The organism is Prauserella alba (assembly GCF_024171735.1).
Classification (GTDB): Bacteria; Actinomycetota; Actinomycetes; order Mycobacteriales; family Pseudonocardiaceae; genus Prauserella; species Prauserella alba.
Genome location: NZ_JAMTCH010000007.1, coordinates 115,344 through 336,292, shown reverse-complemented (window position 1 = coordinate 336,292; position 220,949 = coordinate 115,344). Strand labels below are relative to the sequence as shown.

Here is a 220,949-nt window from a genome sequence, read left to right as displayed (position 1 = left end):
TGCCCCTCATCGGCACCCTCCCCGAACACCTACGCGGCTCACTGACCTGGGACCAAGGCGCCGAGATGGCCGCACACACACAGTTCACCGTCGCCACCGGCATACCGGTCTACTTCTGCGACCCCCACTCACCCTGGCAACGCGGCTCGAACGAAAACACCAACGGCCTACTCCGCCAATACTTCCCCAAAGGCACCGACCTGTCCGCCCACAGCGCCGAAGACCTCGAACACGTCGCCCAGCAACTCAACGGCCGACCACGCAAAACACTCGGCTGGGCCACCCCAGCCGAGCGCCTGCGTGATCTACTCACAACCACATAGGCCAACAGGCGTTGCAACCACCCCAAGAAACCACCTTGCGGATCCAGGGGCGCGTGTTGCGGTTCCCGGTCTGCACTCGGCCCCGGTGCGGCGCCGGCTGCCTGGCGTGCGGTGCCGCGCGGCGCCCGGCTGCCGACGCGCCCCGTCCGGTGCGGGCCCGTACCGTGCTCCGCCATGACGGTCCTACGTTCGGTGCTGTTGTTCGGACTGGCCGCGCTGGCGGAGATCGGCGGAGCGTGGCTGGTGTGGCAGGGCGTGCGGGAACACCGTGGGCTGCTGTGGGTGGCGGCGGGCGTGATCGCGCTGGGCGCGTACGGGTTCGTGGCGACGTTGCAGCCGGATCCGCACTTCGGCCGGATCCTGGCCGCCTACGGTGGCGTCTTCGTGGCGGGGTCGCTGGCGTGGGGCATGATCGTCGACAAGTTCCAGCCCGACCGCTGGGACTACATCGGCGCCGCGCTGTGCGTGGTGGGCGTGGCCGTGATCATGTATGCCCCGCGTCCGGCGTGAGGCCGATGACGCGCCGCAGCGTGGCGAACCCGTCGTCGCTGCCCGGCCAGTGGCGGCGTGCGGCGTCGATCCCGGCGCGGCGTACGACGGACCGCAGCACGGCGGTGACGACGATCGCGTCGTCGGCGTAGCCCAGCACGGGAACGAAGTCCGGCACGAGGTCGATCGGCGAGGCGAGATAGACCAGCAGCAGCCACAGCCGCATGCGCACGCCGCGAGGAAGGTCGCGGTCGGCGGCGAGCCTGCGGACGAGCCGCAGCACGTCCGGCAGGAGGCGCAGCGCCTCGCGCAGCAACCCGCCGCGCGGCCGCACGATCACCAACGCGACGACCAGCGCCACCCACGCTGCCACGAGAGCGGCCCCGACGCTGATCAGAGCTTCCCAATACCAGGCCACGCAGGCAGCGTAGGCGAGCGCCGGACCGCTTCCGGAGCTGCCGAACGCGGCCGCTAAGCTGGCCCGCGGCAGGGCCGTTAGCTCAATTGGCAGAGCAGTGGACTTTTAATCCTCGGGTTCTGGGTTCGAGTCCCAGGCGGCCCACCAAAACCCCAGGTCAGCGGAGCTGTCGAGCACATCGCTCAAGATCAGCCCACACTTTACCCACAGGAAACTACCCGGACTTCTTACTCAGTACGTCTTCCAGAGCTGCTGCAGCCTCGGGGTTGACGAGCTTCCGGCCGAGGTAGACGTCCTGAGTCATCGACGGCTGAGCGTGCCCCAGTTGATCAGCGATCATTCGTGCGCTCAGGCCCGCGTCATCCAAGATCGTCGCCGCCGTCTTGCGGAAGACGTGCGAGGTCACCCAGGAGAACTCATCCGACCCCCGGGCTTCCCGAAGAACCCGGTTGGTGTTGGAAGGGTCCCGTAGGCCGTCGTTCACAGCAGGGAACACCGGCTGCACGTCGCACTGAACGCCTGCATACCGCTCCCGCAACATGTCAACCGCCCACGTCGGCACCCGCAGCAGACGTTCCCCTGCAGCCGTCTTAGTCGAGCGCCGTACGAGCCCTTCGCCCTTGATGCGCTGCACGGTGTAGCGGATCTCCACGGTTGCCCGCTCGAAATCCACATCTTCCCAGTACAGCGCCAGCGCCTCACCGATTCGTACGCCGGTCGCCATCATGAATCGGCACAGGTCAGGAAGGTCCCAGCGAACAGCCTTTTCATCAGCTTCCAGCAGCGCCAACCATCGTTGACGCTCCTCCATGGTCAACGCACGAGGACCGCCCTTGCGGCCTTCCCCCAGCGGCCGAGTGTCGCGGACCGGGTTGAGGTCCGTCGCATCATGCCGAGCGGCATACCCCATGAGGCCGGACACGACCGAACGAGCCGTTTTGGCCGTCGGGACTCCAACCGAGGACGTCAGGGCGCCGAGGAACCGGTCAATCCTCGCCACCGTTGCTTCACGCACCCGAAGCTCACCAAGCCCGGGAAGGACGTACCTGTCCAGGATCGATTGGTACGTGTTGCCGGTTCCAGGTGACTTCCTGCCGGCCGCGATCTCCCGCTGTACGTCGCTCATCCAGAGTTCCGCGACCTCGCGCAGTCGAGATTCCGACGTCACACCGTCGCCCTCAGCCCCAGCACGTTCCTTCAACGCACGTTTGAGGTTGCGTTCAGCTTGACCCTTGGTCTTCCCGGAGCGCTCGACAGGCTTGGTGCGACCGTCGTAATCGCGGAAGAGGGTGCGCGCGATGTACCCGGCCTTCCGTTCCAGGAAGCGGATCGCGCCGTAGGTCCCAACCTCAAGAGACGGCCGTCCCATCAGGAGGCAGCCTTCATCTGCGCAAGCCACGCCCTCACGTCTTCAGCGGCGTAGCGCACGTACTTACCCATGCGGATGCCTTTCGGCCCGTAGCCCTGGGCGCGCCACGCATAGAGCGTGTTCTTCGGGATTCCCAGGTACTGGGCCAAGTCGTCAATCGTCCAGAGTCTTTCCTTGCTGTACAACAACATTCGCTCCTTAGCTGGCTAGGGTTTCCTCCGTTTCTTCCTTGGCGATCTGTCGTCGCTCGCGTGCCTTGGCGGCGGCGGTGTTGGCCAGGGCGGCGTCGCCGATGGTGAGCCAGCCGACGCCGTCGAAGATCCAGTTGAGGGTGACCACGGGATCGGCGGCGACAGGGTCGGCATCGGCCGGTGATTGATCGGGGTCGGGTGGTGTTTCGCCGCGTTGGTAGGCCCTGCGCACGGCGCGGAGAGCGCCGAGGGTGGTCGAGTAGCGGCGGCTCTTGGTGGAGAAGTGGCCGCCGAAGCCGAGCATGTGGGCCCATTTCTGGAGCTTGCCCCAGCCGGGCAGGTTGCTTCCGGGACTGTCTTCCCATGCGGTGATGTCGTCGTCGGTGGTGCAGTTCAACGGCCGCTTGCCCAGGCGCCAGCAGGACAGCAGCTGCCGGGTTTGGTGCGTGTCGAGCTGGGCGTATGCGGCAGCGTCGGCGGCCGTGAGGCGGCGGGAGACGACTCCGGTGACTTCGGTGGCCTTGGTGGCGTATTTGGCCAGGTATGCCGCGACCGCTTGCGTGGTGAGGGTACCGCGGTCGTCGCAGTCAGCGGGAGTCAGCCGCACCTGCCGCACGTCGATCTGATCGCCCCATTTGATGGCCCAGCCGATCGGGTTGTGCGGGTGCGCGGCCGTGGTGAGGCTGGTGATGCGGGCGGCTTGTTCGATGTGGGAGGCGACCAGCTCGGGCGTGAGCGAGGGGTCCGGGGCCAGGACGGCGTCACGGTCGTCGGGGTCGAAGCCGTCGAGGCGGATCAGCGCGTGGTAGTGGACCACGCCGCGACGCTGGTACTCGGCGACCTTGGCATACGAGAGGCGGATCTTGGCACCGCGTTCCTTGGCGACCTTGCCCAGGCGTCGGTTGAGGGTCATGGTGGTGCGCCGCCACAGCTCCGAGGCGTGCAGGTTCCACACGGCTTGGTGGTCGTAGTCGTAGCAGTCCAGGCAGATCGCTTCGCCGAGTTGTGGGTCGTCTTCGGCGTGGCGCTGGTAGCAGATGACCTGTTTGCCGTGCTCGCAGACGGTACCGGAGCGGCGGACTCGGCAGGGCTTGACCTTGCCGTTGGCGCCGACCACGCGGGAGTGGACCGGGCCGAAGGCCGGCGCGGTGAGGGTGACGAAGAAGCACGGGTGTCCGGTGACCGATTCGGGCACGCCCTTGCCACCGAGGAGGCCGGCCTTCACCAGGTGGTAAGTGTCCTGCCGGTAGGTCTCTGCGCAGGAGGGGCAGACGGAGGCGCGGCGGTTCTTGCAGGCCACGTAGACCAGGCCGTCGGGCATGTCGTCGGTGACGCGTTCGGTCTCGGCGCCGCCGTGGCCGTCGTGCCAGGTGGCGTTCAGGCGCAGCCGGACCGGGTTGGAGCATCCGGCGGCGGACATGACGTGAGTGAGCCACCACTGGTAGCCCGGATCCCCGGCACGAGTCAGGACGTCGTCGTGGAGGCGGCGAGCCACGCTCGGGTAGTGCTCGGCAACGGCACCCGCCCCCAGCACAGACGTGGTGCTGGGGGTGAGTGTCGCGGTCGAGAACGTACTCACGCAGCGGCCCCCAGTTCGCGGGGGTCGAGGGTGGGCATGCCCTGCACGTAGTCGTGCAGGTAGTCCCAGGGCTCGAGTTGGCCGAGGTGGAACCGGCACGGTTCGCACACCCGGTTGGTCCTGGGGAGTTCGACCTCGCAGAGTTCGCCGCACTGGCGGCAGGTGCGCCGGGCAGCCATGGCCTTGGCCAATGCGCGATGCTTGGCGAGGGTCATGGGCCGGACCGACTTGGCCCGCTCGATCAGGAACAGCTCAGCGAACACCAGCTTCCCAGCGGCACGGCACCGGAAGTACATCAGCGCTACCGGTTCTTGCCCGCCGGGACGCAGCCCCATGGTGCGCAACTGGCGCCGAGTGGCCAGCTTGTCGCGCGGGGCAATGCCGTAGGACAGCAGCGGCAACCCGTCGTGTGTGCCACGGGTGAACTCCGGCAGATCCGACCACGGCACAGGCCGTAGGTCCCACGGGAACGTGCGGGAACCCATCACCGGTCACCACCAGCGGTGAACATGTCGGCGTGGGCGTCGACGTCGGCGGTAGTAGCCCAGCGGAAGCCGTCAACAGGTTCGCCCGTGGTGCGGAACGTCGGCAGGACGCTGTCCGGGTCGAACGCTTCCACGGGAAGGGCAGCGAAAGTTTCCGTACCGGGAACGTGCGCCATGCGGGCGGCATCCACGGCACCGGTGTCAGCGGAGACGAACACCCACACGGTGTCGCCGTCGAGCGCTAACGGAGGGGTGACAGACAACATGAGCACAGTCCTCTCCTGCGACAGGAATTCAGGAAATGCGTTGCGGTGAACGGAAAATGCGCCGACTTACGCGGCCCGGCCGTGCTTGAGCTGGCGGGCGTAGTCGACCAGTGAGTAGATGTCGGCATCCGAGAGGTAGGCCGACTTCATGCGCCGCGGGAAACCACCTTCGGCCAACAGCAGGCCGATGCCCCGGTGCTCAGGGGCGATGGTGGCGGCGTTGTAGCCCTGCTGGGCCCAACCGCGGCCGAGGATGATGTCCGACGAGCTGTCGGTCGTGCAGCGGAACGCCAACCGGTAGCCGAACAGATCCCGCAGCGACGTGGGGATGATGTCGGCCGACGGGCGCTGGGTCGCAGCGATCACGATGACACCGGCGGCCCGGCCGCGAGCGACCAGGTCACGCAGCAGGCGCACGAACGCCTCCTGGTCTTCCTTGGTGCCCATGGTCGCCGAGAACAGCGCCAGCTCGTCCACCACGAGAGTGATCACATCCACCGGGTCGTCCCGGGTGATCTGACGACGCCGCACCCGCTCCAACTCTTCGTAGCGCCGGTTCATCTCCGCCTGGAGCTGTTCCAACACGCTCAGAGCGTGAGCGATGTCCGGACCGACGAACACGTCCGCCTGCTCTCGCCACAAGCCCAGTTCCACCTGCTTGCCGTCGAAGAGCCACAGGCTCGAATCAGGGCACAGCGCGGCATGAGCGACGACGTTGTTCAACGCCACCGACTTGCCCGAACCGGGTTCACCACCCATCAACAGGTTCCGATAGACGAGCGGGATATCTGCCCGGTGTCCATCCTCGAACAGACCCAGATGCATCGGGTCATAAATCGACAGTCCGGCGACCGGGACTGTGTCCGCATGACGCCGTGTGCGCTTCAACATGACCCTGTCTCCTTTCAGTCGATGTAGTCCGACAGGTCTTCGCCATTGACCACCACAGGCTTGGTGGCCTGCTCAGCAGGCTTGGCCTTCGTGGCAGTGGCCTTCTTCGTGGCCGCAGCGGCGGCAGCAGGGGCCTCCGAGGCCGGCTGCCCGTCATCAGTACGCACAGGCAACGGCGTCACGGTGGCCGCGGTGATGGGCTCGGTGCCCTCAGCGGTGACGTTCTCGCCCTGCATACGGGCACCGAGACGCGCCAGCGGCGAAGCGATCGGACGCGGGTTGTTCAGCGGATCACGACGGACCAGCTCAATGGCCACCAGCGTCGACATCGACCGCACCCGCGTGATCCGGGCATCGCGGGCGAAACAGGCCGGAGCGATGTAACCCAGGACCTGTTCCAAGTCGTCGGCCGAAGACCCCGCGCGGGTCCACACCCAGACACGTTCACCGGTCTTGGTGGGACGAGCCCACAGCATGAACGGCAACGCACCGTCCAGGTTCATCGTGCGGATCTTCGCGTTCCGCAGACACGTCCGCAGCCGATGCCGATCCAGCACACACCAGAACCGCGCAACGACGAAACGCCGCGTATGCGGAATCGCGAACACCAGGCCGACCACGCCGAGCGTCGACAGCCACATCACCACCACGTTGGTGTTCTGACCCAACCAGACCAACGTCACGATCACGGCTGTGAGCAGCGTGAGTTCCGCACGCCACCGAATCACACAGCCCAAAAGCACAGCAGGCCACGACTGTTTCGGTACCTGCCACATCTCCATCACGTCGCCACGTGCGCCACGAGAACGCACACGAGCGCTAGACTTAGCCATGACTCCTCGCCCTCCAAGGCAGAGTTGAGAAGGAAACGAGAGGCACGGAGCCGGGACGGAACGGCCAAGAACCAACACCGGCCCCGTGCACTCTCAACGCAGCGCAACCGTCAACGACGGTTCGCATCCTTAGCCATCGAGATCAGCACTCGCCCAAGTTCGGCAAGCTGATCGAACGTGTGCATCACCACCGCAGGAACCCCATCAAGGGAAACCACTATCTGGGTGGAACCATCTGCGCACTCACGTTCCTGCACATCAATGAAAGTGCCCTTTGGTACTGGAGACACGACACTCCTCAGGTCATCGCGAATACCGTTGTGCCAGGTCAGGAACTCGCCGAAGCGCTCGACTTGGAAGCAGAAACCAACTTCACATCAATTGCTCGATAAGCAACGCCATTCCGCCCGTTCTGCGCCCAAGGAATCGCCTGCAACTCAACCGGGGCAACCGGCTGACCAACCGAGACCTTCGGAGGCTGGGGAGCCGCCACAGTCACGTTGATCACCTCAGCCCCGCCGTCGTCCATGGCAACCAGCTGCACAGACCACATCGGAGCGGCGGTGTTCCGATCCACACGCTGAACACCGTTCTGATCCTTCTTCGGCTCCGGCTCACGACCAACCGTGAACGACACATTCGAAACGTCAATCAACAGACGCATAACCACTGCCCTCCAAAGGCAATCTCTTCGTTTCAACGCCCGCTTTGCGGTGCGTACAGCTAGATCGCCGCCGACGGCAGGGACGAGATCACCACACGAAGGGACTTCTTGGGACGTCCCTCCCGTGCTAAAGTCGTCTCTAGCCGTACCGCAGGAGGGGACATGTCCAACGAGCGCTTGCGCGATGCCCTGCATTCGCGTGGTAAGACGCCCGTCGAGCTGGCCGACCACCTCGACGTCGATCCCAAGACGGTCGAACGCTGGATCACGAAGAACCGGACGCCCTACGCGAAGAACCGGCATGCCATCGCCGCGTTCCTCGAGGAACGCGAGACGTACCTGTGGCCACAGGCCACCGACGAAGCCAAGACCTCCGAGGTGAGCGGGTCAGAGATCGTCAAGGTCTACCCACACCGCAACTCGGTTCCGGACGATCTCTGGGACCGGCTACTCGATGCGTCGACGACCTACGTCGACATGCTCGTCTACGTCGGCATGTTCATGACCGAGAAGCCCGACCTGCTGAACATCCTGAAGGCGAAGGCCGAACACGGTGGGCGGATACGCCTTCTGTTCGGGGACCGTGACGCACCAGCTGTGATCCAGCGCAGCACCGACGAGGGCATCGGTCAGAACACCATCTCCGCCAAGATCGACCATGCGTTGTCGTACTTCCGCCCGCTGGCAGACGTACCGGGCATCGACATCCGAACCCACGACACCGTGCTCTACAACAGCATCTTCCGGTTCGACGACGAGATGATCGTCAACCCGCACGTCTACGGGAAGATGGCGGCACACGCACCGGCGATGCACCTCCGCCGTCTTTCAGCCGGGGATCTGTTCACCACCTACGCGGACAGCTTCACCGCGGTCTGGGATGGCGCGAAGCGCCACGAGTGGGAAAGCTGACGTCATGCCGAAGACGGACTTCTACGACGACCCGAACGCTCCCGCGCCGAACAGCATCGTTCCTGCCGTGACCGCAGTCGTGCGCAACGATGCCGACGAAGTCCTGCTGATCGAACGCACGGACAACGGCCTTTGGGCGCTTCCTGGCGGTGCGCAAGACCTCGGCGAGTCGGCGCCGGATGCCGTGCGTCGTGAGGTGTTCGAGGAAACGGGGATCACTGTCGAGGTCACCGGCATCAGCGGCATCTACTCGGACCCGAAGCACGTCATCGCCTACGACGACGGTGAGGTCCGGCAGGAGTTCTCGCTGTGCTTCCACGCCCGTCCTACAGGCGGAACGTTGCGACCCAGCTCCGAATCACGCCGAGTCCACTGGGTAGTCCCCGACAGCGTCGAGGGGCTCACGATGGACCGCGCGATGCGTCTTCGTGTCGAGCACGGCGTCAAGGAGCCTACGAAGGTCCACCTTGGATAGGTGAACTCAACGCCTCAGCGCGACGCCGAGTGCGCTCCACAGCAGCCAACAGCTCCGGAGCTGCACCGGTGATGAACGTCGTCACGAGGTGATCAGGACCGTAACGGGCCTTGATCTCGGCGATGCGATCTTCGGCAGCGACAGCCTCACCGTCGGGCGAGGTGGTGATGTCGCAGTACCAGAGCGCATCGCGGATGGAGCCCCGCTCGTCCTTGAAGCCCTCCAGCTCATCCTGAAGCCCTCGCAGCTCAGCCTCATACGTTGCGAACGAGTGGTGCGCCACGAGATGCACAAGCCGCTCAGGAGCGCCGATGCGCGCCAGGTACGTTGCACCGTCGATCGGATGGAAGCCGGTATCGACCAGGTCTGGCGCGTAACCGACGTCGTGCAGGATCGCAGCCGCTTCCAGCAGCTCAGCATCCGAACCCGCTACGGCACTCAGCGACCGTGCTTGCCGAGCGACACCCTGCACGTGTTGCCAGCGACGAGGCAAAGTGTCGGCCAACTTCGCCGCTGAAGTCTCGAACGCCCACGATGCCAAGGACATTCGCCCACAGTAACCAACGTAGCGGCGCAAGCTCAACCAAACGGGAGTACCGCTCAGCTATAGCGTCGAAGGATCAGGACCCGGGAGTGGGCCCACAATGAAGTCAATAAAGTCGAAGTTCGAATCTACCTTACATAGAGACCCGTGAATATCCCGATGCCAACGCTGACCGGACGTATCCGTGAAAGAAACCGACAAGCCTACGGGTCCAATATCTGCCACCTCACGAAGAACATCACCATACGGTCCATCCTTCTCAAACGAATTTAACTTTGTATTAGCTTCCGGATTAATATGCCACGAATACCGGACCCCGGGATGGTCATCAGCTATCACATTGATAGCTGCACTAGCATCGACCAGCTCCATCGGCTGACCATTGGGCGGGCAAACAGGACGACCAAACCCTTGATTGATGTCGGGTGCGGCAATGAAGCGGACCGTCATCCGATAGACCGGCAACTCACTTGCATTATGCACAAACGCAGCCAGCGACTCGCTGTCGCTCATCTCTAACCAAGCAGCAACTTTCTCCGCCTGACGCGACTCTTCGTGCCATTGCGCGATTTTAAGTTGCTCGCCCTGTGCGATGTACGCACGTCTAGCAAAAATACCCGCGAAGACCGCTGCGACTGCGGCCCCGATCGTGCCCAGTGCCGCACCAAAGGACGACCACGCAGCCAGCGCCTCAACCCACTCGGACGATGCCCCATCACCACCTGGCGGCTGCTTTAACAGGATCGACATGGGCTCCAACCTCGATATCCGGCACACTTCGGGCTCACGTCAGCCTAGGTGAGAACTTTCTGTACGGTTTCAAGCCGCCCTGCCGGGCGGTCGCGCGGGCCGGACAGGCGCGCGGCCCATCCCGCCGCTTGCGCTCTGGTCTGGCCGCGCCAACGCCGCCGGCCACGCGCGGAACACGGCAGGACGGCACCACCATGCACAAAGCACCCACCGCACGCCACTTCCGGTGAAGCCTCCATCCCCGCGATGGCCGGATCGTCAAAGCCGGGCAGAGCACTGTCAACCCCGCTTCGCGCCGATCCCGGTCAGTACTCACCTTGCGCACATGGCGGCGCGTCACGCAGGTGGTCACCGGTCCGGGATCGGTTCCAGGGTCGACAGCGCCCAACCCGGCTGTGGGCGGCTGAGGATCGCGGGGATGGAGGCGCGTGGTCGGCGGCGCGGGCCCAGTCAGCACCCGCGCAGGAGCAAGATCAACCACACTTTACCCACATAAAACGTCGCGAAACGACCACGAACAACTATCCACCATGGACGTTTGCGTTCGTTATTACCCCAGCGCATCAACGGCATCGAGGGTTGACCATGAACACCCGGAGACGCAGACACAGAATCCTCGGGTTCTGGGTTCGAGTCCCAGGCGGCCCACCAAAAAACCCAGGTCAGCAGGGTTCCGAAGAGGTCGGACTTTTCGGACATGTCGGCTTTCGAGCCGCCGTAGCCACCGTCCGGCGATTCGTGGAGGCGGCAGCAACCCGTGATGTTCAAGTCTTCGAACTGTTGCCCGATGCCGCCGGTGCACGTGAGGAGTCGCCTCGCGCGCACCGGCGCGGGCGCGATCGCCGGTCCGGAGTGGCGGACGTCGTCCTGGTCGACGTTCAGGCCTTCGTGGCCACGGCGGTGAGGTACTCCCAGTCGCACACGACGGTGCCGTCGCTCGCCCGGTTCGACTCGGCGGCCAAGGCGACGAGGTCGTTCCTGAAGGCAGCCTTGCCGTCGTCGTCCAGCCGCTGGGCGGCCATCCGGGTCGGCCCGTAATGGATCAGGAAGTGGTCGGCGAAGTGCTGTGGTGACAGAAACCGCACCGTGAGCGTGTCGGTGGTAAGCGACACCTGTTCGACACGATCACCGAGCAGCTCCCGCAGCACCTCCGCGGTGCCCCACCGCGTCGGCGGCAGCGCGCCCGGCGGCGGGGACGCATGCCTGCCCACGCTGGCCAGCATTCGGCCGACGAAGCCCGTCGGCGTCCAACTCACCAGTCCGATCCGTCCTCCGGGGCGGCACACTCGAACCAGCTCGTCGGCGGCGCGCTGGTGATCGGCGGCGAACATCACCCCGATCGCTGACAGCACCGTGTCGAACGAACCGTCTGCACACGGCAGGTCCTCGGCATCGGCCACCCGGAAGTCCACGGCGAGACTTTCAGCCGCGGCCCGGGCGGACGCCGTCGAGACGAGTGCGGGCACGTAGTCGATGCCGGTGGCCTCACAGAATCGGCGTGCGGCTGCCAGCGCCACGTGTCCGGTACCCGTGGCGACGTCGAGTACTCGCGAGCCGGATCGCAGGTCGACCGCATCACACAGCACGTCCCCGAACGGCTGGGTGAGCCACGCGATCCTTCCGTAGTCCCCGCTGCTCCACGTGGCTTGTTGCTTCTGCTTGATCTGCTCGAAAGTCAGCGTCTGTGTCATTTCCGAGATCCCTTCCGGGTGAAGACCGTCGTTTACTTGGTCCCCAGCAGCGAGATGCTCTCGACGCGGCGAGCTATGCACATCCGGCCGGACTCGAAGCCGCCTCCGCTCCCGGCGACGTCTTCGGCCTCGACCACGACATCGAACCCCCGTGCTGATCGCGGCGATCGCACCGACAAAGACCGCTGGTCCGTGCGGCACGCCGGACGCTGCTGAAGTATGGATCCACTCCTCGCCGAGTGCCGTTCAAGGTCGGCACACGTAGTAAGCGTTCTGTTCGTCGTGCGGCAAGGTGCGTACCTCGACGGTGCCGAAGCCGGCGTCGCGGAGGTATTGCTGCGCAAGCGGACGGCCCCACATGGTGCCGAGCCCTGCACCGGCCGCCGCCAGGGAGACGGTCATGCAGTGGGTCAGCGACAAGGCGTACAGCAACGGCCCCAGCGGATGATCGAGGTCGCCCTGGTGGGAGCCGGACGAATCGATGTCCTGCGCGAGGTAGACGCCGTCGTCGCGGAGCACGTGCCGGATGCCGCGCAGCACGGCATCCGGCGCCGCCTGGTCGTGTACCGCGTCGAATGTCGTCACCAGGTCGAAAGCACCGGCCGGCATGTTCTCGGCCAGGTTCGCGGCGTCTCGGACGGCGAAGGTGACGTTGCGGAGGCCCCGGGCTTCGGCTTCCGTGCGGGCGTAGTCGACGGCCTCGGCAGAGATGTCGATGCCGGTGAAAGTGCTGTGCGGATGGTTGCTCGCGAGCTGGTTGAGCGCCCGGCCCCGGCCGCATCCGACGTCCAGTACGTCGATACCGGCGGACAGCCGGTCGGACAGACCGGGCACCAGCGGGATGATGTCGGATTCGAGTGCGGCCAGAACCGTCTGCGCGGAGTCCTCCGCCATCACCTCGTGGAACCGTGGGAAGTGTTCGTAGCCGAGACCACCACCTTCCTCGAAGCAACGCACGATCTTGTCCTCGACGCTGCCCATCAGCGAGACGTACTGGGCGAACACGGCCAGGTTCGCCGATCCCCGCCGGGTCAGCAGCGCCGAGACCTCGGGCCGCATCCGGTACGCACCGGAGTCCGGATCGAGCTCGACGATGCGACCGGTGGTGACCGCACCCAGCCATTCCCGCACGTAGCGCTCGTTCAGCCCGGTTGTCGTGGCCAGTTCCGCTGAGCTTTGCGGGCTGTGCTCCGACAGGGCGTCGAACAGTCCGGTTCGGTGCCCGATCGAGAGCATCACCGCCAATGCCCCGTTGTTGAGCATCGTGACCAGGCGTTCTTCGACCTCGGCCGGCTCCTGCTGCTGGGCTGCGGTGGTCGTCATGAGTGCCTCCGATCGGTGTTCTTATACCGACTAGTTGGCAAAATTAAGCCTGCGCTCCCGACCCGACAGTGTCAATGCAGGTCAGATGATCCTTATTCGGGATCGGTGCAGCTAAGATGGGAACGTAAAGGCGACGTAATCAGGCTTCGTCGCCGAAAGTTGAACCACCTGGTCGGGAAAGAACCAGCCGGGAAGGGAAGGTGCCGCGGGCGTGCCACGAGACGGCAGTGCCACTCGCACAACGATCATGAACGCCGCCGAAGCGCTGATCTTCGAGCGCGGCTTCGCCGGCGCGCCCATCGACGCCATCATCGGCCGGGCAGAGATCACCAAAGGCACGTTCTTTCACCACTTCGCCAGCAAACAGGACCTCGCGCGGTCCCTGATCGACCGTTGGGCACTGGCCGACGCTCAGCAGCTGGAGAACAAGATGACGCGGGCAGAACGGCTGGCTCGCGACCCGCTGCAGCAGCTGTTGCTGTTCGTCGGGTTCTTCGTCGAGCAGGCCGAAGAACTCGTCGAGCCCGAGCCCGGGTGCCTGTTCGGGGCCTACTGCTACCAGGCAGGCCTGTTCGACGAACGCACCATGCAGGTGGTGGAGGACGCCATGCGGCTTTGGCGTGACCGCCTGCGCGCCAAGCTCGACGAGGTGTACGCGGCTCGTCCACCGAGACTGGAGACCGATTTGGACAGTCTGGCCGACGGCATCACCGTGCTGTTCGAGGGCTCGTTCATCGTCTCCCGCATGCTGAACGAGCCCGACCTGGTCGCAGGCCAGTTACGCCACTACCGCAACTACCTCGAGCTGCTGTTCGACACCGAGTGAACGCGAGTCGCCGTTCGACCGCGAACTCGGCGACTCGCGTTCCGAGACCCGGCGCACACCAGGACGCGGCAGCCCGCGAAGGGCACCGCGGTCGCTCACGCGGCCAGCAGGATCGGGACGAACATCGTCGCGGTGTAGTAGCACATGAACTGCACACCTGCGTTCATGCCGAACGCCCTGGAGCACAGGCCGCCGAGCAACCCCACCGTCAACGACGTCAGTAGCCCGAGGAAGCCTCCCTCGTACCAGGAAACGACGACGATCAACCCGGCGAACGCGGCGATGAGCGCTTCGTGGCTGACGCGCGTGATCACCCATGCGCTGGCCACTCGCGCATACTTCATCGCGACGGGATAGACGACCACGGCTGCGACGAGCACCCCCAGCAACCCGAACAGCAGGAACTGCCACGAGGTCAGCATCGAGTGCAGATTCTGGCCCGATTCCACCGAGTAGACCGGCGGGGCGTTGAACAACGCGGCTGCGGGGCCGGCGGCGACGGGACTCAACGGCAGACCGAACGCAACCAACGGAATGATGGTCTCAGCCAGATAGGTCGACTCCGTCGTGCCGTTCTTCACCGCCATCAGCGAGCTCAGCCGTTGGTAGGGGTGTTTCAGCCGGGCACCCACCGCTTCGCCCACGATGACCGTCGTCGCCACCGGACTGAACACGAATGTGGACGAGGTGACGACGGCCGAGCCCGCGGTGTAGCCGATCTGCTGCCGGGTGAGCACGCGTAGCGGGTTGGGGAAGGGTCTCCTGCCGTCCGACAGGTCCGGCGCGAGGTAGAACTCCCGGACACCGCTGCGCTCCATACCCGCACGCCCGGCTCGGGAGGTCGCCCTCACCAGATCCGCCAACAACGGGCCGATCGCGATACCGAGGAAGAACGAGATGCTCAGCGAGTTCCCGAGGTGTTGCTCGGTGAATCCGTGCAACGCGGCGACGGCGAGGGTGAACGGAACGATGCCGACGACGCTGGCCCAGCGGCCCGGCGAGAAATAGCCCACGAAGATCGCGGCGACCGCGAACAGCCACGGTGCGACCGCTTCCACGGTTTCGGACAGGGGTGCCAACGCGGTTGCGATTCCCACCGCGACCGGTACGGCGATGACAGCCGACAACAGTGCACCTGCGAGCGCTTTGCGCAACGCGACGTGCGGCGCGCCGAGTCGCCGCATTCCGTCCGCGTCCTCCATGAGCGGAACCGCCATGGTGTCGCCCGGTATCCCGAGCAGAGTGGTCGGGATCGCGTGTGTCATGTGCTTGGACACCGCGGCGGCGATGAAGAAGGTGAACACCCCGACGGGCGGAACTCCGGCAAGTACGACGATCAACGTCAGCGGCCCGAGCGTCGCGGTTTCGTCGGTACCCGAGACGAGTCCGATGGCACCGAACACCACAGCGCCCGTAAGGCCCATCCCGAGAGCCCAGAGCAGATCGACGATCATTGTTGAACTCCCTTTCTCGCCGTGTCACCGGCAGGCGAGGTTTCGGGTTCGTACAGTCCGATCTCCCGCATTTCTTCGATGTATTCGTCGGGCAGGCCGGAAACGGCTTCGGGCGTGGAGAACTCGGGAGGAAGGCCGGAGCGGGTGCCATCCGACCGGCTCTCGGCGAACACTCGTTTCGGTGTGAACAGTTTCGCGCAGAGCGCGCCCGTCGCTACGCATGCTGCAAGCCCGACCAGGAGTGCGTACCCGTCGACGACCTGCTCGTTTCCCGTTCCGGACAAAACCTGCTGTGCCAGCACGAATGCGGCCAGTGCGACCGGCACGGCCACCAGTAGGGACCGGCCCAGCTCCTTCGGCGCCACCGCATCGCCCCACAACACGAGATAGGGCCGAGAATCCTCGTCGTCAGGGAACTGCTCGTTCGCCGGGTCGGGAACGGGTTCCCCGGAAGCCGTACGTTCGTTGCCACTCATTGCTCACTCCCGCGTACCTGGTGGGCGGTTCCGGTGTTGCGGCTCGTCGCATGCGGGACGCGACGCCGACCTCGGACGGAAATCGGCATCAACGACGCGGGCGTTCCCGCCGGGCACCATCCGCCGCGACGTGGCGCCCCGCGGCCGGTTCGTCACGGCCGGCCGGCTCTGAGTTCGGCAAGCACCCGCTCGGCGTGGTCGGCACGAACGACCCGGTCGGCGACGAGGCGTGACACGACCTGCGGCAGCTCGGTGGCGCTGGCTCCAGCGGACACCGCCACGTTGCGCGCGTGCAACGACATGTGGCCGCGTTGGATGCCCTCCGTCGCCAGCGCGCGCAACGCCGCGACGTTCTGCGCCAGTCCGACGGCTGTGATCACCTCGGACAGCTGTTGAGCCGTGGCGACTCCGAGAAGCCGGACGGCCGACCGCGCGGCGGGATGCACCTTGGTTGCACCGCCGACCAATCCGACCGGCATCGGCAGTTCGAGCGTTCCTGTCAGATTGCCGTCGGCGTCGGTTTCGAAGTGCGAGAGAGCGGTGTAGCGGCCGTCGGAACCGACGGCGTGTGAGTGCGCACCGGATTCGACGGCACGTGTGTCGTTGCCGGTCGCGAGCACCACGGCCGTGATGCCGTTGAGGATTCCTTTGTTGTGCGTCGCCGCGCGGTACGGGTCGGCTTCGGCCAGCGCGCCGGCGTGCACGATGTCCCGTACGACGTCCGCGCCGCCGAGGGTCGCGGCGTCGAACACGGCGTTCGCGCGCGCCAGCCGCGTATCGGCCTTGTTGGTCAGGATCCGCAGCAGCGCCCGGCCGCGAGCGATCTCCTCGACTCGGGTCGCGACGGCCTCGGCCATCGAGTTGACGGCGTTCGCCCCCATCGCGTCGCGGACGTCGACCATCAGGTGCAGCACGACGTACCTGCCGGGTCTGGCCTCGACCACCCGCACCGACAGTTCCCTGGCACCGCCGCCGAGTTCGACCAGTTGCGGATCCTGTTCGTCGGCCATCCGCAACAGCTCGGCACGCGCGTCGAGGAGACGCAGCCGGGCGCCCTCCGGATCCTCGACGTCCACGACCTGGATCTGCGCTTGCATGATGGGGCGGGAACTCGACGTGTGGAAGCCACCGGCGGCCCTGGCGATCCTCGCTGCGTTGCTGGCGGCCGCGACCACGGACGGTTCCTCGGTCGCCATGGGGACCAGGACGTCGTCACCGTTGATCGTGAAGTTGGTGGCGACACCGAGGGGCACACCGAGCACGCCCACGACGTTCTCGATCATGTGGTCTGCCTGCTCGACGGTGAGTCCTTCGGAAGGATCCAGCGCGCGGAATTCGTCCGGAGCACGGCCGGTGTGCTCGGCGAGCTGCGCTCGCCGAGCGGCCGGCGGCACGTCCCGGAACCCGGACAACCTGCTGTACACGGACACGCGGACCTCCCACGCCGTACTGCGTCACCGGACACCGGCGACGACGACAGTTCACACCCGGCCGGCAGGCGTGACGACGAGGGTCGGCCGCGCTGCCGTTCCGGTTGACCAGGAACGTTAAGGCGTCACCGACCGCATCCATACGGCTGAAGAACCCACATTCAGACTGGTTGACACGTGTAGTTCACCCACTATGCCGGCCTCGCACGCCGTCACTCGAGAACGCGAGATCCCGCGCAGAGTGACCGCACGGCCTGGCGGTGCCGGCGCCGACACGATCACCGGGCGTCGGCAGGTCCGTCCGTGGCGTGCCGGCGGATCAACGTGCGCATCCGCGTCGCCAGCGAGATCCGGAACAACGGCTCGGGTTCCCGCCAACCCTCTCCCAGCAGTCCCGTGATCCGTTCGAGTCGCTGGGTGACGGTGTTGATGTGCACATGCAGTGCCCGCGCCGTGCGGGTCGGGCTGGCGTGGGACTCGGCGAACGCCGACAGGGTCGCGAACAGGTCTGTACCGCGCTCCTCGTCCCACCGCAGAACCGGCCCGATAACCGAGTCGATGAACCGGGACAGGTCACGCTGACGCGAGCCGAACACCGCCAGATACGGCTCGTAGGCCTGCGCGTCCACGGCACCTTCCGACGCCTGCCAGCTCTGTAACAGCTGCGCACAGCGGCGCGCCGCCTCGAAGGATTCCCCCAGCGCCGCAGCCGACGGTGCCGGCGGACCCGCGACCGCCAGCACCGGGGCTTCCGTTGCCCGGCGGGCGGTGGCCCACACCTCGCGGGCGACGTCGTTCGGTTCCGGTCGCGGCGAGAGCACGGTGAGGACCCCGTCGCGCTCGCCCACCAGCGCCCCCGAACCGGCCCGCCGCAGGGCCACCGAAACCGTTCGACGGGCCTCGGCCGGCACGCCTACGACGACGACGGACCGCAGCTCGTCGAGCCGCACGTCCCGAGCTCGCGCGCGGCGGACCAGGTCGGGCCGTTGCAGCGCATCGCCCCGCAAAATGTCGGAGACGAGTTCTCCCCTGACCCGGTCCTCGGCTTCGGCCACCGCGTCCTGCTGCACGGCGACCAGGGCCGCGATCTGGGCCGTACGCTCGATGGTGCGTTGCTCCACGGCCCCGAGCTCCAGCTCACCGTGTCCGATGAGGACGGCTCCCAGAAAGACGTCACCGGCGACCACGGCGACCACCACCTCGGGTTCCGGGGCACCGCTGTCGACGAACACGCACCGCCCCGACGGCCGGCTCTCGGCGATCGCCCCCCGCACCCGGCCGGACAGTCCGTCCGCCGCGGCGAGGCCGCGGGCCCCGGCGAGCGCATCCGCGATCGGCTCCCAATCCCGGTCGAGGATCGTCACGGGCCGGTTCAGGGCTCCGCTCAGTGTGTCCGCCACGCCCTCGGCGCTCCCGCCTTTCAGCACCACCGCCGTCAGGTCCTCGTGCACCGCGCTCGCCCGCTCCATCGCCGTCACGTTGTCGGCCAGCACGGCTCGGGCACGGTCGGCCTCGTCGGCCGCGAACCGCGCCTGCTCAAGCAACGACGTCGTCTGCAGCACCACGGCGGCATGATTCGCGAACGCGCTCAGCAGCGCCACTTCGTCCGGGGTGAACGTGTGGCCGCTGCGGTTCGCGGCGAACAGGACGCCGAGCACGCGGTCGCCCGCGATCAGCGGCACCCCCAGCAGCGAGACCAGGCCCTCGGCCGCCACGGCCGCGTCGATCCCGGGTTCGTGCGGGATGTCGTCGTTCTGCTGATACGTGGAAGTCCACTGTGGAACACGAGTGTGCACGACCTTGCTGGCCAGCCCCATGCCCGGCGGGACCCGCAACTGTCGGAAGGACGAGTCGATCGTCCCCGACGTCGACCGGACCCGAAGTTCGTCCCTGCCTTCGTGGAATTCGGACAGGTAGGTCACGTCGGTACCCAGGAGGTCATGGGCCCGCTCGACCAGGCGGTCCAGCAAGGTGTCGGTATCGCGCAGCTCGGCGAGTTCGTGAGCACTCGAGAACAGGGCCGACAGCTCTTGCCCTCGGCGCCGCCACCGCGCCAGCGAGTCACGCACGTTGCGGATGCGTCCTTCCAGCGCAGCAGCATCGTCGGCAGACAAGGCCGTACCGACGGTCGTGGCGGGTTCCGGCGTGTCGGATTCCGCCACGACCGCATCCAGCAGTTCCAGGACTTCGGACACGGAGAGCATCGAGTCCTGCCGATCATTCCGCACGGCCATGGGCCGAGCATCCCCCAGGCTGCCCGCCGCGTCGAGACAGCCGCCCGCAGCTGCTTCTCGAAGTGCCCGCCGGTCGGCGTGATCGCCCCGGCCGGGCAACCGGCACGTAACCCGACACCCACTCCGTACGCCGGGACGCGTAGTCGGCGAGCGCGCTGCGACGGACGCGCCATCCGGTCACGCCGCCATAGCGTTCCCGGGGTCAGTTCCCGTCCGATACGGAGTCACGTCATGTCGATGCACCGACTCGGATTTCCCGTCTCCGCGGCGTACGTCTGGTTGGCCATGGTCGCCTTCGGCGGCATCGCGGTCGAGACGATCGTCATCTATCCCAACGTCTTCCACGACGTCCCGCGTTCGTTGACCGAGGCCTGCGCGTTCTTCGACGTCACCGGCCCCGCCGACTTCTTCCCGCCGATGGGCGCGGTCACACTGATCACCGCCGTGGTCACGTTGCTGCTCGTCCGGAAGATCCGGGCCGCACGGTGGTGGATCGCGGCAAGCCTCGCGTCACTCGCGCTCGGCGAATTCCTGTTCTCGGTGCTGTACTTCTGGCCCCGCAACGAGATCATGTTCGACGAGGGGGCGGCGGTGCACACCGCGGAACTGCTGCGGCTCACCGCCGCCGAGTTCGAGGTCGGCCACTGGTTCCGGCTCGGCATGAGCGCGGTGACCGCAACACTCGCCTTCGTCGGGTTGCAGCGGCTGCACCGCGACCGGATCGTCTCGGACCTGCGCGCGTGACGGCAGACGCCCACGGTCACGTCCACGGCAGCCGAGATCCGCGTGACACGAGGCCCGGCCGCGACACAACCGACTGCGACACAACCGATTGCGACAAAACCGGCTGCGACAAAACCGGCGTCGGCACAGGCCTGCCTGCGGCAAGCCCGCTAGGGTCACGCCATGTCTCTCGACGACCGGACGCTGCGCTACTACGGCGCCGTCTGCGAGACCGGGTCGATCCGGTCGGCCGCCGAGCAGCTCGGCCTCGCCCCTTCCGCGGTGAGCCGCACGATCGCGGCGCTCGAACGGCGCCTGCAGACGACTCTGCTCGAACGCAGCGCCCGCGGCGTGCGCCCCACCGAGGCCGGCGAACTACTGCTGCGCTTCGCCAAGGACCGCGCCCACCTCGAAGAGCTGCTTACCGAGAACCTCGACGAGCACCGTGGTCTGCGTCGTGGCCGGGTACGCGTGGCCGCGGGCGAAGGGTTCATCGACGACCTGGTGGAGCACGGCCTCAACAGTTTCCTCGCGGACTATCCAGGGGTGTCGGTGGAGCTGAGCACCGGCGGCACCGACGAGATCCGTGACCTGCTGCTCGCCGACGAGGTCGACCTCGCACTGGCACTGCACACGACACCGCACCGCGAGCTCACCGTCGTCCGGCAGGCCCCGCAGCCACTGCACGTCATCTGCGCGCCGGACCACCCGCTCGCCGGACTCGACGAGGTCGCGCCGCAACGGCTCGCCGACGAACCGGCCACCGTGCTGCCGGCGCGATTCGGGCTGCGCGCGCTGACCGATCAGATCCAGCGGACCCACGGCGTTCTGCTCGACATCCGGCTCGTCAGCAATTCCATCCACGCGATGACCGGCTTCGTACTCGCGGGGCTCGGCATCACACTGCTGCCGCGGTTCGCCGTCGGCAGGCACCTGGCGGGCCGGCGGCTGCGGGCGATTCCGCTCGCGGTCGCCGAGCGGGACCGCGTCCGCGCCCAGTTGCTGACGAGGGCCGGGCGCACTCCGTCGTTCGCCGCGGCGCGGCTCCTCGAACACTGCTCGGAGCAGCTCGACTCGCTGAACACCCGGTGAGTGTTGCCCCAACGGCAACACCCCGGTCCGAAAATTGTCTTCTTGTGCACCACATGCCGTGGACGTAGCGTCGCCTGCCACCGAGAGTTCCCTCGTCGAACCCCTCACCCGCAGGAGCCGCCATGCGTGCACCGGGCAGCGTGTTGGACATGTGGCGACTGCACGTCGCCGTGCTCGTCATCGCCGTCGTCGCGCAGCTGATCGACGTGCAGGAGATTCCGATCGGCCCCGCCGCGATTCTGCTGCTTCCACTGCTCTACGCGTTCCTTCTCAGTGTGCTGATCAATCCGCACGTCGTCGGAGCCGCGTCGAAATTCATCCGGAAACGGGAAGTCAAAGCGGCCTCGCCGATGATCGTCATCGCGATCATGCCGTTCATCGCGAAGTTCGGCACCACCATCGGACCGTCCTTCGAGGAACTGATCGAGGCGGGGCCCGCACTCCTGCTTCAGGAGGTCGGGAACCTCGCCACGGTCGCGTTCGCCTTCCCGCTCGCGATCTGGGTGTTCAAACTCCGCCGGGAGGCGATCGGCGCGACCTTCTCCGTGGCCCGCGAGCCGAACCTGGCCATCATCGTCGACCGCTACGGCCTCAAGAGCCCGGAGGGCACCGGGGTCATGGTCGTCTACGTCGTCGGCACCCTGTTCGGCACGCTGATCTTCTCCGTCATGGCCTCGCTGTCGGCGTCACTGGGAATCTTCACGCCCGAAGCGCTGGCGATGGCCTGCGGGGTCGGGAGCGGATCGATGCTCGCGGCGTGCAGCGGCTCGCTTTCCGGGATGTGGCCGGGAATGGAGGACACCGTCGTCGCGCTGGCAGGGGCCAGCAACCTGCTCACCTACGCCACCGGCCTGTACGTCAGCTTGTTCGTCGCACTCCCCGCCGTCGAATGGCTGTACAAGAAGGCCCGCCCCGATGAGAAGCCCGTGGCACGGAAGGAGAACTGACCGTGAGCGCAGAGGAAACCACGAGCGGGAGCACCCGCATCCCGCGCGAGAAGATCGCCGTGGGCCCGACGTTGCGCGACCTGGCTCTCGTCAGCGTGCTCGGCTTGGCGTTGCAGCTGCTGGCAACGGACATCTCCGCGCTGGCCGCCGCCGGCGGCATGGCCGGGCTGTACGTGATCTGCGCGGCGGGCATCGTGCTGACCCGCTTCGCCCCGTTCTATCTGCCGAGCATCGCGTGGATCTCCCTGCTCGGCATCGTCGCCACGCTTCCCTTCACCCCCTGGGGAAGTGCCGTCACCTCGCTCGTCGCCGACATCGACTTCCTCGCGTTGAGCGTGCCCGCACTGGCCTACGCCGGGTTGGCGCTCACCGAACGCGAGATCGACGTCGTGAAGAAGTCCGGCTGGAAACTGCTGCTGATCGCGGTGTTCGTACTCGCGTCCACCTACATCGGTTCGGCCGTCGTCGCCGACATCGTCCTTCGCATCACCGGCTGACCGGATAAGGAGAGAACCAGATGCACGACTCCGTGGCCGTGATCGGCCTCGGCAACATGGGTGCCGGCATCGCGCGGACCCTCGCTCAAGCGGGCCGCTCCGTCCTCGGGGTGGATCCGGCGCCCGAGGCGGCCGCACGCGTCGACGACCTCCTCCCGGTCGTGGACCTCGACACGGCCGTGGCGGGTGCGGGCGTACTCGTGTTGTCGCTGCCGGGATCCGAGCAGGTCGAACAGCTCGTGGACCGCGTGCTCGACGCCGACGTGGCACACCGGCTCGTCATCGACACCTCCACGAGCAGCCCGGTCTCGACCCGCGTGCTCGCGCAACGGCTCGCCCACCACGGCCACGGTCTGCTGGACGCCCCCGTCAGCGGCGGTCCCGCCGGGGCCTGGAACGGCGCGCTGACCGTGTTCCTCGGGGGACACGACGACGCGATCGCGGAGGCACAACCCGTGTTCGACGCGATCGCCCAGCGCGTGGTGCGGGTCGGCGGACCCGGTGCGGGCAACGTCGCCAAACTCGTCAACAACCTGCTCTGCGCCACCCATCTGCAGATCGCGGGCGAAGCCATCCGGCTGGCCGAGGCCGCCGACATCGATCCGGCACAGGTGGTCCAGGCCGTCAACGCGGCATCCGGACGCAGTGCCGTCACCGAGGTCAACCTGCCCCGCTGGGTCCTCCCGGAGACGTTCGACTCGGGGTTTCCGCTCGGGCTGATGGCACGGGACGTCGCGTTGGCGACCGAGACCGCGCATTCCCTCGGCGCACCGTCACCGCTCGCCGACGTCGTGTCCGCGGCGTGGCAGGACACCCGCGACCGTCTCGGCTCGGCAGAGGACTTCAACCGCATGGCACGGCCGGAGAGGAAACCCCAGAACCGATGAGCGCGACACCGACGACCGGCACACCGGACCTCACCCCGCCCGCCGACCTCGATCCGGGCGAGCGGGCACGCGCACTCCTCGACCGACACCTGCCGGGCGGCATCGGCGTGCACACCGCGGGCGTCACCCACGCGGGCTCGGGAGAGCCGGTCGAACTGCGCGACCCCGCGACCGGTGCGCTCGTGACGACCTGGGCGGACCCCGGCGCCGAAGGGGCCACCGTCGCGGTGGACTCGGCGCAGCGGGGCGCCGCGACGTGGGGTGAGACGAATCCGTTCGAGCGCGCGCGCATCCTGCGCGACGTGGCCACGGCCGTGTCGGACCACGCCGAGGAACTGGCCGTGCTGGAGAGCGCCACCACCGGCAAGCCGCTACGGGACACCCGGGGCGAGGCGGCGAAGGCAGCCGAGATGTTCGCCTACTTCGCGGGCTGGGCCGACAAGATCACCGGCGACACCGTCCCGGTGCCCGGGGACTGGATGACCTACACCCGCAAGGTGCCGTGGGGCGTCGTCGTCGCCGTGACGCCGTGGAACGCGCCGCTGTTCACGGCGGCCTGGAACGCGGCACCGGCACTGGCCGCGGGGAACGCGGTCATCGTGAAACCCAGCGAGTTCACGCCCGTGACGTCGCTGCGGCTCGCCGCGCTGGCCGAGGACGCCGGCCTGCCGCCCGGTGTCCTCTCGGTCGCGCCCGGTCTCGGCGGCACGCTCGGAGCCGCGCTCACCGGCGATCCGCGGGTCGGCAAGATCGCGTTCATCGGTTCGGTTCCCACCGGGCGCGCCGTCGCCGGCGCGGCGGCCGCGGTGGGCACGCCGACGTTGCTGGAGCTCGGCGGCAAGAGCGCCAACATCGTCTTCGACGACGGCGACCTGGACCGCGCCGCACACGGCGCGATCGCGGGGATCTTCGCCGCAGCGGGTCAGTCGTGCGTGGCCGGTTCACGGCTGCTCGTCCACAGGGACGTCCACGACGAGCTGATCGCACGCATCCGGGAGGGAGTCGGGCGGCTGCGGCTCGGCGACCCGCTCGATCCGCGGACCGAGATCGGCCCGATCGTCACGCGGGACCAGTACGACACCGTGTGCTCGCTCATCGGCACCGGAACGTCCGAGGGTGCCGACCGGATCACCGGCCACGAACTGGACTCGCACCTGCGCGAGGGCCCGTGGCGGGGCGGCAACTGGGTGATGCCGACGATTCTCGACGGCGTCGGCCGCGATCACACGCTCGAACGGACGGAGGTGTTCGGGCCGGTGCTGTCGGTCGGCACCTTCACCGACGAGGACGAGGCCGTCGCCAGGGCCAACGGCACGGGCTTCGGCCTGGCTGGCGCGGTGTGGACGGCGGACGTCTCGCGCGCGCACCGTGTCGCGCACGCCGTCGACGCGGGCACGTTCTGGATCAACTCCTACAAGACCATTCACGTCGCCGTGCCCTTCGGCGGCGTCGGGGACTCCGGTTGGGGACGTTCCTCGGGACCCGGCGTGCTGGACGAATACACCCAGACCAAGGCCGTGTGGGTGCCGACCGTGCCCGCGCCGCCGCCGTTCCCCTCGCTCAGCTGACCGCCCGGCCACCACCCCTCATCGACACGCTGCCGCCTGGCTGTGCCCGCCCGTCCCGCCTGCGGGCGGGGCGGGTCACTGCGGGCCGCGGGCGTGCCGGAGTACGTCGACGACCGGGTCGATCCAGGTGTCCGCGTTGCGCCACAGGAGGTAGGTCGTGAGCGTCGCGCCGAGGTCGTCGACGGGCAGGATCGTCGACTCGGGGTCCAGCGCGAGCACCGTCGCGGACTCCAGCGGCGCGAGGCTGAACCCCTTCGTGCTCCGCAGCAGCACCTGCAGGCCGGACGTGTCGGTGAACTGCGCGTCCTTGTCGACCACCACACCGTGGGCGGCCAGCCGGTCGGCGCGCTGCGAGCCCAGATCCCAGTGCCGCGGACCCTGGATGTAGGTGAAGCCGCGCAGGTCGGCGAGGGTGAGCGACGTGCGGCCAGGAAAGCGGTCGGCGTCGACGACGGCGCCGAGCGGTTCGCGATACAGCACCAGCGCCGCCAGCCGCTCGGCGCTGGTGCCGACGTGGGACACGGCGACGTCGAGCGAGTTGCTCAGCAGAGCGGACTGCATGTCCAGCGACGGCAACTGCCGGATCGTGACCCGGTAGCGCTCCTCCAGCGAGCGGATCGACCCGCTCAGGTTGCGCCGATGCGTCGGATTGAGTACATCTGGCACGGCCAGTCGCAGGTCGCACCGCCGGTCGCGCGCGCCGACGAGCCCGGGGATCGCGTCGAAGTTCGCCACCACGGATTCGGCCAGCGGCAACAGGGCGTGGCCCGCCGAGGACAGCCGAGTGTGGTGGGTCGAGCGGTCGAACAGGGTCTCGCCGAGTTCCCGTTCCAGGTCGCGGATCCGGCGGCTCAGCGGCGGCACCGACATGTTCAGTGACCGCGCCGCGCGGGTGAAGTTGAGTTCACGCGCAACGGCGAGGAAGTAGCGCAGGTGGTGCATCTCCACACATGCAGCCTAGGCGGTTTTGCCGTTGTGGACATACCAGCGTGAGGCAGTCGGTCATTCCCTCGTCACTCTCGGCTTTCTAACGTCGACGGTGAGCTGATCACCCGAGGGAAGGAACGCGATGACCTCGCCCCACCGTTCGGGTCCCGACACCGCAATCGCCACCGGCGCCGAGACCGAAACCCCAGCCGATGCTTCCCCGGCCGACGCCGCCGATACGGCGGCTCCCGCCGATGCGGCAGCCGCCGCCAGCGGCGGACCGCTCGACGGCGTGACGGTCGTCGACCTCTCGTCCGCCGTCATGGGCCCCTACGCCACGCAGCTCCTCGGCGAGTTCGGAGCCGACGTCATCCGGGTCGAACCACTGCGCGACGTCGCGAGGCACTCGCCGGCCAACATCGGCCGCAGCCCGGGTATGGCCCCGCTGCATCTGCAGGTGAACCGCAACAAGCGCAGCATCGCCATCGACCTGAAGGACCCGGCGGGCCGTGAGGACCTCCTCGCCCTGCTCGCCGACGCCCACGTGCTGGTCACCAACATGCGCGCGGGAGCGCTCGAACGGCTCGGCCTCGGCTACGCCGAGATCGCCGCACGGCTGCCGCATCTGATCTACGCCCACGCCCAGGGGTTCGCCGCCGACTCGTCCCGCGGCGACCGGCCCGCCTACGACGAGGTGATCCAGGCGTCGTCGGGCCTGGTCGGCCTGCAGAACCGGGCGGCGGGGAGCATGCAGTTCGTGCCCACGCTGATCGCGGACAAGACCGCGGCGCTGTACCTGCTCAGCGGCGTGCTGGCCGCGCTGTACCACCAGCAGCGCACCGGCGAAGGGCAGCAGCTCACCCTGGCCATGGCCGACGCGATGATCGCCGTCAACCTCGTCGAGCACCTCGCGGGCGAACTCTTCGTGCCTCCGGCGGGCGACGTGGGCAACCCGCTCTCGCTCTCGGACACGCACGCGGCCATGCGCACGGCCGACGGTGGCGCCGTCGCCGCCGTCCCCTACACCAACGAGGGTGTCCGCACGCTGCTGAAGGGCGCCGGGCTCGACGACGCGGCCGCCGACCCGGCGTGGGACTCCCCGGTGATCGACCGCGAGGTGTTCACGGCAGGCGTCGAGAAGGTGCTGGCCAACTCGACGAACCGCACCACCGCGGAGTGGGAGGAGTACCTCACCGCCCACGACGTGCCCCACGCCCGCGTGGTCGACATCGCGGACCTGCCCGAAGACCCCTACGTCCGGGAGGTCGAGTTGATCAAAGAGCGGGAGCATCCCACGGAGGGCACCATCCGGGTGGTGGAGAGCCCGCTGCACTTCTCGGCAACGCCCGTAGGCTTCCGCCGGCACGCCGAGCGGGCCGGACAGAGCACGGCCGAGGTCCTCGCCGCCGCACGCGCGGACCGTTGAACCGTCGAAAGGATACCGACGCCATGGATCTGGAACTGTCGCGTGAGGACATCGAGTTCCGGGACGGCTTGCGGGAGGTGTTCCTGCGCGAGATCCCCGAGGAGATCCGCAGGCGCAACTCGCTGAGCCGGGTCACCCGTGACGACATCGTCACCACCCAGCGCATCCTCAACTCCCACGGGCTGGCTGTGCCGCACTGGCCGGTCGAGTGGGGCGGCAAGGACTGGACGCCGACCCAGTCGCACATCTACGCCTCGGAACTGCAGCGAAGCTCCGTGCCGCAGCCGCTGGCGTTCAACGTGAGCATGGTCGGCCCGATCATCGCCGAGTTCGGCACCGAGGAGCAGAAACGCACGTTCCTGCCCGCGACGGCGAACCTGGACATCTGGTGGTCGCAGGGCTTCTCGGAGCCGGAGGCCGGCTCCGACCTCGCGTCGCTGCGCACCACGGCGCGCCGCGAGGGCGACAGCTACGTGCTCAGCGGCCAGAAGACGTGGACCACACTCGGGCAGTACGGCGACTGGATGTTCGTGCTCGCCCGCACCGACCCGGACGCGCCGCGCAAGCAACAGGGCCTGTCGTTCCTGCTGCTGGACATGACCACGCCGGGCATCGAGCGCAGGCCGATCACGCTCGTCGACGGCAGCGCCGAGGTGAACGAGTTCTTCTTCGACAACGTGCGCGTACCGGTCGAGAACCTGGTCGGGGAGCAGAACAAGGGCTGGAGCTACGCCAAGTTCCTGCTCGGCAACGAACGCAACGGCATCGCGCAGGTCGGCACGAGCCAACGGGTGTTCGCCGACCTGGCCGAGGCCTCGCGCGGCATTCCGACCGAGACGGGCACGCTGGCCGACGACCCGCAGTTCCGTGCCTCGATGCACCGCTCGCGGACGACGCTGCTGGCACTCGAGGCCACGCAGCTGCGCGTGACCGGGGCGTCGGCCAGCGGCAAGGCCAGCCCCGTGTCGTCGCTGCTGAAGATGGAGGGCACGAAGGCGCTGCAGGAACTGAGCAAGCTGCGCAAGGAGGCGGCGAGCCAGGACGGCATGCTGCTCGACACCGAAACGGAGGTGGCCTCCGACGAGGCCTCCGCGGTCGCGGCCGCGCAGTATCTGAACCAGCGCAAGCTGTCGATCTTCGGTGGCTCCAACGAGATCCAGCGCGGCGTGATCGCCAAGACCATCCTGGGACTGTGAGAAGGCGGAAGAGGGCACGGGCATGAATCTGGAGTTCAACGAGGACCAGGCGATGCTGTTCGAGACCGTCGATTCGGCGGTCGGCCGTGGCTACGCGGCGGGCGGCCGGGCCGAGGCGACCGGCTCGGAGCTCGGCTGGAACGACGGCGTGTGGCGCACTCTGGCCGAGATGGGCATCGCCGGGCTGACCGTCGCAGGCGAACACGGCGGCGCCGATGCCGGACCGGTCGAGGTGTACGCGACGCTCGAAGCGCTGGGCAAGCACGCCGCGGCCGAACCGCTGCTGGACGGCGTGTTCCTGCCGTCGTGGCTGATCGCCACGGTCGGGACCGAGCAGCAGGCCAAACAGCTGCTGCCCGCGCTCGCCGAGGGCACGCAGCCGGCCGCAGTCGCCCACGCCGAACCGGGCAGGCCCTGGAACGCCACCCCGTCGGTCACCGCGACCCGCGGCGGAGACGGCTCCGTGACCCTCACCGGGGTCAAGGCGCCGGTGAGGCACGCCGACCAGGCCTCGATCCTGCTGGTGACCGCGGCCGACGGCGAGGGCGTCACCGGCGTGTACGTCGTCGAGGCGGGCGCCCATGGCATCACCCGCGCCGACGGGCGCAGCGCCGACTGGAGCCACGCCTCGCAGGTCACGTTCACCGACACTCCCGCCACTCCGCTCGGCACCGCGGGAGCCGACGTGACGGCCGCCCTGCGGACGGCGTTCGCGCGGGCTCGCGTGGCCGTGCTGGCCGAAGCCGTCGGGCTGATGGAGGCCGCGCTCGCCCACACCGTCGAGTACCTCAAGAACCGCAAGCAGTTCGGCGTTCCGCTCTCGACGTTCCAGGCGCTCGTGCACCGCGCCTCCGACCTCTACGCCCACGTGGAGCTGGCACGGTCCATGGCGCTGTGGGCTACCGCGACCGTCGAAGCCGCCGACGGCGGTGCCGACGTCGACCTCGCCGCGATCGCCGACGACGCCTTCGTGTTCGTGGGCGACACCGCCACCACCGTCGCCGAGGAAGCCGTCCAGCTGCACGGCGGCATCGGCATGACCTACGAGGCCGAGGTCGCCCACCAGGCCGCACGCCTGACCGCGATCACCGAGAGCTTCGGGGGCGTGGCCGCGGCCCGGCGCAGGGCCGCCGCATCGGAGTCCGCACTGCAGGCCCCGAGCGCGCTGCTCAACAACGCCGACGCCGTCACGGCGTGAGATCGCCTGCCCGCCGGTGCCGCGACATGCCACCGGCGGGCAGTGGCGCCACCTCCCCCGAGGGCACGCTGACACGCCGACATCCGAGTACTCCGACATCCGGGTACGGCGACATCCGGGTACGGCGACATCCGAGCCCCGTGATCGCGGCAACCCGTCGTGCGATCGCCCCGAATCCCGGCACGTGAGCGTCTCCGTACGCGGCGTCCGCGTACGTCGAGATGCGTAGCGGGCGAGCGCGCCGTGACGGACGCGGCACCCGGCACCGGCGGCCTAACGTTCCGTCGGTCACCGCCCGTTCCGATCGAGGGAGTCACGCCATGGCGACGAGCCCGTTCACACCGCGGCACCGGACCAGCAGCACCGCGGAGGCGCGGTCATGACCGGCCGCATGCGGGAACGCCTCGGCCGCGTGCGGGAACGTCTCGGCCTCGCTCCGCTCACGATCGTCGCCCTGGCACTGCTCGGCGCGCCGCGGGCGATCGCGCACGACCTCGGCCCCGTCGCCCCGGTGCTGAACGGACTGCTCGTGTTCGTGCCACTCGCCGTGTGGGTGGCGTACGTTCTCTGGCGGCGTGTCCCGTCCCCGCTGCTGACGCTGTCGGCCGTCGGAGGAGCCTACGGCGTCGTACTGGGCGTCGTGCACCAGGCGCTGTGGCACGTGGCCCACGACGCGGCCCCCGAACTCGGCGGCAACCTCGGCGACGCCCTTTCGCCCGCGCTCGAAGCCGTCGTGCTCCGTTCGGCCGCCTTCGGCAGCAGCCTCCTGACCGGACTGATCACCGGAGTGGCGGCGGGCGCCGTGGCGTGGCTGCTGTCCAGAATGGTCCCAGGCTTCCGGCCACGATGACGCCGGCAGAAACCGGGAGGTGATCCACATCGGACAGCGCGCCGAGGCGGCACCAACGGACGACCGGGGCCGGCTCATGGTCGACACCGCCCTCGGGGTGGTGGTGTTGATCGTCGTGGGAACGGCCGTCACGGCGAACGTCGGCGGTGAGGGCACCGTGAGCCCCGCCGCGTACGCGTTCGGCGCGCTCTTCGGCGCACTGATGCTCGTGCGCCGCCGCCTGCCGGTCACGGTGCTGGTCGTCACCGCCGTCGCGCTGCTCGGCTACTACATGCTCTCCTATCCGCCCATCGGGTTGGCCGTCCCCGTCGCCGCGGCGCTGTACTCCGCCGCCGAGTGCGGCCGGCTCTACTGGGCGTGCGGCACCGCGCTGGCGCTGCTCGCCGTTTCCACGGCCGTGCGGATCGCCCAGGGAGACGACCTGTCGTACGTGCTCGGCCTCGAAACGCCGACCTCGGCGACCCTGATGCTCGCCGTGATCGCGCTCGGCGACAGCGTGCGATCCCGGCGCGGCTGGCGAGCCGAGTTGGACAGCCAGGCCGCCGCGGCCGCCCTGGAACAGGAGGCCGAAGCGGCCCGTCGGGTCGAGCAGGAACGGGTGCGCATCGCCCGCGATCTGCACGACCTGCTGGCCCACACCGTGTCGGTGATCTCGCTGCACACCGACGTCGCCAGGGAGACGCTCCACGACGAGCCCGACACCGCGGAACGGTCACTCACCGCGGCACGCACGGCCTGCCGCGACGCAGGCAGGGAACTGCGCGCGACGGTCGACGCGCTCCGCAGCCCCGACACCGACGTCGAGGACACCGCAGTCGGCGCCAGGCCCGGGCTGAGCCGCCTCGGCGAACTCGTCGCCACCGCCACGGCCGGCGGACTGCACGTGGACATCCGCACGACCGGCACCCCGCGCACGCTGCCGGCCGTGTCGGACGTGACGGCCTATCGTGTCGTGCAGGAGGCGTTGAGCAACGTGCTGCGGCACGCCGGCGCCACCACGGCGACCGTGGCCGTGGATTACGGCGAGGACGTGGTGACGGTGCACGTGAGCGACGACGGCCGGGGCGCGTCACCGGCGAACCCCGCCGACGGCTGGGGCATCACCGGTATGCGCGAACGCCTGACCCTGCTCGGCGGCACCCTCCTGATAATGACCCGGCCCGGCGAGGGTTTCGACGTGACAGCGCGGATACCGGCTCGGGACGGCTCATGATCCGGGTCGTGCTCGTCGACGATCAGCACCTGATCCGCGCGGGACTGCGGACGCTGCTCGAACGTGCCGCCGACATCGACGTGGCCGGTGAGGCCGGCAGCGCCGACACCGGCGTCGCCCTCGTCGCCGCGGAACGTCCCGACGTCGTGCTGATGGACATCCGCATGCCCGGCACCGACGGACTGGACGCCACGCGGCGCATCGTCGCCGACCCGCGGCTGCGTGCCGTGCAGGTCGTCGTGCTCACCACGTTCGACACCGACGAGAACATCCTGCAGGCGATCCGCGCAGGCGCGGCGGGATTCCTGCTCAAGGACGCGACGCCGGACGAACTGCGTGAGGCGGTGCGGATCGTCTCCCGCGGTGACGCACTGCTGTCACCGGCGGTGACCCGGCGGGTCATGCGGGCGGCCGCGGAAGCACCGGCCCCGGTCGCCGCCGGCCGCTTGGACGTGCTCACCGAGCGGGAACGCGAGGTGCTGGCCGAGGTCGGTGCAGGCCGTTCCAACGGGGAGGTCGCCGAGCGCCTGTTCATGAGCCCGGCCACCGCACGAACCCATGTCGGCAGGCTGCTCACCAAACTCGACGCCCGCGACCGCTCACAACTCGTCGCCCTGGCCTACGAGACCGGCCTCATCGCCCCGGGCCATCGCGACGACTGACCGTATCGCGGACAGATCGAGGTCCCCGGTCACGTCCTCGCCGCGGTCGAAACGCTCGTCGAATTCCTCAGCCTTCATAGAGAGCTACCTCCTCGTCGCGTGCTCACCACACCTCAACCGTCGACGATCAGCTCGACCACGTCGTCCATCGACGGGCCCGCGGCGATCTCGGCGGCCAGTTCGCCCGCGCGGCGGCGGTAAGCCGGGTCGGCCAGCACCCGGCGAACGGCCGACCGCAGCTTCGGCACCGGCAACGAACCCCGCGCGTAACCGAGTCCCACGCCCGACCACGTCACGCGCGCAGCCACCTCCGATTTGTCCTCGCTGGCACCGACGACGATCAGCGGGACGCCGTAGCGCAGCGCGTGGTTGACGCCGCCGTAGCCGCCGTTGGTGATCATCAGGTCGCAGCGCGGCAGGAGTTCGTCGTACGGCAGGAAGGTGGCCACGCGCACGTTGGCGGGCAGTGGGCCGACGTCCGGCTCGGCACCGCCGGTCGTGACGACCACCAGCACGTCGTCGCCGGCGAGCGCCTCGACGGCCGGGGCGACGAGGCGTCCGAGGTCGCCGTTCGCGACCGTCCCCTGCGTCACGTGCACCACCGGCCGCGACCCGTCGAGCTCGTCCCACCACTCCGGCGGGGCGTGCTCACCGGCGGAGCTCGTGGTCGTCGGCCCGACGAAGTGCACCGGGGCGGCCAACTCCCGCGGGTACTCGAAACCCGGGCTGGTCATCTGGAGTACGCCGTCACTGCGCATCGGCCAGTCCATGAAGGACAGTTCGGTGTCGACACCGATGAGCTCGCGGACGTGCCGCCGCGCGACCTCCCGCGCCGGTGCGGTCATCCAGCTCATGAACCGTCGCAGCGCCGCACCGTGCAGCCGCTCGCCGAGGCCGCGTGGTTCGGGCCGGTACGGCATCGGCTGCGTCAGCGGGACGAACCCGAGCACGAGGACCCTCGGCGCGTCCCCGCGGAGGACGAGCGCCATACCGGCCGCGAACAGCGGATCGCACAGCACGACGTCGACCCCGCGAGCCAGCACCTCATCGACGGCGCGCAACTGCCCCGGCATCGCACCCGCGAACGTGGCCAGGTCGAACCGGCCCAGCTTCAGCCCGCGGAGCTGCGCCCTGCCGGGGACCGAGCCGTTCAGGTCGGTCTCGTCGAAGTCGACCGCTGCGTCGAGCACGGTGACGTCGGCGCCGAGGACGGCGAACGCCTGCTCGTAGCGCGCACCGGTCACGACGGCGACGTCATGGCCCGCGGCGAGGAGCGCGGCGACGAGAGGTTTGGTCGGCCCGACGTGGCCCCGCGCGGGCTGCACACACACGAGCACCGAGGACATAGCAGGCCTCCCGTCCGTTCCGGCGACAATTCGGCGATACGGTGTATCGTCGAATTTCGATGGTAGCCGAATCCGCCGAGTCACGCCGCCGCCGTCGCTACGAGTCCCCGGCCCGACGGGAACGCGCGGAGCGCACCCGCGCCCACGTGATCACCACGGCAGGACGGCTGTTCGCCGAGCGCGGCTACGCGGGCACGAGCATGCGGACGATCGCCGTCGAGGCAGGCGTGGGACTCGAAACCGTGACACAGACCGGGAAGAAGGCCGACCTGCTGCTGGCCGCGTTCCGCTCGGGATTCGCGGGTGACGCCGACGCCGTCGACCTGACCGCGCTCATCGGCGACTTCCCCGGCCGCGACGACGACATCGCCGCGGCGATCACCACCGCGACGGCCCGGCTCGCCGACGGGCTGCGTGATTCGCTCGGCATCTGGCGGGCGTTCACGGTCGCGGCGGCCGCCGACGAGACGGTGGCCGCCGCGCGGGCGGAACTCGCAGCCCTGCGCCGACGGGAGATCGCCACCTGGCTCGAGACGTCCGAGAACGCGGGCGGGCTGCCGAGCAGGGACGCGACGTCCCGGGCACGACTGGCCGACATGATCGGGCTGCTCACCTCACACGACGCCTACGACCACCTCGTGACCGTGTGCGGCTGGCCCCACGACGACTTCGCCACCTGGACCGCCGCCGCGATCCTCGACCGCCTCGGCCCACCCTGACGACCGGAGCGGCGCTACGCCACGACGTCGGTGATGACCTCCAGCACGCGACTCACCACGGGACTCACGCCCTCGCGCGACCAGATCGCGTGCAACTCGACCGGCCGTTCGGGATCGGCGTCGACGTGAGTGTCGCCGCCGGAGTGGTCGAGGTCCTTGAAGACCACACCCGGAACACCGAGCGAGGAGGCCGAGGCCGGGGCGACGGCCACGCCGCGCTCGGCAGCCACCAGCAGCATCGCGGTCAGCACCTGGTGCACACGTTGTTCGACCCGCGGATGGGCGTTGGCCAGGAACCGCACGGTCAACTCGTGAAAATAGCGCGACTGCTCGGGGTGGTAGCCGATCACCGCCTGGTCCTCGAAGTCGCCCGGCGTGAGCGGGGAGTCGGCCGAGGCCAACGGGTGACCGGCGGGAACGACGGCCATGAGCGGCTCGCGCAGGATCACCTTCGAAGCCAGCATCGCGGTGTCGAACGGCGGCCGGGCCAGCCCGACGTCCAACTCGTCGCGCCGGATGCCGTCGACCTGGGCGGGCGTGACCCGCTCCGAGAGTTGCACCTCCACATCGGGGAGCTTCGCGTTCAGCCGCCGCAGCAGCGGCCCGAGCACCGAGATCGCGGAGACGGCGGTGAAGCCGAGTCTCGCCACACCCGACGATCCGGCGTCGACCCGGCGGGCGAGATCTCCGGCGCTCTCGACCAGGTTGAGCAGGCGGTACGCCTCACCGAGGAACGCGGCACCCGCACCGGTGAGGGCCACCCGGCGGTTGTCCCGCTCCAGCAGTGACGCACCCACCGATCGCTCCAGCTTCTGGATCTGGCGGCTCAACGGTGGTTGCGTCATCGAGAGCCGCTCCGCCGCCCGGCCGAAGTGCAGTTCCTCCGCGACCGCGATGAAGCAGTGAACCTGATCGAGGGTCACCGAGCTCATGCTCTAAAGGTATCACGTCATACTTCTTCACACTTGGACTCACATCGTAGGCGCTGCCTATCGTCCTGTGACCATCGCCGCCCCGCTGCACCGTCCGGATCTCGCGGCCATGAACAAAGGAGTTCACATGCACAGGAAGCTGGCAGCACTCACGACCGTCCCCATCCTGGCTGTGGGCATCGCCGGATGCGGCTCACTGGGCGGGTCGGGATCCGAGAACGGCCTCGATGTCAACCGCGTCCGCGTCGTGCTCGGCTCGAGCTCGACCACGGCAGACACTTACCAGAACTCGCACGCCTTCACCACACACGTCGGCGAGGAGCTCGGCGTCAACATGAAGGCCGACGCGATCGGCGCCAACCGGGCCTTCCAGGCGCTGGACTCGGCCAAGACCGACGGCAGCACCGTCATGTTCTTCCACGACATGGCCTACCTGTCGGTGAAGTACGGCGCACAGCCGGAGAAGTTCGCCCTCGACAACTGGAAGGTCGGCCCGGTCGTCTCGACCAACCCGGGAGCCGCGTTCCTCGCCGCCGACGAGGCGCCGTACGACACGATGGCCGAGGCGGCCCAGTGGCTCAAGGACAACCCCGGCGAGAACCTCACCTTCGCCGTCGAGGCAGGTGGCACCTCCGAACTGTCGCTCGATGCGTTCTACCTCTGGGTGGAGGACGAGTACGGCGCCGAGGTGGCGGAGCGGATCAAGGTCTTCGCGACGGGTTCCGACGAGGAGAAGAACCAGGCGCTGTGGGCGGGCAACGTCGACATCATCTACGGCTCGATCGGCGGGAACGAGCAGTACACCAAGGACGACGTGGAGGACAAGGTCCGCGAGAAGTTCCTCGGCATCACCGCGAGCGAGCCGGTCGAGGGGTACGACATCCCCACCTTCAAGGAGCAGGGCATCGAGGTCGACGGCCAGCCCTTCACCTTCAACAAGGAGTTCTTCCTGCTGATGCCGAAGGACGTCGAGAAGAACTTCAGGCAGACCCTGGACTCCGCGACGGCCAAGGCGATCGAGACCGACGGCTACATCGACGAACTGGCCAAGAACAAGTTCATTCCCAACTATGTCCCGATCAAGGACAGCAAGGACTACATCGAGAAGAAGCGCAAGCGTCTCGAGTCGATCATCGACCAGGCGCCCGAGTTCTCCGACCTGGCCAGCTGATCCCCGCCGAGCCGCGGTCGGACCACAGGGATTGAAACAGGACCCACATGAGTGACTTCTTCACGCTGGACGTCGCATTCAGCGACTACCACCTCGTGTTCCCCGTCGCGATCGGGACGATCCTCGCCGCACTCCTGGTGATCATCGGCATCAAGTCGTTGGTCACGAGACTCGGAAGCGGTCCCCAGGACTCGCGGCTCAGCTTCCGCTTCTTCGACGAAGGGTTCGACCGGAAGAAGCTGTTCGGAACGCTGGCGTGCCTGTTCGCCTACGTCCTCGTCCTGAACCTCCTGGGGTTCCTGCTGTCGAGCATCCTGTTCGTCGTCGCCATCTCGCTGGTGTTCAAGCCGACGAAGGACAAGCGAGTGCTGGCCGGAATCGCGGTGAGCGCCGTCTGTACTCCCTTGGCCATCTGGCTGGTCTTCGGCCAGCTGTTCGACATCACCCTTCCGTAAGGGGGTTCACTCGTGGATGTCTTGGCACTTCTCTCGCCCATGACGTTCCTGCTCGTGACATTCGGCGTCCTGGTGGGGATCGTCTTCGGGTCGATCCCCGGCCTGACGGCCACCATGGCCGTCGCCGTGTTCCTGCCGCTGACCTTCGCCATGGATCTCTCCGAGGGCCTTGCCCTGCTGATCGGGCTCTATGTCGGAGGGATCAGCGGCGGGATGGTGCCGGCGGCGCTGCTCAAGCTCCCCGGCACCCCTTCGTCGGTGGCCACCACGTTCGACGCGTATCCGATGGCACAGCAGGGGTTCGCGGAGAAGGCCCTGAAGATCGGCATCGTCGCCTCCCTCATCGGAGGCGTCATCAGCCTGCTCGTGCTGTACTTCTTCGCCCCGGTACTGAGCGGGGTGGCCATCGAGTTCGGGCCCGTCGAGAAGTTCCTGATCATCCTCTTCGCACTGACGATCATCGCGTCGATCTCGGAGAAGAGCCTCCTGATCGGGATCTTCAGCGCGCTGCTGGGAGTCTTCCTGAGCCTGGTCGGCGTGTTCCCCATGAACAACGAACTCCGGCTCACGCCCGGCTTCCTCGAGGACCAGCTCTACGACGGCTTCTCGCTCCTGCCGGTGCTGATCGGCCTGTTCGGTATCGCGGAGATCCTGCGCAACTCCGAACTCGGTCTCAAGGATGCCGCAGGCAAGAAGGTCAAGCTCGCGAAGTCCAAGGGCAGCGACGAGGCGAAGTTCAAGTTCAGCGTGTTCAAGGGGCAGGGCGTCAACACGGTCCGCTCCTCGTTCATCGGCACGTTCCTCGGAATCCTCCCCGGGGTCGGTGGCAGCGCCGCGTCGCTGATGTCCTACACCCAGACGAAGAACTTCTCCAAGAAGCCGGACAAGCTCGGCAAGGGCGCTCCCGAGGGGGTCATCGCCAGCGAGGCGTCCAACAACGGCCTGACCGGTGGCGCGCTGGTGCCACTGCTGTCCCTCGGGATCCCCGGTGACAGCACGACCGCGGTACTGCTGGGAGCGTTCGTGCTGCAGGGCATCCACGTGGGGCCGCTGTTCATCACGGACAACCCGGACCTGTGGTCGGGCATCATCATCGCGCTGCTCATCGCGAACGTCGTCATGTTCTTGATGATGTTCACGTCGATCCGCTACTTCGCCCGGGTCGTCGAGATCCCGAAGTACGTGCTGTACCCGATCATCCTCGTGATGTGCGTGCTCGGCTCCTACGCCATCAACAACGGCGTGATGTTCGACGTGTGGACGGCGCTGATCTTCGGCGTCCTGGGCTTCATCTTCATGAAGATCGGGATCCAGATCACGACGTTCCTCATCGGGTTCATCCTCGGCCCGTCGCTCGAGTCCAACTTCCTCGACAGCATGCAGGCCAGCAGCGGCGACATGCTGGTCTTCTTCACCAAGGGGCCGATCAGCTGGGTGATCTGGGCGCTGATCATCGGATCCGTCGTCTTCGGGGTCAGGAGCAACCGGAGGAAGAAGAAGGCCGAGGCCGCGGAGACGGCGGAAGCTGCGAGTGCCGGGGCCAACTGAGTGCGACGTGGGTGCTCAGCCGAGGCGGCGCCGGGTGTTGCTCAGATGGACGCGCATCGCCGCCCGGGCCGCCTCTGCGTCACCGGCCAGCACGGCGGCGGCGATGTTCTCGTGCTCGCGCTGCACCCGCTCGACGTGGACGGCGTCGGTCATCGAGTAGTCGTCGCCGAGCCGGATGCGAGGCAGCATGATCATCATCGGACCCAGCGATTCGAGCAGGTCGATGTAGAAGTGATTGCCGCTCGCACGGGCCAACGCGCCGTGGAAGTCGAAATCGGCTTCCACGGCGCCCTCGTGTCCGGCGCTGGTCAACGCCCCCAGGGCCGAGGCGATCGCCTCGGCGTCGGCGTCCGTGTGGTTCCGGGCGGCGAGGGCGACCGCCTCGCTCTCGACCCCGATCCGGAAATCGATCATGGCGAGCACGTCGTGATGGCTGCGGATCGCCGAGGACTCGACCGTGAACGACGACGGTTCCGGGACAGCCAGCACGAACGAGCCCCTGCCCTGGAACGTCTCGACGAGCCCCTCGGCCCGTAACCGCGTCACCGCTTCGCGAACGACCGTGCGCGAGACGTCGTACTTCTCGATCAGCTGGTTCTCCGAGGGCAGCTGGGACCCGGGAGGCAGCTCACCGGTCAGGATCCGGTCCTTCAGGCCGGAGACCACGCGTTGGGACAGGGTCGTCGTCATGGCCGCATCATTCCCTCCGGTCTCAGGCCGAGGGGAAAGTGGCGGTCTCGACGGTGAGTGCGCGCATCCGGTCGCTGAGAGTGAAGCCGAGGCCGGCGCGATCGGGGACCCACATCCGGCCGTCGTGGATGTCGATGCGCTCCTCGAAGAGCGGGTTCAGCCACTCGAAGTGCTCCACCCAGGGCTCGGTCGGGTAGGCCGCCGCGAGATGGAGGTGGATCTCCATGGCGAAGTGGGGTGCCAGCGCGAGGCCCGCGTACGAGGCGAGGGTGGCGAACCTGAGGAAGGGCGTGATGCCGCCGATCCGCGGCGCGTCCGGCTGGACGATGCCTCGATAGCCCGCATCCAACAGCGCCATGTGCTCGGGCACCGACGTGAGCATCTCGCCGGTCGCGATCGGGGTGTCGAAGGTCCGCGAGAGGTCGGCATGCCCGGTGGCGTCCCAGGCATCGAGCGGCTCTTCGATCCAGACCAGGTCGAACGGCTCGAGCTCACGGCACATCCGGCGGGCACGGGCGCGGTCCCACTGCTGGTTGGCGTCGACCATGAGCGGGGTGTCGCCCAGGTGATCGCGCAACGCGGCCACCCGTTCGAGATCGGTACGCCAGTCGGGCTGGCCGACCTTGATCTTGATCCCGCCGATGCCGGTTTCCAGCGCGCCGCTCGCCTTCTCCTTGATCTCCGCCACCGAAGCCTGAAGGAATCCGCCCGAGGTGTTGTAGACGCGGCACGAGTCGCGGTGGGCCCCGAGCAGTTTGGCGAGCGGAAGGCCGGCCCTGCGGGCCTTGAGGTCCCACAGGGCCACGTCGAGCGCGGCGACTGCCTGGGTCGCCACACCCGCGCGGCCCACGGAGGCACCGGCCCACAGCAGGGATTCGTGGATCTTCGCGATGTCCGCCGGGTCCTGACCGATGGCGACGTCCGCCACCTCCTTCAGGTGCGCGTACTGCGCCTTTCCGCCCGCGCGCTTGGAGTAGGAGAACCCCATGCCCTGACATCCCTGCTCGGTGGCGACCTCCACGAAGAGCAGGACGGTCTCGGTCAACGGCTTCTGCCGGCCGGTGAGGACCTTGGCGTCGCTGACCGGGTTGCCCAGCGGCAGAACGACGTGGGAAAGCGTGATGCTGCGGATCGAATCGGCGGGCATAGAGCGTCCCTCACCTCGACGGTCGACTTGTATGATGAGTGGACAATTTATCCGATAACTGGTGGGGAGACCAGCGCCGTCCAGGCCGGCCGCAGGGGACCTGGCCACGCCACGGGGGCCCGTGGCACGGATGACCGCGGGCACGGGTGGCGCTGCCGCCGGCCGGGGCGCCGCGGACGTCGGCAGGGCTGAACACCGGGAACGGAGCCGCTGTCACGAGGACGCGCGCCGGGAAGCGCAGGCGTGGCCACGGACGGGCGCCGCGGCCGACGACAACCGTCGGACCGCTCGCCCGGACCGGTGACCATGCTCACGAGGCGACACCTGCGCTCGGGCGAAGCGGGGCGTGGGCGCTATCCTTCCGCGCGTGGAGATTCTGTTTACGACGCTGCTGATCCTGGCCATCGTCGCCTCGATGTGGTTCGCGGGCTACGTCGTCTACCGGCTGTACACCGACAGCTGAACCGACGCAGTCCGTCAGCGACAGCACCGCCAGCACCCGTCACCAACGCTGAGTAAGGCTTACCTCCGATGTCGAGCGGCGACGAGGCCATCGAGGCCGCAGCGCAACGCGCTGAGAAGACGGCCCACCGCAACCTTCCGCAGCTGGAGGATCTGCCGATCCCCGGCGACACGGCCAACCTGCGCGAGGGCGCCGACCTCAACGACGCATGCCTGGCACTGCTGCCGCTGATCGGCGTGTGGCGCGGCGAGGGTGAGGTCAACTACCCGACGATGGACGAGCCCGCGCGCGTCGCGCAGCAACTCACCATCGCCCACGACGGCCGCCCGTTCCTCTACCACGAGGCGCGGTCCTGGCTGCTCGACGCCGAGGGCAACATCATCCGGCCGGCCGCGCGCGAAACGGGATTCTGGCGCCCGCAGGCCGACGACACGATCGAACTCGTGCTGTCCCACTCCTCGGGGATCATCGAGCTCTTCTACGGCAACACCCGCGGGCAGTCGGCGTGGCAGCTCGCGACCGACGCCGTCGTACGGTCGCAGACCGCCAAGGAGGTCACGGCGGCCGAACGGCTCTACGGGATCATGCCCGACGGCAGCGGCAAACTCGGCTACGTCGAGGAACGCGCCATGATGGGCCACCCCAAGACCCCGCACGTCTCCCTGGTCCTCGAACGCGTCGTCGGCTGACTGTCACACCCACGAGCGACACCCGTCCAGCCCAACCCCCGCGCGGCCGAAGGTGCCCCCAAGGGCACCTTGGGGGCACTCAACGCCACCAGGGTGCCCTTGGGGGCATTCTTCCTCAGCCCGACTAATCACTCAGCGTGGTCGTGGCCGCCCACTTGCGTCACAAGAAGGCACAGGTGGGCGAGGGGCTTACTCGTACTGCGCGTCGTAGGCCGTCGCCAGTTCGGCGTGGATCGCCACGGCGGGATCGTCGGCCAGGCGGACGTCGTCGAGCGTGTGCACCCGCGTCAGCTTGCGCACCGACGAAGCCAGCATCAGCGCGTCCCCGCCGGCGAGTTCGTCGACCTTGAGCTGCGTCACCTCGGTCTTCCAACCGGCCCGCTCCGCCGCACGGAACACGTCGCCCTGGGTCGTACCGGGGAGGATGCCGTTCGTCGGCGGCGGCGTGTACAGCGTCCCGCCGCGCGCGAGGACGACGTTCGACGTCGGACCTTCGAGCACGTAGCCCTCGGTGCTGGTGAAGATCACGTCCTCGGCTCCGCGGCGACGCGCCTCCCGCAGCGCCGCCATGTTCACCGAGTACGACAGCGTCTTCGCGCCGAGCAGCAGCCACGGCGCGCGCTCCATCAGGTCGGCCTCGAACCCGCGGTTCAGCGTCACCACGCCGATCCCGTCACGCCGCGCCTTCTTCGTCGACTCGGCGATGTCGGTGCCGTACGCGAACGCCGTCGGCTTCTCGTCGGGATCGCCGTCGACGCCGCGGGTCAGCACGATCTTCAGCGCGAGCTCGACGTCGGCGGGCCAGTTGTCGATGACGAGGCGGATCACGCGCTCCCACGCCTCGCGGTCCGGCGGCACCATGTCCATCTTCGCCGCCGACCTCGCGAAGCGGTCCAGGTGCGCGTCCAGCTCACGCGGCACCCCGTTCGTCACGAGGATCGTTTCGAAGATGCCGTCGCCACGCACCAGCCCCAGGTCGTCGACACGGATGTGAGCCTGGTCGGGGTCGGCGAAGGTTCCGTCTAGGAAAGCGAGGACGCGCATGGCGTTCACCGTACCCAGCGGCGCGGCGCACGCTTCCGGCCGTCGGCCCGGACTCCGACATACGATCGCGGTATGACGTACTCCTCGCCCCTGTCCGAACTGCCCGGCGCCGTCGCAGCACCCGACGACCACCCCGAGGCAGGCGTGCCGTGGCACTGGGGTGATCCGTTCGCCGAACAGCGCACCGCCGCGCGCGGCGCGGCGGTCGTCGACCGGTCGCACCGGCACGTGATCACCGTCGGAGGCCCGGAACGGCTGTCGTGGCTGCACCTCGTGCTGTCGCAGCACGTGTCCGAACTGCCCGCCGACACCGGCACCGAGGCGCTAGTGCTCGACGCCCACGGTCACATCGACGCGCACATGGTCGTCGGCTACACCGGCGACGTCGTACACCTCGACACCGACCCGGATTCGCACGCCACGAGCGCCATGCCGAACGGCGGCAAGCAGACCCTGATCGACTACCTGCAAGCCATGAAGTTCTGGTCCGACGTCGACATTCACGACGCGACCGGCGAGTACGCCCTGCTGACACTGCTCGGGCCGGACGCCGAGGAGACGCTGACCGCGCTCGGCGGCGACACGCCCGTGGAACTGCCCGCCGAGCCGTACGCGATCACCCCGCTGCCCGGCGGCGGGTTCGCACGCCGCATGCCGTGGCCGCGACCGGGCGCCATCGACCTGCTCGTCCCGCGCGCCGACCTCGTCGACGTCTGGAAGCGCCTCACCGACGCGGGCGCGCGGCCCGCCGGCTCGTGGGCGTTCGACGCGCTCCGTGTCGAATCGCAGCAACCGCGGGTGGGCGTCGACACCGACGACCGCACCATCCCGCACGAGGTCGGCTGGATCGGGTCGGCGGCCCACGTCGCGAAGGGCTGCTACCGCGGGCAGGAAACCGTCGCCAAGGTGTTCAACGTCGGCAGGCCCCCGCGCAACATGCTGCTGCTGCACCTGGACGGGTCGATGGAGGTCTACCCCGAGACGGGCGACCCGGTGCTGCGCGGCGACCGCACCGTCGGCCGAGTCGGCAGCGTCGCCCAGCACCACGAGCTCGGCCCGATCGCATTGGCGCTGATCAAACGGTCCACGCCGGTGGATGCCGAGCTGCTCACCGGCTCCGGCGACGAGCGGCCGCAGGCGGCGATCGATCCGGATTCGGTGCCCCAGGAGGGCGCGGCCCCGGGGCGCGAGGCCGTCGCGCGGCTGCGAGGGTGACATGATCTCCGAACCCCGGAGGTTTCCGGCCTCTGGTCCAGATCGACGACGTAGAGCAGGATGAACCCGTGATCGAAGTCCGGCCCGGCGGGCGACGTCGCATCGACCGTGTCCTCGCGCCCGGTTACGCGAGCGAACCCGAGGCGCTGCCGTTGCCGACGTTGCGGGAGCGGCGCGACGAGGCCGCCCAGGAGGAGACCGACCTCTCCTACCTGCGCAGACTGCTGCACGCCCGCATCGACATCGTCAAGGCCGAGCAGCTGCGGCGGAGTTCGGACGACCAGGGCGACGAGGACGTCGTCGCCCGGCTCACCGCGATCCTGGCCGACAACGCGCTCGGGCCCGCGACCGGTTCGGGCAGGCACCAGACGCTCGAGCCGACCCGCGCGGGCGAGTACCGGCGCGCAGCAGAGGCGCTGGTCGGTGACGCGAACCTGTCGGACGTGGTGTCGCTGTCCGACGACCAGCTCACCGACACGCTCGACTCGTACCGGCAGCAGGAGGGCTCGGTGTCGCAGCGCAGACGGGAAGTGCAGGCAGTCGTCGACACGTTCAACGCCGAGATCGCCCGCCGCTACGCTCACGGCACCGCGTCGGTCGACGAACTGCTCGACTCACAGCGCGCCGCGTCCGGCCCCGACTCCGAGGAGGATCCCGCATGACCGCGCTCGTCGAAGTGGTGCGCTCCGGGTTCACCGAGAGCGTCCATCACGGCAGCGTCGTCGTGACCGCACCGGACGGCACGGTGCGCGCGTCGCTCGGCGACGTCGACGAGCCGATGTACCCGCGGTCGTCGAACAAGCCACTGCAGGCGCTCGGCATGTTGCGGGCGGGGCTGGACGTGGCCGACGACGACCTGGCACTGGTGTGCGCCTCGCACAACGGCGAGCCCGAGCACGTCGAGCGTGCGCTCACCCTGCTCGCCAAAGCCGGCCTCGACTCGGGCGCACTGCACTGCCCGCCCGACACGCCCCGCGACGAGCCCGCGGCCGAGCGGCGCAGGGCGGCGATGAACTGCTCCGGCAAGCACGCGGGCATGCTCTCGACGTGCGTGTCGGCCGGGTGGCCGACGGCTACCTACACCGACCCGGATCACGCGCTCCAGCGCGTGATCGCCGAGACCGTGTCGGACGTGGTGGGCGAGCCGATCGCATGGACCGGCGTCGACGGATGTGGCGCCCCGCTGCTGGCGTACTCGTTGACCGGCCTGGCACGCGCGTTCGGCCGCATGACCGCGGCCGACTCCGGCGACCTGCGGCGGGTTGCCGACGCGATGCGCGCGCATCCGTGGCTGGTCGCGGGCACCGGCAGGGAGGACACGGTGCTGATGGAGGCCGTGCCGGGGCTGCTGATGAAGGGCGGAGCCGAGGGGGTGCACGCGTTCGCGCTGGCCGACGGCACGGCGGTGGCGCTGAAGGTCGCCGACGGCAACGCACGCGCCCGCGAACCGATCCTCGTCGAGACGTTGCGACTGCTCGGCGCAACACCCGCCGGCGATGCCGTGGAACGCATGGCCGTCGGCGCCGGAGCGGTCACGGGCGCAGGCCGCGACGTCGGCTCACTCCGCGTGACCAGCGCGTTGGCGGACGCTCTGCGGTAGCACCCCCAGGGGCACTTTGGTTGCGTTGAATGCAACCAAAGTGCCCCTGGGGGCACGAGCGGGCGTCACTCTCAGTTGAAACGTTCGCGGGCGGCGAGTTCGCCCCAGTAGTCGCGCAGCGTCTGGAAGATCTCGCCGACCTCGTCGACGTCGCCGTTGCGCAGCGCCTCGAGCAGCATGTGCACCTCGTCGGCGGACGTGTCCGACTCGAGCGTCAGGTCGTCGACGAGCTGCACCAGCCCGCCGTAATCCAGCTCGACCGCCGACGCCGGGTGGAAGTTGCCCAGCCACCGGTGCGTCTCGCTGAGGATCTGCACCGGTCCCGCGTCGTCGCCGAGCGCGTTGCCCACCAGTTCCTCGGCCTCACCGACCCGGCGCAGGGCATCGGTCATGGGTGCACGCCACGACAGTTCCCGCTTCGGATCGCCCTGCCCCGAACCGAGTTCCAGCCGGAACTCCCGCGGGTCGACGAGCGAGAACCACGGCAGCGGCACCGTCCACGTCGTCGACAGCACGTGCATCGACGTTCCGTAGAGGTCGCGCAGCGCCGAGTTGGCACGCGACTTGATGCGGTCCTCCGGCGCGCCGAGCGCGTCGACCACGGCGCCCCGCAGCGCCGGGTGCGCCTCGCCGAGGAAACCGACGAGCGCCGCCGCCGACCGCGGGCGGATCTCCAACGGGCACACGAGCGGCCCCGGCCCGACCTCGGCGCTCGCCTCGGTCGGCACGTCCTCGGGGTCGAGCACCAGCACGTCCGGCAGCGGGGACGGCTCCTTGGGCAGCATTCGCGGATTCTCACCGGCCTGTGACTTCAACCACATGACCATCTCGCGTTCGCCCGCGTCGGGCCGCGTCAGTGCGGCTTCCTCGACCGCACGGGACAGTCGCTCATCCGGTGGCTCACCGAAGGCGACGAGCGGTTCGTAGACCCGCAGATAGGCGACGAATGGTCGGAGCACCCCGGAATCCTGGCACGCCGCCGGGGCGGCGCGGGCATCGGCTGGCCCGTCCGAGGGTGATCTACGTCAGTGTCGCGTCCCGCACACCGCGCCACGTCGCGTCCGGCCCGGGGGACACGGTACGGTGTCCTCTAGGAAATAGTTGTCGAGACGACGCGGGGCCGCCGATTTCCCCCGGCCGCCCCGCCCCTGCGCAAGGGGGTCGAGCCATGGGGCGCGGCCGAGCTAAGGCCAAGCAGACGAAAGTGGCCCGGGAGCTCAAGTACAGCGTTCCCACCACGGACCTCGAGGCACTTCAGCGAGAGCTGTCGAGCAACTCCTCGGACCAGAACGGCCATGAGGACGAGGAGCGGTACGAAGACCCGTACGACGACGGGTACGACGACTATCGTCGATGACGCAGGCGAATGCGGGGGTGGCACCGAGCGGATCGGTTGCCACCCCCGCATTCCGCGTGCCCAATGACACCTCAAGGGAGAGAACGTGCCGGAAATCCAGCGGATCGGTGTTGTCGGTGCGGGCCTGATGGGCTCGGGTATCGCCGAGGTACACGCGAGGGCAGGGCTGGACGTCGTGGTGAACGAGGTCAGCCAGTCGGCGCTGGACGCCGGGAAGGCCAAGATCGAGAAGTCGCTCCAGCGCGCGGCGAAGGCGGGCAAGATCGCCGACGCCGACGTCGAGGCGGCGCTCGGGCGGCTGACGTTCACCACGGACATCGAGGCGTTCGCCGACCGTGACTTCGTCGTCGAGGCCATCCTGGAACAGGAGCAGGCCAAGACGGAGTTGTTCGGCAGGCTCGACACGGTGGTGACGAGCGACAGTGCCGTCCTGGCCTCGAACACGTCCTCCATCCCGATCATGAAGCTGGGGATGGCGACCCAGCGGCCGGAGCACGTCGTGGGCGTGCACTTCTTCAACCCCGTTCCGGTCCTGGCGCTCGTAGAGCTGGTGGCGTCGGTGCGTACGGCCGACGACGTCGTGACGCGCGCCGAGGCGCACGTCACGGGCACGCTCGGCAAGACGGCGATCCACTGCCAGGACCGCGCCGGCTTCATCGTCAACGCGCTGCTGGTGCCGTACCTGCTGTCGGCGATCCGGATGTACGAGGCCGGGTTCGCCTCGGCCGAGGACATCGACGAGGGCATGGAGAAGGGCACGGCCCATCCGATGGGCCCGCTGCGACTGTCGGACATGGTCGGACTGGACACGATCAAGGCCATCGCGGACTCGATGTACGACGAGTACAAGGAGCCGACGTACGCCGCACCGCCGCTGCTCATGCGGATGGTCGATGCCGGGCTGCTCGGCAAGAAGTCCGGCCGCGGGTTCTACGACTACAGCTGAGGCCGACGACCTGCCCGGTGGGCGGTGCGGGGCGAGTCGGGAGTGATCACCGGCTGCCCGTGCCGCCGTTGCGGGCCCTACGCTGCGAGGCATGAACGACACGCAGCTGCGGGTCGGCCTGGTCGGCGGTGGGCCGTGGGCGCGGACCGTGCACGCACCGGGCCTGGCGGACCATCCGGCGACGAAGCTCGAAGCCGTGTGGACGCGGCGTCCCGAGGCGGCCGCCGAACTCGCCGACTCGCACGGCGGCTCGGCGGCGGGGACGTTCGACGAGTTGCTCGACGCCGTCGATGCGGTGGCGTTCGCGGTTCCGCCGTCGGTGCAGGGCGAGTTCGCCGAACGTGCCGCACGGGCGGGTAAGCACGTCATCCTCGAGAAGCCGCTCGCCGGCGACCCGGAGACGGCCGATCGCATCGCGGCCGCCGTCGACGAGGCCGGCGTGGCGTCGCTGATGATGCTGACGATGCGCTACACCCAGCACACCCGCGAGTGGCTGGCGGGGATCCGTGACGCAGGCGGCTGGACCGGCGGTGCCGCGCGATGGCTGTCGGGAGCGCTGCTGGGCGGCACGTACGACACGGCCGGGTGGCGTGCCACCGACGGAGTCCTGGTGGACGTGGGGCCGCACGTGATCGATCTGATGGATGCCGCGCTGGGACCGGTCACGGGTGTCGTCTCCGCCCACCGGACCGGCGACGATCTGTGGCACATCGTGCTCGAACATTCCGGCGGTGCGACGTCGACGATCAGCATGTCGACCCGCGTACCGGTGCAGCCGACCGCGGCGGAGTTCACGGTGTACGGCGAGCACGGGTTGCGGACGCTGGCGCGCGCCCGGGGCGCCGCCGAGGCGTACACGGCGCTGCTCGACGACTTCGCGGCGCTCATCGCTACGGGCGTGCGGGACCACGAGTGCAACGCCGCACGGGGCGCGCACCTACAGTGGATCCTCGCCCAGTGCCTCGAGGCCGCCGAAGCACCGAGCGCCACCTAGAAACCCGCTCCACCGAACCCGCCACGGCAGCACCGAATTCCCGAACGCGTGAATCGGGAAACCCCGACGGGAGCTGCCTTGTGTCGAGAGTGAACCCCCTTTTTGGGACATTCCGGTCGCCACCGGAAGCGGGAAGTCGACCGCGACCCCGAAACTCCGGGAAAAGCACCTCCGCGAATTCGCCCTACCGGACCACCTACGAACGGAGGGTCTGCCATGTCAGGGGATTCTCCTGATGGAACGCCCTGTTAACACCGGGGAAGAACAACGGAAACAGGCCCCCGAAAACGGGCGAAAACCCGGCGCTGATACCACTGAAACCGACGGCCGAGCAACTTCGGAAACGTCACGGCGATCTCCGGTGTGCACCCGCGCAGGACATTTGCGATTCTTCTCCGGGCGCACGAAACGCAAGGGGGTCCGCTGCGTGGAATTCTTGCTGCACCATTTCGGCCGGCTCATTCCCGTCGGTGTGACGATGTTGATTCCGGCGTCGGCGGCGTGGCTGATGCTCATCTCTCGCAGGCGCAAGCGGCTCCCGGTGCGACGGGCCGTCACGACGGCGAGCCTCGACACGGCGTTCTGCCTCGTGATCGGCTGGATCCTGCTGCTGGTCGCGGTGCCGACGGCCGGTGATGGCCGGGTGCACTTGCTGCCCGGCACGGATCTTCTTCCTGTGACAGCCGACGAGGAGGCGGCCTGGCAGTTCGCCGCGAACCTCTGCCTGCTGTTGCCGCCGGCGATGCTGCTGCCGCTGCGGTGGGCGTGGTGGCGCAGCACCCGCCGCGCCACCGTGTCGGCGTTCGCCGCGTCCTGCGGCATCGAGTTGATGCAGTACGTCGCCGCCATCGGGCGCGTCGCCTCCGTCGACGACGTCCTGGTGAACACCGCCGGTGCCATGGCCGGCGCGACCGTCGCCACGTGGCTCACGCACTCCGACCCCGCGCTGCTCCCGCCCGGGTTGCGGATTCGGGGACGAACGTCGTCCCGAACACCACGCCGCGCTCCCACGGGCGGGCACGCGGGACTGACAGCGCCGGATGTGGCGGACGCTCAGTCGTCGTTGCGGGCGCGGCGGCCCCGCTTGATGTCCGAACGACGCTTCTTCGCTGCGATCCGCCGTTCCTGCGAGCCCCGCGTCGGTTTCGTGGGCTTGCGCTTCTTCGGCGGCGGTGCGGCCGCCTCGCGCAGCACGGTGGCCAACCGCTGCCGGGCGGCTTCTCGGTTGCGGAGCTGTTCCCGGTGCTCGGCGGCCACGACCGTGAGCACGCCGTCGCTGAGGCGTCGATCCAGCCGGGCCAACAGCCGTGACCGCAACGACTCCGGTACGGCGGCCGACCGCGCCACGTCGAACGACAATTCCACGCGTGAGGACGTCGTGTTCACGCCCTGACCACCCGGGCCGGAGGCGCGCGAGAACCGCTCCGACAGTTCCCCCTCGGGGACGACGAAGTTCGGCTTCACCCGCAGTTCGTTCACGTCGGCCACGATGACCTGCCCTACCGGGATCTGTCGAGCGAGTTCGACGGCGGTCAGAACCGCGGGTGGTCGCCCGACAGGACCGCACGCGGGCCGTCGGCGGTGTCGCCGTCGGCCGTCTTGACCTCGCCGAGCACCCACGCGGGCACATGCCGCGCGGTGAGCACCGCGAGTGCGCGGTCGACGTCCTCGGCCGCGACGACCGCGACCATGCCGACGCCCATGTTGAACGTCTTCTCCATCTCCGCCCGCTCGACCCTGCCTCGCTGCTGGATCACGGCGAACACGGGCGCCGGCGTCCACGAACCCCGGTCGAGGTGGGCGACGAGGCCCTGCGGCAGCACCCGTTCGAGGTTCGCCTCGAGGCCGCCGCCGGTGATGTGCGAGAACGTGCGGACGCCCGCCTCGGCGACGAGCGCGAGGCAGTCCTTGGCGTAGATGCGTGTCGGTTCGAGCAGCTCCTCGCCGAGGGTCCGGCCGAGCTCCTCGACGTGCCCGTCCAGCGGCAGTCGCGCGCTGTCCAGCAGCACGTGCCGCGCCAGCGAGTAGCCGTTGGAGTGCAGGCCGGACGAGCCCATCGCGATGACGACGTCGCCGGGACGCACCCGGTCCGGGCCGAGGACGTCGGCCGCCTCGACGGCTCCGACGCCCGTCGCCGAGATGTCGTACTCGTGCTCGCCCATCATGCCGGGGTGTTCGGCGGTCTCACCGCCCAACAGCGCACAGCCCGCCTGGACGCAGCCCTCGGAGATGCCCGCGACGAGCGCGGAGATCCGCTCGGGGACGACCTTGCCGACGGCGATGTAGTCCTGCAGGAACAGTGGCTCCGCACCGGTCACGACGAGGTCGTCGACGACCATCGCGACCAGGTCGATGCCGACGGTGTCGTGCTTGTCCAGCGCCTGCGCCACCGCGATCTTCGTGCCGACACCGTCGGTCGAGGACGCAAGCAGCGGTTCCTTCCAGCGGTCGAGCTTCAGGGAGAACAGGCCGGCGAACCCGCCGACGCCGCCGACCACCTCCGGCCGCGTCGCGCGCGCGGCGTGGGGCTTCAGCAGTTCGACGGCGTCGTCGCCCGCGTCGATGTCGACACCTGCCGCGGCATACGTGGCGCCGGCACCTTCGGTACCGGCGCCGTCAACGACCGGCTCCCGGCCAGACTCGCTCATCGGAACGCGGACTCCTCACTCGGCATTACTGCGGCACGGGGGTGCCCCCAGGGGCACATTGGTCGCACTGAATGCAACCAGGGTGCCCTTGGGGCACAAAGCTACGGACGCCCGACGGCGTCCTCGGCACCGTACCCCGCTTCCACGACGGGCAGTTCCTGCGATGCCCCGCCGAGGTTCTCCAGCATGTGCTTGCCGATGACCGCCTCGTCGGGCAGCTCCACGGGGTACTCGCCGTCGAAACACGCCGCGCACACCCGGTTGCGCGGCTGTTCGGCCGCCGCGACGAGCGAGTCCACGGACGCGTAGCCGAGCGAATCGGCTCCGATGGCACGGCGGATCCCGTCGAGGTCGGCGCCGTTGGCGACGAGCTCGGCGCGCGAGGCGAAGTCGATCCCGTAGAAGCACGGCCAGCGCACGGGTGGCGACGCGATCCGCACGTGAACCTCGACCGCGCCGGACTCGCGCAGCATCCGCACCAGCGCCCGCTGCGTGTTCCCGCGCACGATCGAATCGTCGACCACGACGAGGCGCTTGCCGCGGATCACGTCGCGCAGCGGATTCAGCTTCAACCGGATGCCGAGCTGGCGGATCGTCTGCGACGGCTGGATGAACGTGCGCCCGACGTAGCTGTTCTTGACCAGGCCCTGTCCGTACGGGATGCCGGAAGCCTGCGCGTAGCCGATCGCGGCGGGCGTGCCCGACTCGGGCACGGGGATGACCAGGTCGGCGTCGGCCGGGTACTCGTCGGCGAGCCTGCGGCCGATGTCGACCCGTGTGGCGTGCACGCTGCGGCCGGAGATCGTCGTGTCCGGCCGGGCCAGGTAGACGTACTCGAAGATGCAGCCCTTCGGCTCCGGGTTGGCGAACCGGGTGGAGCGGATGCCGTCGGCGTCGATCGCGATGAGCTCGCCCGGCTCGACCTCCCTGACGAACGATGCGCCGACGATGTCGAGCGCCGCGGTCTCACTCGCGGCCACCCAGCCACGTTCGAGGCGGCCGAGCACGAGCGGGCGGAATCCCTGCGGGTCCCGCGCGGCGTACAGCGTCGACTCGTCGGAGAACGTCAGGCAGAACGCGCCGCGCAGCGAGGGCAGCAGCTCGGCGGCCGCCGCCTCGATACCCCTGTCGGCCGCGGTCGCGGCGAGCAGCCCGCAGATCAGGTCCGAGTCGGTGGTGGCGCCGTTCTTGCTGACGACGCCGAGTTCGCGGGCTCGCTCGTGCAGTTCGTGGGTGTTGACGAGGTTGCCGTTGTGGCCGAGCGCGATGCCGCTGCCCGCGCCGGTGGTGCGGAACGTCGGCTGGGCGTTCTCCCAGCTGCCGCCACCCGTCGTGGAATAACGGCAGTGCCCGACGGCAACGTGTCCCTGCAACGACGACAGCGACTTCTCGTCGAACACCTGGCTGACGAGACCGAGGTCCTTGAACACGACCACGTGGCGACCGTCGCCCGCGGAAATCCCCGCCGCCTCCTGGCCACGGTGCTGCAACGCGTAGAGCCCGTAGTAGGTCAGCTTGGCGACGTCCTCGCCCGGTGCCCACACGCCGAAAACGCCGCATTCCTCGCGGGGTTCGGTCTCGAGTTGGCCGTCGGGGTCGGTGACCGACGCCGGCGATGGTTCGTGGTGGTCGCCGAGCAGGTTGTCGTGCCTGTCGTTGTGCACCGAGGGGCTCCCCTGAGGACGAGAACGGGCCGCCTCCACTCTAGTCCGCGGAGGCGGCCCGTTCGGGGTGAGATGGCGCTCAGACCGGGCGTCACAGCGACGAGGGGGGAGGTGCACTGCGCCACCGCGGTCTGAGCGCCGACCTGGGGACACGGCGGGGAACCTGCCGTGTCGAGAAGCGGGGCTCGCGTCGTGTCGCGTCCGAAGCCCCGCGTCCGGGTTGACTTTCTCGTATCGAGTTGTCGGTTCGGTGCGGGGTCAGGCCGTGGCCTGCAGCCACTTCGCGCGGCCGGATCCGTTCGGCACCCAGCAGCCCTTGCCGGTTCGGAGCGGCGCGGCGGGTTCTGAGAACTCGTCGTCCGCCAGCCCCAGCAGCGCGTCGACGACGTTTGCCATGCCGCCGTTGCGCTGCCACAGCACCTGCTTGGGCTCCAGGATGTTCGGCTCGTCGTAGGGCATCCGCGTGGCGGTGACGTCGTCCTCGGCGTCGAGCCGGACGACGTCGACCACGGTCTCGTGCATCCGCACACCGACGACGGTCACGAGATCACCGTCGGCGTCACGCGGGTGCACGAAGCGGTAGCCCTCGGCGATCAGCCTGCCGAGAGTGGCCTCGACCTCGCTGGGAGCAAGTTCAGGCGAGCATGTCATCGAACTCGCCGTCCTTCACGCCAGCGACGAAGGCCTCGATCTCCGCGCGGGTGTAGACGAGAGCCGGACCCTGAGGATCACGGGAGTTCCGCATGGCGACGTCACCGCCGCCGAGAGGTGCCACCTCGACGCAGTTGCCCATCGCGCCGCTGTACCGGCTCTTGCGCCACTGCGCGCCGGTGAGCAGCTCCGACGAGACGCCGTTCTCGATCCGCTGCATGATCCTCACCTTCCCGACTTTCAACCTTTGGAGGATGCATCTGCACGTGCATTGACGTGTGCACCGAAGTTAGCACGCGTTAGTGCGCGTGTGAATGCACGTGCAAAAGCCCGTGATGCTCTTCACCCGAATGCAACGCAGCGGATAAACCGCAGGTCAGAGCCGGCTTGACACGGGCCGCGACTACTCGGCGTCGATGAACGGGATCATGATTGCGACGAGCGGTTGATCTTTATCGGCGAGCGGGTGAACGCAATGCGTACACCTGCCCGAGTTTCACTCTTCCCGGCGAAAGGCAACGGAACGTAACTGAACGTCGCTCGGCGTCACGGGGGTCCCGGTATCCCGTGGGTCTCGGCGTCACGTGGGTCTCGGTCACCGGAGGACCGACCTGCAGGCGAGCCCGGCATGAGACTCGGCAGTCGCGCAGGCCACCGAGACCTCGACGAGCCGGCACGCATGTGCCCCCGCGTGCGGAGTCAGCCGCGCGAAGTCAGCTGTCGGCGCGAGCCTTGAGCATCATCTGCCGCGAGCGATCCGGTGTCTCGGCGTCGACGGCCAACCGGTCGAGGGCACGGCCGATGAGCTCGACGTCGTCGGCCCGGTCGAGATAGACACCCGCGGCGATGTGCTCGACATAGCCGATGTTCGGCAGCTCCGGCTCGGAGAACCGCAGCAGCGTGAACGACCCCTCGGCGGCGTAGCCGCTGCGCTCGTACGGCACGACCTGCACGGTGATGTGCGGCATCGAGGTCAGTTCGAGCACCTGATCGAGCTGCGCGCGGTGGACGTCGCGGCCGCCGATCGGCCGGTACAGCACCGACTCGTCGATCACGGCCCACAGTTTCGGCGCGTCCGGCCGGAACAACAGCCGTTGCCTGCGCATCCGCAGCCGCACGCGCGCATCGGCCGCCTCAGAGGCGTGCTCCGGCAGGCCGTGCGTCATGATCGCCCGCGCGTACTCCCTGGTCTGCAGCAGACCGGGGAAGAACTGCAGCTCGTAGGTCTGGATCCGCGCCGCGGCCTCTTCGAGCCCGACGTAGTCGTCGAACCACCGCGGCATGTAGTCGTTGAACTTCTGCCACCAGCCCGGCTGCGAGGACTGCTCCACCAGGTCCAGGAAGGTCAAACGCTGCGTCTCGTCCTGCACGCCGTACAGCGTGAGCAGGTCTTCGACGTCACGGCCCTTGAACTTGACGCGGCCCAGTTCGAGCCGGCTGATCTTCGATTCGGACGCGCGGATGTGGTACCCGGCCTCGGCGCGGGACAGCTCCGCCGCCTCACGCAACCTGCGCAGCTGGGAGCCGAGGATCATGCGCCGTGCCGTGGGGCCCTTGTCGTCGGACGGATCCGGCGCCTGCGCCCCTGCCCGGGGTGAGGGAACGCCGGTTGTCGACGGCCCGGTCGGCCACGAAGCCTCTGATCCGGGTGTCATATCGGCCGTTCCATCCCTTTCATCCACGACTCGGTAACCCACACGTGCCTGTCGCCAGCTGGAACGATCATCGTAACGCAGCAGATTCAGCCGGACATTCAACGTAGGCGCCCCCGGCCGGGCTATCAAGTCCGGCGGCGGCCAGGTCGATGTTTACTCTCGCACGTCTGTCCGACTACCCTGTGTGCGCTCCACGTCCCCGACGTGACGTACCCAGTCGAAGGCGAGGTTTCCCTCACGTGTCCACCGGCCCAGTCCCACAGACCGAACGCGTGCCCGTCGGCGTGGATCCCACGCGAGCGAGTATCGCGCGCGTTTATGACGCCTTCCTCGGCGGCAAGGACAACTACGAGATCGACCGGGAGGTCCGCGACGGCGTCCTCACCGAGGCCCCGTACGCCGAACACCTCGCCATCGAGAACCGCGACTTCCTGATCCGCTCGGTGCGTTTCATCGCGCAGCAGACCGGCATCATGCAGTTTCTCGACTGCGGCTCCGGCCTGCCCACCGCGGAGAACACCCATCAGGTCGTCCAGCGCATCAGGCCGGAGGCCGAGGTCATCTACGTCGACAACGACCCCGTCGTCGCAGCACACGGCCGGGCGCTGCTCGAGGAGAACGACCACACGGCACTGATCGACGCCGACATCTTCGAGCCCGACGCGGTGCTCGACAACGCCGTGGTGCGGGAGCATCTCGACTTCACACAGCCGATCGCGCTGCTGCACATCGGCACGCTGCACCACTACGAGGGGCCTGCGGACAAGCCTGCCGAGATCATGCGCCGCTACTACGAGCGGCTGCCGTCCGGCTCGTTCGTCTCGATCAGCCACTTCCTCGACCCCGAGAACGAGCACACGCCGATGGCCCGGCGCGCGGAGGACAAGTTCCGCCACAGCCCCATGGGTTCGGGCTCGTTCCGCACCCTGGATGAGATCCGCTCGCTGTTCGGCGACCTCGAACTCGTCGAGCCCGGTGTCATCCGGCTCGCCGACTGGTGGCAGGACGGTCCGCGGTTGACGCCGCTCAACGAGGCCCAGCACTGCATCGCGGGAGGCGTCGCCCGCAAGCCGTGACCCGGCGAGCCGTGCCGGCCCCTGGTCACACCCGGACGATGGGCAGCCAGTGCGAGACGTCGGCACGGGCTCCCGATGCGGCGACCCGGCCGCGGGCGACCGCGTCCGTCCACTGCAGCCTGCCCGTCGCGAGTTCGAGCCAGGTGCGTGGATCGGTCTCGACCACGTTCGGGGGCGTGCCACGGGTGTGCCGCGGACCGTCGACGCACTGGACGGCACCGAACGGCGGCACGCGCACCTCGACACTGCGTCCCGGGGCGACCGCCGCGAGGGTGCGCAGGCTCAACCGAACGGCCGAGGCCAGTTGCTTGCGGTCCGGCTCGGCCGGAGCAGTGCCGTCCAGCCACGCGGTCACGCTCCGGACAGCCTCTCGTAACTCTTCGGGATCGACCGAGCGCGATGTGGGCATGTGTCCACACTAGAGTGGGCGTCGACCGGTCCGCGGCCGCTCCACTCGGATGCCGTGAGGAGTGCCGCGGTGCGGTCATGCAGGCGGCGGACATGCCGGCGGCACGGCAGTGAACGTGGAGAGCTACATGGAGCAGCGGGACGACGCGAACCGGCTGGTACCGGGAGAGCCCCAGCACCGGCCGGGCCGCAATCCCAAGATCACCAAGGAGATGCGGGCCAACGCGAGAGCGAACCCGAACAGCTGGCTGTACGTGATCGACGAGGCGTTCGACCCGGCGGGACGCGTTCCCTCCTGGGCGGTCGTCGGTGCTTATCCGGTGAACAACGAAGGCGAGATCGTGGAGGACTTCCACCCCAACGACCGGTACCGGCCCTCCCCGAAGGCGCTCGGCTACCCGGAACCGGCGTCCGATCTGGAACGGCTGCTGCAACTGGTGCACACCAAGCACCGCCCTGCCGAGGATCTGCCTGCGGTGATCCTGGACGCGACGTTGTTCGTGTACGCACTCTCGCCCGTGCAGCGCACCGTGATCGGGTTCCACAACGCCGACGGCCGCATCCTGGTGCCGGCGTACACGCAGAAGTCGCTGGTGCCCGCGGAGTGGCCGCATGCGCGCGCGGTGCTCGGCCGCGACATCGTCGACCTGCTGGGCGAGCACCCGCTGGCGATCAACCCGCACGACCTCGTCACGGCCGTGGTTCCGGCGCACCATCTGCGGCACGCACTCGCTCAGCAGCAGTGACGCCCCGGCGGTGAGCCGCGAGACGGTGATTGCCGGTGGAAACCGCCCCGGCGTTCTTTTACACCCGTCGCCCCGAACGGAAAAGCGGTCGTCACTCGAACGAATCACGACGAGCGTATTTCCCGCCGGAGAACATCACCCGAATAGCGCTACTGATACCGCGAGTGGGTCCCGGTGCCGTTCCGGTGGCAATTCCGGATGTACATCACCCACTCGTAGCGGAGTTTTCACGCCAACTAGTGACAAAGTTCGCGACCTCCTATAACAATCAACGCCCGAACGGCCACCTGCTGTAAGCCGTTCATCGCGAGGGCACATTGTGAAGGGATACGTCGCATGTCCACTGCACGAAGAATCCGGCGGCGGATGCGTACCGCCGTGGTGGCCGGGTCGGTCGGCGCGCTCCTGCTCGGCGCGCTCACGACACCGGCAGGCGCAGCACCGTCGAGCACCGGCGAGACGGATGCGTTCGAAATCGGAAATCACGCGATGGGGTCGCAGATCGCCAGGGTCGAGGGCGACAACTCGTCGCCCGCCACGAAGGCGCGGGCGACGCAACCACAAGGCGTCGGCGCGGACGGGATGAAGGCGCAGGCCACCGTGGCCGGCATCGACGTCGCCAGCTACCAGGGCAACGTCGACTGGGATCACTGGTGGGGCGAGGGCAAACGGTTCGCATACGTCAAGGCGACCGAAGCCACGAGTTACGAGAACCCGTATTTCGCCCAGCAGTACAACGGTTCGTACAACGTCGGCATGATCCGCGGTGCCTACCACTTCGCGGTGCCGAGCTCGTCCTCCGGACGGGAACAGGCGAATTACTTCGTGGACAACGGAGGCGGCTGGTCCGGCGACGGCAAGACCCTGCCGGGCGCGCTGGACATGGAGTACAACCCCTACGGCGACGATCCGTGCTACGGCCTCAACCAGGCACAGATGGCGTCGTGGGTCCGCGATTTCCACGACACCTACCACTCGCGCACCGGCCGCTGGCCCGTGATCTACACGTCGACGAGCTGGTGGAACATGTGCGTCGGCTCGGCACAGTCGTTCGGTGACACCGTCCCGCTGTGGGTGGCACGGTACGCCGACTCGGTGGGCCCGCTGCCGAACGGCTGGGGTTACCACACCATCTGGCAGTACACCTCCAGTCCGCTCGACCAGAACTCGTTCAACGGCGCCTACGACAGGTTGCAGGCGCTCGCCAACGGCTGATCCGGTCCGCCACCGCAGGCCCGGCGTCGGCGTGGTCCACACCACCCGCCGCCAGGCCTGTTCGCGCGGCAAGCCGGACGAAACCACCGGGTGAACCACCACGGAACCACCGGGGTGCCACCGCCACGTGGCAGAATCCGCGCGGTCGTAACGCAAGCAGGAGGCCCCGGTGACGTATCCACCACAACCAGGACAGGGCTATGGCCAAGGCGGCTGGGAACAGCAGGGCCACGGCCAGCAGGGGTATCCGGGCCAGCAGGGCTTTCCCGGTCAGCAGGGATATCCGGGGCAGCAGCCCTACCCGGGGCAGCAGGGGTATCCGGGTCAGCAGGGGTATCCGGGATACGACCCGACCGGCCAGTACGGCGTCGGCGGCCCTGGCGGTGAACCGCCCAAGAAGAAGACCGGCCTGATCGTCGGCATCGCACTCGGCACCGTCGTGCTGCTGTTCGGCGTCTTCGCCATCCTCGCCTGGGTCGCCCCCGGCTTCCTCCTCGCCGACGACGAACAAGGCAGCGGTTCCGGTTCGGACGGCTCCGGCGCCCAGGCCCTCGCCGAGAAGATCATGCAGGGCTTCAACGACCAGGACAGCCAGGCGCTGCAACAGCTCGCCTGTTCGGGCGCCGATCCCATGGTCCAGGGCGTCATTCAGTCCGCGACCTATGTGCAGAGTGCCGAACTCGGCGACGTCAAGGAGAACGGCAACAGCGCGACGGCCGACGGGACCGTCACCATCGAAGGCCAGTCCGTCCCCGTCAGCGCGAACCTGAAGAAGGACGGCGAGTCCTGGTGCTGGCAAGCGGTCGAGGTCTCGGGCCTGGACCCCGGTGACATGGGCGGCATGAACCCGGGCGACATGAGCGCCGAGATGCCCGACCCGGCCGAGTCGAGCAGCGCGAGCGTCCCGGACTCCGACAGCGGCAGCACCGACGAGACCGGCAGCGGTGAATGGCGCACCAACATGGACAAGTTCATCAGCGCCATCAACTCCGGTGACAAGCAAGCGGCGAAGTCCGTGCTCTGCAGCGATGCCGACACCGGGAACGGCCTGCAGGAACTGATCGACGGCCCGACCCAGGTCCAGGAGGCCAAGGTCGACGACAGCGGCACGTACTACGCCTACGTCTACCTGACAGGGACCGTCGGTGGTGAGCGGCTGACCGATGACACCAACGTGAGCATCGAGAACTTCGACGAGACCGGATGGTGCGTCGACTCCGGCTTCACCTACTACGAGTGATCGCCGGTGCCTGCGGCGGCCCCGGACCCGGGACCGCCGCGGGCACTCGCTCTCCCCGTCCGGATTAGCCGGAAAGTCGCGTCACCTGCGCCGTAGCCGTGCGACACTGCGACGGCTACGGCGCGAAGGGGACGAGCGATGACATATCCACCGCAACCAGGCCAGGGCGGCCAACAGGGCGGCTGGGAGCAGCACGGCTACGGCCAGCAGGGGGCGGGCTACCCTGGCCAGCAGGGATATCCGCAGCAGGGGGCGGGCTATCCGGGTCAACAGGGCTACCACCCGCAGCAGGGGTACCCGGGCCAGCAGGGCTATCCGGGATACGACCCGACCGGCCAGTACGGCATGTACCCGCCCGGCCCCGGCGGTGAGCCGCCCAAGAAGAAGACCGGCCTGATCGTCGGCATCGCACTCGGCACCGTCGTGCTGCTGTTCGGCGTCTTCGCCATCCTCGCCTGGGTCGCACCCGGCTTCCTCCTCGCCGACGACGAACAAGGCGGCGGTTCCGGTTCGGGCGACTCCGGCGCCCAGGCACTGGCGGAGAAGATCGTTCAGGGGTTCAACGACCAGGACAGCCAGGCCCTGCAACAGCTCGCCTGTTCCGACGCCGATCCCATGGTCGACAACGTGATCCGCGGGGCGAGCAGCGTCCAGAGCGCCGAGCTCGGCGAGGTGCAGGACAACGGCGACACCGCGACGGCCGAAGCCACGATCAACATCGAGGGCCAGGACGTTCCTGCCAGCGCAACGCTGGAGAAGGACGGCGACGCATGGTGCTGGCAGTCCGTCGAGGTCTCCGGCATGGATCCCGGCGGCGTGAGTCCCAGTACCGACATGGCGGAGCCGGAACCGTCGCCCGCCGACGACTACCCGGCTCCGGACGGTGGCGGCGACGGTGAGGAGTGGCGCGGCAACGCCGAGAAGTTCGTCGGCGCCGTCAACTCCGGCGACAAGCAGACTGCCCAGTCGATGTTCTGCGAGAACGCCCTCACGAGCGGTGGCCTCGAAGACCTCGTCAACGGCCCCACGCAGATCGAGTTGGGTGAGGCGCGGCTGAGCAACGACTACCTCGCCTCGGTCGGAATCTCCGGCACCGTGGGCGGCGCAGAGCTCAGCGACAGCTCGCGGCTCACGTTGAACAACACCGAGGAAACCGAGCCGTGGTGTATCGACATGGCGCTCGTGCTCGACAACTGACCGGCAGGTGAGCCGAGGCGGCCGGGTGGCGGGTGCGGTTCCCGCTGCCCGGCCGCTCTGCACCCCGGCACACGTGGTGTGAACCCCGCGGTCGCCGCGGGAACGCCGGAGGCGCGGGACCGGCGGCACGCGGCAGGAAGGCCGGAAGCTCGGCAGCGGCTGAACGCCGGAGGCGCGGTGGCGACATGGCACAATCCTGCGGTCGATCACACGAGGGGGCGAGCGATGCCGTACAACACCGGGTCGTACCCGGACGGTTCGTACGGGCACGGAACCGGGCCGCACGAATCCGGGTACGGACACGACGCCCGGCGCGAGCACCCACCACCGGGCGCTCCGGGGCACTCCGGTGCGGCACCGGGCCACCGGCAGCCGCACGGTGCGATTCCCGGCCACGGAACGCCGGACCGACACGGGACGCCGCAGCAGCACCGGCAGCAGGGCGGTCCGCAGGGCAGTCCGCAGCAGGGCGGACAGTGGTCGGGCGGGCCCGGGCAGGAAGGGTGGCAGCCGGAACGGCATCGGACCGGGCCGGCGGCCTTCGCCCCGTCACCGCGCGGCAGCCGCCCCACGCGGCTCGCCGCGATCGCCGGGGGCGGCGTGGCCCTGCTCGTCGGCGTGTTCGCGTTCACGGCGTGGGTCGCACCCGGCTTCCTCGCGGGCGGCGACGCGGAAGGTACGGCGGGCGCAGGAGCCCGCGACGTCGCTCAGCGGATCGTGACCGGATTCACGCGGCAGGACAAGACCGCACTGCGGGCGCTGACCTGTGAGGACGCGGAACGCCCCGTGGCGGCGGCGATCGAACAGGCGCATCAGACCACGGGGGCGCAGCTGACGGGGCGCATCGCCGTGCACGACGATTCCGCCACGGCGGCGGGCAGGCTCACGATGAGCGGCGACCACGTCGACATCGAGGTCGGCCTCGACCGGCGCGGCGGATCGTGGTGCTGGCGGTCGCTCACCGTGCCCGGCATCGACCTGCGCAGCCCTCGCCCGACGGGTTGACGGCGCGGCGGCACTGGCCGTGTGTCGACAAGCGGCTGCACCGACGAACTGCCGGGTCGATACGCAGCCGTGTCGACATGGCGACGGCGAATGCGTGACGGGTTCCAGGGGCGATCAGGCGTCCACGCAGGGATGTGATCGACTACCGTCACGAGCCGTGAAACGCCTGTGGTCACCGGACTCCCCGCAGCGCTCTTCCGTCGCACTGGCCGCAACGCTCGTGCTTGCCGTCGCGGCGGTGCTGGCCATCGGCGCGTGGCTCGTCGCCGATCCCGGAACGCCGCGCAGCGACGCGCTGCGTACCGCAGGGCTCGCGGGCGGCGCGATCATCGCGCTGTACGCGCTGTGGCTCAACGACCGCAGGCGCAGGGTCGAGGAGGCCCGGCACGCGCTCGAAGGTGACCGGGTCTCGGACGAGCGGTTCGCACGGTCGGTCGAGCTGCTCGGCCACGAAGCCGACCAGGTGCGGGTCGGCGCGATGCACGCACTGGCCGGGCTCGCGAAAGCCCGTACGGACTACACGCAGACGGTGCTCGACGTGCTGTGTGCCTACCTTCGCAGGCCGTACTCCCACCCCAGGTGGTCCGATTCGGACAGTTCGACGGGCGAAGAACAGGAGGAGGCCGAGCGTGAACTCCAGGTCCGGCTGACGGCACAGCGCCTGGTACACCAGCTACTGTCCGAACCGGACGATCCGCGAGGCCCGGCCTACGATCTCGACCTCACCGGCGCCGCTGTCGAGTACCTCGACCTCTCGCGCCGTCGCATGGGCACGGTCGTGCTGCGGTACGCCTACCTGCACAGCGATTCGAACCTCAGCGAGTGCGTGTTCACCGGGCCGGTCTGGTTCACCCGCGGCCGCACCGGAACGGGACGCCTACAGGGCAGATTCCGCTGTGACGACACTGTTTTCGAGCAGCCCGCGACGTTCGGCGACGCGACGTTCAACTCACTGGCGTCGTTCCGCCGCACCCGGTTCGCCGCGGACTGTTCGTTCTCCGGGGCCGCGTTCAACGGCACGGCCCGGTTCACCGACGCGACGTTCGGCGAGCTGAATCTGCACCACGCACGATTCGCCGGCGACATCGACCTCCGCTGGCGCGAAGCGGCGAACGTGTCGGTGGAGGACACCACCGCCGATCCGGCACGCAGCATCGAGCTGCCCGACGGCTGGCGCGCCGCACCGACCCGGAGCGGCGCCGAGCTGACCCCGCCAGGCAGTCAAGAGCGACCAGGTGACTGAAACAATAGCGGGATCACAGCACGAGGGGGTTCCATGACGTATCCACCACAGCCCGGCCAGCCGGGCGGTCATGCCCAGCAGCCTCCGGGTGGGTTCGGACAACCCGGACAGCCGGGGCCGTACGGAGTGCAACCGGGACACCAGCCAGGGGTGCCGCAGCCGGGCCGATACCCGCAGCAGGGCGTACCCAACGGCGGCTACCCGTATCAGGGTTACCCGCAGCCGTTCGGTGGACCACAGCCGGAGAAGCCGCGAACCGGGCTCAAGGCCGCCCTGTGGACCGTGATCTCAATCGTGACGACCTTTGCCCTCTTCTTCGGCGGGTACTACCTGTTCGTCTACGAGGAACCGCCTCCCCCGACCGGCATCAAGACATGGCGTATCGCCGCGGACCGCTTCGTCGAAGCCGTCAACGACGGCGACGAACGGGCTGCGCTGGCTGTGGTGTGCTCGGTGTCCAGGAACGACGACATGGTCACCTACTCGGAGGAAGGGGTCGCCGATCTCGTGCACGGCAACGCGAAGATCGTCCGCGCACCTGAGGTCAACAAGCAGAGCACGTCGTACGACGCTGCACATCGCCTGTATCCCGTGCCCATCACCGGGACGACCGACGACGGCGAACTCTCATCGCTTTCGGACATCCTGTTGGACGACGACGACGGCGAAGGCTGGTGCGTATCCTCCGTCTCGGTCCACTATGACACGGGCCCACCGTGATCCGGCCCCGGACACCCGCGAGGGCGAGAGGTGTGCACCACGATGTGGGAGGAGTCCGGCTGTGCCGCGCCGGACACGGAACCGCAGCCACCGACCCCGAGTCGAACGTCCGTAGCGCCATGACAGAGTGACCCCAACAGGTCACCCAGTCGAGGCAGCTGCCATGACAGCAGCAGTGCGTGACCAGCAGAGGGGGAGTCGTGACCTACCCACCGCAGCCCGGGCCCTACGGCCAGCAGCCGGGACCGTACGGCCAGCCGGGACCGCACCAGGGCGGCCCGCTGCCGGGCGGCTATCCCCAGCAGGGAGCACCTCAGCCCCCAGCACCTCAGCCCGGATCACCCCACCCTTCAGCACCTCAACCTGCAGCACCGCACCACGGAGCGCCCCACCAGGGAGCGCCCCAGTCCGGCGGCTTTCCGCAGCAGGGCATGCCGCCGCAGGGTGGCGGCTACCCGCCACCCGGTCAGCCGCCCGGCTTTCCGCAGGGTCCCGGCGGGTTCGACGAGCAGCCGAAGAGCAAGAAGACCGGCCTCGTCGTCGGCATCGCCGCAGCCGTCGTGCTGATCGGCGCCGTCCTCGTCACCGGGTTCTGGGCACCGGGATTCTTCGTGGGCGACGACAGCGAAACGTCCGCCGACGGCGGCAACTCCGGCGGCAGCGACTCCGGCACGGCCGGCGATGCGAACTCCGGCGGTGACGGTGGTTCCAGCGGCGACAGCGGGCAGGACGGTGGCTTCGGCGACTCCGGTGACACGGGCGGAACGGACTCCGGCGGCCTCGACGGCGGCGACACCGGCGGGGCACAGGCGGCCGCGGCGCAGTACGCGGCCGCGCTGTCGGACCTCGACGTACCCGGTATGAAGGAACTCGCCTGTGCCGGCAGCACGGACGTCGCGCCGCAGGGTGAGGCTCCGGACGGTCTCGCGATCCAGGCTTCGGTCGCCGAGGTGGAGGAGACGTCTGTGGACCAGGCGTCGGCGAAACTCGACATGCAGGTCACGTCCGGTGAGAAGTCCGCCAGCATGCAGGCCGACCTCACGCTCGAGAACCAGGGCGGCTGGTGCGTCTCCGACATCGAGGCGGGCAGCGGCTCCGGAGCCGGCTTCTGACGCGACAGCGGTGACGCCTCCGTTATCCTGCGTCACGGGCCGTACGCGACCGTGTACCCGCGGGGACGCCGCAACCGTGGGAGACGGTCACGGGAACCCGGCCGGGGTACCGATCCGTCGAAGCCGTTGCATATGAAGTAGTTTCACTGTCCGTTCGACGTCGGAAGACGCACGCGCGCGCGAGGAAATGGGAGCCCGCCATGACGTACCCACCCCAACCCGGCCAGCCCGATCCGTACGGTGGACAGCCCGGCCAGCAGCCCGGCGGCTACCCCCAGTCCGGTGGGTTCCCCCAGCAGGGCGGATACCCGGGCCAGGGCGGCTACCCGCAGCAGGGAAACCCCCAGCAGGGCGACTACCAGCAGCCGTACGGCCAGCCGGAACAGGGCGGCTACCAGCAGCCATACGGTCAGCAGGGTCAGTACGGTCAGCAGCCGTACGGTCAGCAGCAGCCCTACGGCCAGCAGCCGTACGGCCAGCCGCAGCAGGGCTACCCTCAGCAGGGCGGCTACGGCGAGCCGCCGAAGAAGAGCAAGACCGGCCTCATCGCCGGCATCGGCGGCGGCGCCGTCGTGGTCATCGCCGCGTTCCTCATCACGGCGTTCTGGGCGCCGGGGTTCCTCACCGGGGACAGCCCGGACAACGTCGCCGAGAAGGCCGTCGAGGCGCTGAACAACAAGGACGTCGACGTGATCAAGGAGGTCGCGTGCAGCCCCGACGCGGCGGGCGACGTCAGTGACCTCGAGGACATGCCCGACGGGCTGAAGATGACGTTCTCCGTCACCGGCGACGCCACCGAGAACGGTGACGAGGCACGCGTGCCGATCAAGCTCGACGTCGAGTACCAGGGCGACAGCAACACGAGCGAGGGTGAGCTCGTCATGAAGGACGAGAGCGGCTGGTGCGTCAGCGACCTCGAGGAATCCGGGCAGTAAACCGCGGCGCTCGCTCCGGGTCGAACAACGCTCCCCGTGTGGTCCGAACACGCCGACGCGTGTTCGGACCACACGTTCAGGGGGAGATCCGCTCCGAGCGCAACGCCGAACGGCGCATCTTGCCCGTGTCGTCCCGTAGCGGTTCGTGGGAGATCTCGATGGTCTTCGGCCGCTTGTGCGGAGCCAGCCGGGTAGCGGCGTGCGCAGCGATCTCGGCCTCCGAAACCGGGTCGGCGGCGGACGTTTCGACGATCGCGTGCACGCGGTTGCCAGAATCCGCATCCGGCAGTCCGATCACCGCACTGGACAGCACGGCCGGATGCTCGACGAGTGCGCTCTCGACCTCGGCGGGGTAGATGTTCACCCCACCCGCGATGATCATGTCGGAGAGCCTGTCGTGCAGGTACAGGTACCCGTCCTCATCGAACTCGCCCACATCGCCGAGTGATTCCCACCCGTCGAGTTCCTTCGCCTCCGCTCCGATGTACCGGTACGGTTCGGGACTCTCCGGCGCCGGTCGCAGGTAGACCTCTCCGGCCGTTCGGGGTGTCGTCACGTCGGCGCCGTCGACATCCACGATCTTGATCTCGCCCCAGGTGGCGCGACCCACCGTGCCGGGATGGGCCAGCCACTCGCGGCCGTTCACGGTGCACCCCGCCTGCGCCTCGGTGCCGCCGTACAGCTCCCAGATCACGTCCGCCCCGAGCCAGTCGATCCACGCCCGTTTCAACCACGGCGGGCAAGGCTCGGCGACGTGCCACACGGACCTCAGGCCGGACAGGTCGTGTCGCTGCTTGATCTCATCGGGGAGGGCGTGGATCCGGCGCATCATCGTCGGAACCAGGTAGAGCCAGCTGATCGCATGGCGGTTCACCAGTTCGAGCGTGCCTTCCGGGTCGAACTTCCGCATCAACGTGACCGTGGCTCCCGTGAACAGGCCTGCCATGGCCGTGCCGAACGGCGCGTTGTGGTGCAGGGGTGCGGGGACCAGGAGCCGGTCCGCCGATCCGATGCCCCAGACCTCCGCGTCGAAGGCACGATACGTAGCGGGCCTGCCGGAGAGAATGATCTTCGGACGGCCGGTGGACCCGCCGGACGTCGGGGCCTTCCACGACGGCGCGACCACCGTGGGCAGATCCTCGTCAGTGGCGCCGAGTTCCCGAAGCCGGTCCACAGTGGCCCCTCCGGGAACGCCGGAGTCCGCCGCGTCCACGACGATCGCCGCGGGCTCTGCCAGCGCGAGGATCTCGCCGATCTCCCGCTCGGTCAGTTTCGTCGACAGTGGCTGGGGAGTGGCACCCACCTTGTAGCAGGCGAACGCCGACACGATCATGTCGACACCGCCCGGCAACGCGAGCGTGACGATGCTGCCCGTCGAGACGCCGCAACGCCGCAGCCCACGGGCGACCCGATTGCTCTCGCGATGGAGCCGAGTCCAGGTCAGCTCGTCGCCGTCGCAGCGGACCGCGACGGTCTGCGGCATGACGCCTGCGTGGTACTTCGGGATGTCACACAGCGGAAACTCTTCCGGTGGCATGGGAATGCGCAACCTTTCTCCGTCCGAGGAGCCGTGGCCTGCTACGAGGTGACCGAACGCGCTTCGACGTCGTCGACGTCGTGCCGGAGCCAGGCGTGGTAGACCCACGCGAACAGCAGCGGCCCGACCACGCTGGCGAGCGGCCAGATCATGTAGACGAACACGGCTGTCGACGTCGGCAGACCACCGATCACGCCGTCGCCGTGCAGTGTCGCGTTCGACACGACGAACAGCACCGTCAAAGCGGCCCCGAAGGACACGATGCGGGCCGTCGCCCCGGTCTTCCATTCGTCCCGCCGGTTGAGCGAACCCATCAGCATGAAGATCGTCACCAGGCTCGGAATCGAGTAGTACACCAGGTGCCACAGGTCGAACAGCACTCCGACGGTGACGGCCGTGACGATCACGAATATTGCGGCGACCAATGCATCCGTACGATCGATACTCATTCGGACATCCTTAGGTGGAGAGAACGGGCGCGAGCGTGGTGGTGAGCGGCTACTCGGCGGCGGCCCCCACCGGCGACCGCATGTCGTGCATTTCGGTGAACCTCTTGGCGGATTCGCGAGAGGGGAAAGCCACCGACACGGCGATGAAGATCAGAATGCCGACGACGGTGATGAATCCGCCGACCTGGATGTAGGACGGAATCGTGATGATCTCCTGTGAGGTGAGCACCGTGGTGACCAGGTTCCCGGCGATGCCGAAGGTGATCGCGACGGTGGTGGCGAGGCCGGTCGCCCTTCTCCAGTACAGGCCGAGCGCGAGCGGCCCGAAGATCGCGGCAGCGAAGGCGGCGAATCCGAGGGCGCCCAACAGGAACACCACCTGCGACAGGTAGAGCGTGAACACCAGGGCACACGCCACGACGAGCACGCTGGCGATACGTGCCCAGCGCACCTCGTTGCGCACCGTGATGCCGAGCGCTCCCGTGAGGTCCCGCATCAGGGAGGACGCGCCGACGGCGATGAAGGAGTTCGAGCTCGACATGATGGCTGCGAGCAACCCCGCGAGGACGAATCCGGCGAACACCGGCGAGACCATGTTGTCCAGGAACCACGTGGCGGTGTTGTCGACGTTCTCGAGTTCCGGGGCCCTCCCCTGGATCGTGAGTGCCCGCATCGCCAGGCCGACGCCGAGCGCGAACATCGTCGTGATGCCGTATGCCAGCGCGGCCACGAGTGCACCCCACTTCAGTTCCGAGGACGACCGCAACATCAGGAACTTCGTGATGAGCTGCGGTTGCGCGGCGATACCGAAGACCGCCACCAGGACGAACGTGTAGACGTAGGTGAGCGGCTGCGAGGCGTCCAGGCGCAGGAAGTCGAGGTCGTAGTTGCTGATGGTGGTCAACATCGACCCCCAGCCGCCGATGGTGCTGGTGGCCACGAAGAACGCACCGATCGACAGCACGACCATGAGCAGGCCCTGGATGAAGTCGGTCCAGGCGCCCGCGAGCATCCCGCCCGCAACGGTGTACACGGCCACGACCGCCGAGCCGATGATCGCGCCGGTGGACACCGAGGTGTCCAGGATGAGGCTCACGATCACGCCCGTGGCGGTGACCTGCGCGGTCATGTACGCGACCGATCCGACGAACATCGCCACGGACATGGCGATGTGGGCCGAGCGGCCGGGATACCGGATGCGGATCACGTCGGGAACCGAGTACACCTCGTACTTCCGCGCCAGCCGGTACAACCGGGCTCCGAGCAGGAACCAGGACAGCGCGAACGCCAACGGCACGAGCAGTGCCGCCGCAACGAGTGCCTGCACTCCCCACGAGTAGGTGTTGGCCGTGTGACCGATCATGCCGAAGCCGCTCTGGATCGACGAGAACGTGCCGATCGCCATCACGAAGAAACCGAGGGTCTGCCCGGCGACGAGAAAGTCCTTCGAGGACTTGATCCGGGATTTGGCCCAGTATCCGATGACGAACATGAGCAGGAAATACACCAGCATGATGACGACGACTGGAGTCATTCAACAATCCTCCGCGCTGAAGATGGTTGGGACCGGGACGTGAGAAGGGGACGGTGATCGGAGTGGCGGCGGCTCCGGTGGTTGCCGCCGGCGGTTACGTGGTTCGGCCGGCGGTGGTCAGCGGGCGCCGGTCAGTCCGCCGTCCACCGGAATGACGGCTCCGGTCAGATAGGCGCCGGCGCGGGAGGCGAGGAAGATCGCGGTCCCCGCGGCGTCCTCCGGACTTCCCGGACGGCCGAGAGGGATGCGGTCGAGCACCTCGGCACGTAGCTCCGGATCGTCGAGTGCGTAGGCCATCATCTTGCTGGGGAACGGCCCGGGAGCGATGGCGTTGACGGTGATGCCCTCGGCTGCCGTGGCCGCGGCGAGCTTGCGCGTGAGCATGTGCACGGCAGCTTTGCTGGCACCGTACGAGAAGTTGTCCGAGGCCGACACCGTGATGCCGTCGACCGAACCGATGTTGATCACGCGTGCGGGGTCGCCGTCGCGGGAGGCGGCACGCAGTTCCGGCAGCAGGTGCTGGGTCAGCGCGAACACCGCCTTCACGTTGACGTCGAAGACCTTGTCGAACGCGCTCTCGGGGAACTCGTCGAGCGGCGCTCCCCACGTCGCGCCCGCGTTGTTGACCAGTACGTCGATGCGCGGGGAGAGTCGGCGCACCCGTTCCGCCAGGTCAGCGATTCCGTCCTGTGTGGACAGATCCGCGGGGTGGGCGACACACGTTCCGAACGCGGAGAGCTCCTCGGCCACCTGCCGGCATGCGTCGGCCTTTCGGGACGAAATGACGACCGTGGCGCCGGATCGGACGAATCCCCTGGCGATCATCAGCCCGATTCCCCGTGAACCCCCGGTGACCACCACCGTCTTGCCGGAGACGTCGAACAGCGCCGCAGGATTCATCGTTTCACCACTCGCCGAGGCGGCGTTGGCCTCCTCGGCGCCGGCGGCCGGGCCGTTCGATGCTGCGTGATTCGGCGCCGGGCTGTTCGACGCTGCGTGGTTCGTCATTGCGACGCTCCTGCCGGCTCATCGTGGGTGCCCGCGAGTTCGACATAGCGGGCCGTCTGCCCGAACGCGGACTCGGTCACGACGGATGCGGACATGTCGCTGATCTCGGCCCAACGGTCGGCGATGGTCTCCGGCTCGCGCACGTCCTCGGGCAGGTACACGCCCGCGGACTCCTCCATGCGCGCCACCGCGAACACACCGGCACCGGCCGCGAGGACGGTCTTGTTCGGCGCGGCATCGGAGACGAGGAACAGTGCACCCGGAGCAATCGACTCCGGAGTGAGGACGTCCAGCGCACCGGGGTCGATGAGTTCCTCGGTCATCCGGGTCGCGGCGGTCGGCGCGAGAGTGTTGACGTGGATTCCGTTGCGTGCACCTTCGATCGCGAGCACGTTCATGAGCCCGACGACGCCGGACTTGGCCGCACCGTAGTTGGCCTGGCCGAAGTTGCCGTATATCCCGGAGCCGGACGTCGTCATCAGCACCCGCCCGAATCCCTGCTGCACCATGTGCGGCCAGACGGCTTTCGTGCAGTGCACCGAGCCCATCAGGTGCACCTCGAGCACGTGGCGGAACTCGTCGGCGTCCATTTTGGCGAACGACCTGTCCCTGAGGATTCCCGCGTTGTTGATCAGAATGTCGACGCGGCCCCACCGCTGGATCGCCTGGGCGACCATGCCCTCGACGTCGCGTACGTCGGTGACATCGGCTCGGCTGACCATGGCCTCACCACCACGGCGCTCCACCTCGACGACCACCTCCGCGGCCGCACTCTCGTCGTTCCCTGCGCCCGAGACGGACCCGCCGACGTCGTTGACCAGGATCCTGGCACCGCGTTCGGCGAGGGCCAGCGCATGCGCCCTGCCGAGACCACCGCCGGCCCCGGTCACGATGGCGACCTTGTCGGAAAAGCTGAAACTCACGGCCAATAACCCTTTCACCAGGAATACTACCGCGTATTATGTGGTGCAGGACACGTCGCGTCAACACCGGCGGAGCCATCCACGGCCGGCCGCGATGACGCGGTGGGATGATGTGCAACTACTGACGAGCGATGGAGGATTCGTTGACTGCGGGTTCCGAGGTGGAGGGTGGCGCCAAGGACGGTGGCGTAACCGACAACGGCGTGAAGGGACGCATCCTCGACGCCGCCGCCGAGGCATTCATGCGCCGCGGATTCGGCAGCACCACGATCGACGACATCGCCGACGACGTGGGCGCGACCAAAGGCTTGATCTACTACCACTTCCGCTCGAAGTTCGACGTGTTCCTCGCGGTGTACGAAGAAGGCATGCGCCGCGTTCGCGAACACGTCGAGTCGCACGCTTGTGGCGACGGCAGCGGACGGGACCGGCTCGTGGCGATGTCACAGGCCCACGTGCTCAACCTGATGCGGGACATCGCCTACCACAATGTCGTCCACCAGGGCGTGCGCGCGAAGGAATCAACCGAACTGAAGATCCGCCAGCGCGACGCGCTGGCGGCGTTGAACGATCTCAGGACGGACTACGAGCGGCTCTTCCACCGCGTGCTGGCCACGGGCATCGAGGACGGCTCGATCCGTGAGGTCGACGCGGCTCTCGCCACGCGCACGCTGCTGAGCAGTCTCAACGCCGTCGACATGTGGTACCGCCGGATCGACGGCCAGTCCGATGACGACATACAGGACCTGGCGCGGCAGGTCGTCGACGTCCTCATCGGAGGCATCGCGGCACCCGGCCAGGAGCCGGCGACCGCGCATCGCGGGCCGGCGTCCGGAGCCTGACCCCGAGTGCTCAGGCGAACAGCTTCGGCAGCGTTCCTTCCCAGGCCTCGCGCAGCTCGTCGAGCCCGACGGTGGCGATGTCCTGGATCTCCAGCCTGTCCGACTGCTCGTCGGCGACACCGCACTTGCGCCACGGCAGGCCGCGCGCGCTGCACATCTCGGTGAAGCGCAGCTCCTCGGTCCGCGGGACTGCGACCAGTGCACGGCCCGCGGACTCGGAGAACAGCTGGACGAACGGATCGGCGTCGGGGTCGAGCAGGAGACGAGCGCCGCACTGCCCGACCAGCGCCATCTCGACGATCGCCTGCGCGAGCCCGCCGTCCGACAGATCGTGTGCGGCCGAGATCATGCCGTCGCGCGAACCCGCGACGAGGATCTCCGCAAGCAGCCGCTCGCGCTCCAGGTCCACCTCGGGCGGCAGTCCACCCAGGTGACCGTGGACGACGTGCGCCCAGACCGAACCGCCGAACTCGTCCCGCGTGTCACCGAGCAGCAGCAGCGATTCGCCGGGTTCGTTGCCGATGCCCGTGGGGATGCGCCGCCGGACGTCGTCGATCACGCCGAGCACGCCGACGACCGGCGTCGGCAGGATCGCGGTGTCGCCGGTCTGGTTGTAGAAGCTGACGTTGCCGCCCGTCACGGGCACGCCCAGTTCGGCGCACCCGTCGGCAAGGCCGTGCACGGCGCGCTCGAACTGCCACATCACGCCCGGGTCCTCCGGGGAGCCGAAGTTCAGGCAGTTCGTCACGGCGAGCGGCTGCGCGCCACCGGCGGCGACGTTGCGATACGCCTCAGCCAGCGCCAGCTGAGCACCTCGGTAGGGGTCGAGGTAGACGTAGCGGCTGTTGCAGTCGGTCGACACCGAAACGCCCCGCGACGTGGACTCGTCGACGCGGATCATGCCGGAGTCCGCGGGCTGGGCGAGCACGGTGTTGCCGCGCACGTAGCGGTCGTACTGCTGGGTGACCCATTCACGCGATGCGAGGTCCGGCGAGGAGATCAGCCGCAGCAGCGTTTCCCGCAACTGGTCCGGAGTGGACGGACGGGACAACGAGTCCGGCGTCGACGACTGGATGTCGTCCTGCGACACGGGACGCGCGTAAGGGCGGTCGTAGACGGGGCCCTGGTGGGCGACGGTCCGCGGCGGCACGTCCACGACGGTCTCGCCGTGCGAGCTGATCACCAGGTTCTCGCCGTCGGTGACCTCGCCGATCTCCGTGGCGATGACGTCCCACTTGCGGCAGATCTCCATGAACGCGTCCACATCGGACGGAGCGACGACGGCGCACATGCGTTCCTGCGATTCGCTCGACAGGATCTCCGCGGCCGTCATCCCGGTGGCGCGCAGCGGAACCCGGTCCAGGTCGATGTACATGCCGCCGTCACCGGCCGCGGCGAGCTCGGACGTGGCGCACGAGAGGCCGGCGCCGCCGAGGTCCTGAATGCCGACGACGACGTCCTTCGCGAACAGTTCGAGACAGCACTCGATGAGCACCTTCTCGGTGAACGGGTCGCCCACCTGCACGCTCGGCAACTTCTTCCGGCCGCCCGCGCTCTCGTCACCGTCGAACGTGGCGCTCGCCAGCACGGACACGCCGCCGATGCCGTCGAGGCCCGTGCGCGCACCGAACAGGATGATCTTGTTGCCGGCGCCGGACGCGTGTGCCAGGTGCAGGTCCTCGGCCCGCATCGCGCCGACACACATCGCGTTGACCAGCGGGTTCCCCGCGTACGTCTGGTCGAACACGACCTCGCCGCCGACGTTCGGCAGGCCGAGGCAGTTGCCGTAACCGGCGACACCCGCGACCACGCCCGGCAGCACGCGACGGGTGTCCTCGGCGTCGGCCGGCCCGAACCGCAGCGGATCGGCCACGGCGAGCGGACGCGCGCCCATCGCGAGAATGTCCCGCACGATGCCGCCGACACCGGTCGCCGCACCCTGATACGGCTCCACATAGGACGGGTGGTTGTGGCTCTCGACCTTGAAGGTGACCGCCCAGCCGTCACCGACGTCGACGACACCCGCGTTCTCGCCGATGCCGGCGAGCATCTTCTCGCGCATCTCGGCCGTGGTGGTGTCGCCGAAGTAGCCGAGGTGCTTCTTCGACGACTTGTACGAGCAGTGTTCGCTCCACATCACCGAGTACATCGCCAGCTCGGCTTCCGTGGGCCTCCGGCCGAGAATCTCGCGGATGCGCTGGTACTCGTCGTCGGCGAGGCCCAGCTCGGCGTACGGCTGCGCGGTGTCCGGCGTCTCCGCGGCGTGGGCGGTGGTGTCGATCAGGGTCGTATCAGTGGCCACGGCCCCAGGGTACGTGGGCGTGCGGCGCACCGGCGGGCCGGTCCGGTCCTGCCGACCGGCGCCGGGCCGATCATCGGTGCAGGTCAGGGTCGCTGCCGGCGCCGGAGGGAGCCGACGGCGGCCCTGACGGCGCGCATACCGGGCGCACGGCCCTTCGGGCCCTCCCACCACCGGGCGGCCGTCGTCACACGCCGAGCCGCCTGCGGATCAGAGCCGACAACTGGTCGACCGCGATCACCAGGACCAGCACGACGAGCAGGTGCGTGACCATCTCGTCGAACCTGAACAGCTTGATCGACTGGTTGATCAAGAACCCGATCCCACCCGCGCCGACGAGGCCGAGCACGAGCGAGGACCGTACGTTCACGTCGAACCGGTACAGCAGGAGGCCGACCAGCTGCGGCAGCGTCGCAGGCAGGACCGCGTGCACGGCCTGCTGCGCCCTGCTCGCACCCGCCACCCTGAGTGCGTCCCGCGGTCCGAGCTCCGTCTCCTCCATCGCCTCGGCCCACAGCTTGCCCATCACCCCCGTGTTGTGGAACACCAGCGCGAGCACCCCGGCGAACGGACCGAGGCCGACGGCCGTGATGAACACCAGCGCGAACACGATGTCGGGGACCGCCCGCAGGAACGACAGCACCCCGCGCGCCAGCTGATAGGTGACCGAACCGCGGGTCGTGGCGCGTGCCGCGAGCAGCGCGAGCACCAGCGCGAACGGCACCGACAGCGTGGTGCCGAGCAAACCGATCCCGAGGGTCACGACGGCGGCGTCGATGCTGGGCCGCACGACGTCGTCCCACGTCAGGTCCGGCGGCAGCGCCTCGGCGAAGAAGTCGGCGATGCCCTCCCAGCCCGCCACGAGGGCGGCGGGCGAGAACCCGGTGGCGTTCCACGCGACGACGTGGAGGGCGACGACGACCGCGGCGATGCCGAGGGTGATCGCGGACGGCCACGGCCTGCGAGGTGGTTCACTCGTGCCGCGGCGTTCGGGGGCTGCGGTGGTCACACGACCACCCGATCCGGCACGTAGAGCGCGTCGAGTTCCTCCGGCGACACCGCTCCGGTCGGCGCGTCGACGGTCACCCGGCCACCGCTGAGCCCCACGATGCGGTCGGCGCACCGGACGGCCAGTTGTGGCTGGTGCAGCACGGCCACGACCGCGAGCCCCTCGCCGGCGAGACCGGCGAGCAGCTCACTGATCCGCACGGCCGCGCTCGGATCCAGAGCCGACACCGGCTCGTCGGCGAGGAGAACGTTCGTCCGCTGACACAGGGCGCGCGCGATCGCCACCCGCTGCTGCTGCCCACCGGACAGCCTGCCGGCCCGCAGGCCGGCCTGATCGGCCATGCCGACACGTTCCAGGCACCACATGGCTTCCTCCCGCAGTTCGCGGGGAAACAGCCGGGGCGAGAGCGACCTGCTGGGCGGAAGCCGCCCGAGCGCGCCCGCGCACACGTTGTCGAGCGCGCTCCTGCGGTTCACCAGGTGGATCCGCTGGAAGACCATGGCGGGACGGCCGTCGACGGTGATCTCCCCGGCATCCGGCCGTTCCAGCCCGACCACGCAGCGCAGGGCCGTCGACTTCCCGCATCCGTTCGCACCGAGCACGGCGACGAACTCGCCCGCCCGCACGTCGAGGTCGATGCCGTCGAGCACCCGGTGCTCGCCGAACGACTTGCTCAGCTCGCTGATCCGCAGCGCCGGCACGTCAGGCATCGTCTTCACTCAGCCCGAGGGTGTCGGCGAGCCGGAACAACGGCCGGTAGGTCTTCTCGTCGACCTCGACGAGCGGACCCGGCGGGTCGACGTCGAGGTACTGACCGACCTTCTCGACATCGGCCGGGGCGAGGTCGAGCAGCGCTTCCTTGACCCGGTTCTTGAACTCCGGCGCAAGGCTGCCCCGCACCGTGATCGGATCGTTCGGGATCGGGTCGGACTCCCAGATCCGCCGGTATCGGGATTCGTCGAAGGTCCCCTCGGCCTTCGCCGCCGCCAGCTGCTGACTGTTGATCTCGGCCGCGTCGACCTTGCCGTTGGTCAGCGCGAGCAGCGCCTCCGGGTGGCCGCCTGCGTAGTCGATCCGGACGTTCCGCTCGGCGAGTCCGGCTTCCCGCAGCGCGTAGCGCGGCAGTGCATCGCCGGACGTCGAACCGACCGCACCGAGGGCGAGGGTGCGCCCTCGCAGGTCCTCGATGTCCTGAATATCCGAATCTTTCGGAACCCAGATGCCGCCGGTGTAGGTCGTCAGCCTGCCCTCGGCGTCGGCGAACGAGACGAGCGGCTCCGCATCGGCCTTGCGGCTGGCGAACACGTACCCGAGCGGGCCGAACTGGGCGAGTTCGAGCTGCTCGTTACGCATCGCGAGCACCTCGCCGGAGTAGTCGTCGACGACCTTCAGCTCGACGTTGCAGTCCAGTTTCCGCTGCAGGGCGTCGGCGAGGACCCGGTAGGCGGGCGTGAGTTTCGCCGGGTCCTCGTAGGGTTCGATGCCGAAGCGCACCCCACCGTCCGGACAGGCGCCGCCTGCGCCGTCCTGAGCAGTGCCGCACGCCGCGGTCGTCGTGAGGACGAAGGTCGCGGCCGCCGCGAACATGGCGAACCGATTCAACGGGGAATGCATGGTGGGTTCTCCTGGGACGGGGTGGGGGAGGAACGGGTCGTCAGGTGAGCAGGTCGTCGAACACGGCCGGAGCGAGCCCGAAAGCCGTGGTCATGCCGATGCCGGAGGTGACAGCGACGACGCGGACGCCGTCGCAGGGGGTCTCGACCAGGAACGGATCGGGTGCGGACGCGTACACACCGGTCCACCGTTCGCGCACGGCCAGCGACCGCGCACCGAGCAGTCGCGCGGTCTCGTCGAGCACGAGCTCGTCGAGGTTCTCCGCGCGGTACGGCGACAACGTGGCCTGGTAGGCGTGCGTGTCGCCGATCGTCAGATCGCCGCCGGGAAGCTGGGTGAACATCAGGTTCAGTCCCGCTTCGACGAGGCGGGGGTGATCGCGTTCGAGGCGGGCACGCACCGCGGCACGGCTCGGGCACGCGGCGAAGGCCGCGTAGCGCAGCATCGAGAAGCCGGTCAGCACAGCGCTGTCGATGTCACGGCCGTGCGGCTCGGCCACCCGCAGCATGTGCAGCGAACACCGTTGGACGGCACGTTCCTCGGCCAGTCCGGGGAAATGCCGGTCGACGTCGTGGCCGACCGCGACGACGACGCGGCGGGCACGCAGCACGCCCCTGCTGGTGCCGACCTCGCCGGTTCCGATCGTGTGGGCGGTCGTGGACCAGTGGAAGGTCACCCCCCGGTCGGCGAGCGCCGCAGCGATGGCGTGGACGGCTTCGCGCGGGTCGACGCGCAGGTCGAGCGGGAAGTGCGCGCCACCGATCGCCTCGGCCACGGGGACGCGTTCCAGCACGGCGCGCTCGCCGAGAAGTTCGACCTGGCCGTGTCTGAGCTCGGCGAGCTCGCCGAGCAGCGCCAGCTCGTCGGCGGCCCTGGCGACGACGACCGTGCCCGCTTCGCCGACGTGGAATCCTGCCTCCTTCGCCAGCCGCAGCCACGTGTCACGGGCGACGAGCGCGTAGTCGAGTGCCTGCCCGTCCTGCGCGGTGATGCACCCGTGCCCGAAGTTGCGGACCGAAGCGCCGGTCGCACGTTCGTCCCGTTCGACGACGGCCACCGACAGGCCTCGCTCGGTGGCTTCGTACGCGTGGGCGAGCCCGACGATGCCCGCACCGATCACGACGACGTCGGCCGTGCCGAGCTCCGCACAACTTGTCATGACAAGGAACCTGTTGGAGTAGCCGTGATCGCGTCAACTGGCGAGCATGTCTGTATTTGCCCTGTTCATCAGCAGTTAACGAGCGCCTCGACATGTATAGTCATCACCATGGAGACGCCCTTGCACGAGCAGATCGCCGCCGACCTGCGCCGCCTGATCTCCTCCGGCGAGCTGCCGGTGGGCGCCCCGGTGCCGTCCGAATCGCAGTTGTGCACGCAGTGGGACGCCTCGCGCGGACCGGTCCGGCAGGCGCTCGCGACCCTGCGGACGGAGGGCATGATCGGCGGGGGCCGGGGCAAGCCGCCCGTCGTCCGCCGCCAGGTGTTGAGTCAGCCGTTCGAAACGTTCCTCTCGTTCTCCAGCTGGGTGCACGGACTGGGCCGAACGCCGGGCCAGCGCACACTCGAGATCGCACGCAGGCCCGCGAGTGCGGAGATCGCCGACGAACTCCTGCTCGACGAGGGGGAGCCGGTCGTGCAGCTGGTGCGACTGCGGCTCATCGACGGCACCCCGACCATGCTCGAACGCACGACGTTCGTGGAACCCGTCGGCCGGTTGCTGTTCGACCACGACTGTGATTCCGGTTCGATCTACGCGTTCCTCGGCGGCCAGGGCGTCGACATGAGCCTCGCGCGGCATCTCGTCGACGCCGTGGCAGCCGACGGGACGGACGGCGAACTGCTCGGCGTCGCACCGGGTGCGCCGCTCCTCCGGGAACAGCGCAGGGCCACCGGCGTGGACGGAACGCCGGTGGAGTACTCCGACGACCGCTACCGCCCCGAACTCGTCGGCTTCGCCATCGAGAACTCCCAGCAGGCACTACCCACACTCGCCAGGAACTGGAGGTCGGCGTCGTGACCGCACTCGCCGTACTGGACATCGCAGGTACCACCGTCGACGAACGCGGGGCGGTGTACACGGCGCTCGAGGGCGCTGTCGTCGCCGCAGGCGCATCACCGTCCACAACAGACATCCAGCGCTGGATGGGTGCCGACAAGAAGGAAGCCATCACAGGGCTACTGGAGCAAGGGAAGGGCCGCGTTCCTAATCCGTCCGTTGTGGAATCCGCGTTCACCGATTTCCACGCGAGGCTCGACGCCGCATACCGGTCGAGGCCACCGCAGCCGCTGCCCGGGGTCCCCGAGGCGATCGCCGCGTTACGAGCCGCCGACATCAAGGTCGCGCTGACCACCGGATTCGACAGGTCCGTCGTGGACGGTCTGCTCGCCACGCTCGGCTGGACCACCGGCGTGCTGGACGCGGTCGTGTGCGTCGACGACGTCCCGGCCGGCAGGCCCGCCCCGTACATGATCTTCCGTGCGATGGAACGCACCGGGGTGCGCGCCGTCGCGGACGTCGTCGTCGCCGGGGACACGCGCCGCGATCTCGAGGCGGGCCACAACGCCGGAGCCGGCACGGTCGTCGGTGTCCTGACCGGCGGGTACGACGCCACGGACCTCGGTGCGGTGCGGCACACCCACCTGTTACCGAGCGTCGCCGACCTGCCCGAGCTACTCGGCGTGCCGGTATCCGCCGCGACACCGGGCACGTCGAGCGTGGAGTAGACCCCGGACACCCGGCGCGCGGCGTGCCCGGCCGACCGGCCGGGCTCCTCCACCGGAAACTCGCTCGCCATCGGCGGAGGCCGTTCGTAACGTGGTGCCACGTGCTCACCAAGCCGTACCCCGCTCCCGACGTGACGCTCCCGCAGCAGCCGACCCCGCTGCGGTTCCTGCTGGCCGTACTCGGTTCGCGGCCGTGGCTCGCGGTGTCCGCGGCCGTACTCGGCGCGGTATGGCTCGTGCCGGGTGCGTTCCTGCCGCTGGTGGTCGGTGACGCGATCGACCGCGGCATCGCGGGCGCCGACACCGCCGACCTCGTCGGCGCGATCGCGCTGATCGTCGGCATCGGCGTGGGCCAGGCGGTGTTCGGGGGCGCGCTGATGTTCACCGTCGTCGGCATGTGGCTGCACGGCGCGTCGACGACGCAGCGACTCGTGGCGACGCACGTCGCACGGCTCGGCGGTTCGCTGCGGGCGCAGGCCGGTTCGGGCGAGGTACTGGCGATCTCGTCGTCGGACCTGAGCCGCATCGGCAACGTGTTCGAGGTGTCGGGGCGACTGCTGGGTTCGGTCGTGGCATTCCTCGCCGTGGGTGTCGCGCTGCTGAGTTACTCACCACTGCTGGCTGGGGTGGCGCTCATCGGCGTGCCGCTGGCGGTGGCGGGGATCGGTCCGCTCGTCGCGCCGATCCAGCGGAAGGTCGACGCGCAGCGACAGCGGCGGTCGGCGATGAGCGCGGTCGGCGCGGACGTGGTGTCCGGGCTGCGGATCCTGCGCGGCGTCGGCGGCGAACGGCAGTTCGGCGATCGGTTCCGCGCCGCGAGCGGCCATGTGCGTGACACGGGGATGGGCGTGGCGCGGGCGCAGTCGTGGCTCGCGGCCGCGGAGGTGGTGTTGCCCGGTCTCGTCACCGTGGCGATCACCTGGCTGGGCGCGCGGCTCGCGCTGGCAGGCGACATCACGGCGGGCGAGCTCGTCGCGTTCTACGGCGCATCTGCGTTCCTCGCGATCCCGGTGACGACCGCGACCATGGCCACCGGCGACCTCGCCTCGGCGCTGGTGTCGGCGGCGAGGGTGTGCAGACTGCTGTCCCTGCGCAGGGACCTTCCCAAACCCGAGCGCCCCGCCACGCTGCCCGAAGGGCCGCTCGACGCGGGTGACCCCGCGACCGGGCTGACGGCAGCTGCAGGAGAACTCACCGTCGTCGACGCGGGCGAGCACGCGGAAGCGATCATGCAGCGGCTGAGCAGATTCACCGGCGAGGGCGAACCCGCGCTGCTGTCCGGCGTCCCGACCGACCGAGTAGGACTCGCCGAGCTGCGCGAACGCGTCGTCTACGCCCACAACCAGGACTTCTGGTTCTCCGGCATCCTCGCCGACGAACTCGACGCGGCTCGCCGGCGTGGTGGCGACGTCGACAAAGCGCTCTGGGCGGCCGACGCCGACGACATCCTGGCCGGCCTTCCGGAAGGGCTCAGGGAGCACATCGGCGAACGCGGCCGCGAGGTGTCCGGTGGTCAACGGCAGCGACTGAGCCTCGCGCGCGCCCTCGTGACCGACGCCGACGTACTGGTGCTCGACGAACCCACATCTGCGGTCGACGCCCACACCGAGGCCCGCATCACCGAACGCGTCGCCGCTCTGCGGCGGGGCAGGACGACTGTCGTGTTCGCACAGAGCGCGCTCTGGGCCGCGGTGGCCGACCACGTCGTGACCGCCGACGACCTGACGCTCGCCGACCCGGCCCAGGAGGTGTCGCACCGATGATCGGCAGCACGCTGCCGCTGGCATCACGTGCCGCGACGCGGAACTGGCTGCGCGGAACGCTGCGGCGGCACCGCAGGGCGTTCCTGGTCGCCGCGGGACTGTTCACCGTCGCGACGGTGGCGGGTATCGCGGGGCCGCAGATCCTCGGCACCCTCGTCGACCACGTCACCGCGGGCGGCGGCACCGGGGAGATCGACGTCCTCGCGCTCATGTTCGTCGCGGCACTCGTGGTGCAGGCAGCGCTCAGCAAGGCGGCCCGCGCGCGCGTCGGCATGCTCGGCGAACGCATCATCGCCGGGGCACGCGAGGGCCTCATCGACCAGGCGCTGCGATTGCCGCTGAACGACATCGAGACGGCGGGCACGGGCGACCTGCTCAGCAGGGCGACCTCCGACGTCGACCGGATCGACCACGCCGTCCGCAACGCGGTGCCGACGATCACGACGTCGGCACTGACGCTGTCGATCACGACCGTCGCGATGATCGCGACCTCGCCGCTGCTGGCGCTCGCCCTGCTCGTGGCCGTCGCGGTGGTCCACCTCCCGACCCGCTGGTACCTGCGGCGGGCACCCGACGTCATCGCACGCATGCTCCGGTCGTGGGCGGTGCTGCACTCGACGACCCACGAAACGGCCGAGGGCGCGCGGACCGCCGAGGCGTTCGGGTTGACCGGCCACCGCGAACGCACCGGCGAGGACAGCCTGCAGACCGCGCTGCGGGGCGAACGGCGGCTGCGGCTGATGCAGACCCGCTGGACGCCGTTCCTCGAGCTGTCGCACACGCTGCCGATCGCGGCGACGCTGGCGCTCGGCGGCTGGGCCTACGCGCAAGGACTCGTCGAGCTGGGCACGATCGCCACGATGGTGCTGTACATCCAGGCGCTCGCCACGCCGATGGACGAGCTGCTGTGGTGGTTCGAGGACATGGCGGTCGCCGGAACGGCCCTGCGCAGAGTGCTCGGTGTGCAGGCCCCCGAGGACGAGCGCACCGCGGGCGCACCCAACGGCAGGGACATCGAGCTCCGCGACGTGCACTTCAGCTACGCCACGGGCAAAGAGGTGCTCCGCGGGATGGACCTGCGGGTGCCGCGCGGGCAGCGACTGGCGATCGTCGGACCGTCGGGAGCGGGGAAATCGACGCTCGGCAGGCTGCTCGCGGGGATCTCCGCGCCGACGCGCGGTTCGGTGACGATCGGTGGTTCCGAGGCGTCGGCGCTCGCCGACGACCTGCTCCGCGGGGAGGTGCTGTTGCTGACGCAGGAACAGCACGTCTTCGCGGGCACACTACGAGAGAATCTGACACTCCCCGGCGGCGGCTCGTGGACCGACGAGCGGCTGTGGGACGCGCTGCGCGCCGTGGGCGGCGACCGTTGGGCGGCGGCGCTGCCCGACGGGCTGAACACCACCGTCGGCACGGGCGCCCACGCGGTGCCAGCGGCCGTCGCACAGCAACTCGCGCTCGCGCGGGTGGTGCTCGCGGATCCGCACACGCTCGTACTGGACGAGGCCACGTCACTGCTCGACACGTCGTCGGCGAGGGATCTCGAACGCACCCTCGCGCGGGTGCTGGAGGGGCGCACCGTGATCGCGATCGCGCACCGGCTGCACACCGCGGCCGCCGCCGACCGTGTCGCCGTCGTCGAGGACGGGCGCATCAGCGAACTGGGCAGCCACGCCGAGCTGCTCAGCGCCGACGGGCCCTACGCGCGGCTGATTCGAACCGCCTCCGCTCAGGACGCCGCGGCACAGTGACCCGGCGAAACAGTGACACGGCGAAACAGTGACACGGCGAAACAGTGACACGGCGAAACAGTGACGCGGCGAATCTCCCCGCTGTGCTTACCGTTTCAGGCCGCGACGCCCAGCGCGTCGAGCGCGGAGTAGAACATGCCGAGACCGTCGTCGGACGGGCCCGTGAGTGCGTCGATGGCGTGCTCGGGGTGCGGCATCAGCCCGACGACCCGGCCGCTCTCGTCGGCGACACCCGCGATGTCGCTGCGCGACCCGTTCGGGTTCTCGCCGACGTACCGGAACACCACGCGGCCGTCGCCTTCGAGACGCTCCAGCGTGGGCTCGTCGGCCATGTAGCCGCCCTCGCCGGACTTCAGCGGAATCAGCACCTCGGCGCCGGAGTCGTAACGAGTGCTCCACGACGTCGTGTTGTTCTCGACGCGCAGCCACTGGTCGCGGCACACGAAGTGCAGCTTCTCGTTGCGGACGAGCGCACCCGGCAACAGTCCCGCCTCGCAGAGGATCTGGAAGCCGTTGCAGATGCCCAGCACCGGCATGCCCTTGCCCGCGGCGTCGATCACCGACGTCATCACGGGCGCGAACCGGGCGATCGCACCGCAGCGGAGGTAGTCGCCGTAGGAGAACCCGCCGGGCACGACGACCGCATCGACACCGTGGAGGTCGGCGTCGGCATGCCACAGCGAGACGGCCTCGGCGCCGGAGTACCGCACCGCGCGGGCGGCGTCGACGTCGTCGAGCGTGCCGGGGAAGGTGATGACGCCGATGCGAGCGGTCACTGCTCCACCCGCCGGATCGTCCAGTCCTCGATCACGGGGTTTGCGAGGAAGCCCTCGGCGATCTTCGCGAGCGTGTCGTCGTCGACCGAGTCGTCGACTTCGAGCTCGAAATGCTTGCCCTGGCGAACTTCGGCCACCCCGTCGAACCCGAGCCGCGGAAGGGCGCCGGCGACGGCCTGCCCCTGCGGGTCGAGGATCTCGGGTTTGGGCATGACGTCGACGACTACTCGGGCCACGACAGGCTGCTCCTTGCGTTCGAAAGCACTGCGTTGAAGAACATTTCCGCAGGTCGGATAGCACGCCAAGCGTAACCCAGCGGAAGCCGGAGCCGGCCTTCGGGGCCGAGAGACCCCCGACGCCCCTCGGCCCCGCCGGTCGGCACCGGCTTCTACGTCGGGAGACGTGTGCCGGTTCCGTCGGTTGCGTCGGAGATGCCGGACTCACCGGTTCGGAGGACAACGACGGCCCGTTCAGCAACCCTGAGTCACCGATCGACCGCGACGGGTGAGTGGACGAGATCGCGCTCGGCACCGGATGCGGCGAGGTGGCCGCGACCGGACGCCGCTCGAGTACGTCGAGCGGGCTCAGAATCCGGGCCCGCGCCCCGGCGGGCCGTAACCAGGCGGGTCATAACCGGGCGGTGTGCCGTAACCGGGTGGGTAGTGGCCGGGTGGTCCGTAGCCCGGCGGTCCGGCGCCCGGTCCCGGCGGCCCGTGCGGCTGTTTCGGCTCACCTCCGCGCATCGCACGACCGGTCGCCGGCAGCACGGCCATGATCGAGGCAACCAGCAGGACGACGGCAACGATCACCGAGGTGATCGTGTACTCGAACGGCAGCTCGGTTTCGTATGTGTGCCCACCCGCGCTCACCTCGAAGCCGATCAGCGTGAGCTTGATCGGTGCGTACGCGTAGTACGCGAAGCCGAGCAAACCCAGCACCGCCGTGATCCACCGCGCGAACCCGTACCGAGCGAACATCCACAGCACGAACAGCAACAGAGTCGAGGTATACGAGAAGGTCACCGCGATGATCGCGTCGACGATGTCGGTCGACGAGTCCACGAACGCCAGGCCGGTCAAGGTCATGCGCATGTGCACGGCGAACTCGCTACCCAACGAGGAGTCGGTCGCCACTGTCGCCGAGAGGTACAGGATCGCGATCGCGGGCAGGAACGCGCTCGCCGTCACGTAGGCCATCGCTTTGCTCGGCTTGCGCGGGGCGAACCCGGCCTGCGGGTGTCCGTGACCCGCAGGTCCGTACCCGCCGGGCTGGGCGAACCGGCCGGGACCGCCCGGCTGCTGCGGATATCCGCCCGCATACGGCTGATTCATGCGCCATCCCCTCGCTGGTGCGCGGGCCCCACGGTGGCTGCGACCCGGGACTTCTTAACACACCAGCTGACCGGAACGCGCCGCTTTCAGCGGTGCGCCGCGGGAGGCAACGCGTATGCAGACCGCGGGCCGGTCGCGGTCAGGAGCGCGGGTCAGCCCTTGCCGTGGAGCTTCGCCATGAGCTTGCCGATGATCGCCTCGGTCTTCTTCGACCGCGCGAACGAGGTCAGCGCGATCGGGGCGGTGAACCGCTGGCGGGCGATGGCCTTGGGGCGGGCGAACTCGCGCAGCCCCTCCGGTCCGTGGATACGGCCGAACCCGGATTCGCCGCTGCCGCCGAACGGGAGCGAGGCGATGCCCGCGAACGACAACGGCGCGTTGATCGCCGTCTGCCCGGTGCGCAGCCGCCGCGCCAGTTCCATGCCGCGCGCCTTCGAGAACACCGTCGAACCGAGGCCGTAGGCAGAATCGTTGGCCCTGTCGACGGCTTCGTCCATGTCGGCGACCTTGGCGATGGTCACGGTCGGGCCGAACGTCTCCTCACGAACCGCGGAGCAGTCCTCCGGCACGTCGACGAGCACGGTCGGCTTGACGTACCGGTCGCCAACGGCGTCGGCACCGCCGACCAGCGCCCTACCACCCGCGGCCAGCGCGTCCTGGATGTGCCTGCGCACGACGTCCAGCTGCGCGGGCATGGTCATGGGGCCGTACTGCTCACCGGCGTCGACGTCCTCGGCCTTGGCGACGACCTTGGCGACGAACTCGTCGTAGACGCGCTCGTGGACGTACACGCGCTCGACACCCGCACAGGTCTGCCCCGCGTTGGAGAACGCGCCCCAGACGGTGGCGTCGGCGGCGGCGTCGAGGTCCGCGTCCGCGTCGACGAGCAGCGGGTCCTTGCCGCCCGCCTCGATGACCACGGGCGTCAGGGTTTCGGCAGCCGACGCCATGACCTTCTTGCCGGTCGCCGCCGAGCCGGTGAAGGCGATCTTGTCGACGCCGGCCCTCGTCAGCGCCGCGCCCGTGTCGCCGAGGCCCGTGACGAGCTGCAGCACCGGGTGTTCCGGCACCGCTTCGGCGAACGACTCGACCAGCCACTTGCCCACACCGGGCGTGAACTCGGAGGGTTTGAAGACGACGGCGTTACCGGCGGCGAGCGCGTAGCTGATCGAACCGAGCGGCGTGTAGACCGGATAGTTCCACGGTCCGATGACGCCGACGACGCCGAGCGGCTGGTACTCGACGCTCGCCGCCTGGTTCGACAGCAACAGACCGGGCGAACGGCGCTGCGGGCCGAGGACCTTGCGTGCGTGCTTGGCAGCCCACGCCAGGTGTTCGATCGCGAGGACGAGTTCGAGCTGGGCGTCCCCGGCCGGCTTGCCGGTCTCCTCGGTGATGACGCCGCACAACTCCGGCATGCGCTTGGCCAATGCGGCGCGCCAGGCGGCCAGGCGCTCGGCGCGGCCCGCGAACCCCAGGGAGTCCCACCAGACGGCGGCGTCGCGCGCCCTCGCCACGGCGGCCTCGACCTGCTCCGCGGTGTGCACCGGGTAGGTGCCGACGACCTCGCCGGTGGCCGGGTCGAACGATTCGAACGTCTCGCCGGTGAGCACAGTGGTCATGCCCCGAGGGTACGACCGCGCCCCACTGCTGGCAATGTGCCAACTACGCTGTCCTCGGTGCCCCCAAGGGCACCTTGGTGGCACTCAACGCGCCACATCTTCCCCTCACGCCGGCGGGCCTGACCGCAGCGCCCAGCCCTCATTCCCCGGTCCTGCGACGCTGCGAGGGGAAGATTCGGGGCCCTTCCCGCCGGCCCGACCACAACGACACGCTGGCGCGTGGCTGTGTTCGACGCCCCCAAGGTGCCCGTGGGGTGTTCTCGGGGCCTGCGTGGCGGGCAGCGGCGGATATCGTGACCATCGCACCAGTCAGCCACCCGCGCGAGGAGCCACCGATGCGCGTCACCCACTACGGACACGCCTGCGTCCTGCTCGAGACCGACCGGGCACGGATCCTCATCGATCCCGGTGCGTTCTCCTCAGGGTTCGAGAACCTCACCGACCTCGACGCCGTGCTGATCACCCACCAGCACTACGACCACGTCGACACGGAGCGACTGCCGAGCCTCCTGTCCGCCAACCCGGGAGCACAGCTCGTCACCGACCCGGGGTCACGCGACACCGTCGCCAAGGTCGGCCTCGACTCGCGTACAGCGACGCCGGGCGACGCGTTCGAGGTCGGCGGCGCAGCGGTGAACGTCGTGGGCGGCCAGCACGCGACGATCCACAGGGACATCCCCGTCATCCCCAACGTCGGATTCCTCGTCGACCACGGCGCGTTCTACCACCCCGGCGACTCGTTCTTCGTTCCCGACCAGGAGGTCGACGTCCTCGGCCTGCCGACCGCGGCACCGTGGCTCAAGGCGGGGGAAGCCGTCGACTACCTGCGCACCGTGGCACCGCGGCTGGCCGTGCCGATCCACGAGGCGGTGCTCGCCAACCCCGCCATGCACCACGGGCTGTTCACCAACCTCGCGCCGGACGGCACCGAGGTCAAGGTGCTGCCACGAGCGGAGCAGACGCCGGTGTGACGGCCCCGGCCACCTCGCAGGCAGCACGCCGGCGCGACAGCGAGGGGAAGATTTGGCGCGTTCAACGCCACTAAGGTGCCCTTGGGGGCGCGAGGGCGGACGTCGAGGCTCCCAGTGCGGCGTAGGTGCGTGGACGGGCGCCGGCCTCGACGGCCGCGTCGACCGCCTCCAGTAGGGCCCGTCTGCCGCGGTCCGTGGCGAGGTCGGAAGCGTCGACCGCCAGCCGCACGAGCCCACCTCGCCGTGCGGCCCGCACCACTGCCGTGACGTCCCCGGACCCGCCTGCGGGCACGGCCACCGACCGGGACCCCCACGGCGGCAGCATCGCCGCGCCGCGGCGGACCGCCGTCCGGCGCACCCCGGTGCGTTCGTCAGCGCCGAGGCGGTGCACGCGTCCGCGCACGACCATGCCTCGCCGCAGATCACGCACCGCGACCTCTTCCGCGCACACGGCGAACCCGTGCCGGCGCAACGCCTCGCGGGCCTCGGGGACGATCCGCCAGCGCGGCGGGGCGAACACGTCGGTGCGCAGGCCTTCGGCGTCGAGTGCGGCCGTCGCCGCGATGAGCCGCAGTCCCGCCTCGTGGCCGCGCAGCGAGGCGAACTCGGCGGGCACGCGACGGTCGTAGCCGTGCAGCGCAACCGCATCGCCCCGGGCAGTACGCGCGCGCACCCATTCGGCCACGCGGCGTGACCCACCCGGCGTGTACAGCAGCGTCAACGGCACACCGCGCGAATCGAGCTCGTCGGCCGTGACTGCGCAGCCGTCGAGCGTGCGCGCACCCGGCCCGGACAGGGAGACCAGCAGCGAGGCATCCACCCGGCCCACGAAACCGGTCGCGGATGACCGCGTGAGGGCATGCGGGTGAGCCCGCGGTGAAACGCCGCCGACGAACGGGCACACCGGTCGCCGAGACGGGTGACGGACCTGTCCCCGCGACCGGCGAGGACGCCGGGACCGACTACCGACCGGGACGCCGTTACGACCGGTCGGTGGCGGGCTGGTCCTGCCGGTGACGCGTGACGGGCTCGTCGTCGCCGGAGTCGCTCATGTCCTCACCCGCGAGGGCGTTGATGCGCTTCTCTTCCCGCATCGAGCGGATCGACGTCACCAGCGCGGCCACGATGAGCACCGCCAGCCCGGCGTAGCAGACCACGATCGCGGTGTGCGGCAGTCCGAGGTTGCTCAGCAGCATCCACGCGTTGGCCAGGATGATGAGCCCGCCAGCGGCGGTGCCCAGCACCCGTGGCGGCATGTGGTGCGCCAGCCACGCCCCGATCGGCGCGGCGACCACCCCACCGATCAGCAGGCCCAGCACGACGAGCCAGTTCATACCCTCCTGCTTGAGCGCGATCAGGAACGCCACGCAGGCCGCGACGGTCACGACGAACTCTGCGGCGCTGACCGAGCCGACGACCTTCCGCGGTTCGAGCCGTCCCGACGACAGCAGCGTCGTGGTGGCCACCGGGCCCCAGCCGCCACCGCCGCTCGCGTCGACGAAACCGGCCACGAACCCGAGCGGGGCCAGGAACTTCGCACCAGGGCGTTTGTCGGTGATGAGCTTGCCGAGCTTGAGGAACGCGAAGCGCACCAGCACGTACATGCCGAGCAGGAAGAGGAACGCGCTGATCCACGCGCTCGCGACGTCGGTCGACATCGCGACCAGCGCGAACGCGCCGATCGCCGCACCGATCGCCCCGGGCACGGCGAGGATGCTCACGGTGCGCCAGTCGATGTTGCGAAACTTCCAGTGCGACACACCGGAAGCCAGCGACGTGCCGACCTGGGCGAAATGCGCCGACGCCGACGCGATCGCCGGTGCCGTGCCCGCGGCGATCAGCACCGTCGTGGACGTCATGCCGTAGCCCATGCCGAGCGTGCCGGACACCAGTTGTGCCAGGAACCCGGCGATCCCGAAGAACAGGAGCGCTTGCATGCCGACCTCAGACGTGACTGTTGACGGGCACGGAACGGCCCGGGGAAGGGACAGGGACTGGCGTCAGCGGTGACGGCACAGCGCGGAGCTCACCCGGAGCAAGTCGATGTGCCTGCGCTGCACCAGCGGCCGTAACGACGCTGGAGGCATACACGCGCACCCGAGGCTGCTCACTCGCTCGATCGTTGCAGAAGGTCACGATCGGGTCTACCCGCTCCCACATCACAGGATCGGTGCCGGTTCGTACTCGGCAGCCTCGGGGAAACGCTTCACGACGTCCGCAACCCGCGCGGCGACGGCTTCGACCTGCGACGACGCCGTTCCGGTGAACGACAACCGGTCGGCGAGAAGATCGTCGAGACTCGCCCGGTCGAGGGGTAGCCGATCGTCGGCGGCGAGCCGGTCGAGCAGATCGTTGTCGGCCTGGCCCTCCCGCATCGCCAGCGCCACCGCGACCGCGTTCTCCTTGATCGCCTCGTGCGCCGTCTCCCTGCCGACGCCGCCGCGCACCGCGGCCATCAGCACCTTCGTCGTGGCCAGGAACGGCAGGTAGCGGTTCAGCTCGCGGTCGACCACCGCGGGGAACGCGCCGAACTCACTCAGCACCGTCAGCAGCGTCTCCAGCAGCCCGTCGAGCGCGAAGAACGCGTCCGGCAGCGCGACGCGGCGCACCACGGAGTCGGAGACGTCACCCTCGTTCCACTGGTCGCCGGCCAGTTCGCCGACCATCGACAGGTGTCCGCGCAGCACCACGGCCAGCCCGTTCACCCGCTCGCACGAGCGCGTGTTCATCTTGTGCGGCATCGCCGACGAACCGACCTGCCCCGGCTGGAAGCCTTCAGTGACCAGCTCGCCTCCCGCCATCAGCCGGATCGTCTTGGCCAGGCTGGACGGCGGCGCAGCCAGCTGCGTCAGCGCGGAGACGACGTCGAAGTCCAGCGACCGCGGGTACACCTGGCCCACGCTGTCCAGCACGCGGTCGAACCCGAGGTGACCGGCGACGCGCTGCTCGAGGTCGGCCAGTTCGTCGGCGCCGCCCAGCAGATCGAGCATGTCCTGCGCGGTGCCGACCGGGCCCTTGATGCCGCGCAGCGGGTAACGCGCGATGAGGTCGTCGAGCCTGCCGAAGGCGACGAGGAGCTCGTCGGCTGCCGTGGCGAAGCGTTTGCCCAGAGTCGTGGCCTGCGCCGCGACGTTGTGGGACCGGCCGGCCATGACCAGTTCGGAGTGCTCGGTCGCCAGTTCCGACAGGCGGGCGAGGACGGCGACGGCGCGGGTTCGCAGCAGTTCGAGGGACCGCCGGACCTGCAGTTGCTCGACGTTCTCGGTCAGGTCGCGCGAGGTCATGCCCTTGTGGACGTGTTCGTGCCCGGCGAGGGCGTTGAACTCCTCGATGCGCGCCTTGACGTCGTGGCGCGTGACGCGCTCCCGCGCGGCGATCGAGTCGAGGTCCACGTCGGGCAGCACCCGCTCGTAGTCGGCGATCACGCCGTCAGGCACGTCGACACCGAGCTGGGACTGGGCCTTGAGGACGGCGAGCCAGAGCTCACGCTCCAGCCGGACCTTCTGTTCAGGGGACCACAGTGCGACGAGTTCTCGGGACGCATAGCGGCCGGCGAGCACGTTCGGGATGGCGGGCTTGTCGGTCACTCCGCCAGGCTAGCCGGAGTCGCAGATCACAACCCAATCACGGTGCCCGAAAGCCAGTTCGGGGCAGTGCCCACCGGCGCCGGCCGTGCTGCCCACCGGTGGCCACCGCTCAGTCCGTGCCGGAGGCGAGCGTGTCGCGGAGCATGCGGGCCGCGGCGCCGCGCGGATCCGGGTCGACGGCGATGAGCGCGTTGACCACGGCCCCGTCGACCACGGCGATGATCCGCTCGATGCGGCGCTCGCCTGCGTCGAGACCGGATTTGACGAGGATCTCCGCCAGCAGCTCGCGCAGCTCGCCGGACAGCGTGCGCATCAACGGCCGCAGGTAGGGGCGCCTGCCCGTGCCGACGAGCCGTTCGTAACGCAGCAGCACCGCCTCGTACGCGGGGTCCTCACCCAGCAGCTGGTCGAGCACGAGCCCGACGACGGTGTCCACGCCGCGATCCGCGGTGGGCAGGTCGGCGAGGCGGGCGCGGCCCGCGGCGAGTTCCGCCCGCCCGTGGTGCTCGGTCGCGGCGGAGACGAGTTCGTCGAGGGAGTCGAAGTAGTAGGTCGTCGAGGCGAGCGGCAGGCCGGCGCGTTCGGCGACGGCGCGGTGGCGGATGGCGTCGAACCCGCCTTCGGACAGCAGCTCGGCTGCCGCCTCGACCAGGGCGTTACGACGACGTTCACCCTTCGGCGTGCTCGCGGACGTCATAGCGCGCAAGTGTGCCAGTCGATCGATGCGCGGATGGGACGTATCCGTCGCGGACACCGACGAACGGCGGGAATCGATCGGCGGCCCCGGTTCCCGGCGGGCCGCCGCCGCTACAGCTCGCCCGCGACGCGCCTGGCGATCCCCTCGACGTCGGGGCCGCCGCTGCCCGTACGCGTCAGGGACTCGCTGACCAGCAGCAACGTCGAACCGCTCGCCGTGTCCTGCTCGGCGGTCTCCGCGTCGGACAGGCCGCCCGGCAGCTGCACCTGCGTTCCTTCGGGCACGAGGACCGCCGTCAGCGCGGAGCCGTCCACGCGGAACGACGCCGACGTCGTGCCCTCGGGGCAGATGCGTCCCGGAGAGGCGTCCGAGGCGGTGACCGGGAGCTCGCCAGCGAGGGCGGTGGCGAGCTCCCGGTCGACCTGATCGCACCCCGGGGTGCGATCCCCGTCCGTCGTGCCGCCCTGCTTCGGCTCGCCGGACGGGAGTCCCTGGATGCCGGGTTGGTCACTCTGGGGACGCGACCCGCCGTCGCCGGGTTGCGCGATGCGCGGCTGCGTCCCTCCTGTGGTGGATCTGTCCGAGCCGGCGACCACGTTCCCGCCGCCACCGCCGAGCATCGAACCCGCGACCACACCGCCGCCCCCGAGGAGTACGACGGCCGCCGCGGCGCCACCCGCGATCGCACGCCTGCGGACGGTGATCCGGTGCGCGGAGTGAGCGACGTCGGTCTCGTCGAACGACGGCGGCGGTGGCTCACCGGGCACGGAACGGAACAGTTCGCCCAGTTCCCGTTCATCCATGCGCGTCCACCTCCGTACCGAGCGCCTTGCGCAGCGCAGCCAGTCCACGGGCGGTCTGGCTCTTGACGTTGCCCTCGCTGCAACCGAGGACGCCCGCCACGCCGCTGACGTCCAGACCATCGAAGTACCGCAGGACGAGCACGGCTCGCTGCCTCGACGGCACCTGCCGCAGCCCGGCCAGCAGATCCTCCCGTGTCGCCACGCGATCGCCCAGCGGGTCGGTTGCGGCCGACGTGCCGGGCGCCGACGGTTCCGGCAGGTCCGAACCATCGTCGGTCTGCCGTTCCCGCCGCCACGGGCGTCGCGATTCGTCGATCGCCGCCCGAACCAGCGTCTTGCGGACGTAGGCGTCGAGGGCTTCCCGGTCACGAACCTTGCGCCAGCGCCGATGCAGCGCCACGAACGCGGTCTGTGCCAGGTCGTCCGCCCGGTGCCAGTCGCCGCAGAGCATGTACGCGGTTCTGCGCACGGAGTCTCGCTTCGCGGCGAAGTACGCCGCGAACTCCTGCTCGTCGCGGGGGTCCACGCGGTAGGTCTCCGGTCGTTCTCAGTTGTTCGTGCCTCGGTAGACGGCACCTGCTGCCTACACGGTTGCACGCCCGCGCGACATTTTTCGTCACGAATCGGTGAGCCCTACTTCGGGCGGCCCACCGACGTGTGATGTGATCGAAACGTGACCTCCGGATCCCCCGCCCCGATCGACCTACGTTCCGACACGATCACAACGCCCGACGAACCGATGCGCACGGCCATGGCGGGCGCCGAGGTCGGTGACAACGTCATCGACACCGATCCCACGATCGTGGAGCTCGAGGAACGCGCCGCGGACATGCTGGGCATGGAGGCCGCCCTGTGGACGCCGAGCGGCACCATGGCGAACCTCATCGCGCTGTCGCTGCAGCTGCAGCGGGGCGATCGGTTCCTCGCCCCGCGCGGCGCGCACGTACTGGCCAACGAGCTCGGTTCGGCGGCCTGGCTCGCGGGCGGCATGCCCGATCCGGTCGAGCACGACGCGGGCCCCGGCAGGCCGACCCCGGCCACGGTCCGCGCGGCCGCGGGCCCGCCGAACGGCCCGTACTACACGCTGCGCACGACGCTGCTGTCACTGGAGAACACCCACAACGCCTCGGGCGGTGCGATCACCCCGCCCGAGGAGCACGCGCAGCTGGTGGCGACCGCGCGCGACTGTGGTCTGAACGTCCACCTCGACGGCGCCCGGCTGTGGAACGCGGCCGCGGCACTCGACCTGCCGCCCGCAGCGCTGACGGTCGGTGTCGACTCGGTGTCGGCCTGCCTGTCGAAGGGTCTCGGGGCGCCCGTCGGCTCCGTCGTCGCGGGCGAGGCCGAGTTCGTCGAACGGGCACGGCGGATGCGGCAGATGCTCGGCGGCGGCGTCCGCCAGGGCGGCGTACTCGCCGCTGCAGGCCTGGTGGCGTTGGAGCGGGTCGGCGACCTCCAGCGGGACCACGCCAACGCCCGCACGCTCGCCACCGGGCTGGCCGAACTCGGCTGGGATGTCGAGGAGCCGCAGACGAACATCCTGCTGGCCGCCGTGCCGGACGTGGCACTCGCGCTGGAACGGTTGCGCGGGCTCGGGATCCTGGCGCTGCCGATGGCGGGGAAGGTGCGGTTCGTGCTGCACCGCGATGTCAGCGACGACGACGTCGAGGAAGCGCTGCGGCGCATCAGGGAGGAGCGCGGATGACCGGCTGGGTGGTGTTCGACTACGGCGAGGTGCTGTGCCACAGGACGACGGCGCTACCGGAACTGGCCGGCAGACTCGACGTGCCGCCCGCGACGTTCGAACCCGCCTACTGGGCACACCGCGACCCGTACGACCGCGGCGCCGACGACGTCGCCTACTGGCAGGCCGTCGCCGACACCGTCGACACGGAGGTCGACGCCCAGACGGTGCGCGAGCTGACCGAGATCGACGCGCGCGGCTGGTCGCAGCTCGTCCCGGGCTCGGAACAGCTGGTCGAAGCGCTGGCCGAGTCGGGAAGGCGACTGGCGGTGCTGTCGAACGCGCCCGCGTCGTTCGCACGGCACGCTGAAGGGCAGCCGTGGGCGCGGCACTTCGAGCAGCTGATCTTCTCCGGGGACGTCGGCATGGCGAAGCCGGACGCGGAGATCTACCGGTTGCTGGTGCAGCGGCTGGACTGTGCTCCGGGCGACTGCCTGTTCTTCGACGACCGCAGGGTCAACGTCGAGGCCGCCCGCACGGCGGGTGTGCACGCCGAACTCTGGCCCGGCGCGGAAGTCGCCAAGTCGATGCTGCTGTAGCCGGCACCCGCGGCGTGAGGGCGCCTCGGATCGGCGTTCGGCGCGTCCCGGAACCCGACGTGTTCGGCACGGCCCGCGGCTCGGCAGCGGCGCAGGTACGGGGCCGCGGTTCAGTCGCGGCCGAGCTCGGTGCAGATGCAGGCGTTGTTGCCGTCCGGGTCGGCCACGACGACGAAAGCCGGGGCGTGGGTGTCGTCGACGAGATGTCCGCCCGCTTCGATCGCCGCGGCCACGCGCCGGTCGGCTTCCTCGGGTGGAACGGTGACGTCGAGGTGGAAGCGTTGCCGGTCCGGCGCGGTCGAGTCGGTCGATTGGAGCCACAGCCTGTCGAACCCCGCCTGCGGCAGTTCCGCGGGCGGGTCGACGACGTCACCGCCCGCGTCCTCGCCTGCGGTCTCGCCGGTGAGAACAGCGGCCCAGAACCCGCCGACCGTGCGAACCACAGGGGTGTCGAGCGCCAGTTCCAGGGCCTGCAGCCGCTCCGGACGCGGTGTCAGCCCGTGGTCGGCCGCGAGCAGGCTGATCCGTTCGGCCAGCCGGACGTCCCGTTCCGTGACCCCGCCGGCGGCACGGGTGCGCAGCGCGAACCCGACGTGTTCGGCGCGCAGGTCGACGTCAGGGGAGTGGCCGTGTTCCTCGGCGACCCGCCCGGCAACCGCGACGAACGCGGCTGCCGCGGCGAACGAGCCCGCCTCGAACCGGGACCGCAGCGCTCCCAGCAGGAGACGCCAATCAGCCAGGTCGACCTGGTTCGCTCCCAGCGTGGTCTGCTCCATCCGGCGAGGGTATGCGCTCACCCCGACCGTGACGGATCGCGCGGGCCTGCGCCCGAACAGCCGTCACCGACCACCGCCGGCCGGCGAACCCCGTGGCGGTTACGAACGGATCTGCTTCTTGTCGCCGCCCTTGAGCGCACCGTAGGCCGCCGCGCCGAGGAAGCCCGCGCCGGCGATCAGCGCGATCCAGAACACCGCCTTGACGAGGAAGCCGACCAGCGAACCGATCACCATGAACGCGACCCACGCCAGAAGCAGGCCGCCGACGATCTTCCAGAACATGTGCTTCCTCCACACTCGAGTGCTGCCGTGTATGTCCAGGTTGGCACGCCGCGCACCGTGAAGTCGCGGCCTCCCGACAACGCTCAGGGAAAACTCCGGGTTCCCCTCCGGGACCGTCCGTACCCCGGCGATGGGCCCGCCGCAGGTCAGCGGCCGAGCCACGTCCCCATGCGCTCGACGGCCGTGGTGATGTCGGCGCGCGCACCCGCGAACGACAGCCGTACGAACGAGCCGCCCGCGACGGGGTCGAAGTCCACCCCCGGCGTGATCGCCACCCCGGTGTCGTCGAGCAGCTTGCGGCACCACGACAGCGAATCGTCGGTGTGTTCCGAGACGTCGACGTAGGCGTAGAAGGCGCCGTCGATCGGGGCGATACGGGTCAGGCCGATGCCGCGCAGCCCGTCGAGGAGCAGGTCACGGTTGGCGCGGTAGTGGTCGACGTGGCCGTCCAGCTCCGCGTGCGACTCCGGTGACAGCGCCGCCACGGCCGCGTGCTGCGACAACGCGGGCGGGCAGATGTTGAAGTTTCCGGTCAGCACGTCGACGCTGCGGTGAAGCCCGCGCGGCGCGAGCATCCAGCCGAGCCGCCAGCCCGTCATCGCGAAGTACTTCGAGAACGAGCCGAGCACCAGCGCCTCGCGGGACGTCTGCCACGCGCACGCGACGTCCCGTTCGTAGGAGATTCCGTGGTAGATCTCGTCGCTGATCAGCCGGACGCCCCGCGCGGTGCACCACGCGGTCAGTGCAGCCAGCTCGTCCGGCGTCACGATGGTGCCCGTCGGATTGCTCGGACTCGCCACGATCAGGCCCTTGATGTCGCCGAGCCCGTCGAGGATCTCCGGGGTCGGCTGGAACCGGGTGCTCTCGTCCGTGGCGAACTCGACGACCTCGCAGCCGAGCGCGCTCAGCAGGTTGCGGTAGGCCGGGTAGCCGGGCCGCGCCATCGCCACCCTGTCGCCCGCCTCGAACGCTGCGAGGAACGCCAACAGGAACCCGCCAGAGGACCCCGTCGTGACGATCACGTCGGCCGGGTCGACGTCGAGCCCGTAGGCGCGGTCGTAATGCGCGGCGATCGCCTCGCGCAACGGCGGAATGCCCAGCTGGGGCGTGTAGCCGAGGTCACCGCCCCGCAACGCCTGCTGCGCCGCGGCCAGCACCGGTTCCGGTGCACCCGCCGTCGGCTGGCCCGCGCACAGGAACACCACGTCACCACGCTCGGCCTGCCGCGCCTTCGCCGCCGACAGCACGTCCATCACGTGGAACGGCGGCACGTCGGCGCGCTGCGCCGCGGGCGGGAACGGGGAGGTCGCGGAGTCCGTCGTCATGTCCAGCACTGTAAGGGGACGGCCACGTCGAACGGCGAGGGCGGCGGGAGACCGGAAGTCAGGTAAGGCCGCCGGCGAGTCGGAAGGCGAGCATGATCAAGGGAAGAATTGTCGCGTTCAACGCCACCAAGGTGCCCTTGGGGGCAGCGGCGTCCGCTACGGCTTGCGGGCGACAGCGCCGATCATGAGGCGGCGTGCCGGGTCGAGGTTCTGCGGCGGCGGACCTTCCGGCCACCAGTGGGCGAGCGTCACCAGGCCGGGTTCGAGGAGGTCGAGGCCGTCGAAGTAGGCGGCGATCTCCTCTCGCGTACGGAACCGGCCGGTGCCCATCGGGCTGTGCAGGAACGCCTGCTCCAGCCGCTCGGCGACCTCGGCGGCCTCGGGATCCTCGTCGCCGGGGTTGAAGAAGTGCGACAGCACGACCTGCGAGCCGGACGGCAGCGCGTCGATGTAGGCGCGCATCATCGCCGCGGGATCACGGTCGTCGGCCACGTGGTGCAGCGTGCCGACCTGGTACAGCGCCATCGGCCGGTCCCACTCCAGCCGGCCGGCCACCGCGGGGTCGGCGAACAGCGCCTGCGGTTCGGTGAGGTCGCCCTGGACGCAGTGCACGGACTCGTGATCCTCGACGAGCGCGCGACCGTGGGCGATGACGATCGGGTCGATGTCGACGTACACCACGCACGTGTCGCGGTTGAGGCGAAGGGCGACGTCATGCGTGTTCTCGACCGTCGGCAACCCCGATCCGACGTCGACGACCTGGTCGATGCCGGCGGTGCCGACGACGAAACGCGTGGCGCGGATGAGGAAGTCCCGGTTGTCCCACGCCAGGGTCGTGACCTCCGGCGTCACTTCCCGCAGCTGGCGCGCGACCTCACGGTCGACCTCGTAGTTGTCCTTGCCGCCGAGTGTCGCGTCGTAGGCGCGGGCGATGCTCGGCACGTTCGGGTCGATGACCGTCGGAAGAACCGGCTCCGGGGCATCGTTCCGTCCTGGCGTGGAAGTCACTGCGTTCTCCAGGCTGCGCGCGATCTCAGGGACCGCGCGCAGCCTATCGAACACACTCGGGGCTCAGGAGCCGCACTGGAGACGTTCGACGTCCTCGTCGGTGATCTCCACCGGCCCCTCGGCGGGCTGCGTGATGCGGATGTGGTTGCCGAACGGGTCCCGCAGCGCGCAATCGATGCCGTAGGGCTGTTCGATCGGCTCCTGCGTGAACTCGACGCCCTTCGCCCGCAACGTCTCGTACGTCTTGCGGCAGTCGTCGGTGTTCAGGATCGCCGCCGCACCGAGCGCACCCTTCGTGACCAGGTCGCGGACTTGCGCCGCCACCTCCTCGCTGTGCTGCGGCGGACCCGGCACCTCCAGCAGCAGGTGCGTGTCCGGCTGCGCGGGCAGATGCACCGTCAGCCAGCGCATGAATCCCAGGTCGACGTCGTCGGTGACCTCGAATCCGAGCGTGCCGCAGTAGAAGTCGAGCGCTTCGTCCTGATCGAGGACCATGACCGAGGTGATTCCGATTCGTGTGAACATGCCGCCAACGCTACGGCGGCAGCCGGGGGTGCGGCTTATCCGAAACTGCTCACGTGAGCCGGCTTCAGGCCGGGCGTGACCACGTCTTGACGAAGCACACCGGCACGGCCAGTGGAGCCGCGGCCGCGCGGTACTCCGCGGGCGACACACCGACGATGGCGCGGAACGTGCGGCTGAACGTGCCGAGACTGTCGAATCCGACCTCCTCGGCGACCCGCGTGACCGTGGCCGACGGCGACCGCAACCGCGCCATCGCCCGTTCGATCCGCCTGCGCTGCAGGTAGCGGTGCGGCGTCTCGCCGAACGTCGCACGGAACGAACGGGTGAAGTGACTCGGCGACATCAGCGCGACGCGCGCGAGCGTGGGCACGTCGAGCGGCTTCGCGTAGTCGCGGTCGATCGCATCACGGGCGCGCAGCAACCGGCGGTTCTGGTCCTCGCGCGGGCTCATCGTGGCCACGCCGTCGAGAGTAGCCCGGATCGTGCCCGCGCATCGCCGAACGGGCGGTACCGAGCCGTGACACCGCCGGCCGTGGGGCCGCGTTCCAGCGACACCGCCGACGCCGCAGCCGCCATGAGCAGCAGCACTCCGACGTTCTCACCCAGCTCCTCCGCGTGATACGTCGCCACGTACAACGGTCCGCTCTCGTCCGCCGCGATCCACAGCCCTTGCATCGCCTCCATGCCGAGCGCGGACCACAGCAACAGGGCCCCGCCCGCGACGACGAGCCACCGGCACCGGTCCCGCAGGCGCATCGCGAGCAACAGCAGTCCGACTGCGACGACGGCCCCGGCGAGCAGTCCGGGGAGCAGCCAGTAGAACGGGAACCCGCTGTCGAACGTGACCAGCTGTCGGCCGATACGGTCGAGACGTTCGTGCAGCTGCGTATGGTCGTCGAGCGATAACAGTCCTATGAGGACGGATCCACACCACCAGCCCCACGACTCCGCGCGCGCACCGCGAGCGCGGGCGAGCAGGGCGACGATTCCGAACAGGACCGCGGTGCTGCCGAGCAGGCCGACGCTCCACCACGTCGGCAGGTTTCCCTCGACGAAGACGTCGAGGTACAGCTGAATCTCACCGCGATCGTTGGTCAGCGGGTGCTCGATCAGCGCGGGAACCGCCATGCTGACGACGTTCAGCAGCACCGAAACGCCCAGGAGAAGCCACCACGCGCGACGCAGTCGCAACGCCACGTCCGACGAAAAACGACCACTGTGGACTGATAGTGCCTCGTCATGAGGCTCGCGACGGATCTCCTGGGCGTACTCGGCCGACATCGTTGTTCAACCTCTCACCGGTTCGCGGCGCCGTACCCGGACGCTCGTGTCACGTCGACGGTTCACTCGGGCGAGCCGTCACGGTCGGCGGGCGAGTCGGCGGTGCCGTCCTCCTTGTCGGCGTCGTTCGGGGAGTCAGCGTCGTTGGGGGAATCGGCGTCGTTCGGCGAATTCGCCGTGTCGGCGTCGTTCGAGGAGTCAGCGTCGTTCGGGGAATCGGCGTCATTGGGGGAATCGGTGTCGTTGGGGGAATCGGCGGAGTCGGCCTGCCCGCTTCCGGAGTCGGCCTGCTGTACCTGGGACGCCGGCTTCGGATCGTTGACTCCGTCGGCCAGTGCGGTACCTCCGACGGCGATCGCACCGCCGACACCGACGGCCGCGGCGGCGACGACGAACCAGGGGCGCTTGTTGCTTGCCATGATGTGACTTCCTTTCGAAGGACGTGCTCGGGATGGGTTTCTCGGTTACCTGCACGCGGCGGATCCGCGTGAGGAATCCAGGGGCCGCCGGACTGTTCGACGGTCCGTGGCGCTGTTGGAGCGCCGTTCGAGCCCAGCTGGCTGGCGCGAACTCCGGCGGACGGGACCTGCCGGGTGCAGGCGTCAGACGGCGAGCGGATCGTCGGCGTGACACCAGTTCCACGCCAGGTCGAGCCGCTGTTCGAGGGTCGCCCGCCAGCCGCGCCGTCCGGTGCGGTGCGCGCCCGGCGCCAGCGACAGCACCACGGCCGCGGCGTGTGCCCGCAGTGCGGCAGGGTCCCGGTGGCGGTCGAACTCCCGCAGGCACCGCGCCGTGAAACGGTCGATGACCGGTGCGCGTTCGGGTTTGACCTGTGACAGCACGGAGAGGTGGCCGAGCAGGCACGCCGGATCGTCGTGTGGATCGCCCGCGCCCGCGGTGTCGATGTCGAGCAACCCGACCACGCGACCACGGGAGACGAGCAACTGTGTCTCGTAGAAGTCGCCGTGGACGGGCACCGGATCGGCGGCCGTCGGCACGGCTACCGCTTCGGCGATCGCGTGTGCCGTCCGGGCGGCGCCGGGGTGCACGCGGGCGACGACGTCGGCGTAGTGGCCCGCCTGCTCCGCCCAGCTCCGCCTGCGGGCGCGTTCGGCGAACGCCTGCGGCAGCCCGTCGAGGGTGGCGACGATGTCGGCCGGGTCGATGCGTTCGACCTCCATCGTGTTGCCGCCGAGCAGCAGCCGCCGCAGCGGTGTGCCGCCGACACCGGCGAGCACGAGCAGACCGTCGCCGGTCCAGCCGAGGCTCTCCGGCACCACTCCGCCCTCGGCGGCGCGGTGCAGCCCGTGCAGCTGTTCGACCTTGTCGGGACGCAGTACCTTGACGAACACCGTCGCCCGGGCCGTGGAGATCTCGACCACCGCTCGGCGCAGCGGGCGATACGAGCGGACGGTCGGCCGCAGGTCGCCGGTGGGCAGCCCCAGGCCGGCGAGCAGCTCCCGCATCCGGTCCGGGTCGACCGCCGCCGCCAGCCCTGGCAGCGCAGGATCGTGCGGGAACCGCCAGACGCCGAGTTCGCGCACGCCGTCCGACATGCGCATCGCGCCGCGCGCCTGCGCCGAGGTGCTGGCGCAGTACGTGTCGGTGGCGCGGGAACCGTCGGGACGCGTCACGTCGACCCGTGCGGCCACCGTCGTCGACGCACGCTGGACGTCACGGTGAGTGATGCGGCTGCCGAGCGCGGTGTCCCCGCTCGCCCCGGCGACGGCGGACCACAGGTCGTGGAGGTCCGCCTCCTCCGGTTGCCACTGCTCTTCGCTCATGACGTCAACGATGCCGCCGCCCGGTGAAACCCGCCTGAGCCGACCGTGAAGGGATTTTCATGTCCGTGCCGTCGCGGCCTCCGCGGGACGAGGCGGTGATCAGTACGGCTGATAGCCGCCGCCGGACGCGATCGATTCGAGGCCGGGGTGCTGGTCGAGGCCGCCGTAGCGGTCGAACGTGTAGCGGACACCGGCGATGATGTTGTCCACCGGGTCCCAGATGTCGCCGTGCCCCGGCAGTGCATGGGAGTCGAACGTCGGGTCGATGCACTGCATCAGGCCCTTCGACGGCGTGCCCTTCGCGGCGTTCGAGTCCCAGTCGTTGATCGCGCGCGGATCGCCACCCGACTCGTGTTCGATGATCGTCCAGATCTGGTCGATGTTCTCCTCGCTGACGGGGATGCCGTTCTCGCGGAGGATCTTGATGGCTTCCTTGATCCACTGCTCGACGTTCCCGGGAGGCGGCCCAGCGGGCGGGCCGCCACTCGACCCGAGTCCGCCACCGCCACCGCCGACAGCCGTCTCGGCGCCGCCGCTGCCACCACCACCGCCGACGCTCGGGGAACCGCCGGGGTTGCTGATGCCACCGGTGTCGGCCATCTGCGACTGCGCCTGCCCCGGTTTCGGCACCTGCGAGTAGCCGCCGGACCCGCCGATGTCCTGCTTCATCAGGCGCTGAGCCTTCTTGATGGCCTGGTTGGCCTGCGTCAGCAGGCCCTTGATCCGCTCGGCCGCCTGCGACGCCGTCTGCCGGTTCTGCTGCCGCGCCTGTTCCCGGATCGACTCCGGGTCCTCGCCGCCGCCCTCGGCGCCGGCAGCCTCCTGTGCGCGCTGTTCGGCCTTCCTGTTGCGGTCGTCGATCTCCTGCTTCGCGCCCGACTTGGTCTCGTTGATCGACTTCTTGAGCTCCGACAGCTTCTGCTGCAGGTCGCTCAGTTCGACCGCGGCCTCGTCGAGCTTGTCCTTGACCCGCTGCCCCGCCGAGGCGACCTTCGCGACGTAGGAGAAGAACGCGTCCGCGGCGGGACCGTTCCAGACGCCGCCCTCCGAAAGCGGTGACGCCGCGTTCTTCAACTCCGCAGAATGGTCGCCCGTGTTCTCCGACGCGGTTTTGAACTCCTGCGCGACGTTCTGAATCCTGCCCGGATCGACCTTTTCGACCTTCGCCGCCTGGGATTCCACCTGCTCCCAGTTCTCCGGCATCCCCAGCGACATGTCAGGCCTCGCCCCGCATCGTCAGGTTGCTCGCCGCCTGTTCGTCCGCCTCGGTCATCGCGGCGATCGCATTGCGCAGCGCCCCGCTGGCCTCGACCATGTGCTGGTGCGCCGCGTCGAATTCCGCCTGCATACCCGAGGTGAACGAGCCGAGCGCGTCGTCCACCCGATCCGGATCGTCGTCGTCCTCGACCTCACCGAACGGGCTCTCCCCCTCGACGCCGCGCAGTTTCGCCTTGTCCTCGGCGATCCGGTCGGCGATACCGTCGACCTTCCCTGCCGTGCTCCGCATGGATTCGGCGTCGTAAACCGGCACGGTGGTCATCCCCCTTCACGAAAACGATCCGCTCGTCGCCGGGTATGACGCATGCGCCCGCACCGGCGGTTCCGCTCAACTCTATCGGCGAAAGCGAGAATCGGGCGCACCCCACTTTCGTCGCCCTTCCGAGGGAAGCCCCGGTCACATCTCGTCGAGCAATTCCCACACGCGCTGCGCGAGCAGGGTGTTGTCCGCGGGCGCGACCGTCGCCCACCGCCTGCCGTCGCCACCCGGTGCGACCTGCAGCAGATACCGGCCCTTGTCGCTGTCGAAGAACGACACGACCCGCGGCGCGCGGCGGACACTGCCGTCACGCCCGTGCGCCTGCGCACCGAACTGCCCGCGGACAGTCTGCCCGGCCAGCATCGCCGCGACCTCCTGCGCCTCGCTCAGCGCGACGCCGCGGTCGGCCAGCGCCCCCACGAGCCCTCGCGCGTCGCCCCCTGCCTCGCGGTCGGCGTCGACCAGCACGTCGTGCGGCAGGGTCGCCGACCAGCCGATGCCGGCGGCCGTCTCCCCGGCCACCGACACTGCGGACTCCGGCAACGACGAGTCGCGCGCCGGGATCAGCCACACCTCGTCGCCGTCGACCACACCCATCAGCGCCTGACTGCCCGTGCTCACGGCCAGACCCGAGATCTGCCTGTCGGTCCAGACCCACATGTCGATGGCGACGGCGGGCCGGACGAACAGGTTCAGCATGTCCACCAGGTCGCTCGTGGCCTGGTGGCCCTTCGCCAGCCTGCGCTGCGCCAGCGATTCCCATGCCTGCTCGATCAGGTCGGACCGCTCGCGGTGCGTCACCCCCGCGCTCGGCACGTCCAGTGCGGGGTGCCGGCGCGGCAGCCGTTCCGCCTCCCACAGCATGTCGAACTCGAGCGTGGACAGCACCACGCTTTGACCGGTGGTCACCGGCGCCTCACCGTTGTTCCGAGTTCGGGTCGCCGATCGTGTCGGGAGCGACCATGCGCTGGTCGGCGAAGAGGTCCTTGTCGTCGACGCCGTACCGGCGCACGTGGGCGTCGTCCTCGTCGCCCTCCTGCGGCGCCGCCTTCTGCATCATGCCGCGCCGGTCCTGCTCGGACTTCGGAGCCTGATTCTGCTGCGCCCTGGACTGCTCCTCGGGCAGGTCGCCGATCTGGGACTGGTGCGGAGAACGCGGCGCTCCACCCCGGCCGCCGCTGCGTTCGCTGTCGCCGGCCAACGCTCCCGCGATACCGCCCGCGGCGACCGCTCCCGCGGCGCCGCCGATGTCGTTGGCGCCGAACCCGGCCGATTTCGGCGAAGCCGTCGTACCTCCCGTGCCGGGTGCGGCTGTGCCGCCCACGACCGGTGCGACGCCGAACGACTTGCCCTTCTGCAGCTCCGCATCGCCGGAGACGGGTCCGCCGGCCTTGCCGCCGACCATTCCCGGGGGCGGGACCGCCGCGCCGCCCCCGCTTCCGGGAGCGGGACCACCCGTGACGGGTCCCGGCGCCGGTGCCACGGGCGAAGCGCCACCGGCCGAGGGAAACTTGCCCACCCCGGACTGGCCGCCCGGTTGCGCCGGCGTACCCGGCGCCCCTGGAGAGCCCGGTGCACCTGGAGCGCCGGGCGTGCCCGGGTTGACGGGCGTCGCACCGCCGGGGCTGCCCGGTGTCCCGGGGACGGCGGGAGTCCCGGGAACCGCCGGCTTGCCGACCGCGCCGGGCGCCCCGCCGGTCGTCGGCGCACCGCCGGTGCCGGGCACGGCCGGATTCGAGGGCGCGGCACCCGTCGGACCACCCGGCTGAGCCGCACCACCGGAGTAGTGGCCGGAGTAGTGGGGAGAGCCGGACCCCGATCCGGTGCCCGGCCGCGGCACGTTCACGTAGCCGTAGCCGGTGTTCGGCGACGACGTCACCGGGGCAGTCGTGGAAGGCGCGGTCGACGAAGGCGCCGTGCTCGGGTTCGGCGCCGGCCGGGCCGAACCGGTGCCGGGCGGCGGGGCGAGCGGACCGCTCTGGTTGGCATGCGGCTGGGCCGGCTGCGGGGAGTGGTGGACGGGAGCGGACGCCGCGGGGCTGTCGACGGGTGCCGGTGGCGGAGCCGCGGGCGGTGCCACCCCTGACGACTCGGTCCGGTCGCCGACCGGCGCGTCCGTGGGCACCTCGGTCACGTCGGGCGATGTGGGCGGGCCACCCGCATCGACCTCGGTCGGCACATCCGCCGACACGACGGCCGACATCGGCGTGGGGGCGTTCAGCTGCGGCAGGTCCGACAGGTTCTCACCGGACTCGCTCGCGTAGCCGTTGAGCGCTTCGAGTGCCTGTGCCCTCGCCTCCTGGCCCTGCGCGACGCGCTGGGCGTTGTCGGTCTCGAAGCCGAGGAGGCTGCCGAGCGAATCCATGACGCCGTAGCCACCGGAACCCTGCCGGAGCGACTGGGCGTCGGGCAGCTTGTGGACCGTGCGGTTGAACGCCTCACCCTGGGCGAAGACCTTCTTCGCACACGCCTCGACCTTGGTCTGGGCCTCCACGGAGAAGTCGGCCTGGCCGGTCATCCACCGGAACGCCTGGTCACCTGCGTCACCACGCCATTCGACGCCGAGCTTGCCCAATTCGGTGCGCAGCGTCCGCTCGGTCTCGTCCAGCGCCTTGCCGACGGCCTTCAGTGCGCTCACGGCCTCACCGATACCGCCCGCGCCGGCGCCGCTGCGGAACACCTCGACCTCGTCGGCCAGCATGTTGTTCGTGTAGCCGTCGAACCGGTGGTTGCGGATCTCGTTCGCACGCTGCGAGACATCCATCGCCATGTCGAATTCCCTCTACTTCCGCTTCGACCGCACGGTCGAGAAAACCTGGACAGCGCCGACGTTCCGGGGTGAGCGCCGGGAGCGGGACGGGCCGGGACTAGCCGGGCAGGCCCCTGCCGCCGCCGAGCGCATCGGCCTTCTCCTCGTCGGATTCGGAGTACTTCTCGCCCGCCCTGCGCAACTGGGTCGCCAGGGACCGCAGGTCCTCGACGTAGGCGCGCGCGTGCGCCGCGTACGAATCCTCGGGGGAACTGACGACGTCGTTCCACGCCTCGACGGCGTGCCGCGACACGATGTCCTCCGCCGGCGCCTTGATGCGCAACGAGTTCAGTTGCTCCGACAGCTTCTCGTCCAGCGCGTCGGCCTGGGCCTCGATGATCCGCGCCGCGTCGGCGACCTTGTCGGGCGCGACGTCGATGTCACCTGCCGACGGGACCGAGGGGAACAGACCACCACCGGGAGTGATGTCCGAACCGCCGAACGGGCCGCCCTGGGCGTTGCCGGACTCGGTGTCGGCGCCGCCGTCGTTCCCGCCGTTCGAACCGGCCGCGAACGCCGTGTCGGCCGACGCGAACGCGGCCTCCGCGCTCACCGGCCCGCCGAACCGCGACTCGCTCACCTCTGACGGCATGCGCACCCCCTGTAACGGCCGGTAGCCATCCGGTTTCTCACGCAGGCTACCAACCAGAATGTGACAGTGACCTGAACTTTGACGAGCTCACCCGGACGACGGTTCCCTCCGATCGTCGGATTCTCCGCCGCGAATCGGACACGGTCGATCCGCTGGTCGAGCAGCCGGCGCGGCGGGCCGCGGGGAGGTGCGCCCGCGCACTCGGTCTCCCGCCGCCGGCGACCGCGACTCAGCGACCCGGGATCGACACCTCACCGCGAGCGGCGCGCGCGGCGATGTCCGTGCGGTGGTGCGCCCCTGCGAGCCCCACCCCGGCGATGCGCTCGTACGCCTCGGCGCGGGCCGCCTCCAGATCCGCACCGGTGCCGACCACCGACAGCACGCGGCCGCCGCTGGAGACGACCGCACCGTCCTCGCGCCTGCGCGTGCCCGCATGGAGCACACCATCGGCCTCTCCGCCGGTGATGACGTCGCCTACCAGCGGTTTTCCGGGGTAACCGTCGGCCGCGACGACCACCGTCACCGCGCAGCCGTCCTCCCACTCCAGTGGCGGCTGCTCGGCCAGCGTCCCGGTCGCGGCGGCGTGGAGAAGACCGGTGATCGGCGTGCGCAGCAGCGCCAGGACGGCCTGCGTCTCGGGGTCGCCGAAGCGGCAGTTGAACTCGATGACCTGCGGGCCGTCGCTCGTGAGGGCCAACCCCGCGTACAGCAGGCCGGTGAACGCCGCATCGCGCTCGGCCATCTCGTCGACCACGGGCTGGATGACCCGCTCGACGACGTCGTCGACGAACCCGTCGGGGAGCCACGACAGCGGGGCGTAGGCACCCATGCCGCCGGTGTTCGGGCCCGAGTCACCGTCGCCGACGCGTTTGAAGTCCTGCGCAGGCAGCAGCGGCACCACGGTGCGCCCGTCGACCAGGCAGAACAGCGACGCCTCCGGACCGTCGAGGAACGACTCCAGCACCACCGGGTGCCCACCGTCGAGCAGCATCAGGGCGTGCTTGCGGGCCTGCTCGACGTCGGTCGTCACGACCACGCCCTTGCCCGCGGCGAGCCCGTCGTCCTTGACCACCCAGGTCGGGCCGAACCGGGCGAGCGCGGCGTCGAGGTGGGCCGGATTGTCGACCACCTCGCTGCGCGCGGTCGGCACCCCCGCGGCGGTCATGACGTCCTTGGCGAACGCCTTGGACCCCTCGATCCGCGCCGCGGCCGCCGAGGGGCCGAAACACGCGATACCGGCCTTGCGGACGGCGTCGGCGGCGCCGACGACGAGCGGCACCTCGGGGCCGATCACCACGAGGTCGGCTCTCCACTGCTCGGCGAGCGCCGCGATGGCAGCGGGGTCGGTCAGGTCGACGCCGAGCGATTCGGCGAGGGCAGCGGTGCCGGCGTTGCCGGGCGCGCACGCGATCGCCGTCACCGCAGGGTCCTGCGACGCGGCGAGTACGAGGGCGTGCTCACGGGCTCCGGAGCCGATAACCAGGAAGCGCACGACTCCTCAGCGTAGACATGCCAATATCCGCTCGTTCATCGGCATGTACCTCAGCGGCTGCCACGCTGTCGCCAGGTGGTCGACCGTGGCCGCGAACGTGGGCGAACGTCCCTACCGGATCGAGAGAGGACCAGCGACTACTCATGGCATTCACATCCAGACTCCGTAAGCGTCTCGGAGTGGTTGCGCTCGGCGCGGTGGCGGTTCTCGCCACCACCGGCGCGGTTCCCGGCGCGGCACAGTCCGGGCCCGCACAGACCGAATCCGCCCGGTCGGACGCCGCCCACGACCGTGGCGCGCACGCCGACGACCGCATCGTCGTCGGCCACCGTGGCGCCTCCGGCTACCGGCCCGAGCACACGCTCGCCTCGTACGAACTCGCCGCGCGCATGGGTGCCGACTACATCGAACCCGATCTCGTCACGACCTCGGACGGCGTGCTGGTGGCACGGCACGAGCCGGAGATCGGCGGCACCACCGACGTGGCCGACCGGCCCGAGTTCGCCGACCGCAAGACCACCAAGCTCGTCGACGGCGAGCCCGTCACCGGCTGGTTCGCCGAGGACTTCACGCTGGCCGAGCTCAAGACGCTGCGGGCGAAGGAGCGGCTGCCGGAGATCCGGCCCGACAACACGATCTACGACGGCCGCTTCGAGATCCCGACGCTGCAGGAGGTCATCGACCTCTCCCAGCGGCTGAGCCGCGAGCTGCACCGGCCGATCGGCATCTACCCCGAGACGAAGCACCCGACGTACTTCCAGGAGCAGGGGCTCGCGCTGGAGCCGAAGCTGGTGGACGCACTGAACCGCAACCATCTCAACCGCCCCAACGCGAAGGTGCAGGTGCAGTCGTTCGAGGTGGGCAACCTCAAGGAGCTCGACGAGCAGGTGCGCGTGCCGCTGGTTCAGCTGACCTCGACCTCGGGGGCACCGTACGACTTCGTCAAGTCCGGCGACCCGCGGACCTACGAGGACTTGACCACGCCGGAGGGCCTCCGCGAGATCGCGACGTACGCCGACGGGCTCGGGCCGTCGATCGGGCAGATCATCCCGCTCGACGCCGACGGCAACACCACGGAACCGACGTCGCTGGTCGACGACTCCCACGCCGCGGGGCTGAGCGTGGTGCCGTGGACCTTCCGCGCCGAGAACGAGTTCCTGCCGGCCGACTACGACTCGTCCGACGACCCGGCCGAGTGGGGCGACGCGCTCGGCTGGGCGAAGGCGGTCTGGGACACCGGAGTCGACGGCATGTTCGCCGACCACCCGGACATCGTCATCGAAGCGGCCGAGTAACGCCGAGAAGCCCGGTTGTGCCCCGAAGGGCACCTTGGTCGACGCCCAAGGTGCCCTTCGGGGCGTTCACGTGTCGCAGGGCACGTCGCCGGGGGTGTGCGCGTTGCGAGAGGCTCGGACTACCCGAAGTGAGCCTTGGCGGACTGCGCCATCAAGGCGTACACCTTGTCGATCTCCGCATCCGAGAGTTCCCGATAGTCGTCGCGATACGTCCCACGCCCAGCCAGCGGCCTGGCACTGATATGGAGCATCCCGGCCCGGCTGAGGTCCCCGTACGGCGACAGGTAGACGTCGTGGACGTTCGGGGCTCCATCGAACGTGATGGCGGGGAAACCGCCCAGAGACACCTCACGCCTGTTCTCGCCGATGGCGCCGTACTCATCCGGCGCAAATGCCGGATCGGCGTTCACCCTGAACAGATACGTGTTATCCGGACTCACGAAAAAGCAGTGCTCGCCCCACACCACCGGTGACAGCTGCGAGCCGAAATTGCCCTCGATCGCGTCCTTGAAGACGGCGCACTGAACATTGCGGTCCTTCTCGGCGGCGGCCAACAGCTCGTCGCCCTTCAGCCGGGGGTCCGCACCGCTGTAGGGGTGGCAGTCCTCGACGCCCCCGGGCTGGAAGAAGTACCGGCAGTCCCCGCGCGCCGCTACGTCGGGCTCGCCCGGCTGGAAGAACAGCGATCCGTGCCCTGAGGACTGGACAGTCTCAACTCCCCGTTCGGCATACCTCTTGATCGACGAACAGGAAGTGCCGCCCTCGTCCGCCCCCGTCTCGTAACGGAACTCGATGACATCGGTGAAGGTGACAGGAATGGACCACGTACAGGAGCCGGGGCCTTCGATATCGCCCTGCATGCTGTACGCCTTGACACCGGCCACCGGTTCTTCCGCGGACTCGATCCGGCGGAGATGACCGAGGTCAGTGCCGAGCGTGACGGTCAAGCTCTCACCGCCTCCCTCGAAGGCGCACTGATGGGAACTGACGGCGACCTTCTCCACCCCGTCGGGCTGTTTGAGGTCCCGGACGTCCAGCAGGTCACACGGGTCGATGTCATCCAGTGTGGTGAGTGCGGCACGTCTGTCACTGTCGTCGGGAAGTGGCTCCGGCCGCTTCTGTTCGTCGTCCACCGCCGCCGTCCGCGTCTTCGCACCCGATTGGTCGTCACTGCCGGACAACGCGATGGCGGCGACGATCACGGCGGCAAGCACGACGGCGAACGCGGGGACTACCCACCGCCAATGGCGACGCGGCCGCTTCGGTGGCCCGCCGGCCGACGGCACCCCGCCCATAGGCGGTGGCCCACCCATCGGAGGCCCCTGCCAGCCGGGAGTGGACTGTTGCGGACTCCAGTCGGGCCGCCCCGGTGGCGGATACGGTGCCCCCATCGATACCCCCTTGCGATCGTGCGCAGGAAGTTAGCAGAGAGCTCCCCCGTAACAGCGAAAGAACCGGACAAATCCGCTCCGCCGACCGCAGTTGGTCGACGCCCCAAGGTGCCCTTCGGGGCGTTCACGTGTCGCAGGGCACGTCGCCGGGGGTGTGCGCGTTGCGAGAGGCTCGGACCTCGTGCGGGCGGCCCCTGGCGACGACCTGCGTCCCCGCCACACCGATGACCCGCGACTGCAGCGAACCACAGGCACAGCGGGTCCACGCGGTCTCTCCCTCGGGCGTTCGGTGCCGGGACAGCACCGCCACGACGTCGCTGTCGGGCCAACCGCAGAACGGGCATGTCGTCATGAGTCCACCGTGCGGCCGGAATACGTGAAGGTCCAGGTTCGATTTCTGGACGAAACCGTGAAGAATGGCCTTCATGATGGATCTGCGCCGACTCAACGTGCTGCGCGCGGTTGACCACTACGGCACCGTCACCGCCGCCGCGGCCGCCCTGCACCTGACGACGTCGGCCGCCTCGCAGCAGATCCGCCAACTCGGCCGCGAGCTCGACGTCACCCTGCTCGAACCGCTCGGCCGCACCGTCCGCCTCACCGACGCGGCCCGGACCCTGCTGGCACACGCCGACGCCATGGAAGTCCACTGGCAGCACGCCAGGGCCGAGCTCCACGCCACCCACGACGGCCCCACCGGCACCCTGCGCATGGCCGCCTTCCCCACCGCGATGTGCCGGTTCCTCGGGCCGGTCGCGGCGAGCCTGCGAGCGCGGCACCCGTCGTTGACGGTCCGCCTGCGTGAGGCCGAAGCGGCGGACTGTTTCGACCTGCTGTTCACCGGCGAGGCCGACCTCGCCGTCGTGGAGGCACTGCCAGCCAACCCCTCCGTCGACGACCCGCGCCTCGAACAGCACATCCTGCTGACGGACCCGTTCGACCTGCTGCTGCCCAGCACACACGCGCTGGCGGGTGTTGCGCCCGTGCGGCTGACCGACGTCGCCGACGAACCGTGGATCGTCGGCCTACCCGACGACGCGGCGCGCGCCCACGTGCTCGCGGCCTGCACCGCCGCAGGCTTCAGCCCCGCGATCGCCCACGAGGCGTGCGACGCGAGTCTCGTCGCGACGCTCGTCCACCTCGGACTGGGCGTCGCGCTCTACCCCCGGCTCTCCCAGCTCCCGCCCGGACTCGACGTGCGGCGGGTTCCGACGGGCGACAACGCACCCGCACGCACGTTCCTCACCTGCACGCGCCGCGGCGGACGCCGAGCCCCGAACGTCGCGGCGGCCCTGGCGGCACTGCAGGACCGGACCGCCACGGCCGAGGCCGCGACCAACCGTGCGCAGAGCACGCCCGAGGGGACCGCCGCGCGGTAGCGCCTCGTTGGACGCGGTGGCCGGGTGACAGGCGGGAGCAGGACACCCATGCCCGAGTGCAGAACACGCGGGCATGGGTGCAGGACACGCGGGTCAGGCGAACTCGTGGCGGACGATCGTTTCCTCCCGGCCGGGACCGACGCCGATCGCCGAGATGCGCGTGCCCATCAGCTCTTCGAGTCGCTCGACGTAGGCCTGCGCGTTCTTCGGCAGGTCCGCGAAGGTGCGGCACTCGCTGATGTCCTCCCACCAGCCCGGCAGCTCCTCGTACACGGGCTTCGCGTGGTGCACGTCGGTCTGGGTCATCGGCATGTCCTCGGTGCGCTGCCCGTCCACGTCGTAGGCCACGCACACCGGCACGGTCTCCAGCCCGGACAGCACGTCGAGCTTGGTGAGGAAGTAGTCGGTGATGCCGTTGACGCGGGCCGCGTAGCGGCCGATCACCGCGTCGAACCAGCCGGTGCGCCGCGAACGGCCCGTCGTGACACCGAACTCGCCGCCGGACTTGCGCAGGTTCTCGCCCGCCTCGTCGTCGAGCTCGGTCGGGAACGGGCCCGAGCCGACCCGCGTCGTGTACGCCTTGAGGATGCCGAGCACCGTCGTGATCCGGCCCGGCCCGATCCCGGAACCCGCGCTGGCACCCCCTGAGGTCGGGCTGGACGAGGTGACGTACGGGTACGTGCCGTGGTCGACGTCGAGCAGCGTGCCCTGCGAACCTTCCAGCAGGACGGTCTCGTCGCGTTCGAGTGCCTTGTTCAGTTCGAGGCGCGTGTCCGCGATGCGGTGCCGGAACCGCTCGGACTGTTCGAGGACGGTGTCGGTGACCTCGGCGGCGTCGAGTCCCTTGCGGTTGTAGACCTTCACCAGCACCTGGTTCTTGTACTCCAGGGCCGCCTCGACCTTCTGGCGCAGGATCTTCTCGTCGAGCAGGTCCTGCACCCGCACGCCCACGCGCGCGACCTTGTCCTGGTAGCACGGTCCGATGCCGCGGCCGGTGGTGCCGATCTTGCGGCTGCCCAGGTAGCGCTCGGTGACCTTATCGATCGCCACGTGGTACGGCATGATCAAGTGCGCGTCTGCCGACAGCAGCAGCCTGCTCGTGTCGATGTCGCGCGCCTCCAGGCCCTCCAGCTCGTCCAGGAGTACGCCCGGGTCGACGACGACGCCATTGCCGATGACGTTCGTGACCCCCGGCGTGAGGATGCCGGACGGGATGAGGTGCAGCGCGAAGTCCTGGCCGTCGGGCAGCACCACGGTGTGGCCCGCGTTGTTGCCACCCTGGTAGCGCACCACCCATTCCACCTTGTCGCCGAGCAAGTCGGTGGCCTTGCCCTTGCCTTCGTCGCCCCATTGGGCACCGATGAGCACGATGGCCGGCATGTGAAACTCCAAGGTGTGAGGTGGCTGTGAATACTGCTGACACTGACGTCCGTCGGTGACTGTCGAAATGCCGGTACATGAGCCTAACCGAGGGGTAATCCGTGCGTGGACTGGTACTGCTCTGCGGAGGCGCTGAGCTGGGAATTCACACCCCGGAGGGGGTCGAGGAGGCGAAACTGCCGTCGCGTCCGGGCAAGGCGGACGTCGACCCGCTGCTGGAGCCGGGCGACCAGCGGCTCGTGGTGGTCGGCGACGACGCCGACCTGTCCGCCGTGGCGCTCCGGCTGCTGCGCCGCGGCCGGCTCGACGACACCGCCGTCGGGTACGTGCCGACGGACGCGACGTCACAGGTGGCGGGTCTGTGGGGCGTTCCGGCCGACCGGGCGAAAGCGGTCGACGTCGCGCTGTCCGGCAGACCACGAGGCGTGCCGCTGGTACGTGACGACGCGGGCGGGCTGCTGCTGGGCCACGGCGTCGTGCGGCGGCCACGCGGCGTCGGCTACTGCGACGACACGGAGGCGCTGCGCGGCGAGGCCACACTGCTCGAGGTACGGCCCGACCCCGCAGCAGGAGCCGACACGGCGTCCGGCGGGCTGCGCGTCACCATCACCAGGGGCAAGTTGCTCAAGCGGCGGCGGACATTCACGGGCAGGGCTTTCCAACTGGGCGGCGCCGACGTCGTACCGGAATCCGACGGCGTGCCGTACCCGCGAGCCATGTCGCGGTGGACCTGGTACCGGCACACGCACGACTTCCGTCTGGTTCTGCCCCCGACATCGGTCTGAATCCGCCCAGGATTAACGAAATCGTTACCTCTCTCGGAGACATTCGGAAAGTCCTTCACATCGCTGGACGACCTCATGTTCCCCGCTGAGAGGTGTCTGCCATGACCCTTGCTCGCAACGTCCGCAACTCCGCCCTCGCCGTCGGTGCCGCGGCCGCACTGACGCTCCCGCTGGCGGGTACCGCCGTGGCCGAACCGCCCGGCATCCCCACTCCGGCCGAGGCCGAAGCACAGCTCGCCGAGCTGACCGTGGCCGAGGACGGCTCCATGGACGGCTACGACCGCGACCTGTTCCCGCACTGGAGCAGCCACTCCGACAACTGCAACACCCGCGAACTGGTGCTCGAACGCGACGGCGACGGCGTCGAGACCGGCAACGACTGCTACCCGACCGACGGCGACTGGTACAGCGAGTACGACGGCGATACCTCGAGCGATCCGTCCGAGTTCCACATCGACCACGTGGTTCCGCTCGGCAACGCATGGGTGACCGGTGCGTCCGAGTGGACGACCGACGAGCGCGAGGCGTTCGCCAACGACCTGTCGGCACCGCAACTCATCGCCGTGTCGGGTGACTCCAACATGTCGAAGAGCGACGACGACCCGGCGGAGTGGCAGCCGTCGGTCGACGAGTACCACTGCACGTACGCGTCGATGTGGATCACCGTGAAGCACGAGTACGAGCTGACCGTCGACGAGGCCGAACACGCCGCACTCGAGGACATGCTCGCCACCTGCTGACGACGAACGTTCTCGCCCCCAAGGGCACTTTGGTTGCACTGAATGCGACCAAAGTGCCCCTGGGGGCGCCTCACTACTCCATCAGGGTGAGTTGCCTACTGACGAGTAGGGAAACCTTGATCTCACATCTCCCCGCGGATAGAACGTGTTTTTGACAACGTCGTCATTCCCAGCTGGGGGAGCCTCATGCGAGCAGCCCGCAGGGGACGCTTCACCGCGTCCCTCGCCACCATCGCCGTATCCGCCACCGCCGCGTCGATGCTCACCGCCGTCCCGGCCGCAGCATCCCAAGCCGTATCCCAGGCCGCCGCATCCCAGGCCGCAGCATCAGGGGCCGCCGCATCCCAGGCCGCATCGTCGGCACCGGCCGCGAGCGACGAGTTCTACACGCCCCCGTCCCCGCTTCCGGACGGTGAGCCCGGAGACGTGATCCGGAACGAGGAGACCACGTTCTTCCTCGACCCGCTCAAGCTGACCCGCGCTCCCGCCGACGCACAGCGCGTCATGTACCGCAGCACCGACACCCACGGCGATGCCAACGCCGTCACCGGCACGGTGCTCACGCCGCTCCGCGAATGGGACGGCCCGGGGCAGCGGCCGGTCGTCGGCTACTCGGCGGGCACCCAGGGCATGGGCGACCACTGCGCCCCGTCGAAGGCCATGGCCGCGGGCATGGAGTACGAGGGGCTCTTCATCTCGGGCATGCTCGCGAAGGGTTACGCCGTCGCGATCACCGATTACGAAGGCCTCGGCACACCCGGCGTGCACACGTACGTCAACCGCAAGGCCACGGCACACGCCGTGCTCGACATGGTTCGCGCGGCCCGCCGACTGCCGGAGGCCGACCTGCCGTCGGACGGCCCCGTGCTCACGGCGGGCTATTCACAGGGCGGTGGCGCGTCGGCGGCCGCGGCGGAACTGCAGCCGTCGTACGCCCCCGATGTCGACCTCATCGGCTCGTTCGCGGGTGCGCCGCCCGCGGACCTGTCCGCGGTGGCCGATCGACTGGACGGGCACTACGCGGCGGCGTTCCTGTTGTTCGCCGTCGCGAGCATGCACGAGGCCTACCCGGACCTGGGCATCGAGGACATCCTGAACGAGAAGGGCCGCGAGGTGCGCGCGAAGATCGAGGAGCGCTGCACCGCCGACGGGCTGGTCGGGCACGCGTTCACCCGCACGTCCGACCTGACCGTCGACGGCAGGCCCATCGGCGACTACCTCGCCGAGGAACCGTTCCGCAGCGCGGTCGAGGAGCAGCGCATCGGCACGCTGAAGCCGGAAGTGCCCGTGTACGTGGCGCACAGCCGTCTCGACGACATCGTCCCGTACGGCCAGGGCCGAGACATGGCGCGGTCGTGGTGCGACAACGGCGCGACGGTGCAGTTCGACACGCTGGCCATCCCGACCCACGTCGGCGGCTACGCGGCCGCCTACCCGAAGGCGTATGCCTGGCTCGATCAGCGGGTCCGCGGGGAGGCCGCACCGACGAACTGCGGCGAGTTCTGACCGCTGCCGTAACCGAACGGGCCGCCGGGGTGCATCGTGCATCCCCGGCGGCCCGTTTCGCGTCGTCGGTCTTCCGCGAGCCCGTGAGTCGGACGAGTCGGCTCAGCCGAGACCCGTGGCCTCGACGGACGCCGGGTCGGAGTCGAGGAGCAGCTGCTTGCAACGCTCGTACTCGTCGGTCTCACCGAGCCGGCCGGCTGCCTTCGCGAGCGCGGCGACACAGCGCAGGAAACCCTGGTTCGGCCGGTGCGCCCACGGCACCGGGCCGAAGCCCTTCCAGCCGGAACGGCGCAGCTGGTCGAGGCCGCGGTGATAGCCGGTGCGAGCGTAGGCGTAGGCGTCGACGACCTCGTTCTCGCCGAGCGCCCGCTCGGCGAGTGCCGCCCAGGCTTCGCTGAAGTCGGGATGCTCGGCGGCGACCTCGCTCGGCTCGGTGCCCGCGTCCAGCGCGGCTTCGGCGTCGGGGCGCTCCGGGAGCGTGGTGGGATCCGGTTCGAGCAGGTTGTGCGTCATGCCGCCATTGAACCACCGAGCGGGCGGCCGCGGAGCGGCACAGGGGGCACCCGTGAACGGCGGGCGCGGCACCCCGGCAGGCGTGCACCTCGTCGAAGCGGTGCCACCAGAGCAGGACCGTCACAGAGCAGGGCCGTCGCAGGGCAACCGCGTCGGCGCCCCGGTCCGCCGTTTCAGAGCAGCAGGGACAGCGACGAGGCGACGGCCATCAGCACGAGACAGCCGACCAGAACGATCGCGACGAGACGTTTCGACATCACGCCGTCACTGTGCCTGACGACCGACCGTGCTCATCGCCATCCCCCGAACGTGAACGCCCCCAGGGGCACCTTGGTGGCGTTGAGCGCACCGAAGGTGCCCCTGGGGGCGAGAAGGCCGGGTCGACGCCGGTGTCAGAGCTTGTTGCCTGCCGACTTCAGCGCCTCGGCGGACTCGACGACACGCTGGGCCATCGCGCCCTCGGCGACCTTCAGGTAGCTACGCGGATCGTAGGTCTTCTTGTTGCCGACCTCGCCGTCGATCTTGAGGACGCCGTCGTAGTTCTTGAACATGTGGTCGGCGATCGGGCGCGTGAACGCGTACTGCGTGTCCGTGTCGACGTTCATCTTGACGACGCCGTACGACACCGCCTCGTGGATCTCCTCCAGAAGCGAGCCGGAACCGCCGTGGAACACCAGCTCGAACGGCTTGGAGCCGGCGGACAGGCCCAGCTTCTCGGCAGCCACGGCCTGACCGCGCTTGAGCACATCCGGGCGCAGCTGCACGGCGCCCGGCTTGTAGGAGCCGTGGACGTTGCCGAACGTCGCCGCGAGCAGGTAGCGGCCCTTCTCGCCAGCGCCGAGTGCGTCGACGGTCTTGGTGAAGTCGCCCTCAGCGGTGTACAGCTTCTCGTTGATCTCGTTGGAGACACCGTCCTCTTCACCGCCGACGACGCCGATCTCGACCTCGAGAATGATCTTCGCGGCGGCCGAGGCGTCGAGCAGTTCGGAGGCGATCGAGAGGTTCTCGTCGAGATCGATGGCCGAGCCGTCCCACATGTGCGACTGGAACAGCGGGTTCTTGCCGGCGCTGACCCGCTCCTGCGAGATCTCGATCAGCGGGCGGACGAAGCCGTCCAGCTTGTCCTTCGGGCAGTGGTCGGTGTGCAGGGCGACGTTGACGTCGTACTTCTCGGCGACCACGTGGGCGAACTCGGCCAACGCCTTCGCGCCGGTGACCATGTCCTTCACCTTCTGGCCCGACGCGAATTCGGCACCACCGGTGGAGAACTGGATGATCCCGTCGCTCTCGGCCTCCGCGAAGCCGCGGATCGCGGCGTTGACCGTCTCCGACGAGGTCACGTTGATCGCCGGATACGCGAACTCACCCTGCTTGGCACGGTCCAGCATCTCGGCGTAGACCTCAGGTGTGGCGATGGGCATCGTTGTCCTCCTCGGGGCGGCGTGGCATACGGCTGTGTCGTCAGCCGCATTCCCGGTCGTCTTCCGGTTGACTCGTGCTCGCGGGCGGCGCCGTCACGGTTTCGGCGCCGGGCTCTGCAGACCCGGATCCTACGAGCCACAGCCTGGCAGCACGCGGTGACACGGTGAAGCCCGGTATCGCACTCACGTGGCCTTTTTCGCAACATCGATTCAGGTTTCGATTCAGAAGCCCGCCTGCCGGTCCGATTCAGCGCACCTCACAGCAGAACGCCGGCGGACGGGCGCGCGATCACAGGGCCTCCGGTGCGGGCGCGGTAGGTCGAAAACATGCGCCCTGTTCCGTGACCGCGGACGACCGGACGCAGCGGCCGCCCGCAGCCGTCGACTCCGGAGGGCTGCCGCAGTCGCAGGAGAGCGGCGCCGACCGCGACGAAACGGCGAATCGTGGTGGTCGCGGCGGTCGTGGTGGCCACTGTCATACCCGACCAACCCTGCGCCGGATTAATATTGCTTACGGTAAACAACGAGGGGCAGGTCATGACGTCACGGATGCCAGGATCCGATTCGACGACCGCAACCGGCTCGCAGGCCGAACCCACCGGGCCGACCGACCCCGCCGACCCTGCGTCCCGCTCCGGTTCCCGCTCCCGTGAGCCGATCTGGTCCCGCGACCTCGCGCTCGTCTGGGTCGTCAATTTCTGTCTCGCGCTGGCCTTCTACGGACTCATCACGATCATGGCGGTCTACGCCGTCACACGGTTCGCCGTCTCCGATTCGACGGGCGGCCTTGCCGCGAGCATCTTCGTCGTCGGCGCGACGGTCGCCCGGCTGTTCGCTGGCGGGCTCGTCGACCGGCTCGGCAGACGCCGCATGCTGTGGGCGGGGTTGGCGTCGTGCACCGCCGTCGCTGCGCTGTACCTCGTGGCCGACTCGCTGCCGTTGCTGCTCGCGGTGCGCGCCACACACGGCGTGCTGTTCGCCGTGACGAGCACGGCCGCGATGACGCTCGCGCAGGCGCGCATCCCTTCCTCCCGGCGCAGCGAGGGCACCGGCTACTTCGCGCTGAGCATCACGCTCTCGACGGCGATCGGCCCGTTGATGAGCCTCGAGATCGTCAGCAGCGTCGGCTACGACACGCTGTTCTGGTCGATCTTCGCCACGCACGCGGCCGCCTGCCTGCTGGCACTGCTGATCACCGCGAAGGACGAGCCGAGGGAGCCCCAACCCGCCCGCGAACGCACCGCGCGGGGCGTACTGGCGGCCATGGTGCACCCGGCCGTGCTGCCGATCGGGCTGTTCATGCTGGTCATCGGCTGCGTCTACTCGACCATCGTCACGTATCTGAACTCCTACACCGCGCAGGAGGGGCTCCAGCAGGGAGCGAGCCTGTTCTTCGTCGCCTACGCGACGGTGATGTTCGTGAGCCGGTTCGTCATGGGCAGGCTGCAGGACCGGCGCGGCGACAACGTCGTCGTGTACTCGGCGATCGTGGTGTTCGCCGGCGCGCTGCTGCTACTCGGAACGGCGTCCGCGGACTGGATGATCGTCGCCACGGGCGCGTTGACCGGTTTCGGCTTCGGCACCATCAACCCCGCGTGCCAGGCGGCCGCCGTCTCGCGGGTACCGCAGGAGCAGTTCGGACTCGCGATCTCGACGTTCTTCCTGATGCTCGACGGGGGCGTCGGCCTCGGCCCGGTCGCGTTCGGCCTGATCGCCGAAGGCGCGGGCTACTCGGCGATGTTCCTCGTCCTCGCGGGCGTGATGCTGCTGAGCGCGTTGCTGTACCTCGCCGTGCACGGCCGCAGGCCGGACGCTCGCCACGGCCGCACCGCCGCGACACACGCATAGCCGCCGTTCCCCTGCCGGTCGCGTCCGCGGGACGTGCGACGGCGGCGGGAGCGGCTCCGCGTGCAAGGCCATTCCCGCCGCCGGTGGAGCGCGGTTACAGCAGGTGCTCGGCGAGCGCCCGGTAGGTGGGCAGCGGGTCGTCCTTCATCGGCAGGTTCTGAATGCTGACGTGGTCCGCACCTGCGTCGATGTGCTTCTTGATCCCCGCAGCGACGGTGGCCGCGTCGCCGTGCAGACCGAGGCGGTCGATGAGCGCGTCGCTGCCGCCGTCGTCGATGTCCGATTCGGACCAGCCGAGGCGCTTGAGGTTGTTCCGGTAGTTGACGAGGCCGAGGTACGGGTTGTTGATCGGCGGACGCGCAGTGGCGCGCGCACGTTCGGCGTCGGTGTCGAGCACGACCTTCTGCTCCGGCGCGAGCAGCACGCCGCGGCCGAGCTGCTCCCGCGCCTCGCGCGTGTGCTCGGGCGTGGTCAGGTACGGGTGCGCGCCGAGGGCCCGCCTCGCCGACAGGTCCAGCACCTTCGGCCCGAGCGCCGCGAGCGCCCTCCCCTCAGCGGGAACGCCTGCCTCGTCGAGTTGGTCCAGATAGGAGACGATCTTGTCGTACGGCTTCTGGTACTCCTGCTGCGCCTCGGGGTGGCCGACGCCGACCCCGAGCAGGAACCGGTCCGGGTGGTTGGCGGCGATCCGCAGGTAGGACGCGCCGACCGTCGGGGCGTCGTCGGTCCACATGTTGACGATCCCGGTGGCGATCGTGATCGACGACGTCGCGTCGAGCAGCTTCTCGATGTGCGCGAGGTCGCCCGGCGGATTGCCGCCCAGCCAGATCGCGCCGTAGCCGAGCTTCTCGATCTCGACCGCGAGCTCCTCGTCGACGCCGTTCCACCAGCGCCAGATTCCGTACTTGCCAAGATTCACTGCCATGCCCGTGGCAACGCCGCGCGCCCGGCCGTATGTTCCCCGGCATGCCCACCATCGCTGAACTGGACGTCTTCCCCCTGAATCTCGGCGGCAATACCTTCGGCTGGACGGCCACCGAGGACGAGTCCTTCGACGTGCTCGACGCCTACAACGCGGCAGGCGGCAACTTCATCGACACCGCGGACATGTACATGTTCCGCGCGCCGGGCAACACCGGTGGCGAGTCGGAGACGATCATCGGCGACTGGATGGCCGCGCGGGGAAATCGGGACGAGATGGTCGTCGCGACGAAGGTCGGCAAGTGGGACCGGCGGCCCGGGCTGTCGGCCGAGAACATCAGGGCCGCGGCCGAGGACTCGCTGCGGCGGCTGCGGACCGACCACATCGACCTGTACTACACCCACTTCGACGACCGCGAGGTTCCGCTCGCCGAGACACTCGGCGCACTGGACGCACTCGTCCGCGAGGGGAAGGTGCGGTATCTCGGAGCGTCGAACCATTCCGCGCCGCGCCTGACGGAAGCACTGTCCATCGCGGACTCGAACGGCTTCGCGCCGTACGTCGCGCTGCAGCCGCACTACAACCTCATGGAACGCGACTACGAACGCGAACTGGCCCCGCTCGCGGAACGGGAGAGGCTGGCGACCATGCCGTACTTCAGCCTGGCGAAAGGGTTCCTCACCGGCAAGTATCGCGACGAAACCGGCACTGTGGACAGTCCGCGCGCGGCGGGGGCGGGCTCCTACCTGGACGAACGCGGCAGGAGAGCGCTCGCCGTACTGGACGAGGTGGCGGCGGCCCACCGCACGTCGGTCACCGCGGTGTCGCTCGCGTGGCTGGCCGCCCAGCCGACGGTGACCGCACCCATCGCCAGTGCGCGGAACCGCCGCCAGCTCGACGACCTGCTCGCCTCGACACACCTGGAGCTGTCCGCCGACGAGGTGCGTGCGATCAGCGCCACCACGGTTCCCCCTACCGAGCAGTAGCCTACTGCGAGTAAGTTGCGGTACCGTCGGCGACGACGAGCACCGAGGAGGCAACAGTGACGTTCCTGTCCGGCGGCAAGGGCGACAACCTGAAGAACGTGAAGAACAAGGTCGTGCTGATCACGGGTGCAGCCCGGGGCATCGGCGCCGGCCTTGCCGAACGCCTCGCCGCGGACGGCGCCAAGGTCGCGCTGGTCGGGCTCGAGGCCGAGGAGCAGGCCAAGGTCGCCGAGCGCATCGGGCCGAGCGCACGCTCCTGGGAGGCCGACGTCACCAGCTGGGACGCTCTCGAACGGGCCACGGCCGGCGTCGTCGAGCACTTCGGCGGCATCGACATCGTGATCGCCAACGCGGGCATCGCCACCACGGGTTTCGCCCGTTCGATCGACCGCGACGCCTACGAGAAGGTCTTCGAGGTCGACCTGCTCGGGGTGTGGCGCACGTTCCGCGTGACGATGCCCCACGTCATCGACCGGAAGGGCTATCTGCTGGCCATCTCGTCGTTCGCGGCCGTGGCGCACGCGCCGGGCCTGTCGAATTACGCCGCGGCCAAGGCCGGCGTCGAGGCGTTCTGCAACAGCCTGCGCGCGGAGCTGCAGCATCTCGGCGTGAAGGTCGGCGTGGCGCACCCGACGTGGATCAAGACCGATCTCGTCGACAGCGCCGACTCGCACCCGGTGTTCGGCAAGCTGCGCACCGGCATGCCCGGCCTGATGGGCAAGACGTATCCACTCGACCTGGCGCTCGACCAGCTCACCGAGGGGGTCCGCAAGCGGGAACGGGTCATCCACGTGCCCAAGTGGGTCGGGGTGATGAAGCTCTTCCGCGCGGTTCTCCCCCCGATCATCGAGTTCGGTTCGCGGTTCCAGGGCGTGGCCAAGGCCGACGAGGCGGCTCTCGAGGACATCGCCGAGCGCGGCTCCCGCGAGTCCGCCCTCAACGGCCACGGCGGCCGCGCCGCCATCAAGTAACGAACGCCGTTGAGTGCCCCCAAGGGCACTTTGGTTGCATGTGGCGAGTACTGCCACGCGGAGCGTGACCGGTCGGGTGGCGGTGGGAGACGGGTGGGAGCGCCGAATCTTCCCCTCGCGCCACGCAGTGAGTGACGTACGCCCCATCACCACGGCTTCATGACCAGGGGAGGATTCGTCGCACTGAACGCCACCAGGGTGCCCCTGGGGGGCTCACCAGAACCGCGCCCACAGCAGGAGGACACCGTTGTCCCGCCGCGATCAGATCCGCATGTCCGGCGACGAGGTGCGCGCGTACTTCGCAGAGCAGCGCGTCATCGACGTCGCCACGATGAACCCCAACGGCAGGCCGCACCTGGCACCGCTGTGGTACTTCCCGCGAGAAGCCGGAGCCGGGGAGAACGACGGCGTGCCCGCGCTCGTGACGTGGACGTACCGCAAGTCGCAGAAGATCGCGAACCTGCAGCGCCTGCCGCAGGCCACGGTGCTGATCGAATCCGGTGACACGTACGAACGGCTCCGAGGGGTGTCGATGGAATGCGACGTCGCGTTCGTCGACGATGCCGCGGAGACCGCGGAGATCGGCACCGCGCTCGCGATGCGGTACGCCGGGCTCGAAGGGGACCCGCCCGACGACCTCAAGGCCGGCATCTCGCATCAGGCGCCGAAGCGCATCGGGCTGGTCTTCACGCCCACGAAGATCGTCAGCTGGGACCACACGAAGCTGGGCGGCACGTACTGAGGCGGCGTGTACCGAGCGCCGCGTTGCCGGTGATCGAATACGCTCCCGTCCGTCAACGGTGACGAGGCTGGGAGGCCACATGGCGCTGGGCACACGACTGCGGCGGGCCTGCGCGCTCGGCGTCGCGATCGGCACGGTCCTCGGACTCGGCACGCAGGCGCACGCCGCGGAACAAGCCGCGGAGCGGGAGCCGACCGGTCCTCCGCAGCCGAACATCGTCACCGCGCTGGCGTACTCGGCGGTCCGGCCCACGGTGATGCCGCCCCACACGAACGACTGGGGGTGCGAGCCGAGTCCCGAACACCCCAATCCGGTCCTGTTGTCCAACGGGACGCTGGTCAACTCCTATGCGGACTGGGCGGGGCTGTCCGGGAAACTGGCCGACGCCGGGTACTGCGTGTTCAGCGCGAACCTCGGCGGCGCGGAGGGCAGCCCGATCCAGACCGTCGCTCCCGTCGCGGAGACGGCCACCCAGCTCGCGGAGTTCGGCGACCGCGTGCTCGCCGCGACCGGAGCGGAGCAGCTCGACGTCGTCGGCCATTCCCAGGGCGGGATGAATCCGCGCTACTGGATCAAGTACCTGGGCGGCGAGGCGAAGATCGACCGGCTGATCGGCCTGTCGCCGTCGAACTACGGCACGGACCTGTTCGGTCTGCTCACCCTGGTGCAGCGGGTGCCGCCGCTGCGCGATCTGGTCGGCGTTCCGTTCCCCGCGTTCAACGACCAGGAGGAGCACTCCGAGTTCCTCGCCGACCTGAACTCCGGCGGTGACACGGTCGCAGGAGTGGACTACACGGTGATCCAGACGAAGTACGACGAGGTGGTCACTCCCTATTCGAACGCGTTCCTCGACCCGGCTCCGAACGTGGACAACATCCTGCTCCAGGACGTCTGCCCTGCCGACAAGACCGACCACCTGGGCATCACCTACGACCCGATCGCCGCACGGCTGGTACTGAACGCGCTCGACCCCGCCGACGCGACCCCGCCCCGCTGCCGGTTCGTACCGCCCGTGGTCTCCTGACCCGGCCGTTGACCCATTCGCGGGGCTGCATCCACCGGCTCCGAGCTGCGATGATGAACACCGGAACCACTCAGCGAGGAGTGCCCGGTGACGCTACGAGCCGAGATCGCCCAATCCTGGCGTCGCGCCGAACTGTCCGGGTTGAAGCCCGACAGTCCGGCCGACCGGCTCGCGGGCGCCGATGTCGCCGACATCGACACCCGCAGTCGCCTGCTGCGCGCGGCCGACCCCGTGTTGAACGAGATCTCGCGGCACCTGCAAGACACCCGGCTGTCGGTGCTGCTGGCCGACCGCGACTGCCGCATCGTCGCCCGCCGCTACGGCGACAGGACGCTCGAACGCGCGCTCGACGCCGTCAGCGCCGTTCCCGGCTGCCGGTTCTCCGAAGAGGTCAGCGGCACGAATTCGCTGGCCACACCGCACGAGGTGCGCCGCGGGGTGGCCGTCCACGGTGACGAACACTTCCTCGACGCGCTGAAACCGTTCACCTGCTACGGCCATCCGATCACCAACCCGGCGACCGGCAGACTCGAAGGCGTCCTCGACATCACGGGCCTGGTCGAGGACGCGAATCCGCTGCTGGCGCCGTTCCTGCTGCAGGCCGTGACCGACATCGAACGGCGACTGCTCGACGGGTCGAACCTGGCTCAGCAACGGTTGCTGGCTGCGTTCCAGGCGGCCCAGCACCGGTCGTCGGCGGTGCTCGCGCTCGGCGAGGACGTCGTGCTGGCCAACAGCGCGGCGGTGGACCTCGTCGATCCTGCCGACCATCCGATGCTCCGGGAGCTGTCCCGCACGCGGCGCGGGGTCCGGCGGGTGCGGCTGTCGTCGGGTACCGAGGTCGAGGTGCGCATGGAGGCGGTGTCGGTCAACGCGGGGATGTTGTTCGAGCTGGCACCGCTGCGGCCCGCGTACTCGGCCGCGACACGCAGGCGGACGCCCGAGAGTGTGGTGCCCGCCGACGTCGAGGACCGCCTGCGCCGCAGCGCCGTGGCCCGGCGCCGGGTGCTGATCACGGGCGAGCCCGGCACGGGACGCGGCGCGGCGACGACGGCACTGGCCGGGTCGCAACCGATCGCGCGCGCCGACGCCGGTGACGTCGCACTGGTGGGCGAGGCCGAATGGGCCGCGCGGGTCGAACGACTCGCGGCCACTCACCAGGGGCTCGTCGTGGTGCGGGACGCCCACCTGCTGTCACCGCTGGCCGTGAGCAGGCTGGCCCGGTTGCTCGACACGACGTCCGCGTGGTTCGCGTTCACCGCACGCCACGACGCGGCAGGCGAAGGCGCCGGTGAGGTCGACGCCGAACTGCTCGCGCGGCTACACCGGCGCGTCGAGCTGCCGCCGCTGCGGGCGCGCCGCGGCGACATCCCGACGTTGGCAAGGGCGGTCCTGGCGAGCGTGCACCCCGACGGCACGCCCCGCCTCACGGCAGGCGCGCTGGAGCTGCTCGCCGCGCAGCCGTGGCCGGGGAATCTGCGGGAACTGGAGACCGTGCTGACCGACGTCACCGAGGGACGTTCGGCGGGCGATGTCACGGCGCGCGACCTCGCACCGCTGTGCCCGGTGACCACCACCGCACCCGCACTGTCCGGGTGGCAGCAGGCCGAGTACGAGGCGATCACCCGCGCGCTCGCCGCGGTCGGGGGGAACAAGGTGCAGGCCGCCCGCGACCTCGGAATCAGCCGGTCCACGCTGTACAACCGCATCCGCACGCTCCACATCACCACCATCTGACGCCCGGCGACCGACGCGGGATCTCGCATGCCGCGTCCCCGCCTCGCGTGGCCGGTTGTGCAAAAGCTGCACACCCGCGCTCGTGGCGACCGGCCGACAATCGCGATGAGGCCGAGATTGCAACGGAGCAATGAGGAGTCATCGTGAAAACGAAGGCAGCGGTTCTGTTCGACGCCGGTAAACCGTTCGAGATCATGGAACTCGACCTGGACGGTCCCGGCCCCGGCGAGGTGCTGATCAAGTACACGTCGGCCGGGCTGTGCCACTCGGACCTGCACCTCATCGACAACGATCTGGTGCCGCGGTTTCCGATCGTCGGCGGACACGAGGGTGCGGGCATCATCGAGGAGGTCGGCCCGGGCGTCACGAAGGTCGCCCCCGGTGACCACGTCGTGTGCAGCTTCATCCCCAACTGCGGCACGTGTCGCTACTGCTCGACGGGCAGGCAGAACCTGTGCGACATGGGCGCCACGATCCTCGAGGGACACATGCCCGACGGCACGTTCCGCTTCCACGGGAACGGCAACGACATCGGCGCCATGTGCATGCTCGGCACGTTCGCCGAGCGCGCGACGATCTCGCAGCACTCCGTGGTGAAGGTGGACGACTGGCTGCCGCTGGAGACGGCCGTGCTGGTCGGATGCGGTGTACCGACCGGATGGGCGACCGCCAACTACAGCGGCGGCGTACGCGCGGGCGACACCGCGGTGGTCTACGGCGTCGGCGGCATCGGCATCAATGCCGTGCAGGGCGCCGCGCACGCGGGTGCGGCCAACGTGATCGCGGTCGACCCGGTGGCATTCAAGCGTGAATCGGCGTTGAAGCTCGGCGCGACGCACGCGTTCGCGACAGCCGAGGAGGCTGCGGAGAAGGTCACCGAACTGACGTGGGGCCAGATGGCCGACCAGGCGCTGATCTGCGTCGGCACCGTCGACGAGGCGGTCGTCAGCTCGGCGTTCGACGTCGTCGGCAAGGGCGGCACCGTCGTCGTCACGGGACTGGCGAACCCCGAGAAACTGACGGTGCACGTCTCGGGCGGCGTGCTGACGCTGTTCGAGAAGACGATCAAGGGCACGCTGTTCGGCTCGGCCAACCCGCAGTACGACATCGTGCGCCTGCTGCGCCTCTACGACCAGGGACACCTCAAGCTCGACGAGCTCGTCACGACGAAGTACACGCTCGACCAGGTCAACGAGGGCTACCAGGACCTGCGCGACGGCAAGAACATCCGCGGCGTCATCGTCCACGACGCCTGACAAGCCGGGCGTGGGCGCTCGCGATCACGTGAGCGCCCACGCCTGTTCCACCCGACGACCGTGGGTGTCGCGCGACGACGCCCACGGTCGCCTTCGTGTGCGCGTGGGTGTGCCGGATGCGGACCGCGACCACGGAGCAGGGGTGCGACCGAGCCGGGCTCCAGATTCCGGGGCGGCGCGGGGCCAGCGCGAGGTTCCGAGGCCGGCGCGGGCGGGCGCAAGGGGCCGGCGAGGGCCGGCGCGAGGGGAAGATTTGGGGCGGTGAGTGCCACCAAGGTGCCCTTGGGGGCGCTCGGTTGTGACACCCGTGTGGATTACTCCGACGACGGCAGCCAGGCTCCGAGGACGGGCTTCCACTCGCGGATCGTGCGCTCCGCGAGTGCACCTTCCAGGTGGTACGGGTCGGCGTCGAGCAGCGTCCGAAGTTCGTCCCGGTCGGCGGCCTGCATGACGATCATGCCTCCGACGTTGTCGTCGAGCGGCCCTGCCAGCGCCACGATGCCGCGTTCGGAGAGGTCGGCGAGATACTCCCGGTGCCGCGGCCGCACCTCCACGTACTTGTCACCGTCGTACCGCGTCTGAACCACATACCAAGTCATCCCCCGAAAATACTGTCGCGCGGAGCGCGGCGTTGAGGGGTGGCGGCCGGGCGAGGGGCCGGCCACTGTCGCGCGGAGCGCGGCGTTGAGGGGTGGCGGCCGGGCGAGGGGCCGGCCACTGTCGCGCGGAGCGCGGCGTTGAGGGGTGGCCGGGAGAGTGAGCAGGCCGTTCACGTCGGGCACATCACCTTGGCGGGAATCCTGGGTCGGGTACGCACCGACCCGATACGCTGATCACGCGGTGAGGTCCCCGGCACCGAAGGACGGTTCGATGAGCAATGCCGAGCGCGGCGCAGCAGCCGGCGGCGCCGCCGACGGCGGTGCGGCCGGTCACGCCGCTGCGGCCGGTCGCAGCGGCGCGGCCGGTCACGGCGGCGCGCCCGGCGACGAGGGTGCACCCCGTGACGGCGGGGCGACGAACGCCGTCGAGCAGACGCTCCGGCACCTGCGCACGCTCGACGCTCCCGTCGAGGAGACCTCCGACGCCCCGTCGGAGGGTCCGCTGACCCTCGAGGACCTCTACCGCCAGCACCGCATGCGCCTCGTCCGGCTGGCGATCCTGCTGGTGGACGAGCCCGCCACGGCCGAGGACGTCGTGCAGGAGGCGTTCACCGGGCTGCACCGCAACTGGGCGAAGTTGCGCGACGCGGCGGCCGCGGTCGGATACCTGCGCGCGGCGGTCGTCAACGGGTCACGCAGTGTGCTGCGCAGGCGCAAGACGGCGCGCGAGTACATCCCGCCGCATGCGGTCAACGCGCGGTCGGCCGAGAGTCTGGCGATGCTGTCGACCGAGCACCAGGCCGTGGTGAAGGCGTTGTCCCAGCTGCCGCCGCGGCAGCGCGAGGTGCTGGTCCTGCGTTACTACGGCGGCCTGTCCGAGGCGGAGATCTCCGAGGCCACGGGCATCTCGAAGGGCACGGTGAAGTCCACCGCCAGCCGGGCGCTCGAAGCGTTGCAGCGCACCATGCCCGATTCGAAACGCTGAGCGGCTCCCCGGCCGCACCTCGCCGACAGCACCCGAGACCGTCCCGCAGCCGTACCGGCCACCCGTCCCGTGGTGCTGCCGCGGGAGGCGCTGGCAGGTCCCGACGACGGAGGGAGCTCCGGCAGCTGCGGGCGCCGCGTTCGGCGGTGCACCAGGTCTACGCCGCGAGCACGGCCGGCTCGCGGCACGTGCGCAGCAAGCCGTTCACCGTGATCGACATCGAGGGCCGCGGACGCGTGCTCACGTTCACCGACGCCCGCGGCGACATCCACTGCCTGCCCGGTGCGCACGGTCACCTCGCGCAGACGTTCCTCGCGACGTGGCAGGCGATGTAGCCTTCACCGCCGCGGCTGCCCTGCTCGCATTTCGCCCACAGCGAGTGTTTCCGGTTCGGATCCGGCACGTCCGGGAAACCGCACTCACGAACACGTCACGTGTCCGCCATATGGCCGCGCGCTGGTCTGGACCAATAGGATGGCTTCGTGAGCACTCCCGACGACCGCACGTCCGAACCTCCGGACCTCGTCCTCTCCGGAGGCCGGTTCGCCCTGCCCGGCGGGGTGACCGACGAGGGCTGGGTAGCGATCACGGGGGAGCGCATCGCCGCGACGGGCACCGGGCCCGCACCGGCGGCCCGCGAGCACGTCGACGTCGGAGGCTGCCTCGTCGTCCCCGGTTTCGTCGACACCCACTGTCACGGCGGTGGGGGCACGTCGTTCTCGACGACCGATCCCGCCGACGCGGCCCGCGCCGTCGCCGCGCACCTGCGCCACGGGACGACGACGATGCTCGCGAGCCTGGTCAGCCAGCCGGTCGCCACGCTCACGAACCAGGTCGCCGCGCTCACCGAGCTGGTCACCGACGGCCTGCTGGCCGGAGTGCACCTCGAGGGCCCGTTCCTCGCCGAGGCACGCTGCGGCGCGCACGACCCGGCCGCGCTGCGCGAGCCCGACGGCGACTCCGTGTCGGCGCTGCTCGACGCGGGCCCGGTCCGCATGATCACGCTCGCGCCAGAACTGCAGGGCGGCGTCAAAGCGGTGCGGCAGATCGCCGAACACGGGGTGATCGCCGCACTCGGCCACACCGACGCCCGTTCCGAACAGCTGCGCGCCGCGGTCGACGCGGGTGCCACCGTCGCGACCCACCTGTTCAACGCGATGCGGCCGCTGCACCACCGCGAACCCGGCGCCGTCGGCACACTGCTCGACGACGACCGCGTCACCGTCGAGCTGATCTGCGACCTCATCCACGTGCACCCCGACGTCGTGCGCTTCGCCGCGCGCCACGCGGGCCCCGAACGCACGACCCTGATCACCGATGCGATGTCCGCCACCGGCGCCCCCGACGGCGACTACACCCTCGGCGCGCTGGACGTCGAGGTGCGAAACGGCGTGGCCAGGATCCCGGGGTCCGGTGCACTCGCAGGCAGCACGCTGACCATGGACGCGGCGTTCCGCAACGTCGTCGCCGACGTCGGCATGAGCATCGCCGACGCCGTCCACGCCACGGCCACGCGGCCCGCGCGATCGCTCGGCCTCGACCATGAGGTCGGCAGCCTCGCCGCAGGCCTGCGTGCCGATCTGGTGGTGCTCGGCAGCGAACTCGAAACACAGCGCGTGATGCATGTGGGACAGTGGGTCACCACGGAGTGACGCGCTCGCAACCCGTCCGAGCACCGGCTGACCCGCCGCGGCCGACAGCATTACGCTGGGCAGCGATGAGCGACGACCCCGAGCGCCTGCTGGCCGAGGCGTTGCGGGCACAGGCTCGCAACGCGCCTCCCGCTGGGCACCCGGCGCCGCAGCACGCCGACCACCAGCCGGAATCCGCCGGGCAGGCACCCGTCGTCGAGACCCCCGGCGGCTACGGGCTGTTGTCCGGCGCGGGCGAAGGTTCCCTCGAACGCGAACGTGCCGCACTCGACGCCCAGACCGCACCCCCGGCGCAAGCCGTCGAGCCCGCAGCCACCCCGGAATCCACGTCAGCCGCGTCCACGTCCATGTCGGCCGCATCCGCGTCGGCTGCGCAGCCCGCCGTCACGCGCACCGGTGGCCGCCACCACCGCGCCGACAACAGCGGCCTGCAGGTCACGCTGCCCTGGATCATGCTGCTCGCCGCGGTCCTCGGCCTGGCCTGCGGCTGCGTCATCGGCCTGCTCACCATCGCCTGACGCCGGGCTGCCCACCCGCACCGCGACGCAGATCGCCGCAATTCATCACTCGAACATCGAGCCGGGGTTGAAGACGCCGTGCGGGTCGAGCGCTCGGCGGATGTCGCGGTGCACGCGCAGCCCCACGGGGCCGAGTTCGCGGGCCAGCAGGTCCTGCTTGAACTTGCCGATGCCGTGCTCGCCGCTGACCGTGCCACCGAGCGACAGACCGAGTTCGCAGATCGCGTCGAACGCCTGCCGCGCACGGGCGAACTCGTCGTCGCCGTCGTAGATCACGGTGGGGTGCATGTTGCCGTCGCCCGCATGTCCGTTGACGACGATGCGCAGGCCGACGTCCTCGGAGATCCGAGCGCAGCCGTCGATCAGTTCGGCGATGCGGGTCCGCGGGACACACACGTCGTCGATCATGTGCTGGGCGCCCATGCTCTCGATCGCCGGATGCACCGAGCGCCTCGCCTGCATCAGCAGGCCCCCTTCGGCGACGTCGGTCGTGGCGTGCACCAGCGCGGCGCCCGATTCGGAGCACACGCGTTCCAGTGCGGCCAGCTCACGGGACGCCGCCTCGCCGCCCGCGTCCGACTGACACAGCAGCAAGGTGCCGCCGCCGTCACCGCTGCCGAGATCCGTGCCGAGGTGCTGTTCGACGGCGCGCACGGTCGTGGCGTCCATGATCTCCATCAGCGACGGCACGAGACCCTCGCCCACGATCCTGGTGACCGCGGTGCCCGCGTCGGCGGTGTCGGCGAACGAGGCGACGAGCGTGCCGGGTGCCTGCGGCAACGGCCGCAGCGCCAGCGTCGCCCGGGTGATCACGCCGAGCGTGCCCTCACTGCCGACGAACAGCTTCGTCAGGTCGTAGCCGGCGACGCCTTTGACGGTGCGCCTGCCGGTCCGCAGCAGCGATCCGTCGGCGAGCACCACGTCGAGCCCCAGCACCGAATCGCTCGTCACGCCGTACTTCACACAGCACAGGCCGCCCGCGTTGGTGGCGAGATTGCCGCCGAGGGTGCAGAAGTCGTAGCTTGCGGGATCCGGCGGATAGAACAGGTCGTGGGCGGCGACGGCCTCGCGCAGGTCGGCGTTGACGACACCGGGTTCGACGACGGCGACCCGGTTGGCCGCATCGACCTCGACGATCCGGTTCATCCGGGTCAGCGCCAGGACGACACAGCCGTCGAGCGCGTTGGCGCCGCCGCACAACCCGCTGCCCGCTCCGCGTGGCACGACCGGCACCCCCGCGTCGGCGCACGCACGGACAACGGCCTGCACCTCCTCGGTGGACGACGGCAGCGCGACGGCGAGCGGGGTGCCGGAGGGCGCGAGCGGCAGACGGTCACGCGAGTAGGCCGCCATGACGTCGGGGTCGGTGAGCACGCCGGAGGTACCGAGGCGAGCGGTGAGCAGGTCCACGAGACCGGCTACGGTGCCGGCCGGGGAGGTACTGGCCATGATCTGCACCGTAATCCGGCCTCACCCGAACCGGTAAGTACGTGCCGTCCTTCACAACAGCCGGTGTCGATCGGACCTGCCCGAACGTCACCGGCTGCGGTAAGATAGTTGTACACGTCAAATAAAAGGGGGCCGTGCCCCGGATTCCCGTTCCCGGCCGGTCCGAGGTGACGGCCGGCCCCGACGAGGAGCCACCGACCCCGCGGCGAAAGACCACCCCATGACAGTTCCCTCCCAGGACGACCTCGACGTCGCGGACGCGCTCGGCGGCCAGCTCGTGCGGTTCTACCGAGCGATGGCGAAGACGAAATCCTACCTGTCCAAGATCGGCCCGGACGGCATCGAACGAGCCGCTTACGCGATTCTGTTCTACCTGGTCAACAACGGTCCGCAACGCACGTCCGCACTCGCCGACGCCCTGCACTCGGACATCTCCACCGTCAGCAGGCAGAGCAGCACACTCGTGCAGCACGGGCTGGTGGAACGCACCGCCGACCCCGAGGACGGGCGGGCCACCCTGCTCGCACCGACAGGCGAAGGGCTGCGCGTGTTCGAGGAGAACCGCAAGCTGCGCGCGCAGTGGATCGCCTCGATGCTGCAGGACTGGCCGCGGGAGGACCGCGTCGCCGTCGCCTCCCTGCTCGACCGGCTCAACGCCGAGATCGAACAGTTCCAGCAGGGCCTGAGCGAAACCACCGAGAACAACGACGGTGAGGAGAACGACACCCCCGAGAGCAGCGCCCCCGAGAGCAGTGGTGGCGGCCCGGGCGACCGCACGCCCGGCGGAGACGACCCGGAACGTGGCGACGCCGCGCCCGGGAACCGGGCTTGACCGGGGCATCCGCCGCACGCGGACCGACCTCGCCGAGGGGCGGGAACGCGGGTCCGGCGGCGACACCGGCCGATTCCGGTGCCGTCATGATCAGCGCTAGCATCACACGAACGGATGGCAGCCCTTCACTCACCGCAGTCGGCGCGGACCGCTACGTCCTCGCCGTCCGCGGGGGACGGCTCCGCCCGCCGGCAGCGACGACGCCGACACCCACGACGCCGCCGACGCCGACCGTGCCGGCGGTACCGCGCCGCGTGACGTCGAGTTCACCGACGACGTCCGCAGGGCGAAGGCATAGCCACCCCACGACGACCGGCCGGGGTACGAACACGTGCTCACGCGAGTGAAGGGAAACGACCTCTGATGCCCGGACTGTCCGCCACCGTCCGCACGACCGACGGCTGGGGAATCGAGCACGCCGTCCTCACCATCACCGACCTCAGCGGACGGCAGGCCGCACACGCCACCGCCGACGCCCAGGGCGCGCTGGGCACCGGCCTGCTCGACCCCGGCGTCTACACGGCGGTCGTCACCGCGGCCGGCTACCTGCCCGTCGCCCGCACGGCCCAGGTCGGCAGCACGGGCGGGGCCGAACTCGGCGAGATCGTCCTCGAACCGGAGGAGGGCGCCATCGAACTGCCGCCCACCGGACCGTGGGTGATCGACCCGATGCACTCGTCCGTGCAGTTCGCTGCGCGCCACCTCGGCATCTCCAGCATCAGGGGCCGGTTCGGTGAGGTGCAGGGACGGGTGGACATCGCCAGGCCGGTCGAGCAGTCGGTCGTGCACGCCCGGATCAGCGCCGACACCATCGACACCGGCATCAAGATGCGCGACGACCACCTGCGCTCGGCCGAGTTCCTCGACGTGGCGGGCTTCCCGACGATCGACTTCGTCAGCACCGGTCTCGTCCAGCGGGGTTCGGCCGAGTGGACCATGGAGGGCGAGCTCACCCTGCACGGGGAACGCAAGCCGGTCACGCTCGAGATGACCTACGGCGGCTACGGGCCGGACCCGTGGGGTGGCACCCGCGCCGCGTTCCACGCCGAGACTCAGCTGCGCCGTGACGACTTCGCGATCAACTACAACGCGATGGTTCGCGCCGGTGTCGCCGCGGTCGGCACCACCGTCAAAGTGGAGATCGACTTGCAGCTCGTCCAGGGCGAACAGCTCCCCGAGATGTGACATTTCGCGTCGGTGATCCGGCCCGCGAGACACTGATTTCGGTACTTGCGGGTGATACGCCGACGCGGCCACGTACGCTGGGTCGCTGTGAGTGGTGCGTACGCGATGGGCGCCGGCTTCGGCTTGGACTGGCTCGCGACGGTCGGGCCGGTGCTGCTGTGGATCGTCGTGCTCGGCTTCGTGTTCATCGAGTGCGCGTTGATCCTGGGCTTGTTCCTGCCGGGCGACTCGCTGCTGTTCATCGCAGGCCTCATCCTGGCGCAGGACGGCGCCAGCGACGTCGAGGTGTGGGCGATGGCACTGGCGGGACTCCTGGCGGCGATCGTGGGCAACCGGGTCGGCTACTTCGTCGGCGACCGCACCGGAACCCGGTTCGTCGCGGGCCGGGACGGCAAGGTCCTCAACCAGCGCAACCTCGACCGGGCGCACGCGTTCCTCCAACGCTGGGGTTTCCTCGCGATCGTCGCGGCACGATGGATCCCGTACGTGCGGACGGTCGCGCCCATGCTGGCCGGCGCCGCGCAGATGGAGATGCGGCGATTCATGGCGTCGACCACGGTGGGCGCCATCATCTGGGTGCCGACGCTCGTCCTCATCGGTTTCTACGGCGCGGGCCTGATCTCCCACATGCCGTGGCTCACCGAGGGCCTGATCTGGGTCAGCGTCGTGTTCTGCATCGTCAGCACCGTCTACGGCGTGATCCGCTACCGCAAGGAGACCCGCAAGCCCACGGCGGACGCCGAGAACCCCGCCTGACCGGGCGACACCCGACCAGACCAGCGTTGCTTGCCCCCAAGGGCACCTTGGTGGCGTTGAGTGCGCCAAAGGTGCCCTTGGGGGCGTCACGGCCTACTCCTCGCGCAACGTTCCGTGACGCAGGTCGAGGCGGCGCGTCGGCCGGACGGCTGACAGGAAGCGTTCGTCGTGACTGACGACCACGAGCGCACCCTCGTACGACCGCAGCGCGCTCTCCAGCTGACCGACGCTGACGAGGTCCAGGTTGTTCGTCGGCTCGTCGAGCAGCAGCAACTGCGGCGCGGGTTCGGCGAACAACGTGCACACCAGCGTGGCCCGCAACAGCTCGCCACCCGAAAGGGACCGCACCGGACGCCGGGCGCCGTCACCCCTGAACAGGAACCGCGCGAGCAGATTCATCCTGTCGACGGGCGGCATCGACGGCGCGAACACCTCGAGGTTCTCGGCCACCGAGCGGTCGGCATCCAGCACGTCGAGTCGCTGCGTCAGCTGCGCCACCCGCCCGTCGAGCCGCCGAACCCGGCCGCCGTCAGGGGCGAGGTCTCCGCTGATCACCCGTAGCAACGTCGACTTTCCGGACCCGTTCGGCCCGGTCAGCACGATTCGCTCGGGCCCACGGATCGACAGGTCCAGCCCGGGCTCGACGACGACACCGGCCGCCTCGGCTGCTCCACCGCCGGGCTCGGCCTCGACCGCCGGCTCGGCCTCGACCACCCGGTCGGGGCCGGCCACCGGGTCGGGGTCGAACAGCTCACGCACGCGGATGCCTTCGCCGTCGAACACGGTTCGCCCCGCGGGCAGGCTGGTCTGCGGCAGGTCGACGACGATCGTGTCGTCGTCGCGCAGCGAGCGCTGAGCATCGTCGAGGCGTGCGCGCGCCTGCGTGAGGCGGGCGCCGTGCACGTCGTCGGTCTTGGCCGCCGAAACCTGCGCCTTACGTTTCAGCTCCCCGGCGACGATCTTCGGCAGGCCCGCCTCGGCGGCTTTCCTCGAACCGGTGCTCGCCCGCCGATCGGCACGCTCGCGAGCCTGCTGCATCTCCCGCTTCTCACGCTTGACCTGCTGTTTCGCGGTGCGGATCCGTTGCTGAGCCGTCTGCTGTTCCGCGTCGACCGCCTCCTCGTACGCCGTGTAACCGCCGCCGAAGAAGCGAACCTCGCCGCCGTCGAGCTCGGCGATACGGTCCATCCGGTCGAGCAGTGCGCGGTCGTGACTGACCACGAGCAGGCAGCCCGACCAGCCGTCCAACACGTCGTAGAGCCGGTGCCGCACGTCGGCGTCGAGGTTGTTGGTCGGCTCGTCGAGCAGCAGGACATCCGGCTCGGCGAGCAGTTCCGCGGCGAGCCCGAGCGCCGTGATCTGCCCGCCCGACAACGTGTGCAGCGGCCGCGTCAGCTCGACGCCCGTGAGACCGAGCCGGTCGAGCTGCGCCGTGGACCGCTGTTCGACGTCCCAGTCGTTGCCGATCACGGTGAAGTGGCGTTCGTCGACGTCACCGGCCTCGACCGCGGCCAGCGCAGCCAGCACGGGCGCGACACCCAGCACGTCGGCCACCGTCAGGTCACCGCGGTACGGCAGCGTCTGCGGCAGGTGGCCGAGCACCCCGTCGACGGTGACCGTGCCCGAACTCGGCCTTCGCAGCCCCGCGATGAGGGCGAGGAGTGTGCTCTTGCCCGACCCGTTCGGCGCGACGAGGCCGGTGCGACCCGGGCCGACGGCCAGCGAGAGATCGTCGAACAACGGAGTGTCGTCGGGCCACGAGAACGACAGGTGCGAGCAGACGATCGACGGCGACGAACTCGTCGCGGCCGATCCGGGGACGGACGGCGAGCCGGAAGAAGCATGGGACACGGCTGATACCTCGGGAGTCGAGTGACGCGGACGCGGACTGGCGGCCACCAGCGGTGGCTACTCCGCGGATCGGCGCACGCCGTGACATCGACGCAAGCTGGATATCGACGCAAGCTGTTCGACGACGCAAGTGCGACATCGACGCAAGCTGATCAACGCGGAGCGGTCAGGCGTCACCCAGCATGTCGTGGACTCCCAAGAACGGCAGCAGGCCGCCGCCCAGGCTACTCCACGCCCTCCCGCCCCGCGAAGCGTTTCTCGCCCGGCGGCGCAGCACCTGCAAACTGCAATCCACGTGTGGACAGGCCTGTGGATAACTCACACTTGTCCCCAGGCCTGTGGACAACCGGCTTCGGCCGGGGTCACACCGCGAAGGTAGGCAGCTCCATGTCCTTGACGACGAGGTCGGCACGGGCGGCACTCGGCGCGACGAGGTCGGCGTTGCGCTGGTCCGAACCCCACGCGCGCTGCTGCGCCTCGACGAGCGATCGGCCGTACTTGCGGTGCCGCGACACGAGCCGTTCGAGGCGCACCTGCTCGTCCGGCTCCAGGAACCACGCCTCGTTCAGCAGCGGCCGGAGTTGCGCCCACGGTTCGGTGTCGAGCAGCAGATAGTTGCCCTCGGTGATCACGAGCGGCACGTCCTCGGGCACGGCGACGGCACCCGCGATGGGCTCCTCGATCTCCCTGCGGAACTCCGGCGCGTAGACGCGCTCGTCACCCGCGGCCAGCCTGCGCACCAGGTGGACGTACCCGGGGCCGTCGAACGTATCCGGTGCGCCCTTGCGGTCGGCGTTGCCCAGCCTGGCGAGCTCCACCTGCGCGAGGTGGAAGCCGTCCATGCCGACCACCTTCGCGCGGTTGCCGAGCGCGCCCGCCAGTCGCCACGCCAAGGTCGTCTTGCCGGAAGCCGGGCATCCCGCGATGCCCAGCACACGCCTGCCGCCGGATGCGGCGAGCGCCTCGGCGCGCGCCAGCAGATCATCAAACGTCGTCATCTCGCTCCCATCATGACCCCTGCATCGCAACGCCGGCTCGCCGACCCCCTGCACCGGCCGGGTCGCGTGCCCCACCGCCGCACCGGGTGTCGATCAGGATCGACGGTAGGCAGCGGTATGGTGCCGCGCAATCGAGTGCGCAAACGCTTGCCGCCGATCGGGAAGGAGTCCGTCGTCCCCGTGCCGAAGAGACCGAGCCGGCCGACCCAACGCGACATCGCCGAACTGGCCGGAGTGTCGATCACCACCGTGTCACACGTCGTGAACGACACCAGAGCCGTGGCGCCCGCGACCCGCGAAGCGGTGCTCGCCGCGGTCGAGCGCACCGGCTACACGGGAGACGTCATCGCCCGGTCGCTGGTCACAGGCGGGACGCAGACGATAGGACTGGCCGTGTCGCTCAGCGGCAGTCCCCACATCGCCACGCTCGTACAGGCCGTCGAGCGCGAAGCCGCGGCAGCCGGCTACACCGTGCTGCTCTCCGACACCCACGACGACACCGACACCGAACGTTCCGTCGTCCGCGCCCTGCGGGCTCACCGCATCGAGGGCGTGGTGCTCGTGTCGGCACCCGACGACCGCGACGTCGTCGACGAGCTGCTCGCCGCGGACGTGCCGACCGTGCTACTCGACCGGCTGACCACGCGCAGCGACATCGATCAGGTCGGCCCCGAGAACATTCAGGCGATGTCGGCGCTCACCGAACACGTGGCCGCACGGGCCCACCGGCGGATCGGGCTGGTCAGCGGCCCGGAAGGCCAGGTCACCAGCGACGAACGCGTGCTGGGATACCGGCTCGGCCTCGGCCGAGCACGCGTGCCGTGGAGCCCTGAACTGGTCGCGACCGGTGACCGCAGCCGCGACGGCGGCGCCGCGGCACTGGCGTCGTTGCTGGAACTGCCCGAACCACCGACGGCCGTGCTCGCCGCCGACGACGCGATGGCCGCGGGAGTGGTCGTCGAGGCACGGCGGCGCGGGCTGCGGATCGGCACCGATCTCGCGCTCGCGTGCTTCGACGAACCGGAATGGGCCGATCTCGTCGACCCGCCGCTGACGACGATCGCCCAGTCCGTCGCCGACATGGGCAGCGAGGCGATGCGCCTGCTGCTCGCCAGGCTGAAGGACCCGGATCGCGAACCGGAGACGGTGCGCCTGCCCCCGTCGTGGCGCCACCGGACCTCGTGCGGCTGCCCGCCGGAGAACCGGACTCCCTGACCGACACGCTGACGTGACCGGGCCCGCGTGTCCTGCACTCAGCACCGCGTGTCCTGCATTCGGGCGCGCGTGTTCTGCACCCGGCACGACCACCTGACGCACGCCGATACGGCTGCGCTCGTGAACATCGACAGTCGGCTGTGTCCGGTGTCACCATCGGGCCATGACAACGGCATATGTCACTTGTCCGCTGTGTGAGGCGACCTGCGGACTCGAGGTCACGCTGGACGACGCGACGGTCACCCGCGTCCGCGGCGACCGCGACGACGTGCTCTCCCACGGTTACGTGTGCCCGAAGGGCGCGTCGCTCGGCGCACTGCACCACGACCCGGACCGCCTGCGCACACCGTTGGTCCGCCGCGGCGGCGAACTCGTCGAGGCGTCGTGGGACGAGGCGTTCGCCGAGATCGACGCCCGCCTGCCCGGAATCATCGACACCCACGGCCGGGACGCAGTCGCCGTCTACGTCGGCAACCCCGTTTCGCACAACGTGTCCGCCTCGGCGTACCTGCGCGCACTCGTCAAGGCGCTGCGCACCACGAACGTCTACACGGCCGGCACCGTCGACCAGATCCCGAAGCACTACTCGTCGGGGTACCTGTTCGGCGGCGGCATGACGATCCCCGTGCCCGACCTGGACCGCACCGAGTACCTTCTCGTGCTCGGTGCGAACCCGCTCGTGTCCAACGGCAGCCTGATGACGGCCGGTGACGTGCGGGCGCGGCTGCGCGGGATCCGGGACCGCGGCGGGCGGATCGTCGTGGTCGACCCGCGGCGCACGCGCACGGCCGAGTTCGCCGACGAGCACCACGCCGTCCGCCCGGGCGCCGACGCGCTGCTGTTGCTGGCGATGGTGCACACGCTGTTCGCCGAGAACCTCGTGCGGCTGGGCACGCTCGCCGGCCACGTCACCGGGGTGGACGAGGTGCGCGAGCTGGCGGCGGATTTCTCCCCGGAGACGGTCGCCGACGCGACGGGCCTGGCCTCGGCCGACATCCGGCGGCTCGCCCGCGACCTCGCCACCGCCGACCGCGCCGCGGTCTACGGCCGGATCGGCACCACGACGCAGGAATTCGGCACGCTGACCAGCTGGCTCGTGGACGTGCTGAACGTGCTCACGGGTCACCTCGACCGCGAGGGCTGCGCGATGTTCCCCCTCGCGGCCGCGGGCCAGGCGAACACCGCGCCCGGCAAGCCGTTCCGCGCCGGACGCCGTCACACCCGCGTCCGCGGCCTTCCCGAGGTCCTCGGTGAGGTGCCCGTCGCGACGCTCGCCGACGAGATCGAAACCCCCGGCGACGGCCGGGTGCGCGCGCTGATCACGATCGCGGGGAACCCGTCCCTGAGCGCGCCCAACGCGGCCCGCCTCGATGCCGCGATGGCCGACCTCGACTTCATGGTGTCGATCGACATCTACCGCAACGAGACCACCCGCCACGCCGACGTCGTGCTGCCCGCGCCGAGCCCGCTCGAACGGCCGCACTACGACGTGACGTTGTATCAACTCGCGGTGCGCAGCGTCGCGAACTGGACCCCGGCCACGCTTACCTCCGACGTCCCGCAGGAATGGCGAACGCTGCTGCGGCTCAGTGGTGTCATCGCCGGTCAGGGTCCGGATGCCGACGTCGAGGCGCTCGACGACCTGCTGGCCGCCGACCTGGCGGACCGCTACGGCGTCGCGGCGGACGACACCCGGCGCGGGCCTGAGCGGATCGTCGACCTGATGTTGCGCGCGGGACCGTTCGAGCTGACGCTCGCCGACCTCGAGGCCGCCCCGCACGGTGTCGACCTCGGCCCGATGCGGCCACGCATCCCAGGCGTGCTGGCCACCGAGAGCGGCAAGGTCGAACTGGCACCCGAGGAGATCGTGTCGGACGTCCCCCGGTTGGCGGCCTCGCTGTCGCGCACCGCGCGATCGACGCCCGAGTCCGCGGGCTCCGGCAGGCGGGGCCCCGGCGGGAGCGCGACCAGCAGGCCGACGGACCTGATCCTGATCGGCAGGCGGCAACTGGGGTCGAACAACTCGTGGATGCACAACCTCGAACCGCTCGTGCGCGGCAGCAACCGGTGCACGGCGCAACTGCATCCCGAGGACGCAGGCAGACTGGGGCTCGTCGACGGCGACCCGGTGACCGTCACCGCCCGCACCGGATCGATCGACGTGCCGGTGGAGATCACCGACACGATGCGGCCGGGCGTGGTGAGCATTCCGCACGGCTGGGGACACGACGTCGCGGGCGTGCGGACCGCCGTGGCGACCCGGCACAGCGGGGCGAACGCCAACGTGCTCACCGACGACCGGGCCCTCGACGTTCCCACGGGAACCGCCGCACTGGGCGGAATCCCGGTCACCCTCACCCCGACCAACTGACGCCGTGTTGCGGACTCCGGGGCCCGTGTTGCGTGTTCCGGGGCTCGTGTTGCCGACTCCGGGGCCCGTGTTGCGGATTCACGTGTTGGCGTAGGAACCTCCGGCCCGGCGGCTCAAACGAGGATTCCCCACTTCCGTCGGAGAAGGTCGCGGCCCGCCGGGGTGACGTCCACGCCGCGTCCGGACGGATGCCGTACCACCCAGCCCGTTTCGACGAAGCGGAGCGCGACCGCAACTCCCAGTGCACCACCGAGATGCGGCCGACGCTCCGTCCAATCCAGACACGCTCGAACCGTGGGCCGCCGCGCCCGCACGGCATTCTCGACGTCCACGCCGAGGTCGCACAGTCCGTCGACGCCCGCGTCGGTGGGCGCCAGCACATCGCGCTCGTGCAGCCAGCCGTGGTGCGTCCAGGCGTCGGCCAACGCGACGGCCAGCCTTCCCGCGAGGTGGTCGTAGCAGAACCGTGCAGCGGCCAATCGCCGCGCCTGCCGACTGCGGCGCAGGCTCGTCACGGGAACGCCGTCCGCCAGTGGCCCGAGCGACTCCAGCGCCAACGCGACCTCCGGCCCCGCGAGCGAATAGTAGTGGTACCGGCCGTGCTTCTCACGCGTTACGAGGCCCGCCTCCATGAGCACTCCGAGGTGCTCCGATGCCGTCGAGGCACGTACCCCTGCGGCCCGGCCGAGCTCGCCCGCGGGCCGCGCGGTCCCGTCCAGCAGCAGGTTGACGAAGACCGAGCGTGCGGGCGCCGCCAACGCGGCACCGACCCGCGTGAGGTCGCGCTCACTGCTCATGGTGCAACCGTACGTCGCGGACGTTTCGGCGAGTGCCGAAGGATTCCGCGCCTACGGTCCGGCTCATGACCGACTACGAGACACACCTGCACTGGTCCGGCTCCACCGCCGGCGGCATCCGCTCCTACTCCCGCTCCCACACGGCAACCGCCCCTCCCGCCGCGACGTCGGTCGACCTGAGCGCGGACCCGGCCTTCCGTGGCGAGGCCGACCGGCTCAATCCGGAGCAGCTCGTCGTCATGGCCGCGTCGTCGTGCCAGATGCTGTCGTTCCTGGGTGCCGCCGCACGAGCGGGTGTCACCGTCCTCGCCTACTCCGACGACGCCACCAGCAGGCTCGACACCACCGCGAGGCCGCCGCGTCTCGACCCCGTTCAGCTGGACGTCACCGTTCGGGTCGCGGCGGGCACCGACGAGGCGACGGTGCACGACCTCGCCGAGCAGGCACACCGCGGGTGTTTCGTCGCGAACAGCCTGGCCACGCCCGTCCGAGTGCAGACGACCGTCGTGACCGCGTGACCGCTCAGCCCCACGCGTCGGCGACGTCGGCGTGCTGGCGCACCCAGGTGTGCATGACGACGCCTGCGGCCACCCCCGCGTTGATCGACCGTGTCGTGCCGAACTGCGCGATCGAGACGACGAGTGCCGCCGCGTCCTGCGCCGCCTTCGACAGGCCCGGCCCCTCCTGGCCGAACAACAGCACGCACTCGCGGGGCATGGCCGCCGTCTCGAGCGCCACTGCGCCGGGCGTGTTGTCCACCGCCACGATCGGCAGCGCCCGCGCGGCCGCGAACTCGACCAGCCCGTCGACCGTCGGGTGATGGTGCAGGTGCTGGTAGCGGTCGGTGACCATCGCACCGCGGCGGTTCCAACGGCGTTTGCCGACGATGTGCACGGCCGCGGCGGCGAACGCGTTGGCCGTCCGCACCACCGTGCCGATGTTGTGGTCGTGCTGCCAGTTCTCGATCGCCACGTGGAACGGGTGCCGCCGGGTGTCCATGTCCGCGACGATCGCCTCGCGCCGCCAGTACCGGTAGGCGTCGACGACGTTGCGGCGGTCGCCCTCGGCGAGCAGTTCCGGGTCGTAACGCTCGTCGTTCGGCCACGGGCCGTCCCAGGGGCCCACGCCCACCTCGGGGTTCGCGCTCCACTCGGTCGGCCCCGGCTCGCCGGAGCCGGTCGGATCAGACGTCACGCCGCCATTCTCCCGCGGGGCGGCATCGGAGCGGCCACTGCCCGGACCGACCGGGTGCCCGGTCCGGCGGGTGCGCGGACGCCGCCGGTCCAGCGGTGGGCGCGCCGGTTCGTCAGCCCAGTCGCACGGAGTGGCCGTGACCGGCGTGCGATTCGTGCACGCGGTGCCGCCACAGCACGTACACGCCCACGTAGGACACCGCGACCAGCAACAACGCGGCGACAGCGACGAACGGCAGCATCGAATGCGGAATCAGCGTGCCGTAGATGTAGTACTCGTTGAAACCGCCGGGCAGCGGGCCGAGCCCGCGCTGCTCGCGCAGAAAGTCCTCGACCACGGTCAGTGGACAGGCGAGCGGGAACACATTCACCGCGACACCCCACGCCGCGAACAGCGCGTGGACGAAGAACGTCCTCGGCCACATCCACGCCAAAAAACCGCCGAGACCGATGTAGGCCAGCGCAAGGAAATGCACGACGGTGACCATGACGGTCAACAGCCCCAACATCAGACCCCACCTGCCCCGGTGACCGGCGACAACCCCCTGCGATTCAACCCCTGTCACGCTCAACATAGCCCGCCGCGAGGACATTCCGCGTCCGGGAAAACACCTAAGGGGAGGTTTTCGCCCCGGCCGTTATGGTTCCGATATGCAGTTCAGGTGCCGATGCGTTGTCCCGGCGCTTTCGGTGTTCCCCGTAACCGGGCAGCTCAACGCTACGAATTGCGCACCCGATCGTGCAGCGCGGTGACGACGTATCGCGCCGAATCCATCGCCCCGGCCTGCCATGCGATGAAGTGGCTGAGCCAGTCACCCGCGAAGTAGACGTTGCCCGCGGGCTTGTTCAGCAGGTCGTACTCACCGGAATCGCGGGACGGCCAGTGCACCCACCCGCCCTGGATGTGCGGCGTGCGCTCCCACGACACGGAGAACGACGCGCGCATGTCCCGGCGGTACTTCTCACCGTGGATCTTCGCGCCCTGCATCAGCGCGCGGCGTTCACGTTCTGCGGGGGTCAGCCGGCTGTAGGCCTCGGAGTACGGCCCCTCGGTGTAGTAGCCGACGATGACGCCGCGACCGCTGTGGAAACCGTGAGACGGGTACCAGATGTTGAGCACATCCAGCTCGGTCATGGTGATGCCGCCGTAGATCCGCTCGTCCAGCTCCCACCACCGGCGGTCGTATTCGAGACCGAGCTTCCCCGCGGAGAACGTCTCGGGGAACCGCAGGGCGGACGTCACCCTGGAGTCGAGGTTCGTCGGGATCTCCGCCATCAGGTTCGGCGGCAACGTCGCCACGCAGAAGTCCGCGCTGATCCGGGTGTCCTTGCCGCCGGGGCCACGGTGGACGACGTCGACGCCCGCGTCGGTGTTGCGGACCTCGGACACCGGGGCGCCCGTGATCACCTCGGCACCGGTGCGTTTCGCGGCTGTGTGCAGGGCGTCGGTGATCGCGTCCATCCCGCCGACGGGCTGCAGCAACGTCATCGCGTGGGTGTACCGGGATTCGAACGACAGGTACCGGCCGAGCCGGCTCGACAACACCTCCGACAGCGACGGCGGCGGCCCCAGCGGCACCCCAGCCTGGTCGGCGGCGCCGGGTTCGACCTCGTACCCGCGCCTGCTGCTCCCCGTGTACGCGAATCCGGAGTTCTTGTCGCCGATGTCGCCGTAGTACGACAGGAACGTCAGCAGCGCCTCCTTGTCGTCGGCGGTCAGCTCGGCGTCGAGCGCACCCTGGTCGACGGCCTTCGACAGCAGCTCGGAGACGTAACCCTGGTAATCGGCCTTCACCGTGCGGTACTGCTGCGCGCCGGAGCCCTCGCCGTGGATGAGGTTGTTCGCGTTGTGAGCCAGCAGCGGCTCCAGCGGCACGCCCAGCTCACGGCAGTAGTCGAGGGTGATGTGCGACTGCGGAATGCGCGCGGCCCCGGCGTTGAGATAACTGCCGGGGTCCTTGCTGAACCGGGCGGTCTGGGTGTGGCCGTCGAGGTCGGTCTCGGTGGTCCCCGAGCGAACCGTCCAGACGCGACCGCCGACCCGGTCCTTCGCCTCCAGCACGATGCACCGATAGCCGGCCTTGCCGAGCTCGTACGCAGCCGTCAGCCCCGCGACGCCCGCACCGAGGATGACGACCGTCTTGCCACGGTTCGCCGCGGCGAGGTCGCCCGCGTGTGGTGCACGGAAGTCCGGAACGGCCAGCGCCTGTGGCGAGGCGACCAGGCCGAGTGCGCGCATCGATTCGAACATCGCGCCCGCACCACCGGCCACGCCGATCGAGCGCAGCAGACCACGACGGGTCACCCCAGCGCGTTCGGTAGGCAACATCGACTCCCTTCATCGCGAGGACGGCGGAAGTCTGCCCGTTATGCCCACCCTTGTGGGTGAGACCGACATATTCGTTGCGTTAGGGAACGCGGAGCGAAAACGCCCCCAAGGGCACCTTGGTTGCATTGAGTGCCACCAAGGTGCCCTTGGGGGCACTAGCGCGCTGGGCTGTTCGGGGGTCGCCCGGTGGTGGTCAGGTGGCGGACAGGCCGAGGTCGTCGAGGTCGAGGAGGTACCGGTATTCGAGGCCCGCCTCTTCGATGGCCTCGCGCGCGCCGGTGCCACGGTCGACGACCGTCGCCACGCCGACCACGGTCGCGCCAGCCTCGTTCAGCGCCTCCACAGCCGTGAGCACACTGCCGCCGGTCGTGGACGTGTCCTCGACGGCCAGCACCCGCTGCCCCGCGACCTCCATGCCCTCGATCCGGCGCTGCATGCCGTGTTCCTTGAGGTTCTTCCGCACGACGAACGCATCGAGCACCATGCCGTCGGCCGCGGCCGAGTGCAGCATCGACGTCGCCACCGGGTCGGCACCGAGGGTGAGCCCGCCGACCGCGACGTAGTTCCAGTCGGCCGTCAACTGCCGCAGCAACGTGCCCATGAGCGGCGCCGCCGCGTGATGGAGAGTGGCCCGGCGCAGGTCGACGTAGTAGTCGGCCTCCTTACCGGACGCGAGCGTCACCTTGCCGTGCACCACGCACAACTCGGTGACGAGCCTGGCCAGTTCGCTCTTCGCCGCTTGATCCAACGAGGGTGTCGCCACGGGCCGCAGTCTGGCACGCGCGCCTGCCGGCTCCGGCCGCGGCCCGCACCAGACGTGACGGCCACCGCGCCCGGCCGCGCATCCTTCGGCGACACCCGGCGGTGTCCCGCACCGCCGCAGCCGAGGCAGATGCCTGCGGCCTCGTTCAGGTGCGGTCGCGGCCGGCGAACAGCCCGCCGAGACGGCGGATCAGCCCACGCGGCAACAGCTTCCCGATCGCCACCGCGAACTTGTACTGCCTGCCCGGCACCGAGACGGCCTTGCCGCGCCGCAGGTCCGACAGCGCCTCGGCCACGACGGCGTCGGCCTCCAGCCAGATGCCCTTCGGACCGGACTTGTCCAGCCCGGCACGGTCGTGGAACTCGGTGTGGGTGAATCCCGGGCACAGCGCCATGACCCGCACGCCCGAACCACGCAGTGCGGACGCCAGGCCGTCGGAGAACGACGTCACCCACGCCTTGCTGGCCGTGTACGTCGAGCCACGGCCGGAGAAGAAGCCCGCAACGCTGGAGACGTTGATGACGTCGCCGCCGCCCGCCTCGCGCATCGCGGGCACGGCGGCACGGGTCAGTTGCAGCACCGCCGTGACGTTGACGTCCAGCTGGTGTTGCAGCTGCTCGGGCGATGCGGTCCAGAACTCGCCCGCGAGTCCGAGCCCCGCGTTGTTGACGAGCAGGTCGACACCGGCTGCCAGCCGCTCCTCGACGGCAGCTCGCCCCTCGGCCGTCCCCAGATCGGCGGCCAGCACGTCGACGGAAACGCCGTAGCCCTCCACGAGCGCGTCCGCCCGGGTGCGCAGGCGCGTGTCGTCCCTCGCGACGAGCACGAGGTCGTAGCTCTCAGCGGCCAGTTCGCGCGCGAACGCGGCACCGATGCCGGACGTGGCGCCGGTGATGACGGCTGTCGGCATCAGCGGTTGACACCGTTGCCGGGGGCGTTCACGCCGGGCTCGTCGACCTCGGGGTCGGACGGATCGGCGGCCAGCGGTTCGGCGGCGGGCGGTTCGACGCCGGGCGCCTGCGCCGGCACGTACCGCTCCTCCATCGCCTCTTCCGAGGGGTCGATGACGTCGGCGATCTCGCCGAGATCACGCAGCAGGCGCTCCAACCGCGAAGGGCCGACGTTGGGCGCGACGCTGGCAAGCACCCATTCCTGCTCGATCCACGCGACACCGACGTCGCCGCCGAGCGCGTCGGCCGCTTCGACGAGCTCCTGCGTGACCAGCGCGCGGCCCGCTGCCACGTCGTCGGCGAACGCGTACCGCTGGCCGACCGGCCCCAGCAGCTCCGGCATCTCGGTGCGCTGGAACGGCACGCTCGCCAGCCACAGTTCGAGCAGTACCGGCTGTACGCGGTTGCAGCGTACGGCCACGATCACCGAGGGGATGACGCCGTCGGCGACGATGTCGAACACGAACACCGGGCGCCTGCCGTCCGAGGTGAACGTCGAGCCTGCGACCACGTTCACAGCGGCCTCTGCGCCGAAGTAGCCGATCGCACCGCCCGACCATTCGCGCGGCAGCTCCTCGTCCTCGTCGACGTACTGCCAGCCGCGCAGCTCGGCCCAGCGCGCGCGTTCCCGGTTGCGGGAGCTTTCGCGCGCGCGGTCGGTCATCAGCAGAGCGAGACCCGCCACGGCGGCGACGGCCGCGATGACGAACCAGATCCACGCCGGAATACCCACGCGAGCAGCGTATCCCGCCCGGCCCGCCACACCGAAGAGGCAGGCCGGGCGGCACGCCGTCTCATCCGTCCGATTACGAACCCCGGGTGACGACCAGCGATCCCGAGGCCTCGAACTCGGGCGCCTCGACCCGCACCGTGTCGCCGTCCCGGATGTCACCCGCGAGCAGCTGCTTGGCCAGCTGGTCACCGATGGCCGACTGCACGAGCCGCCGCAGCGGCCGCGCACCGTACACCGGGTCGTAGCCGTTGAGTGCCAGCCAGTCCCGTGCCGCCCGCGACACGTCGAGCGTCAGCCTGCGCTGCGAGAGCCGCCTGCCGAGCCGCGCGACCTGGATGTCGACGATCTCGCCGAGCTGCTCGGTGCCGAGCGCGTTGAACACGACGATGTCGTCGAGCCGGTTGAGGAACTCCGGCTTGAAGTGCGACTGCACCACCGACATGACCGCGTCCCGGCGCTGCCGCTCGTCCAGCGCGGAGTCGGCGATGGCCTGCGACCCGAGGTTCGACGTCAGCACGAGGATGGTGTTGCGGAAGTCGACGGTGCGGCCCTGACCGTCGGTGAGCCTGCCGTCGTCGAGCACCTGCAACAGCACGTCGAACACGTCCGGGTGCGCCTTCTCCACCTCGTCGAGCAGCACCACCGAGTACGGCCGCCTGCGCACGGTCTCGGTGAGCTGGCCGCCCTGGTCGTACCCGACGTATCCCGGGGGAGCGCCGACCAGCCGCGCGACGCTGTGCTTCTCCGAGTACTCGCTCATGTCGACCCGCAACATGGCGCGCTCGTCGTCGAAGAGGAACTCGGCGAGCCCCTTCGCCAGCTCCGTCTTGCCGACACCGGTGGGCCCGAGAAACAGGAACGACCCCGTCGGCCGGTCCGGATCGGCCACCCCCGCACGCGCCCTGCGCACCGCGTCGGAAACGACCTTCACCGCGTCGGCCTGCCCGACGACGCGCCCGGTCAGCTCCTCCTCCATGCGCAGCAGCTTGCCGGTCTCGCCCTCGAGCAACCTGCCGGCGGGAATACCGGTCCACGCGCTGACGACGTCGGCAACGTCGTCGCTGCCGACCTCCTCCTTGAGCATCACGTCGGGTGCGGACTCGGCGGCCTCCGACGCCTCCGTCGCCTGGTCGAGCTCCTTCTCCAACTGCGGGATGCGGCCGTAGCGCAGTTCGGCGGCACGCCCGAGGTCGGAATCGCGTTCGGCGCGGTCCGCCTCGCCGCGGAGCTGTTCCAACTGCTCCTTCAGCTCGCGGACACGTTCGATCGAACCCTTCTCGTTCTGCCACCGTGCGGTCAACGCGCTCAGCTGTTCACGCTTCTCCGCGAGTTCCGCCCGCAACGCCCCGAGCCGGTCCTTCGAGGCGGCGTCGCTCTCCTTCGACAGCGCCATCTCCTCGATCTCGAGCCTGCGCACCGCCCGTTCGACCTCGTCGATCTCCACCGGACGCGAGTCGATCTCCATGCGCAGCCGCGAAGCCGCCTCGTCGACCAGGTCGATCGCCTTGTCAGGAAGGAACCGCGCCGTGATGTAGCGGTCGGACAGCGTCGCGGCCGCGACCAGCGCGCTGTCGGTGATGCGCACCCCGTGGTGCACCTCGTACCGCTCCTTCAGCCCCCGCAGAATGCCGATCGCGTCCTCGACCGACGGCTCACCGACCATGACCTGCTGGAACCGGCGCTCCAGCGCGGCGTCGGACTCGATGTGCTTGCGGTACTCGTCGAGCGTCGTCGCACCGACCATGCGCAGCTCGCCCCGCGCGAGCATCGGCTTGATCATGTTGCCGGCGTCCATGCTGCCGCCCTCTCCGGAGGCACCGGCGCCGACGATCGTGTGCAGCTCGTCGATGAACGTGACGACCTGCCCCTCGGAGTCCTTGATCTCCTTGAGCACGGCCTTCAGCCGCTCCTCGAACTCACCGCGGTACTTCGACCCCGCCACCATCGAACCGACGTCGAGCGACACGACCCGCTTGCCGCGCAGCGACTCCGGCACGTCACCGGCCACGATCCGCTGCGCCAGCCCCTCGACGATCGCCGTCTTGCCGACACCCGGCTCGCCGATCAGCACCGGGTTGTTCTTCGTCCGGCGCGACAGCACCTGCACCACCCTGCGGATCTCCGGGTCCCGGCCGATGACCGGGTCCAACTCGCCCGCCTTGGCGAGTTCGGTCAGGTCGACGCCGTACTTCTCCAGCGCCTGATACGTACCCTCCGGATCGGGGTTCGTGACCCGCGCCGAACCGCGCACCTGTGTGAACGCGTCCCGCAACGCCTCGGGCGTCGCACCGTTCCGGCTCAGCAGCTGCGACACCGGGCCGCCGTCGGCGGCCAACCCCACCAGGACGTGCTCGGTCGAGACGTACTCGTCACCCAGCTCCGTGGCCAGTTTCTGGGCATGCGTCAGCGACTTCACCGCGTGACCGTCGAAACTGGGGGAAGACACGGTCGAACCCGTCGCAGCAGGGAGCTTCGCGACGATCGGCTCCAGCTCGGAGTGGATCGTCTGGGGATCGGCTCCCACGGCCGTCAGCAGCGGGCCCGCCAGCCCGTCCGACTGGGACAGCAGCGCACCGAGCAGATGCGCGGACGAGATCTCCGGATTGCCGGCCATCGTCGCGGCCTGCGCCGCCGACGAGATCGCCTGCTGGGTCTTCGTGGTCGGATTGAAAGCGTCCATCCCCTCACCTCTGGATCGTCAGCACTAGGAGCAGCCTCGCAGTTCGAGCGCCGCCATGTAGGACAACGTCAGAAAAGTTGAGTTTGTTCCACTCAACCTTTGCGGGGCGACCCCCGCAGACCCACGTTGCGCGCTCCACGCCGTGACAGGGGCAGGGCACGCCGGGGGTGGACCAGCGCGGCGGCTACACGCGGGGGAGTCGACACTGTCAAGAGAGCGATCCGGTGTCGGCAGGTGGGCGAGGACAGCGTGGAGTCGACCCTGAACCCGGGCGCGCCCGAGCCAACCCAGAGGGTGCACCTCACCGAGGAGCGCACGCAGGACTGCTGAGGGTGGAGCACCGGCTACCGAAGGTGTCCGATTATGGCGGTTTGCACGCTTGGCACATATTTAAGTCAGCCGTTTTAACGACTCGGCGTAACAAACCGGCGGAAAACCTTGTTTGACAGAGACCGTACGGGTCAACCTTTACGTCATGCCTGTACCGAGCGCAGTCTCCACCAGCTCGCCGCCGATGTCGGGAGACACCCACGTCCTAGCGGCTGAGAGCGAGTTCCTCTCCTCGATCGAAACCTGGATCAACGACGTCTTCACGCCGATCTCGGACGGCTTCTCGGCCTTCGTGTTCGCCGAGATCAGCGTGTTCGGCGTCTCCTTCCCCTGGATCGTGGCGTGGCTGGTCCTCGCGGCCGCCATCTTCACCATCTACTTCGGATTCATCCAGTTCCGCCGGTTCAAGCTCGCCACGCAGATTGTGCGGGGCAAGTACACCGACAAGTCGGAACCGGGCGAGATCCACCACTTCCAAGCGCTGGCCTCGGCGCTGTCCGGCACCGTTGGTCTCGGCAACATCGCCGGTGTCGGTGTCGCCGTGACCATCGGTGGCGCGGGTGCGACGTTCTGGATGATCTTGGCTGGCCTGCTCGGCATGTGCACCAAGTTCGTCGAATGCACCCTCGGTGTGAAGTACCGGGAGGAGCACGAGGACGGCACCGTCTCCGGTGGCCCGATGCACTACCTGCGCAAGGGCCTCGCCGAGCGATTCCCCAACGCGTTCGGCGTCGGCCTCGGCAAGGTGCTGGCCGTGCTCACCGCGATCGGCATCCTGTTCTTCGGCATCGCCGGCGGCAGCATGTTCCAGGCCAATCAGACCTTCCAGCAGGTCCGGGACGTCACCGGCGGTGACGACGGCCTGTTCGGCAGCGACGGCTCCGCCCTCATCTTCGGCATCGTGCTGGCACTGGTCATCGGCGTCGTGATCATCGGCGGGATCAAGTCGATCGGCGCCGTGACCGGCAGGCTCGTGCCTGCGATGGCGGTCGTCTACATCGCGGCGTGCCTGCTCGTGATCGTCATGAACATCGGGCACGTGCCTGCGGCGATCGGCGAGATCGTCAGCGGCGCGTTCACCGGCGAAGGCGTCGCAGGCGGCATGATCGGCGCACTCATCGTCGGTTTCCAGCGGTCCGCCTTCTCCAACGAAGCCGGCCTCGGCTCCGCACCCATCGCCCACTCCGCCGTCAAGACCAAGAACCCCGCCACCGAAGGCTTCGTCGCCCTCCTCGAACCCTTCATCGACACCGTCGTCGTCTGCACCATGACCGCACTCACCATCGTCATCGCCAGCCCGCAGATGTGGCTCAACACGAAGGCGACCGTGGCCGCGGGCGGGGAGGCACCCGACAACGAGCAGGGCGTGACGATCACGTCCGAGGCGTTCGGCACCGTGCTGCCCTGGTTCCCGTACGTGCTGACCGTCGCCGTGGTGCTGTTCGCCATCTCGACGATGATCACGTGGGGCTACTACGGCCAGAAGGCGTGGACGTTCCTGTTCGGCAGGTCGCGCGTCGGTGAGCGCATCTACCAGGTGCTGTTCTGCCTGACCGGTGTCGTGGGCTGCGTGCTCACGCTCGGCAGCGTGCTGTCGTTCGCCGACGCCGTAGTGTTCTCGCTGGCGCTGTTCAACATCATCGGGCTCTACCTGCTGATGCCGGTCGTGAAGAAGGAGGTCAAGGGCTTCCTCGGCAAGCTCAAGACCGGCGAGATCCAGCGCACCGACAAGGAACCGCAGAGCTGACACACACCGGCCCGGCACGTATCGCCCGGGTTCGGCGACCCGAACGCCCCCGGATGCACTGATCGCAGACAGTGCGCCGGGGGCGTTCTCCGTGGGGACCGACCGGGCGGCGCAGGGTACCGACGGTGATCATCACCGGGCCACTTTCGGGGGTCCATGTGAACGGGGACACATAACATTCCTCCGGACGGCCGACCTTCGAGACTGCCCCGTTCGCCGCTCTCACCTGCATCGAGTGACGTAGCGAAGCCGTCCGATACACCGCGTTGCGATAACGCGCCGTAACAAATCGTTTGATTTCCTTGCTCTAAACCATTCGTTCAGGTCAACTACCTGACCATGTATCTGCAGAGCACAGCCGGGGCGGCGAACCCGCCCGGCTCCACCCACACCCTCGCGGCGGACGGAGGGGGAATCTTCGCCGGCGTCGAGAGCTGGATCGCGGACAACTTCACCCCCATCGCCGACGGTCTGTCCAACTTCGTGTTCGCCGAGGTCACGCTCGGCGGTGTGACGTTCCCGTGGATCGTCTCCTGGCTGATCCTCGGCGCGATCGTCTTCACCACCTACTTCGGGTTCATCCAGGTCCGGAAGTTCAAGCTCGCCACCGACCTGGTGCGGGGCAAGTTCACGGACAAGAACGAGCCCGGCGAGATCAACCACTTCCAAGCCCTCGCGTCGGCACTGTCCGGCACCGTCGGACTCGGCAACATCGCCGGCGTCGGTGCCGCTGTCACCATCGGTGGTGCCGGCGCGACGTTCTGGATGATCTGCGCCGGCCTGCTGGCCATGGCCAGTAAGTTCGTCGAATGCACCCTCGGTGTGAAGTACCGGGAGGAGCACGAGGACGGCACCGTCTCCGGCGGCCCGATGTACTACCTGAGCAAGGGCATCGCCGACCGGTTCAGGAACGGCTTCGGCGTCGGCCTCGGCAAGGTGCTGGCCGTGCTCACCGCCATCGGCATCCTGTTCTTCGGGATCATCGGCGGCAACATGTTCCAGTCGAACCAGGCGTTCGCGCAGATCAAGGACGTCACGGGCGGCGAGGACGGCCTGTTCGGCAGCGACGGCTCGGCGCTCGTGTTCGGCATCATCCTGGCGATCGTCATCGGCATCGTGATCATCGGCGGGATCAAGTCGATCGCCAACGTCACGTCGCGGCTGGTGCCGACGATGGGCGTGCTCTACATCGTCGCGTGTCTCGTGGTCATCCTCGCCAACTTCACCGCGGTTCCCGCGGCGATCGGCGAGATCGTCAGCGGCGCGTTCACCGGCGAAGGCGTCGCAGGCGGCATGATCGGCGCACTCATCGTCGGTATCCAGCGGTCCGCCTTCTCCAACGAAGCCGGCCTCGGCTCCGCACCCATCGCCCACTCCGCCGTCAAGACCAAGAACCCCGCCACCGAAGGCTTCGTCGCCCTCCTCGAACCCTTCATCGACACGGTCATCGTCTGCACCATGACCGCACTGACCATCGTCATCGCCAAGCCGGCGATCTGGACCCAGGGCTTCGCCGACGTCAACCAGAACGGCGCCGACGCTCCCGACGGTGTGACGGTCACGTCGGACGCCTTCGCGACGGTGATGCCGTGGTTCCCGTACGTGCTGACCGTCGCCGTGGTGCTGTTCGCCATCTCGACGCTCATCACGTGGGGCTACTACGGCGAGAAGGCCTGGGGCTACCTGTTCGGCCGCAGGACGGTGTCGATCCGCATCTACCAGGTGCTGTTCTGCGTGATGTCGGCTGCGGGCGCGGTGCTCACGCTCCAGTCGGTCATCGATTTCGCCGACGCAGTGCTGTTCCTGCTCGCCCTGTTCAACATCACCGGCCTGTACCTGCTGCTGCCGGTGGTCAAGAAGGAGGTCAAGGACTTCCTCGGCAAGGTCGACAGCGGGGAGATCCAGAAGAAGGAGAAGACGAAGGTCTGACCGGTCCGCCAGCGGCTTCCGCTGCGGACCCCACCTCGAGCGGCCCGGCATCCGAATCTGGGTGCCGGGCCGCTTCGTGTTCCACCCCAGAACCCCCCGCAAGGGGGATGTAGTTGATCACGAGAAGTGACGAATGAGCCGTTACCTCACGGTGACGACTCACCCCCACAAAAGTGATATAGGCCCCAAAACAGCCGGATGATCCACCCATCCGGAGCAACAACAGGACGAGCGACCCGCTACGCCCTACCGTGCAGCTGCACATGAATTTAGGGTGATCTCGTGCGTACGCACCGAAAGGCGGATTGGACAGTGAGCTTGACTGGGAGCTTCTCGCCGCGGCCCCGTGCCGCCGCGGGAAGTGGTTCGATCACAACCGGCGTTTTCACGCCGGCCGCCGCGTCACCCGCGCGCGCCTAGCCCCGGAAGGCCCTGACGATCACAGTGCGTATCGACTGCCAGCACACCCGCCACCACGCCGGGAACCGCCGTGTCCCCGGCCCCGGTGGCCTTGCCGAGCCCGGTGCCGCGATATGACAGCCGAGCCGCTCAACCCGATCCCGAAGGTCGCAGACTCGGGCAATGCCCCTGAGGCCGTCACCACGATGGTCCGCCACATCCGTGAGACGTGGCGCGAGATCGAGCCGCACACACCCGAGGTCGCCCAATTCTTCTACGGGATGCTGTTCACCCTCGCCCCCGAGGCACGCGACTTCTTCCCGATCCACATGGACGTGCGCAGCGGCAAGCTCGTCCGCGCGATCGTCAACATCCTGCAGTCGGTCGACCGGCCCGACGACGTGGCGCCGTACCTGGTTCAGCTCGGCCGCGACCACCGCAAGTTCGGCGTGCAGACGCACCACTACGAGGCGATCGGCACGGCGCTGCTGGCCGCGGTGAAACGGCAACTGGGACCCGGTTGGACCGACGACGTCGAACGTGCGTGGGCGGAGGCGTTCACGATCGTCGCCCGCTCGATGCAGGACGCCGCCGAGGCCGACGAGTACCCGCCGTCGTGGACCGGCACCGTCGCCGAACATCGCAGGCTGAGCTGGGATCTGGCGCTCGTGCGGATCGAGCCCGACCGTCACATCCCGTACCGGCCCGGCCAGTACCTGAGCGTCGAGGTGCCGCAACGGCCGCGGTTGTGGCGGAACCTGTCGCCCGCCAACGCGCCGCGACCCGACGGTTCGATCGAGTTCCACGTCCGCGCCATCGAGGGCGGGTGGGTCTCGCGCGGCATCGTGAGCCACACCCAGCCCGGCGACGTGTGGCGGTTCGGTGCCCCCATGGGCCAACTGCACGTCGACCGCGAGTCCGGCCGCGACGTCCTCATGATCGCAGGCGGCACGGGCATCACCCCGCTGCAATCGCTCCTCGACGACCTCGGCCGGTTCGGGAAGAACCCCAACGTGACGATCTTCTACGGCGGCGCCGCGCGTGAGGACCTGTACGCGCTGGAGGTGCTGCGCTCGATGGCGTCGACGAACCCGTGGCTGACCGTGCACCCGGTGGTCGAGCGGGACGAGGGACTGTCCGGGTTCGAGGTCGGCACCCTCGCGGACGTCGTGTCGTCGTACGGCGCGTGGGCCGACCACGACGTGCTGGTCTCGGGTTCCCCCGCCATGATCCGCGCGACCGTCAGCCGCATGCTCGTCGCGGGCACGGCCCTGGACCAGATCCGCTACGACCCGTTCATCGAGGAATGACCCACCCCCGAAAAACCCGCGTGTTGCGCTTTCCGGGGCCCGTGTTGCGCTTTCCGGGCCGCGTGTTGCGCTTTCCGGGGCCTGTGTTGCAGATTCCCGCGTCCGTGTTGCCATCCGGCACCGCGTGATCTGGACTCACGCCACCGCTCGGCGCCCGTCCGCTCAGCCGACCGAACCGTCGAGCAGTCGGCTGTAGCGCAGCCGAAGAGCCCGTTCGGTACTGGCCAGTGCCGCCGCGACGGTGACCGTGATGTTGGCCCACACCGGCAGCTCAACCGGCGCGCTGAAGGTGCCGAGGTGCTCGGCGATCTCGGGCACGCGGGTGATCGACTCGGCGAGCTGCGTGAGCAGGACAAGCAACGCGACCAACAGCACACTCACCGAAACGGCACCGATCCAACGGCTCAGCATCGGGTGCTCTCGTTCGAGTCGCAGCCGCCGTCCCTCTGCGGACGCCGGATCCGGGGCGAGCCGGTGCTCGGCGCCCTCGGCGGTGACGTAGTGGCAGCGCTTGAGCCCGAACCCGCTCGCCGCCACCTCGATGGTGCCGCCGGGCACGGGGAACCGCGCCGGGACAACCGAAGCGGCGTGGTGCCTGCCGTCGAGATACAGATCGGCATGCCGCCGACCGTTCGAGTCGTATTTCCCGTGCAGGACGTCGACGCTGTAGAGCAGCTGTCTGCCGTCGTCGGGCAGTCGGATGTGGAACAGTGCGCGCCGCGTCCACTGCCACCACCGGAACCGCTTCAGCTCCCGCCCGTCACCGGGCTTGACCCTGCCCAGGGCCCGCTCTCGTCGCCACGCCCGGAATCCGCTGCCCACGCCGGTCATTCGCCCTCCTCAGCGGCGCAGGCGCGATCGCGAGAGGGCCGATCACCGTTCGTCAGGTACGCCGTCACGGCGTCGTTCGCGCAGGTGTTGCCGCCGAACGGGTACACACCGTGGCCGCCCTGGTCGGCGGTCACCATCGTGGCCCGCTGCCCGAATGCGCGGCGCAGCTGCAAGGCACCTGCCAGCGGCGTCCCGGGATCGCGCTCGTTCTGCACCATGAGCACGTTCGAAGGGCCGCGGTCACCGATGCGTACCGGCGGCTCCCGGTGTTCGCCGGGCCAGAACGCGCACGGTCCGATGTTGGCCGCCGAACCGCCGAGCATCGGGTATTTCGCGCGGTCCACGGCGACGTTGCGCATGTACCGCCACAACGACCGTGGCCATCGCGAGTCGCCGCAGGTCACCGCGAGCCGCGCGGACATCAGGTTCTCCATGTCACCCGACGGGGGCGGCGGTGACGGCGGCAACGGCCCCTTCTCGTCGAGCGCCTGCCACATCTCGGCCAATCGGGGCATTTGCGCGTCGCTGTAGAGCTGTTCCAGCGTGATGCCCCGCAGCAACGTTCCGTCGATACCGTGGACCGGCTCGTCGTCCAGCCGCTGAGCCAGCTCGAAGAACTTCGCGCGCACCTGCGCCGGCGTGCTGCCGAGGCCGTACTCGGGGCGGGCGGCGGCGAACGCCGCGAAGTCCGGGAACCGATCCGCCAAACCGCGGCCGAACAACCGCATGCCCTCGTAGTCGTAGCCGCCGGGTCCCATGTTGCTGTCGAGCACGACCCGGTCGCTGCGCTGCGGGAACATCGTGGTGTACACCGCGCCGAGGTAGCTGCCGTAGGAAGCGCCGAGGTAGGAGATCTTCGGCGCGCCCAACGCCGCACGGAGCCGGTCCATGTCGCGAGCCGTGTTGGCGGTGGTGGTGTGCGGCAGCATCCACGCCGTCGCCGAGGTGGCGCACTGCTCGGCGACGGTCCGCGCGTACCGGGCCTCGGTCACGACGTCGACCGCGGTGTGCGCGTACCGGGGGAAGCCGCCGCGGGCCTGCTGCTGCTCCGTGAGGTCGCAGGTCACCGGTGCGCTGCGGCCGACCCCACGCGGGTCCATGCCGATGAGGTCGTAGGAATCGAGCACCTGCTTCGGCAGCCCGGCCGCGGCCAGCACGGCCGGATAACCGAGTCCGGGACCACCCGGCCCGCCCGGATTGGTCAGCAGCACGCCCCGTCGCTTCGAAGGGTCCTGGCTCGGCAGGCGCGACACCGCGAGCTCGATCTTCCTGCCGTCGGGTTTCCGATAGTCGACGGGCACGGTCAGCGTCGAGCACTCCAGGCTCGGCGCGGACACCTCCCCGGGACACGGCCCCCAGCGCAGGGAGTCCCCGGCGATCGGCCCGTTCTGCGTCGGTGTTGCCGACATCGCCGACGGCACGCCCGGCGCCGCCGACCCGGCCGCCGCCGATACCCCGGGAACCGCCGACAGGACGAAAGCGGCGGTGAGGACGCAAGTCACGGCTTTTCGCATGTGTTCCCCCACGTTCGGTGCCATCACGGCAGCGATTCTTCGTGGCGCGCGGTGCGGTCCACATCGTTCCGGCGTCCAGACCTTCCTCGACCCGCGTCGAAGGCTCGGGTCCGACCCAGGTCTGTTCCGGCATCATCCTCGCGGCCGCTGCGCGGGATATCGCGTGAGGCGATACTGACCGGGATGATCACCGACGCCGCGCCCCGGCTCAGCCCGCCGCAGCAAGTGTGGCGGCTCCTCGCGGGCGCCGCGATCGGTGCACTCCTGTGGGTCGTATCAGGCATCCAGCTGGCGCAGCAGTACTCGGCGGGACCGGACACCTGGTTCTACACCGGCGATCCGCTCGTGGGGCTCGCATGCCTGGCTGCCCTCATGTGGCGGAGGCGGTTCCCACTCACGGTGGCGCTGGCGACCACCCTCGCGTCGGTGGTCTCGACCGCCGCCGCCGCTGCCGCGCTACTGGCGCTGTGTTCGCTCGCCACCCGCCGGCGCCCGTCGGAGATCGCCGTGGTGCTGCTCGTCTCGGCCACCGCGTCGCAAGCTCACGTCGAGTTCCGCATGGCGGGCACACTGAACGGTCCACTGTGGCTCCAGATCCTGCTCGCCGTGCTGGTCGCCGGAATCGCCGCGGCCGTCGGCGTGGCGATAGGTGCCCGCCGGACGGAGCTGCACTCGCTGCAGCACAGGGCGGAGAGCGCGGAGCGGGAGCAGCTCGCGCGAGCGGAGCAGGCCCGTGCCCGGGAACGGAATCGCATCGCCCGCGAGATGCACGACGTGCTCGCACATCGGATCTCCCTGGTCGCCATGCAAGCCGGAGTTCTCGACCACCGGGCCGACCTGTCTGCCGACGATCGACGAGCCATGGTCCGCGGTATCGCCGACGGCGCGCACCGGGCACTGGAGGAACTGCGCGACGTGCTCGGTGTGCTCCGTGCCGATCCGGGCCGGCCGGAGCAGCCGCAACCCACCGTCGAGAACGTCCCGGACCTGGTGGCCGACGCTCGCGCATCCGGACTGGACGTCACGTGGACGACCACTGTGCGGGGCACGCCGCCGCAGACCATCGGCAGAGCCTGTTACCGGGTCGTCCAGGAAGGACTGACCAACGCCGCAACCCACGCTCCCGGTGCTGCCGTGCAGATCAGCGCAGGGGGAGCGGAAGGCGACGAACTGCGGATCAGCGTCGGAAACTCACCGGCCACCGGCGTGCGCGCACGAAAGCCGGAGTCTCCAAAGCCGGAGTCGGGCTTCGGCCTGCTCGGTCTGGCCGAACGCATCACGCTGCTGGGCGGCCAACTCGACCACCGCCACAACGCTGATGGTGGATATCTTCTCGCTGCGCGCCTGCCCTGGCCGCGTCCCGACGACGAAACGAGGTCCTGAGTGGACGACGAACGGGATCCGGTTCGGATCGTCGTCGTCGACGACGACCAACTGGTGCGCATGGCGTTGCGCCTCGTGCTCGACGGCGAGCCGGACCTCACGGTGGTCGCCGAAGCGGCCGACGGCGACGCCGCGATCACCGCGGTGGAGCAGCACCGGCCGGACGTCGTGCTGATGGACGTCCGGATGCCCGGCCGGGACGGGATCAGCGCCACCGATGCCATCCTGGGCCGCTCCGCGCCGCCCCGAGTGCTCGTGCTCACCACCTTCGATTCGGACGATTTCGTGCTCGGTGCCTTGCGTGCCGGCGCTCTCGGGTTCGTGCTCAAGGACACGCCGCCCGCGCAGATCGTCGATGCGATACGAACCGTCGCCGCGGGTGACCCGGCACTGTCGCCCGCGGCGACCGCTCGGCTGATCGCGGCGGCCACCGGACCCCGGTCGCCGGAGGCCAGGCGCTCCGTCCAGGCAGCCGCGGCCGGGAAGCTGGCCACGCTGACCGCGCGGGAACTCGACACTGCCAGGGCCATCGCGGACGGCCTCGGCAACGCCGAGATCGCCGCGCGGCTGCACGTCAGCGTCGCGACCGTCAAGGCACACATCGGAAACGTGCTCGGCAAACTCGCGGTCGAGAACCGCGTCCAGATCGCGCTCGTCGTGCGTGACGCGGAAGACTGACCACCGAATCCGACCGAGGAGGACCCGTGGAGACAACGATCGAGGTCACCGGCGGCACCATCGACGCCTACCTCGCCGAGCCGCAATCCGACGTCGCCGGATCGGGGCCGTGGCCGGGCGTCGTTGTCGTGCACGACGTGTTCGGCCTGACGCGGGACACTCGCCTCATCACCGAGCGCTTCGCCACCGCGGGCTTCGTCTCACTCGCGCCCGATCTCTACTCGCGCGGCGGGCTGGTCCGATGTGTCCGGTCGGTGTTCCGCGCAATGCTGGCGGGCCGGGGCAGGGCGTTCGACGACCTCGAAGCGGCGCGCCGCACCCTCGCCGAACGCGCCGACTGCAACGGCCGCGTGGGCATCGTGGGATTCTGCCTGGGCGGCGGGTTCGCACTGGTGGCAGCCGGCGGCGAATTCGATGCCTCGGCGCCGTACTACGGGCAGCTGCCCGGGGACATGTCCGTACTCGACGACGCGTGCCCGGTGGTCGCCAGCTTCGGCGGGAAGGACCCGACGTTGAAGGGCGCCGCGGACGAGCTCGAAACCGCACTCACCGCTCGCAGCGTTCCGCACGACGTCAAGGAGTATCCACAGGCCCGGCACAGCTTCGCCAACCAGCTGCCGCTCGGCCCGTTCAATCTCGTCGCCCGCATCAGCGGCTTCGGCTACGACCACGAGGCCAGCGAGGATTCGTGGCGCCGGGTGCTCGCATTCTTCGGCAAGCACCTGCGCTGAGTCGACAGCCCCACGGCCCCGGAACCCGCAACACGCGCCCCGGAATCCGCAACACGGGCCCCCGAATGCACAACACGCGGTGCCGGGTGCAGCCGCGCCGCCACGGAAACGGGCGTCAGCGCTTCGGCTTGCCCGGTTTCCAGACGACCACGGCGTTCTGCTTCCGGAACGGCACCAGGTCCTTGCGGTAGGACGCGTGCACGGCGGCGGCCGCCTGCTCGGCCGCCGCGTAGGCCGACGACAGTTCCTCCGCGAGTTCCGTCACGCGGGCCTGCAGCGCCTCGACCTGGTTCTCCAGCTCGATGATCCGCTTGATACCCGCGAGGTTGACGCCCTCGTCCTGTGACAACCGCTGCACCTCGCGCAGCTGGGCGATGTCACGCATGGAGTAGCGCCTGCCGCCGCCGGTCGTACGGCCGGGCGAGACGAGTCCCATCCGGTCGTACGACCGCAGCGTCTGCGCATGCAGCCCCGACAGCTGCGCCGCGACGGAGATCACGAAGACGGGAGTGTCCTCGTCGGCGCCGTACGGCATGCCGAACCCCGGCGAACCTGAACCGAACATCACTCACCTCTGTCGCGCAACAGCGCAGTGATCTCGGGTCGCGGATCGTGCCTTGCGACCGCATCGGCGTACTTCTCGAGTGCTGCCTTCGCTTCGTCGTCGACCTTCGAGGGCACGACGACCTGGAGCGTAACGAGGAGATCGCCCTGGGAGCCATCCCGTTTGGCGATTCCCTTGCCGCGCACCCGCAGCACGCGCCCGCTGGCCGTGCCCGCCGGCACGCGCACGGACACCTTCGAATCGAGCGTCGGCACGGTCAGCGTGGTGCCGAGCGCCAGCTCCGTGAACTCCACGGGGAGGGTGATCGTCAGGTCGTTGCCGGACCTGCCGAACACGTCGTCGGCACGCACGTGCACGCGGACGAACAGGTCGCCTGCGGACGCGCCGCCCTTGCCCGGTTCGCCCTGCCCTGCCAGGCGGATCTTCTGGCCGTCGTCGACGCCGGGTGGGATCCGCACCGTGAGCGTGCGCGTCCGCGTGGACACGCCCTCACCGGTGCACTCCGGGCAGGGGTCGTCGATCTGCTGCCCGCTGCCACGACAGTCGGGGCACGGTTCGGAGAACGCGAACGCACCCTGGTTGCGATTGACGAGCCCCGCTCCCGAGCACGTCGGGCAGGTCCGCGGGGACGTGCCGGGCCGGGCGCCGTTACCGCCGCACGTACCGCACGTCGCGGGGCTCGACAGTCGCAGCGGCAGCGTCGCGCCCCTGACCGCCTCGGCGAAGTCGATCCGCACGTCGGTCTCGACGTCGCTGCCACGCTGGCCACGCTGCGCGCCCGCGGCGCCGCCCCTGCGGCCGAACAGGTTGCCGAGCATGTCGCCCAGTCCGCCGAAGCCGCCCGCCTGGCCGCCGCCCTGGCCGAAGATGTCGCCCAGATCGAATCCGCCGGCACCGCCGGGACCACCCGGACCGCCGGGGCCGCCACCGGGGAAACCGCCGAAGCCGCCACCGGTACGGCCGGAGCCGAACAGGGCGCGCGCCTCGTCGTACTCCTTGCGCTTGTCCGCATCGGACAGCACGCCGTAGGCCTCCGAGACGGCCTTGAACTTCTTCTCCGCCTCGGCGTTGCCGGGGTTGGCGTCGGGGTGGTTCTCCCGCGCCAGCTTCCGGTACGCCTTCTTGATCTCGTCCGTGGAAGCGTCGGAGGAGACGCCCAGCTCACGGTAGAAGTCCTTGTCGAGCCACTCCCGAGCGCTCATCGGGCGTCTCCTCCTTTCCGCTTGTCGTCAGTTCCGTTGCTCATCGCCGTCGATGGGGAGCTCACCTTCGACCGGTGGGTCGATCGGTGCGTCCGCACCGGGCACCTCCGCACCCGGCTGCGAGGCCGCCACAGCATCCGACTCGGCCGGACCGGCGTCGGCGGGTGCCTCGCCGGGTTCGTGGTCGGTGACGGCCACGAGCGCAGCCCGGAGCACGCGGTCACCGAACCGGTAGCCGCGCCGCAGCACGGTCGTCACGGTCGGACCGGACACCTCCGGCGACGTGTCGTGCTGCACCGCCTCGTGCACGCTCGGGTCGAACTCGTCGCCCTCGACGCCGAACGGTTCCAGACCGGCCTTCTCCAGCGCCTCGACCAGCTTGTCCGCCACCGCCTTGAACGCGCCGGTCAGGTCGCCGTGCTGGGCGGCCCGCTCGACGTCGTCCAGCAGCGGCAGCAGGTCGCCGGCCAGCGACGCCTTGCCCGAAGCCGCGAGCTGCTCCCGCTCCTTGTCGGCACGCCTGCGGTAGTTGGCGTACTCGGCCTGGACGCGCTGCAGGTCCGCGGTGCGTTCCTCCAGCTGCTTGGCCAGTTCCGACTCCGCGTCGGGCGCGGCCTGCTCGGCCTCGTCCGCCGCCCCGCCGATCTCCGTACCCGCGAGATCACCCGCCGGCACCTCGACAGCCTCGCCGTCCTCGGGATCGCGCAGGTCACCCGACTCCGGGTCGACCTTGCGGCGATCCCGCACGACGACCGGCTCCTCTTCCCGGACTTCGGTCTCGTCCCGCTCGGTCACTTCTTGTCGTCCTCGTCGACGATCTCGGCGTCCACGACGTCGTCGTCGGCCTTGGCGGACCCGGTGTCCGCACCCGTGCCGGCGCCCGCCGCTCCTGCCGCACCGGCGTCGGCACCGGCCGCGCCCTCGGCGCCCGCGTTGGCGTACAGCGCCTGGCCGAGCTCCTGCGAGACCGTGTTCAGGTTCTCGACGGACTCCTTGACCTTGGCGATGTCGTCGCCCTTGAGCGCCTCGTTGGTCTCCTCGATCGCCGACTTGACCTTGGTCTTGAGCTCGTCCGGCAACTTGTCCTCGTTGTCGGTCACGAACTTCTCGGTCTGGTAGGAGAGCGTCTCCGCCTGATTGCGGGTCTCCGCCTCCTCACGGCGCCGCTGGTCCTCCTCGGCGTGCGCCTCGGCGTCCTTGACCATCTGGTCGATGTCCTCCTGCGGCAGCGCGGAGCCGCCGGTGATGGTCATCGACTGTTCCTTGTTGGTGCCGAGGTCCTTCGCCGTGACGTGCACGATGCCGTTGGCGTCGATGTCGAAGGAGACCTCGATCTGCGGCACCCCGCGCGGCGCGGGCGGCAGGCCCGTCAGCTCGAACATGCCGAGCTTCTTGTTGTGCGCGGCGATCTCGCGCTCACCCTGGAACACCTGGATCTGCACCGACGGCTGGTTGTCGTCGGCCGTCGAGAAGATCTCGCTGCGCTTGGTCGGGATCGTCGTGTTGCGCTCGATGAGCTTGGTGAACACGCCACCCTTGGTCTCGATGCCGAGCGAAAGCGGCGTGACGTCCAGCAGCAGGACGTCCTTGACCTCGCCCTTGAGCACACCGGCCTGCAGACCGGCACCGACGGCGACGACCTCGTCCGGGTTGACGCCCTTGTTCGGCTCCTTGCCGCCGGTCAGTTCCGTGACCAGCTCGGTCACGGCCGGCATGCGCGTGGAACCGCCGACCAGCACGACGTGGTCGATCTCGCCGACCGAGATGCCGGCGTCGCGCACCACGTTGTTGAACGGGTTGCGCGCACGCTCGAGCAGGTCGGAGGTGATGCGCTGGAACTCGGCACGCGAGAGCGTCTCGTCGAGGAACAGCGGGTTCTTGTCCGCGTCGACCGTGATGTACGGCAGGTTGATGCTGGCGGTCGAGGAGCTGGAGAGCTCGATCTTCGCCTTCTCCGCGGCCTCCTTGATGCGCTGGAGCGCCATGCGGTCCTTGGTCAGGTCGATGCCGTTGGACGCCTTGAACTTGTCCACCAGCCAGTCGACGATGCGCTCGTCCCAGTCGTCACCGCCGAGGTGGTTGTCACCGCTGGTGGCGCGGACCTCGACGACACCCTCGCCGATCTCCAGCAGCGAGACGTCGAACGTGCCGCCACCGAGGTCGAACACCAGGATGGTCTGTTCCTTCTCGCCCTTGTCGAGGCCGTAGGCCAGCGCGGCCGCGGTCGGCTCGTTGACGATGCGCAGGACGTTCAGGCCCGCGATCTGGCCGGCCTCCTTCGTGGCCTGGCGCTGGGCGTCCTCGAAGTACGCCGGGACGGTGATGACCGCGTCGGTCACCTCGTCACCCAGGTAGGACTCGGCGTCGCGCTTGAGCTTCATCAGCACGCGCGCGCTGATCTCCTGGGCGGTGTAGGCCTTGTCGTCGACCTCGGTCTTCCAGTCGGTGCCCATGTGCCGCTTGACCGACCGGATCGTCCTGTCGACGTTGGTGACGGCCTGGTTCTTGGCGGGCTGCCCCGTGAGCACTTCGCCGTTCTTGGCGAAGGCGACGATGGACGGGGTGGTACGTGCGCCCTCCGAGTTGGCGATGACCGTCGGCTCACCGCCCTCGAGCACGGAAACGACCGAGTTCGTCGTACCAAGGTCGATGCCGACCGCTCGCGCCATGTGTCTTTCCCTCCTACTGATCCTGTGGACACCCCACCGACCCGGCTGACCGGGTGACTCGGCGGATCACCGAGACCTGAGCGGGGCTCACTCAAGTTCTAACGCTACCGGTCGAGAGTCGTCAAGCCAGACTTGAGTGACGCCTACTCAACCTTTCTGCCAGCATAACGTCCGACCTGCGACGTTTGTTCCCGCGGCTGTCACAGCCGGCTGGTCGAGACAATTCATGACGAGCCCGGCCGGTCACGACCCCCTTCGACCGGCCCGACGACGGCGCACGGCTAGCGACGACGGACCGTGACGTCCCCGCTCCCCGTGTCGAGTGACAGCGTGTGGCGCGCGCCGGACGACGTGGCGACGTCGATCTCCCGCGAACCGCTGCCGCTGTCACCCTCGAGCCGATAATCGGCACGCGGCACCGTCAGCGCGATGTCCCCACTGCCCGTCGACGCCGTGACGCTGGCGGGGCGGTCCAGGTCGAGCGTGATCTCTCCCGAACCCGCCTCGGCCTCCACCGGCCCGGCCAGCCCGCGCCCGCTGATCCCGCCGGAGCCGGCATCGACGGTCACCGTGCCGCCGATGTTCGCGAGCTCGACGTGTCCCGACCCGGCATCCACGCGGGCGTCCCCCTCGACGTCCGAGATCCGCGCGCCGCCCGAACCCGCCTCGACGTCCAGCGACTCCGCACCCCTGACGTCGAGCTCACCGGAACCGAGGTCCCCCGAGACCGCCACCCCGCGCGGCACGACAAGCTCGTGCGTGGTCGTGCACCACGTGCCGCAGTCGGGCAGCGTCAGCACGTCGTCGTGCACCTCGAACGCAGGGTCGCCGTCGCCCCACCGGTAGGTCTTGGTCTCGACCACCCTCGCCGCCTCGACGTCGGCGGCACGGATGGTCACATCGCCCGCACCCTTGTCGAGCTCGATCCGCGCCACACCGCTCACCGACTGCCGATGCGTCACGGTCTCCTCGTCGAACACCCCGAACGCGATCGCCGCGCCCGCGCCGACGAACACCAGTCCGCCGATCGCCAGCACCGGGCGCCGAATTCGCGGAGCTGCCATGGACCCTCGATTCGCTATGCCGTGGTTGTGAGAACACTAGGCCCACCACACCGGCCCCGACATTGGGGCCAACCCCGATATGACCCTGATTCCGGCCGCGATTCCGACCGGCCGCGCCGCGCCCCGGGGCGGTGTGCGGCGCGCCCACCCTGACGCACCGCATCCGGCTGCATACCCTGGGGCCGACGTTGCCCCCAGGGGCACTTTGGTCGCACTCAGCGCCACCAAGGTGCCCCTGGGGGCTCCGCCCTGCCACCAGACCACGAGGAGCGTGAGATGGCCGACGCGCCGTTCAACTTCAACCCCTACGACTTCCTGCCGCAGGTGCCGAGCTTCGACGTGCGCAGCGACGACATCGCCGACGGCCAGGCGCTGCCGACCCCGCAGCTGTCCGGCCTGTTCGGCGCCGGAGGTGATGACACCTCGCCGCACCTGGCGTGGTCCGGCTTCCCCGACGGCACGAAGAGCTTCGTCGTGACCTGCTACGACCCGGATGCACCCACCGTGAGCGGCTTCTGGCACTGGGCGGTGTACAACATCCCGGCCTCGGTCACCGAACTGCCCACCGGCGCGGGCGACCCGAGCGGCGCGAACCTGCCTGCGGGCGCCAGGATGCTCACCACCGACGGCGGCGTCCGCCAGTACCTCGGCGCCGCACCGCCTCCCGGGCACGGCCCGCACCGCTACATCTTCGTGGTGCACGCATTGGACGTCGATTCGCTCGACATCCCCGACGAGTCGAGGCCCGCGTTCCTGTCGTTCAACATGTTCGGTCACACGCTGGGCCGTGCCACCCTCACCGGGCTCCACGAGAACAAGGGCTGACATCGTGTTGCGCTCCCCGGGGCCCGTGTTGCATTCCTGAGGGCTCGTGTTGCATTTCCCGGGGCTCGTGTTGCCGATTCCGGCGTGGCCGATTCTGGGGTGGGGATGCGTTGGGTTCGGTGCCCGCACATCCCGCTGCCGTGTCACGCCAACCGGTTCCGCAGACGGCGTTTCGCCCCACCGGGAGTCCAGCCGGTGGGGCGAACGCTGTGTCTGCGGCTCACGCCGGGTGGTCCCGGATACAGGAACGCACGCACACGAGGTGCAACACCGCCACCGGAATCCGCAATTCGGGTTCCGGAGAACGCAACACGGCCCCCTCAAGACGCAACACGGGCTCCGCAGCACGCAACACGGCCACGGCCGCGTGGGTCATCTCGGGTTGAGCAGGTAGTCGACGACCGGGCGGAGTTCCTCCTCGCCGGGCGGTTCGTCGTCGATGAGCCCTTGGATCAGCAGGCCGTCGATGCCGGCGAGGAACACGCGGAAGGCGACCTCGTCGTCGTGGCGCACCATCGAGGTGAGCACGTCGAGCCACCGCCGCGCGGCGGGGCGCAGCTCCGGTTTGCGCGCCGCCAGCAGATACAGCTCGTACTCGGCCATCGTCCGCCCTCGTTTCGGCCCGAGCGCCTCGGCCAGAAGTTTGGCGATCTCCTCCGCGCCGCGCCCTCGCCCGTGTGAGCGCGCGCGGTCGATCATCCAGTACACCTCGGTGGCCATGTCCCGCGCGCAGTCGATCAGCGTGGCCACCAGCAGGTCGTCGAGGGTGGCGAAGTGATACGTGGTCGACGTCGTCGGCACGCCCGCCTCCGCGGCCACCGTGCGGTGGGTGACGCCGGCGACGCCGTCGCGTTCGATCACCCGCAGCGTGGCCTCGATGATCTCGGTGCGCCGCTTCTCGCCGCGCGCCTTGCGACCGTCGACCTGCCGCTTCACGTCGCGCGCCCCGTTTCGAGCAGCACGACGCCGCCGATGACGAGTGCCAGCCCCGCGGCCATGGTCAGGTTCATCGGTTCGCCCAGGAAGGCCGCGCCGAGCAACGCCACGAGCGCGACACCGGCGGCCGCCCAGATCGCGTACGCCACCCCGACCGGCATACCGTGTTTCAACGCCTGCCCCAGCAGCACGAACGCCGTGCCGTACCCGACGATCACGGCGATCGACGGCAGCAGCCTGGAGAAACCCTCCGACAACTTCAACGACACGGTGCCGGCGACCTCGGCGACGATCGCTCCGGCGATCAACAAATATGCACCCACCCCGGTGAAGATACCTGAACGTTAGTCCCACTATTGGCGAGGTTTCTGCCACATCAGTGGGACTAGGGCGTCTCTTATCCATTACTCCTCAGTAGGCATCAACCGAGGAAGAGATACCCTCCCGACACCCACCACGAAGACCGAACCGAAAGGCCCGATCATGGGTGCATTGCAGATCACGCTCGGCGTGATCGGCGTTGCCGTCAGCATTGTCGCTTGGGGTGTGTTCGCCGCCGCCGTCGTCCGGCAGGTGCGCATCATCCGACTCGGGCAGCCGGACGGCACGCGCTACGGACCGTTCGCCCCGCGCCTCAAGACGCTGATCAAGGAGTTCGCGGCCCACACGCGGATGAACAAGTTCCGCCGCGTCGGGCCATGGCACTGGCTCGTGATGTGGGGCTTCCTGCTCGGCTCGCTGGCACTGTTCGAGGCCTACGGCGAGATCTTCGACCCGCATTTCGCGTGGCCGATCATCGGCCACTGGGCGCCGTGGCAACTGCTACTGGAGCTGCTGGGCATCGGCACCGTCGTCGGTGGTGTCGCACTGGCGATCATCCGCCAGGCCAACCACCCCCGCCGCGCCGACCGGCAGTCCCGGTTCCAGGGATCGGACTTCGCGGCCGCCTATTTCGTCGAGGCCGTGGTGGTCATCGAGGGTCTCGGCATCCTCGGCGTCAAGGCGTTCAAGATCTCCAGCGGCATCGAGGACCCGGCCCTGTGGTCGAGCTTCGTGACCCAGCCGCTCGCGCAGATCCTGCCGAGCGCCACCGCCGCCGTGTCGATCATGGCGCTGATCAAGCTGCTGTCGGGCATGATCTGGCTGGTCGTGGTCGGCCGGAACCTGACGATGGGTGTGGCCTGGCACCGGTTCAGCGCGTTCTTCAACATCTACTTCAAGCGCGAGGACGACGGCGGCGTCGCGCTGGGCAAGCTGAAGCCGATGATGAGCGGCGGCGAGCCGCTCGACTTCGAGGAGGCCGACCCGGAGAAGGACGTCTTCGGTGCCGGCCAGGTCGAGGACTTCAGCTGGAAGGGCTGGCTCGACTTCTCGACGTGCACCGAGTGCGGCCGCTGCCAGTCGCAGTGCCCGGCGTGGAACACGGGCAAACCGCTGTCGCCGAAGATGCTGATCACCCAGCTGCGCGACCACGCCTACGCCAAGGCGCCGTACCTGATGGCGGGCGGCAAGAAGGACATGGCAGGCGACGAGATCGGCCTGACCGGGGACGACCCGCACGCCGGCATCGACGTGCTGGCGCTGGCCGAGTCCGAGCGTGCACTGGTGGGCGACGCCGAGGCGAACGGCGTCATCGACCCGGACATGCTGTGGTCCTGCACCAACTGCGGTGCCTGCGTCGAGCAGTGCCCCGTGGACATCGAGCACGTCGACCACATCGTCGACATGCGCCGCTACCAGGTGATGATCGAGTCGAACTTCCCGACCGAGCTGAACTCGCTGTTCAAGAACCTGGAGAACAAGGGCAACCCGTGGGGCCAGAACGCCAAGGACCGCATGGCCTGGGCCGAGGACCTCGACTTCGAGGTGCCCGTGTTCGACGGCGAGTTCGGTGACACCGAGTACCTGTTCTGGGTCGGCTGCGCCGGTGCGTTCGAGGACCGCGCGAAGAAGACGACGCGTGCGGTGGCGGAGCTGCTGCACATGGCCGATGTGAAGTACACGGTGCTCGGGCCGGAGGAGACCTGCACCGGTGACCCGGCTCGCCGTGCGGGTAACGAGTTCGTGTTCCAGATGCTCGCGCAGCAGAACGTCGAGGTGCTGAACTCGGTGTTCGAGAACACCGAGCCCGCGAAGCGCAAGATCGTCGTCACGTGTGCGCACTGCTTCAACACACTCGCCAACGAGTACCCGGACCTCGGCGGCAACTACGAGGTCGTGCACCACACGCAGCTGCTCAACCGGCTGGTGCGGGAGAAGCGGCTGACGCCGATGGCGCCGGTCGCGCAGGACATCACGTACCACGACCCGTGCTTCCTCGGCCGCCACAACCAGGTGTACGAGGCGCCGCGTGAGCTCGTCGGTGCCGCGGGCGCGAACCTGCGTGAGATGCCGCGGCACGGCGACCGTTCGATGTGCTGCGGTGCCGGTGGTGCGCGCATGTGGATGGAAGAGCAGATCGGCAAGCGCATCAACGTCGAACGCGTCGACGAGGCGCTCGGCACGGCGCCGTCGAAGATCGCGACGGGCTGCCCGTTCTGCCGGGTGATGCTGAACGACGGCGTCACCTCGCGGCAGAGTGACGGCAGTGCGAGCGAGGACCTCGAGGTCGTCGACGTGTCGCAGCTGCTGTTGTCGGCGGTCAAGCGGGGCTCCGACAAGGAGCCGGTCGCGGTCGGCGCTCCGGAGGCCGAGGCCGGCGGTGAGGCCGAGCCGGACGGCAAGGCCGACACGGCAGGCGCGGCGGATGCCGCGAGCGAGAAGCCCGGTTCGACCGACGAGTCGTAACCAACGCGGGCAGCCGTAGCGGGCGCCGCACCGGACCTCCGGTGCGGCGCCCGTTCTCGTTTCGGCACCCACACACGTTCCGACCAGGGCGAGGCCGCTGCACGGGGACCCGGGCGGAGCGGGCCGCGGAAGTGCGTACCGCCACCGCGCCCCTTGCCTCAAGGTGTGAATGGTGGTTCACTACTTGTCATGGTGTACCGCCGCACCCCGAAGATCCAGGCACGCATGGACTCCCAGCGCGCCGCGATCCTCGACGCGGCCGTCGAGCTGCTCGCCACCCGCGGCTACGCGGGCTGTTCCGTGGCGGCGGTCGCCGAAGGCGCGGGCGTCGCCACCGGCAGCGTCTACCGGCACTTCGGCAACAAGGCGGAGCTGGTCGTCGAACTGTTCCGGCAGCTGGTGACGCGGGAGGTCGAGGCCGTGGAACGCGCCGCGCAACGGCCGGGGTCGGCGGGAGAGCGGGTCGTCGCCGTCGTCGACACGTTCGCCGCGCGCGCCCTCAAAGCACCACGCCTGGCGTACGCACTGCTCGCGGAACCCGTCGATGCACCGGTTGAGGCCGAACGCATCGTGTTCCGCCGCGCGTTCCGCGACGTCGTCGCGGCCCGGATCGGCGAGGGCGTACGTGACGGCACGCTACCTCCCCAGGAGGCGGCGCTCACCGCCGCCGCAGTCGTCGGCGCCGTCGCCGAGGTCATGATCGGACCGCTGACCTCGGGCGGAGAGGACGCCGTCGGCGAGCTGTCCACATTCACCCTGCGAGCTCTAGGAGTTCCCCATGCCGGCAACCCATGACGTGACGAACCAGGTGCCGCAGCTGACCGGCCACGATCTCGCCGACGACCCGACACTGCTGGCAGGCCTGGAACGTGAAGGTGCCGGCTGGGCCGCCGACGAGGTGCACGAACTGGGCACGCTCGCGGGCAGCGAGCGCGTGCAGGAGTGGGGCAGGCTGGTGAACGAGAATCCGCCCGTGCTGTGCACCCACGACCGCGTGGGCCACCGCGTCGACGAGGTGGAGTTCCACCCGCACTGGCACGACCTGATGGACGTGGCCGTCTCGCACGGGCTGCACGCGGCGCCGTGGCGGGACTCGCGACCCGGTGCACACGTGGCGCGGGCGGCGAAGTTCTACGTGTGGAGCCAGAACGAGGCGGGCCACACGTGCCCGATCTCGATGACGTACTCGGCTGTGCCGACGCTCCGGCACAGCCCGCAGCTCTCCGACGTGTACGAGCCATTGCTCGCGGCGCGCGAGTACGACTACGGCCTGCGCGTTCCGACGGGCAAGCGCGGCCTCATCGCCGGTATGTCGATGACGGAGAAGCAGGGCGGCTCCGACGTGCGCGCGAACACGACGACCGCGACTCCCGCCGGAGCGGGGGCATATGCACTGACCGGCCACAAGTGGTTCACCTCGGCACCGATGTCGGACGTGTTCCTCACGCTCGCGCAGGCGCCGGGTGGGCTGTCGTGTTTCCTGCTGCCGCGTGTACTTCCGGACGGTTCGCGTAACGCCATCCACCTGCAGCGACTCAAGGACAAGCTGGGCAACAAGTCCAACGCGTCGGCCGAGATCGAGTACGACGGGGCGTCCGGGTGGCTCGTCGGTGAGGAGGGCCGCGGGGTCCGCACGATCATCGAGATGGTGTCGAACACGCGGCTGGACTGCGTCATCGGCGGAGCGGCGGGCATGCGCTACGGCACGGTGCGGGCGGCGCACCACGCGCGGCACCGGTCGACCTTCGGCGCGAGGCTGGCCGACCATCCGGCGATGGCGAACGTGCTGGCGGATCTGGCCGTCGAGTCCGAGGCGGCCACGCTGGTGGCGATGCGGCTGGCCGGTGCGAGCGACCGCGCCGCTGCCGACGACGGTGAAGCGGCTTTCCGGCGGCTGGCGCTGGCGGTGACGAAGTACTGGGTGTGCAAGCGGGCGCCCGCACACGCCGCCGAGGCGCTGGAATGCCTTGGCGGCAACGGTTACGTGGAGGAGTCGGGTATGCCGCGGCTGTTCCGGGAGTCGCCGTTGTCGTCGATCTGGGAGGGTTCGGGCAACGTGGCGGCGCTGGACACGTTGCGCGCGATGGCGAAACAGCCGGACTCGGTGGAGGCGCTCGTCGCGGAGCTCGACGCGGCGTCCGGCGTGGACGGACGACTCGACGAGGCGATCGCGGGGGTACGCAAGGAACTCGCCGACCTGTCCGATGTGGAGTACCGCGCACGCAGGCTCGTGGAGCGGCTCGCGCTGGTGCTGCAGGGTTCGTTGCTGGTACGTCACGGCGACGAGGCGGTGGCGGACGCCTTCTGCGCGTCGCGGCTGGCCGGCGACTGGGGCGCGGCGTTCGGCACCCTGCCCACGGGTGTCGACACGACCCGCATCCTGAGCCGCATCACCCCGACCGAGTGACCACCCGTCCGAGTGAGGCCTTCGTGCCCCCAAGGGCACTTTGGTTGCGTTGAGAGCGCCCAAGGTGCCCTTGGGGGCTCTGCCCGCCCCGCGGGCCGGCAACGGTCAGTAGCCGAGATCGAGGGTCCAGTACCAGCCGTCCTCGTTGAGGCCAACGCCGAGCGAGGTCACGTCACAGTCGGTGATGTTGTCCCGGTGGGCGTCCTGCGCCATCCAGTTGTCGACGACGGCACGCGCAGATGTCACGCCCATAGCGAGGTTCTCGGCCGCGGGGTCGTCGTAGCCGTGCGCTTCGACGCGGTCCTCGAACGACGTTCCGTCGGATGATTCGTGCGACAACCGGCCCTGCTCGGACATGTCGTCGCTGTGCGCCTGCGCGGACTCGTCGAGCGACGGGGCGAGCCGAGCGGGGGAGCAGCCCGCGACCTCGCGCTCCTCGTTGACGTACCGCGCGAGCTCTTCGACCAGCAGCTCGCTGCGGTCCTCCCCGGTCGTCGTGGGTGAGGTCGGTGACGTCGTGGTGCCCGACGTCGAGCTCGGCGGGCTCGTGGTCGGAGTGGTCGAGACGTCGGGTGCGCCGCCGGTGTCCGGCGGGGCGGACGTGGTGGGCGGCGCGGGTTCGGTGGTCGGAGTGGTGGGAGTTGTGCCGGGCAGTGAGACCGATGACGTCGCAGGCGCGGGGGCCACGGACGCCTCGGCGCCGGGCCCGCCTCGCTGGCCTTCAGGATCGGCGGGCGGCTGTTCGGGCGACTGCCGTTCCAGACCACTGCCGGGGCCTGCGCTCTGCACGGTGCCCGCGGATTCGGTGTCGGGCCACAGCAGGTGGCCGCCCACTGCGCCCGCGACGCCGACGAGCACGCTGAGCGTCACCAGCGCGGCGCGGGATCGGGGGGTCGGGGTAGCCACGACCGGGCAAGCTACCACCAACGGGTGACTTATCGAACCGTTCTGTGAGACTGATCAGCCCATTTGCCCGAGCTGCCGTCCCGGTCGGCCGTGGACAACCGTTCGGACGTGGTCTCGACCTTCAGCGGGCGGTGTCGACGCGGTCGAAGTTGCGGTACGCGCGGCTGGGTGTGGGGCCGCGCTGGCCCTGGTACTTGGAGCCGGCTTCGCTGGAGCCGTAGGGGTGTTCACTGGAGCTGGTGAGCCGGAACAGGCACAGCTGGCCGATCTTCATGCCCGGCCACAGCGTGATCGGCAGGTTGGCGACGTTCGACAGTTCGAGGGTGATGTGCCCGTCGAAGCCGGGGTCGATGAATCCGGCTGTCGAGTGCGTCAACAGGCCGAGCCTGCCGAGTGACGATTTGCCTTCGAGGCGGCCCGCGAGGTCGTCGGGCAGGCTGAACACCTCGAACGTCGAGCCGAGGACGAACTCGCCGGGGTGCAGCACGAACGCCTCGCCGTCGGTCTTCTCGACGAGCGAGGTGAGCTCGTCCTGCTGCAACGACGGGTCGATGTGCGTGTACTTCGTGTTGTCGAAGACACGGAAGAACCGGTCGAGGCGCACGTCGATGCTCGACGGCTGGAGCATCTGCGGCCCGTACGGGTCGACGGCGAGCCGGCCTGCGTCGAGCTCCTTGCGGAGGTCGCGGTCACTGAGCAACACGGGCCCACCCTATCGCCGAGGGGGTCAGGCCGCGGTGCGCATGTGCCGTGCGTAGGTGCGGTCGATGCGGAACAGCGATCCGAGCCTGCGCTGGTACTGCTTACGCCCGAGCTCGCCGATGCGTTCCGCCGCCGCGGTGGCGCCCGGCACGAGACGTCGCGCACTTTCGGCCGCGAAGTTGACGGCGGCACCGGCGAGTACCGCACCCTGCGCGACCGGGTCGTTCGGCAGGCCGAGGAAGTCGGCGTTGTCCTTGCCCAGCACGAGCCTGCTGACCGAGCCGTGGAGCCGCACCGACGTGTACGCGAGCACCTTGCCGGCAGCGCCGCGACCCTGCCCGACGCCTTCGTGCGTGGCGAGCAGCGCGGCGGCGAGGCGTTTCGAGTCGTCGTCGGGGATGAACTCGCTGGTGGCGAGCAGCCAGAGCAGCCGCCAGGAGTCGTCCTCGGTGGCGGGGAGCAGTCCGTCGGCGATGCCCATGAGCCGGCCGATGTAGCGCCACAGGTGGTGGATGTCGGCGCGTTCGTCGTCGGTGTAGCGGACGCCGAGCAGTTGCATGCCCAGCACGTAGACCAGCGAGAACAGCAGGAGCGTGCCGACGGTCTGCAGCTGGTTGATGGGCCGGTCCCAGGCGTCGTAGTCCCAGTCGGGTCGGCGGTTCATGGCGGCGCGGACGTGCGCGTGGACGAGGCGGACACGCAGCGCGGCGGCGTAGCCGGGTTCGTGGGTGCGCAGTGCGCCGGGCGTGGTGACATCGAGCCACCAGTGGGTGGTCTCGACGAGTCGTTTCGCGGCCAAGTCTTCGACGAGGGCACCGGTGCCGATGAGCGGTTTCGTCGCCCTGGACGACAGGTAGCCACCCATGAGGGCCATGTCGCCGAGAGGGAAGAGGCCGAGCAGGCCGGTGCGGACGATGGCACGGGCGCCCGCGTCGAGCCGGGCGTGGTCGACCCAGTACGGCGTGGCTTCCGCGTGCCGGAAGAACGCGTCGAGCTCGGCTGGCGGGTTCGGGACGGCGTCGATGCCATCGGTGAGCGCGCGTTCGAAGAGGGCGCGCCCCTCGCCGGGCGGCAGGCGTTCGAACAGGGCGACGACGTCGTCGGCAAGTGGGTCGCCGAGCTGGGCGTACTCGCGGAGCGAGTCGAGCTGACGGCGGGTGCCGCGCACGTCACCGGGTGCGTACAGCAGTGTGGCCAGGCGAAACCCGCCGGTGCGCAGGAAGTCGGGCTCGGGTAGCCGCTCGTCACCGCTCATCGCATGCTCCTTCGCACGACCCGTCCAGGTGATGACAACAAGTGTTGTCACTCTGCGGGCGAGCGTCAAGCGACAGGAGGCGAAGCGGGGTTCACCGGGGGGTGGGGTGACGATCCGCGCGGACCTTGTAAGATCGGTCGACAGCAGGCGGATGTAGTTCAATGGTAGAACATCAGCTTCCCAAGCTGAGAACGCGGGTTCGATTCCCGTCATCCGCTCCAACCACGAAGGCCGAGGTCAGAAGCCATCCACTTCAGACCTGGGCCTTCGTCGTGCCGGAGGCGGGGCGCCCTGTCTCACCGCCACCGGGCAAGTACGGTCGTCGGAAGTGCCGTCACGACCCTTCTGGCGAAGTCACTCGGTCGGCGAGCTGGGCCGCCCATTGCTGGAACGTCCGCGGCGCTCGCCCCAGGAGCACCCGGGCAGTCTCCTCCTGCTCCCGTAACCCCAGATTGTCGGGCTGCGCGGCGAAGGCGGGCAGCGCGTACAGCATCACGCCGATCGTGTCCTCGGGCCAGCCGTCCCGCCGCCATCGCTCCACTGCTTCGTCCGCCGTCAGTTCGACCAGCTTCGGTTCGGCACCGAGAGCAGCGCCAAGGGCAGCGATCCGCTCCAGGGCGCTCACCGTCGTCCCGCTGACATCGACCGTCCCGCCGCATCGGTCCCCCAGCAGCAGGGTCGCCGCGATCTCGGCAAGATCATTCTCGTGGATGAATGCGTACGGCGCGGTGGGCAAGTATTCGTGAACCTCTTGACCGCGTCGGATCCTGTCCACCACCGCGGAACCCGGAATGGGGTACCCACCGACATTCGCGCTAGCCATCACCGCCGTCGGCCGCAGCCACACGCGACCGACCCCGCGGTTCTCCAGGCATCGCTCGAACGCCGACCATTGCCACGTTTCGTCCGATATCCCGTCGTCGAAATCGGATCCGTGCGAGCCGAGCACCACCACCCGTCGGACCCGCTCGGTGACAAGTGTGGTGGTCAGCTCACGTAGGGGCGCCAGCGGTTCACCGGTGAGGCCACCGAGGAAGACCAGCTCGGCATCCGCAGCGGCTGCCGAGAATTCGACCGGGTCGGTGACCCGTCCCAGTAGCAGTTCGATGCCATCGGGCCAATCGCCGGCTTCGGATTCCGGAACGAGGACACGCACCCGCTGCCCATGTTCGCGCAGCCGCTCCGCCAATGTCCGGACCACCGGCACGGTCGGTACGGCTCCCGGCTCTCGGGACGGGGGCATCGCCGTCAGCAGAATCATCGAAGCTCCTCGTGAAGACCGTTCGTTCGACCCGACGCTAGCGACGGCCGAGCGCACCCCTCTAGTCGAAAGTCACAGCGGGGCCACTACGTCCTCACCGGCAAGGACGCCCCTGCAGATCGCCGAGTGGACGGCGGACGCGGGTTCGGACCTGCTGCACACCTGAACTCGGGAGCCGAAAACGCAGCCGGTGCCGTGATTGTTCGGTCAGGCAGCGCGAGCCGTCTCCACCCCGTTCCTGGCCACGCTATGGGGAGCGGCCGAATGCGGCTGCAGTCGCGTTCCAGCCTTCCCGGGCACTCGGATAACGGGGCGCCCAATCCGCGGAGGCCCGGAAACGGGCGTTGTTCACGCGCAGTGACCGCGTCAGAGGCGTGAGGCGGTCACCGAACAGAAGGCCCGCACGTCCCGGCATCCGCAGCAACGAAGTCGTGCGCGCAGCCTCGGCGAGGGCGTCAGCGTAGGCGCGCTTGGTCAGCGGCTCGTCATCGACGACGTTGAAGGTGCCGGTAGGAGCGCCCAGTGCCGCGACCACGGCCGAAGCCGCATCGGCCAGATGAATCGACGAAAGGTAGTTTTCCGGCGGGCCCAGGACCGGACCGAGGTGACGACGGGCCGCAGCGAACATCTGCTCACTGTGACGAGCGCCCGGCCCATAGAACAATCCGAACCGCAACACGACCGCCGTCCCTCCGGCCGCACCAAAACGATGCGCACTGGCCTCTGCGGCGTGGTTGCCCACCGCTGCCGGATAGTGGTCGACCGGGGCCTCCTCGTCGACCCAGCGACTCCCGTGGTCGCGGTAAAGCATGGCCACCGACTCCTGCACCAGCCGACCGACGCCTGCCGTCGTCGCGGCGTCGACCACCGCTGCCGATCCTTCGGTGCGCACGCGCTCTGTAGCACGCCATGCGCGCCGAAACGCGAAGCCGATCGTCGACGGCATCGCCGTGGCCAAATTGAGCACCGCATCGTGGCCGACGAACGCCGCGGCGAGCGCCGATGGGTCGAACAGCGACACGACTACCGGTCTCGCGCCCTGCACGGCCAACGCGTCCGCCTTGTCCGGTGTGCGTGCCAGCGCAGTCACCGTGTGACCGGCCGCCACCAGCGCCGGAACCGCATACCTGCCGAGTGCGCCGGTACCACCCGTCACGAACACCCGCATGGCCCCGACTGTAATCACTGCAGAACTCCTGGAAAAGACTGCGGCATCTGGCCCGTTTCCCTGGCGAACAACCGGACCGTCAACACCTATCGCCGCCGACCCCACTCAAGCAGCGGCACCTGAAGGGTCGACGCCAACGTTTCGTGATCGTCCTGCCGTCCTTGAAGCCGCCTCTCCTCGAGAACGCGACGCAATTTTCCATACAGGACACGGCTAAGCGGCGGCAGATCGCTCCAATGCGTCATGACGAACTCGTCATTCAAAGAGGAATGCCGAGCTAACGACTCGATGAACTCGGATCCCGACGAGGCCTCCTGTATCGAGGAGAGGGCGACTTCGTAAAGCCCCTGGAGTCCGAGAACTACTGCGCTGACCGGCCATCGGTACATGAGGGTGTACCGATCCTTGAGGTCGTGGCAGTCAAGGCAGGCAGCCACCGTGGCCGTTCCGCCTGCCACCGTGGGAACAGGAAAGTGATCGTGATCATGCCGACCGGCTATTCGGCGGTCACAGTAATGACAAGTTTCACAACGGCATTTAGAAGCCCGGGCAAGGCGACACGCCTCAGCTGTATCCATTGACAGCACCCTCTTCGGAGAACTCTATTCTCGCTTCTTAGCGCTTCAGAACTCGCTTCGGAGGGTCGCCACGGTCGCTGCCTGTCACACAGTCGCTTCCTGTCGCGAGGTCACCGTTCACTCACGCGGCCGTCCAGACGCCGAGTTCGTTGCCGGCCGGGTCGCGGAAATGGAACCGTCGGCCACCCGGGAAGTCGAACGGCTCCTGGGTGATCACGCCGCCGGCGTCCCGGACGACCCGCAGGCTCTCGTCCAGGTCCGTCGAATACAACAGCACCAGCGGCCCACCGGGGATGACCCGCTCCTCCTTCCGGAATCCGCCGATCTCGGCAGCTCCGCCGGATGCCGCGCGGATCCCGACGTATGCGGGCCCCGGACCGTAGTCCGTGAACTGCCAGCCGAAGGCGTCGCCGTAGAACGTCTTCACGGAGTCGAAGTCGGTGACGGGAAGCTCGACGTAGTCGAGCGCGTGATGGGTGTTCGTCGCGAAATCAGCCATGTGCCGATACTGCCCGCGACCCACGACGGTTGCAGCTGCCGCCCGCCTTCGACCGCGCGGAAGCCCGGTCGCGGACGTAGGGTCGGTCGCATGGAGCTCGGACTGCACTATTACACGTTCACCCACCCGGAGTGGGAGACGACGCTCGCCGATCGCCTGGCCGAGACCGCACGTGTCGCCGATCAGGGCGGCGTGAGCCTGCTGACGCTGATGGACCACTGGTTCCAGATGGAGCAGGTCGGCGGTCCGTTCGAACCGATGCTCGAGGGCTACACGGCGCTCGGCTACCTCGCCGGTGTCACCGACAACGTCCGGCTCGGGCTGTTGGTCACCGGCGTGACGTATCGGCACCCCGGCCTGCTCGCCAAGACCGTCACCACCCTCGACACGCTCTCGCACGGACGCGCGGTGCTGGGACTCGGCGCGGCCTGGTACGACCGGGAGCACGCGGGCCTCGGCGTTCCGTTCCCACCGCTCGCCGAGCGGTTCGAACGCCTCGAGGAGACGCTGCAGATCTGCCGCCAGATGTGGTCCGCCGACGACGGCGCCTACAACGGCAAGCACTACCGGCTCACCGAGACGATCTGCCTGCCCCGGCCCGCCGACGGCACGATCCCCGTCCTCATCGGCGGTGGCGGCGAACGCAAGACGCTGCGGCTCGTCGCGCAGTACGGCCAGGCCTGCAACCTGTTCGGCGCCCCGGGCGACCAGGGGGTCGCGGCCGTGCGGCACAAGCTGGACGTACTGCGCAAGCACTGCGAGGCACTCGGCACCGACTACGACGCCATCGAGAAGACGATCCTGTACCAGGGGGAGACGACCACCGACCCCGACGGCTTCCTCCGGCAGATGGAGGCCTATCGGCAGCTCGGCGTCTCGCTGGTCAGTGTGATGCCGCCCGCGTACCAGGATCCAGTGCCGTGGGCGACGAGCCTCGTCGGCGACATCCGGCCGAGGATCGCCGACATCTGACGTCCACTGTGGATGGAAGGAGCGAACCGGCGCGGCGGCCCACTCAGCAGCAGTGGTCGCCGCGCCAGGCGTCGCGGCCCTCCTTCACGGCGAGTGCGGCGATCACCAGGGCGGCGGCCGGATCGGCCCACGCCCAGCCGAGCAGCGAGTTCAGCAACAGCCCGGCCAGCACGACACCCGACAGGTAGGTGCACAGCAGCGTCTGTTTCGAATCGGCCACCGCACTCGCCGACCCCAGTTCGCGCCCGGCACGGCGTTGCGCATACGACAGGAACGGCATGACCACCAGCGACACCGCCGCCAGCGCGATACCGACCGTCGAGTGGTCCGCCTGCTCGCCACCGGCCAGCGTCGTGACGGACTCGAACGTCACGTAGGCCGCCAACGCGAAGAACGACACCGCGATGACCTTCAGCGCGAGCCGTTCGCGCCGCTCCGGATCGCGCCCGGCGAACTGCCACGCCACGGCCGCCGCCGACGCGACTTCGACCGTCGAATCCAGCCCGAACCCGATCAGCGCCGCAGATGACGCGACCGCACCCGCGGTGATCGCGACGACCGCCTCGATGACGTTGTAGGTGATCGTCGCCGCCACGAACAGCCGCACGCGGCGTGACAACACCGCGCGCCGGTGATCGCCGGGTCCCGCGCCCGACCCTGATTGCGGTGCCACCTCCGCCGAACAGCACCCGTCACCACAGCCCGGCACGTCGGCGTGCCCTGCCGTGCCCACCGGCGCGACGCCGGCCGGGCCGGTGTCGACGGAGGCTGCGTCAACGGTGCCGGACGTGGCTCCGGCCGACGGCGCGGCATCGGCGGACGTGGCAACCGGCGAACCGTTCGGGCCGCAGCAGTCGTCAGCCATCGGCGAGCTCCCCGTCCGCGACGACTGCGACACCGTCGCCGGCCGGACCGCGACCCGGGTCGTCCTCGTCGCCGCACGCCGCAACGGTTTCCGGTGCCGGTTCCGCAGTGGGCCGCGGGTCGTCGACGCACGACTGGCCCGTGTCGACAGCCAGCACCACCTGCACGAACTCGCCCAGCGCGCGGGCGAGGTGCGGATCGGCCAGCTCGTACCGGACCTGCCTGCCCTCGTAGGCGGCCACGACCAGCCCGCACCCGCGCAGGCACGCCAGATGGTTCGACACGTTCGAACGCGTCAGGTCGAGCTTCGTCGCCAGCTGCCCCGGGTAGTTCACGCCGTCCAGCAGCGCCACCAGGATCCGGCACCGGGTGGGGTCGGCCAACGCCCGACCCAGGCGCGACAACGCAGCTTCCCGCGTCTCACTCGTCAGCATGCACCGAACAGTACAGCGAGCGCTGACCATTCAGCAAGCGCTGAACCGTTGCGCGGGCCACCGATGCAGCGCCCGCACCACGTCCCGCACCACACCCGGCACGCGGCTCGCGCACCCGGTCAGTGCCTCGCCGAACGCTCGGCCTTGCGGCGCAACCGGTTGTAGGCGCCGGTCAACCCCATCGCCCGGCGCACCTCGAACACCACCTCCCGGACCACGACGCGCGTCCGTTCCGTGCCGGAGGTGATCAGCTCGTCGACGTATCCGGGCCGCGCAGCGTACTGCGCACGCCGCTCCCGCACCGGATCGAGGAACCGGTCGAGCGCCGCTGCCAGCGCCTGTTTGACCTCGACGTCGCCGACGCGCCCTTCGCGATACCGCTGCTCCAGGTCGGCCACCTGGCCACGGTCGTCGTTGAACGCGCGGTGGTACTGGAACACCGGGTTGCCCTCGACGGTGCCGGGTACGTCTGCTCGTACCCGCTGCGGATCGGTGTACATGCCGGCGACTTTGCGGGCGACGTCCTCGGCAGGATCGGAGAGGTAGATCGCGTTACCGAGAGACTTGCTCATCTTCGCCCGCCCGTCGGTGCCGATCAGGCTGGGCACGTCGCTGGCGACCGCGCTGGGCACCGGGAAGACCTCGCCGTACAGGCCGTTGAACCGCCGCGCGATCTCGCGCGTCACCTCGACGTGGGCGTGATTGTCCTGCCCCACCGGAACGGCACCCGCCTTGACACACAGGATGTCCGCGGCCTGCAGCACCGGATAGCCCAGCAGGGCGTAACCCATCTCGCCGCCGCGGCTCATCTCCTTCAGGCTCGGGATGCGCTGCAACCGGGAGACCGAGACGAGGCTCTGCAGCAACGTGTTCAGCTCGGCGACCTCGCCGATCGCGGACTGCAGATAGAACGTGACGCGTTCCGGGTCGACACCCACGGCGAGCGCGTCGAGCACCTGCTCCCGGACGTGCTGGGGAATCCGCGCCACGGCGTCGGGGGAGTTCTCCGTCGTGAGCAGATGCAGGTCGGCCAGGATCAGGAACGTCTCGTACTCCTGCTGCAGCCGGACCCGATTGGCGAGGCTGCCCACGTAGTGGCCGAGGTGGAGCCTGCCGGTCGGGCGATCACCGGTGAGCAGGCGAGGACGGGACGGGTGGGACATGTCGGTGCCTCCAGGGCCGATTCGGAGACCACCCGGGGACGCACCGTCGCGGAAACGCGAGTCCACGGCCGCCCTACGGGCGGCCGTGGTGAACATGCGCAAGGTCAGGGCCGCCGGTCGGCGGCCCACCACATGGCGATTCGCGTGCGCATGCGCCGATCGTATCCGAAGTGAGGACCGATTCCGGGGGTTGTCCCCATGGTCGCCGCGGGCCTCGTCGTGGATCGTCGGATCATGACTCGTCCACGGGAACTGCTGCGATTCGCATTCACGGCCTGGCGCCTGCCCGTCCGGAGTCGTGGCATCGGCCGCAAGTTCGTCCACTATGGACTTTCGGTCGTCGCCGCACTCGCCGCAGCGCTGATCGTGTACCTGGTCTGGGCAGGATGGCTGTATCCGCTACGACCGGACGTCATCGAACACCTCGCACATCCGCTGGCCGACGCGCTCGGCCCCGGAACGTGGGGAGGCCCGACGCTCGTCGGGGCGTGGGCGGTGCACGCCGTCGTCGCGGCCGCCATGCAGTTCGCGGCACTGGCGCTCATCGCGGCATGCCGGGCGGTTCTCGGACCCCGGCAGGCCTCGGTCAGGTCCGCGGAATGACTCGTCAGGTTCGGCGTTCGGTGTAGTCGAACGGGACACCGGCCGACGCACAGGCCTGCTCCAGCAGCCCGCGCACCCGTTGGAGCTCCGCCTCCTCCGCAGCCCCGAGCGTGACGCGGATGCGGTCCGTACCGACGAAGCCGCTCCGTTGCGCTTGCGTCGTCGTGCGTGCCTTCACCGCAGCACCCTCGGTGAGCTGGAGGGACAGGTGCATCGCGAACCGGCCCTGGTTGCCGGCGTTCTTCGTGACATCCATCCGCAGCGCCGACAGGTCCTGCCACGACAGCTGGAGCCCGCCACGCGTGATCAACCCCGAAGGCACGACGATCACGTTGATCAGGTCGTCGCCCGCAGCGCCCGCGACCTGCTTCGCCCGCGGGTACAGCACCAGCGCGAACGTCGCACATCCGGCGACGCCGAAGGCGAGCAACAGCCAGCGCACGGGCGGTTCCATGAAGAACGCGAGCACGCCCATGACCACCAGCTCACTCACTCCGAGGAGCAGGTACAGCTTCGCCGTGCGATCGCCGGTGGCCGGGTCGGCGACGCTGCGGTAGATCTCGCCGTGCCGATGGGCAGGCGGTACGGCCGGAACACGCACGGGTTCGGTCATGGAAATCCTCCGGAGATCGGGCGGCACCGCCGGATCCTACGACGGCCGCAGTGGCCACATGCCCGTTTCCGCACGTTCGGCATCCGGACGCACCCGCAGCGGACTCCCGCCCTCGTGGCGCTCGCCGGCATTGACTTCAAGTTAACTTGAGGTTCTAACGTCCCCCTCACCAGCGAGAAAGGGGAAACCGCCATGAAGAAGATCGCCGACGACCTGTGGGAAACCGAACCCGAATACCCGTTCCCCGGACTGAGCACCCACGCCTACCTCTGGCTCAATCCGGGCGGCAACGTCCTGTTCTACAACACGACCCACGACACCGAGTTCGACCGCATGGCCGAACTCGGCGGAGTCGCCGACCACTACCTGAGTCATCAGGACGAGATCGCGCCGTCACTCCACACGGTCAAGGAACGCTTCGGCGCGACTCTGCACATCCACACGACCGAAGCCGACCTGGCACGCGAGGTCACCGCGGTCGACGGCGCCTTCGAAGACAGGCACGTCACCGCAGCGGGCATCGAGGTGGTGCCGACTCCCGGGCACACTCCCGGCAGCACCTGCTTCCTGGTGCCCGTGTCCGGACGGAAGTACCTGTTCACCGGAGACACGATCTACGTCGACCCGAACGGCCACTGGCGTGCCGGCTACATCCCCGGCATGAGCGACCACGCCCGGCTCATGTCGAGCCTCACGGAACTGGCGGCCCTGCAACCCGATGTCGTGGTGTCCAGTGCGTTCACCGGCGACTCCGGGGTGACCGAACCGGGGGAGCGCGGATGGGCGGACTGCGTGCAGGAAGCACTGCACGCGCTCGAACCGCAAGCGGCCGGCAGCTGACACCCGGTGGCCGCTGCGCAACGTCCGAACCATCCGGCCGACGACCGATCGCACACCCGAGAATCGGGATATAGCAGGCGAAACGCACGAGAGGACCTGACCACAGCCACCATTCGGGTGACGCATGCCATTCGATATCACGGCGTGATAACGGACAGGGGAAGTGTGGCGATACGCCGGATGACCCCTTTACACATCCCCCGACGCGAGACGGAGATGGCCCATGTGGACATCTGCCTCGGCGGGTGCGCTCGGAATCGCAGGACTGGCCGCATGGTCGGTCACGGGCGTGCTCGCGTTCCTGGTGGCAGGACTGGCTTCCCTGCTGCTGCTTTCGCTCGTGGTGCTGTCACCGAGCCCCTCGCGGTAACACCGCGACAGGCACCACGTACACGTCGGCCGAGCACGCCAACCCCGGGCGCGCGCCGCGGACACCCCCGACCGTCACGAAGGAACCTCCCCGGTTCCGTCCCGAATCGTGGCGGGTTCGCGACGTCGCAGGCGATGCAGGCCGTCGGTGACCGGACACGAACGGCGCCGGACCGGTAGCCCCGAACCGGCCGGCGCCGTTCGTGCCCATCCCGTGCGGCAAACCTGGACGCAACCGTGCGGTCACTCGCGGCGAGTCACCTGGCCACCGTGGACGATCCCGCCCCGGTCGCAGCGGCCGTCGAAGAGCCGGCCCGCGCCCTCGACTGAAGGGCGGACCCGTCGGGCATCCTGGGCCGAGCCACGCACCGCCGTCGACGCCGATGTCCAGAGGGCCACCATGCGCACACTCGCCATCACGCAGAATATCACACTCGACGGTTGCGTCGAGCTGCTCGATCCCTGGCTCGACCCGAAGACCGAGTCCCACGGGGTTGCCGAGAACGCCGAGCTGGCCGCCGAGAACCGCCGCCAGCAGGAGCGGTGCGACGCCGTCGTGCTGGGCAGGCAGACGTTCGAGGACTTCCGCGACTTCCGGCCGAAGCAGACCGGCGACGTCTCCGGCTTCCTCGACCGGGTCGACAAATTCGTGGTCACCGGCACGCTGACCGACCCGGGTTGGCAGCACACCCACCTCATCGGCACCGGCGACCCGGTCACGGCGATCCGCGAACTCAAAGGTCAACCAGGTGCGGACATCGTCGTCACGGGCAGCATCACGCTGTGTCACACGCTCGTCCGGGCGGGCGTCGTCGACGAGTACCGCCTGTTCGGCTATCCGGTCGTGCAGGGGCGCGGGCGCAGGCTGTTCCCGGACGGCTACACCCTGCCCCGGATGGCGCTGCGTGACATGAAGTCGTTCCCCGGCGGGGTCACCTACACCTGCCACGCCCCGGCCTGAACCGCAGCCCGCAGGCCGTCAGCGCCGGCGTTTGGCCCGCTCCGGCGCCTTGCGGTGCCAGGACTCCTCGATCAGTTCGTGCAGTTGCGCCTCGTCGACGGCGGCGAGATCGACGAGGATCGCGCCGTAACCGTCGTAGTGCGGCGTGGTGTAGAACGCCTGTTCACCGGAGGCCAGCAACGCTTCCTTCTCGTCCATGCCGCACAACAGCACCAGCCCGCCATCGGTGTCGGTGCGCAGCCGCGCGAAGCTCCTGCCGTTGACCTTCAGGGCAGGCGTGCCGTACGAGGTCGACTCCTCGACCTCCGGCAACCCGGTCGCGAACGTCACCACGTCGGCCCACTTCGGCATCCCGGCACACCCCTCCACCGGTCGGCAGTTCTCACGGTAGGCACCCGCTCACCGGAGGCGGCCGCCTACGAAGAGCGTTCCCGTAGTTCGGCCTGGAATCTCGCGGGCGCGAGCGGGTCGACCTCGCCGAGCGCCGCGAGCTGCGCGTCCCGGGTGCGGGCGCGCTGACGGTCGGCGCGGCGGTCTTCCCACGTCACGATGACCGCGGCGACGGCGAGCAGCAGGGCGAAGAGCCCGAGCACCGATGCCAAGTACACGCCATCTCCTTTGATGCCGGTATGTGTGGCAGGTCACACAGCATAGGCAATCGGTCATCGTCGGCGCCACCCCGCCGCCTGAGATCACTACGGAACGTCTCGACAACCCGGTCCGACCAGCGATGTATCAACCGTTTGCGCGCCGCAACCAGCGCGTAGTCGACTAACCGGGCACACTCCGCCTAGGAACTGAACAAAACATCGGCTCATCGCGTCATGAGGTCGAGGCTCGCCAGTCACAGCTGCGAACGACAGCGAGCAGATCTCGCCGGGGGACCGTGGCAACACGGCGGCGAACACGTCCACGAGGACGTGCGGAGACGGAGTGGTTATGGCGCAAAGTATCGACAGAAGCCGCCCAGCAGGTGGGCTCGGACCATCGGGAACGCGGACACTCACGGTCGCGGCCCTCGACCCGGTCCCGGTCTTCCGTGAAGGCCTGAACGTCCTGGTCAGCAAAACGCCGGGGCTGCAGTGGGCGGGCCACGCAGCGAGTCATCACGCGTCGCTGCAGCTGTGTGAGCAGCTGCGGCCGAACATCGTGATCCTCGATTCGGGCTTCGATCCGCACTGCCACCTCGTGCGACTGCTCCGGGACGGCGATCCGACACTGGTCGTCGTCGTGCTGGTGCGGGATGCACACCGCACGCCGCAATTCCTGTCCGCCGCATCGGCCGCGGGCGCCCACGCGACCGTGCCCCGCACGGCCGAGCCCCGCCGCCTGGCCGAGGCGATCCGCAGGGCCCACATCGACCGCCGCTACACCGATCCGGCGCTCGCCGCGCTGACGGCGCGCCCCAAGCGCCAGCCGTCGGCCGACGGCACGAGCACGGGCGGCAAGCAGCAGATGCCGTTGTCGAGGCGCGAGTACCAGGTGCTGCAGCTGGTGGCCGAAGGTCTGGAGAACTCGGCGATCGCCAAGACGCTGTTCCTGTCCGTCGAAACCGTGCGCACGCACGTCAAGAGCATCCTGCGCAAGCTGTCGGCACGGGACCGCACGCATGCGGTGACGAAGGCGTTCCGCTCGGGGATTCTCATCCCGCGGCCCGAGGAGAGCACGGCGCCGTCGGCCGACGGCACTCCGGGGCCACCGCAACAGCAGCCCCCGAAGGCCCACACTCCGCCTCCGCACACCCCGCCCGAGAACACCACGCCCCAGAACACCCCCGCGGCGAACCCGTCGTCCGTACCGCCGACCGCACCGCCCACCGCACCGGCCTGACCGGCGTACGCCGCCCCGAGTCGCTCGCGGTGGCCCAAAGTCACGCTGTCGCGACCATCCGGAAGGACGGAAGAACGGAGACGAGACCCAGAAAACACCGCCACGACTTGCCGTCGATTACTTAGTAGTAATATCCTTAAGTTACCGGCGAGTAGGGCCGTGTTGTCCGGAGCCGTCCACACCACGGGCTGTGCATGGACGTACGAACAGCGCCCGGCCGCCACACCCGAACAACCTTCGTACGGAGCGACGACATGGGCCACTACAAGAGCAACGTGCGGGACCTGGAGTTCAACCTCTTCGAGGTCCTCGGCATCCAGGACCGGCTCGGCAAGGGCGTGCTGGCCGAGTCCGACGAGGACACCGCCCGCGGCGTGCTGTCCGAGCTCAACAATCTCGCGACGGGACCGCTGGCCGAGTCGTTCGAGGACGCCGACCGCAACCCGCCGGTGTACGACCCGAAGACCTTCTCGGCCACGCTGCCGGAGTCGTTCAAGAAGAGCTACCAGCAGCTGTGGGACGGCGAGTGGTGGCGTCTGGGCCTGACCAACAAGCTCGGCGGCTTCGGCCTGCCTCCGACGGTGCAGTGGGCCGCGTCCGAACTGATCCTCGGCGCGAACCCGGCGCTGTACATGTACATGGCCGGCCCGAACTTCGCGATGGTCGTCGACCAGAACGGCACCGAGGAGCAGCAGCGCTGGGCGCAGCTCATGATCGACCGTGCCTGGGGCGCGACGATGGTCCTGACCGAGCCCGACGCCGGTTCGGACGTCGGCGCGGGCCGCACCAAGGCCGTGCAGCAGGAGGACGGCTCCTGGCACATCGAGGGCGTCAAGCGCTTCATCACCTCGGCCGACCAGGACATGACCGAGAACATCATGCACCTGGTGCTGGCCCGCCCCGAGGGACACGGCCCCGGCACCAAGGGCCTGTCGCTGTTCCTCGTGCCGAAGTACCACTTCGACACGAACACCGGCGAGATCGGCGAGCGCAACGGTGCCTACGTCACGGGCGTCGAGCACAAGATGGGCCTGAAGGTCTCCACCACGTGCGAGCTCACGTTCGGCCAGCACGGCACGCCCGCCAAGGGCTGGCTGCTCGGCGAGGTGCACAACGGCATCGCGCAGATGTTCCAGGTCATCGAGTACGCGCGCATGATGGTCGGCACGAAGGCCATCGCGACGCTGTCGACCGGCTACCTCAACGCGCTCGAGTTCGCCAAGGAGCGCGTGCAGGGCCCGGACCTGACCAAGCAGACCGACAAGAACGCCCCGCGCGTGACGATCACGCACCACCCCGACGTGCGCCGCAGCCTGATGCTGCAGAAGGCCTACGCCGAGGGCATGCGCGCGGTGTACCTCTACACCGCGTCGTTCCAGGACCAGGTGTGGACGCAGGAGGGCGACGAGGAGTCGATCAAGCTCGCCGAGCGCGTCAACGACCTGCTGCTGCCGATCGTCAAGGGCGTCGGCTCCGAGCGCGCCACCGAACAGCTGGTCCAGTCGCTGCAGACGTTCGGTGGTTCGGGGTTCCTGCAGGACTACCCGATCGAGCAGTACATCCGTGACTCGAAGATCGACTCGCTGTACGAGGGCACCACGGCCATCCAGTCGATGGACTTCTTCTTCCGGAAGATCGTCCGCGACAAGGGCCAGGCGCTGACCTACATCGCGGGCGAGATCTCGAAGTTCGTGGAAGGCGGAGCGTCCGAGCCCGATTCGCGCCTGAAGAAGGAGCGGGAGCTGCTCAAGCAGGCTCTCGACGACGTCCAGGGCATGCTCGGCTCGATGATCGGCAACCTGACCTCGGCGCAGGAGGACGTGAACAACGTCTACAAGGTCGGCCAGCACAGCGTGCGCTTCCTGCTGTCGGCCGGCGACCTGATCGTCGGCTGGAAGCTGCTGCAGCAGGCCGAGATCGCGCTGGACAAGCTCGACGAGGCGAGCGCCAAGGACAAGTCGTTCTACGAGGGCAAGGTCGCCGTGGCGTCGTTCTTCGCCAAGCAGGTGCTGCCGGAGCTCACGGCCCGCCGCGCCATCGCCGAGGCCGCCGACAACGACCTGATGGAGGTCGACGAAGCGGCGTTCTGATCCGCGCAGGCAGGCGTCTCACCACCGAGAAGGGCACTCCGGCCGTCGCCCCTTGGCGACCGGGGTGCCCTTTTCGTGTTCGGTTCGGCCGAAGTTCGGGTTGAGGGTGCGATCATTGGGTACGCGCAGACTGTCGTCGGCCGACGGCAAGCCGGCGCAGCCACGCAGACATTCAGCTACGCAGGCACCCAGCCATGCAGGCACCCAGCGCAAGCACGCAGACACAGGAGGCTCGGCATGGAGATTTCGGGCATCATCTCGGCGATCGTCGTCGGGCTCGTCATCGGCGCGCTCGGCAGGCTCGTCGCACCCGGCAAGCAGAAGATCGCCATCTGGCTGACCCTGCTGGTCGGTATCGTCGCCGCGTTCGTCGGGACGGCGATCGCCCGCGGCCTCGGCTACGCCGACACGGACGGCTGGGACTGGCTCGAGCTCATCACGCAGGTCGTCGTCGCCGCCGTCGGTGTCTCCCTCGCCGCCGGCATCGCAGGCAAGGACCGCAAGAGGGTCGAACGCTGACGCGTCCCCGGGCTCGGGCTCGGTGGCAGGGGGCCGGAAACCCGTGGCCGGACCGACCTGCGCGGCCAAGTGCTTGACGAACGCGTGACAGCGCCGGGTCAGCCGCGGCTGCGGTCGACCTGCCGGGAACGCTCGTCACCGGGCAGGAACGGCCAGCCCGGCCGCCGCGGGTCGCCGCCCCCGTCATCACCGCCGTCGTCACCGCCGCCGTCGCCCGATTCGCACACCACGCGCGGCACCGGCCGGTAGGTCACGGTCGTCGACTGCCGGTCCACGACGCGGTCGCCGCGCAGCGCCTTCACCACGCGCGTGTCGGTGACGGTGAAGCCCTCCGCGCCCGACGTCTCCTCACAGCCCGGTCCGCGTTCCCGCTGCACCGGCGGCGACTTCACGTCGGTGCGGTCACTCGTCGATCCGCTGACGCGGTACTGCTCCGTGCCCCACAGCCGTACCGTCACGCTGTCGCCGGACGTCCACGCCTGCACCGCCACCCCGCTGTCGAGGTTGTTGGTCAGCGACATGTCGACCGACGAGCCGTCCGGCAGGTGCGACACGGCGTCGCGGCCGGCGGGGTAACGGTCGACGAACGTCGGGTGCGCCGTGTGCCCCGCGTCCTTCAACCCGGCTTCGTACGCCGCGTTGTACAGCGTGCTCGTCAGCTGCGACACGCCGCCGCCGATGGCACGAGGGCCGGTGCCGTCCTCGTAGAGCGGCGCCTCGACGTAACCCTTCGACGACGTCCGCGGGCCGGTCACCGCCTCCAGGCTGAACGCGTCACCGGGCCGCACCACGGAACCGGTCACCGCGGCGGCCATCGTCGACACGTTCCGCGCGGCCGCACCGCTCAACCCGCCGGTCGTGAACTCGCCGACGACCTCCTTCATGCCCAGCTTCCGCAGCTCCTCGGTGCTCACGTCGGGTGCCTGCACGTGGTAGACGACGTCGAGCGTGCGCCCCTCCTGCTTGCCTGCCACCGTGAAGAACGGTGCGAACGTCTCCTGCCAGTCGATCCGCCTGCCTTCCTTCGACGGTTCGACCGACGGCCGCGAGCCCGCGAACACCAACTCGGCGTTCGATGCGCGCCGTTCGGTCTCGTCGAGCCGCGGGACCAGCACGTCCTGCAGCTTCGCCCGGTCGAGCGTCAGCTGCAGCGTGCCCCCGTCGGAGGGTTCGTGCTTCATCGCGTCGCTGATGTGCTTCGGGGTGAGCGTGGCCGCCGCCTCGTCGGCGCGCACCGTCACGGGGGCCGACACGAGCGGTTTGGTCTGTTCGAGCGCCCTGCGCACTGCCTGCTCGTTCGTCTTCGCGGGCGTGACGTCGACGGCGAGTTCCACTCCCTTGTCGGCCAGCCAGTTGGCCTTGATCTGCTTCATCGCGCCGTCGACGTCGGTGAGGCGCTGCCCCTGCCGCGGCATGATCGGGAACGGTTCGACGCCGCCGTCGGCCACGGTGCGGAACCCGACGTCACCCTCGCGCACCTCGTGGTCGATCTCGCCTGCGGCCAGGCCGGTGACCGCCTCGCGCAGCACGTCGTCGTCGGCCGACGACACGACGCCGATCTCGCGCGTGGTGAACAGCGACGTCACCCGTGACAGCGGGTCGATCGGCTGGTTGCCCGCACGTTCGACCGTGCCCGCCCAGTCGAGGCCGAGGCCCGCATCGGCAGGGTTCAGCCGGGTCGTCACGTCGCCGGCGCGCACCGGCAGCGGGTCCGTCAGCTGCGGGCCGAGCTCGGTGCGCAGCTTCTCCTCCGCGTCCGCCGGGCTCAGCCCGCCGACCTCGACACCAGCCACGGTCACGCCGCGCGGCACATCGCCGAAGCTGGTGATCAGGTCCACCAGGTACACGAACAACAGCGCGACGACCGTGCCACCGAAGATCATGAAGGCCTTGCCGATGCCACGCCGGATCCTCGTGCGAGCAGGCCGCTTGCGGGGCTCGGCTGGTCCGAGCAGGTCGTCCGCGAGGCCGATCTCACCGCTGCCAGCGGCGGCCTCGTCGCGGTACCGCACGCTCGGATACGCCGAGAACGCCGCGGCGGGCAGGTCCGTACCGGTGGCCTCCGGGTCGGTGTTGTCGGACGGCCACGCGGGGTCGTGCGAGAGCAGCCAGTTGTCCGGCAGGTTCAGCGAGCCGTCGTCCTGGTAGACCTCGTACCCGCCGTGACCGGCCTGCCCGTGCTCACGCGGGGAGCGGGCAGGGTCGCCCTCGGGGTGGGCCGGGTGTTCCCACGGCCGGTCCAACTCGTCGCGCACCAGCCCTCCCCGCGTGCTCTGCGTTACAAGTACAAGCCTGTGCCCTGTTCGGTCCGCTCGCTCGCGAGCGCGTGGACGTCACGCTCGCGCATCACCAGGTAGGCGTCGCCCTGGATCTCCACCTCGAGCGGATCCTCGGGGTTGAACAGGACTCGGTCACCGACCTTGATGTTGCGTACGTTGTTGCCGACGCCGAGGACATCGCCCCAGCAGAGCCGGCTGGCCATCTGCGCGGTCGCCGGGATGACGATGCCGCTGCTGCTGCGCCGCTCACCGTCCTCCGACGGCTGCCGCACGAGCAGCCGGTCGTGCAGCATCTGGATTTCGAGCTTCGCGTCCGAATCCGCGTTGTTCCGGGGTTCCACCACGCGTTCATGTTAAGCCCCCGCCGGACCCGGGTTTCCGGACATCACCAGGCTCAGCCGGCCGTCACCGCCGCGCTCGACGCGGATCGGAACGCCCCAGTCCTGTCGGGTGACCCGGCAGACGGGATGCTCGGCGTCGACGTCACAGCTGGCCGCCTGGGCGACGACCTGCAGCACGCCCTCGGTCACGTCGTCGGAAAGGCGGATCAGCCGTGACAGGTCGGTGTCGGCGCCGTCGCCCTCGACGAGCAGTTCCGGCGGCGATGCGCTCACCTCGAGCCGGGTCGACGGGCCGTACCGGTCGTCGAGCTTCTGCCCCGGCGGCGGTGTGAACACCACGTTCAGCTGCACCGCACCCGAAGCCAGCACCGTCGCGGGCCTGCGCACCTCAAGCGCGTCGCCGGCGACCTGATCGGCGTCCGACAGATCCAGCGGCGTCAGCCGGTGCGCACCCGTTTCGACGACGAACACCGTGCCGTCGGCCACGACGACGCCGGCCGGTTCGGCCAGCCCCGACGCGATCGTGGCGACCTCACCCGTCGCCGGGTCGTAGCGGCGGACCGCACCGTTGTAGGTGTCGGCGACGCCGACGGTGCCGTCCGGCAGCACGGCCACCCCTTGCGGGTGCTGCAGCAACGCGTGCGCGGCCTTGCCGTCACGGTGGCCGAAATGGAACAGGTCCGTGCCGACGGCGGTGTAAACCGCGTAGCCGTCGTGGCCGTCACGTTCGATCCACCGCAACGCCGACGTCTCGGCGTCGACGAACCACATCCGGTTGCGGCCGACGGCCAGTCCCGACGGCTGCGCGAGGAACGCCTCGTCGGCGCGGCCGTCGCGCAGTCCCTCGGTGGTCGTACCCGCCAGCCTGCGCACCGTGGCCTCCGCCGGATCGAACAGGCCGAGGGTGTGGTTGCCCGCCATCGCGACGACGACCGCGCCAGGGCCCCCGTCGGCCTCGTCCCACCAGCACACGTCCCACGGGCTGGTCAGGTCGACGTCGAGCGCCTTACCCGTGTCGTCGCCGTCGCGCCACTGCTCGCCGGTTCCCGCCACGGTCGTCACGGCGCCGTTCGACAGGTCGACACCCCGCAGCGTGTGGCCCGCCGTGTCGGCGACGACCAGGTGGTAGCCGACCCGCTGGGCGACCGCCTCCGGCAACAGCGTCAGGCCGGACGGCTCCGCCATCGACGCCACGTCGAACGCCCCGTCGCGGCCACCGCGCTCGCCACTGCCGAAGCGGCGGACGACCGTCTCGGCGTCCGAGGCGAACTCGGCGACGCCGTGCCCCGCGGTGTCGGCCACGAGCAGCCGCCCACCCGCCGTCGCCACGGCCTTCGCGGGGAAACGCAGTTCGGTGTCGGCCTTCTCGTCGGCCACGTACGGGCTGTCGCCGCGGCGCAGTGTGCCCTTCGCGTCGTGCTCCCCGGCCAGCTCGCCGACGACGCGGCGCAACGCCTCCCCGTGGCCCTCACCCGCCGCGACGTGCGCGATGTAGCCCTCGGGGTCGACGACCACGAGGGTCGGCCACGCCTTGATCGCGTACTGCCGCCACGTCGTCATGTCGGGGTCGTTCAGCACCGGGTGGTGCACGCCGTAGCGCTCGACGGCCGCCGCGATCGCCGCGCGCTCACCCTCGTGCGTGAACTTCGGCGAGTGCACCCCGATGGTCACGAGCACGTCGGCGAACTCCTCCTCGATGGGGCGGAGCTCGTCGATTACGTGTTGGCAGTTGATACACCCCGACGTCCAGAAGTCGAGCAGGACGATCTTGCCCCGCAGTCCTGCGAGGCGAAGCCGCTCGCCACCCGTGTTCAGCCAGTCGGTGCCGGCGAGCTCGGGCGCGCGGACGTGCTGCCGCGCGGTGCTGCTCGCGGGCACTGGGTCGGTGTCACTCACATTTCCAGTGAACGTCATCGAAGCGGAAAGGTGCGCCCCCGAGTGCGGCATTACACCCGCGAGAGCGATCACCCGCGAGTGGGGGAATGCGGAGGGTGTTTCCGCACGTCAGCTGTCACGGCCGCACTGCGCCGATCGGGCGCCGACCGAACGGCGGTGCGGGCCCGCCCACCGTCACCGGGTGCAGTCACGCACCCGATCGGTGACCGGGTGGACCGCACGAGGCCCGCTACAGGCACCTCCGGACACGAACGCAGGCCTGCCGACGGCGAACTCCGCGCTCGACGGCCGTCGGAGGCGCGTCCGGCCAGGCTCAGCCTGCCGTCACGGACTCCGCGCGCCGCTTCACGCCCGCGAGCGTCTTGTCGATGTTGCGCTTGTTGATCCCGGCACGGTCCATCGTGCCGAGCGCCACGCCGGTGACCACCCTGGCCCAGCCGGGACGCCGGTCCCACGTGCTCTCGACGACCCGGCAGCCGTCGCCGTCCGGTTCGAGGTCGTACTGCCACCGGGCCACCTTCAGCGGGCCGGCGCCGACGTCGAACGCGAACTTCTCACCCTCGGCGGCGTCGGTCACCGTCGCCGTCGTGCTCCACCTGCGGAAACCGTTCCGGTTGCGGCCGCGGAACCGGGCACCCGGCCTCGCCCCGGTCGCCCCGTCGAGCCAACGGAAACCCTCGTACTCACCCGCGAGCTCGGCCAGCACGCCGGGATCGCTGACCAGCGCATACACCTGTTCCGGCGAGGCGTCGATGTGGATCGAACCGGACGCGTCCGGTTCCTTCGCTGTCGACATGGCCGTTCCTCTCGTCTGACGACGTGCAGGGGAGTGTCTACCGGTCGCCCCGCTCCCGCCGCCATAGCGCACCCGTGCGACGCGGCTCATTTCCCGTTGTTGCGCCGGAGAGCCCGGCTCATACCGGCGGCGGCGGTGGTCGCGAGCACCCAGCCCATGGCCGTGAACCCGGTCGCGACCCACATGTCGGCCCCGCTCAGATGCCATCTGCCCTTGTTGCCGAAGTCGACGATCGGCACCAGCAGGTCGACCGTGAACAGCACCGGGTTCCAGTTCAGGCCCGTGTCGTCGGCGTTGACCGCACACCGTCGGTCGTCCACCGCCAGCAGGTCGCCGTCCCGGGTGCAGTCGTCGACACCCAGGCCGAACCACACGCTGCCCGCGACCAGGAGCAACAGCAGCAGCGCGATCGCGCGCACCGGGCGGTAGCCGTAGCCCACCGTCCACCGCTGCAGCAGGCTCCACAGCCGCACCCCGAGCCCGACGACCGGCTTGCCGTGCGCGAGCGACTCGTACCGGTACTGCTGCTTCTTCGCCAGTACCCAGTCCGCCTGCTCCTCGTTGCCGGACGAGCGGAGCGTCGCCGCGAACTGGTCGTACGGCCCCGGCCGGTATCCGCCGATCGCGTCGTGCAACAGCCGGAGCCTGCGCCGCACCTCCACGGCGTCGTCGATCCCGATCGGCGTGCCGAGGCTGTCGTAGCGGAAGTCTTCGAGCTCCAGCCCGCCGGTCGCCAGCCACAGGCTGCTCTCGGCACCGGTGGCGCCCGTATCGGTGGCCTCGGCGTCGTCGGTGAGCGTGCCGCAGTGGGCCCGCAGCAGCACGACCTTCCCGAGCGGCGGACTGCCCGGGGCGAGCACGAACTCGTCGGCGTGGGTGTCGCCCGCATCGAGCGCGACCGTGGCGGGGTCGTCGGTGCCGTCGACCGCACCGCACAGCTGGGCACCGGTGATGTCGAGCTGCCGCTGGATCTGCGCCCCGTCCATGGTCACGCCGCCACGAGCCGTGAACGGGCGCTTCTCCTCGGCCGTGAGCAGCACGCTGCGCGCCACCCGTACCGACCGCAGATCCACCGCCCAGTCGCAGCTGCCGTCGTCCTTGCGTTCCGGTTGGCCGACCTCGGTGCCCTGCAGATCGATGCTGCCGCCGACCGACATGCCCATCAGCCGCAACGTCCCCTCGGCATGACACCGCCGGACCTTGAGGTTGCCGGACACGGTGGTGCGGCGCAGCGACAGCACGTCCCTGCCGGGGTGGCTGAACGTGCCGTCGGTGAGGTGAACGTTGCCGCGGATCGTGACATCCGCGATCCGCACCTGGCCTTTCGCGCGAATCCCCTTGGTGTCGAGATCGCCGCTGAGCCGGCTGCCGTCGAGGTGTACCGCGCGATCCCGGAACGGCGGTTTGCGGCTGGGCAGCACGCGGATGTGGGATTCGGCCAACCGCAGCGAACCGCCGAGTCTCGCGTTGACCATGCGGAGCGTGCCGTCGACGTCCAACCCGTCCGAGAGCTCGACGTTGCCTTCGACGTGCAGCCGGTCGGCGATCAGCGCCGGATACGGATCGACGTACCAGTCGCCCGTCTTCCATGTGTCGACCCCGACCCCGCCCTGCTTGACCTTCAGCTCCGCGCCGCGGAAGTTGAGGTCACCCGAGACGCGCATGCTCGGCAGGTACAACAGCCCCCGGGTGCGGAAACGCTGCTCACCCTGGTCACCACCGGTCCGGTCGACCTCGCACAACAGGCTGCCGCCGACGACCGCGCCGTTGCCGTTCAGCGCGAACCCGTCGGGATTGCGCAACAGCGCCCCCGAGAAGTTGACGTTGCCGCCGGTGCGCAGGCCCGGGATACGCACCTCGCCCTCGGCGTCCAGCCGGTACGCGAGCAGCGCACCGGTGACCAGGAGCCGGTCCGCGTGCAATGCCTTGCCCTGCGGGTGGACGATCCGCGTCGCCGTGAGCACCGCCGAACCCTCGATGACGGCATCGGTCAGGTTGACGGCCGCATCGGGCATGCCGCGGTCGACGCCTCCGGCCCGGCGCATCGTCGTCTCGCCGTCGGTGCCGCCCGCCTCGGCCTCGATGTAGGACTTGATCAGCCGCAGGTCGTTGCCGGTGCGCAGGTTGCGGGCCAGCAACCCGGGCAGCCGGCAGCGCTGGAACACCAGGCCGAGGAGCTTGGCCTCGCGCACGTCGGGTGAGTGCTCGAACCGGCAACGTTCGAACCGGAACAGGTACCTCAGGTCGGCACCGCGCAGGTCGAGGCGCCCGGTGATGTACGCATTGTCGACCTGCACGATCGGCGCGTTGGTCGACTGTTTCCGCCAGCGCAACAGGCCGCTGAAACCGCTGTCGAGGACCTGGCGGACCAGCTCGGAGGCGTCGACGACGTGGGCCGGCTCGGAGTCGGGGTCGAACGGGTCGTAGCCGTCCCCGGGGGCAGCGGCCTCGTCCGGAGTGCCGGACCTGCCCGTGCCGGACCTGCCGGTTCCGCTCAGTTTGCCCGCGTTGGCGGTTCTGCCGGGTTTTCGGGCGCGGGGAACGGCGAACGCTGGCTTCGGCGGGATCGGAAAGCCCGATCCCGGCGTACCTGAACCCGGCGTACCTGGGACGGCTGCACCTGGGGCAGCCCTTCCTGGAGCGGGCGTGCCCGGTCCAGGGGCACCTGGGTCGGAGGCGTCCAAGCTGGAGACGTCTGAGGTGGAGGCGTCCGGGTCGGCAGTGCCTGGGTCGCCACTGCCCGGGTCGGAGGTATCCGAGTCCGGAGTGCCGGTCGGGGCGGCTGCGGCGGCGTGACGTGCGGTGGAGCTGGGGACTTCGCCGGGGGACGGGATGTCGCGCGGATCGATGTCCGGAGCGGGGATCCACTGCGTGGTGACGACGTCGGCGTGACCGTCGGCGTCCTGACCCGAGCGCTCGGGGTCGTCAGCGCGCTCGGGGTCGTCGGGGCGGTCGTCGCCACCACTTCGTCGGCGGATGCTCGGCATTGCGCAACGCCCCTCTCTGGTCACCTGCCGGCCGGAGCCGGCCCCGACCACGGTGTGGGTGGTCTGGGCGCGGAGGCAACACCAGGTACCGGCGCGACCGCGCAGAGCGACAACTTACCGCGCAACGACGCGAAACATCACCTGTTTCAGCGATCTCGGAACCTCGCCCTGTCACGAGCGAAATGCCCCCAAGGGCAACTTGGTCGCACTCAACGCAACCAAGGTGCCCTTGGGGGCATCAGACCTCACCCGGTCAGGTGTCAGTCGGTTTCGGAGGCGTGCACCGGGTTGAGGACGCGGCTGAGGAACGTCTTGGTGCGGTCCTCGGCCGGGTCGGCGATGACCTTTGCAGGCGGGCCGGACTCGACGATCACGCCGCCGTCCATGAACAGCACCTTGTCGGCGACCTCGCGCGCGAACTGCATCTCGTGCGTGACCACGAGCATCGTCATGCCCTCGTCGGCGAGCTGGCGCATCACCCCGAGCACGTCGCCGACCAGCTCGGGATCGAGCGCCGAGGTCGGTTCGTCGAACAGCATCACCGCCGGCTGCATCGACAGCGCCCGCGCGATCGCCACGCGCTGCTGCTGCCCGCCGGAGAGCTGCTCGGGCATCGCACCGGCCTTCTCGGCGAGGCCCACCTTCTGGAGGTTCTCGCGCGCGATCCGCTCGGCCTCGCCTGCATCACGTTTGAGCACCTTGCGCTGCGCGACCGTCAGGTTGTCCAGCACCGACAGGTGGCCGAACAGGTTGAACGCCTGGAAGACCATGCCGATGGAACGCCGAGCCCGGTCGATGTCGACGTCCGGGTCCGTCAGCTCGAAGCCGTTGACGACGACGCTGCCGGCGTTGGGCTCCTCCAGAACGTTCACGCAACGCAGCAGCGTCGACTTACCCGAACCCGAAGGACCGATGATGCAGACGACCTCGCCGCGCTCGACGCGCATGTCGATGCCTTTGAGCACCTCGAGCATGCCGAACGCCTTGTTCAGGCCGGTGATCTCGACGATCGGCCCGCCACTCGCGGCCTGCGCGTCACCCGTGTCGGCGCTCACGCCGTCACCTCCAGTCCTTCGTCGCGCTTACGGCCCGCGCGGCGTTCGAGGTACCGCGACAGGTAGCCGAGCGGCACCGTGATCAGCAGATAGCAGAGGCCGGCCAGCAGGATCGGCGACATCGAGTTGGTCGCGTTCATGCCCTCCCTGCCGAACTTCGCCAGTTCGTACTCCGTGCCGAGCAGGCCGAGCAGGTAGATCAGTGACGAGTCCTTCGTCAGCAGGATCAGCTCGTTGGTCAGCGGCGGCAGGATGATCCGGAACGCCTGCGGGATGACGACCGTGAACGTGGCGCGCGACTGCGACATGCCGAGCGAACGTGCCGCCTCGACCTGCCCCTTCGGCACGGCCTGGATGCCCGCGCGCAGCGTCTCGGCGATGTAGGCCGACCCGACGAGGCCGAGCGCGATCGCGGCCGTCGAGTAGGTGTCGAACTGGATCTGGAACGCCAGCGGCACACCGAACCCGAGCGCGATGAACACCAGCAACGCCGGTACGCCGCGGAAGAACTCGATGTACACGGTGGCGATCCACCGGTAGGGCGCGACCGACGACAGCTTCATCAGCGCCAGCACGAGCCCCACGGCCAGCCCGAGCGCGAAGCCGAGGCCGGTGTAGATGATCGTGTTGACCAGCGCCGTGGTGATGACACCCGGGAATTGGGTGCTCATCGCCTCCAGATTGAAGAACGCGTTGCCGAGCTGTTCCCAGTTGGCGAAGAACGCCACGGCCGCGACGGCCAGTACGAGAATCGCGTACTGCACGCCACGGAAAGCCTGCGCCCGCTTGCGCGGCGACATCGGCATGGACCGACTCCTCACACGTTGCCCATCGCAAGGAGCCGACCCCACGACGGAGGCCGGCTCCCCGGGGAACGATAGTTGTGCCTACTTGCCGCTCTCGTCCGAGCCCTCGCCGCCGTCTTCCTTGGGCGGGGCCTCGCCGAACCACTTCTCGTAGATCTTGTCGTAGCGGCCGTCCTGCTTGGCGGCGTCGAGCACCTCGTCGATCTTCGCCTTGAGCGCGCCGTTGCCGTCGGCGACGGCGATGCCGTACTGCTCGCCGGTGTCGAACTCGGTGCTGACCTCGAGGGCGTCCTTCGTCTTCGTGGCGTACAGCAGCACGGAGTTGTCGTTGATGCCCGCCGCGACGGCGCCGTTCTGCACGCCCTGCTGCAGCAGTTCGAGGTCCTCGTACTGCCGGGTCTGGTAGCCGTGCTTGTCCTTGTTCTCGTTGCCGTACTCCTCGCCGGTGGTGCCCTGCTGCACGCCGAGCACCTTGCCGTCGAGGTCGTCGAGCCCGTCGACCTTCGAACCGGACTTGACGAGCAGCGCCTGGTCGGCGTCGAAGTAGCCCTTCGAGAAGTCCATGACGCGGTCGCGATCCTCCGTGATCGTGATCGCGGCGGCGGCGAGGTCGCAGTCGCCCGCCTCGAACACCTGACCCGTCTCGATACCTTCGAAGCTCGTGTCCACGAGTTTCTGCTTCACGCCGAGGTCCTCGGCGACCAGGTCGACGAGGTCGACGTCGAAGCCGACGGTCTCGCCGCCGTCGCGGAACTGGAACGGCTCGTAGGGCAGGTGGGTGCAGACGGTCAACTGACCGTCGTTGATCAACTCCACCTTGTCGCCTGCCTGGGTATCACCGGCGGTGTTGACCTCCTCGGCGCAGCCGGCCGCGGTAGCGGCCAGAGCCAGCACGGGAAGCACAGCGAGCGAACGGAGTTTACGCTGCGTGGGTTTACGCCAGGGGTTACGCACCACGGTCTTCACTCCTAGTAATGAGCACTGGTCGGTTAGGGAATAGTGCCACTCCATGTGGGTATTTGGCACTAGCAGGGTCGTTACATAGCGGTTTCGATACCGGTCACGTCGTCGTTGCGGGCTCGACACCGCCACCGACTACCCCGCGTGTCCTGCACTCAGTACCCCGTGTCCTGCGCCCGCCCCGTACCGGTGCTCTGTGTCCGACCGGCGTCCGGTGTCCGCGAGTGACCTACGTCTACCGCCACGCGGCCCGCGGCGGCGTTACCTTGCCACCATGCCCGCACCACGCGTTTCGCTGCCCGCCGCCGACCTGGCACGCATCGTCGTCTTCGCCGCGTTCATCGCCGTGCTCGGAATCTTCCCCGGCATCTACTTCGGCGCCTCCGGCGTGCCCGTGGTGATCCAGAACGCCGGTCCACTGCTCGCGGGCGTACTGCTCGGCGCGCGCCGGGGCACCGCGGCCGTCGTCCTGTTCCTCGCGCTCACCGCCATCGGCCTGCCGTTGCTGTCCGGCGGGCGCGGCGGATTGGCGCCGTTCGTGGGCCCCAGCGGCGGGTTCCTGTTCGGCTGGATCCTCTCCGCGCTCGTCGCGGGGCTCATCGTCAGCCGCGCGGCCAAGCCCAACCTGCCCGTCATCGGACTCGCCACGCTCGCGGGCCTGCTCGCCGACTACCTGATCGGCATCCCGTTCCTCGGCGCCTACATCGGCGACCTCGGCGCGGCCGCGGTCCAGTCGCTCGTGTTCGTGCCCGGTGACCTCGGCAAGGTGGCGGCGACGGCGCTGATCGCGGCCGTCGTCCACCGCGCTCTGCCGGGCACGCTGCCCCGGACGGCCAGCTCCCGGTGAGGCTCACGGCCCACGTTCCCGCCACGGCTCACGTCGCCGCGCGCATCCTCGCGGAACGCGGCGTGGGGTTCGGCACCCGCGTCGCCGTGGAGGGTACCGGCGACGTGCTGTCGTGGCTGCTCGGGGCCGACCTGCTCGGCGCCGCGACGCTCGTGCTCGAACCGACGTGGCCTGCCGCCGACCGCGCGGCCGTCCTCGCCGACGCCGCCCCGGCACTGATCGTCGACGGCAGTCCCGAACCCGGCGATCACCTTGATCCCGTTGCTCCCGACGACCGCGACGACAGTGACAGCGACGGGGACGGCGACCCGTACTTCTACCTGCCGACCACCTCCGGCAGCACGGGAACGCCCAAGGTCGGCCTGCGCACGCGTTCCTCCTGGATCCGCAGCTTCGAGGCGCTCGGTCCCGTCGAAGGGCCCGTGCTCGTGGCTGGTCCGCTCAGCGCGTCGCTGTTCCTGTTCGGCGCGTTGCACGCCGTGTGGTGCGGCGCCGAGCTGCGCCGCCGCGACCACTGGCGCCCCGCCGACGCGCGCGAGGCCGCCACCGTGCACCTCGTGCCCGCGATGCTCGCCGAGCTCGTCGCGGACGCCGAGCGCAGGCCTGGACCGTCGGCGCTGCGCACCGTCGTGTGCGGCGGCGCCCACCTCGGCGACGCGCTGCGCGAACGGTTCGCCCGCGCGCTGCCCGAGGCCCGCCTCGTCGAGTACTACGGCTCGGCGGAACTGTCCCTGATCGCGATCCGCCGCGACGGCGAACTCCGCCCCGTCGACGGCGTCGAGCTCGACGTGTCCGGCGACGTGCTGTGGGTGCGGTCGCCACTGGCCTTCAGCGGCTATCTGCGCAGCGGCGCCCTGGAACCCGCGGCCGAGTGGCTCAGCAACGGCGACCACGTGCGGCTCACCGAGACCGGCGGGCTGGTCGTCCACGGACGCGGATCGGCCGTCGTCGCCAGCGGCGGCACACAGGTGCCCGCCGAACCCGTCGAGGAGGTGCTGCGTACCGTCGCGGGTGTGGACGACGCGCTGGTCACGGGCACCCCGCACCCGCGGCTCGGCCTGCTCGTCACCGCGATCGTGCAGGCCCCGCAGCCACCGGCTCCGGCCGCGCTACGCGCCGCCGTGCGCAACGCCCTCCGCCCCGAGCTGCGGCCGCGGCGGTGGCTGTGGACCACGTCGCTGCCGCGTACGGCCTCCGGCAAGCCGGCCCGGAGCGTCGCGGAACAGCAACTGCGGGACGGCACCTGCGACGCCGTCCCACTGACGGCCCAGGACGCCGCTCCTGATGCAGCACCGGCAGGCACGGCGCCAACGGACCCAGGCGTACCGGGCACGACCACGGGGACCGAACCGTGACCGAGCCGGTCGTGATCGCCGCGCGGCGCACGCCCATCGGCCGCGACGGCGGCGGTCTCCGCGACTACACCGTCGACGAGCTCGCCGCGCCAGTGCTGCGGTCGGTGATCGACGATGCGAGCCTCGACCGGGCCGGCAGCGGGGTCGACGGAGTCGACGACGTCGTGCTCGGCAACGTGTTCGGCCCCGGCGGCAACCCGGCGCGGGTGGCTGCGCTACGGGCGGGGCTGGGCATCGGCGTTCCCGGGGTGACGGTCGATCGGCAGTGCGCCAGCGGACTCGCCGCCATCACGCAGGCGGCCGCGGCCGTGCGCGCGGGCGAGGGCGAGGCCTACCTGGCCGGTGGTGTCGAAAGCGCGTCGACCGCACCGCAGCGCGCGTGGCCCACCGACCCGCCGACGCCGTACTCGCGCGCACCGTTCGCACCGGCCGAGCTCGGCGACCCCGACATGGGGCCCGCCGCCGACCTCGTCGCGGCCGAGGCAGGGATCTCCCGCCGGCGGCAGGACGCTTTCGCCGCGCGCAGCCACGCCCGCGCGGTCGCCGCACGCGGCGAAGGCCGGTTGGACCGGGAACTCGTACCCGTCGGCGGTCTCACTGCCGACGAACGTCCCCGCTCCGGATTCACGGTCGAACGCCTCGCGCGATTCCGACCCGCTTTCACCGATGCCGGCACGGCGACGGCGGCCAACTCGTGCGGGGTCAACGACGGTGCCGCTGCGGTACTCGTGGTGAGTGAGCGCGTGCGTGCGCGACTCGGCGTTCCGGGGCTGCGGCTCGTGGCGTCGGCGACCAGAGCCGGCGACCCCGCTCGCCTCGGTCTGGGTGCGGTGCCTGCGATGCGGGAGGTCCTGCGCCGCGGGGTGCCGGACGTCGTCGAATTCAACGAGGCGTTCGCCGGGCAGGCGCTGGCCTGTCTCGACGCGGCAGGCATCGACGAGGAGACGGCGAGCCCGGACGGCGGCGCCATCGCACTGGGACACCCGTGGGGAGCGTCGGGCGCGGTGCTCGTGGTGCGATTGTTCTCGCGGCTCGTGTGCCAGGGGCTGGGCTCGACGGGACTGGCGGCGTTGTCCGCGGGAGGCGGAATCGGAGTGGCGACGATGTGGACGGTCGTACGGTGATGTGGACGAATGGCGCGGTGATGTGGACGGGTGCGCCGTGATGTGGACGGGTGCGCGGTGATCGAGTTCGAGGGCGTCGGCCACACCTACGACACGAATCCCGTAGTGTCCGATGTGGACATGAAACTCGACGAGCGACGGGTCGCGTTCGTGGGCGCCAACGGGTCCGGCAAGTCGACGGTCGCGCGGATGATCAACGGCCTCGTCGTGCCGACCCGCGGCCGGGTGCGCGTCGACGGCCTCGACACCGCGACGGAGGGGCGCAAGGTACGCAAACACGTCGGGTTCGTGTTCACCAACCCGGATTCGCAGATCGTCATGCCCACCGCGGGCGAGGACGTCGCGTTCTCGTTGCGCGGCAGCGGGTTGTCCAAAAAGGATCGTGCTGCCAGGGCGGCCGAGGTACTCGCCGAGTACGACCTCGACCCGGAACACCCCGCGCACCAGCTCTCCGGCGGACAGAAACAGCTCCTCGCGCTGTGCTCCATGCTCGTGCTCGACCCCGACGTGCTGGTCTGCGACGAGCCGACGACACTGCTCGACCTGCGCAACAAGCGCCGGTTCATCGACCTCCTGGCGCAGCTGCGGCAACAGGTCGTGCTCGTGACCCACGACCTCGACCTGCTCGACGGTTTCGAGCGCGTCCTCGTGTTCGACGAAGGCCGCGTGGTCGCCGACGACGAACCGGCCACAGCGGTCCGCTACTACCGGGGCCTGGTGTCATGACGAGGTCGGCACAGTCCATGATCAAGGGAACATTCCGGGCCCCCGCCCGCCGGCCCGACCACCACCCCTCGTCGGCACGCTGGCGCGTGGCGGTGTTTTCGGCCCCGAAGGTGCCCTTCGGGGCACTCACGAGGTGGTCGGCGTGACACCGCTGGGGCTGTACGAACCGGGCGGGAGCGTCCTGCACCGTGCGCCGGCCGGACCGAAACTGCTCGCCGTGGTCGCACTGGCCGCGGCGGTGGTCGTACTCGACTCGCCGTGGTGGCTGGGCGGACTGCTGACGGCGGTACTGGCCGGCTACGTCGTGGCGCGGGTGCCGCGGCGACGGTGGTGGCCGCTGGTGCGGACGCTGGTGATCGTGTCGATCGTGGTGTTCGCGGTGCAGTGGTGGCTGCTCGGCGCGATGACCGCGGCGACCGTCTGCCTGCGGCTCGTCACGGCGTTGGCGGCGGCGAGCCTGTTCACCCTGACGACCCGTGTCGACGACGTGGTGTCCACTGTGGAACGCGCCGTGGGGCCGCTGCAACGATTCGGGGTGCGGCCGGAGATGGTGGGGCTGCTCGTGGGGCTGACGGTGCAGGCGATCGCCACCCTGTCCGGCATCGCGGGGGAGGTACGCGCCGCGGCGAAGGCACGCGGTGCCGACCGCAGCCCGACGGCGTTCGTCGTGCCGTTCCTCGTCCGCACCCTGCGGCACGCCGACCAGCTCGGCGAAGCCCTCGCCGCTCGCGGCACCGGCGACCGCTGAGTCGTGGATTCAGGCGTTTCCCGATCCGAACCGTTCTGACTGCAGAACACGCGCGAGGACGCTGCCGCGCGTCAGCGCGTCGCTGTGGGGTGGTGGCCGGGCGACGGGCGGGAGCAGGACACGCGCAGGGAAACCGCCGCGGGTCGGGCGACACTCAGCCAGCGACCTCGGAAGCGGGTCGATCCGCGGACGGGTTCAGATCCAGGCTCAACCGGGCACCCGCTCGATAAGCTCGGACCACAGCCGAGCCGAGAGTTGCACCGCCTCCTGGATAGGCGTCCTTGAACAGCGTGGCCGCACAGTTGCCCGCCGCGAACAGCCCGTCCATGATCACGCCGTCGTGGTCGAGCACCCGCCCGTCGCGGTCCGTGGCCAGGCCACCCGCCGTTCCGAGAACGCCGGCGTGCACCGGAACCGCGTAGAACGGTGGAACCTCCAGCGGCGCCAGACACGGATTCGGTGTCACCGCCGGATCTCCGAGGTGTCGGTCCTGCTGGCTCGCGCCCCGGCCGAACTGCGGATCCTCACCGTCGCGCGCGTGCTCGTTGAACGAAGCGACCGTGTCCAGCAGGCCGTCGGGGTCGACGCCGATCGTCCTGGCCAGCGACGCGAGGTCGGCGGACCGGCTGATCCACGGCTCCGAGTCCGGCGGCGAACCGGCGACCGGATAACGCTCGGCGTAGGTGCGGTCGAAGACCAGGAACGCCGGGGCGTTGGCGTGCCGTCCGGTGGCGGGGTCGACGGTTCCGAACGCGCGGTTCAGGTCGTGATAGTTCGTCGCCTCGTTGACGAACCGGCGGCCCGCGGCGTTCACGGTGATCGAACCGGGCATCGTCATCTCGACGTTGCCCATCCGGCCCGAGGGCATGCCGTCGTAGACGGCCGAGGGCGGTGCGATCACCGGGACGCCCCACACGCTGGTCATCTCGGCGACCGCCGCGCCAGCGGCCAGCCCGAGGTGCAGTCCGTCGCCGGTGTTCGACGGGGCGCTGATCGGGGTCACCGGGAACGGCAGGTACGCCTGCCGCAGAGCCGGGGACCACTCGAAACCGCCGGATGCCAGCGTTACCGCCCCGGCGGTAACGCGCGTCGAGCCGACCGTGAGCGCCCAGCCGTCGCCGGTCCGCTCAAGCTCGCTGACCGGGCTGCCCGCGACCAGGTCGACGCCGCGCTCGATCGCCGCGACGACGAGTCGTCCGACGAGCGCGCCGCCCATGGTCCGCACCCTCTCGGCGCGGCGCCGTTCGAGCAACCCGGGATCCGGTGCGCGCCCGGCGAGCCCGTCCCGCTCGGACATGCTGATGAGCGGGAGGTAGGTCGGCGGCCGCAACAGATCGGAAAGCCCGGACCACGGCCGCGGATCGAACGGATCCTGGTCGAGACCGCGACCGCGGGCCGCTCCCGCCCACTCCGGGTGGTAGTCCGGCCGGGCGAGCGGCCGCATCCGCACCCCGTAGCCGCACAGGGCGCGGACCGCCTCGGGAGCAGTGCGGACGTAGCTGTCGATCTCGTCGTCGCTCATCCGGCCGTCGCTGCCCGCGGCCAGGTAGGCCCGTGCGTCGGCGGGCGAATCGGTGAACCCGGCATCGGCCATGAGGTGGTTCCCCGGAGCCCAGATCACCCCGCCGCCGACCGCCGACGTGCCACCGAGCCGCTCGTCCTTCTCGGCGACCAGCACCGACAGACCCGCGGTGGCTGCGCCGAGCGCCGCTGTCAGGCCTGCCGCCCCGCTCCCGGCGACGACGACGTCATAGTGGCTCCGCGGCTGTTCCACGAGCACGCTCATACCGTCACCTCCGCATGCCGGGTCGCCCCGACTGCCGACTCCGCAGTGGCACCGACGAGGTCGATCGCGACCTTGCCGACCAAGCCGTCGGCGTCGCGCAGCAGCGTGAACGCCTCGTCGATCCGGTCCAACGGGATCCGGTGGGTGACGAGCGCGATCGTCGCGGCCGGATGGGCGGCGAGCAGGTCCAGGGCGTCGCCCATTCGGCGTTGGCTGTTGCGGCTGCCGAGCAGGTCGACGTCCTTCACCGGGAGGGTGCGCATCGACAGTGTCACCGGCTGATCGGAGATGCCGACCAGCACCACGCGACCTGCGGTGGCCACCGCGTCGAGCGCGGTGCCGAAGGCTGCGGGGGAACCGCTGGCCTCGATCACCAGGGTCGGTTCGGAGCCGAGCGGCTCGCCGGCCGTCGCGGTGTGCCCGGCGCCGAACCGGCGTGCGAACTCGGCGCGGTCGGGGTCGACGTCGAGACACGTCACGTCGACGCCCAACGACGACAGGTGCAACGTCGTGAGCAGCCCGATCGGGCCGCAGCCCAGCACCAGCGCCCGCTCGCCGGCCTCGGGGCGCCCGCGCAGGACCGCCTGCATGGCGATGCTGGCCGGTTCGGCGAGCGCGGCGAGCCCCGTCGGCAGCGCGTCGGGAATCCGGTGCAGGTCGGTGGCAGGCACCGCGATCAGGTCGGCGAGTCCGCCGTCCTCGTAGCAGCCGAGGCAGGACGACGACCGGCATGCGTTGATCCGCCCGATGCGACAGGCGTGGCAGTCGCCGCACCAGCGCATCGGCGACACCACCACCCGGTCACCCACGGCAACCCCGGATGCGGGCGGTGCCGACTCGACGACGCCCGCGATCTCGTGGCCCTGCACGATCGGCAGTTCGGTGGCGTAGTCGTCCTCCCAGATGTGCAGGTCGGTCCCGCACAGCGTGACCGTGTGGACCCGTACCAGCGCCTCGCCCGGTCCCGGAACCGGCGGCGGGACGTCGTCGAGGACCACGTGTTCACGCCGCAGCGTGCGTGCGATCCTCATGCCAGGCCTCCGAAGAAGATCGACCACTCGCGAATCGTGCGGTCACCGATCAGGCCCTCGACGCGGAACGGGTCGGCGTCGAGCACTCCGGCGATCTCCTCGGGGGACCCGCCCTCGAGGACGAGCAGCGCACCAGCGCCGCCGTCGATCGGCCCGGACACCCGCAGCCTGCCACTCTCGTACAGCCCGGCGAGGAAATCCTTGTGCGCGGGCCGGTGGGTGTCGCGTTCGGTGTCCGAGTCCTGCGCGTAGGTGTAGGTCACGGCATAGGTCGCCATGTCTCGTCCCCTGTCCTCGTCGATGAACCCGCCGTAGCGGGCCGGGTCGCGACGTCGCCACCCGAAACCAGGCTGGGGTGCGAACGCTAAGCGTGTCCAATACATGGTTCGGCAGAGATTAAGTGCAGAATTGGCACTATCGCGGACCCGGGAGCACCGACCCGGCCACGTCGAGCAGCGCCCGCACCGCCGCCGTCGTCCGGTCCGGGTCCCACACCAACGCGCTGTGCAGCTCCGGAGCCGGATCCTCCAGCGGCATCCAGATAGCGTCGGCAGGCATGATCGGCCGCACACAGGTCGGGGCGAGCGAGACCCCGAGGCCGGCCGCGACCAGCGACAGCACGACGTAGGGATCCTTGACCTCCTGCGCGACCCTGGGCCGGAACCCCGCCGCGTGGCACGCGGTGAGGATCACCGAGCGCAGCGCCGACTGGCCGGGCATCAGCACCCAGTCCTCGTCGGCGAGGTCACTCATCCGAACGCGTTCCTGCCCGGCGAGCCGGTGATCGGTTGGCAGCGCAGCACCGAGCTCCTCGACAGTGATCACCCTCGCCGGCAGCTCACCGGGAGCGGGCAGGCCGACAAAAGCGACGTCGAGCGAGCCCTGCTCGATCAGGTCGACGGCATCCTCGGTGGTCACCCGGTCGACGAGCTGCAGCGCCACGTGCGGGTGCCTCGTGCGGAGCGCGCGCGTCAGCGGCGGCAGCGTCAGGTGGTTCAGCGCCCCGGAGAAGCCGAGCCGGACCCGACCGTAAACCTCGTCGGTGCCGGCACTGGTCGCGCGCATCGCCAGGTCGACCTCGCCGAGGATCCGGCGGGCGTGGGGAAGGAACGCGTGCCCGGCCGAGGTGAGGGTGACCGCCCGCGTGGTCCGTTCGAACAGCGGCGTGCCGACGTCCTTCTCCAGCTTCTTGATCGTCTGGCTGAGCGGCGACTGCGCCAGGTGCAGTCGCTGGGCGGCCCGCCCGAAGTGGAGCTCCTCAGCCACGGCCAGAAAAGCCTCGATCCACCTGATCTCCACGCGTCCACTCCGTCCCGTCGCGGCGCGTGCCTTCGCGGCACGTTCCCTCAGTAACTCGCCCGGCCGCCGCTCGCATCGAAGACGGCCCCGGTCGAGAACCCGACACGGTCCGAACACAGCCAGGCGACCAGCTCGGCGATCTCTTCCGACCGCCCCATCCTGCCCATCGGAGTCAGGTCCCGGGAACGGGCAAGCACCGCCGGATCGGTCCGGGCGTTCATCGGAGTGGCGACGGCGGCCGGCGCGACGGCGTTGACCAGAACACCGGTGGTGGCGAGCTCCTTACCCAACGACTTGGTCAGTCCGATCACCGCGGCCTTGGACGACGAATAGGCGCTCTGGCCGGGATTGCCCTCCTTGGCCGCGATGCTGGCCATGGTCACGATCCGGCCCCACCCGGCGGCCACCATCCCCGGCACGACCGCGCGGCACAGCAGGAAGGTGCCGTCCACATTGATCCGGTACACCTCGCGCCACTCGTCGAGGTCCAGTTCGGACAGTGGCTCGGCGGGGCCGACGATCCCGGCCGAGTGCACCAGGATTCCGAACGGACCTCGCGCGGCGACGAGTGCGGCGACCGCGTCCGGGTCGGTCACGTCGAGCTTCTCGTCGGCGCCGGCCGCGAGGTCCGCGGTGACGACGTCGACCCCGTCGGCGCGCAGGCGGGCGGCAGCGGCGGCACCGATCCCGCTCGCACCGCCGGTGACCAGCGCGGTCGGCGGCGTCGGCAGAGTCCGCCGCGTCGGTGCAGTCGACTGGGTCATCGGGCACCGCCCGAGAGTCCGGGCCGGGCGGGCGAGTTCATTCCGCCACCGCCGCGGGGATGCCGGCCAGATCGCGGGCGGCGATCCACCCGAACGTCATGGCGGGGCCGAGGTTGATCCCGCCTGCCGGGTAGTGCCCGCCCATCACGCTCGCCTGGTCACAACCGGCCGCGTACAGCCCGGGCACCGGCTCACCCTCGGCATCGAGGACGCGCGAACGTGCATCGGTGCCGAGCCCGGCGAACGTGCCGAAGCTGCCGGGAACGACCCGCACCGCGTAGAAGGGGCCCTGCTCCAGCGGCGCCAGCGACGGGTTCGGACTGCCACCCGCGGGGTCTCCGCCGGAGCGGTTGAACGGGGTGGAGCCGCGGCCGAACGCAGGGTCCTCACCCCGGCGGGCCGCCTCGTTGAAGGCGGTCACGGTGGACTCGAGACCGGCAGGGTCGATACCGCAGGCGCGTGCCAGCTCGGCGAGCGTTCGCCCCCGCTTCAGGTAGCCGCTGCGCAGATAGGGCCACAGCGGCACCGGCCGCGGTTTCGCCATGCCGAGCGGATACCTGCGGACGAACCGGGTGTCGGCGATCTGCCAGGCCTCGGCCTGCTCACCGGCCGGGGTCGCGGCGATCATGGCGGAGACGTAGTCGTGGTAGCCGTTCGCCTCGTTGACGAAGCGCTTCCCGCTGCGCAGCACGCCGATGCTACCGGGCTTCGCCCGGTCCATGATGTGCGGGAAGACGCCGGTCCGGCCATTGCGGTACGGCACCAGCGAGACCGGGCACCAGGCCGCGGGGGAGGCCAGGTCGGTGCGCAGCCGCCCGCCCACGGACTCGCCGAGGCTGATCCCGGCGCCGTCGGCGGTCGACGGGGCCAGGGTGTGGTGCTCGGCACCGGTCGGGAAGTGCGCCCCGCGCCGGGCCCGGTCGTGCGGGAATCCGCCCGCGGCCAGAACGACGCCGCGGGACGCGGTGACCCGGCCGTACCGCGTCTCGACCCCGATGACCCGGTCGCCGTCGCGCAGCAGGCCGGTGACCGGAGTACCGGTCCCGATCGTGACGCCGAGATCGAGTGCCGAGCGCAGCAGCCGCCCGACCAGTGCGGTGCCGTTGACCAGCTGCTGGCCGCGCCGGTGCAGGGCCAGGTCGGCGATGTGCCGGGCGACCCGTCGTGTGGCATGCGCCAGGCCGCGGACGTCGCCGCGGGAGGCGCCGAGGAATCCGGCCAGGTCGGGACCGGCCATGATCCCCATCCCGAGGAACGAGGTCTCGTAGAGCTGACGGCGCAGCAGCGCGGCCACGTCGGGTCCGAGTCGGCGCAGGTCGGCGGGGTCCGGGCCGACCGACCGGTGCCCGGTCCCTGCGCCGGGCAGGTCGCCGTAGATGTCGCAGATCCGGGCGCCGGGGGTGAAGGTCAGCGCGGTGTTCTCGTGGAAGAACCGCACCATCCGAGGCGCTGCGTCGAGGAATGCGTCGGCCCGACCCGCGTCGAGGTCGTCGCCGAGCGCGGCGGCCAGGTAGTCGCGGAACGCGGCGGGGTCCTCGTCGACGCCGTCGGCCCGGGCCAGCGGGTTTCCCGGCGTCCACATCCAGCCACCGGACCAGGCGGTCGCGCCGCCGCAGACCTCGTCGCGTTCCAGCACCGTCACCCGCAGACCGCGGTGGGCGGCGGTGACGGCGGCCGACAGGCCGCCTGCGCCCGCGCCGACCACGACGACGTCGGCGGCCGGTGAGCCGGGTTCGGTTCTCGGAACGGTCACGGCGCTGGTCCTCCCTCGGACGGGTCGTCGCGCGGCCACTCTGCGCCGGACGCGCTCAGACTATGTAAGAATTGATTTGTAATGTGCCAATTAATAAGTCTATTTCATGACTATATTACGAAGCGGGGACACGCAAGCCCCGCCGATCGGCAGGAGGTGCCGTGGAGATCCGCTGGCTGGAGGCATTCGTCGCGGTCGCCGAGGAACTGCACTTCGGACGCGCCGCCGAACGTCTCGGCATGGCCCAATCCCCGCTGAGCCAGACGGTGCGCCGACTGGAGCGCGAGCTCGACACCACGCTGTTCGATCGCAGCACCCGCAGCGTGGCACTGACGCCTGCCGGACTGGCACTACTGCCACACGTCCGCCGGGCATTCGGAGAGCTGGAGCTGGGCACGGAGGCGACTCGGGCCACCGACGGCCTGGTGCACGGCACCGTCGCGATCGGGTTCTCCGGCGCACTGAACCACCACACGCTCTCGCCGCTCACCCGCGCCGTGCGGCACCGCTACCCCAACGTGACGATGGTGCTGACGGGACGGGTGATGACCGGCGACGGCGTCGTGCAGGTCGAGCGGGGCGACCTGGACATCGCCTTCGTCGGGCTGCCGATCGACCCGTCACCGCTGTCGACCCGACTGGTCGCGCGTGAGCCACTGGGGGCGGTACTGCCGGTAGACCACCGGCTGGCCGAGGAGAAGGAGATCGACCTCGCGGAACTGGCCGCCGAGCCGTTCGTCGCTACGCCGGTCTCGGCCGGGTCGGCGTTGCAGCGGCTCACGGTCGAAGCCTGTTCGCGGGCCGATTTCCGGCCGGAGGTCGTGCAGGAGAGCACCGACCCGTTCCTGATCCTCACCCTGGTGTCGGCAGGGGTGGGCGTGGCGCTGATGGCGTCGAGCATCGCTGCGATCGTGCCGCCCGGTGCCGTGTACGTGCCGCTGCGTGACGAGCCGACCTACATGGAGCACGCCATCGCGTGGCGAGCCGACAACCCGTCGCTCGTGCTGAGCACGGTGTTGGAGGTCGCCGAGGAGGTTCTGCCCTCACCCGAATGACGTGGTCGGCATTATGTGGTGTGATTACATGGTTTCAGTAGAACCAAGTATTGGACGGTGCAGAGTCGCACTGTCAAGCTCCTGTGCACCGGCTCCGCGCCGACCGTCCGGCCACCGCGGAGCACCGTCGACGACGCCGGTTCGAAAGGAGCGCCATGTCCGCCACGGCATCGGCCCCGCAGCTCGGGAACACCGAAGGGGTGTCCCCGAGCGCCGCAGAGGGTTCCCGGAACGCACCACGGAAGGCGGCGTTGTCCGGCTTCCTCGGCAGCGCACTCGAGTACTACGACTTCTTCATCTACGGCGCCGCCGCGGCGCTCGTGTTCGGCACCGTCTTCTTCCCCGATGCCGGCGCGACCGGAGTATTGCTGTCCATCGGAACCCTCGGTGTCGCCTACGTCGCCCGGCCCCTCGGCGCGATCCTGTTCGGACACCTCGGTGACAGGTTCGGTCGGCGCAACTCGCTGATGGCGACGCTGCTGCTGATGGGTGTCTCGACCTTCCTCATCGGATGCCTGCCCAGCTACGACAGCATTGGCATCGGCGCACCGATCCTGCTCGTCGCCCTCCGGCTGTTCCAAGGCCTCTCGGCCGGTGGCGAGTCGCCAGGGGCCAGCTCGCTCACGATGGAACACGCGCCGGAGCACCGGCGCTCGTTCTACTCCAGCTTCGTCATGAGCGGAATCATGTTCGGGATCGTGCTCTCCAGCCTGGTCTTCATCCCGATCGCGTCGCTGCCCGAGGAGGAACTGCTGGCGTGGGGTTGGCGGGTCCCGTTCTGGCTCAGCATCGTGGTCACCGCGATTGCGTACCTGCTGCGCCGCTCGCTGCAGGAACCCGAAGTGTTCGCCGACGTCAAGGAGTCCGACGACACTGCGAAGGCCCCGATCGTCGAGTTGTTCCGCAGCCACCCGCTCGCCGTACTGCGGATCGCGGTCTGCGCCTTGTTCACCATGGTCAACACCATCGTCAACGTGTTCGCACTGGCCTTCGCCACCAACGTCGCCGGGGTCGCCCGGCCCACCATGCTGGCGGTGATCACGGTCGCCAACGCCGTCGCCGTCTGCAGCCAACCGCTCTACGGCCTGCTCGCCGACCGGGTTGGACGTAAGCCGGTGTTCGTCGTCGGCCTCGCCGGGGTCGCAGTCATGGTGCCCGTGTTCTTCCACGCCATCGGAACCGGCGACGTGGCCTGGATCTACATCTCCGCCGTGATCCTCATCGGCGGCTGCTACGCGGCGCCGAACGGTGTCTACCCGGCCTACTTCCCCGAGCAGTTCTCGGCGAAGGTGCGCTACAGCGGCGTGGCGATCGGCCTGATGGTGGGCCTGCTCGCGGCGGGCTTCACTCCGACCCTCGCCTCGCTGATCACCCAGGCCGACCCGTCGAACTGGGTGCCGGTCGCCTGGCTCTGCGGCGGATTCGTCGTCGCTGCGGCCCTCGCGGCGCTGACCGGTCCGGAGACCCACCGGACGCCCACCGCCGAGCTCGGCGCGCCGCGTACCACCGGGTCCGGCCGGTGACCCCGCCACTGCGGGCGGCGGTGATCGGCTGCGGGAACGTCGCAGCCAACCACGCCGCCGCCTACGCCGAGCTTCCCGATGTCGAACTGGTCGGCTGCGCCGACGTCGACCCCGAGCGGGCCGCCGCCTTCGCCGGCCGGTACGGCGCGGCCCCTGCGAGGCCCGACGAGATCCTGGACAGCGAGCTCGACCTGGTCAGCGTCTGCACCCCACACCCCACCCACGAGGCCGTCGTCACCGCGGCCGCCTCCCGCGGGCTGCACATACTGTGCGAGAAGCCGATCGCGACCGATCTCGCCGCTGCCGGCCGGATGGTCCGGGCCTGCGACGACGCGGGCGTCACACTCGGCGTGCTGTTCCAGCGCCGGTTCTGGCCTGCCGCACAACGGATCCGCCGGGCGGTCGACGACGGCACCCTGGGCCGGCCCGTCCTCGGCGACGTCGCCGTGCTGCTGCACCGCGACAGCACGTACTACAACGCCGACCCGTGGCGCGGCACCTGGGCGACCGACGGCGGCGGGGTGCTCATGACCCAGGCCGTGCACCAGCTCGACCTGCTGCAGTGGTACATGGGCGACCCGGTCGAGGTCTCCGCCGCACACGCCACGTTCGCGCACGGCGACGCGATCGAGGTCGAGGACACCGCGGTCGCGACCGTCCGATTCGCAGGCGGCGGCCTCGCGACCGTCTCGGCCTCGACCGCACTGACCCCGGGGCTCGGCTGCCGGGTTCGCGTGACCGGTGCGACGGGCGCCACCGCCGGCCTGTCCGAATACCCCGAGGGCACCGAGGCCCGCCTCGACGTCTGGGCGGTGCCCGGCGCAGCCGAGGGCGGCTCTCCCTTCGGGCACGGCCTCACCGCGGACGTCGAGCTCTCCCGGATCAACGGTGCGCTCGCCCCGTTCCACGCACTGCAGGTCGCCGACTTCGTCGAAGCCGTCCGGGACGGCCGCGACCCCGCCGTGACCGGGCGGGAGGCCACCCGGTCGCTGGCGATGCTCACCGCGCTCTACGCCTCGGCCGCCTCCGGCCGTCCGGAACCGGTCCCGACCGTGAAGGAGGAGATCACCGCATGACCCCGATCGGGCTCGCCCACCTCACACTGCTCCGGCTCAGCCCGCCGGACCTGGTCACGGTCGCCGCCGCGGCCGGGTACGACTTCGTCGGCGTCCGGGTGCGGGCCGTGACGGCGGGGGAGCACCAGTACCCGATGGAGCCCGGCTCGCCGATGTCGGCCGAGACGCTGCGCCGGCTCGACGACACCGGGCTCGAGGTCCGCGACGTCGAGTTCCTCACCGTCGGCCCGGACACCGGACCCGCCGACTGGAAACCGGCATTGGACGCCGGCGCCGCGCTCGGCGCCCGGACCTTCAGCGTCGTCGGCACCGACCCGGACCGCGGACGGCTCACCGACACCCTCGCCGCCCTGGCCGCCGACGCCGGCCCGCTCGGCATCCAGCCGACCCTGGAACCGATCAGCTACCAGCCGGTCGCCACCATCACCGACGCGGCGGAGATCGCCACCGCTGCCGGGATCGCGGTGCTCGTCGACGCCCTG

214 protein-coding genes, 2 tRNA genes and 3 pseudogenes (1 of these 219 only partly in view) are annotated in these 220,949 nt (G+C 69.6%); 98 read left to right on the top strand and 121 right to left on the bottom strand.

What is annotated here, in order from left to right; genetic code table 11:
- Together LY12_RS23640 and LY12_RS23635 are read left to right on the top strand one after the other, a co-directional pair.
- A partial coding sequence (locus tag LY12_RS23640) for an IS30 family transposase (RefSeq protein WP_372493610.1) occupies nucleotides 1-323 on the top strand: 323 nt, incomplete at its 5' end.
- Nucleotides 324-497: 174 nt separating this feature from the next.
- Nucleotides 498-833, top strand: coding sequence for a YnfA family protein (locus LY12_RS23635; RefSeq protein WP_253859650.1), 336 nt, complete (start codon nucleotides 498-500; stop codon nucleotides 831-833).
- Here the strand turns inward: LY12_RS23635 and LY12_RS23630 are convergent.
- A complete protein-coding gene (locus LY12_RS23630; RefSeq protein ID WP_253859649.1) occupies nucleotides 808-1,230 on the bottom strand; it encodes a YkvA family protein in 423 nt (140 codons plus the stop codon). The two genes, LY12_RS23635 and LY12_RS23630, sit on opposite strands and share 26 nt — an antisense overlap.
- Nucleotides 1,231-1,301: 71 nt before the next feature.
- Here LY12_RS23630 and LY12_RS23625 point away from each other — a divergent pair.
- Nucleotides 1,302-1,377, top strand: a tRNA-Lys gene (locus LY12_RS23625).
- A gap of 67 nt (nucleotides 1,378-1,444) precedes the next feature.
- Here the strand turns inward: LY12_RS23625 and LY12_RS23620 are convergent.
- The 9 genes from LY12_RS23620 to LY12_RS23580 form a co-directional block, all read right to left on the bottom strand.
- On the bottom strand, nucleotides 1,445-2,599 hold the full coding sequence (locus LY12_RS23620) for a tyrosine-type recombinase/integrase (RefSeq protein WP_253859648.1): 1,155 nt from the start codon (nucleotides 2,597-2,599) through the stop codon (nucleotides 1,445-1,447).
- Nucleotides 2,599-2,790 carry a helix-turn-helix transcriptional regulator gene (locus LY12_RS23615; RefSeq protein ID WP_253859647.1) on the bottom strand — a complete coding sequence of 64 codons (192 nt, stop codon included), beginning with the start codon at nucleotides 2,788-2,790 and terminating at the stop codon, nucleotides 2,599-2,601. Before LY12_RS23615 ends, LY12_RS23620 begins: the two co-directional genes overlap by 1 nt.
- 7 nt (nucleotides 2,791-2,797) lie before the next feature.
- The gene (locus tag LY12_RS23610) at nucleotides 2,798-4,369 is read right to left on the bottom strand and encodes a replication initiator (RefSeq protein ID WP_253859646.1); all 1,572 of its coding nucleotides are present in this window, start codon (nucleotides 4,367-4,369) and stop codon (nucleotides 2,798-2,800) included.
- Complete coding sequence (locus LY12_RS23605) at nucleotides 4,366-4,854, bottom strand: RRQRL motif-containing zinc-binding protein (protein WP_253859645.1); 489 nt, start codon at nucleotides 4,852-4,854, stop codon at nucleotides 4,366-4,368. Before LY12_RS23605 ends, LY12_RS23610 begins: the two co-directional genes overlap by 4 nt.
- On the bottom strand, nucleotides 4,854-5,126 hold the full coding sequence (locus LY12_RS23600) for a hypothetical protein (protein ID WP_253859644.1): 273 nt from the start codon (nucleotides 5,124-5,126) through the stop codon (nucleotides 4,854-4,856). Before LY12_RS23600 ends, LY12_RS23605 begins: the two co-directional genes overlap by 1 nt.
- Before the next feature lie 60 nt (nucleotides 5,127-5,186).
- On the bottom strand, nucleotides 5,187-6,011 hold the full coding sequence (locus LY12_RS23595; RefSeq protein ID WP_253859643.1) for an FtsK/SpoIIIE domain-containing protein: 825 nt from the start codon (nucleotides 6,009-6,011) through the stop codon (nucleotides 5,187-5,189).
- A gap of 14 nt (nucleotides 6,012-6,025) precedes the next feature.
- Nucleotides 6,026-6,700 carry a hypothetical protein gene (locus LY12_RS23590; protein WP_253859642.1) on the bottom strand — a complete coding sequence of 225 codons (675 nt, stop codon included), beginning with the start codon at nucleotides 6,698-6,700 and terminating at the stop codon, nucleotides 6,026-6,028.
- Between the two features lie 254 nt (nucleotides 6,701-6,954).
- Nucleotides 6,955-7,134: a hypothetical protein gene (locus LY12_RS23585; RefSeq protein ID WP_253859641.1), complete on the bottom strand. Its 180-nt coding sequence runs from the start codon at nucleotides 7,132-7,134 to the stop codon at nucleotides 6,955-6,957.
- A gap of 38 nt (nucleotides 7,135-7,172) precedes the next feature.
- Complete coding sequence (locus LY12_RS23580; protein ID WP_253859640.1) at nucleotides 7,173-7,508, bottom strand: hypothetical protein; 336 nt, start codon at nucleotides 7,506-7,508, stop codon at nucleotides 7,173-7,175.
- Between the two features lie 162 nt (nucleotides 7,509-7,670).
- On the opposite strand from LY12_RS23580, the gene LY12_RS23575 reads away from it, so the two are divergent.
- Both LY12_RS23575 and LY12_RS23570 read left to right on the top strand, forming a co-directional pair.
- On the top strand, nucleotides 7,671-8,420 hold the full coding sequence (locus LY12_RS23575; protein WP_253859639.1) for a helix-turn-helix domain-containing protein: 750 nt from the start codon (nucleotides 7,671-7,673) through the stop codon (nucleotides 8,418-8,420).
- Nucleotides 8,421-8,424: 4 nt separating this feature from the next.
- On the top strand, nucleotides 8,425-8,895 hold the full coding sequence (locus LY12_RS23570; RefSeq protein ID WP_253859638.1) for an NUDIX domain-containing protein: 471 nt from the start codon (nucleotides 8,425-8,427) through the stop codon (nucleotides 8,893-8,895).
- Here the strand turns inward: LY12_RS23570 and LY12_RS23565 are convergent.
- From LY12_RS23565 to LY12_RS23550, 4 genes are all read right to left on the bottom strand, one after another.
- On the bottom strand, nucleotides 8,873-9,442 hold the full coding sequence (locus LY12_RS23565; RefSeq protein ID WP_253859637.1) for an HD domain-containing protein: 570 nt from the start codon (nucleotides 9,440-9,442) through the stop codon (nucleotides 8,873-8,875). The genes LY12_RS23570 and LY12_RS23565 overlap by 23 nt on opposite strands.
- A 57-nt stretch (nucleotides 9,443-9,499) precedes the next feature.
- The gene (locus LY12_RS23560) at nucleotides 9,500-10,189 is read right to left on the bottom strand and encodes a hypothetical protein (RefSeq protein ID WP_253859636.1); all 690 of its coding nucleotides are present in this window, start codon (nucleotides 10,187-10,189) and stop codon (nucleotides 9,500-9,502) included.
- Nucleotides 10,190-11,067: 878 nt separating this feature from the next.
- Nucleotides 11,068-11,880: a class I SAM-dependent methyltransferase gene (locus LY12_RS23555; protein ID WP_253859635.1), complete on the bottom strand. Its 813-nt coding sequence runs from the start codon at nucleotides 11,878-11,880 to the stop codon at nucleotides 11,068-11,070.
- A gap of 246 nt (nucleotides 11,881-12,126) precedes the next feature.
- Nucleotides 12,127-13,203, bottom strand: a complete 1,077-nt coding sequence (locus tag LY12_RS23550) for a class I SAM-dependent methyltransferase (protein ID WP_253859634.1) — start codon at nucleotides 13,201-13,203, stop codon at nucleotides 12,127-12,129.
- 247 nt (nucleotides 13,204-13,450) lie between these two features.
- Between LY12_RS23550 and LY12_RS23545 the strand changes: the two genes are divergently transcribed.
- A complete protein-coding gene (locus LY12_RS23545) occupies nucleotides 13,451-14,029 on the top strand; it encodes a TetR/AcrR family transcriptional regulator (protein ID WP_253859633.1) in 579 nt (192 codons plus the stop codon).
- A gap of 95 nt (nucleotides 14,030-14,124) precedes the next feature.
- Here the strand turns inward: LY12_RS23545 and LY12_RS23540 are convergent, their stop codons facing one another.
- The 4 genes from LY12_RS23540 to LY12_RS23525 form a co-directional block, all read right to left on the bottom strand.
- Nucleotides 14,125-15,483 carry a tripartite tricarboxylate transporter permease gene (locus tag LY12_RS23540; protein ID WP_253859632.1) on the bottom strand — a complete coding sequence of 453 codons (1,359 nt, stop codon included), beginning with the start codon at nucleotides 15,481-15,483 and terminating at the stop codon, nucleotides 14,125-14,127.
- Complete coding sequence (locus tag LY12_RS23535) at nucleotides 15,480-15,959, bottom strand: hypothetical protein (protein ID WP_253859631.1); 480 nt, start codon at nucleotides 15,957-15,959, stop codon at nucleotides 15,480-15,482. Before LY12_RS23535 ends, LY12_RS23540 begins: the two co-directional genes overlap by 4 nt.
- Before the next feature lie 152 nt (nucleotides 15,960-16,111).
- Nucleotides 16,112-17,389, bottom strand: coding sequence for a hydroxymethylglutaryl-CoA reductase, degradative (locus LY12_RS23530; RefSeq protein WP_253859630.1), 1,278 nt, complete (start codon nucleotides 17,387-17,389; stop codon nucleotides 16,112-16,114).
- A gap of 278 nt (nucleotides 17,390-17,667) precedes the next feature.
- On the bottom strand, nucleotides 17,668-19,623 hold the full coding sequence (locus tag LY12_RS23525; protein WP_253859629.1) for a helix-turn-helix domain-containing protein: 1,956 nt from the start codon (nucleotides 19,621-19,623) through the stop codon (nucleotides 17,668-17,670).
- A gap of 231 nt (nucleotides 19,624-19,854) precedes the next feature.
- Here LY12_RS23525 and LY12_RS23520 point away from each other — a divergent pair, with 231 nt between their 5' ends.
- The 6 genes from LY12_RS23520 (at nucleotide 19,855) to LY12_RS23495 (ending at nucleotide 25,337) form a co-directional block, all read left to right on the top strand.
- Entirely contained in the window at nucleotides 19,855-20,367 is a 513-nt protein-coding gene (locus LY12_RS23520; protein ID WP_253859628.1) for a DUF1772 domain-containing protein, read from the top strand.
- Nucleotides 20,368-20,529: 162 nt separating this feature from the next.
- Nucleotides 20,530-21,438: a LysR family transcriptional regulator gene (locus LY12_RS23515; protein ID WP_253859627.1), complete on the top strand. Its 909-nt coding sequence runs from the start codon at nucleotides 20,530-20,532 to the stop codon at nucleotides 21,436-21,438.
- 122 nt (nucleotides 21,439-21,560) lie between these two features.
- Nucleotides 21,561-22,385, top strand: a complete 825-nt coding sequence (locus LY12_RS23510) for a DUF3100 domain-containing protein (RefSeq protein ID WP_253859626.1) — start codon at nucleotides 21,561-21,563, stop codon at nucleotides 22,383-22,385.
- Between the two features lie 2 nt (nucleotides 22,386-22,387).
- Entirely contained in the window at nucleotides 22,388-22,882 is a 495-nt protein-coding gene (locus tag LY12_RS23505) for a hypothetical protein (protein ID WP_253859625.1), read from the top strand.
- 20 nt (nucleotides 22,883-22,902) lie between these two features.
- Nucleotides 22,903-23,769, top strand: coding sequence for an NAD(P)-dependent oxidoreductase (locus tag LY12_RS23500; RefSeq protein ID WP_253859624.1), 867 nt, complete (start codon nucleotides 22,903-22,905; stop codon nucleotides 23,767-23,769).
- On the top strand, nucleotides 23,766-25,337 hold the full coding sequence (locus LY12_RS23495; protein ID WP_253859623.1) for an aldehyde dehydrogenase family protein: 1,572 nt from the start codon (nucleotides 23,766-23,768) through the stop codon (nucleotides 25,335-25,337). Before LY12_RS23500 ends, LY12_RS23495 begins: the two co-directional genes overlap by 4 nt.
- 75 nt (nucleotides 25,338-25,412) lie before the next feature.
- On the opposite strand, the gene LY12_RS23490 is transcribed toward LY12_RS23495, so the two are convergent.
- Nucleotides 25,413-26,279 carry a LysR family transcriptional regulator gene (locus LY12_RS23490; protein WP_253859681.1) on the bottom strand — a complete coding sequence of 289 codons (867 nt, stop codon included), beginning with the start codon at nucleotides 26,277-26,279 and terminating at the stop codon, nucleotides 25,413-25,415.
- A 127-nt stretch (nucleotides 26,280-26,406) separates the two neighbouring features.
- Between LY12_RS23490 and LY12_RS23485 the strand changes: the two genes are divergently transcribed.
- The 6 genes from LY12_RS23485 to LY12_RS23460 all read left to right on the top strand — a co-directional run bounded on the left by LY12_RS23485 (nucleotide 26,407) and on the right by LY12_RS23460 (nucleotide 32,809).
- Nucleotides 26,407-27,690: a CaiB/BaiF CoA transferase family protein gene (locus LY12_RS23485; RefSeq protein WP_253859622.1), complete on the top strand. Its 1,284-nt coding sequence runs from the start codon at nucleotides 26,407-26,409 to the stop codon at nucleotides 27,688-27,690.
- Nucleotides 27,691-27,713: 23 nt separating this feature from the next.
- Entirely contained in the window at nucleotides 27,714-28,886 is a 1,173-nt protein-coding gene (locus LY12_RS23480) for an acyl-CoA dehydrogenase family protein (RefSeq protein ID WP_253859621.1), read from the top strand.
- Nucleotides 28,887-28,908: 22 nt separating this feature from the next.
- Nucleotides 28,909-30,084, top strand: a complete 1,176-nt coding sequence (locus LY12_RS23475) for an acyl-CoA dehydrogenase family protein (RefSeq protein WP_253859620.1) — start codon at nucleotides 28,909-28,911, stop codon at nucleotides 30,082-30,084.
- 379 nt (nucleotides 30,085-30,463) lie between these two features.
- Nucleotides 30,464-30,934, top strand: a complete 471-nt coding sequence (locus tag LY12_RS23470) for a hypothetical protein (protein ID WP_253859619.1) — start codon at nucleotides 30,464-30,466, stop codon at nucleotides 30,932-30,934.
- A 19-nt stretch (nucleotides 30,935-30,953) separates the two neighbouring features.
- On the top strand, nucleotides 30,954-32,147 hold the full coding sequence (locus LY12_RS23465) for a sensor histidine kinase (protein WP_253859618.1): 1,194 nt from the start codon (nucleotides 30,954-30,956) through the stop codon (nucleotides 32,145-32,147).
- Nucleotides 32,144-32,809: a response regulator transcription factor gene (locus LY12_RS23460; protein ID WP_253859617.1), complete on the top strand. Its 666-nt coding sequence runs from the start codon at nucleotides 32,144-32,146 to the stop codon at nucleotides 32,807-32,809. Before LY12_RS23465 ends, LY12_RS23460 begins: the two co-directional genes overlap by 4 nt.
- A gap of 113 nt (nucleotides 32,810-32,922) precedes the next feature.
- On the opposite strand, the gene LY12_RS23455 is transcribed toward LY12_RS23460, so the two are convergent.
- Nucleotides 32,923-34,155 carry a glycosyltransferase gene (locus LY12_RS23455; RefSeq protein WP_253859616.1) on the bottom strand — a complete coding sequence of 411 codons (1,233 nt, stop codon included), beginning with the start codon at nucleotides 34,153-34,155 and terminating at the stop codon, nucleotides 32,923-32,925.
- A gap of 59 nt (nucleotides 34,156-34,214) precedes the next feature.
- Here LY12_RS23455 and LY12_RS23450 point away from each other — a divergent pair, with 59 nt between their 5' ends.
- The gene (locus LY12_RS23450; RefSeq protein ID WP_253859615.1) at nucleotides 34,215-34,874 is read left to right on the top strand and encodes a TetR/AcrR family transcriptional regulator; all 660 of its coding nucleotides are present in this window, start codon (nucleotides 34,215-34,217) and stop codon (nucleotides 34,872-34,874) included.
- Between the two features lie 14 nt (nucleotides 34,875-34,888).
- Here LY12_RS23450 and LY12_RS23445 read toward each other — a convergent pair whose 3' ends face one another.
- Complete coding sequence (locus tag LY12_RS23445; protein WP_253859614.1) at nucleotides 34,889-35,806, bottom strand: LysR family transcriptional regulator; 918 nt, start codon at nucleotides 35,804-35,806, stop codon at nucleotides 34,889-34,891.
- 127 nt (nucleotides 35,807-35,933) lie between these two features.
- Here LY12_RS23445 and LY12_RS23440 point away from each other — a divergent pair, with 127 nt between their 5' ends.
- Genes LY12_RS23440 through LY12_RS23430 form a run of 3 tightly spaced genes read left to right on the top strand, consistent with a single transcriptional unit; the run spans nucleotide 35,934 to nucleotide 38,980 of the window.
- On the top strand, nucleotides 35,934-36,977 hold the full coding sequence (locus LY12_RS23440) for a tripartite tricarboxylate transporter substrate-binding protein (protein WP_253859613.1): 1,044 nt from the start codon (nucleotides 35,934-35,936) through the stop codon (nucleotides 36,975-36,977).
- Nucleotides 36,978-37,024: 47 nt separating this feature from the next.
- Complete coding sequence (locus tag LY12_RS23435) at nucleotides 37,025-37,432, top strand: tripartite tricarboxylate transporter TctB family protein (protein ID WP_253859612.1); 408 nt, start codon at nucleotides 37,025-37,027, stop codon at nucleotides 37,430-37,432.
- Nucleotides 37,433-37,444: 12 nt separating this feature from the next.
- The gene (locus LY12_RS23430) at nucleotides 37,445-38,980 is read left to right on the top strand and encodes a tripartite tricarboxylate transporter permease (RefSeq protein WP_253859611.1); all 1,536 of its coding nucleotides are present in this window, start codon (nucleotides 37,445-37,447) and stop codon (nucleotides 38,978-38,980) included.
- Nucleotides 38,981-38,995: 15 nt separating this feature from the next.
- Here the strand turns inward: LY12_RS23430 and LY12_RS26010 are convergent, their stop codons facing one another.
- Nucleotides 38,996-39,670, bottom strand: coding sequence for a FadR/GntR family transcriptional regulator (locus LY12_RS26010; protein WP_301303084.1), 675 nt, complete (start codon nucleotides 39,668-39,670; stop codon nucleotides 38,996-38,998).
- A 22-nt stretch (nucleotides 39,671-39,692) separates the two neighbouring features.
- The gene (locus LY12_RS23415) at nucleotides 39,693-40,817 is read right to left on the bottom strand and encodes an L-talarate/galactarate dehydratase (protein WP_253859610.1); all 1,125 of its coding nucleotides are present in this window, start codon (nucleotides 40,815-40,817) and stop codon (nucleotides 39,693-39,695) included.
- Nucleotides 40,818-41,348: 531 nt separating this feature from the next.
- On the opposite strand from LY12_RS23415, the gene LY12_RS23410 reads away from it, so the two are divergent.
- Entirely contained in the window at nucleotides 41,349-41,969 is a 621-nt protein-coding gene (locus tag LY12_RS23410; RefSeq protein WP_253859609.1) for a heme-binding beta-barrel domain-containing protein, read from the top strand.
- Nucleotides 41,970-42,158: 189 nt separating this feature from the next.
- Here LY12_RS23410 and LY12_RS23405 read toward each other — a convergent pair whose 3' ends face one another.
- The gene (locus tag LY12_RS23405) at nucleotides 42,159-43,013 is read right to left on the bottom strand and encodes an aminodeoxychorismate lyase (protein WP_253859608.1); all 855 of its coding nucleotides are present in this window, start codon (nucleotides 43,011-43,013) and stop codon (nucleotides 42,159-42,161) included.
- A gap of 72 nt (nucleotides 43,014-43,085) precedes the next feature.
- Here LY12_RS23405 and ygfZ point away from each other — a divergent pair, with 72 nt between their 5' ends.
- The 3 genes from ygfZ (at nucleotide 43,086) to LY12_RS23390 (ending at nucleotide 45,828) form a co-directional block, all read left to right on the top strand.
- The gene (ygfZ, locus tag LY12_RS23400; protein ID WP_486352043.1) at nucleotides 43,086-44,228 is read left to right on the top strand and encodes a CAF17-like 4Fe-4S cluster assembly/insertion protein YgfZ; all 1,143 of its coding nucleotides are present in this window, start codon (nucleotides 43,086-43,088) and stop codon (nucleotides 44,226-44,228) included.
- A gap of 68 nt (nucleotides 44,229-44,296) precedes the next feature.
- Nucleotides 44,297-44,890 (top strand): RsiG family protein, encoded by a 594-nt coding sequence (locus tag LY12_RS23395; protein WP_253859607.1) that lies wholly within the window; start codon nucleotides 44,297-44,299, stop codon nucleotides 44,888-44,890.
- Nucleotides 44,887-45,828, top strand: coding sequence for an asparaginase (locus LY12_RS23390; RefSeq protein ID WP_253859606.1), 942 nt, complete (start codon nucleotides 44,887-44,889; stop codon nucleotides 45,826-45,828). Before LY12_RS23395 ends, LY12_RS23390 begins: the two co-directional genes overlap by 4 nt.
- 71 nt (nucleotides 45,829-45,899) lie before the next feature.
- On the opposite strand, the gene LY12_RS23385 is transcribed toward LY12_RS23390, so the two are convergent.
- Nucleotides 45,900-46,787: a DUF8083 family protein gene (locus LY12_RS23385; RefSeq protein ID WP_253859605.1), complete on the bottom strand. Its 888-nt coding sequence runs from the start codon at nucleotides 46,785-46,787 to the stop codon at nucleotides 45,900-45,902.
- Between the two features lie 209 nt (nucleotides 46,788-46,996).
- On the opposite strand from LY12_RS23385, the gene LY12_RS23380 reads away from it, so the two are divergent.
- The 4 genes and pseudogenes from LY12_RS23380 to LY12_RS26180 all read left to right on the top strand — a co-directional run.
- Nucleotides 46,997-47,185: a DUF3073 domain-containing protein gene (locus LY12_RS23380; RefSeq protein WP_183648247.1), complete on the top strand. Its 189-nt coding sequence runs from the start codon at nucleotides 46,997-46,999 to the stop codon at nucleotides 47,183-47,185.
- Nucleotides 47,186-47,270: 85 nt separating this feature from the next.
- Nucleotides 47,271-48,131, top strand: coding sequence for a 3-hydroxybutyryl-CoA dehydrogenase (locus LY12_RS23375; RefSeq protein WP_308292163.1), 861 nt, complete (start codon nucleotides 47,271-47,273; stop codon nucleotides 48,129-48,131).
- 91 nt (nucleotides 48,132-48,222) lie between these two features.
- Nucleotides 48,223-49,125 carry a Gfo/Idh/MocA family protein gene (locus LY12_RS23370; protein WP_253859604.1) on the top strand — a complete coding sequence of 301 codons (903 nt, stop codon included), beginning with the start codon at nucleotides 48,223-48,225 and terminating at the stop codon, nucleotides 49,123-49,125.
- A 235-nt stretch (nucleotides 49,126-49,360) separates the two neighbouring features.
- Nucleotides 49,361-50,038 (top strand): annotated as a pseudogene (locus tag LY12_RS26180) (VanZ family protein); the annotation flags it as partial.
- Nucleotides 50,039-50,178: 140 nt separating this feature from the next.
- Here LY12_RS26180 and arfB read toward each other — a convergent pair.
- The 6 genes from arfB to LY12_RS23335 form a co-directional block, all read right to left on the bottom strand.
- Nucleotides 50,179-50,604 carry an alternative ribosome rescue aminoacyl-tRNA hydrolase ArfB gene (gene arfB, locus LY12_RS23360; protein WP_253859678.1) on the bottom strand — a complete coding sequence of 142 codons (426 nt, stop codon included), beginning with the start codon at nucleotides 50,602-50,604 and terminating at the stop codon, nucleotides 50,179-50,181.
- Between the two features lie 53 nt (nucleotides 50,605-50,657).
- Nucleotides 50,658-51,773, bottom strand: coding sequence for a phosphoribosylformylglycinamidine cyclo-ligase (purM, locus tag LY12_RS23355; protein WP_253859603.1), 1,116 nt, complete (start codon nucleotides 51,771-51,773; stop codon nucleotides 50,658-50,660).
- A 101-nt stretch (nucleotides 51,774-51,874) separates the two neighbouring features.
- Nucleotides 51,875-53,413 (bottom strand): amidophosphoribosyltransferase, encoded by a 1,539-nt coding sequence (gene purF / locus LY12_RS23350; protein WP_253859677.1) that lies wholly within the window; start codon nucleotides 53,411-53,413, stop codon nucleotides 51,875-51,877.
- Between the two features lie 282 nt (nucleotides 53,414-53,695).
- Nucleotides 53,696-54,088, bottom strand: a complete 393-nt coding sequence (locus LY12_RS23345; RefSeq protein ID WP_253859602.1) for a hypothetical protein — start codon at nucleotides 54,086-54,088, stop codon at nucleotides 53,696-53,698.
- Nucleotides 54,072-54,308 carry a DUF397 domain-containing protein gene (locus tag LY12_RS23340; protein WP_301303083.1) on the bottom strand — a complete coding sequence of 79 codons (237 nt, stop codon included), beginning with the start codon at nucleotides 54,306-54,308 and terminating at the stop codon, nucleotides 54,072-54,074. Before LY12_RS23340 ends, LY12_RS23345 begins: the two co-directional genes overlap by 17 nt.
- A 493-nt stretch (nucleotides 54,309-54,801) precedes the next feature.
- Nucleotides 54,802-55,743, bottom strand: coding sequence for a Sco1979 family transcriptional regulator (locus tag LY12_RS23335; protein ID WP_504967637.1), 942 nt, complete (start codon nucleotides 55,741-55,743; stop codon nucleotides 54,802-54,804).
- 239 nt (nucleotides 55,744-55,982) lie between these two features.
- Between LY12_RS23335 and LY12_RS23330 the strand changes: the two genes are divergently transcribed.
- Nucleotides 55,983-56,819, top strand: coding sequence for an SAM-dependent methyltransferase (locus LY12_RS23330; protein WP_253859601.1), 837 nt, complete (start codon nucleotides 55,983-55,985; stop codon nucleotides 56,817-56,819).
- A 25-nt stretch (nucleotides 56,820-56,844) separates the two neighbouring features.
- Here the strand turns inward: LY12_RS23330 and LY12_RS23325 are convergent, their stop codons facing one another.
- On the bottom strand, nucleotides 56,845-57,228 hold the full coding sequence (locus tag LY12_RS23325; protein WP_253859600.1) for a sterol carrier family protein: 384 nt from the start codon (nucleotides 57,226-57,228) through the stop codon (nucleotides 56,845-56,847).
- A gap of 127 nt (nucleotides 57,229-57,355) precedes the next feature.
- On the opposite strand from LY12_RS23325, the gene LY12_RS23320 reads away from it, so the two are divergent.
- From LY12_RS23320 to LY12_RS23280, 9 genes are all read left to right on the top strand, one after another.
- Nucleotides 57,356-57,973 (top strand): type VII secretion system-associated protein, encoded by a 618-nt coding sequence (locus tag LY12_RS23320; RefSeq protein WP_253859599.1) that lies wholly within the window; start codon nucleotides 57,356-57,358, stop codon nucleotides 57,971-57,973.
- 336 nt (nucleotides 57,974-58,309) lie between these two features.
- Complete coding sequence (locus LY12_RS23315) at nucleotides 58,310-59,188, top strand: lysozyme (RefSeq protein WP_253859598.1); 879 nt, start codon at nucleotides 58,310-58,312, stop codon at nucleotides 59,186-59,188.
- Between the two features lie 169 nt (nucleotides 59,189-59,357).
- On the top strand, nucleotides 59,358-60,428 hold the full coding sequence (locus LY12_RS23310) for a hypothetical protein (protein ID WP_253859597.1): 1,071 nt from the start codon (nucleotides 59,358-59,360) through the stop codon (nucleotides 60,426-60,428).
- A 138-nt stretch (nucleotides 60,429-60,566) separates the two neighbouring features.
- A complete protein-coding gene (locus LY12_RS23305) occupies nucleotides 60,567-61,625 on the top strand; it encodes a hypothetical protein (RefSeq protein ID WP_253859596.1) in 1,059 nt (352 codons plus the stop codon).
- Between the two features lie 225 nt (nucleotides 61,626-61,850).
- Nucleotides 61,851-62,630 carry a hypothetical protein gene (locus LY12_RS23300; protein WP_253859595.1) on the top strand — a complete coding sequence of 260 codons (780 nt, stop codon included), beginning with the start codon at nucleotides 61,851-61,853 and terminating at the stop codon, nucleotides 62,628-62,630.
- Nucleotides 62,631-62,787: 157 nt separating this feature from the next.
- Complete coding sequence (locus LY12_RS23295; RefSeq protein WP_308292162.1) at nucleotides 62,788-63,873, top strand: pentapeptide repeat-containing protein; 1,086 nt, start codon at nucleotides 62,788-62,790, stop codon at nucleotides 63,871-63,873.
- 33 nt (nucleotides 63,874-63,906) lie between these two features.
- Nucleotides 63,907-64,593 carry a hypothetical protein gene (locus LY12_RS23290; protein WP_253859594.1) on the top strand — a complete coding sequence of 229 codons (687 nt, stop codon included), beginning with the start codon at nucleotides 63,907-63,909 and terminating at the stop codon, nucleotides 64,591-64,593.
- A gap of 431 nt (nucleotides 64,594-65,024) precedes the next feature.
- Entirely contained in the window at nucleotides 65,025-65,705 is a 681-nt protein-coding gene (locus LY12_RS23285; RefSeq protein WP_253859593.1) for a hypothetical protein, read from the top strand.
- Between the two features lie 200 nt (nucleotides 65,706-65,905).
- Entirely contained in the window at nucleotides 65,906-66,640 is a 735-nt protein-coding gene (locus tag LY12_RS23280) for a hypothetical protein (RefSeq protein ID WP_253859592.1), read from the top strand.
- Between the two features lie 76 nt (nucleotides 66,641-66,716).
- Here LY12_RS23280 and LY12_RS23275 read toward each other — a convergent pair whose 3' ends face one another.
- The 5 genes from LY12_RS23275 to LY12_RS23255 all read right to left on the bottom strand — a co-directional run bounded on the left by LY12_RS23275 (nucleotide 66,717) and on the right by LY12_RS23255 (nucleotide 72,091).
- On the bottom strand, nucleotides 66,717-68,177 hold the full coding sequence (locus LY12_RS23275; RefSeq protein WP_253859591.1) for an AMP-binding protein: 1,461 nt from the start codon (nucleotides 68,175-68,177) through the stop codon (nucleotides 66,717-66,719).
- A 41-nt stretch (nucleotides 68,178-68,218) separates the two neighbouring features.
- The gene (locus LY12_RS23270) at nucleotides 68,219-68,626 is read right to left on the bottom strand and encodes a hypothetical protein (protein ID WP_253859590.1); all 408 of its coding nucleotides are present in this window, start codon (nucleotides 68,624-68,626) and stop codon (nucleotides 68,219-68,221) included.
- Between the two features lie 49 nt (nucleotides 68,627-68,675).
- Nucleotides 68,676-70,160, bottom strand: coding sequence for a sodium:solute symporter family protein (locus tag LY12_RS23265; protein ID WP_253859589.1), 1,485 nt, complete (start codon nucleotides 70,158-70,160; stop codon nucleotides 68,676-68,678).
- A 117-nt stretch (nucleotides 70,161-70,277) separates the two neighbouring features.
- Nucleotides 70,278-71,060, bottom strand: a complete 783-nt coding sequence (locus LY12_RS23260) for an SDR family oxidoreductase (protein WP_253859673.1) — start codon at nucleotides 71,058-71,060, stop codon at nucleotides 70,278-70,280.
- Nucleotides 71,061-71,164: 104 nt separating this feature from the next.
- A complete protein-coding gene (locus LY12_RS23255) occupies nucleotides 71,165-72,091 on the bottom strand; it encodes an SDR family NAD(P)-dependent oxidoreductase (RefSeq protein ID WP_253859588.1) in 927 nt (308 codons plus the stop codon).
- A 143-nt stretch (nucleotides 72,092-72,234) separates the two neighbouring features.
- On the opposite strand from LY12_RS23255, the gene LY12_RS23250 reads away from it, so the two are divergent.
- Entirely contained in the window at nucleotides 72,235-72,933 is a 699-nt protein-coding gene (locus tag LY12_RS23250; protein WP_253859587.1) for a TetR family transcriptional regulator, read from the top strand.
- Between the two features lie 10 nt (nucleotides 72,934-72,943).
- Here LY12_RS23250 and purL read toward each other — a convergent pair whose 3' ends face one another.
- The 5 genes from purL to LY12_RS23225 all read right to left on the bottom strand — a co-directional run bounded on the left by purL (nucleotide 72,944) and on the right by LY12_RS23225 (nucleotide 79,014).
- The gene (purL, locus tag LY12_RS23245; protein WP_253859586.1) at nucleotides 72,944-75,235 is read right to left on the bottom strand and encodes a phosphoribosylformylglycinamidine synthase subunit PurL; all 2,292 of its coding nucleotides are present in this window, start codon (nucleotides 75,233-75,235) and stop codon (nucleotides 72,944-72,946) included.
- Nucleotides 75,236-75,419: 184 nt separating this feature from the next.
- Nucleotides 75,420-76,241 carry a phosphonate ABC transporter, permease protein PhnE gene (gene phnE, locus LY12_RS23240; RefSeq protein WP_253859585.1) on the bottom strand — a complete coding sequence of 274 codons (822 nt, stop codon included), beginning with the start codon at nucleotides 76,239-76,241 and terminating at the stop codon, nucleotides 75,420-75,422.
- Nucleotides 76,238-76,951, bottom strand: coding sequence for a phosphonate ABC transporter ATP-binding protein (locus tag LY12_RS23235; RefSeq protein ID WP_253859672.1), 714 nt, complete (start codon nucleotides 76,949-76,951; stop codon nucleotides 76,238-76,240). Before LY12_RS23235 ends, phnE begins: the two co-directional genes overlap by 4 nt.
- A complete protein-coding gene (locus LY12_RS23230; protein ID WP_253859584.1) occupies nucleotides 76,944-77,855 on the bottom strand; it encodes a phosphate/phosphite/phosphonate ABC transporter substrate-binding protein in 912 nt (303 codons plus the stop codon). Before LY12_RS23230 ends, LY12_RS23235 begins: the two co-directional genes overlap by 8 nt.
- 40 nt (nucleotides 77,856-77,895) lie before the next feature.
- Nucleotides 77,896-79,014: a TIGR03364 family FAD-dependent oxidoreductase gene (locus LY12_RS23225; protein ID WP_253859583.1), complete on the bottom strand. Its 1,119-nt coding sequence runs from the start codon at nucleotides 79,012-79,014 to the stop codon at nucleotides 77,896-77,898.
- A gap of 108 nt (nucleotides 79,015-79,122) precedes the next feature.
- On the opposite strand from LY12_RS23225, the gene LY12_RS23220 reads away from it, so the two are divergent.
- The 4 genes from LY12_RS23220 to LY12_RS23205 all read left to right on the top strand — a co-directional run bounded on the left by LY12_RS23220 (nucleotide 79,123) and on the right by LY12_RS23205 (nucleotide 84,093).
- Entirely contained in the window at nucleotides 79,123-79,872 is a 750-nt protein-coding gene (locus tag LY12_RS23220; RefSeq protein ID WP_253859582.1) for a GntR family transcriptional regulator, read from the top strand.
- A complete protein-coding gene (locus LY12_RS23215; protein WP_253859581.1) occupies nucleotides 79,869-80,579 on the top strand; it encodes a phosphonatase-like hydrolase in 711 nt (236 codons plus the stop codon). Before LY12_RS23220 ends, LY12_RS23215 begins: the two co-directional genes overlap by 4 nt.
- A gap of 101 nt (nucleotides 80,580-80,680) precedes the next feature.
- On the top strand, nucleotides 80,681-82,342 hold the full coding sequence (locus LY12_RS23210; protein WP_253859580.1) for an ABC transporter ATP-binding protein: 1,662 nt from the start codon (nucleotides 80,681-80,683) through the stop codon (nucleotides 82,340-82,342).
- On the top strand, nucleotides 82,339-84,093 hold the full coding sequence (locus LY12_RS23205) for an ABC transporter ATP-binding protein (protein ID WP_253859579.1): 1,755 nt from the start codon (nucleotides 82,339-82,341) through the stop codon (nucleotides 84,091-84,093). The genes LY12_RS23210 and LY12_RS23205 overlap by 4 nt, the downstream gene beginning before the upstream one ends.
- Nucleotides 84,094-84,188: 95 nt before the next feature.
- Here LY12_RS23205 and purQ read toward each other — a convergent pair whose 3' ends face one another.
- The 4 genes from purQ to LY12_RS23185 form a co-directional block, all read right to left on the bottom strand.
- Nucleotides 84,189-84,869, bottom strand: coding sequence for a phosphoribosylformylglycinamidine synthase subunit PurQ (gene purQ, locus LY12_RS23200; protein ID WP_253859578.1), 681 nt, complete (start codon nucleotides 84,867-84,869; stop codon nucleotides 84,189-84,191).
- Nucleotides 84,866-85,105, bottom strand: a complete 240-nt coding sequence (gene purS, locus LY12_RS23195) for a phosphoribosylformylglycinamidine synthase subunit PurS (RefSeq protein ID WP_253859577.1) — start codon at nucleotides 85,103-85,105, stop codon at nucleotides 84,866-84,868. The genes purQ and purS overlap by 4 nt, the downstream gene beginning before the upstream one ends.
- A 348-nt stretch (nucleotides 85,106-85,453) precedes the next feature.
- Entirely contained in the window at nucleotides 85,454-86,200 is a 747-nt protein-coding gene (locus LY12_RS23190) for a hypothetical protein (protein WP_253859576.1), read from the bottom strand.
- A gap of 152 nt (nucleotides 86,201-86,352) precedes the next feature.
- Entirely contained in the window at nucleotides 86,353-87,822 is a 1,470-nt protein-coding gene (locus LY12_RS23185) for an aldehyde dehydrogenase family protein (protein WP_253859575.1), read from the bottom strand.
- Nucleotides 87,823-88,157: 335 nt separating this feature from the next.
- Here LY12_RS23185 and LY12_RS23180 point away from each other — a divergent pair, with 335 nt between their 5' ends.
- A complete protein-coding gene (locus tag LY12_RS23180; protein WP_253859574.1) occupies nucleotides 88,158-88,793 on the top strand; it encodes an MBL fold metallo-hydrolase in 636 nt (211 codons plus the stop codon).
- Between the two features lie 70 nt (nucleotides 88,794-88,863).
- Here the strand turns inward: LY12_RS23180 and LY12_RS23175 are convergent, their stop codons facing one another.
- The 7 genes from LY12_RS23175 to LY12_RS23150 form a co-directional block, all read right to left on the bottom strand.
- Nucleotides 88,864-89,613 (bottom strand): DUF2334 domain-containing protein, encoded by a 750-nt coding sequence (locus LY12_RS23175; protein WP_253859573.1) that lies wholly within the window; start codon nucleotides 89,611-89,613, stop codon nucleotides 88,864-88,866.
- A gap of 160 nt (nucleotides 89,614-89,773) precedes the next feature.
- Complete coding sequence (locus LY12_RS23170; RefSeq protein WP_253859572.1) at nucleotides 89,774-90,730, bottom strand: sulfite exporter TauE/SafE family protein; 957 nt, start codon at nucleotides 90,728-90,730, stop codon at nucleotides 89,774-89,776.
- Nucleotides 90,731-90,793: 63 nt separating this feature from the next.
- Complete coding sequence (locus tag LY12_RS26315; protein WP_372493614.1) at nucleotides 90,794-90,880, bottom strand: putative leader peptide; 87 nt, start codon at nucleotides 90,878-90,880, stop codon at nucleotides 90,794-90,796.
- A gap of 72 nt (nucleotides 90,881-90,952) precedes the next feature.
- Complete coding sequence (purB, locus tag LY12_RS23165) at nucleotides 90,953-92,380, bottom strand: adenylosuccinate lyase (protein ID WP_253859571.1); 1,428 nt, start codon at nucleotides 92,378-92,380, stop codon at nucleotides 90,953-90,955.
- 109 nt (nucleotides 92,381-92,489) lie between these two features.
- A complete protein-coding gene (locus LY12_RS23160; RefSeq protein ID WP_253859570.1) occupies nucleotides 92,490-93,077 on the bottom strand; it encodes a TetR/AcrR family transcriptional regulator in 588 nt (195 codons plus the stop codon).
- 110 nt (nucleotides 93,078-93,187) lie between these two features.
- Nucleotides 93,188-93,880, bottom strand: a complete 693-nt coding sequence (locus tag LY12_RS23155) for a hypothetical protein (protein WP_253859569.1) — start codon at nucleotides 93,878-93,880, stop codon at nucleotides 93,188-93,190.
- A complete protein-coding gene (locus LY12_RS23150; protein WP_253859568.1) occupies nucleotides 93,873-94,406 on the bottom strand; it encodes a SigE family RNA polymerase sigma factor in 534 nt (177 codons plus the stop codon). The genes LY12_RS23155 and LY12_RS23150 overlap by 8 nt, the downstream gene beginning before the upstream one ends.
- A 213-nt stretch (nucleotides 94,407-94,619) precedes the next feature.
- On the opposite strand from LY12_RS23150, the gene LY12_RS23145 reads away from it, so the two are divergent.
- A complete protein-coding gene (locus LY12_RS23145; protein ID WP_253859671.1) occupies nucleotides 94,620-95,585 on the top strand; it encodes a threonine aldolase family protein in 966 nt (321 codons plus the stop codon).
- On the top strand, nucleotides 95,582-96,163 hold the full coding sequence (locus tag LY12_RS23140; protein ID WP_253859567.1) for an HAD family hydrolase: 582 nt from the start codon (nucleotides 95,582-95,584) through the stop codon (nucleotides 96,161-96,163). Before LY12_RS23145 ends, LY12_RS23140 begins: the two co-directional genes overlap by 4 nt.
- Nucleotides 96,164-96,273: 110 nt before the next feature.
- Here LY12_RS23140 and LY12_RS23135 read toward each other — a convergent pair whose 3' ends face one another.
- The 15 genes from LY12_RS23135 to purD form a co-directional block, all read right to left on the bottom strand.
- Entirely contained in the window at nucleotides 96,274-96,939 is a 666-nt protein-coding gene (locus tag LY12_RS23135) for a 4a-hydroxytetrahydrobiopterin dehydratase (RefSeq protein ID WP_253859566.1), read from the bottom strand.
- Nucleotides 96,940-97,038: 99 nt separating this feature from the next.
- Nucleotides 97,039-97,221 (bottom strand): hypothetical protein, encoded by a 183-nt coding sequence (locus tag LY12_RS23130; RefSeq protein WP_183781598.1) that lies wholly within the window; start codon nucleotides 97,219-97,221, stop codon nucleotides 97,039-97,041.
- Nucleotides 97,222-97,367: 146 nt separating this feature from the next.
- Nucleotides 97,368-98,546, bottom strand: coding sequence for a pyridoxal phosphate-dependent aminotransferase (locus LY12_RS23125; protein ID WP_253859565.1), 1,179 nt, complete (start codon nucleotides 98,544-98,546; stop codon nucleotides 97,368-97,370).
- A gap of 156 nt (nucleotides 98,547-98,702) precedes the next feature.
- Entirely contained in the window at nucleotides 98,703-99,554 is an 852-nt protein-coding gene (locus LY12_RS23120) for an SAM-dependent methyltransferase (protein ID WP_253859564.1), read from the bottom strand.
- Nucleotides 99,555-99,617: 63 nt separating this feature from the next.
- The gene (locus LY12_RS23115) at nucleotides 99,618-100,079 is read right to left on the bottom strand and encodes a VOC family protein (RefSeq protein ID WP_253859563.1); all 462 of its coding nucleotides are present in this window, start codon (nucleotides 100,077-100,079) and stop codon (nucleotides 99,618-99,620) included.
- Nucleotides 100,080-100,143: 64 nt separating this feature from the next.
- On the bottom strand, nucleotides 100,144-100,530 hold the full coding sequence (locus LY12_RS23110) for a helix-turn-helix domain-containing protein (protein ID WP_253859670.1): 387 nt from the start codon (nucleotides 100,528-100,530) through the stop codon (nucleotides 100,144-100,146).
- The gene (locus LY12_RS23105) at nucleotides 100,527-101,360 is read right to left on the bottom strand and encodes a DUF8692 domain-containing protein (RefSeq protein WP_253859562.1); all 834 of its coding nucleotides are present in this window, start codon (nucleotides 101,358-101,360) and stop codon (nucleotides 100,527-100,529) included. The genes LY12_RS23110 and LY12_RS23105 overlap by 4 nt, the downstream gene beginning before the upstream one ends.
- 62 nt (nucleotides 101,361-101,422) lie before the next feature.
- Nucleotides 101,423-101,779 carry a hypothetical protein gene (locus tag LY12_RS23100; RefSeq protein WP_253859561.1) on the bottom strand — a complete coding sequence of 119 codons (357 nt, stop codon included), beginning with the start codon at nucleotides 101,777-101,779 and terminating at the stop codon, nucleotides 101,423-101,425.
- A 183-nt stretch (nucleotides 101,780-101,962) separates the two neighbouring features.
- Entirely contained in the window at nucleotides 101,963-103,144 is a 1,182-nt protein-coding gene (locus LY12_RS23095) for a phosphotransferase family protein (RefSeq protein ID WP_253859560.1), read from the bottom strand.
- A 99-nt stretch (nucleotides 103,145-103,243) separates the two neighbouring features.
- Complete coding sequence (locus tag LY12_RS23090; protein ID WP_253859559.1) at nucleotides 103,244-104,359, bottom strand: transglycosylase SLT domain-containing protein; 1,116 nt, start codon at nucleotides 104,357-104,359, stop codon at nucleotides 103,244-103,246.
- Nucleotide 104,360: 1 nt separating this feature from the next.
- A complete protein-coding gene (locus tag LY12_RS23085; RefSeq protein WP_253859558.1) occupies nucleotides 104,361-104,684 on the bottom strand; it encodes a hypothetical protein in 324 nt (107 codons plus the stop codon).
- Between the two features lie 135 nt (nucleotides 104,685-104,819).
- Complete coding sequence (locus tag LY12_RS23080) at nucleotides 104,820-105,590, bottom strand: ESX secretion-associated protein EspG (protein WP_308292160.1); 771 nt, start codon at nucleotides 105,588-105,590, stop codon at nucleotides 104,820-104,822.
- 7 nt (nucleotides 105,591-105,597) lie between these two features.
- On the bottom strand, nucleotides 105,598-107,451 hold the full coding sequence (locus tag LY12_RS26000) for a magnesium chelatase (RefSeq protein ID WP_301303082.1): 1,854 nt from the start codon (nucleotides 107,449-107,451) through the stop codon (nucleotides 105,598-105,600).
- A gap of 97 nt (nucleotides 107,452-107,548) precedes the next feature.
- Nucleotides 107,549-108,082: a PE domain-containing protein gene (locus tag LY12_RS23060; protein ID WP_253859554.1), complete on the bottom strand. Its 534-nt coding sequence runs from the start codon at nucleotides 108,080-108,082 to the stop codon at nucleotides 107,549-107,551.
- Nucleotides 108,083-108,311: 229 nt separating this feature from the next.
- Nucleotides 108,312-109,574, bottom strand: a complete 1,263-nt coding sequence (gene purD, locus LY12_RS23055) for a phosphoribosylamine--glycine ligase (protein ID WP_253859553.1) — start codon at nucleotides 109,572-109,574, stop codon at nucleotides 108,312-108,314.
- Nucleotides 109,575-109,717: 143 nt separating this feature from the next.
- Between purD and LY12_RS23050 the strand changes: the two genes are divergently transcribed.
- Nucleotides 109,718-110,869: a glycerophosphodiester phosphodiesterase gene (locus tag LY12_RS23050; RefSeq protein WP_253859552.1), complete on the top strand. Its 1,152-nt coding sequence runs from the start codon at nucleotides 109,718-109,720 to the stop codon at nucleotides 110,867-110,869.
- A 119-nt stretch (nucleotides 110,870-110,988) separates the two neighbouring features.
- Here the strand turns inward: LY12_RS23050 and LY12_RS23045 are convergent, their stop codons facing one another.
- Both LY12_RS23045 and LY12_RS23040 read right to left on the bottom strand, forming a co-directional pair.
- A complete protein-coding gene (locus LY12_RS23045) occupies nucleotides 110,989-112,071 on the bottom strand; it encodes a hypothetical protein (protein ID WP_253859551.1) in 1,083 nt (360 codons plus the stop codon).
- 313 nt (nucleotides 112,072-112,384) lie between these two features.
- Nucleotides 112,385-112,612 carry a hypothetical protein gene (locus LY12_RS23040; RefSeq protein ID WP_253859550.1) on the bottom strand — a complete coding sequence of 76 codons (228 nt, stop codon included), beginning with the start codon at nucleotides 112,610-112,612 and terminating at the stop codon, nucleotides 112,385-112,387.
- Nucleotides 112,613-112,685: 73 nt separating this feature from the next.
- Here LY12_RS23040 and LY12_RS23035 point away from each other — a divergent pair, with 73 nt between their 5' ends.
- Nucleotides 112,686-113,639, top strand: a complete 954-nt coding sequence (locus LY12_RS23035) for a LysR family transcriptional regulator (protein WP_253859549.1) — start codon at nucleotides 112,686-112,688, stop codon at nucleotides 113,637-113,639.
- 93 nt (nucleotides 113,640-113,732) lie between these two features.
- On the opposite strand, the gene LY12_RS23030 is transcribed toward LY12_RS23035, so the two are convergent.
- Complete coding sequence (locus tag LY12_RS23030) at nucleotides 113,733-115,019, bottom strand: adenylosuccinate synthase (RefSeq protein WP_253859548.1); 1,287 nt, start codon at nucleotides 115,017-115,019, stop codon at nucleotides 113,733-113,735.
- Nucleotides 115,020-115,120: 101 nt separating this feature from the next.
- On the opposite strand from LY12_RS23030, the gene LY12_RS23025 reads away from it, so the two are divergent.
- The 3 genes from LY12_RS23025 (at nucleotide 115,121) to LY12_RS23015 (ending at nucleotide 118,050) form a co-directional block, all read left to right on the top strand.
- Nucleotides 115,121-115,804, top strand: coding sequence for a hypothetical protein (locus tag LY12_RS23025; protein WP_253859547.1), 684 nt, complete (start codon nucleotides 115,121-115,123; stop codon nucleotides 115,802-115,804).
- A 101-nt stretch (nucleotides 115,805-115,905) separates the two neighbouring features.
- Nucleotides 115,906-116,544 (top strand): HNH endonuclease family protein, encoded by a 639-nt coding sequence (locus LY12_RS23020; protein ID WP_253859546.1) that lies wholly within the window; start codon nucleotides 115,906-115,908, stop codon nucleotides 116,542-116,544.
- 258 nt (nucleotides 116,545-116,802) lie between these two features.
- On the top strand, nucleotides 116,803-118,050 hold the full coding sequence (locus LY12_RS23015; protein WP_372493613.1) for a lipase family protein: 1,248 nt from the start codon (nucleotides 116,803-116,805) through the stop codon (nucleotides 118,048-118,050).
- A gap of 102 nt (nucleotides 118,051-118,152) precedes the next feature.
- Here LY12_RS23015 and LY12_RS23010 read toward each other — a convergent pair whose 3' ends face one another.
- Both LY12_RS23010 and fbaA read right to left on the bottom strand, forming a co-directional pair.
- Nucleotides 118,153-118,563, bottom strand: coding sequence for a DUF3151 domain-containing protein (locus LY12_RS23010; protein ID WP_253859544.1), 411 nt, complete (start codon nucleotides 118,561-118,563; stop codon nucleotides 118,153-118,155).
- A gap of 392 nt (nucleotides 118,564-118,955) precedes the next feature.
- Complete coding sequence (fbaA, locus tag LY12_RS23005) at nucleotides 118,956-119,984, bottom strand: class II fructose-bisphosphate aldolase (protein WP_253859543.1); 1,029 nt, start codon at nucleotides 119,982-119,984, stop codon at nucleotides 118,956-118,958.
- 537 nt (nucleotides 119,985-120,521) lie between these two features.
- Here fbaA and LY12_RS23000 point away from each other — a divergent pair.
- Nucleotides 120,522-121,832 carry an MFS transporter gene (locus LY12_RS23000; RefSeq protein WP_253859542.1) on the top strand — a complete coding sequence of 437 codons (1,311 nt, stop codon included), beginning with the start codon at nucleotides 120,522-120,524 and terminating at the stop codon, nucleotides 121,830-121,832.
- A 94-nt stretch (nucleotides 121,833-121,926) separates the two neighbouring features.
- Here LY12_RS23000 and LY12_RS22995 read toward each other — a convergent pair whose 3' ends face one another.
- Nucleotides 121,927-122,757, bottom strand: a complete 831-nt coding sequence (locus LY12_RS22995; protein WP_253859541.1) for an LLM class F420-dependent oxidoreductase — start codon at nucleotides 122,755-122,757, stop codon at nucleotides 121,927-121,929.
- A 41-nt stretch (nucleotides 122,758-122,798) separates the two neighbouring features.
- Here LY12_RS22995 and LY12_RS22990 point away from each other — a divergent pair, with 41 nt between their 5' ends.
- From LY12_RS22990 to LY12_RS22965, 6 genes are all read left to right on the top strand, one after another.
- The gene (locus LY12_RS22990) at nucleotides 122,799-123,740 is read left to right on the top strand and encodes an aldo/keto reductase (protein ID WP_253859540.1); all 942 of its coding nucleotides are present in this window, start codon (nucleotides 122,799-122,801) and stop codon (nucleotides 123,738-123,740) included.
- Nucleotides 123,741-123,829: 89 nt separating this feature from the next.
- Nucleotides 123,830-124,711: a short-chain dehydrogenase/reductase gene (locus tag LY12_RS22985; RefSeq protein WP_253859668.1), complete on the top strand. Its 882-nt coding sequence runs from the start codon at nucleotides 123,830-123,832 to the stop codon at nucleotides 124,709-124,711.
- Between the two features lie 247 nt (nucleotides 124,712-124,958).
- Nucleotides 124,959-125,453 carry a pyridoxamine 5'-phosphate oxidase family protein gene (locus LY12_RS22980; protein ID WP_253859539.1) on the top strand — a complete coding sequence of 165 codons (495 nt, stop codon included), beginning with the start codon at nucleotides 124,959-124,961 and terminating at the stop codon, nucleotides 125,451-125,453.
- 79 nt (nucleotides 125,454-125,532) lie between these two features.
- On the top strand, nucleotides 125,533-126,477 hold the full coding sequence (locus tag LY12_RS22975; RefSeq protein WP_253859538.1) for an esterase/lipase family protein: 945 nt from the start codon (nucleotides 125,533-125,535) through the stop codon (nucleotides 126,475-126,477).
- Nucleotides 126,478-126,564: 87 nt separating this feature from the next.
- Nucleotides 126,565-128,214, top strand: a complete 1,650-nt coding sequence (locus LY12_RS22970) for a sigma-54-dependent Fis family transcriptional regulator (protein WP_253859537.1) — start codon at nucleotides 126,565-126,567, stop codon at nucleotides 128,212-128,214.
- A gap of 143 nt (nucleotides 128,215-128,357) precedes the next feature.
- Nucleotides 128,358-129,470, top strand: a complete 1,113-nt coding sequence (locus LY12_RS22965) for an NDMA-dependent alcohol dehydrogenase (protein ID WP_253859536.1) — start codon at nucleotides 128,358-128,360, stop codon at nucleotides 129,468-129,470.
- 314 nt (nucleotides 129,471-129,784) lie between these two features.
- On the opposite strand, the gene LY12_RS22960 is transcribed toward LY12_RS22965, so the two are convergent.
- Complete coding sequence (locus tag LY12_RS22960) at nucleotides 129,785-130,069, bottom strand: YciI family protein (RefSeq protein ID WP_253859535.1); 285 nt, start codon at nucleotides 130,067-130,069, stop codon at nucleotides 129,785-129,787.
- A 271-nt stretch (nucleotides 130,070-130,340) separates the two neighbouring features.
- Between LY12_RS22960 and LY12_RS22955 the strand changes: the two genes are divergently transcribed.
- From LY12_RS22955 to LY12_RS22940, 4 genes are all read left to right on the top strand, one after another.
- Nucleotides 130,341-131,054, top strand: coding sequence for an RNA polymerase sigma factor (locus LY12_RS22955; RefSeq protein WP_253859534.1), 714 nt, complete (start codon nucleotides 130,341-130,343; stop codon nucleotides 131,052-131,054).
- A 146-nt stretch (nucleotides 131,055-131,200) separates the two neighbouring features.
- A complete protein-coding gene (locus LY12_RS22950; RefSeq protein ID WP_253859533.1) occupies nucleotides 131,201-131,389 on the top strand; it encodes a hypothetical protein in 189 nt (62 codons plus the stop codon).
- Nucleotides 131,390-131,536: 147 nt separating this feature from the next.
- Nucleotides 131,537-132,706 (top strand): N-acetylglucosamine-6-phosphate deacetylase, encoded by a 1,170-nt coding sequence (nagA, locus tag LY12_RS22945; protein WP_253859532.1) that lies wholly within the window; start codon nucleotides 131,537-131,539, stop codon nucleotides 132,704-132,706.
- Nucleotides 132,707-132,771: 65 nt separating this feature from the next.
- On the top strand, nucleotides 132,772-133,224 hold the full coding sequence (locus tag LY12_RS22940; RefSeq protein ID WP_253859531.1) for a hypothetical protein: 453 nt from the start codon (nucleotides 132,772-132,774) through the stop codon (nucleotides 133,222-133,224).
- Between the two features lie 45 nt (nucleotides 133,225-133,269).
- On the opposite strand, the gene LY12_RS22935 is transcribed toward LY12_RS22940, so the two are convergent.
- Nucleotides 133,270-134,673 (bottom strand): FAD-binding oxidoreductase, encoded by a 1,404-nt coding sequence (locus tag LY12_RS22935; RefSeq protein ID WP_253859530.1) that lies wholly within the window; start codon nucleotides 134,671-134,673, stop codon nucleotides 133,270-133,272.
- A gap of 220 nt (nucleotides 134,674-134,893) precedes the next feature.
- Between LY12_RS22935 and LY12_RS22930 the strand changes: the two are divergent.
- The 3 genes and pseudogenes from LY12_RS22930 to LY12_RS22920 form a co-directional block, all read left to right on the top strand.
- A pseudogene (locus tag LY12_RS22930) lies at nucleotides 134,894-135,364 on the top strand (MarR family winged helix-turn-helix transcriptional regulator); the annotation flags it as partial.
- A 504-nt stretch (nucleotides 135,365-135,868) separates the two neighbouring features.
- On the top strand, nucleotides 135,869-136,690 hold the full coding sequence (locus LY12_RS22925; protein WP_253859529.1) for a YceI family protein: 822 nt from the start codon (nucleotides 135,869-135,871) through the stop codon (nucleotides 136,688-136,690).
- An 87-nt stretch (nucleotides 136,691-136,777) separates the two neighbouring features.
- The gene (locus LY12_RS22920) at nucleotides 136,778-137,446 is read left to right on the top strand and encodes a DedA family protein (RefSeq protein ID WP_372493607.1); all 669 of its coding nucleotides are present in this window, start codon (nucleotides 136,778-136,780) and stop codon (nucleotides 137,444-137,446) included.
- A 93-nt stretch (nucleotides 137,447-137,539) separates the two neighbouring features.
- On the opposite strand, the gene LY12_RS22915 is transcribed toward LY12_RS22920, so the two are convergent.
- On the bottom strand, nucleotides 137,540-139,297 hold the full coding sequence (locus tag LY12_RS22915; protein WP_372493606.1) for an ABC-F family ATP-binding cassette domain-containing protein: 1,758 nt from the start codon (nucleotides 139,295-139,297) through the stop codon (nucleotides 137,540-137,542).
- Nucleotides 139,298-139,659: 362 nt separating this feature from the next.
- Nucleotides 139,660-140,295: a nucleoside/nucleotide kinase family protein gene (locus tag LY12_RS22910; RefSeq protein ID WP_253859528.1), complete on the bottom strand. Its 636-nt coding sequence runs from the start codon at nucleotides 140,293-140,295 to the stop codon at nucleotides 139,660-139,662.
- A 180-nt stretch (nucleotides 140,296-140,475) separates the two neighbouring features.
- Here LY12_RS22910 and LY12_RS22905 point away from each other — a divergent pair, with 180 nt between their 5' ends.
- Both LY12_RS22905 and LY12_RS22900 read left to right on the top strand, forming a co-directional pair.
- On the top strand, nucleotides 140,476-141,510 hold the full coding sequence (locus LY12_RS22905; protein ID WP_253859527.1) for a LacI family DNA-binding transcriptional regulator: 1,035 nt from the start codon (nucleotides 140,476-140,478) through the stop codon (nucleotides 141,508-141,510).
- Between the two features lie 163 nt (nucleotides 141,511-141,673).
- Complete coding sequence (locus tag LY12_RS22900; RefSeq protein ID WP_253859526.1) at nucleotides 141,674-143,881, top strand: molybdopterin-dependent oxidoreductase; 2,208 nt, start codon at nucleotides 141,674-141,676, stop codon at nucleotides 143,879-143,881.
- 113 nt (nucleotides 143,882-143,994) lie between these two features.
- Here the strand turns inward: LY12_RS22900 and LY12_RS22895 are convergent, their stop codons facing one another.
- The gene (locus LY12_RS22895; protein WP_253859525.1) at nucleotides 143,995-144,678 is read right to left on the bottom strand and encodes an ArsR/SmtB family transcription factor; all 684 of its coding nucleotides are present in this window, start codon (nucleotides 144,676-144,678) and stop codon (nucleotides 143,995-143,997) included.
- Between the two features lie 65 nt (nucleotides 144,679-144,743).
- Here LY12_RS22895 and LY12_RS22890 point away from each other — a divergent pair, with 65 nt between their 5' ends.
- Nucleotides 144,744-145,196: an OsmC family protein gene (locus tag LY12_RS22890; RefSeq protein ID WP_253859524.1), complete on the top strand. Its 453-nt coding sequence runs from the start codon at nucleotides 144,744-144,746 to the stop codon at nucleotides 145,194-145,196.
- 4 nt (nucleotides 145,197-145,200) lie between these two features.
- Here the strand turns inward: LY12_RS22890 and LY12_RS22885 are convergent, their stop codons facing one another.
- The 7 genes from LY12_RS22885 to clpB all read right to left on the bottom strand — a co-directional run bounded on the left by LY12_RS22885 (nucleotide 145,201) and on the right by clpB (nucleotide 153,326).
- Complete coding sequence (locus tag LY12_RS22885) at nucleotides 145,201-145,872, bottom strand: TrmH family RNA methyltransferase (protein WP_253859523.1); 672 nt, start codon at nucleotides 145,870-145,872, stop codon at nucleotides 145,201-145,203.
- A 112-nt stretch (nucleotides 145,873-145,984) separates the two neighbouring features.
- Nucleotides 145,985-146,380 carry a DUF2784 domain-containing protein gene (locus LY12_RS22880; protein WP_253859522.1) on the bottom strand — a complete coding sequence of 132 codons (396 nt, stop codon included), beginning with the start codon at nucleotides 146,378-146,380 and terminating at the stop codon, nucleotides 145,985-145,987.
- 209 nt (nucleotides 146,381-146,589) lie between these two features.
- Nucleotides 146,590-148,200, bottom strand: a complete 1,611-nt coding sequence (locus tag LY12_RS22875) for a flavin monoamine oxidase family protein (protein WP_253859521.1) — start codon at nucleotides 148,198-148,200, stop codon at nucleotides 146,590-146,592.
- A 193-nt stretch (nucleotides 148,201-148,393) separates the two neighbouring features.
- The gene (pyrE, locus tag LY12_RS22870; protein ID WP_253859520.1) at nucleotides 148,394-148,963 is read right to left on the bottom strand and encodes an orotate phosphoribosyltransferase; all 570 of its coding nucleotides are present in this window, start codon (nucleotides 148,961-148,963) and stop codon (nucleotides 148,394-148,396) included.
- A 145-nt stretch (nucleotides 148,964-149,108) separates the two neighbouring features.
- Complete coding sequence (locus LY12_RS22865; protein WP_253859519.1) at nucleotides 149,109-149,873, bottom strand: SDR family NAD(P)-dependent oxidoreductase; 765 nt, start codon at nucleotides 149,871-149,873, stop codon at nucleotides 149,109-149,111.
- Complete coding sequence (locus tag LY12_RS22860) at nucleotides 149,873-150,646, bottom strand: TtfA family protein (RefSeq protein ID WP_253859518.1); 774 nt, start codon at nucleotides 150,644-150,646, stop codon at nucleotides 149,873-149,875. Before LY12_RS22860 ends, LY12_RS22865 begins: the two co-directional genes overlap by 1 nt.
- Nucleotides 150,647-150,719: 73 nt before the next feature.
- On the bottom strand, nucleotides 150,720-153,326 hold the full coding sequence (clpB, locus tag LY12_RS22855) for an ATP-dependent chaperone ClpB (RefSeq protein ID WP_253859517.1): 2,607 nt from the start codon (nucleotides 153,324-153,326) through the stop codon (nucleotides 150,720-150,722).
- A 475-nt stretch (nucleotides 153,327-153,801) separates the two neighbouring features.
- On the opposite strand from clpB, the gene LY12_RS22850 reads away from it, so the two are divergent.
- The 3 genes from LY12_RS22850 (at nucleotide 153,802) to LY12_RS22840 (ending at nucleotide 159,041) form a co-directional block, all read left to right on the top strand.
- Complete coding sequence (locus LY12_RS22850; protein WP_253859516.1) at nucleotides 153,802-155,403, top strand: alanine/glycine:cation symporter family protein; 1,602 nt, start codon at nucleotides 153,802-153,804, stop codon at nucleotides 155,401-155,403.
- 339 nt (nucleotides 155,404-155,742) lie between these two features.
- A complete protein-coding gene (locus LY12_RS22845) occupies nucleotides 155,743-157,332 on the top strand; it encodes an alanine/glycine:cation symporter family protein (RefSeq protein WP_253859515.1) in 1,590 nt (529 codons plus the stop codon).
- A 533-nt stretch (nucleotides 157,333-157,865) separates the two neighbouring features.
- Nucleotides 157,866-159,041 (top strand): FAD-binding oxidoreductase, encoded by a 1,176-nt coding sequence (locus LY12_RS22840; RefSeq protein ID WP_253859514.1) that lies wholly within the window; start codon nucleotides 157,866-157,868, stop codon nucleotides 159,039-159,041.
- Between the two features lie 162 nt (nucleotides 159,042-159,203).
- Here LY12_RS22840 and LY12_RS22835 read toward each other — a convergent pair whose 3' ends face one another.
- Together LY12_RS22835 and LY12_RS22830 are read right to left on the bottom strand one after the other, a co-directional pair.
- A complete protein-coding gene (locus LY12_RS22835) occupies nucleotides 159,204-159,872 on the bottom strand; it encodes a hypothetical protein (protein ID WP_253859513.1) in 669 nt (222 codons plus the stop codon).
- A complete protein-coding gene (locus LY12_RS22830) occupies nucleotides 159,869-161,386 on the bottom strand; it encodes an alpha/beta hydrolase (protein ID WP_253859512.1) in 1,518 nt (505 codons plus the stop codon). The genes LY12_RS22835 and LY12_RS22830 overlap by 4 nt, the downstream gene beginning before the upstream one ends.
- Nucleotides 161,387-161,569: 183 nt before the next feature.
- Between LY12_RS22830 and LY12_RS22825 the strand changes: the two genes are divergently transcribed.
- From LY12_RS22825 to LY12_RS22815, 3 genes are read left to right on the top strand one after another with little or no spacing between them, the layout of a single operon-like run.
- Nucleotides 161,570-162,769: a sensor histidine kinase gene (locus LY12_RS22825; RefSeq protein WP_253859511.1), complete on the top strand. Its 1,200-nt coding sequence runs from the start codon at nucleotides 161,570-161,572 to the stop codon at nucleotides 162,767-162,769.
- Complete coding sequence (locus tag LY12_RS22820) at nucleotides 162,770-163,447, top strand: response regulator transcription factor (RefSeq protein ID WP_253859510.1); 678 nt, start codon at nucleotides 162,770-162,772, stop codon at nucleotides 163,445-163,447. It begins immediately after the preceding gene.
- 26 nt (nucleotides 163,448-163,473) lie between these two features.
- The gene (locus tag LY12_RS22815) at nucleotides 163,474-164,178 is read left to right on the top strand and encodes a dienelactone hydrolase family protein (RefSeq protein WP_253859509.1); all 705 of its coding nucleotides are present in this window, start codon (nucleotides 163,474-163,476) and stop codon (nucleotides 164,176-164,178) included.
- 115 nt (nucleotides 164,179-164,293) lie between these two features.
- Here the strand turns inward: LY12_RS22815 and LY12_RS22810 are convergent, their stop codons facing one another.
- From LY12_RS22810 to LY12_RS22790, 5 genes are all read right to left on the bottom strand, one after another.
- The gene (locus LY12_RS22810; protein WP_301303080.1) at nucleotides 164,294-164,743 is read right to left on the bottom strand and encodes a heat shock protein transcriptional repressor HspR; all 450 of its coding nucleotides are present in this window, start codon (nucleotides 164,741-164,743) and stop codon (nucleotides 164,294-164,296) included.
- Nucleotides 164,743-165,945 carry a molecular chaperone DnaJ gene (dnaJ, locus tag LY12_RS22805; protein ID WP_253859508.1) on the bottom strand — a complete coding sequence of 401 codons (1,203 nt, stop codon included), beginning with the start codon at nucleotides 165,943-165,945 and terminating at the stop codon, nucleotides 164,743-164,745. Before dnaJ ends, LY12_RS22810 begins: the two co-directional genes overlap by 1 nt.
- 27 nt (nucleotides 165,946-165,972) lie before the next feature.
- Nucleotides 165,973-166,740: a nucleotide exchange factor GrpE gene (grpE, locus tag LY12_RS22800; RefSeq protein ID WP_253859507.1), complete on the bottom strand. Its 768-nt coding sequence runs from the start codon at nucleotides 166,738-166,740 to the stop codon at nucleotides 165,973-165,975.
- Nucleotides 166,737-168,614, bottom strand: coding sequence for a molecular chaperone DnaK (dnaK, locus tag LY12_RS22795; protein WP_253859506.1), 1,878 nt, complete (start codon nucleotides 168,612-168,614; stop codon nucleotides 166,737-166,739). The genes grpE and dnaK overlap by 4 nt, the downstream gene beginning before the upstream one ends.
- A 281-nt stretch (nucleotides 168,615-168,895) precedes the next feature.
- Nucleotides 168,896-169,678 (bottom strand): DUF4097 family beta strand repeat-containing protein, encoded by a 783-nt coding sequence (locus tag LY12_RS22790; protein WP_253859505.1) that lies wholly within the window; start codon nucleotides 169,676-169,678, stop codon nucleotides 168,896-168,898.
- A 276-nt stretch (nucleotides 169,679-169,954) separates the two neighbouring features.
- On the opposite strand from LY12_RS22790, the gene LY12_RS22785 reads away from it, so the two are divergent.
- Nucleotides 169,955-170,503: a YbhB/YbcL family Raf kinase inhibitor-like protein gene (locus tag LY12_RS22785; RefSeq protein ID WP_253859504.1), complete on the top strand. Its 549-nt coding sequence runs from the start codon at nucleotides 169,955-169,957 to the stop codon at nucleotides 170,501-170,503.
- A gap of 372 nt (nucleotides 170,504-170,875) precedes the next feature.
- On the opposite strand, the gene LY12_RS22780 is transcribed toward LY12_RS22785, so the two are convergent.
- Nucleotides 170,876-171,439 (bottom strand): TetR/AcrR family transcriptional regulator, encoded by a 564-nt coding sequence (locus tag LY12_RS22780; RefSeq protein ID WP_183647948.1) that lies wholly within the window; start codon nucleotides 171,437-171,439, stop codon nucleotides 170,876-170,878.
- On the bottom strand, nucleotides 171,436-171,762 hold the full coding sequence (locus tag LY12_RS22775) for a DMT family transporter (RefSeq protein ID WP_253859503.1): 327 nt from the start codon (nucleotides 171,760-171,762) through the stop codon (nucleotides 171,436-171,438). The genes LY12_RS22780 and LY12_RS22775 overlap by 4 nt, the downstream gene beginning before the upstream one ends.
- 160 nt (nucleotides 171,763-171,922) lie before the next feature.
- Here LY12_RS22775 and LY12_RS22770 point away from each other — a divergent pair, with 160 nt between their 5' ends.
- The 3 genes from LY12_RS22770 (at nucleotide 171,923) to LY12_RS22760 (ending at nucleotide 176,633) form a co-directional block, all read left to right on the top strand.
- Entirely contained in the window at nucleotides 171,923-174,226 is a 2,304-nt protein-coding gene (locus LY12_RS22770; protein ID WP_253859502.1) for a (Fe-S)-binding protein, read from the top strand.
- Nucleotides 174,227-174,415: 189 nt separating this feature from the next.
- The gene (locus LY12_RS22765; RefSeq protein WP_253859501.1) at nucleotides 174,416-175,021 is read left to right on the top strand and encodes a TetR/AcrR family transcriptional regulator; all 606 of its coding nucleotides are present in this window, start codon (nucleotides 174,416-174,418) and stop codon (nucleotides 175,019-175,021) included.
- Nucleotides 175,005-176,633 (top strand): acyl-CoA dehydrogenase family protein, encoded by a 1,629-nt coding sequence (locus LY12_RS22760; protein WP_253859500.1) that lies wholly within the window; start codon nucleotides 175,005-175,007, stop codon nucleotides 176,631-176,633. The genes LY12_RS22765 and LY12_RS22760 overlap by 17 nt, the downstream gene beginning before the upstream one ends.
- 105 nt (nucleotides 176,634-176,738) lie before the next feature.
- Here LY12_RS22760 and LY12_RS22755 read toward each other — a convergent pair whose 3' ends face one another.
- From LY12_RS22755 to LY12_RS22745, 3 genes are all read right to left on the bottom strand, one after another.
- Nucleotides 176,739-177,539: a CAP domain-containing protein gene (locus LY12_RS22755; protein WP_253859499.1), complete on the bottom strand. Its 801-nt coding sequence runs from the start codon at nucleotides 177,537-177,539 to the stop codon at nucleotides 176,739-176,741.
- A 121-nt stretch (nucleotides 177,540-177,660) separates the two neighbouring features.
- Nucleotides 177,661-178,242, bottom strand: coding sequence for a dCTP deaminase (gene dcd / locus LY12_RS22750; RefSeq protein WP_253859498.1), 582 nt, complete (start codon nucleotides 178,240-178,242; stop codon nucleotides 177,661-177,663).
- A 24-nt stretch (nucleotides 178,243-178,266) separates the two neighbouring features.
- Nucleotides 178,267-179,496, bottom strand: coding sequence for an oxygenase MpaB family protein (locus LY12_RS22745; protein WP_253859497.1), 1,230 nt, complete (start codon nucleotides 179,494-179,496; stop codon nucleotides 178,267-178,269).
- Between the two features lie 147 nt (nucleotides 179,497-179,643).
- Here LY12_RS22745 and LY12_RS22740 point away from each other — a divergent pair.
- A tRNA-Gly gene (locus LY12_RS22740) sits at nucleotides 179,644-179,717 on the top strand.
- A gap of 113 nt (nucleotides 179,718-179,830) precedes the next feature.
- Here LY12_RS22740 and LY12_RS22735 read toward each other — a convergent pair.
- The 3 genes from LY12_RS22735 to LY12_RS22725 all read right to left on the bottom strand — a co-directional run bounded on the left by LY12_RS22735 (nucleotide 179,831) and on the right by LY12_RS22725 (nucleotide 183,002).
- Nucleotides 179,831-180,757, bottom strand: a complete 927-nt coding sequence (locus LY12_RS22735; RefSeq protein ID WP_253859496.1) for an SDR family oxidoreductase — start codon at nucleotides 180,755-180,757, stop codon at nucleotides 179,831-179,833.
- Between the two features lie 247 nt (nucleotides 180,758-181,004).
- Nucleotides 181,005-181,925 (bottom strand): NAD-dependent epimerase/dehydratase family protein, encoded by a 921-nt coding sequence (locus LY12_RS22730; protein ID WP_253859495.1) that lies wholly within the window; start codon nucleotides 181,923-181,925, stop codon nucleotides 181,005-181,007.
- Nucleotides 181,926-182,624: 699 nt separating this feature from the next.
- Entirely contained in the window at nucleotides 182,625-183,002 is a 378-nt protein-coding gene (locus tag LY12_RS22725) for a VOC family protein (protein ID WP_253859494.1), read from the bottom strand.
- Nucleotides 183,003-183,092: 90 nt separating this feature from the next.
- Between LY12_RS22725 and LY12_RS22720 the strand changes: the two genes are divergently transcribed.
- A complete protein-coding gene (locus LY12_RS22720) occupies nucleotides 183,093-183,974 on the top strand; it encodes an LLM class F420-dependent oxidoreductase (RefSeq protein WP_253859493.1) in 882 nt (293 codons plus the stop codon).
- Nucleotides 183,975-184,017: 43 nt separating this feature from the next.
- Here the strand turns inward: LY12_RS22720 and LY12_RS22715 are convergent, their stop codons facing one another.
- The 3 genes and pseudogenes from LY12_RS22715 to trpS all read right to left on the bottom strand — a co-directional run bounded on the left by LY12_RS22715 (nucleotide 184,018) and on the right by trpS (nucleotide 186,435).
- Nucleotides 184,018-184,647, bottom strand: coding sequence for a cation efflux transmembrane domain-containing protein (locus LY12_RS22715; RefSeq protein ID WP_253859664.1), 630 nt, complete (start codon nucleotides 184,645-184,647; stop codon nucleotides 184,018-184,020).
- 307 nt (nucleotides 184,648-184,954) lie between these two features.
- Nucleotides 184,955-185,272 (bottom strand): annotated as a pseudogene (gene cmtR, locus LY12_RS22710) (Cd(II)/Pb(II)-sensing metalloregulatory transcriptional regulator CmtR); the annotation flags it as partial.
- A 119-nt stretch (nucleotides 185,273-185,391) separates the two neighbouring features.
- Nucleotides 185,392-186,435: a tryptophan--tRNA ligase gene (gene trpS, locus LY12_RS22705; RefSeq protein WP_253859491.1), complete on the bottom strand. Its 1,044-nt coding sequence runs from the start codon at nucleotides 186,433-186,435 to the stop codon at nucleotides 185,392-185,394.
- A gap of 234 nt (nucleotides 186,436-186,669) precedes the next feature.
- On the opposite strand from trpS, the gene LY12_RS22700 reads away from it, so the two are divergent.
- Complete coding sequence (locus LY12_RS22700) at nucleotides 186,670-187,038, top strand: hypothetical protein (RefSeq protein ID WP_253859490.1); 369 nt, start codon at nucleotides 186,670-186,672, stop codon at nucleotides 187,036-187,038.
- A 4-nt stretch (nucleotides 187,039-187,042) separates the two neighbouring features.
- Here the strand turns inward: LY12_RS22700 and LY12_RS22695 are convergent, their stop codons facing one another.
- Entirely contained in the window at nucleotides 187,043-187,651 is a 609-nt protein-coding gene (locus tag LY12_RS22695) for a hypothetical protein (RefSeq protein ID WP_253859489.1), read from the bottom strand.
- Nucleotides 187,652-187,843: 192 nt separating this feature from the next.
- Between LY12_RS22695 and LY12_RS22690 the strand changes: the two genes are divergently transcribed.
- The 3 genes from LY12_RS22690 to LY12_RS22680 all read left to right on the top strand — a co-directional run bounded on the left by LY12_RS22690 (nucleotide 187,844) and on the right by LY12_RS22680 (nucleotide 189,821).
- Nucleotides 187,844-188,491, top strand: a complete 648-nt coding sequence (locus tag LY12_RS22690; RefSeq protein WP_253859488.1) for an MBL fold metallo-hydrolase — start codon at nucleotides 187,844-187,846, stop codon at nucleotides 188,489-188,491.
- A 223-nt stretch (nucleotides 188,492-188,714) separates the two neighbouring features.
- On the top strand, nucleotides 188,715-188,861 hold the full coding sequence (locus tag LY12_RS22685; RefSeq protein ID WP_253859487.1) for a hypothetical protein: 147 nt from the start codon (nucleotides 188,715-188,717) through the stop codon (nucleotides 188,859-188,861).
- Between the two features lie 399 nt (nucleotides 188,862-189,260).
- Nucleotides 189,261-189,821, top strand: coding sequence for a dihydrofolate reductase family protein (locus tag LY12_RS22680; RefSeq protein ID WP_253859486.1), 561 nt, complete (start codon nucleotides 189,261-189,263; stop codon nucleotides 189,819-189,821).
- Between the two features lie 18 nt (nucleotides 189,822-189,839).
- On the opposite strand, the gene LY12_RS22675 is transcribed toward LY12_RS22680, so the two are convergent.
- Complete coding sequence (locus tag LY12_RS22675) at nucleotides 189,840-190,172, bottom strand: MmcQ/YjbR family DNA-binding protein (RefSeq protein ID WP_253859485.1); 333 nt, start codon at nucleotides 190,170-190,172, stop codon at nucleotides 189,840-189,842.
- 65 nt (nucleotides 190,173-190,237) lie between these two features.
- On the bottom strand, nucleotides 190,238-190,429 hold the full coding sequence (locus LY12_RS22670) for a hypothetical protein (RefSeq protein ID WP_253859484.1): 192 nt from the start codon (nucleotides 190,427-190,429) through the stop codon (nucleotides 190,238-190,240).
- 331 nt (nucleotides 190,430-190,760) lie between these two features.
- Between LY12_RS22670 and LY12_RS22665 the strand changes: the two genes are divergently transcribed.
- The 3 genes from LY12_RS22665 (at nucleotide 190,761) to LY12_RS22655 (ending at nucleotide 194,260) form a co-directional block, all read left to right on the top strand.
- On the top strand, nucleotides 190,761-191,651 hold the full coding sequence (locus tag LY12_RS22665) for a response regulator transcription factor (RefSeq protein WP_253859483.1): 891 nt from the start codon (nucleotides 190,761-190,763) through the stop codon (nucleotides 191,649-191,651).
- Between the two features lie 254 nt (nucleotides 191,652-191,905).
- Nucleotides 191,906-193,741, top strand: coding sequence for an acyl-CoA dehydrogenase (locus LY12_RS22660; protein WP_253859482.1), 1,836 nt, complete (start codon nucleotides 191,906-191,908; stop codon nucleotides 193,739-193,741).
- A gap of 237 nt (nucleotides 193,742-193,978) precedes the next feature.
- The gene (locus LY12_RS22655; RefSeq protein ID WP_253859481.1) at nucleotides 193,979-194,260 is read left to right on the top strand and encodes a GlsB/YeaQ/YmgE family stress response membrane protein; all 282 of its coding nucleotides are present in this window, start codon (nucleotides 193,979-193,981) and stop codon (nucleotides 194,258-194,260) included.
- Nucleotides 194,261-194,358: 98 nt separating this feature from the next.
- On the opposite strand, the gene LY12_RS22650 is transcribed toward LY12_RS22655, so the two are convergent.
- From LY12_RS22650 to LY12_RS22615, 8 genes are all read right to left on the bottom strand, one after another.
- Complete coding sequence (locus LY12_RS22650; RefSeq protein ID WP_253859480.1) at nucleotides 194,359-196,515, bottom strand: VanW family protein; 2,157 nt, start codon at nucleotides 196,513-196,515, stop codon at nucleotides 194,359-194,361.
- Between the two features lie 23 nt (nucleotides 196,516-196,538).
- A complete protein-coding gene (locus tag LY12_RS22645) occupies nucleotides 196,539-196,832 on the bottom strand; it encodes a GroES family chaperonin (protein WP_253859663.1) in 294 nt (97 codons plus the stop codon).
- A gap of 60 nt (nucleotides 196,833-196,892) precedes the next feature.
- The gene (locus LY12_RS22640) at nucleotides 196,893-198,794 is read right to left on the bottom strand and encodes an NHL domain-containing thioredoxin family protein (protein WP_253859479.1); all 1,902 of its coding nucleotides are present in this window, start codon (nucleotides 198,792-198,794) and stop codon (nucleotides 196,893-196,895) included.
- Between the two features lie 295 nt (nucleotides 198,795-199,089).
- A complete protein-coding gene (locus tag LY12_RS22635; RefSeq protein WP_253859478.1) occupies nucleotides 199,090-199,572 on the bottom strand; it encodes an SRPBCC family protein in 483 nt (160 codons plus the stop codon).
- 86 nt (nucleotides 199,573-199,658) lie between these two features.
- Nucleotides 199,659-202,559: an oxidoreductase gene (locus tag LY12_RS22630; RefSeq protein WP_253859477.1), complete on the bottom strand. Its 2,901-nt coding sequence runs from the start codon at nucleotides 202,557-202,559 to the stop codon at nucleotides 199,659-199,661.
- Between the two features lie 260 nt (nucleotides 202,560-202,819).
- Nucleotides 202,820-203,533 (bottom strand): amino acid ABC transporter ATP-binding protein, encoded by a 714-nt coding sequence (locus tag LY12_RS22625; RefSeq protein WP_301303113.1) that lies wholly within the window; start codon nucleotides 203,531-203,533, stop codon nucleotides 202,820-202,822.
- Nucleotides 203,534-203,610: 77 nt separating this feature from the next.
- Nucleotides 203,611-204,420, bottom strand: coding sequence for an amino acid ABC transporter permease (locus LY12_RS22620; protein WP_253859476.1), 810 nt, complete (start codon nucleotides 204,418-204,420; stop codon nucleotides 203,611-203,613).
- Nucleotides 204,421-204,501: 81 nt separating this feature from the next.
- Nucleotides 204,502-205,377 carry an ABC transporter substrate-binding protein gene (locus LY12_RS22615; RefSeq protein WP_253859475.1) on the bottom strand — a complete coding sequence of 292 codons (876 nt, stop codon included), beginning with the start codon at nucleotides 205,375-205,377 and terminating at the stop codon, nucleotides 204,502-204,504.
- 277 nt (nucleotides 205,378-205,654) lie between these two features.
- Here LY12_RS22615 and LY12_RS22610 point away from each other — a divergent pair, with 277 nt between their 5' ends.
- The 5 genes from LY12_RS22610 to LY12_RS22590 all read left to right on the top strand — a co-directional run bounded on the left by LY12_RS22610 (nucleotide 205,655) and on the right by LY12_RS22590 (nucleotide 210,180).
- Nucleotides 205,655-206,227, top strand: coding sequence for a biotin transporter BioY (locus LY12_RS22610; RefSeq protein WP_253859474.1), 573 nt, complete (start codon nucleotides 205,655-205,657; stop codon nucleotides 206,225-206,227).
- Nucleotides 206,224-207,582 (top strand): AMP-binding protein, encoded by a 1,359-nt coding sequence (locus LY12_RS26175; RefSeq protein WP_253859473.1) that lies wholly within the window; start codon nucleotides 206,224-206,226, stop codon nucleotides 207,580-207,582. Before LY12_RS22610 ends, LY12_RS26175 begins: the two co-directional genes overlap by 4 nt.
- Nucleotides 207,579-208,706 carry a thiolase family protein gene (locus LY12_RS22600; RefSeq protein ID WP_253859472.1) on the top strand — a complete coding sequence of 376 codons (1,128 nt, stop codon included), beginning with the start codon at nucleotides 207,579-207,581 and terminating at the stop codon, nucleotides 208,704-208,706. Before LY12_RS26175 ends, LY12_RS22600 begins: the two co-directional genes overlap by 4 nt.
- 57 nt (nucleotides 208,707-208,763) lie before the next feature.
- Nucleotides 208,764-209,432: an energy-coupling factor ABC transporter ATP-binding protein gene (locus LY12_RS22595; RefSeq protein WP_253859471.1), complete on the top strand. Its 669-nt coding sequence runs from the start codon at nucleotides 208,764-208,766 to the stop codon at nucleotides 209,430-209,432.
- 142 nt (nucleotides 209,433-209,574) lie between these two features.
- On the top strand, nucleotides 209,575-210,180 hold the full coding sequence (locus LY12_RS22590) for an energy-coupling factor transporter transmembrane component T family protein (protein WP_253859470.1): 606 nt from the start codon (nucleotides 209,575-209,577) through the stop codon (nucleotides 210,178-210,180).
- 154 nt (nucleotides 210,181-210,334) lie between these two features.
- Here LY12_RS22590 and LY12_RS22585 read toward each other — a convergent pair whose 3' ends face one another.
- From LY12_RS22585 to LY12_RS22560, 6 genes are all read right to left on the bottom strand, one after another.
- Entirely contained in the window at nucleotides 210,335-211,966 is a 1,632-nt protein-coding gene (locus LY12_RS22585; protein ID WP_253859469.1) for an FAD-dependent oxidoreductase, read from the bottom strand.
- A complete protein-coding gene (locus LY12_RS22580) occupies nucleotides 211,963-212,997 on the bottom strand; it encodes an alcohol dehydrogenase catalytic domain-containing protein (RefSeq protein WP_253859468.1) in 1,035 nt (344 codons plus the stop codon). The genes LY12_RS22585 and LY12_RS22580 overlap by 4 nt, the downstream gene beginning before the upstream one ends.
- A complete protein-coding gene (locus tag LY12_RS22575) occupies nucleotides 212,994-213,275 on the bottom strand; it encodes a YciI family protein (protein ID WP_253859467.1) in 282 nt (93 codons plus the stop codon). Before LY12_RS22575 ends, LY12_RS22580 begins: the two co-directional genes overlap by 4 nt.
- A gap of 136 nt (nucleotides 213,276-213,411) precedes the next feature.
- Nucleotides 213,412-214,296, bottom strand: a complete 885-nt coding sequence (locus LY12_RS22570; protein WP_253859466.1) for a LysR family transcriptional regulator — start codon at nucleotides 214,294-214,296, stop codon at nucleotides 213,412-213,414.
- A gap of 47 nt (nucleotides 214,297-214,343) precedes the next feature.
- Nucleotides 214,344-215,060: an SDR family oxidoreductase gene (locus LY12_RS22565; RefSeq protein ID WP_253859465.1), complete on the bottom strand. Its 717-nt coding sequence runs from the start codon at nucleotides 215,058-215,060 to the stop codon at nucleotides 214,344-214,346.
- Nucleotides 215,061-215,097: 37 nt separating this feature from the next.
- Nucleotides 215,098-216,813 carry an FAD-dependent oxidoreductase gene (locus LY12_RS22560; RefSeq protein ID WP_308292159.1) on the bottom strand — a complete coding sequence of 572 codons (1,716 nt, stop codon included), beginning with the start codon at nucleotides 216,811-216,813 and terminating at the stop codon, nucleotides 215,098-215,100.
- A 161-nt stretch (nucleotides 216,814-216,974) separates the two neighbouring features.
- Here LY12_RS22560 and LY12_RS22555 point away from each other — a divergent pair, with 161 nt between their 5' ends.
- The 4 genes from LY12_RS22555 to LY12_RS22540 form a co-directional block, all read left to right on the top strand.
- Nucleotides 216,975-217,868, top strand: a complete 894-nt coding sequence (locus LY12_RS22555) for a LysR family transcriptional regulator (RefSeq protein ID WP_253859464.1) — start codon at nucleotides 216,975-216,977, stop codon at nucleotides 217,866-217,868.
- A 155-nt stretch (nucleotides 217,869-218,023) separates the two neighbouring features.
- A complete protein-coding gene (locus tag LY12_RS22550) occupies nucleotides 218,024-219,391 on the top strand; it encodes an MFS transporter (RefSeq protein WP_253859463.1) in 1,368 nt (455 codons plus the stop codon).
- Nucleotides 219,388-220,467 carry a Gfo/Idh/MocA family protein gene (locus tag LY12_RS22545; RefSeq protein ID WP_253859462.1) on the top strand — a complete coding sequence of 360 codons (1,080 nt, stop codon included), beginning with the start codon at nucleotides 219,388-219,390 and terminating at the stop codon, nucleotides 220,465-220,467. Before LY12_RS22550 ends, LY12_RS22545 begins: the two co-directional genes overlap by 4 nt.
- Nucleotides 220,464-220,949: the 5' portion of a TIM barrel protein gene (locus LY12_RS22540; protein ID WP_253859461.1), read on the top strand. 357 nt of this gene lie beyond the right edge of the window; the window shows 486 of its 843 coding nt (coding positions 1-486); it begins with the start codon at nucleotides 220,464-220,466; the stop codon falls past the right edge of the window. The genes LY12_RS22545 and LY12_RS22540 overlap by 4 nt, the downstream gene beginning before the upstream one ends.

Coding starts and splice junctions, on each gene's coding strand:
- LY12_RS22760 (WP_253859500.1), top strand. CDS start 175,005: ATGCCGGCAACCCATGACGTGACGAACCAGGTGCCGCAGCTGACCGGC.
- LY12_RS23525 (WP_253859629.1), bottom strand. CDS start 19,623: ATGGCCGTGCGGAATGATCGGCAGGACTCGATGCTCTCCGTGTCCGAA.
- LY12_RS26315 (WP_372493614.1), bottom strand. CDS start 90,880: ATGCCTCCAGCGTCGTTACGGCCGCTGGTGCAGCGCAGGCACATCGAC.
- LY12_RS23570 (WP_253859638.1), top strand. CDS start 8,425: ATGCCGAAGACGGACTTCTACGACGACCCGAACGCTCCCGCGCCGAAC.
- LY12_RS22830 (WP_253859512.1), bottom strand. CDS start 161,386: ATGCGAAAAGCCGTGACTTGCGTCCTCACCGCCGCTTTCGTCCTGTCG.
- LY12_RS22865 (WP_253859519.1), bottom strand. CDS start 149,873: ATGCCGACAGCCGTCATCACCGGCGCCACGTCCGGCATCGGTGCCGCG.
- LY12_RS23090 (WP_253859559.1), bottom strand. CDS start 104,359: ATGTCGCTGGGGATGCCGGAGAACTGGGAGCAGGTGGAATCCCAGGCG.
- LY12_RS22580 (WP_253859468.1), bottom strand. CDS start 212,997: ATGAGGATCGCACGCACGCTGCGGCGTGAACACGTGGTCCTCGACGAC.
- LY12_RS23480 (WP_253859621.1), top strand. CDS start 27,714: ATGGATCTGGAACTGTCGCGTGAGGACATCGAGTTCCGGGACGGCTTG.
- LY12_RS23635 (WP_253859650.1), top strand. CDS start 498: ATGACGGTCCTACGTTCGGTGCTGTTGTTCGGACTGGCCGCGCTGGCG.
- LY12_RS22735 (WP_253859496.1), bottom strand. CDS start 180,757: ATGATTCTGCTGACGGCGATGCCCCCGTCCCGAGAGCCGGGAGCCGTA.
- LY12_RS22660 (WP_253859482.1), top strand. CDS start 191,906: ATGGGCCACTACAAGAGCAACGTGCGGGACCTGGAGTTCAACCTCTTC.
- LY12_RS23035 (WP_253859549.1), top strand. CDS start 112,686: ATGATGGATCTGCGCCGACTCAACGTGCTGCGCGCGGTTGACCACTAC.
- LY12_RS23275 (WP_253859591.1), bottom strand. CDS start 68,177: ATGCCACCGGAAGAGTTTCCGCTGTGTGACATCCCGAAGTACCACGCA.
- LY12_RS23325 (WP_253859600.1), bottom strand. CDS start 57,228: ATGCCCACATCGCGCTCGGTCGATCCCGAAGAGTTACGAGAGGCTGTC.
- LY12_RS23305 (WP_253859596.1), top strand. CDS start 60,567: ATGACATATCCACCGCAACCAGGCCAGGGCGGCCAACAGGGCGGCTGG.
- LY12_RS23010 (WP_253859544.1), bottom strand. CDS start 118,563: ATGACGCACAACCTGCTCGAACCGGATCCCACCACGCTCCCGGAGCGC.
- LY12_RS23100 (WP_253859561.1), bottom strand. CDS start 101,779: ATGGCAAGCAACAAGCGCCCCTGGTTCGTCGTCGCCGCCGCGGCCGTC.
- LY12_RS23315 (WP_253859598.1), top strand. CDS start 58,310: ATGTCCACTGCACGAAGAATCCGGCGGCGGATGCGTACCGCCGTGGTG.
- LY12_RS22960 (WP_253859535.1), bottom strand. CDS start 130,069: ATGACTTGGTATGTGGTTCAGACGCGGTACGACGGTGACAAGTACGTG.
- LY12_RS23615 (WP_253859647.1), bottom strand. CDS start 2,790: ATGTTGTTGTACAGCAAGGAAAGACTCTGGACGATTGACGACTTGGCC.
- LY12_RS23145 (WP_253859671.1), top strand. CDS start 94,620: ATGCGCACGGCCATGGCGGGCGCCGAGGTCGGTGACAACGTCATCGAC.
- LY12_RS22585 (WP_253859469.1), bottom strand. CDS start 211,966: ATGAGCGTGCTCGTGGAACAGCCGCGGAGCCACTATGACGTCGTCGTC.
- LY12_RS22845 (WP_253859515.1), top strand. CDS start 155,743: ATGTATCTGCAGAGCACAGCCGGGGCGGCGAACCCGCCCGGCTCCACC.
- LY12_RS23340 (WP_301303083.1), bottom strand. CDS start 54,308: ATGCAGCGGATCGAGAACGGCGTCTCGTCGGAGCTGCTCACCGGCGCG.
- LY12_RS23015 (WP_372493613.1), top strand. CDS start 116,803: ATGCTCACCGCCGTCCCGGCCGCAGCATCCCAAGCCGTATCCCAGGCC.
- LY12_RS22765 (WP_253859501.1), top strand. CDS start 174,416: ATGGTGTACCGCCGCACCCCGAAGATCCAGGCACGCATGGACTCCCAG.
- LY12_RS22720 (WP_253859493.1), top strand. CDS start 183,093: ATGGAGCTCGGACTGCACTATTACACGTTCACCCACCCGGAGTGGGAG.
- LY12_RS23270 (WP_253859590.1), bottom strand. CDS start 68,626: ATGAGTATCGATCGTACGGATGCATTGGTCGCCGCAATATTCGTGATC.
- LY12_RS23470 (WP_253859619.1), top strand. CDS start 30,464: ATGACCGGCCGCATGCGGGAACGCCTCGGCCGCGTGCGGGAACGTCTC.
- LY12_RS22900 (WP_253859526.1), top strand. CDS start 141,674: ATGACAACGGCATATGTCACTTGTCCGCTGTGTGAGGCGACCTGCGGA.
- LY12_RS23300 (WP_253859595.1), top strand. CDS start 61,851: ATGCCGTACAACACCGGGTCGTACCCGGACGGTTCGTACGGGCACGGA.
- LY12_RS23595 (WP_253859643.1), bottom strand. CDS start 6,011: ATGTTGAAGCGCACACGGCGTCATGCGGACACAGTCCCGGTCGCCGGA.
- LY12_RS22725 (WP_253859494.1), bottom strand. CDS start 183,002: ATGGCTGATTTCGCGACGAACACCCATCACGCGCTCGACTACGTCGAG.
- LY12_RS22745 (WP_253859497.1), bottom strand. CDS start 179,496: ATGAGCGGTGACGAGCGGCTACCCGAGCCCGACTTCCTGCGCACCGGC.
- LY12_RS22770 (WP_253859502.1), top strand. CDS start 171,923: ATGGGTGCATTGCAGATCACGCTCGGCGTGATCGGCGTTGCCGTCAGC.
- LY12_RS23440 (WP_253859613.1), top strand. CDS start 35,934: ATGCACAGGAAGCTGGCAGCACTCACGACCGTCCCCATCCTGGCTGTG.
- LY12_RS22940 (WP_253859531.1), top strand. CDS start 132,772: ATGAGCGACGACCCCGAGCGCCTGCTGGCCGAGGCGTTGCGGGCACAG.
- LY12_RS23020 (WP_253859546.1), top strand. CDS start 115,906: ATGACCCTTGCTCGCAACGTCCGCAACTCCGCCCTCGCCGTCGGTGCC.
- LY12_RS23540 (WP_253859632.1), bottom strand. CDS start 15,483: ATGATCGTCGATCTGCTCTGGGCTCTCGGGATGGGCCTTACGGGCGCT.
- LY12_RS23410 (WP_253859609.1), top strand. CDS start 41,349: ATGTCGAGCGGCGACGAGGCCATCGAGGCCGCAGCGCAACGCGCTGAG.
- LY12_RS23515 (WP_253859627.1), top strand. CDS start 20,530: ATGTCTCTCGACGACCGGACGCTGCGCTACTACGGCGCCGTCTGCGAG.
- LY12_RS22850 (WP_253859516.1), top strand. CDS start 153,802: ATGCCTGTACCGAGCGCAGTCTCCACCAGCTCGCCGCCGATGTCGGGA.
- LY12_RS22925 (WP_253859529.1), top strand. CDS start 135,869: ATGCCCGGACTGTCCGCCACCGTCCGCACGACCGACGGCTGGGGAATC.
- LY12_RS23085 (WP_253859558.1), bottom strand. CDS start 104,684: ATGACCACCGTGCCGGTTTACGACGCCGAATCCATGCGGAGCACGGCA.
- LY12_RS23155 (WP_253859569.1), bottom strand. CDS start 93,880: ATGGATGAACGGGAACTGGGCGAACTGTTCCGTTCCGTGCCCGGTGAG.
- LY12_RS22635 (WP_253859478.1), bottom strand. CDS start 199,572: ATGTCGACAGCGAAGGAACCGGACGCGTCCGGTTCGATCCACATCGAC.
- LY12_RS23040 (WP_253859550.1), bottom strand. CDS start 112,612: ATGACGACATGCCCGTTCTGCGGTTGGCCCGACAGCGACGTCGTGGCG.
- LY12_RS23260 (WP_253859673.1), bottom strand. CDS start 71,060: ATGAATCCTGCGGCGCTGTTCGACGTCTCCGGCAAGACGGTGGTGGTC.
- LY12_RS22785 (WP_253859504.1), top strand. CDS start 169,955: ATGGCCGACGCGCCGTTCAACTTCAACCCCTACGACTTCCTGCCGCAG.
- dnaK (WP_253859506.1), bottom strand. CDS start 168,614: ATGGCGCGAGCGGTCGGCATCGACCTTGGTACGACGAACTCGGTCGTT.
- LY12_RS23290 (WP_253859594.1), top strand. CDS start 63,907: ATGACGTATCCACCACAGCCCGGCCAGCCGGGCGGTCATGCCCAGCAG.
- LY12_RS22550 (WP_253859463.1), top strand. CDS start 218,024: ATGTCCGCCACGGCATCGGCCCCGCAGCTCGGGAACACCGAAGGGGTG.
- LY12_RS22655 (WP_253859481.1), top strand. CDS start 193,979: ATGGAGATTTCGGGCATCATCTCGGCGATCGTCGTCGGGCTCGTCATC.
- LY12_RS22975 (WP_253859538.1), top strand. CDS start 125,533: ATGGCGCTGGGCACACGACTGCGGCGGGCCTGCGCGCTCGGCGTCGCG.
- LY12_RS23180 (WP_253859574.1), top strand. CDS start 88,158: ATGCGCGTCACCCACTACGGACACGCCTGCGTCCTGCTCGAGACCGAC.
- LY12_RS23435 (WP_253859612.1), top strand. CDS start 37,025: ATGAGTGACTTCTTCACGCTGGACGTCGCATTCAGCGACTACCACCTC.
- LY12_RS23575 (WP_253859639.1), top strand. CDS start 7,671: ATGTCCAACGAGCGCTTGCGCGATGCCCTGCATTCGCGTGGTAAGACG.
- LY12_RS23345 (WP_253859602.1), bottom strand. CDS start 54,088: ATGACATGCTCGCCTGAACTTGCTCCCAGCGAGGTCGAGGCCACTCTC.
- LY12_RS23545 (WP_253859633.1), top strand. CDS start 13,451: ATGAACGCCGCCGAAGCGCTGATCTTCGAGCGCGGCTTCGCCGGCGCG.
- LY12_RS23475 (WP_253859620.1), top strand. CDS start 28,909: ATGAATCTGGAGTTCAACGAGGACCAGGCGATGCTGTTCGAGACCGTC.
- LY12_RS23235 (WP_253859672.1), bottom strand. CDS start 76,951: ATGCCTGACGTGCCGGCGCTGCGGATCAGCGAGCTGAGCAAGTCGTTC.
- LY12_RS23030 (WP_253859548.1), bottom strand. CDS start 115,019: ATGCCGGCCATCGTGCTCATCGGTGCCCAATGGGGCGACGAAGGCAAG.
- LY12_RS23555 (WP_253859635.1), bottom strand. CDS start 11,880: ATGACACAGACGCTGACTTTCGAGCAGATCAAGCAGAAGCAACAAGCC.
- LY12_RS23560 (WP_253859636.1), bottom strand. CDS start 10,189: ATGTCGATCCTGTTAAAGCAGCCGCCAGGTGGTGATGGGGCATCGTCC.
- LY12_RS23455 (WP_253859616.1), bottom strand. CDS start 34,155: ATGTCCTCGGTGCTCGTGTGTGTGCAGCCCGCGCGGGGCCACGTCGGG.
- LY12_RS23490 (WP_253859681.1), bottom strand. CDS start 26,279: ATGCACCACCTGCGCTACTTCCTCGCCGTTGCGCGTGAACTCAACTTC.
- LY12_RS23380 (WP_183648247.1), top strand. CDS start 46,997: ATGGGGCGCGGCCGAGCTAAGGCCAAGCAGACGAAAGTGGCCCGGGAG.
- LY12_RS22645 (WP_253859663.1), bottom strand. CDS start 196,832: ATGCTGCACGACCGGCTGCTCGTGCGGCAGCCGTCGGAGGACGGTGAG.
- LY12_RS23445 (WP_253859614.1), bottom strand. CDS start 35,806: ATGAGCTCGGTGACCCTCGATCAGGTTCACTGCTTCATCGCGGTCGCG.
- LY12_RS22935 (WP_253859530.1), bottom strand. CDS start 134,673: ATGGCCAGTACCTCCCCGGCCGGCACCGTAGCCGGTCTCGTGGACCTG.
- LY12_RS22700 (WP_253859490.1), top strand. CDS start 186,670: ATGACTCGTCCACGGGAACTGCTGCGATTCGCATTCACGGCCTGGCGC.
- LY12_RS22875 (WP_253859521.1), bottom strand. CDS start 148,200: ATGTTGCCTACCGAACGCGCTGGGGTGACCCGTCGTGGTCTGCTGCGC.
- LY12_RS23485 (WP_253859622.1), top strand. CDS start 26,407: ATGACCTCGCCCCACCGTTCGGGTCCCGACACCGCAATCGCCACCGGC.
- LY12_RS23135 (WP_253859566.1), bottom strand. CDS start 96,939: ATGGAGCAGACCACGCTGGGAGCGAACCAGGTCGACCTGGCTGATTGG.
- LY12_RS23335 (WP_504967637.1), bottom strand. CDS start 55,743: ATGACACCCGGATCAGAGGCTTCGTGGCCGACCGGGCCGTCGACAACC.
- LY12_RS23185 (WP_253859575.1), bottom strand. CDS start 87,822: ATGACCACTGTGCTCACCGGCGAGACGTTCGAATCGTTCGACCCGGCC.
- LY12_RS23115 (WP_253859563.1), bottom strand. CDS start 100,079: ATGTTCACACGAATCGGAATCACCTCGGTCATGGTCCTCGATCAGGAC.
- LY12_RS23620 (WP_253859648.1), bottom strand. CDS start 2,599: ATGGGACGGCCGTCTCTTGAGGTTGGGACCTACGGCGCGATCCGCTTC.
- LY12_RS23190 (WP_253859576.1), bottom strand. CDS start 86,200: ATGAATCAGCCGTATGCGGGCGGATATCCGCAGCAGCCGGGCGGTCCC.
- LY12_RS22640 (WP_253859479.1), bottom strand. CDS start 198,794: ATGACGTTCACTGGAAATGTGAGTGACACCGACCCAGTGCCCGCGAGC.
- LY12_RS22685 (WP_253859487.1), top strand. CDS start 188,715: ATGTGGACATCTGCCTCGGCGGGTGCGCTCGGAATCGCAGGACTGGCC.
- LY12_RS22895 (WP_253859525.1), bottom strand. CDS start 144,678: ATGAGCAGTGAGCGCGACCTCACGCGGGTCGGTGCCGCGTTGGCGGCG.
- LY12_RS23095 (WP_253859560.1), bottom strand. CDS start 103,144: ATGAGCGAAGAGCAGTGGCAACCGGAGGAGGCGGACCTCCACGACCTG.
- LY12_RS23535 (WP_253859631.1), bottom strand. CDS start 15,959: ATGAGTGGCAACGAACGTACGGCTTCCGGGGAACCCGTTCCCGACCCG.
- LY12_RS23130 (WP_183781598.1), bottom strand. CDS start 97,221: ATGTTCTGGAAGATCGTCGGCGGCCTGCTTCTGGCGTGGGTCGCGTTC.
- LY12_RS22625 (WP_301303113.1), bottom strand. CDS start 203,533: ATGCTCGAGGTGCTCAAAGGCATCGACATGCGCGTCGAGCGCGGCGAG.
- LY12_RS23405 (WP_253859608.1), bottom strand. CDS start 43,013: ATGCGCGTCCTCGCTTTCCTAGACGGAACCTTCGCCGACCCCGACCAG.
- LY12_RS22610 (WP_253859474.1), top strand. CDS start 205,655: ATGCCCGCACCACGCGTTTCGCTGCCCGCCGCCGACCTGGCACGCATC.
- LY12_RS23060 (WP_253859554.1), bottom strand. CDS start 108,082: ATGCCGTCAGAGGTGAGCGAGTCGCGGTTCGGCGGGCCGGTGAGCGCG.
- LY12_RS22835 (WP_253859513.1), bottom strand. CDS start 159,872: ATGACCGGCGTGGGCAGCGGATTCCGGGCGTGGCGACGAGAGCGGGCC.
- LY12_RS23510 (WP_253859626.1), top strand. CDS start 21,561: ATGCGTGCACCGGGCAGCGTGTTGGACATGTGGCGACTGCACGTCGCC.
- LY12_RS23320 (WP_253859599.1), top strand. CDS start 57,356: ATGGAGCAGCGGGACGACGCGAACCGGCTGGTACCGGGAGAGCCCCAG.
- LY12_RS23225 (WP_253859583.1), bottom strand. CDS start 79,014: ATGACAAGTTGTGCGGAGCTCGGCACGGCCGACGTCGTCGTGATCGGT.
- LY12_RS23460 (WP_253859617.1), top strand. CDS start 32,144: ATGATCCGGGTCGTGCTCGTCGACGATCAGCACCTGATCCGCGCGGGA.
- LY12_RS23450 (WP_253859615.1), top strand. CDS start 34,215: ATGGTAGCCGAATCCGCCGAGTCACGCCGCCGCCGTCGCTACGAGTCC.
- LY12_RS22680 (WP_253859486.1), top strand. CDS start 189,261: ATGCGCACACTCGCCATCACGCAGAATATCACACTCGACGGTTGCGTC.
- trpS (WP_253859491.1), bottom strand. CDS start 186,435: ATGTCCCACCCGTCCCGTCCTCGCCTGCTCACCGGTGATCGCCCGACC.
- LY12_RS23520 (WP_253859628.1), top strand. CDS start 19,855: ATGTCGATGCACCGACTCGGATTTCCCGTCTCCGCGGCGTACGTCTGG.
- LY12_RS23125 (WP_253859565.1), bottom strand. CDS start 98,546: ATGACGACGGACTCCGCGACCTCCCCGTTCCCGCCCGCGGCGCAGCGC.
- LY12_RS26010 (WP_301303084.1), bottom strand. CDS start 39,670: ATGACGACGACCCTGTCCCAACGCGTGGTCTCCGGCCTGAAGGACCGG.
- LY12_RS23605 (WP_253859645.1), bottom strand. CDS start 4,854: ATGGGTTCCCGCACGTTCCCGTGGGACCTACGGCCTGTGCCGTGGTCG.
- LY12_RS23495 (WP_253859623.1), top strand. CDS start 23,766: ATGAGCGCGACACCGACGACCGGCACACCGGACCTCACCCCGCCCGCC.
- LY12_RS23370 (WP_253859604.1), top strand. CDS start 48,223: ATGAACGACACGCAGCTGCGGGTCGGCCTGGTCGGCGGTGGGCCGTGG.
- LY12_RS23110 (WP_253859670.1), bottom strand. CDS start 100,530: ATGAGCCCGCGCGAGGACCAGAACCGCCGGTTGCTGCGCGCCCGTGAT.
- LY12_RS23230 (WP_253859584.1), bottom strand. CDS start 77,855: ATGCATTCCCCGTTGAATCGGTTCGCCATGTTCGCGGCGGCCGCGACC.
- LY12_RS22880 (WP_253859522.1), bottom strand. CDS start 146,380: ATGTTGGGGCTGTTGACCGTCATGGTCACCGTCGTGCATTTCCTTGCG.
- LY12_RS23500 (WP_253859624.1), top strand. CDS start 22,903: ATGCACGACTCCGTGGCCGTGATCGGCCTCGGCAACATGGGTGCCGGC.
- LY12_RS22695 (WP_253859489.1), bottom strand. CDS start 187,651: ATGACCGAACCCGTGCGTGTTCCGGCCGTACCGCCTGCCCATCGGCAC.
- LY12_RS22840 (WP_253859514.1), top strand. CDS start 157,866: ATGACAGCCGAGCCGCTCAACCCGATCCCGAAGGTCGCAGACTCGGGC.
- LY12_RS22990 (WP_253859540.1), top strand. CDS start 122,799: ATGCCCACCATCGCTGAACTGGACGTCTTCCCCCTGAATCTCGGCGGC.
- fbaA (WP_253859543.1), bottom strand. CDS start 119,984: ATGCCCATCGCCACACCTGAGGTCTACGCCGAGATGCTGGACCGTGCC.
- LY12_RS22630 (WP_253859477.1), bottom strand. CDS start 202,559: ATGCCGAGCATCCGCCGACGAAGTGGTGGCGACGACCGCCCCGACGAC.
- LY12_RS23390 (WP_253859606.1), top strand. CDS start 44,887: ATGACCGCGCTCGTCGAAGTGGTGCGCTCCGGGTTCACCGAGAGCGTC.
- LY12_RS26000 (WP_301303082.1), bottom strand. CDS start 107,451: ATGGCGATGGATGTCTCGCAGCGTGCGAACGAGATCCGCAACCACCGG.
- LY12_RS23170 (WP_253859572.1), bottom strand. CDS start 90,730: ATGCAAGCGCTCCTGTTCTTCGGGATCGCCGGGTTCCTGGCACAACTG.
- LY12_RS22790 (WP_253859505.1), bottom strand. CDS start 169,678: ATGGCAGCTCCGCGAATTCGGCGCCCGGTGCTGGCGATCGGCGGACTG.
- LY12_RS22890 (WP_253859524.1), top strand. CDS start 144,744: ATGACCGACTACGAGACACACCTGCACTGGTCCGGCTCCACCGCCGGC.
- LY12_RS22690 (WP_253859488.1), top strand. CDS start 187,844: ATGAAGAAGATCGCCGACGACCTGTGGGAAACCGAACCCGAATACCCG.
- LY12_RS22995 (WP_253859541.1), bottom strand. CDS start 122,757: ATGGCAGTGAATCTTGGCAAGTACGGAATCTGGCGCTGGTGGAACGGC.
- LY12_RS22675 (WP_253859485.1), bottom strand. CDS start 190,172: ATGCCGAAGTGGGCCGACGTGGTGACGTTCGCGACCGGGTTGCCGGAG.
- LY12_RS22565 (WP_253859465.1), bottom strand. CDS start 215,060: ATGACCCAGTCGACTGCACCGACGCGGCGGACTCTGCCGACGCCGCCG.
- ygfZ (WP_486352043.1), top strand. CDS start 43,086: ATGACGTACTCCTCGCCCCTGTCCGAACTGCCCGGCGCCGTCGCAGCA.
- LY12_RS22665 (WP_253859483.1), top strand. CDS start 190,761: ATGGCGCAAAGTATCGACAGAAGCCGCCCAGCAGGTGGGCTCGGACCA.
- LY12_RS23000 (WP_253859542.1), top strand. CDS start 120,522: ATGACGTCACGGATGCCAGGATCCGATTCGACGACCGCAACCGGCTCG.
- LY12_RS23205 (WP_253859579.1), top strand. CDS start 82,339: ATGATCGGCAGCACGCTGCCGCTGGCATCACGTGCCGCGACGCGGAAC.
- LY12_RS22955 (WP_253859534.1), top strand. CDS start 130,341: ATGAGCAATGCCGAGCGCGGCGCAGCAGCCGGCGGCGCCGCCGACGGC.
- dnaJ (WP_253859508.1), bottom strand. CDS start 165,945: ATGAGCGCTCGGGAGTGGCTCGACAAGGACTTCTACCGTGAGCTGGGC.
- LY12_RS23565 (WP_253859637.1), bottom strand. CDS start 9,442: ATGTCCTTGGCATCGTGGGCGTTCGAGACTTCAGCGGCGAAGTTGGCC.
- LY12_RS23415 (WP_253859610.1), bottom strand. CDS start 40,817: ATGCCCGCCGATTCGATCCGCAGCATCACGCTTTCCCACGTCGTTCTG.
- LY12_RS23265 (WP_253859589.1), bottom strand. CDS start 70,160: ATGACTCCAGTCGTCGTCATCATGCTGGTGTATTTCCTGCTCATGTTC.
- LY12_RS23220 (WP_253859582.1), top strand. CDS start 79,123: ATGGAGACGCCCTTGCACGAGCAGATCGCCGCCGACCTGCGCCGCCTG.
- LY12_RS22575 (WP_253859467.1), bottom strand. CDS start 213,275: ATGGCGACCTATGCCGTGACCTACACCTACGCGCAGGACTCGGACACC.
- LY12_RS23050 (WP_253859552.1), top strand. CDS start 109,718: ATGGCATTCACATCCAGACTCCGTAAGCGTCTCGGAGTGGTTGCGCTC.
- LY12_RS22810 (WP_301303080.1), bottom strand. CDS start 164,743: ATGTTCGGTTCAGGTTCGCCGGGGTTCGGCATGCCGTACGGCGCCGAC.
- LY12_RS23105 (WP_253859562.1), bottom strand. CDS start 101,360: ATGTCGGCCGAGTACGCCCAGGAGATCCGTCGCGAGCCTCATGACGAG.
- LY12_RS22620 (WP_253859476.1), bottom strand. CDS start 204,420: ATGCCGATGTCGCCGCGCAAGCGGGCGCAGGCTTTCCGTGGCGTGCAG.
- purM (WP_253859603.1), bottom strand. CDS start 51,773: ATGAGCGAGTCTGGCCGGGAGCCGGTCGTTGACGGCGCCGGTACCGAA.
- LY12_RS23580 (WP_253859640.1), bottom strand. CDS start 7,508: ATGCGTCTGTTGATTGACGTTTCGAATGTGTCGTTCACGGTTGGTCGT.
- LY12_RS22730 (WP_253859495.1), bottom strand. CDS start 181,925: ATGCGGGTGTTCGTGACGGGTGGTACCGGCGCACTCGGCAGGTATGCG.
- clpB (WP_253859517.1), bottom strand. CDS start 153,326: ATGGACGCTTTCAATCCGACCACGAAGACCCAGCAGGCGATCTCGTCG.
- LY12_RS23140 (WP_253859567.1), top strand. CDS start 95,582: ATGACCGGCTGGGTGGTGTTCGACTACGGCGAGGTGCTGTGCCACAGG.
- LY12_RS23550 (WP_253859634.1), bottom strand. CDS start 13,203: ATGACGACCACCGCAGCCCAGCAGCAGGAGCCGGCCGAGGTCGAAGAA.
- LY12_RS22910 (WP_253859528.1), bottom strand. CDS start 140,295: ATGACGACGTTTGATGATCTGCTGGCGCGCGCCGAGGCGCTCGCCGCA.
- LY12_RS23160 (WP_253859570.1), bottom strand. CDS start 93,077: ATGACGTCCGCGAGCACGCCGAAGGGTGAACGTCGTCGTAACGCCCTG.
- LY12_RS22825 (WP_253859511.1), top strand. CDS start 161,570: ATGATCACCGACGCCGCGCCCCGGCTCAGCCCGCCGCAGCAAGTGTGG.
- LY12_RS23285 (WP_253859593.1), top strand. CDS start 65,025: ATGCCGCCGCAGGGTGGCGGCTACCCGCCACCCGGTCAGCCGCCCGGC.
- LY12_RS23280 (WP_253859592.1), top strand. CDS start 65,906: ATGACGTACCCACCCCAACCCGGCCAGCCCGATCCGTACGGTGGACAG.